Consider the following 228827-nt stretch of genomic DNA (forward strand, 5'->3'; position numbering starts at 1 on the left):
TTGGCACGCCGGCGCAGTGGCCGCGTCACCCGATCGATGGAGATGCTGGCTGCCGGCTCCCCGGGCGTGCTACGGTGGGATGGGCCCGGCGGGCTGGAGCCACCGACATGCGTGAAGCGGACGAGCTTTCGCGGGTCATAGGCGACATCTACGATGCCTCGCTCGATCCGGCACTGTGGCCGAGCGCGATCGAAAGCATCTGCAGTTATATCGGCGCGGCCTCCGCCAGCCTGCATTCGCAGGACGCGGTCAGCAGGGCCACCGACGCGCTGTTCTGGTGGGGCCGCGAGCCCAATGCGCCGCACTATTTCCAGCTCTATCTGGACAGCTACGGCAAGATCAATCCGATCTTTCCAGGCGTCGTCTTTTTCGACGTGGAGCAATCGGTCGCCGTCCCCGACGTGATTTCCTGCGAGGAGTTCGTTCGGACGCGCTTCTTTCGCGAATGGCTCGCGCCGCAAAGCCTGATGGACGGCCTGTTTTCGAACCTGGAGAAGGGGGCGACGAGCTGCGCGCTGTTCACCGCCATGCGTCACGCCGGCCAGGGCCAGGTCGACGGCCGCATGCGCCAGCGGTTCGAACTGATCACGCCACACGTCCGGCGCGCCATGCTGATAGGCAAAGTGATCGATCTGCATCGCGTCGAGGCGGCGGTGTTGGCGGACAGTCTCGACGAGCTCGCCTCGGGCATGTTCATTGTCGACCAGACCGGCCGTATCATCCATGCCAACGCCAGCGCGCATCGCCTGGTGGCCGAGGCCAATGTGCTGCGCGCCACCAAAGGTCGGATCGCGGCGCTTGATCCCGAGGGCAACCGGCATCTGCTCGAGATATTCGCGGCGGCCCAGGCCGGCGATTCGGCCGTCGGAAAGAAAGGGATCGCCATGCCGCTGACCGCGCGAACCGGCGAGCGCTACGTTGCCCACGTGCTGCCCTTGACCTCAGGCGCGCGCCGAAAGGCCGGCATTTCATATTCGGCGGCCGCCGCGGTGTTCGTCCGCAAGGCCGGGCTGGACTTACCGTCGCTGCCAGAGGCTGTCGCCGACGAGTTCAAGCTGACGCCGGCGGAGGTCCGGGTCATGTTTGCGATCGTCGAGATCGGCGGCGTCCCCGAGGTCGCCCCGGTGCTCGGCATTTCTGAGCAAACAGTCAAGACCCACCTGCATCGCATCTATGAAAAGACCTCCACGAAACGACAGGCCGATCTCGTGAAGCTGGTTGCTGGCTACCCGGGAGCCCTCTGACCGGCGTCCTGCATCTTCGTTGCGGGAAAACGCGGCGCCTCGGCGCCGCGCTTTTGCTTTGAGCTGACCGGGGGGCGAATTTGCGCGCGCGACCGGCGGCTCTTTGGCGCCGGCGTGCTCGGTCTGCTGCAGCAAAATGCGCCATCTGGTCTGCGTGTGCCTTCAGGAAGCACGGGCGCGCCGTAGCACGCGCGACATAGTCACGACAGGCGGGATATGCCTTGAGCCCGTCGAAACGATCGACCAGGCGCAGCACGTCCGCCATAAGGATGTCGGCGACGGAGAAGGACTGCGCCAGCCATTCGCGTCCTGCCAAAACCGGCTCCATGTGCTGCAGCCGGGCGTTGAGGAACGCGTCCAGACGCTTCCATGCCGGCGTATCGCCGGTCTCACCGGAGAACGCCAATATCGACCAGGGCAGGCTCGCCATCTCGACCGAATTGAGCGCTGCGAACACCCATTCCATGGTCGCACTGCGTCCGCGCGGATCGGCGGGCATCAGCGCTTCGCTGCGCCCGCCGAGATGAAGCAGGATCGCGCCGCTCTCGAATATCGAGATGTCTCCATCGGTGAGCCACGGCACCTGGCCGAAGGGCTGGTGCGCGAAATCCTCGGCATTCCGATCACGAAACGGCACGCCCTTGACCCGGTAGGGCAAGGCGGCCTCTTCCAGTGCCCAACGCACACGTAGGTCACGCACATAACCCCGCGGCATCTCGGGAACCCAATCGAAGGTGTACAGGATGAGGTTGGCCATTCGCTGTCTCCATTCGCTGCTTCATAGCCAAGGACGCGCGAACAGCTCGCGCCCCCACATCACGGGCGTTTTTTTCATCACCACGGAACGAGGGCTGAGTAACCTACGCCGGTTGTTTTGCGACGTCGGTTGACGTGGCCTGAGCGATGAAGTGGCTTGGGCGATCAATCGATCAGCCGGCCGACCGTTCCACGGCAGCTGCTGCAACCTCAAGCGCCGGCATGCGACCTGCGTGCGCGGGGCGCGAGCCAATGCAGCTGCCTCCGCGCCAAACGTGGTACTCCGTCTTTGGTATTTACCAAGGCGCTGTAGTTGACCAAGCTAGGTTGATTACATGCGCGATGATTGGACTGCGCCAGGTCGCGTGCAATATCGTCACACCATCTTATAGTGTTTTGATTTCCCGATTTGCTCGTCCTCGCGGCAGATATTTGCTGCGGATAGGAGGGAGCATGCAGCAGCAGTTCATCATTCACCTATCGGAGCTCCGTGTCTCCACTGGCGCTCCGGGCAAGGTCAGTCGGTCGGGCGAGGAGTAGCAACAAGCTCCCCGCCAGGCCCCGCGTTCGTTTGGTCTTCTGATTGTGCAGGACTGACGGCTCTCCGTGCGGACACGCCCGGAGAGCGACGTGCCGCAAATGATTGTGCCGTGCAGTAGCCATCAGCCTGATCTCAGGTTTTCACAATTTGCTGAGGAGCTTGCCATGTCACTCACCATCACCGGTAAAGTTATTGAGGACGAGAACCTCGGACTGACAACCCTGGCCGCCGACAGCGACGCCACTGATGCCGACAACAACGTCATTCTCTCCAGCTTCCAGAGCAGTATTTCCACCTCATCGTCGCTCGGCGCCGAGCTCAAGTCGCTGGGCATTTATCCCGATACGACGACGAACTCCGCCAACGGCACGACCCAGGCGATCGGGATCGCCGAGAATGCGATCGTCAGCACCACTGACCAGAACTTGCAGTTCACCAACAGCAGCGGCGGCGCGCTGAACGGCGTCGACACCGGCTTCAAGGCCATCGACGGCAACGAGATCTTCCTCTTCTCCGACCCGAGCAATCCCGATATCGTGCTCGGCCGCGAGACGAACAGCACGGGCGCTGTCGCCTTCGCTCTCTTGCTGCAGCCGACGAGCGGCGGCGCGACAATCTGGGTTGTGCAGTACGAGGCGCTCACCAATACGAATCCGGCCGTGGGGGAGGACGCCAACACCCTCGATCTCTCCAATCTGGTCTATGTCAGCGGCTCGTCCACCTCCACTCAGTCGTTCAACATCGGCACCAAGCAGCCCGGACAGAACTACTGGTTGCCGTTCACCAGCAGCAGCGGGACCGCGACTGTCCTGCTGACCGGGCTCGACGCGAGCACGTCCAGCCCGGACACCGTCAACACCAGCTCGGTCGGCGACGGCAGCGACAGCCAGGCGGTCACCCCCGGCCAGGCCCTGCGCTTCGATTTCGTCTCGACCTTCACGGGTGGCTCCACCAAGGACAAGACCTTCCTCACCGACGGTTCACTCAACAGCCTCGTCTATATCGAAGGCACGGGGGCGAGCTTCGACATCAGCCAAGTGACCCCCACCCATAGCTTGATCAACGTGAAGATCATCGCCCAGAACGAGTCCAGCACCACGTTCGGCAGCACGAACACCAACACGGGCACGAACACAGTGGCCTTGGGCGAAATCGATGTTTACAACAGCAGCGGGGTCCTGATCGCGTCGTCGGCGCGGACGACCGGCAACAACGGCATCACCTTCGGCGGCACCACGAGCGCCCCCGACGGCACCGTCAATGGCCTCACAGCGGGTGAAAAGATCCAGTTCACCTCCCTGAACGGCGCGCAGTTCGACCAGTTCGTTGTCGAGAACACGCTGCCCCCGGGCAACACGCCAGGCTTCGACATTCTCAACGTCACGGAAACACAGACGAATACGACCACCGATAGCGCGGAAGTCGGCTCGCACATCATCTTCGAGGACAGCGTGCCGAGCGCGAGCGCGAGCAAGGTGACGGGGACCGTCGATGAAGACCAGCTGTCGACCAATCTCCTTCCCGACAAGGACGGCAGCGCGACGGCGACCGGCTCGGTGACGACGCTGTTCAATCCGGGCGTCGACACGCCGCTCACTTACAGGCTGGCGACCGACACGAGCAGCCTGACGAGCCAAGGCCTTACGTCCGGCGGGAATGCGTTAAATTATGCCGTTACGAGCAGCGGCGGCGTCGACACCCTGACCGCCAGCTACACCGTGGGCCTGACGACGACGACCGTGTTCACGCTCGCGCTGACCGAGGCGACGGGAGCCTGGACCTTCACGCTTTCGGCGCCCGTCGATCAGGCCCCGGGAGCCAACGACTCGAGTAATACCACGATCGACTTCAGCTCGCTGATCCAGGCGACCGACGCCGACGGCAACTTCGGCGCAGGCGACACGGCCACCGCGGCCACAGGCGCGCTGACGGTCACGGTCATCGACGACGTGCCGGTGAACTTCAACCCAGAGGCGATCGTCGCCGGGGACGACGTTCAGGACGCCACCGGCTCCACCTTCACCGGGAAGCTCGTCAACACGGATTCGGCCGACGGGACGGTCGATCCCAATTCGTCGCTCACCATCGACCAGCACGCCGGTGCCGACGGCTTCGGCGCTTTGATCTTCACCGGTACGAACGGCGCGAAGCTGACGGGCCAGCTCGACGGCGGCTCGAGCCAGAACCTGCAAGCGAACGGAAGCGACATATACCTGTTCGGGTTCGGCACGGGCACGCTGACCGCGACGACCGATCCGACCGGCGCCGGGCTTCCCGGCGGCGCGAGCGGATCCGTCATTACGGCGGATGAGGTGTTCACGATCGCGCTCGACCACACGAGCGGTCAGTACACCTTCGACATGCTCCAGCCGATCGGCAACGGTTCGAGATTCACGTTCAGCGATTTCGCCGACGTGCCCGCCGGCAACTACGCGTGGTTCTCGCTGCCGTTCAACCCGACGACGAAAGAGCCCGTCAGCCCCGGCAAGTCGGTGGTCTTCACCGGGCTCAGCCCCGGCGTCGACACCGTCAACCCCAGCAATATCGGCGTCGGCACCGACAAGCAGGCGGTGGCCCCGGGTGAAGCCATCCGCATCGACTTCGTCGACAACGTCCATTCGATCACCACCACCACCGACCTGAAGTCGCTCAGCACCCTCGGCTATCTCGATCACTACGAGGTCAACAACAGCGGCTTCACGCTCTCGCAAGTCAATCCGAACGGAAAGACCGCCGACATCCGCCTCGACGCTTACGAGGTCCCGGAATCGACGTCGCTCTCCCCCGGAGGGACGTTCCCGACCGATGCGAGCGCCACGCATGAAGCGATCACCGAGGTCAAGATCGTGACCGAGGACAGCAGTGGCAACATTACCGGCACGCTTGCGGACTTCACCGCAGATGGGACGGCGACGTTCACCAATGGCGGCGTCAGCCAAAGCGTGATTGCGGACTTCGGACCAACAGGCGACAGTAATGGCGTGGACTTGCAAGGCCTTAAACAGGTGCCGGGAGAATTCATTCTGGTCAGCACGGCGACCGGGTTCGATCGCCTGCTGGCGACCAACATCGGCACTGTCTACAGCAACAAGGACTCGTTCGACATGGGCGCGGTGTCGGTCTCGACCTTCAACGCCGGCCAACCCGTCAATATGGCCTTCAACCTCGCGCTGCAGGACTACGACGCGTTCCATAGCGGATCGAACAGCAACCTCACGGAGGCCGGGACAGGCACGCTCAACATCAACCTGACCGCGCCGACGCACGCATGACGGCTGCCATGCGATCGGCACACGCCGGCGATCTTGGGTCGGGCGAGGAGCCCGGCCTGAGCGCCGGCGCGGCACCGGGCTATACGGTGCACGAGGTGAACGATGTAATCGCGCAGATCAAGGAAGCGCTTGCGGTCAAGCGAGTGCCGACCGGGCCGCCCAAGGTCGAGCCGTTGTCCGCGCCGGCCACGGCAATGGACTCTGGACTGGCCGGGCTGGCCGTGATCGCGGGATATTACCGGATCGCCGCCGATCCGGCGCAATTGCGCCATCAGCTCGCGCTGACGGGCCGCTTTGCCGAGGCCGAGGATATAATCCGCGGCGCCAACCAACTGAAATTGCGCTCGCGCATCCTGCGCGGCGTCACGGCCAAGCGCCTCGCCGCCATTCCCTATCCCGCGCTGATCGGCCTTAGGGACGGCGGCTTCCGCGTGCTGGCGGCCTCACCGACGAAAGGGCTGGCGCGGCTGCTCGATCCGATTGCCCGCATTGGGCGGGAGCTGCCGATCGAGCAGATCGTGGCGCTATCATCGGGTGAGGTGGTGCTGATCACGCGCCGCCTGGGCGGGGCGGGGACAGACCCACGCACATTCGGATTCCACTGGTTCCTGCCCTCGATCCTGCGCTACCGGCGGCCTCTGGCTCAGGTCGCGGTCGCGTCCCTCTTCGTGCAACTGTTCGCACTCGTCACGCCGATCTTTTTCCAGCTCATCGTCGACAAGGTGCTGGTGCACAAGGGCCTGTCGACACTGGCCGTTCTGATCGTCGGCATGGTCACGCTCGGGCTGTTCGAGTCGGTCCTGCAATTCCTGCGCGCCTATACGCTGAGCCACACCACCAACCGGATAGACGTGGAGCTCGGCCGGCGTCTGTTCCATCACCTCTTTCGCCTGCCGCTGGCCTATTTCGAGACGCGCGCGGCCGGCCAGACCGTTGCGCGCGTGCGCGAGCTCGAGACGATCCGCAGCTTCCTGACCGGGCAGGGGCTGACCTCGCTGCTCGACCTCGTCTTCACCCTCGTCTTCTTCGTGGTGATGTTCATCTACTCGGCCAGACTGACGCTGGTCGTGCTCGGCACGATCCCCGTCTATCTGCTGATCGCAGTGCTTATCAGGCCGGTTCTGCGTGAGCAGATCAACGAAAAGTTCAACCGCGGAGCGCGATCGCAGCAGTTTCTCGTCGAGTCGATCGTCGGGGCGCCGACGTTGAAAGCGGCGAGCGTCGAGCCGATGATGCAGGCCCAATGGGAAGAGCGGCTCGCGTCCTATGTTCGCACGTCATTCGATGCCGGCGTCACCGGCGCGCTCGGCCAGAATCTCGTCCAGTATGTGAGCAAGGCCACGACGGCCCTGATCTTGCTGTTCGGCGCGCAGGCGGTGATCGAGGGTGCGATGACGGTCGGCGAGCTGATCGCGTTCAACATGATCGCCTCCCAGGTGGTGGCGCCGATTCTGCGCCTCTCCCAGCTCTGGCAGGACTTCCAGCAGGTCCAGGTTTCGGTGGCGCGGCTCGGCGACATCTTGAACACGCCGCCGGAACCCACGCCGCAGAACCTGTTGACCCTGCCGCCACCGAGGGGCGCGATCGAGTTGCGCGGCGTGTCGTTGCGCTATCGGGCGGATGCGGCCGAAGCGCTGCGCAACGTCACCCTGTCGATCGCCGCGGGCGAAGTCATCGGTTTCGTCGGCGCGTCGGGCTCGGGCAAGTCGACCCTCGTCAAGTTGGTGCAGAGACTTTATGCGCCGCAGGCAGGGCAGGTGATGCTCGACGGCGTCGACATCGCCCAGCTCGACCCAGGTTGGCTCCGCCGCCAGATCGGCGTGGTGCTGCAGGAGAACATCCTGTTCAATCGGTCGATCCACGAGAACATCGCGCTCGGCGATCCCGCCGCACCGCGGGCCTGGGTGATCCAGGCGGCGAAGCTCGCCGGCGCCGACGAGTTCATCGCGCAGATGCCGCAGGGCTATGACACGATTATCGAGGAGCGCGGCGCCAATCTCTCGGGCGGCCAGCGCCAGCGCATCGCCATCGCTCGCGCGCTCGCCTCCAATCCGCGCATCCTCATCTTCGACGAGGCGACGTCGTCGCTGGACTACGAGAGCGAGCGTGTCATCCAGGAGAACATGCGCGCGATCGTGCGCGGCCGCACGGTGCTGATCATCGCCCATCGCTTGGCGGCGGTGCGTCCGTGTACACGCATCGTCGGAATGGACAAGGGCGAGATCGTCGAGATCGGAACTCACGAGGAACTCCTGGCGCGTCGAGGCGGCCTCTACGCAAGACTCTGGGCGCTGCAGTCGGATCAGGCGAGGGCCCGGGCATGAACCAAAGAGCCGCGTTACCGCTTCCGCCTTCGCCGCCGCCTCTCCAGCCGGTCCCCCTGCCTGCCGCGGTCGTCGCCGGCCGCGACCGCGAATTCCTGCCGGCCGCGATCGAGATCCTGGAAACGCCGGCGCCGCCTCTGCCCATCGTTACGATGTTGACGATTTGCGTGTTTTTCGCAGCAGCGCTTGCCTGGTCGTTCTACGGGCGGCTCGACGTGCATGCGGTGGCACCGGGCAAAATCGACACGGCCGGGCGCGCCAAGGTGATCCAACCGTTCGACCCCGGCAAGATCGCTGCCCTCCACGTCGAGAACGGGCAGCGCGTCCGTGCGGGCGACCTGCTGCTGGAGCTCGATCCCGCGGAGGCGGCCGCGGAGGCCAATGCCCAGCGCGATGCGCTCCATGCGGACCTCGCCGAAATCGCGCGCCGGCGTTTCGCCATCGCAACTGCGCGAGCCGTGCTCGACGGTCCAGCGAAATCAAAGGAGGCGGGCGCACGCGAAGCCGTTATCGCCGACCTCATGCAAGCTGCCGCCGACCCTGCGCCGCGAATTGTCTGGGGTGTCGAACTGCCGGAGGCGATCCGCTTGCGCGAGGCTGCGGTGTTGACCGCGGACGTCAACCAGCTCATCGGCGCCTTGCAAAGCCTCGACAAGCAGATGGCTCAGAAGGAGGCGACACGTCAGCGCCTGGAAATGAGGATCGCCTACCAGGACAAGCTGATCGAAACGCTGACCGGGCTCCTCAGCGTGCGCCAGCAGTCGTACGATCTCAAGGTCGGGACCAAGATCAATCTCTACGACGCCAAGGGGGAGCTGGAGAAATCGCAATCCTCGCGGGCCTCCGACGAAGGCGAGTTGATCGAAACCGAAGCCGCGCTGATGGAGCTCGCGAGCGAGAAGATCAAGACGCTCTCGCAATTCGTGGCGGATAATGGCAACAAGCAGGCCGAGGCCGAGCGCAAGGCGGACGAAGCCAAGCAGGCGGTGGTCAAGGCCTGGGCACGCCTGGCGCGCACCCGGCTCCATTCGCCGGTCGACGGTGTCGCCCAGCAGATCGCTGTGACCACGGTCGGCCAGGTTGTCACCACGGGGCAGCAGCTCCTGGTCGTGGCGCCGACCGAAGGGGCGCTGCAAATCGATGCGCTGGTCGCCAATCTCGACATCGGTTTCGTCAAACCCGGCCAGACCGCGGCGATCAAGGTCGACGCCTTCCCCTTCACCCGTTTCGGCGTTCTGCATGGAAAGGTCGTGCGCATCGCCTCCGAGGCGGTCGAGGAACAGGAGGCCAAGCGCGGTCTCGCCAACGCGCCCGCCACCGCCAATACGGCTGGCGTCCCGCCTGCCAGTCAGGCTGGGCAGCCGCAGAGCTTCGTCTTTCCGGTGACCATCGCGCTCGACGAGCAGGCGATGGACATAGACGGCGCGACGGTCGCTCTAACGCCGGGCATGACCGTGACTGTCGAAATCAAGACCGACAGCCGCCGCGTGATCGACTATCTGCTTTCGCCGCTTGCCAAGATCGCATCCGAGGCGTTGAAGGAGCGATAGGTACAGCGCGCACCTGCCGTGCGGAGTCGTCTGCGTCGAGCCCAAGTGGATTGGGCGGAGATGCGGGTCTCTGAAATCGAGGTCGCGCCGTTGCTGGCGCGCAACACACTCCACCAAATCGTCAGCCACCCTCCCTCCAACGCCTGTGCATTGTCCCTTGGCTCGACGGGGGCTCTCCCTCGCGATAGATTGCCGCGGGGGAGACCGATGCGCCGACAGCCGAACAATCTCTTGCCTATAGTCCTGGTTGCCCTGCTGGTGCAGATCTTTGCACCGATCAGCGCATGCTGGGCGGCCAGTCTTGCGGCCTCCGATCCGCTTGCAGGCGCAGTCATCTGCCACGCGAGTGCAGCACAAGGACCCGAGCAGGACGATCAGACCGGCCAGCATGTCCATGACTTCTGCGTCGCCTGCAATGTACTGCAGACTGGCGCCTTGATCGACACTCGGCAGGCATCAGCCTCGATCGCGGTGGATCGCCTGACAAGCCAGATAGCCTGGCAGGACTGGGCGCCGGGTCTCTTCGGTTCGAGAATTGCTTCTGAGGCTCAGGCGCGCGCGCCGCCGTTTCCGTCGTAAAGCTGCGCGGCCAAAAAGGCCGCTGAGCCCTTTACACATCAACGCTCGCGGAGATTTCCATGTTCATCCGTCATGCGCGTGCAGCCTTGCCAGGACTTGCCATCGCGCTCATTCCTTTTTCCGGAAGCACAGCCCACGAAATCGTCGGCAACCGGTTCTTTCCGGCTACGCTCGGCATCGACGACCCAGGCGTGAATGACGAGCTATCACTGCCGACGGTGTCAAGCTTCAACACCGGCGACGATCCATCATTTCGAGAGCGCGACTTCTCCGGCGAATTTTCCAAGCGCATCACCGAGGCGTTCGCGATCTCGATCGGCTCGACCTACAGCGTCTTCAGCCCGCCGGGCGGCCCTACCGGGATTGGTGCTCATGGGTTCCAGAACCTCGAGACGACGTTCAAGTATCGGGTCTTCAAGGACCCGTCCCATGAATTCGTGATGTCGGTCGGCTTGAATATCGAATGGGGCGGCACCGGCTCGGATAGCGTCGGAGCTGATCCGTTCAACACTTACACGCCGAGCGTCTTTTTCGGCAAAGGCTTCGGTGACCTGCCTGACACCCTGTCATGGCTGCGGCCCGTCGCGGTCACCGGACAGGTCGGCTATGCGATCCCAGGCCGGCATTCCACCACGACCTTCGGGATCGATCCCGACACCGGTGAACCGACCGCCGACACCGAGTTTCATCCGCAGGTGCTGAACTGGGGCGGAACGATCCAGTACAGCATGCCCTATCTGAAATCCGCGGTCATCGATCTCGGGCTGCCGGACTTCTTCAATCACCTGATCCCCCTGGTCGAGGCCAGAATGCAGACGCCGGTCGCAAACACATTGACATCGGGGACGGTGACGACCGGCACGATCAACCCCGGCGTTCTCTGGGTCGGAAGCACCTATCAGCTCGGTGTCGAGGCGCTTGTCCCGGTCAATCGGCAAAGCGGGACCCGCGTCGGCGTGATCGCCCAGCTCCACCTATATCTCGACGATATCGATCCCCACGGAATCGGCAGGCCAATCTTTGGTGGGGCGATGCAGCCTGCCAGTCCTTTTGCGAGGAAATGATCATGCGACGCTCATCTCTGATCTGGATCATCGCGCTGCTGTCATTGGCGACCGGCAAAGCATACGCCCATGCCCTTCTCGATCATGCCGAGCCGCGCGTCGGCAACAAGGTGGCAAGCCCGCCGCGCGCGGTGACGCTCTACTTCACCCAGAAGCTCGAACCGGCGTTCAGTTCGGTCACGGTCACCGGTCCTTCCGGCCAGCGTGTCGATGCCGGAAAGGCGCGTGTGAACGGCAGCCAGATGTCCGTCATGTTAAAAGGCGGCGGTGTCGGGACCTACCACGTCAATTGGCACGTGTTGTCCGTGGATACCCACAAGACTGACGGGAGCTTCACCTTCCAGGTCGGTCGATAGAGCACCGTTGCGATGGATTGGTCCGCAGCAGGAGCGCCGATGGTCGCGACGCGCGCCGTGCACTTCGTGGCGACCGCGGTGGCGGTTGGAAGCGTTATCTTCGGGGTGCTCATCGCTGGCCCCATCTTGCAGCACCATGCGACGGTGGCGATTTCATTCCGGAAGCGAGCGCGGCGGGGAACATGGGCCTGCCTTGTCGTGGCGGTGATCTCGGGCCTGTTGTGGCTGTTGCTGCAAACGTCGTCGATGAGTGGAAAGCCCTTCAACGAGGCTCTGACGGCAGACATGCTGTCGACGGTGCTCAACGAAACTCAGTTCGGTCGGGTGACGATCATTCGCGCAGGTCTGGCGATCTGCCTGGCCGCCTGCCTCATCTATAACCGTGCGGTAGCCGCACAATGGCTAGGGCTTGCGGCGGCGACCGGGCTTGCCGGCAGCCTTGCCTGGACCGGCCATGCCGGCTCAACTGTTGGCGTGACGGGCTATCTGCATCTCACAGCAGACGCGCTGCACGTCGTTGCTGCGGCAGCCTGGATCGGCGGTCTGGTCTCACTGATCACCTTCCTGACGACCATCCAGGTACGCGAAAACATATCGCTCGTCCGGCATGCCATCGGACGATTTTCGACGATGGGCGTAGTTTGCGTGGCCATCATCCTGCTCAGTGGCATTGTCAACGGCGTCATTCTGGTCGGCTCGTTCTATGGGCTGGTGGCCACCGAATATGGGCGCCTGCTGATGTTCAAAATTGCGATGTTCGTGGTGATGCTCACCTTCGCCGCTATCAACCGGTTTCGCTTGACGCCACAGCTCGCCTTTACCGGAAAGGAACAACCGTCTCGCGCGCTTCATTACCTGATCCGTAACAGTGCGATTGAGACAGCGCTCGGACTGGGCATCCTTGTCATTGTTGCGGTGCTCGGAACCTTGCATCCGGCCACTCACTTGGTCAATCTCACAACCTCTCGGTGACTAGCTACCATCGAAGCTACTGTTCTCGCCGCAAAGATTTCGAAGTCCACGTCTTGTCCGAAGCGGTCCCGCTTGAAGTGATGGCGTTGAAGGGGACATGGCAGGACAGTCATCCGTTTGCGATCGATCTGCGCCCGTCGGGCTAGACTAGGGCGACGCGCCCGTAGCCCGACCGGGCAACTCAAATCTTGCTTCATCCGCGCGCGGGCTTGCTGGCCGGCACTCCAACAGGCGCGGGCCTCCAACGGCGTTATCGCAGGCCAATCCTGGCTACGGCCGTGTCCGCTATCTCTTTCGGCTCACTCATGCCGGTTGCGCCAGCCTCGATAACCTTGCGAGCCACCATCTCGCAAAGCGGATCATTGCGATCAACGAGGCCCATCGAGCGTAAGGCAAGGTCGAAAGCTTTGTTCAAAATCTCAATTTCCTCAGGCGTATATTTGCCGGTTTTCAGCACGCGGTTGATTGGCATCGGCCGACCCCACCCATGACGTAGGTTCCGCTTATACCACGGAACTTCGTTCACGGGCCGAGAACCCTAAAAGCGGACCTTGAGTCTTTAGACGGATCGGGTGGCAGATCTTGGGAACGGGCTTCCTAAGAAGTGCCCTGGAAGAGCGCTGGTGCCTCCGCCGGGCGGGATGGAGCGGCGGTTAGCCTGGAAGCCTGTTGCCGATTGGACACGGCGAGCAACTCAGCAAAAGTCCGTCAAGTCTTCGCGGCAGGCTACCCGCTTCTCCGTGCATTCAACGCACGGCATGGACTCTTTCTGCTCGAGAGATGCTCGAACTGCGTCCTCAATGGCGAGCGTGCATAGCGGCCGTCATCGCGCGTGGGCGAGGGGGGCATTACTGTACTGATACGAGGGCGACGATCAGGATGCTCCCGCGAAACATCTCGCCACGCCTACTTCTTCCATTAATTCGCTTTTGCGGCTGCCTAGGTGCCTGTGGCAGTTCCCGAACCAGCACGTTCGCGCATGAGCACCGCGACGACGACGCCGGAGATGAAGGTGAGCGCGGCGATCGCGATGATCGCCGCTGCAAGCCCGAATTGGTCGGCGACAATGCCCGCCGACAGCGCGCCGATCGCGTAGCCGAGATCGCGCCAGAAGCGGTAGACGCTGAGCGAGCGGGCGCGCCAACTCGGATGCGATGCGTCGGAGACGGCAGCGATCAGGCTCGGGTAAACCATGGCCGTGCCAATTCCGAGGAGCAGGCTGCCGACCAGCCACCACTCGAAATGACTGGTCACGGCGGTCAGGAATAAGCCTGCAGCCTGGATCCACATGCCGGCTGTGATCAGCCCCTTGCGGCCCCAGCGGTCCGACAGCGGGCCTGTTGCAGTCTGCAGGATGCCCCAGGTTGCCGGATAGATCGCTTTCAGAATACCGATGCGTTCGACCGAGAGGCCAAAGGACACGAAGAACAGCGGAAAGATGCCCCAGCTCATACCGTCATTCAGGTTGTTGACGAGTCCGGCCTGGCATGCGGCGAACAGGTTGCGATCCTTGAATGAGGTGAGGAGGAAGATCTCCCTAAAACTGATGGGAACCACCTGCCGCGCATGGCCCGCAGTCTCGAGCCGAACATGATCGCGGGTGTCGCGTACCAGCAAGATCGAGAGCGCGAAGCCGAGCATCGCATAGGCAACACCGAGATAGATCGGCGCCGGCCGCAGCCCCGATTCCGACGCAATGTATCCAGTGAGATATGCGGTCACGCCGACTGCGAGATAACCGGCGAACTCGTTCAGGCCCACCGCCAAACCGCGCGACCTGGGCCCAACCAGATCGATCTTCATGATCACGGTCATCGACCAGGCAAAACCCTGGTTGATGCCCAGAAGGGCGTTGGCGGCGACGACCCATTTCCAACTCGGCGCCGAGATGATCATGAAGGGCACCGGCAGGCCGACGAGCCAACCGAGGATGAGAACACGCTTGCGTCCCCAGGCGTCGGCCAGCTGGCCGGAGATCAGATTGGCGCACGCCTTCACGACGCCGAAGCTGACGATGAAGGAGACGACAAGCGTCGTCGAGCCGATCCTGAATTCCTCGGCACCGATCAGCGGCACGACGGTTCGCTCGATCCCGACCATCCCGCCGACGAACGCGTTGATCAGGAGCAGCAGCGCGAACTGTGGCCAGTTCTCCCGGAGCCCTAGCCGAACCGATGGGGCCGCTTGCGGCGCGGACACTGCTTCGCTCATGGAATCAGGCCGTAGCAGCCGTGACACCTGCATTGGCGGCTCTGATCTGCGCGGCTTCTGGCGGCGCCGGCGGAATCTCCGCGACCATGAACCGGACAAACTCGGCCTCGTCCTCGATCATGAGCGCCTGGTTGTGCCGCTTCTCGAAGCCGATGGTGGACCACGGCTTTCCGCTGAGGCGGCGACCACAGACCGAGCCCGCATAAGCGCCGGGCATGACGTCCACATAGTCGGGAAGGCCTTTCAGTCTGCGCGCGCTGCGGAACAGTTGCCTTGCGCCTTCTTCGGCATTGGCGGCGAGTTCGGTGCGGCCGAGATCGCCGACCATCAGCGTGTGGCCAGTCAAGACGAACCAGGGTTCGTTGGCGCGCGTTCGATCTGTCACGAGAAGGCAGATGTGCTCGGGTGTGTGGCCTGGGGTGTGCAGCACCGTCGCTGAGACGTTGCCGAGCGGGAGAACCTCGCCGTCCCGCACGCCTTTGTATGAGAATGATACGCCTGCCTCTGCCGATAGCACGTATTCGGCCCCTGCCGCGCCGGCGAGGGCTCGACCCGCCGAGAGATGGTCGGCATGAACATGCGTGTCGACGACGAAGTGAATTCGCATCCCGGCGTTGTCGGCAGCTTGCAGATAGGGCTGGATGTCACCGACCGGATCAACCACCGCAGCCGCGGCCTTGCCGCCGCAGCCGAAAAGGTACGAAATGCCGACGGGGCTATTGTGCAAGAATTGACGCAGGATCATGGGCTTGCACTCCTCTATCAGAGAACGTAGATTGACATTCAATCGATCTGCTGAATGATATATCCAGGAGATGACGTGTCAAGCATCGGGCCGAAACAAGCGATCTATGAGAACCTCGCCGAGGTGGCGCAGGCGCTCGGCCATCCGCACCGGCTGGAGTTGTTGGAACATTTGGCGCAGGGCGTGCGCAGCGTCGAGGAGCTATCTGCCCGGGCGCATCTGACCTTCGCCAATACATCGAGACACTTGCAGATTCTCAGGCGAGCACGCCTCGTAGAGACGACGCGGCGCGGCAAACACGTTCTCTATCGCCTAGCCGGCGAGACTGAAGTGGTTACGCTGCTCAGAGCCCTGGGTCGCGTGGGTGAACGGAACATTGCCGAAATCAGCAGCGTCGTTGCTGATTACTTTCACGCCCGAGATGCGCTCGAACCTGTGTCGCGAGAGGATTTGGTCGCTAGGTTGCACGACCATCTGGTGACGGTGCTAGATGTGCGCCCCGAGGACGAGTTCGCGCTTGGTCATCTCCCTGGCGCGCTCAACATACCGCTCGCTGAACTGGAGCGACGCTTGGCGGAAATTCCAAAAAGCCGCGAAGTGATCGCCTATTGCCGTGGTCCCTATTGCGTCTTTTCGATTGAAGCCGTCGCGGCGCTCAGGGCCCAAGGCTATTCCGTCCGCCGGCTCGAGGATGGATACCCCGAATGGAAGGCCGCAGGCCTGCCGGTCGAATTTGTTGCTTGAGCTAAGCGGATCTAACTATATCGGAAAACTTGACGGGCGATATGCACGGAGGATCTCTGCTGACGAGTGTTGCGTCCCCCGTGTTGATGGCCAGCCGGAAAGGTCCGCTTTTGAGCGAGTGCGAGAACGCGGCTGAGCCTATCGGCCTTTCCGGACTTGTGAGCACAGGCGCTAACTCGCCCACGCGCCGCACGGCGCCGCTTTCGCCCGGAAGCCTGTTGCCGATTGGACACGACGGGCAAATCAGTCAGAAACCTGTCAAGACCTAGCGCGAGAAATATTTCCGTTTTCCAGAAATACAACTCAGTCTATGATCCACCCGTCTCACCCGCCTGAGGGGCGCTTCGCGATCGTCACGAGTGTTGGGTCGAGATGCGGTGGACGCCGATGTCACGGCTGACGAGCGTGGCAGATAGCGGACGGTGAAGTCGTGCAGGCCTGACGCCCTAGTGGCAGGTGTCTCCTTGCAAAGCGCGAAGCGCTTTTGCAAAGACGGTGACAACAAAGCCCAGTCTCGCCGGGGAGAGCACGTATAAGCCGTAAAACCATCGCGCAGGGAAAGCCGGAGTGTTTTCCGGTTTCACCTGTGGTCCTACCTCCCGAGCTTTCCATTTGCTCGGGACCCATGGGTGCGATCGGCACCCGGCTTTCCCTGCGCCCTCTGCTGATTGAGAGGGCGGAACGAGATGCAAAGCTCGGACAGTTCGTGTCGCGAGAATGCTGGTGTATGACCGGCAAGATGCGGCACATTCTCGGCGTCATCCCGGCCCTGAACCGGCGACAGCGTTCGTGCCGCGCGAACCCGCCATTTCCGAACCCCACATTGACGGCAGCGCCTCCGCCGGGCACAGCGGACCACGCGTTTCGGCGTCGTTCGCTTACACCGGCGCGCAGACGTGGATACCGCTGCAGGCTTTTGCAGTGCAGCAATGATGAAAATCAAACCCTGCTAAAGGGGCAATGGCATTCGCCGAAGCTTCTCTGTAATGGTGCGGCCGGATGTCTCGGGGCCGGCGGTTCGTGCCCCGCAATTGCGCGGGAGGATAGATGCGTAAACTGATCTTGGCTGCGGTTTCGATCGCGGCAGTGACTTTTGTGGGGCCGGCGTCGGCCCAATCGCCGATCATCATCAAGTTCAGCCACGTGGTCGCCTCGGACACGCCGAAGGGCAAGGCGGCGGACAAGTTCAAGGAACTCGCCGAGAAGTACACCAACGGCAAGGTCAAGGTTGAGGTCTATCCGAACTCGACGCTCTACAAGGACAAGGAAGAACTCGAGGCGCTGCAGCTCGGCGCAGTCCAGATGCTGGCGCCGTCGAACTCGAAGTTCGGCCCGATCGGCATCAAGGAATTCGAGGTGTTCGATCTGCCCTACATCCTGCCCGACCTGAAAGCGCTGCGGAAAGTGACCGACGGCCCGCTCGGCGCCAAGCTGCTCAAGAAACTGGATTCCAAGGGCATGACCGGTCTCGCCTATTGGGACAACGGCTTCAAGCAGATGAGCGCCAACAAGAAGCTCGTCGCGCCCACCGACTACAAGGGCCTCAAGTTCCGCATCCAGTCGTCGAAGGTGCTGGAAGCCCAGTTCCGCTCGCTCGGCGCGATCCCGCAGGTGATGGCGTTCTCGGACGTCTACCAGGCGCTGCAGACCGGCGTCGTGGACGGCCAGGAGAACACCTGGTCGAACATCTACACCCAGAAGATGCACGAGGTGCAGAAATACGCCACCGTCACCAACCACGGTTATATCGGCTACGTCGTGATCGTGAACAAGAAGTTCTGGGACGGCCTGCCGGCCGATATCCGCGACGAGCTGTCCAAGGCGATGAAGGAGGCGACCGAATTCGGCAACAGCCAGTCCGCCAAGGAAAACGACGATGCGCTTGAAGCGATCAAGAAGGCCGGCAAGACCGAGATCATCAGCCTGACGCCGGAGCAGAACGAGGCGATGCGCAAGGCGATGCTGCCGGTCTACAAGGAAGTCGCGTCGCGGGTCGGCCAGCCCTTGATCGACGAGTTCCTGAAGGAGACGGGCCGCGGCCCGATGAACTGAGGCGAATCGCCTAATAGCCGCCAGGAAGGCGGTGCGCTCGCTCTCCCGCTTGCGGGGGAGGGCTGGGGTGGGGGCTATCTCCGCGAGTCATTCCGTTGGAGAGAGCCCCCACCCGTATCGCATCTTCGATGCGATACGACCTCCCCCGCAAGCGGGAGAGGTGCAACGAGTTCGCAGATGGGCCTCTCAGTCGAGAACCCTCTCGCAAATCTAATGAGCGCCGCGGCTGGATCAGGCCGCGGCAACGGGGCGTGGCCGGTTGCCGTGTCCGGCCATGACTGGGGAGATCAATGCTGCTCAAAATTCTCGACAGGCTTGAGGAAATCATCATCGCGAGCCTGATGGGCGCCGCGACGGTGCTCACCTTCGTCACCGTCATGCACCGCTTCCTAGTGGACGTGCCGTTCCTCTATCCGTACCTGTTCGGCATCAATCTCGCCTGGTCGCAGGAACTCTGCATCTACATGTTCATCTGGATGGCGAAGTTCGGCGCCGCCTACGGCGTGCGCGCCGGTGTCCATGTCGGCGTCGACGTGCTGATCAACCGCCTCAACGATTACTGGCGCAAGCGCACCATCACCTTCGGCCTGCTCGGCGGTGCGCTGTTCACCGGCATCGTCGGCACGATGGGCGCCAAGTTCGTCATTGAGCTGATGCACACCGATCAGGTCTCGCCGGACATGGAGATCCCGAGCTGGATCGTCTACGCCTGCATCCCGCTCGGCTCCTACCTGATGTGCTTCCGCTTCCTGCAGGTGTGCTGGAACTACTGGTGGACCGACGACCTGCCGCACCATGACGCCTCCCATGTCGACGGTGTCGAGACCAGCAAAAACGCGCCGATCGCGCTTGGAGAAGCGTGATGAGCGCCGCACTGATCTTCGGACTGCTGTTTGCCCTGATGCTGACGGGCATGCCGATCTCGATTTCGCTCGGCCTGACCGTGCTCACCTTCCTGTTCACCATGACGGAGGTGCCGATCGAGAGCGTCGGCCTGAAGCTGTTTTCGGGCCTCGACAATTTCGGCATCATGGCGATCCCGTTCTTCATCCTCGCCGGCACCTTCCTGACCCGCGGCGGCGTCGCGCGGCGCATGATCGCGTTCACGACCTCGCTGGTCGGCCATCTGCCCGGCGGCCTCGGGCTCGCCGGCGTCGCGGCCTGCGCGATGTTCGCGGCGATCTCCGGCTCGAGCGTCGCCACCGTGGTCGCGATCGGCTCGATCATGATGCCGGCGATGGTCGATCACGGCTATCCGCGCCGCTTCGGCGTCGGCGTGATCTCGACCTCGGGCGCGCTCGGCATCCTGGTGCCGCCCTCGATCATCCTGGTGCTGTACGGCGTCTCCACCAACACCTCGATCGGTGCGCTGTTCATGGCGGGCATCGTGCCGGGCGTGCTGCTCGCGCTGATGCTGGCCGGCGTGACCTTCTTTGTCGCGCAGCGCAACGGCTATCCGAAGATGCCGCGCGCGACGATCGCCCAGCAGTTCAAGGCGTTCCGCGAGAGCATCTGGGGCCTGCTGCTGATCGTGCTCGTGCTCGGCGGCATCTATGGCGGCATCTTCACGCCGACCGAGGCGGCCGCGGTCGCCGCGACCTACGCCTTCTTCATCACGGTGTTCGTCTACAAGGAGCTCAAGCTCTCCGAGGTGCCGAAGGTGCTGCTGCAGGCGGCGAGCATGAGCTCGATGCTGCTCTACATCATCACCAACGCGGTGCTGTTCTCGTTCCTGATGACGCATGAGCAGATCCCGCAGGAGATGGCCGCCTGGATCATCGACAAGAATTTCTCGGTCTGGATGTTCCTTCTGGTCGTCAACGTCATCCTGCTGCTCGCCGGCAACGTGATGGATCCGTCGTCGATCCTCCTGATCATGGCGCCGATCCTGTACCCGCTGGCGACCAAACTCGGCGTCAATCCGGTGCATCTCGGCATCCTGATGATCGTCAACACCGAGGTCGGATTGTGCCATCCGCCGGTCGGGCTCAATCTCTACATCGCGAGCAGTATCGCCAAGATGGGGATCAGCGAGATCACGGTCTCGGTGCTGCCATGGCTGTGCGCGATGCTGGTGTTCCTCGGTCTCATCACCTATGTGCCCGAGATCTCGCTGTGGCTGCCGCGATTGCTGGGAATGATCTAGCGCGCGATCCGCAAGCCGGAAGGCCGCGTGGGCGCAGGGCGTCGCGCGGTCTTCCGAAAAGTTCGTGCTCGGACGGGAAACGAAAGCATGGATCAACGCGGCTTTTATTTCTGGCGGGCAACGAAAGCGGATTACATCTTGGTGAGAGAGGTCTCTCTGTCCAATCCGTAAGTTGAAGGCGGCGGCCGGGCGCCTCATCTTCAGACAACCTTCAAAGGAGGTTCGCATGAAGAAAGTCCTGCTCGCCGGTGTCGCGGCACTCACGATTGCCGGTTCGACCGTGGTCTATGCCCAGCATCGTCCGTGGTTTCATGGTCAGATGCGGATGAGCCCCGAGGACCGCGCTGCCTTCCTCGACGCGCGCATCGCCGCCGTCCACGCCGGGCTGAAGCTCAACGCGGATCAGGAGAAGCTGTGGCCGCCGGTCGAGGCCGCGGTGCGCGATTTCGCCAAGATGCGGATCGATCGCGCCAATGCGCGGATGACCGCGGAGAAGAACGAGGCCGACAATGCGCAGAAGCCGGACGACCCCGTGGCGCGCCTGCGCGAGCGCGCCGACAACATGGCGGCGACCGCGACGTCGCTGAAGAAGATCGCCGATGCCGCCGATCCGCTCTACAAGATCCTCGACGACAACCAGAGGCGGCGGCTCACCATGCTCACCCATATGGAAGGGCACGGGTTCGGCGCCGAGGGCTGGCGCCGCCACCGCTTCGAGCGCGGCATGGACCGCTGGGAACACGGCAGCGGCCGCGGCTATGACCATGACCGTTACGGCCACGACGACGGTCCGGACCAGGAGGGGTCGGGCCGGCTCTGAGCAACGGTTGCGGCGTCCGCGCCAAGCCACGGAAAAGCCGCCGGAATCCGGCGGCTTTTGTCCGTCGGAGCAAATTGCCAAAAGTCGGGAAAACTCGCTTGAGCTTGCTGGACATCCCGGGTTCGCTTTGCTAAACGGCGGCTCTCTTGCGAGGGTCACTTCCGGACAAGTTCCGGGCGCATAGCTCAGTTGGTAGAGCAGCTGACTCTTAATCAGCGGGTCCCAGGTTCGAGCCCTGGTGCGCCCACCATATAAATCAAGACCTTAGCAAGAGAAACCGTTTGAGAGAGCCGAACTAAAACGGTTTTTCAAACGGTGTTTTTAGCGGCCGGTCGGCCAGTCCAATCTCAGCATTGTGATCTACGTCAGCGCGGCGGAGACTCGGGCGACTCGCTTAAAGCCGTCCCACATAACCTACATTTTCCCACTTCTGTTCAATGTCATCGGCGACGCATTGGTTCGGTTGCGCGGTGCTTCCGTCGAAATAGCGCTTGAAGTCAACGTGAACCCTCATGTTGTCTGGGCGGTAGGCCGCCATGCGATCGTAAAGGAGAACGGACGCGGCCTCGAAACGCCGATAGACTGATTTGTGCATCGGTGATCTCGATTCTTCCGTCTCGGGATCGATCGGCAGGTCACGAACTCCGGCCTTGAGGAAGCCTCCCGCCTGCTCATTGTGTTGGGGGCCCGCGGGATCGGGCGACAGCCGTAGCACACTGCCGTCGTGTTTCAGCCCGTCCGGAATGAGCGAAGCTCCGGCGAGCAGCCAGTTCAGCGCGACGTCCGAGAGCCGAGCCTCATTCTCGATATAGCCGCCGCCGACATCGGCGTGCACGCCCGGAAACCAGACCTGTTCGAAGTAAAGATTGCCGTGCGCGTCGCGTTGGTCCTGCTTCTCGGCTGTCGGGGACCAGCCGACGCGCTTGAAGTCGGCGCGGTTCTCGTCAATCGAGATCGCATGCTTGGCGTAGCCGACATTGGGATTGAGGGTTGTGTCGTAAAATTTGTGCTTCGGCGGGGCGAAATGCACCGTCCGGAGGCGCTTCATGAACCCATAGCCGGGCAGATCCGGAGCGATCTTAAGGTAGTTCATGAGAAAGACGATCAGCGCTGTCGCGACGCCGAGGTAACTCAGAAGCCGGGCCCCCCATCCAGCCCATGGAAAGATCAGCTGAAGGGAGTCACCGAGCCGATGAACCCCGAGTAGTAATGCAATGCCGGAGGTCACGAGCGCCGCGCCCAAATATTTGTGGCCGAGGGCGGCGACGGTATCGAACACCCCGATGAAGTAGGGAAAGACGTTCGCGTGCTCGGCGCCGTTGACGGTGATTGTGCTGCCGTACCGCTGTCTGAATTGGGAGGCGATGGCGTCGCGCGTCTCCAGCAGGAATTGACGGTACCCAACAACGTTGCGCGAGTACGATGGGCAAAATTGATAGACATCCTTGACGGCGTGCTCGGCCAGCTTGTGGATGCTCTCTGGGTCACGGCGCAGGGGCGAGCCCTCCGGCATATGACGCGGGACCCCGCAATAGGTCATGACGCCGGCAACCGATCGGACCGTGTAGGCGCCCCGGCTGAAGCCGATCAGAAATATCCGATCGCCTTCCTCATATAGGGCGATGATCGCGGCATAGCAGTCAACAATGTTCCGGGTGATCCCAAGGCCCGTCGCCATACTGGCAAGGTTGTAGAGCCACCGCATCCAACCGATCTTGAAGTGGCCACCGTCGGACGCCGAACCAAGACCGGCGTCGTAGAAGGCCACCTGTTGGGACGGTTCGACCTTCGTGTCTGGGCCGACCCGGCAGGCGCGGTAGAGCTTGTAAACATTCGTGCGGGCTTCGTCGAAATTGATGCCGCCGGCCTGGCCTGTACCATCGGAAAAGATCACGATATTCTTCGGCATTGCACACCATCCCCCAAGTGCGCCAAAAGGCCAACCTATATCATAGATTGTGCGTGTCGAAATGTGAGCTGGGCCACTTGCGCACAGCGCAGGTTGTCATGTCCTCCTTACTCTGAGTCATCTAAGCTTCAACTCGCGGCGGTCGCGTAAACGGCTTGATCGGTATTAGCGCTTATCCTCGGCTGGGGCGGCTCTGCTCGATCCGCGGCGAGGTGCGGTCGTGTCCTACGAGATACCGATTGCGTCCGGTCGTTCCATACTACCCACCCGGGCGGCACAATATGTACGCATGTCCCGGGACAGCCAGCGCTACTCGACGGCAAACCAAGCGGACGTGATCTCGGCCTTCGCCAGAGAACGCAACATCACCATCGTTCGCATCTATGCCGATGAAGGCCTTAGCGGCCTTGCCATTCACTGCCGCGACGGTCTCAAGGCTTTGAGAATGATGGCAGCCTTGCTCAAGAACAACAAGCGGTTCAATGCTGCCGATTTCAGCCGACAGCTTTCCAAGAAAGTCTTCCTCGGCCAATCGCGCGTCACCCGCATGGGCTTCTGGCACGGCGGCATGCCCGGTTACGGTCTAAGACGCCAGTTGCTTGATGAGACCGGGATCGTAAGAACCAGCTTGAATACGGCCAGAAGAAATACCTCCAGACTGACCGCATTAAGATCATTCACGGCCCGGACCGAGAGGTCGAGACCGTCAGACGCGTCTTCATGTCCTTCGTGTCGGAAGGGAAATACCTTGGCGAGCTCAAATCCGATATGGCGGGCTGCTGGCTAATGTGAACCTGCTCGATGCCGCCCACACGACCGCGTTGGGAGACGCGGCGGTACGAGCGGCCGCATCGAATGCTTGACACCGCCGCTTATCGGCATGGGGCTTTGTTGAGCAAGACCACCTGCCGGTGCCCTGACGGTCGCCTTGTCTAACTGGCAAGCACTTGAAATATCGTTGCTTTCTGTGCCTGGGTAGAAGGCGCTAAACAGAATGCTACGCATCTGTCGAACCGGCACACGTGGCGAATGAGATTCCGGGCGTCGGAATCGAACGGGGGATAGGTTCCCTCAAGTTGCGACTCGCGTAACAGTTGCGGCTATACTCCTAGGATTCATGAACGGCGAATCCACTTTCAGCTTCAGTTTGGGAGCGAACGTATGTCTTTGGCAATTGAGTTGCTGCCGGTCGGCGACAGCGACGGGGACGCGATTATTGTCCAGTGGGGCGAGAACCACGAGTACTGGCTGAACCTCACGGATGGCGGGTATGCTTCCGTTGGCGACAAGGTGATTGCCCATATCGAGGCCCACTACGGGCGAGATGTCACGATACACAACATGATCGTTTCCCACGCGGATAATGACCATGCGGCTGGCCTGATCCCGGTCTTCGAGCGCTTCAAGGTCGGCAAACTTTGGATGAACCGGCCCTGGCTCTACGCTCACGAGGTCATCGGGGACTTCCATCCAAATTGGAAAGTGGAGAACTGGATCGATTACGTTCGGGGCGAGCACGAATACCTCGTTGAACTGGAAAACCTCGCCCGCGCCCGTGGGATGGAGCCGCTAGAGGTCTTCCGAGGCACGCAGATCGGCCCTAGCCTGGTGCTTGCGCCGTCGCGTGAAAGGTACATCAAGCTCATCCCCGATCTCGACAAAACGCCGCCGCCCTATAAGAGCGACACTGCCACGGCCTCGCGGGGACTGTTTGAACTCGCAACGGGCGTTCTCGACCGGCTGAAAGAAACGCTTTACATCGAAACTCTCGACCAAAATCCTCCTGCAACCTCGGCGTCGAACGAAACGAGCGTGGTCCAGCTTGTCTCCCATGAAAGCCACAATGTTCTTCTGACTGCCGACGCCGGCCCCGAGGCGCTTACGGAAGCTGCGAACTATGCGGCTCTTCTCGGGATGCTTAGCCCACCCGACCTCGTCCAAATCCCACACCAAGGAAGTCGCCGTAATGTCACTCCTGCGGTCTTGAATGCATTGCTAGGCGAGCCGAACGGGGGCGCCCAAGCGCGTGGGCGTGCCTATGTGATGGTTGGGGCCAAGAAGCCAGACCACCCGCGCAAGAAGGTCACAAACGCGTTTATTCGGCGAGGGTACCCGGTTTCAGTGGGGCGCACGGGCTGGATGCGCCTGCACTGGGGCTTCGACGCACGAGGCGTTCCGCTCTCCGTCGAACCGTTCTCCCATGACGTAGAGGACGATTAGTGCTCAAGAACCTTGACGCCTACAGCATACGGGCTCGCTACTATCCCGCGCTGCTCGCGACCATTCCCGGCCTCGCTGCACTGGCGATCCTGATTTCCTGGTCCCGGTTCGGCCTCACGACGGTGGTAGCCTCTACCGCCATTCCTGTCCTCGTGTTCGCGTCTGCCGACATTGCACGGCGGATTGGTAAGCGCATCGAAGAGCGCATTTACGAGGAAACTGGCGGGAAGCCGTCGATCACGATGCTCCGCTACTCTGATGATACGTTCGATGCCGCCTCGAAAGAACAGTACCGCGCGTTTTATGCGTCCAAGATCAATCTGCCCATTCCAACCGAGGAAGCTGAACAGGCCAAAGTGAAAGCTGGCGACGCATTCTATGACCGAGGCGGAGCATGGCTGCGCGAGAATACCCGCGATGCCAAGAAATTCGCTGTGCTGTTTGCCGAGAACGTAACGTATGGCTTTCGGCGCAATCTATTCGGGTTGAAATGGCCTGCGCTCACCCTGAACCTTGCGCTCGTCCTGCTCTGTGGAGTTCTGCTCGACAGACGGATGCCGATTGATACCGACGACGATACGACCATGCGCCTCATCGTCGTCGTGGCACTAGCAGTCGTGCATTCGCTCTACATGGGGCTTGGTGTGAGCAAAAAGAGCGTGATTGACGCTTCTCGAACATACGCCCGGCAATTGATCCTTTCCTGCGAGGCAATGATCAACAAGGCGAATTCGGCGTCGGCGGCAGCGGCGAAGCCGAAGAAGTCCAAGAAGGACAATAGGAGACTGTGATGGCGAAGGTTACCGTCTACCGGTGGGCCAAATATGACATTCGACGATGCGAGTCAGAAGTCCCGCCGTTGGGCTACACGAGAAGCGATTGATTGGGCTGGCGGGTATCCGATCGAGCACACTGCCACCGAGGTAGACGAGTCGGTTCTGGGCGGTGAGATCGCTGGAATGACCAGCAGAGATTTTGATCCCAACGCGATCGAGGGATTTTCAAATCAGGTGCGCGGCTAGAACCGCTCTTGAACCCATGGACTGATTGGCGGAGAAAAGTGGAGACCGACATGGCTAGATGCACAGCACCAGTAAGAGGCCATCGCACAGCGAGCGCGGCAGCAGAATGCCCCGCATGTGGTAGCCGGTATGGTGGTCGCTATAGCGGCTACAGCTCGTACTCACCCTCATCCTATTCCTCTCCGTCCTACTCCTCGTCCTGGAGCAGTGGCGGTGAGCGAAGCAGTAGCGGCCGGTCCAGTCGCAACACAAAGCCTCACTGGTCGGGAGCCGGTTCGTCTCAGCTTTACACGCCTGAGGAGGTTCGTGCGCTCACGCCAATCCGCGAAACGGTCGAGAAGCGCGCGACAATGCTAGACCTCCGGCAGATCTTTCTGTGCCATGCTTGGGACGATCGGCAAAGAGCCGCTAAGGAGCTGTACGATCTACTGTTGGCACGTAATATCTCGGTCTGGTTCAGCGAGACGGACATCGGTCTCGGCGAGCCATTCATGCGCGCCATCGACAAGGGCTTGGCCAAGTCGCGCATGGGGATTGTGTTGGTGACGCCTGCACTGTTGAAGCGCCTTCCAGCAGCGGGCGTGGCAGACAAGGAGCTTTCGGTACTCCTGGCGCGTGACCAGCTCGTTCCCATCGTGCATAACACGACGTACGAAGCTCTCCGCGACGTAAGTCCTATGCTCGCCTCGCGAAACGGCCTCGACACTGCGGAAATGCCGATGTCCGATGTCGCAGCCAAGCTCGCCGAGCTCGTCACCGTCCCTGTTGCTGCGTGAAGACTGCGCAGAGTATACGTTCTGCGAAGCTATGGGTACCGCTTCCTACTCCAACTTGCATTAAATGGCTCTGCCACGACACTCCCCCGTTAACACCCATCAGCTATTCGTAAGTCAATGATTTGAAGAGCTAGTAATGAAGAGGCGCGTGATTTTCGTTAGCTGATAGCCCGAGTCGGGACGTGTCAGACCGCTTCACTTCACCTGCGGTCATTCTCTCATGCGACGAACGCTCGTCAATGCGTGGATAAGTTCGGCGCTGACTACGAGCGCTTGTCAAGCGCGGCCGCGCGAACCAGCTTCATGTGTTCGCTCCACTGTGCTTCTTAGAGCGGAGAGTCTTACGGCACTTCTTCAATGAGAAAGCGGCAAGCTGCTGCCCGAGCGTTGGCCGTTTGAGACATGCCTGGAACTATAACACGATCGCTCGATATGCGCATGCGGATAAGCATCAGTGCATCTGCGCGACGATCTTTAACCAAGAGATCACAACATCGATCGCTTTGTGAATTTGATCGTTGTAGGTCGCGGCGACAACAGCGCCAACGGCCGGAATGCCGGTCTTAATTGAGATGTCAATTGCGAGATCGATCTTCTTGCCACCCCACTTGATTGATGCGAGCGCGGTCTTCGCTAGCGCTTCGCCGGCCTTCTTGATCAATGAGATAGACGGGTTCGGCTCGCCTAATTCGGCGTGCAGCGCTGCCACGGGCTCGCGCAAACTTTCGACGATCTCCGTATCATCGAGCGTTTCAGGCGGGTTGTTGTGGCCCATGCCGACCGGCCTCGGCAGGTCCAACATGTCGAGTAGTTCTTTGAGAACGTAGCGAGCCCGCTCTCGTGCTTCGAGGTCTTGCTGCGAGCCGTACCGATCGTTCGGGTCGTCGCTGAAGTCTTCGAATGAAGGTCGCGCCTCCTCCGGTCCATCGTAGTCGTCTTGGTGATCATCGTGGTTCGGAGCCCATTCGAGAATGCCGTCCCTCTGCACCTCGAAGATCACTTCTTCGATAAGAGCCTGCGGTGCAATGCCGTCAAACTTTTCATAGAGTTCTTCGGTCGCGTCGTATGGACCGCCACGATTCCACAGGTACCCGCCCTCGGCAGATACGTAGGACGTGCGCTCGGCCGGGTCCTCGTAGTTCTGGCGAAACCAGTCGATCATAGCCTGCCGCTTGTCGGCCTTGCGCATCTTACGGAATTGAGTGCGCGTAATGTCGAACTGCGAGCTGTCCTTGAGAAATGCGGGCCGTTTTGCCATTACAAGCCAATCGAAATGTCGGTCAAAAGCAATGTCTAAAGTTGCATCCGGAAATGTTCAAGCCGGACGCGGCACCCTTGCGGTACCGTTCTCCCATCCCCGGCCTGCTTGAATGAAGCGGGGCGCTAGCGCCGCTCTTTCTCGGCGGGAGACCAGCGAGCAACCTGTGCCAACGGTCGCACCTCTATTCGCCGTGGCACGCGCCCATGACGAACAGCTCTATGTCGGATTCACAAAGGAAATCGAACCGCTGAAGTCGGGCCTTTTCATAGACGACAATCCGCCCAAGATCCCCACTCCGCGGCATGGACTACAAAAAGTCGAGAACGATCGCCGATGTTCTCTACACCGTCACGCCGCAAGGCGAGAACACGCTGAGGGTCCGCAACGGCAAGCGAGCGCTGGTTAAGGCGCTTCTCAAAGCCAAGAGAGTCGATCAGATCAAAGGCGACTAAGAAGTAAGCGGGATCGTGGATGACCTGCTCGGCCGCTTCTCTGCAGTCCGCCGAACTTTTCGTTTCGACCGGATGTCGTCCTGGCGAAGCTCGACCCTGCTGTGCTGGGGACTTTGACGCGCTGGTGATCGGCCTTCAAGCGGTGTCGCGCTTTAAGGGACAAATCGTTGTCCCTTACTGTGGCTTTTGCGGACGCGACGCGCACATGTCCTTGATAAGGGAGAACCGGCCTATTGCCGGCGTTTATTCCCGCTTGGGGCTATCGCCGAGGCTGCGACAAGCTGTTCTTTTGACAGGGGACAAGGAAGGGAGCGGGACCACCTAGGCGACGCCGAGACGCTGGCTCGGTATACTGGCCTGCCGACTGGGGTCAATAAAACCAATGACCTTATCGCGGAGCGCATGGATTAGGGCCGGCAGGCTTGGGGGGAAGGTCGCCGATGGTCGGCCCTGTGACGGTAGGTCTACAGACGCATTTTCGAGTGGAGCGGCCAATTCGCTTGTGATAAAGCGGCGGACCGCCCCTGAGCACAATGGGCGCCAGAGCCGCACAGGCGAATGCATGCGCTAGCGGCAGATCGGGAAAAACGGCTCCGCGTTGAACCAGGTGATGTCACCTTCGATTACTTCGGGCTACTGCAGCGGCCCTACAAATCGAAAGGATAGAACTCAATGACTACCACCCTCAATATCCGGGTGGACGTTGGTAATCTCGCATTAGCAGCGGCCATCATTGCGCACGCTCTAGTGCACTGACCGGAGTATCATCGAGCCAAACGAACCCGCTGGAGGCCTCCGGTGGGTTCAGCTTTTTGCGGGGCAGCGTCGAGTAGCAATGAGAAGCAGCAGCGCGGACGCTGCGAAAGACGTAGGTAAACGATGCGTATTCTGCGTTTCGTGCCCGTCCTGATGACGCGGTGGCGCGCGCGAGGAGGCCTGGAAGGAGATCACGCCGCTCGCCGACCTGTCGCAGGATACTTTTCCTCGCGCCCTGACGGGGCGACCTGCACACGTCTTGCACCGCTTGCGGGCGACAATGCGTTCGGCGTGACGCGCGCGACGATGGCGGTCGAAGCGACGCGGCAGCGGCCCTGCTGGTGGCCTCCGAGATGATGGCCCGACGGCTCAACGCGAGTCGGCCATTGCGGATCATATCGGTGACCCGCTGCGGCGGCGACTCGGCCATGCCCGGCGCGGCGCCGATTGCGGCGGCAAAGAGCCTCCTTGCAGCGCAAGGGATCGCGGCGACGCAGATTGCGGTGGTCGAGGTTATGGAGGCATTTGCCGCTCAAGCGATTGCCTGCGTCGAAGGCATCGGGGTGCAGGAATCGGCGCTCAACCGTGGCGGCGGCGGACTCGCACGGACAACCGATCGGTGCATCGGGCGCGATCCTGGCCGTGCGCCTATGAAATGCAATCGGAATCATCCGGTGCGATTGGGCTGGCGGCGATCGCGGCCGCGGGCGGGCTCGGCAGCGCCCTACTTGCGACGATCTGAGGAGAAGGACGGGCCGCGATGATTCAAATGCCGCCAGACCCCGAATCTCCGACGCAGGCGACCGCACTTCGCGTTGCGCGGGCGATCGATCTTGCCGCCTTCGTGGGCACCGAACTCGCTCCCCGCCGCTGGCGATCGATCACGCAGGATGAGGTCGACCGTTTCGTCGCGCTGACAGGTGATCGGAACCGGGTTCATACCGATACGGAGCGTGCCTGGTGCGAACTGGACGGAGGTGCGACGATCGCGCCCGGCCAATTGCTCCTGGCGCTCGTGCTGGCTCTTTTGCGGGAGGCATATGTCGTCATAGGTGCTGCGCAAAGCCGTGCGGCGGCTCTCCGTGCGGTTCGATTTCGCCATCCGGTGCGTCCGGGCGATATATTTCGACTACTGGCGCGATTGACCCTGGTGGAACAGCGACACGGCTTCGTGCAGATTGACGCATTATGCGATCTCGAACCGAACTCGGGAGAACGAGCGTTGACGTCACGCGCACCGATGTTTTTTCGACTGATGCAAACGCATTCGGTCAATGCGGCACTGGCGCTGCGAAAGCCAGGATCTCTGCAGAAGAAATCGACGCTTTTCCCAGCTACCTGAAAATTATCAAATCAACTAGTCGCATGAATCGGGTGCTGCCTACTCCGCGGCCTCGCAAGCCCATGAAGGGTGCCGAGCAAGTTAGGCCCGCTTCGAAGAAGGCCTCCGGCGATAGTGGCGCGTGCAGCGGACCACTGACTCAAACACCGATACAGCAGCGAAAACGGCGCGCGGCCCCCAGCGTACCAATTAGTCACGCGAGGGTGGTCCTTCTGGTCAGTTAACCTCGGCTGTAGATCCCGCCGCTCAGTCAACGATGCCCACCGTCACCGAGCTCCGTTCTTCTTCAAGAACGCCGCAACGAAATCGCAACGAATTGGGTGAAACGACCGTGAACAAAACGGGACGGAAACGACTGTCACGTCAAGAAATATCAATACCTTAGAAGATACTCACTGCGTTCGGGACGCAGGGGTCGCAGGTTCGAATCCTGCCACTCCGACCATTCATTTTTCAGGCGTTTTCTGATTGCTGGCGGTTCCCAAGTCAACCGGCAACGCCTGCTTCACCCCAATGTCATATCAGCTTCCGGGGCGGCGGTCGTGCGCGAATCGCGGCCGCTCGGTTCCTTTATCGTGAGCAGTGCCTAGCCGGCCATCGAGATACAAGGCGGCAGTCGACGCGGGATGGCGTTGAGCGCGCAGCTCTCTGGGGGACTGACGTTGTTTGTGGGGCATGCACCTGCATTCTCGCGACGTGAATCGTCCGAGGTTTGCATCTTCGTTTCGCCCCCTCTCGACCTTTCGGCGTCAGAGGCGCATTCTTGTGGATGTTCATCTGGTCTCCCCGGGGAACACTGAAGCTTCGCAACCTCAGCTTCCTCGGTTCAGACCAGATGGACAACCTCCTGAAAGCTCACAACTAGGGCGTCAGGCCTGCACGACTTCACCGTCCGCCTCATGCGCACTCGTCAGTTGCACAGTCAGCGTCCACCGCATCCCAACCCAACACTCGTGACGATCGCGAAGCGCCCCTCAGGCGGGTGAGACGGGCGCATTCATACACTGAGTTGCATTTCTGGAAAACAGAAATATTTCTGCCGCCAGACCTTGACAGGTTTTTGACCGAGTTGCCCGGACGGGCTTCCCAGGCCGTGGACCCGTAAATCTCCCAGGCGAACGGCTCGCCAGAGTCCGCTATCCCCCGATAGCGTCCAAATTCCGCAGCGCAGCCAAATGACGCGATGGGCCATAGGACTAAACCGCTCGCGCGGTAGGGCGCTGGGGCTGGCGACGCAGCCAAGACGATAGCGCGACGGGGCGTCCTGTTTTGAGATGAGGGGTTCGCAACCTTCACTCAAAACAGGAGCATCCCCAATGACCAAGCAGGCCATCAGTCCGTTGCGCCAGCGCATGATCGAAGACATGGCGATCCGCAAGTTCGCGCCCAAGACCCAACACGACTACGTGCAAAGGGTCAAGGACTTCGCGGTATTCCTCGGCCGCTCGCCCGACCTGGCCCAGTCGGAGGACGTGCGCGGCTTTCGGCTGCATCTGGCGTCGAACGGCGCCGGCGCGCCAAAGATCAACGCCACCGTCTCGGCGCTGCGGTTCTTCTTCAATGTGACGCTCGATCGGCCCGAGCTTGCCAAGCACCTGTCGTTCATGCACGAGCCACGCAAGGTTCCGGTTGTTCTCAGCCCGGAAGAGGTTGCGCGCTTTCTGGAGGCGGCGCCGAGCATCAAATACAAGGCGGCGCTCAGTGTCGCTTACGGTGCAGGGTTGCGTGTCTCTGAGGTCGTCGCGTTGAAGGTATCCGACATCGATTCCGAACGCATGATGCTGCGCGTCGAGCAGGGCAAAGGCCGCAAGGATCGCCACGCGATGCTTTCCCCTGTGCTGCTCGAACTTCTGCGCGATTGGTACCGCATTTCCCGCCCGCAGGGCTGGCTGTTTCCGGGACTGAAGCCGGCCAGCCCGATGACGACGCGCCAGCTCACGCGCGCCTGCCACGCGGCGGCCCACATGGCCGAGATCGCCAAGCGGGTGACGCCGCACACCCTGCGCCACAGCTTCGCGACCCACCTGCTCGAGCAGAACATTGATATTCGGGTGATCCAGGTCCTGTTGGGCCACGCCAAGCTCGAGACCACGGCGCTCTATACCCGCGTCGCCACCAACACCATCCGCGAGGTCATGAGCCCGCTGGATCACCTCACCCCGCTCCGCGCCAAGCGAGACGAGCCGCCTGCCTGACGCGCAGGCCGCGCATGTCGCGCCCGGCTTTGGAGGTTGCGGATATCTTCCGCAGCCATGGCCTAGCATGGCGTCAAGCCCATGCCGGTCATATCAGCCTCGACCAGATGAAGGTGATGTCGGCGATCGAGCGCTGCCGCACGGCGGCCCTCGGGGGCCACGTCGCGCGCTGCGCGGACTGCGCTTATACCACGATCGCCTACAACTCCTGCCGCAACCGGCACTGCCCGAAGTGCCAGGGCGCCGCCGCGAAGGACTGGCTTGCCGACCGCGAGGCCGAGCTGTTGCCGGTGCCGTACTATCACGTCGTGTTCACGCTGCCGGCGGCCATCGCCGACATCGCCTACCAGAACAAGGCCGTGGTCTACGATCTGCTGTTCAAGGTCTCGGCCGAGACCATGCTGACGATCGCCGCCGATCCGAAGCATCTGGGTGGGCGGATCGGCGTCACCTCCGTGCTGCACACCTGGGGTTCGGCGCTGACCCATCACCCCCACGTGCACATGATCGTGCCGGGCGGCGGCATCTCGTCCGACGGCCAGCGCTGGGTGTCGTGCCGGCCGGGCTTCTTCCTGTCCGTGCGCGTGCTCTCCCGCCTGTTCCGGCGACTGTTCCTGGAGAAGCTTGTCGCCGCCCACCAAGCCGGCCGCCTCAGCTTCTTCGGCGACCACGCCCATCTCGCCGAGGCGCAATCCTTCGCGACTCATCTCGCCCCGCTGCGCACGGCCGAGTGGGTCGTCTATTCAAAGCGGCCGTTCGGCGGCCCTGAGGCGGTGCCGGCCTATCTGTCGCGCTACACCCATCGCGTGGCCATCGCCAACAGCCGATTGATCGCCTGCGACGAGGGCGGCGTCACCTTCAAGTGGAAGGACTACCGCATCGAGGGCCGCGATCGATACAAGCAGATGACGCTCGCCACAGATGAGTTCATCCGCCGCTTCCTCATCCACGTGCTGCCAAAAGGCTTGCATCGCATCCGCCACTACGGCCTGTTCGCCAAAGGCGCTTGTGCCGCCAACGTCGCACGCGCCCGTGAGCTGCTCGCCGCTGCAAAACCTGAAGGCCAGCCTACCGCCGATCCCAGCAAGCCGAGCTGTCCATGCTGTGGCGGCTGCATGATCGTCATCGAGGTTTTCGCGCGCGGTGCAACGCCGCGGCATCGGCCGACAGCTCCAATGAACCGCATCAGGATCGACACCTCATGATCACGTCTCAATCCTGCAAATCTGCTCGTCGTGCCCGCTGGCTCTCGACCGGCCACGGCAGAGCGCGCTCAGATTTCCCCCAGCCGTCGCAAATCGACGGACAAATTATGGAGTTCGATGCCACCCGTGGCCCGTTCGTCAGCCGCTCAACCGTCGAACAACCCGCTGCATCGGCTCGATTCAAATCAGCCATCTCGCCCGCGGCGCTCAAATCCCCATAGTCCCGGCCGCACAGCCTTACGTTCCCTTACCCGCGGTTTCCTCCCTTGGAGGCTTTCGGACGCCGGCCGCCGAATGCGCGGCGCTGTCCCTCAAACGGCCGGCATCCGAAACCCTTCACAAAAGCCGACGTGCGTTCTACCTATTCGATCACCTCGTCGGCGTGCCGGGTCAATGAGAGCGGCACCGCGATTCCTAGCATTACAGTTGTAATTTTTGCTTGAGATGCGCTTTGCGCGCGTTGGCTTGATGAGCCCTGCGCCAGGATGACCATGCGAGGATGTGGGCATGCGGGATGCGCCGCTGGGCGAGCTTCATGGCGATGCGGCGGATTTCCTGGATCGACCAGCGGATCAAGAACGATGCTTCGGTCGGGGCCGCGGTCGCGTTTTTTTAAGCAATGCTCCGGTGTTGGCCCGATGACGGATGACGGCCATCGTGGCGAAGGCAAGCATGACCAGTGAGACATGGCGATGCCAGCCATGCCAGGAGCGGGTTTCGTTGTGATCAAGACCGAGCTCGTTCTTGGCGGTTTCGAAGCTGTCTTCGATGGCCCAGCGATGGCCTTCCACGGATACCAGCTTCTGCATGGACGTGCCCTTGGGGCACCATGTGGAGAAGAAGGCTAAGCTGTTGTCGGCAATATTGCGGCGGATCAGAAGACCTCGGGTCCATTCCCCGGCAAGGTCGTCGTTGTATTCGCCGGCGTCGAGATCGGCCAGCTCAAGATAGGCCCAGTCGTGCCAGCGCGGACCTTTGGTTCCTTCGCCGGACGGCAGGCGGCGCCAGGCCTTCTTGGGAAGGCTCTGCGCGATCGTAGAGGCAGTGCCGGCGACAGGCTGCTGCTTGCCCCAGGAATAGAACACGTGATTGGAAGCAACCCCCAGAACATAGCCTTTGCCCGCCTTGCGCAGCAGGGTTTCGATCGCTCCCGTGCCATACACGCTGTCCGCTGCTACGAACGAGAACGGCACCTTTGCGGCGATCGCGCGAGCGATCATTTGATGCGCGATCCGGGGCTTCGTCGCAAAGCTCACATCGCTCGGGACATGTGCGGCCTTCAGGCGAGCGGGTTCGTCCGTCCATTCCTTTGGCAGGTAGAGCGCCCGATCGATGAAGGCATGGCCATGCCGCGACACATAGGAGGCAAACACTCCGATCTGGCAATTGGTGATCTTGCCCGCCGAGCCAGTGTACTGGCGCGCGACCCCACACGAGGCCTTGCCCTGTTTCAAAAAGCCGGTCTCATCGATGACCAGAACCGCGTCCTCGTCACCCAGCGTTTCCAGCGCGTACTCACGTACAATATCGCGCAGCGCGTCGGCATCCCACTGCCCCCGACCCAGAATCGCCTGCTGGCGCCACGGGCCTGGATCGCCAGCCGCTTCCGCCCGCATCCAACCCGTCTTGCGCGGCTCGTTGCCCAACAGTCCGTCGAGAAATTGCCCCGCCGAGGCCGCGACCCGCTCTTGCGTAAACAGCGGACGGATGCGTTGCTTGGCATCTCGCAACGACGAAGCCCACAGCGTCAGCGTATCCTCAACCGACGCGCCACCAATCATCAGATCCCGAATCATGGTCGCCCATAGATTCAGAACCTTCAGGAAGATGCAACTGTAATGCTAGAGCCTTGGCGGCCTAAGCGCCAGCCTGAGTATGTGATACGATCACGCTATCCTCATAGCTCAAGAGACAGCGAGGGCGAATTCGCGCGATTGATGCACGGCAGGAATACCGTAGCGGCGAGCGAGTGCTGGCCCGGCCGGGCGATCATTTCCACAGTTCTGACGGCGGCATACCCCGACGGTCAAGGATTACGCCGCGAGAACGAAACAGCATATGCAGCGTCGCGGATATCGATCAGCGGATCATCGGACTGCTCGATTCCATCGGTGAGCTGACCCGGTAGAAACAGCAATCTTTTCTGGACCTCAGCACTGTTCTCCGCTGCCCTGTCGATCGTCAGCACTCCAAGCTCTACCACCTTACGATTCTCGGGCCAGCGTTTTGTCGGATCTTTCGTGGAGTCGTCCGCCGCAGCGAGTTGTGCCTTGAAGTGAAACGTAGCCGGCCCCCGCTTCAGACGTTCTGGCAACTCCTCCATCAAGAAGTCCGGTGTCCGTTTGGCCGCGTCAGATTTATCCAGATGAACGACCTTCTCAGGCAGCATCTGATACCGGACTGCCTGCCTCCCACCCGCTTTGTTGACGAAAACGAACGCATCAATGCCGTAGTATTCTTCGTCGGCGAAGCTGTCTGGCGTAGCCACAGCGCTGAAAGCGGCAGGAACCGAAGGATGGCTCGCCGCGAACTGTTCGAATTTCGTCGGCTTGATAGCATTCGGCGGGCTGTCCGCCAGCGCCAATAGCAGGTCGCGAAACTCTTCGCCCGTAGACACAGGGAAGAACTTGAAAGAATTGATCACAATGTCCGTGTCGCTGCCGTCCGGCAGATGGAACTTCACTGCCATCCCGTGCGGATTGGCATTTTCGGACCCATCCGGTAGGTTCGGTACGCCCGTCGAGTCCGAGAAGCGCACCGTCACCGGGATCGTGGCACCGCTGAACAGGGCCGCTCGGCTTAGCCCAGCGGCTTCCGCGGATGCCTTGAAACTACCCTCGACCGCAATGCCTTTGGCATGATTAGCACGGAATCCGGGATGCACCCCGAATACCTTATTCATTGCATTGACGAGCTGTTCCGCGAGGGGCTGGTCCTGCGCCAGTGCACCGACGGGTAAGGCCAAACCTAACCCAACCAGCGCAGCAACGACTTTGCAGTTTTTCATGGGCGCCTCCTATGTAAGGCGCAAGCAGTATAGCATCAAAAAGACGGGCTATGTGCGAGTTCAGTCTCGGTATGAGTCAGTGGTCGCGCGCGCACTTCCATGCTTGGCGGGGGCGCTGTTCACGCGGGCTAGATTCTTTCATCAAGAACTAACGTTCGCCTGAGTAAGCCAATTGACTGCTCAGGGTCAAAAAGCCGCCTATAGCGACCGACTAGGCGGCTTCCCCTTTAGCCCGACGAGCGGACGTGCCGATGGTCGAAGAGAACTTCGGGCAGCTAATGATGAACGATATGATGACATGAACGGAATGATGTGGGGCATGGGCTTGTTCGGGCTATTGATTGTTGTGGCGCTTGTGTTGGTGGTTGCGGCTCTAATTAAACGCCGGACAAGCGCACCTTCGATGATTTGAAGGAATGCTGGACCACACGGCAGCGTTATGGAAAGCTTCAATCGGCTAGGCCCGGCGCGGCAGCCAGAGAGACGAGCGCGAGCGTAACAGGGGCTCGCGCGAGCTTTGAATTCGGGCAGGTCGGTCGGGAGCTTAACCGCGAGGCTGCGCAGGCCCGCCTCGCCAGCCGTTCTCAAAGGCAGATTAGCTGTACAAACAGGTACCCGCAACGCGACGGGTCAAGCACCGCAGAAGGTGCGAGGCTCGGAGCCGCCGCTAGCGTTTCTCTGTGCCGTTTCATGCTTTGCGGGCTGCGCGATGCTTTGTGGCTGCGCGGATACGCTCATTTTTTTTCATGCTTCTGGCCGCCCTTGCGCTCAGCCTTGTGGGCGCCCTTGTGGCCGCCAGCACCAGGCCCGGTTCCAGATTTGTCGCCCTTGGCGAGGATCACATTTCGTCCCGAGAAGCCCTGGTGGCCACTTCCGGCGATGCCGCCGGGAGCGATTTGGCCTTGCTGGATAGCAACGCCTGCAGCTCCCAATTCAGAGTCTCCGACTAGCGCCCGCCCGGCTGTCAACGCCATCACTGTCGTCGGCGCACAAAAAATGACTGTCAGAACCAAAATCGTTCTTCGCATGGCACCCTCCAGCTGGGAAACTGATGGGAAACTCCGAGTTCACCCCTAAGTTCCCGACACTCAAGGGACGCACTGATCGGCCCCCAAGGAGATCGCGCCGGTCTCGACGCCGGACCCCCTTGTGCGCGGGCTTCCGATGCCAGGGGTGCTCGGTCCAGGCGAGACCGTCTCGATTACGCACGAGAGCGGACTTGATCCAAATTGAGGATGCCAGCAATGGGTCATTCTCGACTGAGCCAGCCGGTTCTGCCCGCCATTCGATGTCCGCTCTGACCTAAAAGCGACCCAGTTGTTGCACGCCCGCGAAACGACGCGAAGGGCCACAGGACTAAACCGCTCGCGCGGTAGGGCGCTGGGGCTGGCGACGCAGCCAAGACGATAGCGCGACGGGGCGTCCTGTTTTGAGATGAGGGGTTCGCAACCTTCACTCAAAACAGGAGCATCCCCAATGACCAAGCAGGCCATCAGTCCGTTGCGCCAGCGCATGATCGAAGACATGGCGATCCGCAAGTTCGCGCCCAAGACCCAACACGACTACGTGCAAAGGGTCAAGGACTTCGCGGTATTCCTCGGCCGCTCGCCCGACCTGGCCCAGTCGGAGGACGTGCGCGGCTTTCGGCTGCATCTGGCGTCGAACGGCGCCGGCGCGCCAAAGATCAACGCCACCGTCTCGGCGCTGCGGTTCTTCTTCAATGTGACGCTCGATCGGCCCGAGCTTGCCAAGCACCTGTCGTTCATGCACGAGCCACGCAAGGTTCCGGTTGTTCTCAGCCCGGAAGAGGTTGCGCGCTTTCTGGAGGCGGCGCCGAGCATCAAATACAAGGCGGCGCTCAGTGTCGCTTACGGTGCAGGGTTGCGTGTCTCTGAGGTCGTCGCGTTGAAGGTATCCGACATCGATTCCGAACGCATGATGCTGCGCGTCGAGCAGGGCAAAGGCCGCAAGGATCGCCACGCGATGCTTTCCCCTGTGCTGCTCGAACTTCTGCGCGATTGGTACCGCATTTCCCGCCCGCAGGGCTGGCTGTTTCCGGGACTGAAGCCGGCCAGCCCGATGACGACGCGCCAGCTCACGCGCGCCTGCCACGCGGCGGCCCACATGGCCGAGATCGCCAAGCGGGTGACGCCGCACACCCTGCGCCACAGCTTCGCGACCCACCTGCTCGAGCAGAACATTGATATTCGGGTGATCCAGGTCCTGTTGGGCCACGCCAAGCTCGAGACCACGGCGCTCTATACCCGCGTCGCCACCAACACCATCCGCGAGGTCATGAGCCCGCTGGATCACCTCACCCCGCTCCGCGCCAAGCGAGACGAGCCGCCTGCCTGACGCGCAGGCCGCGCATGTCGCGCCCGGCTTTGGAGGTTGCGGATATCTTCCGCAGCCATGGCCTAGCATGGCGTCAAGCCCATGCCGGTCATATCAGCCTCGACCAGATGAAGGTGATGTCGGCGATCGAGCGCTGCCGCACGGCGGCCCTCGGGGGCCACGTCGCGCGCTGCGCGGACTGCGCTTATACCACGATCGCCTACAACTCCTGCCGCAACCGGCACTGCCCGAAGTGCCAGGGCGCCGCCGCGAAGGACTGGCTTGCCGACCGCGAGGCCGAGCTGTTGCCGGTGCCGTACTATCACGTCGTGTTCACGCTGCCGGCGGCCATCGCCGACATCGCCTACCAGAACAAGGCCGTGGTCTACGATCTGCTGTTCAAGGTCTCGGCCGAGACCATGCTGACGATCGCCGCCGATCCGAAGCATCTGGGTGGGCGGATCGGCGTCACCTCCGTGCTGCACACCTGGGGTTCGGCGCTGACCCATCACCCCCACGTGCACATGATCGTGCCGGGCGGCGGCATCTCGTCCGACGGCCAGCGCTGGGTGTCGTGCCGGCCGGGCTTCTTCCTGTCCGTGCGCGTGCTCTCCCGCCTGTTCCGGCGACTGTTCCTGGAGAAGCTTGTCGCCGCCCACCAAGCCGGCCGCCTCAGCTTCTTCGGCGACCACGCCCATCTCGCCGAGGCGCAATCCTTCGCGACTCATCTCGCCCCGCTGCGCACGGCCGAGTGGGTCGTCTATTCAAAGCGGCCGTTCGGCGGCCCTGAGGCGGTGCCGGCCTATCTGTCGCGCTACACCCATCGCGTGGCCATCGCCAACAGCCGATTGATCGCCTGCGACGAGGGCGGCGTCACCTTCAAGTGGAAGGACTACCGCATCGAGGGCCGCGATCGATACAAGCAGATGACGCTCGCCACAGATGAGTTCATCCGCCGCTTCCTCATCCACGTGCTGCCAAAAGGCTTGCATCGCATCCGCCACTACGGCCTGTTCGCCAAAGGCGCTTGTGCCGCCAACGTCGCACGCGCCCGTGAGCTGCTCGCCGCTGCAAAACCTGAAGGCCAGCCTACCGCCGATCCCAGCAAGCCGAGCTGTCCATGCTGTGGCGGCTGCATGATCGTCATCGAGGTTTTCGCGCGCGGTGCAACGCCGCGGCATCGGCCGACAGCTCCAATGAACCGCATCAGGATCGACACCTCATGATCACGTCTCAATCCTGCAAATCTGCTCGTCGTGCCCGCTGGCTCTCGACCGGCCACGGCAGAGCGCGCTCAGATTTCCCCCAGCCGTCGCAAATCGACGGACAAATTATGGAGTTCGATGCCACCCGTGGCCCGTTCGTCAGCCGCTCAACCGTCGAACAACCCGCTGCATCGGCTCGATTCAAATCAGCCATCTCGCCCGCGGCGCTCAAATCCCCATAGTCCCGGCCGCACAGCCTTACGTTCCCTTACCCGCGGTTTCCTCCCTTGGAGGCTTTCGGACGCCGGCCGCCGAATGCGCGGCGCTGTCCCTCAAACGGCCGGCATCCGAAACCCTTCACATAAGCGGTCATTCAAGCCAATCGAGAGCGAATTAGCTTGCCTTGCTTTGAGTCCTTTTGCACTCTCAGGCAAGGAGGCCGATGCATGAGGATAATGACCGTCGCGTGCGCTCTCGGAGCGGCCCTGGTGCTGTGTAACCTCGGGACGTCTGGTGCTGAAGCCCGGGCGCGGAAGGCACAGGTCGTTCATGAACCAAGGAGGGTTGTTATCCCGGTGCCCGTGATAAGGCCAACTCCGTGGGATTATTATATTGTTCCACGATATCGTTATCGCCCTGAAGACGACCGGGTCGATCCATACGGCCCGCCCCTGGTGTCGTCGTGGCGCCTCTATGAGGGGTGGCGGTGGCCATACTGGTGGTGAACAGCGGTCACGCCAAACAGATCGCATTCCGGGGGAAGTGGTGATCGTCCCCTGACGGACGCGGAGGTGAAGCGTAACGCCGGGACAAAACCGCGCATCGTGATGCCGCGTTGTGGCTGCGGACCGCTATGGGTTCACAAGCGGCGGTGGAGGCGAGCGCGGACCGATGTCCAGTTTACCCCTGACAGCCGACGTGACAACGGCTTGAGCTCAATCGGAGTCATCGGCGACACGTTCGGCACGGTCAAGGCGTCGGCGGTCAGATTGCCCCAGCAGGGGGATATCAATCACCGGACCGCCAGGTACGACAAAGCGGCGAGCGCAGCGAGTTGCGGAGCGTGACGCCAAGGGGCTTTCAGGTCTACGCGGTCGGGCACAACAGCGGCAACTGCGAAAAGATCATGGGGACGGTCATCTCATACGATGCTCGCGGCTGGGCCAATGGCCATGTCGAGTGGAACGAGACCAGGTCAGTCTCGAAGCCGACGCCCGGAGTTCTGTTCGATGGGCAGCTCTCGTGGGGCGACAGCAAGGTCATGCAGCTGCCCGACGCGGTTCAGAGCTACCTCGTTTCGGTCAAGCTGTTCAACGGCAAGACACGCGACTACAACGCGCCCGCGCGGGACGAATTCCTCACGCTGGACAGGGACGACGCCAATCGCAGCCTGAAGCTCAGTCCGCGATCACTTGCCGAGGCCTTCAAATAGTTCCTGCTGCTCGTGCACCGCAAAGAGGCGCTGTTGAACGTTGCAATCAATGGCGGCGTTCCCTGGACCTCGTGCCAATTAAATTGGGTAGGAGATATGTCAGAGGGGCGCACTCGAGAGGAAGCGTCGTGATTCAGATGGCCGGCCGGTTTGATATCACGGACCAGTCCAGGGGCGTCCAAGGTGGCCTGACTAGCAAACATACGTTCAGTCCGCCCAGGTATCCGATTTTGTCTTTTTCTGGGGGCGGGGCACACGCTTCCCACTAATTTTGTCAGATATGCCGCGACAAGAGGCGTTTTCCGTAGGCGCCTGACGCAATCGCCCTCTATATTATCACGTGACTGGTCGAAATTGCGCTCGTGCGAGAGCCTACCCCCGAGCTTACAAAAGTGGATCTCGATGATGTTATCGCTTCCCAAAACGAAGATTCGCGTCCTGCTGCTGGAGGGCGTGAACGATTCTGCGGCCCGGATGTTCGAAGCCAATGGCTATACCGAGCTGCAACGCCTGCCCAAGGCGCTGGGACCTGGAGAACTCAAGCGAGCTCTTTCTGGCATCCACATGTTGGGAATTCGCTCGCGGACACAGCTCACCGCGGAAATCTTGGAAACCGCCGATCGCCTGCTCGTTGTCGGCTGCTTTTCAGTCGGCACCAATCAAGTCGATCTCGACGCCGCGCGAAAACTTGGGATTCCTGTATTCAACGCGCCATACTCCAACACTCGCAGCGTGGCTGAACTGACCATCGCCGAGGTCGTGATGCTGTTCCGCCGGATATTTCCGCGTTCGATCTCCGCACATGCTGGCGGCTGGGACAAGTCTGCCGAAGGCAGCCGCGAGGTGCGCGGCAAGACGCTGGGCATCGTCGGCTACGGTAACATCGGCTCGCAACTATCGAACCTCGCGGAAGCCATGGGCATGCGCGTGATCTATTTCGATCAGACCGATAAGCTGCGTCACGGTAATACCGAGCCGACCGACACGCTTGACGACTTGCTCGCGGCGAGTGACGTCGTATCGCTGCATGTGCCGGAGACGCCAGCTACCGCCAATATGATTGGCGCGGCTCAGCTTCAGCTGATGAAGCCCGAGGCCTATCTGATCAACAACTCGCGCGGCACCGTGGTCGACCTCGATGCACTGGCGAGCGCCTTGCGTGACGGCCGGCTGGCAGGAGCCGCGGTCGACGTGTTTCCAGTCGAACCGACATCGAACGAAGACCGCTTCGTATCGCCGTTGCAAGGCTTGTCCAATGTGATTCTCACGCCACATGTCGGCGGTTCGACGGAAGAAGCGCAGGACCGCATCGGCGGCGAGGTAGCCCGCAAGCTGATCGATTATTCCGATGTCGGCTCGACCTTCGGCGCGGTCAATTTTCCGCAGGTGCAATTGCCGGCGCGGCCGACCGGCACCCGCTTCATCCATGTTCACCGCAACAATCCCGGCGTAATGCGTCAGGTCAACGACGCGGTCTCTCGGCACGGGATCAACATCCTGGCGCAATACCTGCAGACCGATCCGGAAGTCGGCTACGTCGTGCTCGAGACCGACGTTGTCGGCGGCGAGGGCGAGGAACTCTTGGCCGAGCTGAAAGCCGTTCGCGGCACTATCCGCGCGCGGGTGCTGTATGACCAGAACCGGCCGCAGAGTCGATAAGCTATTCGGCGGAGCAGGTGCTATGGTGCAGAACGATCTGCGCGGCGGCATGACGCCGGTCGCTGCATTGGTAGCCGACGGCCGTACTGTGTGGGGGAGCAATTATGTGGCGGCGCGCCTGCCATCATAATGCGCGCTCGTCGCGTTTCGCGTGTAGGCGTGGGGGCTGGACCCCATCTCCGTCCGGAAGGCGAAGATGAAAGCTGACGCGGAGCCGTAGCCCAGTTGCATCGCTGCTTCGGTCACTCCCATGCCGCTTCTCAACAGCTCGATTGCACGCAGCAGCCGTACCCGTCGTCGCCACGATCGGAGGCTCGAGCCCATCTCCGCTTCGAACTGACGCGTGAGCGTCCGCGACGACATGCCGAGCAACTTGGCCCAATCGTCCAAACTTCGCGCGTCCGCCGGATCGACGTAAAGCGCTTCGCAAAGACGCAGCAAGCGTTCGCCGCGCGGCCACGGCAATCCTCCCGTCAGCGCCCGAGCCCTGCCGAGCTGATCGAGGATGAGCGTCGTGACGCGGTCCGTGTAGCCGTCGTCGTCTTTGTGTCCTTCGATGGCAGCCGCTTCGACGATCAGCTCCTTCAACAGAGGTGAGACGGCCAGCACCGTCGGAGTTGACGGCAGATTTCGTCCGGAGTCGACGGCTATCCAGAGGCTGCGGAATTCGGCACCCAGCAGCGAACCTACCCGATGGCGGATGCCACTCGGCAACCAGACAGCTTGCTCCGGCGAGATGACGAAGGACCGGTTCTCCGCGATTGCCATAAGCACGCCGTCGACCGCATAGACGACCTGATGCCATTCATGCGCATGCTCCGGGAATTCGTGCCGTGGCGGGATCGACTGGGCTCGCATCGTAATCGGGCGCGGGGGCGGGGCGTCCGGCGGAGCCGATATCGGGGTCCATGACATGCCGTCTCCGATTGGCTGATATTCTACATAAATTGGCAAAACGTCGAAAGACAGCCGCTTTTCGCTTTGGTAGCGATCGAAATCAAGGGGTGGCACCTCCGAAAGCTCGCCAGCCCGTCTTCCGTACCAGGAGCCGAGTATGGCCGAGTTCGACAGTCGCGGCCTTCCGATTTCAACGGGTTCGCCGCAAGCAGCGCGCAGCTACCGCACGGGTGTCGACCTGCTTCTATCGGCCTGGCCGGGAGCGGAGGACGCGCTGCGGCAGGCCATCGATCATGATCCGCAGTTCGCGCTCGCGCACGCCGCCCTCGCGCGTCTGTACGCGATCAAGGGGCAGCCCGCGGACGCGCGCGCGAGCATCGCGACGGCGCAGGCGATCGTCGCTCGGAACGGTTCGCCGCGGGAGATCGGTCATGTATCGGTGGTCGCGCTTGCGGTGACCGGTCAATCGGTCAAGGCGTTGGAAACCACGCTCGCCCATCTCGATCAATGGCCCCGCGACGTCCTGATCCTCTCGCTGCCGTTGGGAGCCTTCGGATTGTTCGCTTTCTCGGGGATGACCGACCACGATCAGGCGCGCGTCGATCTCTGCGAAACGCTCGCGGACCGCTACGACGCGGACGACTGGTGGTTTCTGACCTATCGCGGCTGGTCCCACGCCGAGAACGGATCGGTCGCCAAAGGCCGCGACTTCGCGCAGCGCGGTCTGGAACAACGCCGCGCCAACGCGAACGCCGCGCACGCCGTCGCGCACGCCATGTTCGAGCAGGGCGCGACCCGGGAGGCGGAGACGCTGCTCGAAGGCTGGCTGCCGGAGTACGACCGGGCAGGCCTGTTGCACGGACATTTGGCTTGGCACGCGGCGCTCTCCGCGCTCGAGCGCGACGATCCGCAGCACGTCCTCGCGATCTATTCGAAGCATGTGCGGCCGTCGGTCTCGCTCGGCCTTCCGATCAACGTCGTGAGCGACACCGTCTCACTGCTGTGGCGGCTGCAGGCGTACGGCTACGACGTGCCCCCCGGCTTGTGGGAGGAGGCCGAGAGCTACGCGCGATCGCGATATCCGAACCCTGGCCTCGCTTTCGTCGAAGTCCACATGGGACTCTTGGCGGCGGCGACCGGACGACACGTGGCTGCGACCGACCGTATCGACGCAAACGCTCAGCGCGTCGCGGACGGCGCACTGCCGGCCGGCTCCGTCGTCCCGGCGATCGGTTCGGCCGCGCTCGCTTTTGCGAACGCCGATCACGCTGAATGCGTGCGAATCCTCGAGCCCGTGGCTGGAGAAGTCGCTCGCGTCGGCGGCAGCGGCGCGCAGAGGGAAGTCATCGAGGACATGCTGCTGCTCTCTTTGATGCGAAGCGGCCAGTCCGCCAAGGCGCGCGATCTGCTCGATCGTCGCCTTCACCGTCGTCCTTCCCAGCGCGACGCGCGCTGGATGCGTCAAGTCGAGGTCTGAATGTCTCAAGTCGTCGTGCAGGGTCTGGTGGACGCTCCGCCAGCGTTCCGCTTCGAGCGCGCCAACGTCGTTAGGCTGGCGATCGCTCAGGCGCTGGCTGGCGCGAACTCGACCGTCATCTACGCGACCGGCGCGGTGGTTGGAGACATGCTGGCGCCCGCGAAGGCGTTGGCGACGCTTCCGATCTCGATCTTCGTCGTCGGGATGGCCGCCTGCACCTTGCCCGCCGGAGCGGTCGCACAGCGTTACGGTCGCCGGGCGGCATTCATGGCCGGGACGGGATGCGGCGTCCTAGGCGGACTGATCGGAACGTTGGCGGTGCTGCAAGCATCGTTCTGGCTGTTCTGCGTCGCGACGTTCTTCGGCGGCGTCTACGCCGCAGTGGTGTTGTCCTTCCGTTTCGCCGCCGCCGACTGTGCGGCGCCGGAGCGGCGACCTCGCGCGTTGTCGGCGGTGATGGCGGGCGGAGTCTTTGCCGGCGTGATCGGGCCGCAGCTCGTCACGTACACGATGGACCTCTGGCAACCCTATCTCTTCGCGGCCACTTATCTCGGGCAGGCGGCGGTCGCCGCGGTTTCGTTGCTGGTTCTCGCCGGTGTACGTCTGCCCCTGCCGGCGGCTGCCGAGGCCGGCAACGGCCGTCCACTCTCGGTCATCGCGCGCCAACCGCGCTTCATTGGCGCAGTCGTATGCGGCGTCGTCTCCTACCTGCTGATGAATTTCCTCATGACGGCGGCGCCGCTCGCGATGAAGTTCTGCAACCTCCCGCAGCAATCCGCGAACCTTGGCCTGCAATGGCACGTGATCGCCATGTACGGACCAAGCTTTTGGACCGGACGACTGATCAGCCGGTTCGGTGCGTCGAAAGTCGTGGCGACAGGCCTGCTGCTGACCGCTGCTTCGTCGGCGGTGGGCCTCCTCGGCATCCAAGTCGCGCACTTCTGGGCGACGTTGATCCTCCTGGGAGTCGGCTGGAATTTCGGCTTCGTAGGGGCGTCCGCGATGGTCTTCGAATGCCATAGGCCGGAAGAGAAGGCGCGCGTCCAGTCGCTGAACGACTTCGTCGTGTTCGGCACCATGACTTTCGGCTCGTTCCTGTCGGGAGGGCTTCTCTCCGCATATGGCTGGGACATGGTTCTGTGGCTTTCGTTTCCGCCTCTCATATTCGCCGTCGCAGCGCTGGTGCTGGCGTCGGCTGGACCGCTCCGCGACGATGCGGCCTGATGTCGTCGAGACCGGTTCGATCGCCCGCGGCAAAAACGTCGTCACACGGAACCTCGTCCCAGGGAAAGATCTGGAGAGGACGATTATCGGAGGCACCACCATGAAGCGATCCCATCGCGTCGCGCAGGTCTCAGAACCGCGTACGTTCGAAATTGCGGAACGCGAGACGCGATTTCAGCGTGCTCACGGGCGTACGTCCGCGCATCGAGACCATGCCATTGCAGAGAGCCGCGGAGGCGGTTGCACGGATGAGATCTGGGCAGGTCAATTTCAGGATGGTACTGACCATGACGGAGGAGCGCGATGCGCATCAATGACGACCTGACTGTTCCGGTGATCGTTCACGCCGCGCAGCTCCCGTGGACATCAAGCCCGGCGGCCGGCGTCGACCGGCGCATGCTGTTTCGCGTCGGCGACGAGGTGGCGCGGGCCACGTCGATTGTGCGATACGCACCGCGTAGCGCGTTCCCTCGCCATACGCACGGCGGCGGTGAGGAGATCGTTGTTCTCGACGGCGTCTTTGAGGACGAGCACGGCGATTACCCGGTGGGCAGCTACTTCCGCAACCCTCCCGGGACCTCACACGTTCCAGCATCGAAGGGCGGTTGCACGATCTTCGTCCGGCTTTGGCAATTCCGGGATGGCGATTGCGACCAGATCGTACGACGGCCAGCGGAAGGTCGTCAGCTCGAGCCGAGATTGGGCGCGGCGACCGCCAGCGAATTGTTCGACGATGGGTTCGAAAATGTACGTTTCGAGAGCTGGATGCCCGGCAGGATGATCATGGTTGAGAACCCACGCGGTCTCGAAATGCTTGTTCTCGCGGGGCGCTTGTCGATCGGCGACCAGGTGTTGACGTCGCAAAGCTGGGCTCGCTTGCCGCCTGGGCAGGCGCTGAGCACCGTCGCCGGCGCGGAAGGCGCGAAGGTCTGGTTGAAGGACGCACCCCTTCTCCATCCGGACGTATGCCGACTGCCATGAGGTCGATCGGGCATCCATCGGCTATAATTTTTAGCCGAGGTCGCGAAGGGGCTCCCCTGACGCGATGGCACCCGCCGACAATCGCGGGCGCACGGGGATCAGCGCGCGTCGCGCCGGGCCGACCTATCGCTTCTTCCTGGTGCGAGACTGAGGCGTAGGGCGGGACACCTTTACGAAGGACTTGAACGCTTCGGTCACGGCCCGAACTGTTGGAGCGTCGATCATTCCCCGGCGAGCCACAACCCCTATCCTTCGATGGACAGGCGGGTCGAACGATATGGACTTGAGTTTGTCGGCCGGCTCAAAGGAGAACAAACCGACTGGAATGATGGCGACGCCAAGCTTCAACTTCACGATTCTGACCATCGTCTCGATGCTGTCAAACTCCATGAAATCGTTCACAAGGATACGTCTCTCGCGCAAAGTAGCATCGATTACTCGGCCAACTCCCATTGCGGGATTGAAACGAATGAACGGATAAGTCCGTAGCAAATCGCCGGTCGAGCCGCGGACCAAGTCCTTATGAATGACGACTTTCAGCTCCTCTTCGGAGATCTGTTCGAAGACAACGGCTGGATCGAATCTTTCCAGTTCTGTGACGACGGCGACGTCCAGATGCTTCTCCTCGACCTTGAATGCGAGCTCGGGTGAAAGCCCGCTCTGCACTTGAATTCGTAAGCTTGAGTGGTCACTTCGCAATTTCGACAGGGTCTGCGGAAGCAAGTGCGTCGCAACCGATGGGATCACGCCCAGCCTCAACGATCCGGTGAGCGCAGTCGCGGGCGCCGAAGCGAGCAGCCGGAGCGCGTCGTACCGCTCGATGATATGGCGCGCTTCGTCGACAAGCCGCCAGCCGTTGGCATTAAGCACAGGAGGCCTGCTCGTCCGGTCGAAGAGCTTCGTTCTCATGTCGACTTCAAGAGCCTTCATCTGCATGCTGACTGCAGACTGAGTCATGTAGAGTCGCTGTGCGGCGACGTTGAAGCTGCCTCCGTCGGCGATGGCCACAAGCGTTCGGAGTTGTCTGATGCTCATGAGCATCGACTTAACATATTTTGAAGTCGGGCTCATAAAATATTCGTTTGCGTTTTGACAGGCTTCGGGGCGAATTGCGACGGACGTCCTAGCGACCGAAAGAGGACCAACCCATGCACATGAAGCTGTCGCCCGAGCAACTGAAGCTTCGAACAGCCGCCCGCGAACTTGCCGAGGCGGAGTTCGCTCCAAAAGCGGCGGAAGTCGATAGGACGGAAGCCTATCCGTTCGACAACGTGACCGCTCTAAAGCAGGCCGGCTTCATGGGATACACAATTCCGAAGGAGTATGGCGGCCGCGGTGGGAGCTTCTTTGAGGCGGCGCTGATCATCGAGGAAATGGCCCGCGTATGCGGTGCTACGGGGCGAATTGCCGTTGAAGCAAACATGGGCGCCATTTCGGCCGTGATGCAGTACGGCACCGAAAAGCAGAAGCGCTTGGCTGCGGAGTTGGTTCTGGCCGGTGACAAACCTGCGATCTGCATCACTGAACCGAATGCCGGCTCGGCCGCGACTGAAATGACGACGCGTGCGGACAAGCGCGGCGGAACCTATGTTATCAATGGCAAGAAGCATTGGATTACCGGAGGCGGCGTCTCGAAGCTTCATTTGATCTTCGCCCGCGTGTTCGATCAGAGCGGAGTCGAGCAGGGCATTGGTGGGTTCATCGCGGTAGCCGGCGCTCCCGGATTGATCGTAGGTAAGCGCGAGCCAGCCATGGGGCTGCGCGGGATCCCCGAGACGGAGATCATCTTTAGGGATCTCGAGATCAAAGAGGACATGCTTGTCTTGCCGCCGCGGGGCCTGCGTCGCGGCTTCGCCGATCTGATCAATGCGTACAACAGTCAGCGCGTCGGTGCCGGCACGGTAGCGCTCGGGATCGCTCAAGGCGCGTTCGAGAAGGCCGTGGCCTTCGTGAAGGAGCGCGAGCAATTCGGGCGGCCCATTGCCGAGTTTCAAGGCCTCCAATGGATGGTGGCTGACATGGCTGTCGCCATCAATGCAGCACGGCTTTCTCTTCATCAGGCGGCGTTGAGCGCCGACCCGTTTCCCGATGCTCTTTTGGCGGCTCAGGCGAAGATTATCGCGTCGGAGACAGCCAACACGGTCACGAATCAGGCGCTGCAGCTCTTCGGAGCACGCGGATATTCGCGGGATTATCCGATGGAACGCGCCGTCAGGGACGCTCGTATGTTCACGATCGCCGGCGGTACAGCCCAAGTACTGAGGACATTGGTTGCCTCTCGGGTGCTCGACATGAAGCTTCCACAAACGCGAGGTGGCTACAACAAGCCGACCACCTCACTCCGCGATGCTGCCGAGTGAACGCGAGCCTCGATCCAGGTAGCCAACTTTCGACGATTATCGGCCTCGGCCGGCCTCCCGATCGGATCTGAGGTTTCTCACTGTAGATCTCGCTCACTGGGCCCGGCGTGAGCATCGGCCATGCTGGGCTTTTTTCGAGCTCTCCGCCGCCGCCGGTCATCGCGTGGGTCTGTCCGGCATTTAGAAGACCAGTTCGTGAGGGACGTGCCCTTGACAAAACCACTGGCTGGCATCCGGGTGATCGAGCTGGGTGAACTGATCGCAGGCCCTTTTGTGGGCACACTGCTCGCCGACAACGGTGCGGAAGTTATCAAGGTCGAGCGACCAGGGCGCGGCGACGTGTTGCGCCAGTTCGGTCCGATCGTCGAAGGCACCAGCGCATTCTGGCAGGTCAACAGCCGTAACAAGAAATCCGTAGTCGTCGACATCACCCGGGACGGAGGGCTCGTCGTACTGCGCAACCTGATCAAGAAGTGCGATATCCTGATCGACAGCCTAAGGCCCGGCGTGCTGGAGCAACGAGGCTTGAGCGATGAGGCCCTTCGGGTGCTGAACCCCGCAATCGTCGTTGTACACGTGTCTGCCTTTGGTCGAATCGGGCCAAAGTCGAAACGAGGGGGATACGATCCTGTTGCGCAAGGTTTCTGCGGTCTCAGCTATCTGACCGGAAAGCGTGATGGCCCGCCGATGCGCGCAGGAGGCGCGGTCCCGGTCTGTGACTTCATGACGGGGCTTCTCGGCGCATTCGGCGCCATGCTGGCACTTCAGCAACGGAAAGCTGGTTTAAGCCCGATACCTGCCGTCGACGTCGCGCTATACGACGTGGCCTTTAGGATGATCGCCCCGCTGGTCGCATATTTCGAGGCCTCCGGAAAGGCCTGGCAGCGAGATGGAAATCACAGCCTCGGTGGTGCTCCGACAGGCCACTTCATGACTGCCGACGAAAAGTGGATATGTCTCTCCGTTCAGAACGATGAGCAGTTTGCCCGCTGCGCCGGCTTGGTGGGGCGCCCGGAATGGGTTTCAGATCCTCGCTTCACGACCCTTGCTGGTAGGACCGAGCATCGTAGTGAAATCGAGGCCTGGGTTTCGAAATGGATACGGAGCATGGACCGGACAACGGCATTGGCTGCCTTCGAAGCGCAGTCGCTCGGCGCGGGACCGATTCAGTCCATTGAGGATATGGCGAGCGACGAGCACCTCAACTTCAGGGGTTTGAAGCCGGTAAGTGATCCAGTTCTGGGCGCGGTGAGAATGCCGCGAGCTTTGCCCTTCGCTACCGACAAGGACGATGGGCAACGGCCCGCGCCAAAGCTGGGCGAACACACCCGTCACGTGCTTTCGCATGTCCTTGGATACGCGGACCAGACAATCGCTGACATGATTGAAGACGGCCGCATAGCGTCCGGGTAGTCGCGGCGCCCACACTCGCCGGATCGTTGCTTTCAATCTGAGGTCACGATCATTCCTCTCGAAATTCGCGGAACGGAGATCCTATGTTTGATGATAGAGGATTGGGGCTGAGCTCCAAGCATGAGGGTGCAGTGACCGCCTATAACGAGGCGATCAGGAGCTTCCTTGAGTATCGGACGACAGCAATGCCCTTGGCGAAGCAGGCGGCGGACCTGGACCCGCAGTTTTGCCTCGCGCACTGCTTGCGTGGCTACTTCTTCATGATGTTCGGAACGCTCGCGGTACTCGACAAAGCTAGGGCCGCCCTCGGACAAGCCGAGCGGACCTCCGAAGGAGCCACAGATCGCGAAAGGAGGCATGTCGAAGCCTTGCGCCTCTGGATCGAAGGCGATCTGATGGCGGCGAACGCATGTTGGGAGCGCATTCTCACCGACTATCCGCACGATCTTCTGGCCTTGCGTCTCCACCACTTCAGCAGCTTCTGGATGGGGCAAACCCGCGCTCTGAGATCGATCCCCGCATCCGTACTGGCGGACTGGCGAAAGGACATGCCGGGGTATGGGAATCTTCTCGGCATGCTCGCCTTTGGGTGCGAAGAAAACGGCGACTACGGGAACGCCGAACGTTACGGGCGGCAGGCGGCTGAGGTCAGTCCGGATGACCTGTGGGCGTTGCATGCCGTTGCGCACGTACTCGAGATGCAGGGGCGGCACAGGGATGGGCTGGATTGGCTTAACCATCCACTCGACAAATGGAACGATCGCAATCCGTTCCGGCGGCACCTTTGGTGGCACAAGGCACTCTTCCACATTGATGCGGGAAGGCTCGATGGTGCCCTTGAGCTGTATGACTCGGCCGTCATGGGCGAAAAATCGGATTTCTATCTCGACATCCAAAATGCGGCGTCCCTTTTGGCCCGCCTGGAATTCTGCGGCGTTGATGTCGACACTCGCTGGGAGAAGCTGGCCGATTACGCCGAGAATCACATCGATGATCACGCGTTAGTCTTCACTGACATCCATTTCGTTATGTCGCTGGCGCGCGAAGGCCGCTTCCACGCAGCTAGACGGTTGATCGAATCAATGAAGACCTACTCTAGCGACGAGACGAAATACGTAAGTGGCGTCATTCAAAAGCTTGGCATCCCGCTTTGCGAGAGCATCATCGCCTTCGAGCAAGGCCGATATGATGATGTGGTCAATGAAATTATGCCGTTGCGTCACGTCACCGGCCCGGTCGGCGCAAGCCACGCACAGCGCGACATTTTCGATCAGTATCTTCTTGAGGCCGCGCTCCGCGCGAACAAGATTCCGCTCGCTCAGAAGCTACTTCAGGAGCGCAGATTCTTGAAGCCAGGCAGCCACGAGAGCGAATACAAGCAGGCCAGGTTGCGAAAATCGATGGCATCGCGTGCATAGCATGCGGCGATGCCGCGCAGATCATTCGTGCGTTGGAGCCGGTTCAAGGAAACTCCGCTCTGTCGCGCTGAGCAAGTGGAGGTATTCTCGATGAGTTCACCTAATGCAATGGCGAAGTACATCGAGCGTGGGATGACTGTCGCGCTTCCGGTAGATTACGCTGGCGTATCGATGGCCATGACGCGCGAAATGATCAGGCACGGTGCGAATGATTTGCACCTGGTCTGCGTGCCGACTGGAGGCCTACAGGTCGATCAGCTTATTGGAGCCGGCTTGGTCAGAACAGTCGAGACGAGCGCGGTCTCATTGGGCGAGGCGGGCGGCGCGCCTCGGTTCAATGCCGCCGTCAAGGACGGCTCAATTCGATTGATGGATGCGACTTGTCCCGCCATTCATGCCGGCCTGATGGCGGCTCAGAAAGGCATTCCGTTCATGCCGATGCGGGGGCTGATCGGAACAGACCTGCTTCGGCACCGGGCAAACTGGCGCGCAATCGACAATCCTCTCGCCGATGGGGGCGATCCGATCGTCCTGATTCCTGCCATCAAGCCGGATGTGGCTATCTTCCACGCCCCCATGGCTGACCGTTTCGGGAACGTCTGGATCGGGCGGCGACGCGAACTCGCGGCCATGGCCTATGCCTCAAGTATCACGATCGTCACCGTAGAGCGCATCGTGGAGAAGAACCTGCTGGCGGACGAGCTGACGGCCGCAGGGGTGCTTCCTGCCCTTTACATCACGGCCGTCGGGCGAGCTCCGCGAGGCGCGTGGCCCTACGGCCTTTGGGGCGAATATCCCCCGGATACGGCAGAGATCGCTCGCTATGCTCAGGCGGCGCGGACGGTCGAGGGATTTTCTAGATACATGACCAACGTCAGATCGGAGGAGGTATCGTGACTGGTGTCCTTCCCCGCGAGATATTGATCCATGCGATCGCGCAGCTATTGGACGGCGTCAAACATGTGGCCGTGGGCGCTTCGTCACCCATTCCTGCCGCAGGGGCTATGCTTCTGCGCGCGTTGAAAGCTGCCAAGGGAGAACCTGGCCCGCGCATCTCGATTCTCGGATCGGTTGAGCACAACTTCTTTACTAACGGCTCGGCGGAGCTCTTCGATTGCGCTGCTCAGGGACGTATCGACGCATTCTTTCTCGGCGGAGGACAGATTGACGGGCTCGGCAATGTCAATCTTGTAGGAGCGGGAGGTTATCCGCAGTCGAACGTGCGCTGGTCCGGATCTTTTGGGTCAGCCTATCTGTATTTTGTCGTGCCGCGAGTCATACTTTTCCGTGAGGAACATTCCCCGCGCGTTCTGGTCGACAAGGTTGATTTTGTGAGCGCTCCCGGAGTGAGCGGAGAAGGCGTATTCCGAACTGGAGGACCTATCGCGCTGCTAACGGGCAAGGGTCTCTTTCGCTTCGACAAGTCCCGTCCTGGATTCGTCCTCGACAGCGTTCATCCGGGGCACGATCTCGATGAAATCAGGGCGTCGACCGGTTTCAAATTCGAGCATGCTGACCAGCCAGGTCGAACGGCATTGCCCGACGCATCAACGCTACATCTGCTCCGCGGTAAGGTGCTCGACGAGCTTGCCGAGACGTATGGCGAGTTCGCAGCACAGATGCGTGCTGTGCACTCCTGATGCTAGTGTTCATCTCACGCTAGTCGGCCAGCACTTGGCGAAGATCGCGGAGGATGCGATCTGCCCGAAAAATGCTGTGGCGAGATCGGTCTCTCCCGGGATCACTGCTGCTGCCGCTTTGTCGGCGGACCCGAGTTTGTGAATCCGCGTCCTAGTTCACCATTGGCAGCGAAAGCGTCGTCTCTCCGGAAAGCAGCGGTTTAACTTCGAGAAGCCGTGCGCGCAGCCTGGGGTAGTTGGCCGCAAGGTTCTTGACGTTGTTGTCGCCGTTCTCGATAGCGAGCGCGGCTGCAACTCCGGCTGACTGGCCCATCTGCCAGAACGGCGGCTCCATGCGGATTTCACTGATCGCGACGTTGGTTGCCGAACCGCCGAACAGGCAGAGAAGATTCGACGGGTCACCCCTCCGGGGAAGCATATATTCGTAAGGGATCGGAGCTTTCTTGTCGGCGCCGCTGGTCGGGGTGATGTAGAGGTTGCCCTCGATGATGACCTTCCAGCTCGTGCCGTCGAAATACGCCCGATATTCGATGGCGTGACTGTCCATGTCGTAGGCCGCAACCGCAATCGTCTTGGTCGAGCGCGGCGTGGTACCGTCTGGCGCGTTGAGGTCCTCGGCCGTAAGCACGTAGTCCCCGACGATACGGCGACCGGAGCGGACATAAATCTGGCTATTGAAGTTGGGCTGATCGCCCCAATTCGGAGAAACATAGTGCTTTGCCGAGAGACCGTAGGTCAGCGCCGAAGCGCGGATCGCGGCGGGGACGCGGCTGTCCTCCTCGTGTTGCAGGAGATACCACAGCCCGAAGATGTAGCTCTTGTGGAGCTGGATGATCTCTTCGCGGCGAGCATAGCTGGCCGTGGCGTATTCGGTCGAGGTCGGGTCCACGAAGTCGCTCGACATGATGTTCTTCGTATTGAAATCGAAAACGTCAGCCGCCAGCGGCTGAATATTGAAGATGTCGGTCAGGACCAGCGTGGGGTCCGCGGCGAACAAGCGCAGCAGGATCTCATATTTCGACTTCGAGTAGCCGGCAGGTGGAGTCGATGGGAACGGGATCATATAGGCAGGCGTCGTGGTCAATGTCAGGCGATAAGCCATCGATTGAACCTTGCCGTCCGCCGAACCGTTCGCGGGGGTACCGTTGGCGAAGACGCCCTGCACGCCAGCAATCAATCCGGAATTCGTGTCTCCGGGCGTGTTCCACGGATCGATGTCGACTGCCGCGCCCGAATGATTGGTTGCCTGGTTCGGCCGCGAACCGTAGGTGGTTTGAACTCCCCGGAAGCCATTCGCCGCCTCCGCGCCAGCGCCGGCCTTCTCGCGACCGACCGTCATGGTGCAACCGCTGACATAGGCCAAGTCCATCTCGTATGAGCAATCGATGAAGACTCTTCCGCTGAATGTCCGGCCGTCCCGCGTCGTGAAGCCGGCGATTTGTCCATCCACAACGGCCGCGCTGACCGCACCGGTTGACCAATAGACCGGGATATCGGCACCGCCCGTGAACGACGGGTCAAGCAGCTCCCGGTTGGCCTGCTCGAAATGGCGAGGCTCGAAAGAGATGTTCGACGTGCCTTTGAGGAGCGTCTTGATGCGCTTGCCGAGATATCGCGCCACCCCCGAGAACTCCGTCGGAGCGGTGCCGCCGGCCCAACCCAAATCGCCGGCGAGTGTTTGGGTGCGATTGATGAGATATCGCGGCAGCCCTGTGATCGCGGTCGGAGCCGTGCTGTCGGTCCACCCTAGTCCACCGACGCCGGGTACTCCACCCACGTTGTAGTCACGCCAGCCGCCCACGATACAGACGGAATGTCCCTCTCGAGCCAGCGATCGCGCGGCGAGAACGCCGGCCGCCGTCGCACCATAGACGATCGCATCGTAAGTGGTGACGTTCTGTGGTTGGTAACCCGCTTCGTAGGTGTCCAGTTCAGCGGTGGACATGACCTGATGCCACATTGCAAGGACCGCGCTGAGCTCTCGCATCTGTGCCGCGGTGAGGTTGCGGCCGGCAACGAACCAACTGGACAGCGCTCTGGTGCTGCCGGACGGGGTCCCGTTGTTGTTGGCTGCCAACAGGTACATCTCGTGCGCGGGCAAAGCCGCCGATACGGACGCGACATCGGCGACCAGGCAACCGTTGCGATAGGCTTGGAAGTTGTCAGAGTTGCCTCGCGAGACAGCGTTGAAAAACTGGCCGTCCCAATCCGCGGTGTTTCCGATGGCGGTAACGAGTGCGCCGCCGCAGCGCGCAGCCATTGTGTTTGTAGCGCTATTCCAGATACCAACGGTGATGCCGTTCGTGGAATCGTTGGCACCGATTTCAGAAGACGTGCCGGCAACAGCCCCGGGCGAGCAAGAGAAGACGCCAGCCGCGTGACTCGTCTGAGGGAGGCTGGAGCATTTCAGACCCGTCATGCGGAAGTAGCCGCCTCCGGAGGCCGCAACAGTGGTGTTGGCAACAAGCGTGACGTTGCCGACCTGCGTAAGGTCATACATGCCGGGGTTCTTGATGTTGATCCTTGACGCGGCGAGCGTCGGTCCGGCCTTGCCCAGGTGGACAAGACACGGCCAGACCGGATCGCTGACCGGAAAGTTCTTCAGCCGCCTGATGCCTCGGTTGAAGGTGCATTTGCGACGGCGCGTCATCGTCGTGCCGGCCGCAGCCCACGCGGCAGCAAGCGCCTCGGTCTCGGGCTCGAACGCGAAGTTCGGGAGGACGACGGGACCGCTGCCGCTCTTCGCTTTCCCGGAGGAATCGAGGTCGTCTTCACTCGGCTCGAGCTGCTCGATGCCGAAGGCTTGACCTCGCTCGCTCACAAGGAGAGCGGCCGCGCCGACTAGCCACTGCCTTCGGTTCAAAACGCACGGCCCCGCAAGGCTGAATATGCTTTCGAATTTGCCATTTGCGCCTTTTGCGAGCCGCCAGAACTTGCGATCATGTTACTCGTCGAGACTTACATCAGCCTTACGGTTGCAGCTTCGCGGACGCAAAGTGAGCGGTGTGGTCGGTGTGGCCTTCTTGGCGCCGCTAAATGGCCGGGCGTACGCCATTGATGAGCCGCTATCGGACGGTGGGTTCATCGTGGAGCCATCATTGGTGCGGGGTGCAACCAAATCGCTGCGCGTGTACTGACAGCCGCCAGCGTGAAAACCAGGGGGAACGGCAGGATCGATCAGGCGGTGACGCCGGCGAAAGGCTTGCCGCAGTTCATGGCTTGGGGAGAGGCGATGAACCATGCCATAGAGGGACGCCGGCTGCTCACCGCGATATTCGTGTGCGGGGGGCTCCGGACGTTGGCGCGAGCCTCGTCGACAGATGAGGCTCTGGACGGGTGAAGCGGATCGCGGATGAAGCTTTTCATTTTCGGGCTGGGATATTCGGCAACATACGTCGCGCGGAGGCTCGCGGCCGGTGGCGTGGCAATCGCGGGAACGGTCCGCTCGCAGGCGAAGGCCGATTTGCTGTCCGGCGCGGGCTATGCGATGCGGTTGTTCGTAACCGACCAGCGTGATGCGGCGATTGCTCGCGAGCTTGCGGACAGCGACGCGGTGCTGGTCTCGGTGCCTCCGGGCGCACAGCAGGACCCTGTGCTTCAGATCTATCGCGACGATCTGGCGGCGGCCTCGCACCTGCGCTGGATCGGCTATCTGTCGACGGTCGGGGTCTATGGCGATCACGGTGGCGGATGGGTCGATGAAACGACGGTGCCGACGCCGATGAGCGAGGCCTCGCGCCGCCGGCTCGACGTGGAACGGCAGTGGCTGGACTTCGGCGACGCGCACCGCATTCCCGTCCACATCTTCCGCCTGGCGGGGATTTATGGCCCCGGTCGCAACCAGCTCGTTCAGCTCGCCGAAGGCAAGGCGCGACGGATCGTCAAGCCCGGGCACGTGTTCAACCGGATCCATGTCGAGGACATCGCCCAGATCGTCGAGGCGTCGCTCGGCCGGCCCCGCGCCGGCGCCATCTATAACGGAGCCGACAACGAGCCGGCTCCGCCGCAGGATGTGGTGGCATTTGCCGCCGAGCTCTGCGGCCTGCTGCCGCCACCGGACATCCCGTACGAGCGCGCGGAGTTGGCGCCGATGTCGCGAACCTTCTTCAGCGAATGCAAGCGGGTCCGCAACACGCTTCTGCGCGACGAGCTGGGCGTCGCGCTGCGGTATCCGACCTTTCGCGAGGGATTGACCGCCCTGCGCGCCGCCGGCGATGGTCCGAAGCCGCCGCCGGGCAAGTGAATCTCATTCGCCCGGAACGAGGCTTCCGATCGGCGGCCGCGCGAGGCGGCGATGCCTGCGGCGCGACAAATAGAGCAGGAGGCCCGTCACCGTGAAGAGCGGCATCAGCGCCGCGGCCAGCATGAAGGCGAGCTTGCCGGGCCATCCCAGGATGGCGCCGCGGTGGATGTCGAGCACGCCGGCGAGGATGCGCTCGCCGAACGTCTTGTTCGCGTAGAGGTCCGACGACACCAGGCGGCCGGTGACGGCATCGATGTGAAGTTCGTCACGGACGCTTTCGAGCGTTGAGTCGCGCGCCCATGACCTGACGCGCACCACCGTGCCGGCGCCGACGGGCAGCGTCAGCAGGGCCCTTGCATAGCGGCTGCCCTGTTCGTGCAGGAAGGTGGACCAGACGCGATCGAAGGTCAGCGGCGTGACGCCGGTCTTGGCATCACCCCTGGCGTCACCTTTGGCCTCGCCCTTGGCGTCCGCCGCGACCATGCCGCGCGGCGATTTGGGCTGGGCGGCGGCTGACGTTGAAGGGCGCGCGAGCAGCCAGTTGGCGCCGGCCTTGTACCATTCGAACGAATACCAGAGGCCGGTGAGCGTCATCACCAGATAGATCGGCAGCACCCAGGTGCCGGTCACGGCGTGTAGCGAGCGGTGCAGCCCGCGGCCGCGCAGCGCCAGATTTGGCTTCAGCCAGATCCTCACGCTGCCGGCGCGATGCGGCCAGCGCAGCACGAGCCCGGAGATCAGCATCACGATCAGGCAGATCGCGGCCGTGCCGGTGATCTTGCGACCATAGCCGTTGCCGTCGCCGGGCAGCAGCAGCCAGCGATGCAGCTTGCGGACGGTGGCGAAGAACGCCTCGCCGCGCGGTGAGCCGAGCACATGTCCATTATAGGGATCGACATAGACCGAGGACGGCCGCCCGCCGCCTTCGCTGCGCGCAAAGCGGATGCGCACGGCGGCGGACGGATCGCTCGTCATCATCACGGCCGAGACCTTGCCGGTCTCGCCGGCGGCCTGCAGCCGCGCGACCAACTCATCCGGCGTCAGCCGTTGTGTCGCGCTTGCATCGACGTTCATGATGTCCCGGTTCAGGCTTGCCTCGATCTCATCCTCGAAGCTCATCGTCGCGCCGGTGAGCCCGACCAGGGCCCACAGCAGCGCGAGCGCGAGGCCCGCGATGGAGTGGACCTGCAACAAAGCAGCCTTGATCTGATGTCGCAGGTCACTCATCGAAGCCGACCTTTCTGATCAGCGCGATCGCGGCCTGCTGATGCGCGGCGATCTGGTCGATCGGCAGCGTATCGGCCGGGAACGACCCGAGCTCGTCGAGGATCGGGTGCGGCGGCGCCGCTGCCAGCAGCGGATATTCCAGCTCGGCGGCGGCAAATGTCTGCTGGGCCGCCGGCGTCAGGAGAAACTCGATGAATCGTTTGGCGGCCGCCGGATGGGGCGCGTGCTTTGCGATGGCCACGCCCGTCAGGTTGACGTGGGTGCCGCCGCCCTTGAACACCGTCGGCACCGCCTTCACGGTCCCGGCCTGGCTACGCCACTCACCGCCTTCACGGCCGTCGCGAAGCTGCGCGAGGGCGACAGTGTTGCCGATGCCGATCTCGCAGCTTCCTTGCGCGATCTCGCGGATCACGTCGTTGTCCTTGCCGGCAGGCCTGTGCGCGAGATTGGCGTTCAGGGCGTTGAGCCAGGCTTCCGTCGCCTCGACGCCGTGATGCGCGAGGTAGGCCGCGACCAGCGCGACGTTGTTCTGGTGCAGCGCGGAGCGCATGCAGAGTTTGCCGCGCCATCTGGGATCGGCGAGATCCTCATAGTCGATCTCGGCAAGCGGGTTATCCTTGCGCGCCATCACCACGCGCGGACGAAGGACAAGCGCGATCCACTGAAAGCCGCCGCCGCGGAAGTGCGACGGCACGGCCTGATCGACCTCCGAGAATACGAAGGCCTCCGTCAGCCCGCGATTGGAGAGCTGGGTGGTCTTGTCGAGCCCGATGGTCAGCAGGACATCGGCAGGCGATGCGTCGCCTTCGGCCGTCAGACGCTTGACCAGGCTGTCCTCGACGAAGACGGTCTTGACGCCGATGCCGCTTGCCTTCGTAAAGGCAGCCGTCACCGGTTCGAGCAGATGGGCCTCGCGGGTCGCGTAAAGAGTGATCTCGTCGGCGCGGACCGCGGTGCTGCCGACGGCGACCGCCGCCAGCGCGGCGAGCAGTCCGATCGCTGTCCGCGCTGCGCGCATGTCAGAACTTCACCGTTGCCGATAGCGAGAAGCGCCGCGCGTCGCCCATCGCCACCGCCAGGTTGCTGACGGCGGAGGGATAGTAGACGGTATCGAACAGGTTCTTGACGTTGAACTGGTAGATGACCGGCAAGGTCTGGTAGCTCGTCTCGTAGGTCGCAAACAGGTCCGCAACCGTGTACGACGGCAGCACGAAGCTATTCGCGGCATCGCCGGCCCGGTCGCCGACATAGCGCGCGCCGCCGCCGAGACGAAGCCGGCCGGGCAGGGCCGTGCCGAAGTCGTAGACGAGATAGAGCGAGGCCGTGTTCATCGCGACGTTTTGCAATTGCTTGCCGGCGTAGGTCGGGTCCTCGGTCACCCGCGCGTCGGTGTAGCCGTAGCTGCCGATCATGCTCCAGTTGTCGGTGAGGCGTCCCGTGACGTCGACCTCGACGCCGCGCGAGCGCGCCTTGCCTGCGGTCGTGTAGACGTTGAGGCCGGTGGTGGTGTCGAGCTGGCTGACCAGCACGTTGCTCTTGTCGATGTCGTAGAACGCGACCGTTCCGGAGAGCCGCTTGTTGAGGTCGAACTTGACGCCGGTCTCGTACTGCACGCCTTCCTCGGGCGCGATGTTCGAGCCGAGCACGACGCCGCCGCCGTTGCTCAACGGAGCGATCGTCGAGTTCGGCTTCAGCGACTGCGTGTAGCTCGCATAGAGCGAAACCTGGTCGGTGAGCTTGAGAATGACCCCGCCGAGCGGGAGCACCTTGTCGGCAGATACGTTGGTGTTGGTGACGAAGGGCCGCCCTCTGCCTGCGATCTGGTCGTAATCCATGTAGCGCACGCCGCCGACCAGCGCGAACCGCTCGGTCAGATGCAGCGTGTCCTGGAAGAACAGCGACCACTGGCCGAGCTTGTCGGTCTGGGCGCTGTCGCGGGCGGATACCGTCGTGCCCGGCGTGATCAGCCCATAGACCGGATTGTAGAAGTTGAAGCTCGGCGTCGCCTGCCGGATCAGATTGTCCCGATAGATCGTGCGATACTGGCCGTCGCCGCCGAACAGCACTTCGTTGCGCATGTTGCCGATCCAGACGTTGCCCTGCAGATAGGATGTGCCGTAGCTGACATTGCTGAGCGAGCCCTGCGTGCCGTCATTGCTGCGCGCCTCGACGCCGGTCTTGGCATTGATGCCGGTGATGCGGAGCTGGTTGGCGCTGAAGGTCTCGGTGTTGTAGCTGTAGCCGGCAAACAGCTTCCAATCCTGGTTCAGGCGGTGCTCGACCGAGGCCTGCATCAGGTCGGAGGTTCCCCACATGTTGTTGAAGGGTTCATCGAGCCGGCGCGTCGCCGGGATCGCAACCGGCGCCTTGGTCACCGGATCAAAGGCGGTGCCGCGGTCGAACGGAGTGATGAACTCGCGGTGCTCGTAATTGAGCTGAACCGTCGTGTTCTCACCGTACCATGCGAGCGACGGTGCGACCAGCATCTCGCGGTGGCGCCCGAAGTTGCGCCAGTAGTCCTCGCTCACACCGTAGCCGATGAAGCGATAGGCGAGGCCGCCATCGCCGATCGGGCCGGTGATGTCGACGGTTCCGTCGGCGCCGCTCCTGGAGTTGCCGTAGGTCGAGCCCAGCAGGGTGACCGAGCCGTGCTGATAGAGCTCGGGGCGCTTGCTGATCGTGTTGACGATGCCGCCGGGGTCCATGATGCCGTAGAGCAGCGACGCCGGGCCCTTGAGCACCTCGACGCTTTCGACCGCGGGATTGAAGCTGCGTCCCTGCACCAGCGGCATGCCGTTGCGCATGATCGAGCCGTCGCGGTTGTCGCCGAAGCCGCGGCGGATGACGGCGTCCTGGGTGCCGGCCAGCGTGTTGGTCTGGGTGACGCCGCTGACATTGATCAGCGCGTCGTCGATGTTCCGGGGCAGCTGGTCCTTCAGCACCTGCTCGGGCACGACGTTGACCGCCTGCGAGGTGTCGAGCGGCGAGGCGCCGCTGCGCAGCGTCGTCGCGCTTGGCATCGCGCGATAGCCGAGCTTGGCTTCGTTCAGCACGGCCGCCGCGGCGGCGGCACGCTCGGACGGCGTCGGTTGCGCCGGCTGGGCATTCCGGTTGCGCTGGCGCGCGGCGGCCGCGGCTTGTGGCCGCTGCGCCGATCTTGCCGCCGCTATAGTGGGCTTGCGCTTTTGCGTCGGCGATTCCACCGTGACGGGCGGCAGCGCAACGCTCGATTGCGCGTTCGCTGGCGTCACCGAGGACGAGACATCGGCGAGCAGGATGACTGCGCCGATGAGCAGATGGGTGCGGCCTTTGTCGGCGGGATTTCGATGGTGTCCGACAAGCCGGCCATCAGCGTTGAGAGTCACTTCCGATACTTCCAGTCAGCAAGAACACATTCGCGCACGCGCCTCTAGCAGCCGCCGCGCATGAAAAGAACTGGACTGGACTTGAATCTCTCTAAGGTGAGACGTCGCGCGCGTTGCTCATGCACCTGAAGTCAGCTTGCGTGCGCGGGCCTGCATCAATTGCATTGGTCGGCGTGTCGACGGAACGAGGAGCGACGTTGCGTGAGCCTGCGTCAAACCGTCGCGGGTTACAAGATGCTCCTGGCGGTTTGAGCGGGATTATGGGTCATGGGCCGCCGAACGCCATCTCCGGCGGTCCCGGGTCCCGTGAATTCTCGAACCGCGCGTGTTGCGCCCCGGCAAATCCTCACGCGCTGCGCGTCAGGACATCTCCAGGCAGACGGGCGTCGAACTGACCGTCCCCGCGCTCACACCGTCGCGCGCCATCGATTCGATTGTGCTCCAGTTCTCGCGGAAGATGCGCGTCGCCTCGTTCGCGCTTTCGGCCTGGATCGTGAGGCTACACGCGCGTCTCGCGCCATTGCTGGCGAGCTGGAAATGGAAAACAAATCCAGATGACTCCGCACTCCGTGCGCCCGACGGTCCATGCTGCATGAAGGCTCTTCCCCAATTGCCGTGTTTGCATCCCGCCCGCGGGCAGGATTGGACCGTGATGCGGCACAGTCGTGGTTCAACAACCTACAATCTGCGAGATCGCGCATTTTGTTCGGTGGTGTTGCCGGGATTCAACACGACGTGGAACTTTGCGGAAGCGCGGGCCGGAATCGGCAAGCGATCGCGGCGTCATCGGGTGCGATCAGGCGCCGGAGCGCTTTCATGCCTTCCCGGCCTGACGGTCGGCACTATCGGCAATGACGGCGCGCGCAATCGTGACTTCGGGCGCCGAGGTCGTCGGGTAAGATCGATCGGTCGCCGCATGTCGACTGTTTCGTCGAGCCTGTACGGAGCCTCTGCATCTGGACGATCGCTTCCATGAGACTGTGGTTCTCGGCCCGGATCGCGGTGCTGCTGCTTGCGGTGCCTTTCATCCTGGTGCTGCGCGCTGTGGCTGACGCCGACATGTCTGCAGAGGTCCGGGACGTCGTGACGCGCGAGCTCGCGCCGACTGCGACCGCGGCTGATCCCGGCGGTCTTTCCGCAGTCGTCTATGCCGGCGGCCGGCTCGCGTTCTTCAATTACGGCTTCGCCGATGCCAAACGACGGGTCACGCAGGACACGCTGTTCAACCTCGCATCGCTACGCAAGATCTTCGAGGCGACGCTGGTCGCGCTCGGCATCAATCGTGGCGAATTGCGGCTGGATGATCCGGTCGGCAAATATCTGCCCGAGCTGCACGGCGACTATATCAGCCGCGTCACCATCGGCGAGCTCGTCACCCATACGTCGGGACTGCTGCTGCCGACCGATCATCCGCCCTGGCCGAACGCGACCTTCAGCCGGGATCAGTTCATTGCAATGCTCAATGCATGGACGCCGCCGGCCGGAGAGCAGCCCGGCAAGCAGCGGATTTATACGCATGCCGGCTACGTTCTGCTGCAGCTCGTGCTGGAGCGGCGCTACCGCATGCCGATCCGCACGCTGATCGAAAGCCGCATTCTGAAGCCGCTCGGCATGACATCGACGTTCCTTCCGGAGCGCGGCGACGGCAATCGCGCGCCGATGACCCCCGAGATCATGCAGCGCATGGTTCAGGGCTACTCCGATCAGGGCGTGCCGATCGGTCCGCCGGGCGACCAGCAAGGTTACTACGACTTCCCGGGGGCAGGCCAGATGTTTTCCTCGGTCCGCGATCTCGGCATTCTGCTTCGTGCTTGCCTCGACGGTGCGGTGATCGACCCCGAACTGCGTGCCGCATTGCATATGACCGAACGCGAGAGTTTTCGTGTCGATGAAAAATTCGGGCAGGCGATGGCGTGGGAGAATGTGCGTGTTGCCGACGTCACCGTCGTCGACAAGCCCGGTGGCCTCAACAACGCCTCGGCCTATATCGGCCTGGTGCCGGCGCGGAAGCTCGGCATCGCGCTGCTCGCCAATCGCGGCGAATATCCGCACGAGATCGCCCGTTACCGGATCCTTCCGGCGCTCGCGCGGCTCTGATCATGTTGCGATGAGGCGGAGGCGCAAACGGGGAGGAGCCTTGCGAAAATTGCGATGGCGCGGCTCCCTGATCGGCTGTATAAGCCGGTAGCTTCTTCTCCACCTTGAAGAGGCTGACATGACCGATCCGAATGCGTCCGATTTGCATACGTGGCTTTCGCAACAGCACCACGGCCTGCGGACCTTCAAAACCTTCCAGCAAAAACTCGAGACCTTGAGCAGGCACGACCCCGAGCAACGGGCCGTCTGCCGGCTGCTGAGCGGTCTCGTCGGCAGCTATATCGAGGCCTTCGACGAAGAGCCGTTGCCGGTCGTGGTCGCCGACCGCGCCTATGGCCGTCTGCTCGATCTCGTCGCAAGCCTCGATCTCACGGCAAATGCCGACCGGCGGCTGGCCGACATCAACCGCATCGCGGCCTGCGATCTGCTGCACTGATCGCGTCGGCAGCCAGAGCGAGATGAGCCTTCACTGAATCGGTTTGACGGTGGCCTTGGGTTCACCTCTCCCCATTGGGGAGAGGTCGATTTGCGCAGCAAATCGGGTGAGGGGCTGCGTATCGAATTAGAGACCGTAACCCCTCACCCGGCGCCATGCGCCGACCTCTCCCAAGGGAGAGGTGAACTTTCGCTGCCGCGCCAACTCAATCTAATCTCATCATGCTCTAGCCTCGGCGCGCCGCGACCAAATCGCGATAGAGCGCCGCGTAGCTGCCGGCGCGGTTCTGCCAGGAGACGTCAGTTGCCATGCCAGCCTGCTGCAGCCGGCGCCAGGTCACCTGGTCGTTGAACAGCAGGTTCGCCTTGCGCAGGGCATGGGCGAGCGCATCCGGAGTGACCGGGCCGAACTTGACCCCGGTCGCCGCGCCGCCGCGGACCGCGACGTCGTCGACGTCGAGGACGGTGTCGGCAAGACCGCCGACATCGGCAACGATCGGGATCGCGCCATAGCGCAATGCGCACAATTGGGTGAGGCCGCAGGGCTCGAAGCGCGACGGCACGGCGAGCGCATCCGCGCCGGCCTGGATCAGATGCGCCAGCGCCTCGTCATAGCCGATCACGACCGAGATCCGTCCGGGATGGGCACGCGCGAGCGCGGAATAGCGATCCTGCAAATCGTGATCGCCGCTGCCGAGCAACGCGAGCTGGATACCTTCACCGAGCAGCGTCGGCGCAGTCTCGAGCAGCAGGTCGAGGCCCTTCTGCCACGACAGCCGGCTGATGACGCCGAGCAGCAGCGCGTCCGGATCGGGTCGAAGGCCGAAGCGCTGCTGCAGCGCGAGCTTGTTCGCGGCGCGCTCAGCCAACTGCTCCACACCATAGCGGGCGGCGATATTCGGGTCGGTGGCCGGATTCCAGACCGAAATATCGATGCCGTTGAGGATGCCGCTCAGCACATTGGATCGTTCGCGCAGCAGGCCGCCGAGCCCCATGCCGCCTTCGTCGCCCTGGATCTCCTGCGCATAGGTCGGCGAGACCGTGGTGATGCGGTCGGCGAATTGCAGGCCGGCCTTCAGGAGACTGATCGTGCCGTAATATTCGACGCCGTGGATCGTGTAGGCTTCACCAGGCAGTCCGAAGGTTGCGAGCATGTCCGGCGGAAACTGTCCCTGATAGGCGAGGTTGTGCACCGTCATCACGGTGGCAGGTCGCGGCTGCCTGCCATAATGCAAATAGGCGGGCGTGAGTCCCGCCTGCCAATCATGCGCATGCACGATGTTGGGGACGAATGATGCAATGGCGCCCTGGCCGATCTCGGCAGCGATCCGTGACAGCGCCGCAAAGCGGATGCCGTTGTCGGGCCAGTTCGTGCCGTCGGGGCCGACATAAGGATTGCCGGGGCGCGCGAACAAATGCGGCGCGTCGAGCGCGTAGAGATCGAGGCCGTCATGCGTGCCGGCGAGCACGCGGATCGGCCCGCCGTAGAATTCCGGCCATTCCAGCAGCGTCTCGGCTGATGACAGCGTCCCGAGAACGGCGGGATAACCAGGCACCAGCGTTCGCGTTGCGACGCCATGCTCGTTGAGCGCCGCCGGCAGCGCGCCGACCACGTCGGCAAGCCCACCGGTCTTGACGATCGGGTAGATCTCCGAGGCGACCGCGAGGACACGGATCGGCGTCATGTCCCGAGCCTGTCGATCATCGGCTGCGTGATCAGTGATATCCCTTGCGAGGTCGTGCGGAAGCGCTGGCCGTCGAGGTTGGGATCCTCGCCGACCACCAGGCCTTCCGGAATCCGCACGCCGCGGTCGATCACGACGTTCCTTAGGCGCGCGCCGCGTCCGACATTGACATAGGGCATGATGACCGCATTCTCGACATAGGCGTAGGAATTGACGTGCACGCCGGTGAACAGCAGCGAGCGCCGCAGCGCCGCGCCGGAGATGATGCATCCGCCCGACACCAGCGAGGTCACCGCCTGTCCGCGCCGGCCTTCCTCGTCATGGACGAACTTGGCTGGCGGGGTGATCTCGGCATAGGTCCAGATCGGCCACGACCGGTCGTAGAGATCGAGCTCGGGCACCACATCGGTGAGATCGATATTGGCGCCCCAATAGGCGTCGACGGTGCCGGCATCCCGCCAGTAGGCGCGGGGATCGTCGCCCGAGCGGACGCAGGAATCGTTGAACTGATGCGCGATCGCCCGGCCGTGCTTCACAATATAGGGAATGATGTCCTTGCCGAAATCGTGGGCCGAGTTCGGGTCGGCGGCATCGCGGCGCAATTCGTCGAACAGGAATTCCGAATTGAAGGCATAGATACCCATGCTGGCCAGCGACTTGTCGGGCTTGCCGGGCATCGGGGGCGGATCGGCCGGCTTCTCGAGGAAGGACTGAATGAGGCCGCTCTCGTCGATATGCATGATGCCGAAGCCGCTGGATTCCGCCCGCGGCATCTCGAGGCAGCCGACCGTGACGTCGGCGCCGCTTTCGACATGCTGCTTCAGCATGATCTCATAATCCATCTTGTAGATGTGGTCGCCGGCGAGCACCAGGATGTACTTGGTGCCGTGCGCTTCGAGGATGTCGATGTTCTGATAGACCGCATCCGCCGTGCCGACATACCACATCGTTTCGGAGACGCGCTGGCTCGCGGGCAGGATATCGAAACTCTCGTTTCGTTCCGGGCGGAAGAAGTTCCAGCCGCCCTGCAGATGCCGGATCAGGCTGTGCGCCTTGTACTGGGTCGCCACCGCGATGCGGCGAATGCCGGAGTTCACCGCGTTGGAGAGGGCGAAATCGATGATGCGGGATTTGCCTCCGAAATAGACCGCCGGCTTGGCGCGCTTGTCGGTGAGCTCCTGAAGTCTGCTGCCGCGTCCGCCGGCCAGTACGAAGGCGAGGGCGTAGCGTGACAGAGGCTCATTTCCAACGGTTCTCATGGTCATCCTCCCGGGCTTCAGGGCATGGCCCCGCTGCCTTCTCTTGTCCGGAAGGCCTGATCGGGCGCCAGCGGGGCCGACTGCGAACGTAGCAAGCGCAACCCGATTGAGCAAAGCGGCATGATGGATTTTCGTTCCGTGGCTTTCCGCCGGTGAAGGTCGGGGTTGCGACTTGGTTAAGGCTATTGACGAAGCGTCATTTCGGCCTACAGGAAGCCAGCCCGTCGTTCCTGCCCAGGCCAGCTCATGACCCTTTCCTCTGTCACACCCCAGGAGATCCGCGCCGCGCTGCTGCTGCGCCGGGAGATCGCGCTGCTCGATGTCAGGCATGAAGCGGAATTCGCCACCGGCCATCCGCTGTTTGCCACCAACATGGCGGCCGACCGGATCGCGCTCGAGGCCGAGCTGCGGCTGCCGCGCAAGGACGTGCCGATCGTTCTCTATGATGGTGGCGAAGGACTGGTTACAGCCGCAGCCAATCAATTGCAGGCGCTGGGCTACAGCAACGTTGGCGAGCTTGCCGGCGGCTTGCAGGCCTGGCGTTCGGCCGGCTACGAAGTTTTCCAGGACGTCAACTCCTACGCCAAGGCGTTTGGCGAATTGGTCGAGGCGCGGCGTCACACGCCGTCGCTGAGCGCGGACGAGGTCGCCGCGCTGATCGCGGAGAAGGCCAATATCGCGATTCTCGATGTCCGCCGCTTCGACGAATATGCCACCATGAACATTCCGGGCTCGGTCAGCGTGCCCGGCGCCGAGCTCGTGCTGCGCGCAGGGCGCGCGGCGCCCGATCCCGACACCACGATCATCGTCAATTGCGCCGGCCGCACCCGCTCGATCATCGGCACGCAGTCGCTGATCAATGCCGGGTTGCCCAACAAGGTGCGGGCGCTGCGCAACGGCACGATCGGCTGGACGCTCGCCAGGCACAGCCTCGAACACGGCGCCGACAGGCGCGGCGGCATCGGGCCGTTCGACGGCGCAAGCGACAATGCGCGCGACGTTGCTTACCATGCCGGCGTGCGCCGGATCGGCACGAGCGAGCTCGCCGCGCTTCAGCAGGAAACGCCGCGCACGCTCTATCGCTTCGACGTCCGCGAGGCCGACGAATATGCCGCCGGCCATCTCGCCGGCTTCCGCCATTACGCGGGCGGCCAGCTCGTCCAGGAGATCGATATGGCCGCTCCCGTCCGTGGCGCGCGCATCGTGCTGACCGACGACAGGAGCATCCGCGCCGACATGACGGCGTCCTGGCTCGCTCAGATGGGGTGGGAGGTTTACGTGCTCGACGGCGGCTATGTCGGCGCGCTGGAGGCGGGTCCGCCGCAAGTCCTGCCGAAAGGCGATCCCGCGCATCGCTACCGGCGTCCCTATGAAGGCACCAGCGTCACCGAGCAGGCGATGCGGGCCTATCTCGACTGGGAGTACGGCCTCGTCGACCAGCTTCGCCGCGACGGCACGCACGGGTTTTATGTGATCTAGTAGATGTCGGATTGGGCCGAGTAGCAGCAGCACGGGAGTTACGCCCCCTCTCCCGCTTGCGGGGGAGGGCTAGGGTGGCGGCTCTCTCCACGAATCGCATCGTGGAGAGAACCCCCACCCGGATCGCATCTTCGATGCGATCCGACCTCCCCCACAAGCGGGAGAGGTGCATCGAGTCTGCCGGTTCAGCTAGTCCTCACTTCGGCAGCGTGACGGGCTTCAGCGCGAACGGGCCCGGATCCTTTCCCTTGTTGGGGCCGATGATGTAGGACAGCTTGCCTTCGGCAACCCAACCGGTATCGCGGACCTGCATCACGGATACCGGCCCGGTAAATCCGTCCTTGATCGTGTCGATCTCGGCCTGATCGCCCTTGACCGTGACCTTGTCGAGCTTGCCGTTGCCCTCGATCAGAAGGAAGCCGCTGCCGAAAGCGCGCAGCGCATCGGCGTGATCGAGCGGGCGGGACGGTTTCAACTCGGTCACTGCGCCCAGCTTGCCGTCCTTGACCGCGATCCTGAACAGCTTTGCCGGGATGAAGGTCGTGACATAGAGGTCGCCGTCGGCGCCGATCGCGATGCCGTCGAGACCGACGCCGTCCTTGGCCGGAGCAAGCTGCGGATCGGTGGCAAAGGTCGCAAGCGCCGTGCCACCGGGTTTCAGGCTGTAGATGATCGGGGCGAAGGAATCGGTCACATAGGCGGTGCCGTCGCTGCCGACCACGATATCGTTGCAGAACGACTTTGGAGTGCTCAGCGCAAAGCTGCCCTGGGGCGCACCGCTCTTGAGATCGAAGGTCTTCAGCCAGGCGCCCTTGGTGTCGCTTGGCCCGGCGACGCCGGAGCCGCTGAGGTCGTTGGAGCAGACATAGAGCGTGCCGCTCTTCTCGTCCGCGAGCACGCCCAGCGTGGAGCGGCTGCCACCGGCGCCCGGCTTGACGAGCTGCTCGGGCTTGCCGCCCGGCGCGACCTTCGTCACGCCGCCGAGATTGAAGCTGCCGACGTAAAGCGTGCCATCGGAGGTCGAGGTGACGCTCTCCGGAAAGCTGTTGGCGGGAAGGCTGATCGGCGCCGTCTCGGCGCGTGCGGTGCCGACGGTGCCAAGGCTGAGGAAAATGGCCGCCGCGCCGAGCGCGACCGCGTGACGGACTTCGAGCAGTTCTCCCTGTGCGTGCGCACGTTCCGCGCCGCCGTTTTGTTTTGTCATGATCGCGTTTCCTGATGAGACCCGGTGCGACCCGGCAGGAGGTCTTGAGGCGATCGTCGCCGGTCGGCGGCTTGTTGGTCCTCGCAGGTTTCCGACCGGATTGTTCACCCGCCTGCCTTGTCGTTATCGGTATATACGATAGTATATAGCGTTAGGAAAGAAGCGATGGCGGAGATTGTGTGATGGAACTGACGACGTCGCGCCGGTGCTTGTGCTGCGGCGGCGTTATCGACGGTCTTACCGATGACGGTGCGATCGGGATCGAGGCCCGGATCGGCTTGTTCTCGGACGAATGCGCCTTCGTCTGCAATGCGTGCACCGCAAGCCTGATTCGGGCGGCAGCGCTACGCAAGCGGGAGATGGTTCACCGGAAATGGCCGACGCGCGATCGCGGCGTTCAGTTGGTGCCGAAGGCGTCGTAGACCAGCTTCCTGAATGCCGGCGTGATGCGCTGGCGCTCGTTCTGGGTCTGCTCCAGCATGATGTAGATCATGTCGAGTCTTGGATCGACGCCGAAATAGGTTCCGCTGCCGCTGTCCCATTTTAACTCGCCGATCGAGCCCGGCGGTGGCGGCTTGGCGATGCCGGGATCGGTGCGCACGGCGATGCCGTAGCCATAGCCGAAGCCGTCGCCGGGGAAGTACCAGTAGTCGCGGCCGACGCCGGAGCCCGGCCCGACATGGTCCGTCGTCATGTCCTTGAAGGCAGCGGGGCTCAGATAGCGTTTGCCGTCGAGCTCGCCGCCGTTGAGCAGCATCTGGGCGAAGCGGGCATAGTCGAGCGCGGTGGATACCAGGCCGCCGCCACCGGATTCCCACTCCGGGTGCGCGCGCCGGTCGCGCTCCCCTTCGATCAGGATCGTGTCCGACGGCAGCGGCTCGGCCAGGCGCGTCCGTTCGGTCTGCGGATCGAGCACGTATTTGGTGTCGTTCATCTTCATCGGATCGAAGATGCGCTGCTTCTCGAACTGATAGAGCGTCTTGCCCGAGACGATTTCGATCACCCGGCCGAGCACGTCGGTGGAATGACCATAGCGCCACAGCGTGCCGGGCTGCCGCGACAGCGGCAGCTTGGCCAGCCGCGCGACGAACTCCTTGTTGTCGAATTTTCCGTCGAACAGATGCCCGTCGCGGTAGATCTTCTGGATCCAATCCGCGCCGATATATTCGTAGGTGATGCCCGACGTATGACGCATCAGGTCTTCGATGGTGACCGGACGGATCGGCGGCACCAGCTCCAGCTTGTTCGGATCGTTGCCGCCGTCCGGTTCGATGCCGACCTTCACGTCGGCAAACGCCGGAATGTATTTCGACAGCGAGTCCTGCGGAGAGAGCTTGCCCTCGTCGACCAGCATCATCGCGGCGGTGCTGGTGATCGGCTTGGTCATCGAATGCAGCGCGAACATGGTGTCCGGCCGCATCGGCGACTTGGTCGTGAGGTCACGGTAGCCGAAGGTCTTCAGATAGACCGGCTTGCCGTGCTGCTGGATCAGGATGACCGCGCCGGGCAGCTTGCCGGTTGCGACTTCATTGTTAAAGAACGCGGTGATGCGTTCGAGCCCCTCGGGCGACGCTGCTGGGATTTCGGAGGCACACGCGGTGGCGTTCGTGAAAAGCACAGCCGAGAGCGCCACTACGCCGAGGAAACGCTTCGGCATTGAAAGGATATTGCATGCAGGATGAAATCTGCGTGGCATTGAAGAGTGAGCCCCGATTGCCCAAAGCAATCCTTCAGGCGCGAGGACTTTAGCGCGAGCATCACGCGCGACCTAGTATTTTCCTGCGGTTTGGCTTTGCGTCGCGCGTCGAACTTTACACGATTTGTGTCGCGCCGACCGGAGTGCGCACGGCATGCGACAGCACCTGCAGCGCCTGGCTCAGCTCCGCGCGGTTGCGCGCGGCGCCGAGCGAGACGCGGAGGCCCCGCGGCGCGGAATCGCCCACCGCAAAGGCATCTTCGCCGACGACGGCGAGGCCGTTGCGCATCAGATGCGACAGCAGGTCTGTGCCGTCGAAACGTCTCGGCAATGGCATCCAGATATGATGGCTTGCCGGCCGCGCCGCATAGGTCACGCCCTTGAGAAAGCGTGTCGCGAGCTGCTGGCGCGCGGCGGCTTCGTTGCGGATGGCGCGGATGATCTCGGCGGCGACGCCGGAGCGCAGCCACTGCGTGACCAGCGCGACCATCAGCGACGGCGGCATCTGCATCGTGGCCTGCAGGCTCGCGCGCATGCGCTGCTCAGCGGCAGTATCCGGCGCCAGCAGATAGGCGACACGCAGCGCCGGGGCGATGCATTTGGCAATGCTTGCGGCGAAATAGGTGCGCTCCGGAATCAGCGTCGCGATCGGCGCGATCTGCGGCTCGAGCGGGCCATAGACATCGTCCTCGATCAGTACGCAGCCCCGCTTGCGAATGATGTCGGCGATCGCCTTGCGCCTGGGCGCGCTCATCGTCGCCGTGGTGGGATTATTCTGCGTCGGCACCAGATAGATCGCCTTCGGCTTGTGCTTGCGGCAGGCCTCGTCGAACGCGTCGGGGCGGGCGCCCTCAGCGTCCATCGCCACGCCGACGAGGCGAATGTCGAGCCGCGCCGCGGCGGCCTTCGCGCCCGGAAATGTCAACGCTTCGGTGAGCACGGTGTCGCCCGGCGAGGTCAGCGCGAGCAGGGCGTTGAAGATGATGGCCTGCGATCCCGGATAGATCACGATGCGGTCGGCCGAGGCCTGCGGCACGCGCGGCTGCAGCCAGGCGGCGGCGACCTCGCGCTCATCGGCGGTGCCGCCGGGACGCGCATAGCCGAGAAAGGCGGAAAAGCCGGCGTCGGCGCGGATGGTGGCTAACCCCTGCGCGATGCGGAGATCGAGATTGGCTTCAACCGGCTGCGGCGGCAGGTTCATCGACAGGTCGATGTTGACCGGTGCGGGCAGGTCGGAGGCGGCGCGCGCGGTGGTCTCCGACACGAACGTCCCCTGGCCGACGCGGGCGTCAAGCAATCCGCGCCGGCGCGCCTCGCCATAGGCACGCGTCACCGTGGTGAGATCGATGCCGAGGGCGGAGGCCAGCGCGCGGTGGGTCGGCAGCCGTTCGCCGCGCACCAGCCGGCCGCTGGCGATATCGGCCGCCAGCGCGTCGACGATGCGCAGAAACATCGGGCCCTGCCATTCCGAAACTGTAGGGATCCAATCCATGCAATCTGGCGCTTCGTCTTTGATTGTATGCTTCCAGATGCATATTGTATGGATCAACAGGTCAGGTCAAGGATCACGGCAATGACGGACACGGTTTCCCTGCCAAAGGCGATGTTGCGCGGCTTTGCGATGAAGTGCCCGAACTGTGGGCGTGGCCATCTGTTCGGCCGCTTCCTGAAGGTGGCTGACCATTGCGAGGTATGCGGCGAGGATTTCACCCCGCAGCGCGCCGACGATTTTCCGGCCTATCTCGTGATCGTGGTGGTCGGCCACATCGTGGTGCCGGCGCTGCTGTGGATGGAGATGACCTACGCACCGCCGGCCTGGCTGCAACTCGCGATCTGGCTGCCGGTGACATTGTTCAGTTCGCTTGCAATGCTGCAGCCGATGAAGGGCGCGATCGTCGGCCTGCAATGGCAGACCGGCATGCACGGGTTCGAGATGTCGCGACGAGCTATGGCTCCGGTGCGGGCGCGGAGCAGCGCCGGGCGGACTAGTGAAGCCTGACGCGATCTCCAGAATCGTAGCCCGCATGAGCGAAGCGATATCCGGGACCTTGCTCACGGCCCCGCATGTCGCTCCGCTCATGCGGGCTACATCATCAAACCGGGTGATGATGGGCCCTGAACATCCGGCCCTTTTCCGTGACCAGCACGACGGCGAGCGCGGCCAGCGTGCAGAGGAAGAAGCCGGTCGCGAACGGCAACAGCGTGCCGTCATAGTCCTGGCCGATCGTGGTGCCGATGCCGATCCCGAGCAGGGTGGTGATCGTGCCGTAGAGCGATGAGGCGGTGCCGGCAATCTTGCCCTGCGGCTCCATCGCGAGCGCAGTGAAATTCGCCATCATCAGGCCGAAGGCGAACATCATCAGCGCCGACAGCACCATGAACAGCGGCAGCGTCAGCATCCCGGTCTTTACGGCGAGGAGCAGCGCCCCGGCGACGACCGCAAAGCCGGTCAGCGCGGCGTGCGAGATCACGCGCATGCCGATGCGCCCGACGATGCGGGAATTGAGGAAGCCTGCGATCGCGACGCCGACCGCACACGCCGCGAAGGCGACCGGAAAGTAATGGCCGAGCTTGAAGATCTCGGTGAACACCTGCTGCGAGCAGAACACGAAGGCGAACAGCGAGCCCTGCACGCCGCCGGCGGCGAGCGCGTAGCCGAGCGTCTGGCGGTTGGTGACGGTCTGGCGGAACGCCGAGAGCACCTCCGGGATCGCCAGCGACTTGCGCAGTTCGGCCGGCAGCGTCTCCGGCATGCGCATCGCACTCCAGGCGAGCGCGACCACGCCATAGATCATCAGCAGCACGAAGATGCCGCGCCACTGCGTCAGCAGCATCACGGCCTGGCCGAATGACGGCGCGATCACGGGGACTGCGATGAACACCATCATTGCAAGCGACATCACGCTCGCCATGCGCCGCCCGGCGTAGCAGTCGCGCACGATCGAGGTCGCGATCACGCGGGTGGCCGCGGTGCCGAGCCCCTGCAGCGCGCGCGCCAGCAGCAGCGTCTCGAACGAGGGCGCCATGATCGCGAGCAGGCCGGCGATGGTGTAGACGGTCATGCCGCCGAGCAGCACCGGGCGGCGGCCGAACCGGTCCGACAGCGGGCCCATGATGAATTGGCCGACGCCGAAGCCGACGAGGAAAATCGACAGCACCATCTGCGGCCGGTTGGCGTCAGCGAGGTGGAAGGCGGAGCGGATGTTGGGCAGCGCCGGCAGCATCATGTCCATCGCCAGCGGATTCAGCGCCATGATGGAGGCGATAACGACGACGAATTCCGGAAAGCCCATCGGGCGGTGGCCTGAGGAAACCCAGGCATCGGCATTGATGTCAGACACTTAGCGACCTCTTGGAGGGTCGCGATCATACCGGTCTTGCTGCGCTGCACAATCGGCGTTTTGGGATGGGTGCCCGTCGGCGGCGGGTTAGGTAGCCGGGTCATGGGCGCGGCCGCGACGGGCGTAGCCGTCGCTATATCGTTGCTTCTGCAACTATTTGCTCGTGCCGGGCGTGAAGCTCTGCTATCCCGGTACCAGCACCGTGCGGGGCAGGCGCATCGCGGCAGATCGAGCAACCCCGCACAGACAGAAACGGGGTATTGGGGAGGCTACATGTCCATCGAACTGTCCGCGCGCTCGCGCGGCGCTGAACTGTCGGATGAGGAACGCAAGGTCCTCACCGCGACGCTCGTCGGCACCACCATCGAGTGGTACGACTTCTTCGTCTACGCGCAGGCGGCCGGCCTGGTGTTCGGCGCGCTGTTCTTCGCGCCGATGAACCAGAACAATCCGCTGCTGGCGCAGATCGTCTCGTTTGCCACGCTCGGCCTCTCGTTCCTGTTCCGCCCGCTCGGCGCCGTCGTCTGCGGCCATCTCGGCGACCGGTTCGGGCGCAAGAACATGCTGGTCGTCACGCTGCTGCTGATGGGCGCGGCGACCGCGCTGGTTGGCGTGCTGCCGACCTATGTGCAGATCGGCGCCTGGGCCCCCGCACTCCTTATTCTCCTCCGCATCCTGCAAGGCTTCTCGGCGGGCGGCGAGTGGGGCGGCGCGGCGCTGATGTCGGTCGAATCGGCACCTCGCAACAAGCGCAGCTTCTTCGGCTCGTTCCCGCAGATCGGCACGCCGCTCGGCATGATCCTGGCGACCGGCGTGCTGTGGCTGCTCACCACATCGCTCGGTAAGCAGGCGATGATGGAGTGGGGCTGGCGCATCCCGTTCCTGCTGTCGATCGTCCTGATCGTCGTCGGCATCCTGATCCGCCGCACCGTCGAGGAATCGCCGGTGTTCCAGGCGATGCACCGCCGCCGCAAGGAATCCTCGGCGCCCCTGAAGGACCTTATGCGCAATCACAGCAAGGAGATTCTGCGCACGGCGCTGATCTTCATGGCCAACAACGCGGCCGGCTACATCCTGATCGCCTTCATCATCAGTTACGGCGCCAACACGCTGAAGATGCCGTCGGATCAGCTGCTCCTGATCGGCACGCTCGCCGCGGTGAGCTGGTTCATCTTCACCCTGCTCGGCGGCGTCCTCGGCGACAAGATCGGGCGCGTGCGCACCTTCCAGATCGGCTACGGGCTGATGGTGCTGTGGGCGGTGCCGATGTGGTGGCTGATCGACAGCAAGAACCTGCTGCTGTTCTTCGTCAGCGCCGTCGGCCTCACGGTTGCGCTCGGGCTGTCCTACGGGCCGCAGGCGGCGCTTTATGCCGAGCTGTTTCCGGCCAAGGTGCGCTATTCCGGCGTCTCGATCGGCTACGCGCTCGGCGCCATTCTCGGCGGCGCCTTCGCGCCGATGATCGCGCAATGGATCATCGGCACCTACGGCCAATCCTGGCGCGTCGGCGTCTACATCGCGGTGCTGTCGTTGATCTCGCTCGTCACGGTGTCGACGATCAGGGATCCGCAAGGCGTCGATCTGAACGTTCACGACACTGGCGCATGATCGATGCGCGCGGTCTCGGCGCGACCGGTGCCGCGCCGAGGCCAGCGGCTAGCTTGCGACCCCGAGCATCGCCTTCAGCTTCAGCACGGCGCTGTCGGGCGTGGTCAGTACCGGCCTGCCGGTGACATCAGTGACGCGCTCGGCCGCGGGCGCCATGCTGTATTGCGCGAGCGCGATCAGGTCGCAGTCGCGCAAGTCCTTCGACGCCTCGACCACGATGCGATCGTGCTCGGCGCGGTCGCCACGGTCGAGCGCGGCCAGCGCGCCCTCGGCGAGTTTCGGCACGAGCTGGACGGAGGAGGGAAATTCCGGCGGCATCGAGACCAGCGTCGGCGGAAAGGTCGAGAGCAGGCCGATCTTCTTTCCCTTCGCGACTGCCTGCTCGATCATCGCCTCGTTCGGCTTCAACACCGGCATCGGCGCATGCTCGCGCGCGACCGCCTCGATGCAGGGACCGAACGCCGAGCAGGTGAACAGGATGCCATTGGCGCCGGTATCAGCCGCATATCGGCCGATGGTCAGGAAGCGCTCGGTCATGCGCGGGGTGAGCTTGCCGTCCTGCGCGAGATCCGCCGACAGACTGTCGTCGAGCAGGTTCATCAGCCGCGCCTGCGGCCACAGTCGCGCGAACGATGCTTCGATCGGAACGATCGAGTGTTTCAGGGCATGGATGAGGGTGATGCGCATGCGGTCGCTGCTGATTCTGCTCCCTCTCCCCGCTCTTCGCGGGGTCGAGACGAGCGAAGCTCGCTCTTAGAGGGTTGGGGTGAGGGGCTCCATCGCCGTAACAGGTGAGGGGAGGAATCGCGGAGGCTCCCCCCTCACCCGTCATTCAAGCTGCGCTTGAATGACGACCTCTCCCCGCAAGCGGGGCGAGGTAAGAAGCATTACTTGAACGGAATGGCGTACATCAGTCCGCCCTTGGTCCAGGTGGCGTTGAGGCCGCGCTCGAGCTTCAGCGGGCTTGCCTTGCCGACATTGCGCTCGAAGATCTCGCCGTAATTGCCGCCGGCCTTGATCGCGCCGACCAGCCAATTGTTGGCTAGGCCGAGCCGCGAGCCGAGATCGCCGGAGGAGCCGAGCAGGCGCTGGATAGCGGGCGTCTGCGACTTTGCCATTTCCTCGACATTGGCTTGCGTGACACCGAGCTCCTCAGCCTCGACGAGACCGTAATGCAGCCAGGTGATGATGTCGCTCCAGACCTCGTCGCCGTTCCGGGTGAACGGGCCCAGCGGCTCCTTGCTGATGGTCTGCGGCAGCACGACGTAGTCGTCCGGCTTCGGCGCCGCGGTCGCAACCGCGCCGGCAAGCGCGGACGCGTCCTGGGTCATGGCATCGCAGCGGCCGCCGAAGAAGGTCTGGTACATGGTGTCGACGCGGTCGAACACCAGCGGCTTCCAGTCGATGCCGTTGGCGCGGCCGTAGTCGCCGAGCGTCACCTCATGCGTGGTGCCCTGCGCGACGCAGACGGTGGCTCCCTTGAGATCCTTCAGCTCCTTCACGGCGAGGTCCTTCTTCACCACAAAGCCCTGGCCGTCGTAGAAATTGATCGGTCCCTGGCGCAGGCCGAGCGTGACGCCGCGCAGATAGGTCTCGGTCGAGTTGCGGTAGAGCACGTCGATCTCGCCGGACTGCAGCGCGGTGAAGCGGTTCTGCGCGGTGAGCGCGACGTAGCGCACCTTGTTGGGATCGCCGAGCACGCCGGCCGCCAGCGCGCGGCAATAGTCGACGTCGAGGCCCTTGAAATTGCCCTGCGAGTCCGGCGCCGAGAAACCGGCAAAGCCGGTGCTGACGCCGCACACCAGCGTGCCGCGCTGCTTGACCGTGTCGAGCGTCGCCGCGCCCGCGCTGGTGATGCCTGCGGCGAGCAGTGTTGCAGTGATGATACCCCTGTACATTCCATCCTCCTCTAGTGACCAACGTCCTTCAACGCGCTGTCTACTGCAGCGCCGAGTCTTTCGACGATCATGTCAATGTCGCCGGAAGTTGCGATATAGGGCGGGGCCAGCAACACATGGTCGCCGCGCTGGCCGTCGGCCGTGCCGCCCGATGGATAGCAGGCAAGCCCGCCCGCGAAGGCGGCGGACTTGATCCGCTGGTGCAATTTCAGCTTGGGATCGAACGGCCGGCGTTGAGCCCGATCGGCGACCAGCTCGATTCCCCAGAACAGGCCGCGTCCCCTGATGTCGCCGACATGGCGGTGATTGCCGAAGCGTTCGACCAGCCGCTGCTCGAGCTGCTTGCCGCGCTCCTTGACCTGGTCGAGCAGCTTTTCCTCGCTGATGGTCCGCTGCACTTCGAGCGCGGCGGCGCAGGCCAGCGGGTGCGCGAGATAGGTGTGGCCGTGCTGGAACGCGCCGGAGCCGTTGCGCACGGTGTCGACGATCGTGCCGCTCGCCAGCATCGCGCCGATCGGCTGGTAGCCGCCGCCCAGACCCTTGGCGATCGCCTGAATGTCGGGCGAGATGCCTTCCTGTTCCCATGCGTGCAGCGTGCCGGTGCGGCCCATGCCGCACATCACCTCGTCAAGGATCAAAAGCGCGCCGTGGCGGTTGCAGATCTCGCGTACCGTCTTGAAGTAACCCTCCGGCGCCGGCACGCAGCCGGCGGTGGCGCCGACCACGGGCTCGGCGATGAAGGCGGCAACGGTGTCGGGGCCGAGCCGCTGGAATTCGGCCTCGAGCTCGGCCGCGAGGCGGCCGACGAAGGCTGCCTCCGATTCATCGTCGCGCTGCTCGTGATAGGCGAAGGCCGGCGTGACATGGCTGAACGAGGGCGACAGCAGCGGCGCATAGGGCTCGCGGCGCCAGGCATTGCCGCCGGCGGACAGCGCGCCCAGCGTATTGCCGTGATAGCTCTGCCGGCGCGCGATGAAGCGCGCGCGCTTCGGCTCGCCGCGCTCGATGAAATATTGCCGCGCCAGCTTGATCGAGGCCTCGATCGCCTCGGACCCGCCGCTGACGAAATAGGCGTAGGCCAAGCCGCCGGGCTCATGGCCGACCAGGCGCTCGGCGAGCTCCTCGGCGGGCTCGGACGAGAAGAAGCCGGTGTGGGCATAGGCGAGCGTGGAGGCCTGCTTGGCGATGGCGGCAAGGACGCGCGGATGCTGATGGCCGAGGCAGGAGACGGCGGCGCCGCCGGAGGAATCGAGAATGCGGCGGCCGTCCTCCGCGATCAGCCAGACACCGTCGCCCCCGACCGCTTTCGGCGGCGTTTCGCGCAGGCTTCGATGCATCACGCGGGTCCTGGTGACGGCCATGGCACTCAACCTTTCTCGACAAAATACTGCGACATCTCGGCAAGCCGGCCCTCGGTCTGTTCCAGCTTGCGCTTGGCGCTCGCGCCGCCCAGCGTGAAGGTGACGGCGGCCAGCGACTGCGCAACGGCGATCGCGCCGGTGAGGCTCGGGAAGAAACCGGGCGAGGAGGCGGCCTCGAACAGCAGCAGATGATCGGCGCCTTCAGCCATCGGCGCGGCGATCGTATCGGCGATGGCGATCAGCGTGGCGCCGACATTGTGCGCTGCACGGGCCGTTTCGACGCTGACGGCCGTGTAGGGCGCAAATCCGATCACGACGACAGCGTCATCCGCACGGAAGGCGCCATGATCCAGATCGAACGGACCCGAGCCGCCGACCAGTTGTACGGCGTCGGGGCGGAACAGGCGGAGCTGGTAGTTCAAGAGTTCCGCGACGCTGCGGCAGCTGCGAAAGCCAGATATCCAGATTCGGTCAGCGCTGTGCAGCGCACGCGCGGCCTCGGCGATCGCGCTTGCGGAAATGCGTGCAAGGCCCGCGGCTTCGGCGCCGAGCTTCTCCTTGACCAGCGTGACATCGGCATTAGGTCCCGCGCGGCGGCCCTTCGCGCGGCCGGAGAAGGGCGAGGCCTGCGCGGGCCGTCTCGCCTCGGTCAGCGCGGCGCGCAGTTCGTCCCAGCCGGAATAGCCGAGCGCCTTGGCAAGGCGGGTGAAGGAGGCAGGATCGGCACCGGCGACGGAGGCGAGCTCGCGCATCGAGCGGGTGGTCGCGTCGTAGTCGTTGGCCGCGACAAAACGACCGACTTCCTGCAGCCGCATCGGCAGCGACGGCAGTGCGCTGCACAATTCGTTGAGGGGCGATGGTTTCGCCTGAGCCTGCGCCATGAAACATATGTTGCACGAATATCAATTTGGTGCAACATATGAAGTGCGCACACCGCGCATGGCAGAAGATCGTTTCTCATAAGGATCCTTGTGCTGTGACGACAACGACGCCGAAACGCCCTCCCGCCCGGCCCCTGCGCCTTTCGCTGAGCGATCCGCGCGTCGCCGGCCTGTTCTGGCAGATCCTGGTGGTCGGTATCGCCATCGCCATCGTCGCCTGGCTGTGGTCGAACGCCGTTCACAATCTCTCGGTCCGCCGTATCTCGACCGGCTTTGCCTTCCTCGGCCGTGAAGCCGGGATGCCGATCGCCGACAGCTGGATCGACTATACACCGAAAGACACCTATCTGCGTGCCTTCATCGTCGGCATCGTCAACACGCTGCGTGTCGCGGTGATCGGCATCGTGCTCGCCACCGTGCTCGGCACCTTGATCGGCATCGCGCGGCTGTCGACCAACTGGCTGTTGTCGCGGCTCGCCGCCGTTTACGTCGAGGTGCTGCGCGACCTGCCGCTCTTGCTGCAACTCTTGTTCTGGTACGTGCTGATGCAGGGGCTGCCGGCGGCGCGTCAGGCCTGGAAGCCGGTCGAGGGCGTGTTCCTGTCCAACCGCGGGCTGGTGCTGCCGTCGGTTCCCTTGCACGAAGCCAATTGGTGGACGATCCTCGCTTTGGTCGCCGGGCTGATCGTGCTGCATTTCATCAGGCGGCGCCTGATCGCGCAGCAGATGCTCGATGGCAAGGCGCGGCCGGCCTGGCCTTACGCGCTCGGTCTCGTGGTCGCCTTGCCCGCGCTGGTGTCGTTCCTGGCGGGCGCGAGCTGGACCGTCACGCTGCCCGAGCTGCGCGGCTTCAATTTCGTCGGCGGGCTGACGCTCGCGCCGGAATATTTCGCGCTGCTGATCGCGCTCGTCACCTATACCTCGGCCTTCATCGCCGAGATCGTGCGCAGCGGCATCCAGGCGGTGCCGCGCGGGCAATGGGATGCGGCCAAGGCGCTGGGGCTGAAGCCGAGTTTCTCGCTGCAGCACATCGTGCTGCCGCAGGCGCTGCGCGTGATCATTCCGCCGATGACGAGCCAATACCTCAACCTGACCAAGAATTCATCGCTTGCGGTCGCCGTCGGCTATCAGGATATCGTCTCGATCGCCAACACCACGTTGAACCAGACCGGGCAGGCGATCGAGTCGATCGCGCTGATCATGATGGTGTTCCTCACCGTCAGTCTCGGCATCAGCCTGTTCATGAACTGGTACAATGCGCGGATCGCGCTGGTGGAGCGCTGACATGAGCTCGGTCGCACATGTTCCGCAGGATCCGCTTCCGATCGGCCGGCCGCGTGCGCGGCGGACGCTCGGCGGTCAGATCGTCGCCTGGCTGCGCGCCAACCTGTTCCCATCGATTCCCTCGACCATCGTGACGCTTCTGCTGGTGTTCGTGATCGGCAAGGCCGCTGTCGGCTTCTGGCAATGGGGCGTCGCCAACGCGATTTGGCACGTTCCCGGCAGCGACAGCAGCGCGTGCCGCGCGGCGCACGGCTTGGGGGCCTGCTGGGCCGTGATCCCCGAGAAGTATCGCTTCATCCTGTTCGGGACCTATCCGTTCGACGAGCAATGGCGACCGGCGCTCGCGGTGCTGATCTTCATCGCGCTGTTTGCCGTCTCGAGCCGTCGCAGCTTCTGGCGTAAGGAGTTGTTCCTGCTCTGGGCCGCGGCGCTGGTCGTGATCGGGTCTCTGATGTGGGGCGGCTTTTTCGGCATGTCCTTCGTCTCGCAGGAGCGCTGGGGCGGGCTGCCGGTGACGCTGATCCTTGCCACCTTCGGGCTGGCCTTCGGTTTCCCGCTCGGGATCCTGGTCGCGCTCGGCCGCCGCTCCAAGCTGCCCGCGATCCGCTCGCTCTGCGTGCTCTATGTCGAACTGATCCGCGGCGTGCCGCTGATCAGCCTGCTGTTCATGGCGAGCGTGATGTTCCCGCTGTTCATGCCCGACGGCGTCAACATCGACAAATTGCTGCGCGCGCAGATCGCCTTCATCCTCTATGCCGGCGCCTACCTTGCGGAAGTGGTGCGCGGCGGGCTGCAAGCGGTGCCGCGCGGGCAGTATGAGGCGGCGGACGCGCTCGGGCTGTCCTACTGGAAGAAGAACGCGCTGATCGTGTTGCCGCAGGCGATCCGCCACGTGATCCCGCCGCTGGTCAACACCTTCATCGCTTTCTTCAAGGACACCAGCCTCGTCCTGATCATCGGCATCTTCGACCTCTTGACCACCGCGAAGACCGCGATCATCGATCCGGCATGGCAGTCCTTCAGCGTCGAGGTCTATATCTTCGTCGGCGTGATCTACTTCCTGTTCTGCTTCGCGATGTCGCGCTACAGCCGCAGCCTCGAAGCGCAGCGCGGGCACGGCTGAGTGATGCTCTCGTCATTGCGGGCTCATGCTTCGCATGCCGCGGAATGCCAGTGAGGTGAGCACGCGGCCCAGGCTCCCTCCCCCCTTGCGGGGGAGGTTGGGGAGAGGGGTAAGCCGCGGACTGAGCTGATCGACGCGGGCGTTGACCTCGCAAATTGCTTTCGCGTGTCGCTGTCGCGGATACGGAGAGTGCGCGTCGTGTGGCACCCCTCTCCCTAACCTCGAGTGCGAGCTTCGCTCGCCTCGGATCCCGCAAGGGGAGAGGGAACCCTTCCGCCGGTGCCTTCCTCATTTGCCAATCACTGAGTTGCCCGACGGCGCAAGCCCTCGCAGCAAAAATATTTCTGTTTTCCAGAAATGTAACTCAGTGTATGAATGCGCCCGTCTCACCCGCCTGAGGGGCGCTTCGCGATCGTCACGAGTGTTGGGTTGGGATGCGGTGGACGCCGATGTCACGGCTGACGAGCGTGGCAGACAGCGGACGGTGAAGTCGTGCAGGCCTGACGCCCTAGTGGCAGGTGTCTCATCAGCAGGAGGCCAAGCCTCTCGCTGATGACGGTGACAACAAAGCCCAGTCTCGCCGGGGAGAGCACGTATAAGCCGTAACCCAAAGCGCAGGCAAAGCCGGGATTGCTCCGGTTTCACCTGTGGTCCTACCCCGGTGCTTTTTTGTTGCACCGGGCCCATGGGTGCGATCGGCACCCGGCTTTCCCTGCGCCCTCTGATCTTCAGAGCGGCGAGAATTGCACCAAACCTCGGGCGCACCGCGTCGCGAGAATGCGAACGTATGACTCACAAACGGCGCAACAAACTCGATGTCGTCCTGGCGAAAGCCAGGACCCATTACCCCAGATGCTCATTGTTGCGCGACGCTGGGGCCACGTTCCAGTCTACAATTAAATGCGGTGGTTATGGGGCCCCTGGCTTTCGCCACGACGACGGCGGTGGATGGGGCGCGATATTGCCTTTGGCCTTCGCCGGGACAACAGCTGTGATGACATCGCGCTGTTCGAGAGTATCCTCCGGTGCTGGACGTCATCGCAACGACTGCATTCACCACGTTCACGTCAAGAGGCGACATGACCAGCACCCTTGAGGCTCCCGACAGCGGCTATCGTTTCATGCCCGGCGTCAGCCAGTATTCCTGCGGCATCGGCGCGCTTCCCGGCTTTGCCATCGAGCGCGTCAGGTTCAGCGCGCCGGTGCCGCTGGCGGCAGGCTTCGCTGGGATCGCGGACATTCTGAAAGCGGCGGGGCGTCCGCTCACGGCCTTCGGTGCCTGCGAGCTGCGCTCGCCGGCCCCGTTCACCGAGGAGGGCTTCAAGGCGTTCAACGACATCTACATCAAGACCCTGATCGAATGGGGCGTGATGCGGGACGGCGTCAATCCGGTGGCGCGCAGCAATGTCTGTCCGAAAATCGATCCGCCGAAGGAGCCGTGCTTCCACGCCTTCTCGTACACGGTGCCGGCACCGAAGGACGCGCCGGCGAGCTTCGTCGTCGCCGGCAGCGGCGAGTCGGTCGAGGGCAAGGGCAACTATCGCGACTATATCGTCGCGCCCGGCGACACCAGCCCGGCCGGCATGCTCGCCAAGGCAAAATGGGTGCTGGATGAGATGGAGCGCCGGATGAGCGCATTCGGCGCCACCTGGAAGGACACCACCGCAGTGCAACTCTACACGGTGCATGATGCTTATCCGATCCTCGAAAGCGAGCTCGGCCGCCGCGGCGTATTCCGCAACGGCCTCACCTGGCATTTCAATCGGCCGCCGGTGGTCGGGCTCGACTACGAAATGGATTGCCGTCGCGTGCATCTCGAACGCGTGGTCTGACCCATCAAAAGCGCGTGTGGGTGCGCGCGCAAGGGTGCGCCCTTTCTTGACACCGGTCGCATCAACCGTTTCCTTTCTCAAACGATCAATGCGGCTGGGTGAGCGCCGGTGCAGAACGGATCTGTGATCAAGCGGCGCGATTTGCTCGCGCTGATCGGCACCATCGCCGGCAGTTCGGTGATGTATCAGGCGATGACGAGCCTCGGCTTCGCGTCGGAGTCCGCCTACAAGGGCCCGCTCAAGCTCGAAGGTAACCCGAAAGGGGCATCCGTGCTGATACTCGGCGCGGGGCTTGCGGGCATGACGGCGGCGCTGGAGCTGCGCAAGGCCGGCTACAAGGTCCAGATCCTCGAATTCAACAGCCGCCCTGGCGGCCGCAACTGGACGATCCGCGGCGGCGACAGCTTTGTCGAGCTCGGCGGTTTCAGGCAGACATGCGAGTTCGAGCAAGGCTTGTACATCAATCCCGGTCCGTGGCGGATTCCCTATCACCACCGCGCGCTGCTCGATTACTGTCGACGGCTCAACGTGGCGCTGGAGCCTTTCATCCAGCTCAATCACAATGCGTATCTGCACGCGACGCGTGCATTCAACGGCAGGCCGCAACGCATCCGCAGCATCAAGGCGGATTTCCAGGGCCGGGTGTCGGAGCTGCTTGCCAAGGTCACGCAACAAGGCAAGCTCGACGAGACCGTGACCAAGGAAGACCAGGAGATCCTGCTGCAGTCGCTGCGGGCCTGGGGCGCGCTCGATCGCGACTACAAGTACAGCGCCAGTCTCGACTCCGCGGCATTCCGCGGCTATGCGCGCGATCCCGGCGGCGGGCTTACGGCCGATCCGCTGCCGAGCGACCCGATCTCGCTGTCGGACATCCTGCGCTCGCGGCTGTGGCGCTATCTGCAGGCCTTTGCGCGCTACAATTTCCAGACCACGATGTTTCAGCCGGTCGGCGGCATGGACATGATCGGCAAGGCCTTCGCGCGCGAAGTCGGCGATCTCATTCGCTACAACGCCAAGGTGACCCAGGTCCAGCAGAACGGCACCGGCGTCACCGTGAGCTATGTCGATACGGCCAACCCGTCCGCCGTGCAGCAGGCGATCGCCGACTGGTGCATCTGCACCATCCCGCTGTCGATCCTGAGCCAGTTGCCGATCGATGTCGGCACACCGATGAAAAACGCGATCGATGCGCTGCCTTATGCTGCCTCGGTGAAGATCGGGCTGCAGTTCAAGCGCCGCTTCTGGGAGGAGGACGAGGCGATCTATGGCGGCATCAGCTTCACCGACCTGCCGATCCGGCAGATCGCCTATCCGAACTATGGCTTCAACCGCAACGGCCGCGGCATCCTGCTCGGCGGCTATCTGTTCGAGGGTGCCAATTCCTACGAGTTCACCGCGATGACGCCCGCCGAGCGGGTCAAGAGTGCGGTCGAGTTCGGCGCCATAATCCATCCACAGTACAAGGACGAGTTCGAAACCGGCATTGCGGTGGCCTGGCATCGCGTGCCCTTCACGCTCGGCTGCAGCGGCGAATGGAGCGACGCCGGACGCGCGCAGCATTATCGCAACCTCTGTCAGATCGACGGCCGCATCCTGCTGGCGGGCGAGCATGCGTCCGACCTGCCGGCATGGCAGGAGGGCGCGATCCTGTCCTCGCTCGACGCCGTCACGCGGCTGCACGAACGCGTGGTGAAGACGTGATGAGGTTGGCAAGGACATCGGCGGTTGCCGCGCTGACATTGCTGTCGGCCACTGCGGCCATCGGGCAGGACAGCGCCGCGAACCCGCGCACCTTCTCTTCCGGCTATCGCTTCGTGGAGATGACCGGCGAGGAATTGTTCGCCAATGTGTGTCAAGGTTGCCACATGCCGGATGCTATGGGGGCGATCGGCGCCGGGAGCTATCCCTCGCTGGCCGGCAACAAGAATCTCGAAACCGGCAGCTACCCGGTCTTCCTCATCCTCAACGGCCGCCGCGGCATGCCGGCATTCGGCGACATGATGACCGATGGTCAGGTCGCCGCCGTTGTGAATTATGTGCGGACGCATTTCGGCAACAACTTTCAGGACGTGGTGACGGCCAAGGACGTTCAGGACGCCCGCCGCTAACCACGCGACAGATTCGGGGGAGACTGATGAAATTCGCCGCTATCGTGCTGGTCGCCGCATTGTCGGCCGTGGCGACCGCAGCCTCTGCCGATGTGATCAGGCATCCAATTCCGAACTCGACATTCCCGATTGCACAGTCTGTCACGGTCACCGGCAATGCCACGACCGTCTATGTCAGCGGCCAGGTGCCGCCGGTGGTCAACAAGGATGCCGATCCGGCGACCCCGCAGGCCTATGGCGATACCAAGACCCAGACCGTCGGCGTGCTCAATCGCATCAAGGGCATCCTCGAAGGCCAGGGGCTTGGCATGGGCGATGTCGTCAAGATGCAGGCGTTCCTGGTTCACACTCCGTCGGCGCCGATGGACTTCAAGGCCTTCATGGAAGGCTACACGCAGTTCTTCGGCGGCAGCCAGCCGAACCTGCCGGCACGCTCCGTGGTCGGCGTTGCCGCGCTCGCCAATCCCGGCTTCCTGGTCGAGATCGAGGTGGTCGCGGCCAAGGATACGGCTGCGAAGTAATGCACGCGAAACAGCGGTGGCATGCGCGCGCAAATTGAATGGCTCGGCGTCTTGCCAAAGCAGGTGTCGCCTGTCTGAATTCGGCCGGTGAGGCTGTGGAATTCCGGGAGAGCACGATGTCGCACAAGGCCAAAACAACAAGTCGATCGCTCCTGTTGTCGGCCGCCCTCGGTTCGGCGCTGCTGGCAACCGGCGCGGCGGCGCAAGGGTTGACCGAGCAGCAGCAGTTCGCCCGCGGCATCTACCAGGAGCTGGTCGAGATCAATACGACCACCGCGACCGGCGATACGCAGAAGGCGGCCGAGGCGATGGGCGCACGGCTGCGTGCGGCGGGCTTCCCCGAGAGTGACGTGCACGTGTTCTCGCCGGCGCCGCACAAGGGCAATCTGGTGGCGCGGCTGCACGGTTCCGGTGCGCGCAAGCCGATCCTGCTCGTCGCCCATCTCGACGTGGTCCCCGCCAACCGCGAGGACTGGTCGGTCGATCCGTTCAAGCTCACCGAGCAGGACGGCTATTTCTACGGGCGCGGCAGCAGCGACGACAAGTACATGGCCTCCGCCTTCATCACCAATCTGATCCGCTACAAGAAGGAGGGCTACAAGCCCGACCGCGACATCATCGTGGCGCTGGAGACCGATGAGGAGATCCTCGATGCCAACGGTCTGGGCATGCAGTGGCTGATCAAGAACCACCGCGACCTGATCGATGCCGAATTCGCGCTGAATGAAGGCGGCGGCGTCGGCCTGAAGGACGGCAAGGCGATCCGCAACACCGTGCAGACCAGCGAGAAGGTCTCGATCGGCTATCAGCTCACGGTCAAGGATCGCGGCGGCCACAGCTCATTGCCGCGCAAGGACAACGCGATCTATCGTCTCGCGGCAGGGCTCGTCAGGCTCTCCAATTTCAGCTTCCCGCCGAATTTCAACGAGACGACGCGGCTTTATTTCACGCGGATGGCGGAGCTGGACACCAAGCAGACCGCGGATGACATCCGGGCCGTGCTGGCGCCGCAACCCGATCCCGCGGCGTTGGCGCGTTTGTCGGAGAATGTCGGCTACAACGCGCAGCTCCGCACCACCTGCGTCGCGACCATGCTGCAAGGCGGCCATGCCATCAACGCGCTGCCGCAGCTGGCGACCGCCAAGGTGAATTGCCGGATCATGCCAGGTGAGCCGGTCGAGGGCGTGCAGGCGACGCTCGAGCGTGTGCTCGATGACAGGCAGATCGCGGTGGCGCCGACCGGCAAGGCGGTGCTCAGCCCGCCGTCGCCGCCGAACGAGGAGGTCATGGGGGCGATCGACAAGCTGTCGAAAGAGTTCTGGCCGGATGCCGCGATCATCCCCGTCATGAGCACCGGCGCGACGGACGGCAGCTATCTGCGTAATGCCGGGATCCCGACCTACGGCCATTCCGGGCTTGCCGCCGATATCAAAGACAACAGGAATCATGGCAAGGACGAGCGTGTGCTCGTAAAGTCGTTCTACGAGGGCGAGGATTATCTCTATCGCCTGGTCAAGATGCTCGCCGGAGGCAAGTCGTAACGCAATGGCAGATTCCAGAACCAGGACCCGCGTGGCGGTGGCCGGCCTCGGCGCGATCGGGGCCGACGTCGTCAAGGCGCTCGATCGGGGTATCGACGGGCTGGCGCTTGCGGCGGTGTCGTCGCAGGATCCTGCGAAGCATCGCGCGTGGCTTGCCGAACTGAAGACGCAGCCGAAGGTGCTGCCGATCGCCGATCTCGCCGATGTTGCCGACATCGTCGTTGAATGTGCGCCGAGCAAGCTGGTGCGCTCGATCGTGGCGCCGGTGGTCGAGCGCGGCAAGACCGCCGTGGTGCTGAGCGTCGGCGCGCTGCTGCAGAACGAAGATCTGATCGGCCTTGCCGCCGCGCATGGCGGCCAGATCATCGTGCCGACCGGCGCGCTGATCGGGCTCGACGCCGTGACCGCCGCGGCCATCGGAACCATCCATTCGGTGAGGATCGTGACACGCAAGCCGGTCGCGGGCCTGCTCGGCGCGCCACATCTGGTCGAGAACGACATCCGGATCGAAGGCATCGCCGAGCCGCTGCGGGTGTTCGAGGGCAGCGCGCGCGAGGCCGCGAAGGGTTTTCCGGCCAATCTCAATGTCGCGGTGGCGCTGTCGCTCGCCGGGATCGGCCCGGATCGCACCCGGGTCGAGATCTGGGCGGACCCGACGGTGACGCGCAACACCCACCGCATCGAGGTCGATTCCGATTCCGCGCGGTTCTCGATGATGATCGAGAACATCCCGTCGGAGAACCCGAAGACCGGCCGCATCACCGCGCTGTCGGTGATCGCCTGCCTGCGCAAGCTGCGCGCGCCGCTTCGGATTGGAACGTGAGGTGACGATGACAATCCGGCCCGACGATCTCCTTCTCGTTATCGATGTGCAGAACGATTTCTGCCCCGGTGGCGCGCTGGCGGTCGCGGATGGCGATGCCGTGGTGCCCGTCGTCAATCGGCTCGCCGAGCGGTTCGACCATGTGGTGCTGACCCAGGACTGGCATCCGGCGGGTCATAGCTCCTTTGCGTCATCGCATCCCGGCGCGGCGCCGTTCTCCTCCGTGACCATGCCCTACGGTCCGCAAACGCTGTGGCCGGACCATTGCGTCCAGGGCACGCCGGGCGCCGCCTTCCATCCGCAGCTCGCCACCGACAGGGCCGAGCTTGTGGTCCGCAAGGGCTTCCGCGCGGCGATCGATTCCTATTCGGCGTTCTTCGAGAACGACCGGACCACGCCGACCGGGCTCGCCGGCTATCTGCGCGAGCGCGGCCTGACGCGGATCGTCATGGCGGGGCTCGCGACGGACTACTGCGTGCATTATTCGGCGCTGGATGCGCGGCGGCTCGGCTTCGAGGCCACGGTCGTGCTGTCGGGCTGCCGCGCCATCGATCTTGCGGGCTCGCTCGCGGCCGCCACGGCGGCCATGCTTGCGGCCGGCGTCGTGCTGGTCGATGACATCGCCTGAGCGTGTCTCTTCGGGGCAAAAACCGTTGTTTTGACTGGTCTTTTGCTTTAATCCCAGCCACTGACGGTCATTTGCAACGGAGATCCCGTGTCGGGACAGGCTTTACGGATCGGAACGCGCAAGAGCGCGATGGCGCTGGCGCAGACGGACGATGTCGCACGCCTGCTGCGCGCCGCCGTGCCGGATCTGGCCGTCGAAGTCGTCAAGTTCGAGACCCGCGGCGACCAGGATCAGACCAGCAAGCTGTTGCAACATGGTGGCAAGGGCGGCGCCTTCGTCGCCGAGATCCGGGAAGCGATGCGCGCCGGCACGCTGCAGGCCGCGATGCATTCGCTGAAGGACGTGCCGGGCAACGAGGAGACGCCGGGCCTGGTTCTCGCCGCGATGCTGGCGCGGGATGCCGCCAACGATTCGCTTGTGCTGCGGCCGGGACTGTCGCTCGAGACCCTCCGCGCCGCGCGCGGCAAGGGGTTCATGATCGGCACCAACGCGGTGCGGCGCGCCGCCTATCTGCGCCGGTTGTTCCCCGAAGCGACCGTGATCCATTTCCGCGGAGCCGCCGATACGCGGATCGCCAAGCTCGATCGCGGCGACAAGCAGCGCTTGCCGGATGGCGGCGCGGTGGGGCCGGCGGATGCGCTGGTGATGGCGCGCGCCGGCCTCGAGCGCATCGGCATGGCCGCGCGCATCGCGCATGATTTTTCCGTCGATGAAATGCTGCCGGCGGTGGGGCAGGGCATCGTCACGGTCGAATGTGTCGAAACCGACTGGGCGACGCGGTCGCGGCTCGCGACAATCGACAACGTCCAGTCGCGGCTCAGCGCCGAGGCCGAGCGCGAGGTGCTGTGGGTGCTCAACGGTCACTGCAATTCGCCGATCGCCGGTCACGCGACGCTCGCCGGCGCCGAGATGACGCTGCGGGCGTCGGTGCTCGACGAAGCCGGCCGCTTCATCGAAGCGACGCGCCGCGGCCCGGCGAGCCGTCCGCGCGAGCTCGGCCGTGCCGTCGGGATGGAGCTGCTGGAGAAGGGCGCCGCCGAGATCATCGCGCGCACCCGGCCGAAAGAATAGGCGTTCCCTCGTCTCCGGCAAGCGTCGCGCGAGCCCGGACGACGAGAGTTGCCGTGTGATCAATCTCGATCAGAGCGCAGCGGCCAGCTTGCGATGATCCGGAAGCGCGATGCGGCGTCGTCCTGCTTGAACAGCGCCAGGCGGTCGATCACAAGCGTCGTGAGACCGAGCGTCGCGAATCGCTCGCGCAGCCAGGCCATGATCGGGCCGCGTCGCTCGTCGCTCAACCGCCCCGTCAGCGTCATGTGGAAGCGGAACTCCTCCATGACGTAAGGGTAGCCCCAGCGGTCGAGATGCTCGCATTGCCGCGCCGAGAGCTTCTCGGGCTTGCGGTGGGCGCGATCTTCCGGCGTCAGCGGCGCGCGGAAGGCGTCGAAATCGGTGACGCAGTCGGTGGCAAGCTGTTGAAGATCGTCGGAACGCTGCGCCGGAATCACGGCGATGAAGCCGCTGATCGCGTCGACGACCGGCTCGATCACCGGAATGCGTCGCGCGCGGCCGGCGAAGGCGGCGCTGGCCTCAATGAGGTCGCCCTCGCGCTTGCCGTCGGCGAGCGTGAACGGCGCCTTCAGCGTGGCGTGAAACCCATATTTGCGCGGGTCCTGCGTTACCTCGTGCCAGTCGGGTGTGACACCATTGGGGAAGGGCAGGTCGTCGCCCGATGCGGCATCGTAGCCGAGCAGCGTCGCGCCGAAGCGGTGCAGCGGGCTGTCCGGTGACGGCGCATAGTAGATTGCGTAGCGCGGATGATTGGCCATGGCAGCAGAATAGATTGGGGTTACGCCGCCGCAACCGTCTTGCGCGGCGCGAGCGAATGAACGAGGCAGCTTGCATCAGCTAGATGCACCAATCGTCCGGCGGCAATCACTGCGACGATGCGTGGCCGCAGCGGCACCTTGTCGTCGACGATGACGATGTCGGCGCGGCGGCCCGTGGCCAGCACGCCGCGATCATCGAGCCCCGCGGCGCGCGCCGGCGCCGAGGAGATCAGGTCCCAGGCCTTGGCGAGTGGCAGGGTGCCGTCGGCCACCAGGCGGAACGCTGCGAGCAACTGCGCTGGATAATAGTAGTCCGATGCCAGCACCGAGCAGAGGCCCTTCGCGATCATGTCGGATGCCTTGGTCCAGCCGGTGTGGCTGCCGCCGCGCACCACATTCGGGGCGCCGAACACGATGAAGTCACCGGCTGCGGCTGCGTCGCGCGCGGTCTCCTCGTTGATCGGGAATTCGGCGATCGCGGCGCCCCGTGCACGAAACTCCTGGCGCATGGCGGGGCTGCTGTCGTCATGTGAGAGCATGCGGATGCCGGCGGCGCGCGCCGCGGCGGCCAGACGCGCGATCGAGGCGGGTACGTCGGGGCGGCGGGCGACGATCCGGTCGAGCATCTCGTTGATCGCCTCGACCGAGAGCCCAGAGCGCTCGGCGAGCTGGTTGCGCTTGTTCGGCTTGACGTTGCTGTGATCGTTGAAGGCGAACAGATCGATGCGGCCCTCGGCGAGCCATTGCGTGATCTCGGCCTCGGCATCGAGATTGTGGGTCTCGTGGCGCAGGTGGAAGCGTGTATCGGCGGCAAGCTGCGGCCGCAAGGCCTCGATCGTATCGAGCAGTTTCCGCGCATTGTCGGCGCTGCGCAGGCCGGGCTCCCACGACCAGGTCGCGCCGTGGAACACGGTGGTGATGCCGTTGGCGATCGCCTGCCGGTCGCTGTCGACAAGCGCGACGTCGGTCGGGAAGTCGACGCCGGGGCGCGGCATCATCTGCCGCTCGAAGGCATCGCCGTGCAGGTCGACGATGCCGGGCAGCACCAACAGCCCGTTGGCGTCAAGATGAAGGGCCGCGCGGCCCTGCTCGGCGTCGAGCGACGCGATGTCGCGTCCCGTGGTTCGAAGCGATGTCTCGACGAACGCCCCGTCGATCAGCGCGCGGCCGCCTTCGATGAAAATGTCGGTCACGATGCGGCACTCCGCTGGTTTTCCTGTAATTCGGAAGCGCTCTCAGCTTCGTACTTGTCGAGGAAACCTTCCACCGGAAGCTTGCGAAAATCGGGCAGGGCGCGGCGGAGCGTCTCATGGTCCCAGTCCCACCACGCCAGTGCGATGAGACGATTCGCGATTGCCGCGGAGAAACGCGGCTTGATTGGCCGCGCCGGATTGCTGGCAACGATCGTGTAGGCAGGCACGTCCTTGGTGACGATCGCGCCGGCGGCGACGACGGCGCCGGTGCCGATGTTCCGGCCCGGTAATATGATCGCACCGTGACCGATCCAAACGTCATGGCCGATATGCACGTGATGCGCACGTCGCCAGCTGAAGAAGTCGGTGTCGTCGCTCTCTCCGGGAAAATAGGCGCTGGCGCGGTAGGTGAAATGCGCTTGCGTGGCGCGATGCATCGGATGATTCCCGGGATTGATCCGGGTCATTGCTGCGATCGAGCAGAGCTTTCCGATCGTCGTATAGGTGATCTGGCTGTCATTCACGACGTAAGAGTAGTCGTCCATGCTCACTTCGAGCAGGATCGTGCGCGCGCCGACCTCGGTATAGGTGCCGAGCTTGCTCTCGCGCACCGACGCACTGGGATCGATCGTCGGTACGACCGAGAGTTTCTTTCCGGGCATCGGGGCCTCCGCAAATCATGGCTTCCGGGGAGATGCGCTCGTCTTCACGGTGCTTGATGACAAGATCATGACGTTGCGATGGCGGCAAGAGAGGTGGTGTGGACGATCGCCGCACCGCAGCAGCATCGTCACATAACTGTAAGACAGCGGGGATAGCGATGGCCCCATCGAGACGCGGGTGGAGCATTGCATGCTGTTGGTGGAAGGTCTGACGTGCCGTTTCGGCGCAAAAGCCGCGGTCGATAACGCGTCGTTCTCGATTGCGCCGGGCAGCTTCGTCGGCGTGATCGGCCGCTCCGGTGCCGGCAAGTCGACGCTGCTGCGGATGATCAACCGCCTCGCCGCCCCGACCTCCGGCCGTATCCTGTTCGAAGGCACCGACGTCACCGCGCTGCGCGGCAAGGCGCTGCGGCAGTGGCGCGCGCGCTCGGCGATGATCTTTCAGCAATTCAATCTCGTCGGCAGGCTCGATGTTCTGACCAACGTGCTGATGGGGCGGCTTGCCGAAATCCCGTCGTGGCGCTCGCTGGCGCAGATGTGGCCGGAGCACGACCGGGCGCTTGCGATGTCCGCGCTCGAGCAGTTCGACATTGCGCAACTCGCCGCGCAGCGCGCCGACCAGCTCTCCGGCGGCCAGCAGCAGCGCGTCGCGATCGCCCGCGCGCTGGTGCAGGAACCCGACATCATCCTGGCCGACGAGCCGATCGCGTCGCTCGATCCGCGCAATACCAAGATCGTGATGGACGCGCTGCTGCGCATCAACAAGCATTTCGGCATCACCGTGCTCTGCAACCTGCATTCGCTCGATCTGGCGCGCACCTATTGCGACCGCCTGATCGGCATGGCGGCCGGCCGCGTGGTGTTCGACGGTCAACCATCGATGCTGACCGACCACATCGCCCGAGAGCTCTACGACCTCGAGGCCAATGACGTCATCGGCGCGGCGCCGTTGTCCGTGCCCGAGGGTACAAACGTTCCGGCGCTCGGCACCGCAGCTGCGGCCTGAGCGGCGCGCATTTTTCCGATCAGGATGGACGGGCATTTCGCCCGGCCAAACAGGCGTAACCACAACAAGGGGGTTTATCATGATCACTCGTCGTACCGTTTTGGCCGGCGCTGCCTCGCTGGCGTTCGCCGGCTCGGCTTCGGCCTCGGACTGGAAGACGAAATATCCGGAGATCACCTTCGCCGTGATCCCGGCCGAGAACGGTTCCGGCGTCACCGAGCGCTTCGGGCCGCTTATCAGCTACTTGTCGAAGGAGCTCGGCATCAAGGTGAACCTGCGCGTCGCCAACGACTACGCGGCCGTGATCGAGGGCCAGCGCGCCGGCAACATTCAGATCGGCTATTACGGTCCGGCATCGTTCTCGCGCGCCCTTCTCACCGGCGTCAAGACCGACGCCTTCGTGATCGACGTCAATGCCGACGGCTCCAAGGGCTACTATTCGGTGTTCTACGTGCTCGCCAAGAGCCCGTACCAGAAGGTCGAAGACCTCAAGGGCAAGAATCTCGGCCTGGTCGATCCCAACTCGACCTCCGGCAACAACATGCCGCGCTTCAAGCTGAACCAGATGGGCATCGATCCGGACAGCTTCTTCTCCAAGGTGATCTTCACCGGCAGCCACGAGAACGCCGTGCTGGCGCTCGCGCAGGGCACCGTCGACGTTGCCGCCAACTGGTGGAACGCCGACGACGACTCCAACCTCACTCGCATGCTCAACAAGAACATGGTGAAGTCGAGCGACGGCACGCCGTTGAAGAAGGAGGACTTCCGCATCATCTCGAAGTCCGACCTCATCATCAACTCGCCCTATGCCTATCTCCGCGACCTGCCCGACGACATGAAGGCCGCGATCAAGCAGGCGTTCCTGGATGCGGCGACGAAGGATCCGGAGGCCTTCAAGAAGCTGTCCGACGGCAAGAACCGTCCGTGGCAGCCGATCACCAACGCCGACTACGACAAGACCATCGAGCTGATCAAGTTCGTGGACAATCTGCGCAAGAAGGCGTCCTGATCGCGCACGCATTGAATTGGGCCGGGTTCCATGACCCGGCCCTTTCTCCGTCTAACTTCTCGAGCAGATGGGCCCCGCGTCGATGGCGACCGCCGTATCCATCCTTCCAGCCCAGCAACTGGCGGCGCTGAATGACGCCTATCGCAAGGCGGTCGCGCGCAAGCGGCTGAAGGCGACGCTGGCGATCGCCGTCTTTTGCGCGGCGCTTCTGATCGCAGCGCTCGGCGCGGAAGTGAATCTGCGCACGCTGTTCGCCTATTTCGGCAACTTCGTCAGCTATTTCGATCGCATCCTCACCCTCGATTCAGGTGGACGGGTCTGGACCAATCCGGCCGAGTGGTTCTGGGGCTGGAAGAAATGGTTGCGGTTGCTCGGCGAGACGCTCCTGATCAGCTATGTCGGCACGCTGATCGGCGCCGTGCTCGCCTTCGCGCTGAATTTCTTCGCCGCCCAGAACACCTCGCCGTCGCCATGGCTCCGCTTCACGGTGTGCCGCCTGCTGGAGTTCGCCCGCACGGTGCCCGGCATCGTGTTCGCGCTGATCTTCGTGATTGCCTTCGGCCTCGGACCGATGGCCGGCGTGCTGGCGATCGCGATTCACTCCACCGGCGCGCTCGGCAAATTGTTCGCCGAGATCGTCGAGAACGCGGACATGAAGCCGGTCGAAGGCATTCGCTCCACCGGCGCGAGCTGGCTGTCCTGCATGCGCTTCGCCGTGCTGCCCCAGGTCGCGGCGGGTTATGCCAGCTATGCGCTGCTGCGGTTCGAGATCAACGTCCGCGAGGCCTCGGTCATGGGCTTCGTCGGCGCCGGCGGCATCGGTCAGGAGCTCGTGGTCGCGATCCGCAAGTTCTATTATTCCGACGTCAGCGCCATCCTCGTGATGATCATCGTCACGGTCTTCATCATCGACATCTCGACCGGTTGGCTGCGCGGCCGGCTGTTCGGCAAGGAGACGCGCCGGTGAGCCAGCTGCCGAAGCCGGATACGGGCGAACTGCGGGCGAAATATCCCGATGTCTTCAACCGGCCCGCCTCGGCGCGGCTGGCGACGCCGGCGATGATCGTAGCTGCGCTCGCGATCTTCGTGTTCGGCCTGGTCGATCTCGATTTCTCGCCGACGAAACTGATTACCGGGATCGGTCAGCTCGGCTGGATCACCATGATGATGATCCCGCCGAATCCCGGCTCGTCGCTGCCGCTCTACATGCAGGCGCTCGGCGAGACGCTGTCGATTGCGCTGCTTGGCACCACGCTTGCGGCGTTGATGGCGCTGCCGGTCAGCCTGCTGGCGGCACGCAACATCATCCCGTCGAACCTGATCCGCTTTCCGGTGCGTCGCTTCCTGGATTCGATCCGCGGCGTCGATACGCTGATCTGGGCGCTGGTCTGGATCAACGTCGTTGGTCTCGGCCCGTTTGCCGGCGTGCTGGCGATCGCGGTGTCGGATTTCGGTGCGTTCGGAAAGCTGTTCTCCGAGGCGATCGAGGCGGCCGACCGCAAGCAGGTCGAGGGCATCAGGGCCTCCGGCGGCAATGCGCTGCATGAAATCCGCTTCGGCCTGTTGCCGCAGGTGCTGCCGGTCATCGCGGGGCAGGTGCTCTATTTCATCGAGTCCAACACTCGTTCGGCTACGATCATCGGCATCGTCGGCGCCGGCGGCATCGGCCTGCAGCTCGCCGAGCAGATCCGCGTGCTGGAGTGGCAGAAGGTGTCGTTCCTGATCCTGATGATCCTGATCGCGGTCGCCGCGATCGACTTCATCTCGAGCAGGTTGCGCTTCGCCATCATCGGGCAAAGGGCGGTGGCCTAGCAAGTCACCTCGCCCCGCTCTTGCGGGGAGAGGTCGGATTGCGAAGCAATCCGGGTGAGGGGAGCTCCCCGCACTCATATCTGTCCAGTTCGCGGCAGCAGCCCCTCACCCCGACCCTCCAAGAGCGAGCTTCGCTCGTCTCGACCCCGTAAGAACGGGGAGAGGGAGGGATACTCAACTGTTCTCCACCAGAAACTCCACGCGCTCGGCGGCGAAGCGAGAGCGCTTGGTGACCAGCGGTTTGTCAGCAGTGTCGACGTCGGTGGCATCGACGACGAGCACCGCGTGGCCCAGCGCGAGATTGAGCCGCACGGCATCGGTGGCATCGACGATCGCTCCGGTGATCCGGGTCAAGGAGCGCCGGTAGTCCCTGACGCCGTAATGCGCCAGCAGTTTCGTCATGGAGCGGACGTTGGCGAACACGTTGCCGGCATCGGGAAAGCGTTCGGCCGACAGCCAGGTGGTGGAGACGCAGATCGGCGTGCGGTCGGCGAGGCGGACCGACTCGATCCGGATCAGCGGGGCGCCGAGTTTCAGGCCCAGCTCGCGGGCGATCTCGCGGGTGGCGACGTCGCCGCGGGCCTCGATCAGCTGGCCGCGCGGCTCGTGTCCGCCGGCGCCGACGATCTCGGAAAATCGGGTGCGTGAGCGCAGGGGATAGGCGAGGCGCTGCGCTTCGACATAGGTGCCGCTGCCGCGCTCGGCGCGCACCAGGCCGCGTTCCGCCAGCGCCGCGAGCGCGCGCCGCACGGTGTGGCGGTTGACGCGATAGGTCTCCGCGATCTCCATCTCGCCGGGCAGCTTTTCGCCGGCGACGAAGCGGCCGTCAGCGATGCCGCGCTCGATGCCGTCGGCGACCTGCCGCCACAAGGCGACGCCGGAACTTTCCTGCATGCTCATGACGCCGTGATATCAGAAATCTTCAGTTTGTCACGAAACAGTCATGGCGCTTCGCTATCAAGTTGTCTATTAACGTAGACAACTTGAGTCAGGCAAGGTTGCTCATGAGTTCGGCCGGTCGGAACAGCAAAGAGGCGCAGCGCAAGGCCGCAATGGCGGTGCTGGCGCATTCCGGCGCCGCCGAGATCGCGGAGCGAATGCGGCAGATCGCGGTGCCGGCGCATGAAAATCTCCGCGAGCCCGAGAATGGCCTCGTGATGCTGCGCGGCCGGGTCGGCGGCGACGGCGCGCCGTTCAATCTCGGCGAGGCGACGGTGTCGCGCGCCGCAGTGCGGCTTGCGACCGGCGAGGTGGGCTTCGGCTACACGCTCGGCCGCGATGCACAAAAGGCGCAGATGATCGCGCTGTGTGACGCTATGGTGCAATCGGCGGAGTTGTCCGGCGAGGTGGAGGCGAAGGTGATCGCGCCGCTGCGTGCGGCGGTCGACGCTGAACGCAGCCGCAAGGCCGCCGAGACCGCGGCGACGCGGGTCGATTTCTACACCATGGTGCGCGGCGAAGGATGATACGATGACGACGGTTGCCGAATTGCCCGCAGATTTTTCCGACAAGGTGTTGTCGGCGCAGTCGACGTTCCGCTCGGTAATGGACGCAATGGCGCGCCCGGGCAGCGTCCAGCGCGTCGCGGCGCAGGCGGGGACGCCCGCCGGCATGATGCGCGGCACGGCTGCGATTGCGCTGACGCTGTTCGATCACGACACGCCGATTTGGCTCGATGGCGCGATGTCGGCGACGCCGGATGTCGCGAGATGGCTGAAGTTTCACACCAGCGCGCCGGTGATTGCGGATTCTACGGTCGCCAGTTTCGCGCTGATCGGCGATGCGGCGAGCCTGCCGGCGCTCGATCGCTTCGCGTTCGGCAGCAGCGAATATCCGGATCGCTCGACCGCGCTGATCCTGCAGGTGGACAGCCTGACGCAGGGGCCGGCCTTTGAGCTGAAGGGGCCGGGCATCGACGGCACGGCGCTGCTGCAGGCGATGATCCAGCCGCGCGACCTGTTCGGACGGCTCGCGATCAACGAAACTCTGTTCCCGCGCGGCATCGACGTCGTGCTGGTCCATGACGATGCCATTGTCGCGATCCCCCGCACCACGCGGTTGGTCGCAAGCGGAGTGTAAGCGATGTATGTAGCCGTCAAGGGAGGTGAACGCGCCATCGAGAACGCCCACCGCCTGCTCGCGCATGAACGGCGTGGCGACCGCGATGTGCCGGAGGTATCGCTGGCGCAGATCGCCGAACAGCTCTCGCTCGGCGTCGATCGCGTCATGACCGAAGGCTCGCTCTACGATCGTGAGCTCGCGGCGCTGGCGATCAAGCAGGCGCGCGGCGACATGATCGAGGCGATCTTCCTGGTCCGCGCGTTCCGTGCCACGCTGCCGCGCTTCGGCGCGACCGAGCCGGTGAATACCGACGAGATGCAGGTGCGGCGTCGCATCTCCTCGACCTTCAAGGACATTCCGGGCGGCCAGATCCTGGGGCCGACCTTCGACTACACCCATCGCCTGCTCGATCCGCAGCTTGCCGAGGGTTTCGTGCCGGAGCAGCCGCTGACGGCGGAGGCGTCGCAGGCCGCGACGCCGCGCGTGACCGACATTCTCGGCCGTGACGGCCTGATCGAAGGCTCGCCGCAGGCGGATGCCGATGCACCGGTCGGCGACCTCACGCGCGAGCCGCTGAACTTTCCGGCCGACCGCGACCTGCGGCTGCAGAACCTGGCGCGTGGCGACGAAGGTTTCCTGCTTGCGCTCGGCTATTCGACGCAGCGCGGCTATGGCCGCAACCACCCCTTCGCCGGGGAGATCCGCTTCGGCGATGTCGAGGTCGAGTTCTTCGCCGAGGATGCCGGCTTCGCGGTGCCGCTCGGTTCGATCGAACTGACCGAGTGCCAGATGGTCAACCAGTTCAAGGGCTCGGCGACCGAAGCGCCGTGCTTTACCCGCGGCTATGGCCTGGCCTTCGGGCAGAGCGAGCGCAAGACCATGTCGATGGCGCTGGTCGATCGCGCTCTTCGCGCGCGCGAGCTCGACGAGGAGGCGACCTCGCCGGCGCAGGACGAGGAGTTCGTGATGTCGCACTCCGACAATGTGCAGGCGACCGGCTTCGTCGAGCATCTGAAGCTGCCGCATTACGTCGACTTCCAGTCCGAGCTTGGCCTGTTGCGCAAGCTGCGGCAGGAATTCGCCGAGGCGAACGAGGCTCCCGAAATGCAGGAGGCCGCGGAATGAACGCGCCGACTTACAACTTCGCCTATCTCGACGAGCAGACCAAACGGATGATCCGCCGTGCGATCCTGAAGGCGATCGCGATTCCCGGCTATCAGGTGCCGTTCGCGAGCCGCGAGATGCCGATGCCCTATGGCTGGGGCACCGGCGGCGTGCAGGTCACCGCGGCGATCCTCGGCCCGAACGACGTGCTGAAGGTGATCGACCAGGGCTCGGACGACACCACCAATGCGATCTCGATTCGCAAGTTCTTCGGCAAGACCGCGGGTGTGGCGACCACGACCTCGACCACGGATGCGACCGTGATCCAGACCCGGCATCGCATTCCGGAGGCGCCGCTGCATGCGGGCCAGGTGCTGGTCTACCAGGTGCCGATCCCGGAGCCCTTGCGCTTCCTCGAGCCGCGCGAGACCGAGACGCGGCGCATGCACGCGCTCGCCGAATACGGGCTGATGCATGTGAAGCTCTACGAGGACATCGCGCGGTTCGGCCACATCGCGACCGCCTACGCCTATCCGGTGAAGGTGAACGCGCGCTACGTGATGGATCCGTCGCCGACGCCGAAATTCGACAATCCGAAGATGGACAATTGCCCGGCGCTGCAATTGTTCGGCGCTGGCCGCGAGAAGCGCATCTACGCGATCCCGCCGCACACCACGGTGGTCTCGCTCGATTTCGAGGATCACCCGTTCACGCGCTACCGTTTCGATGCGCCGTGTGCGCTGTGCGGCGCCGACGATTCCTATCTCGACGAGATCGTGACCGACGACAAGGGCGGGCGGATGTTCGTCTGCTCCGACACCGATTTCTGCGAGCAGCGCCAGGAGGCCGGACATCACGGCGCGCTGAGCGCAGCGCCGCACAAGGAGAAGGCGCATGTCTGAGCTGTCCCGCCTCGACAACGACCAGCCGCTGCTGGTCGCCGAAGGGCTTGCCAAGAACTATGGCCAGCTCGCGGCCTGTCGCGACGTCTCCTTCTCGCTCTATGCCGGCGAGGTGCTGGCGATCGTCGGCGAATCCGGCTCGGGCAAGTCGACCCTGCTGCAGCTTCTGTCGGCGCAACTCGCGCCGAGCGCGGGACGGGTGTCCTACCGGATGCGCGACGGCGTGCTGCGCGATCTTGCCGGCCTCGGCGAAGCCGAGCGGCGCTTTCTGTTCCGCACCGATTGGGGTTACGTGCACCAGGATCCAGCGCAGGGATTGCGCATGGCGGTCTCGGCCGGCGCCAATGTCGGCGAGCGGCTGATGGCGGTCGGCTGGAATCATTACGGCCGGATCCGCGACACCGCGTCAAACTGGCTTGAGCGGGTCGAGATCGATGTCGGCCGTATCGACGATGCACCCAAGACCTATTCGGGCGGCATGCGGCAGCGGCTGCAGATCGCGCGCAATCTCGTCACCGAGCCGCGGCTGGTGTTCATGGACGAGCCGACCGGGGGCCTCGACGTCTCGGTGCAGGCACGCCTGCTCGACCTGATGCGCAACCTCGTCAGCGAGCTCGGCCTCGCCGCCATCGTCGTCACCCACGATCTCGCCGTCGCGCGGTTGCTGTCGCACCGTGTGATGGTGATGAAGGGCGGCCGCGTCATCGAAACCGGATTGACCGACCAGGTGCTCGACGATCCGCGCGAGCCCTATACGCAAGTGCTCGTTTCCTCGATTCTGCCGCCATGAGCCCGCCAATGACCGCGATGATCGAACTTGCCAATGCCGAAAAGACCTTCACCATGCATCTGCAGGGCGGTGTCGAACTGCCTGTGGTGCGCGGCGTGTCGTTCCACGTCGAGCCGGGCGAATGCGTGGTGCTGTCGGGCCCCTCGGGCGCCGGCAAATCCTCGATCCTGAAGATGATCTTCGGCAACTACCGCTGCGACAGCGGCCGGATCGGCATCCGCCACCATGGCACGGTGATCGACCTCGCCACGGCCGAGCCGCGCCAGGTGCTGAGCATCCGCCGCTCGACCATCGGCTATGTCAGCCAGTTCCTGCGCGCCGTGCCGCGGGTGGCGACGATCGACGTCGTCGCCGAACCTCTGATCGCCAACGGCGTCGCGCGCGAGGAAGCTCGCGAGCGTGCCGGCCGCCTGCTGCGCCGGCTCAACATTCCGGAGCGGCTGTGGCCGCTGCCGCCCTCGACCTTCTCCGGCGGCGAGCAGCAGCGCGTCAACATCGCGCGTGGCTTCATCTCGGATTTGCCGATACTGCTGCTGGACGAGCCGACCGCCTCGCTCGATGCCGCGAATCGTGCCGTGGTGGTCGAGCTGATCGGCGAAAAGAAGACAAAGGGCGTCGCGATGGTCGCGATCGTTCATGACGATGAGATCCGCCATTTGATTGCCGACCGCATCGTCGACGTGACCTCGTTTGCCGCTGCCGCCTGAAGGACCGTTTGAAATGACTGCCAAGCAAGACACCATCATCGGCAACGCCCGGGTCGTCCTCGCCGATCGCGTGATCGAGCAGGGCTGGGTCGCCATCGCCGACGGCAAGATCGCCTGTTACGGCGAGGGCCGGGCGCCCGAGGCAACTGAGGACGCCGGCGGCGACCTGATCATGCCCGGGATGATCGAGCTGCACACCGATCATCTCGAGATGCACTACGTGCCGCGGCCCAAGGTGTACTGGGATCCGGTGGCGGCCGTGATCTCCTATGACGGGCAGCTCGCGACCTCCGGCATCACCACGGTGCTGGATTCGCTCCGCGTCTGGCGTGAGGAGGGCGCGGAGGGTGTCGATGGCCGCGCCGGTCTGCTGGCCGAGGCGATCGCGGCGGCGCGCGAGGAGAACCTGCTGCGCGCCGACCATTTCCTGCATCTGCGCTGCGAAATCCCGATGCCCGATGTGGTCGCGGAAGCCAAGGAGCTGATCGATCGCCCGGATGTGCGGCTGATGTCGCTGATGGACCACACGCCGGGCCAGCGCCAGTTCCGCGACGAGGTGAAGCTGCGCGACTACTACCGCGGCAAGGGCGGCGGCATGACCGACGCCCAGCTCGACGTGCTCTTCGCAAAGCGCTTCGCCTATCAGAAGGAATATGCCGCGACCAATATGCGCGCGATCGTGGCGCTGGCGCATGAGTACAAGATCCCGCTGGCGAGCCACGACGACACCACGGACGAGAACGTCGCCGACGCCGTCAACGACAAGGTGTCGGTCGCGGAGTTTCCGACCACGATGGAAGCCGCGCGTGGGCTGCACGCCGCCGGCATCGACATCCTGATGGGAGCGCCGAACGTCGTGCGCGGCGGTTCGCATTCCGGCAACATCGCGGCCGTCGATCTGGCCCGCGAGGGCATGCTCGACATTCTGTCGTCGGACTATATCCCGTCGAGCCTGTTGATGGCGGCGCTGCAATTGCCGCAGCGCGTGCCGACGATCGATCTCGCATCCGCCGTCCGCACCGTGACGAAAACACCGGCAGAGGCGGTCGGCCTCGCCGATCGTGGCGAGATCGCGGTCGGCAAGCGTGCCGATTTGATCCGCGTGCACATCGCGCGCGACCTGCCGGTCGTGCGCAGCGTCTGGCGCGAAGGGGGGCGGGTCGCATGAGTAATGCTCCCGCCTTCACCGAGCCGCGTGCCGGCGCGATCGGCCCGGGACGGCTGGTGCTGGTGGTCGGTCCGAGCGGTGCCGGCAAGGACACGCTGCTGGGATTGGCGAAGACGGCCTGCGCCGACGACCGCAACATCGTGTTTCCGCGCCGCCTGATCACCCGCGAGGCGTCGGCTTCGGAAGACAACGAGGAGGTCAGCGCGGAGGCCTTCCAGCGCGCGGTGGCGGGCGGCGACTATGCCATGCACTGGGAAGCCCATGGGCACCGCTATGCGCTGTCGCGGGCGATTGACGATGAGATCCGTGCCGGCCGCACCGTGATCGCTAACGTCTCGCGCACGGTGATATCGGCCGCGCGCCGCAACTATGCCAATGTCGTGGTCGTTTTGATCACCGCGCCGCCGGATGTCCTCGCTGCGCGGCTCGCGATGCGGGCACGCGCCAGCGACGGACGGCTGGAGCAACGGCTGGCGCGCACGATCGACGAGACCACCGCGTCGCCGGACTTCACCATCGTCAATTCGGGTACCGCCGAATATCACGCGCGGCAGCTTGTCCGCGTCATCAAGGACGAGCGCTGGGACGGCTAGGCAACTTCCAAACGAGAAAGGGCACTGATGTCGGTGATTGAAACGATCGAGCAGCTCGAGGCGATCTACGGCTTTCCAAACGACGCCTCGACCGTGAAGGTCGCGGACCGGGTCACGCCGCTCTACCGCGCGCTCATCGAAAAATCGCCGTTCGTGTCGCTTGCAACCGCCGGACCCGAGGGACTCGATTGCTCGCCGCGCGGCGATCTGCCGGGATTCGTTCGCGTCCACGACGAGAAGACGCTGATGATGCCGGATCGCCGCGGCAACAACCGCTGCGATTCGCTGCGCAACATTGTTCGCGATCCCCGCGTCGGGCTGTTGTTCCTGATCCCGGGCTCGGGCAGCACGCTGCGCGTCAACGGCCGCGCCTATGTCACAGCCGAGCCTGAGCTGCTTGCCTCGTTCAAGATGGAGGGGAAGGCGCCGCGCACGGTCATCGTGATGACCGTCGAGGAGATGTATTTCCAGTGTGCCCGCGCGATCGTGCGTTCCGACCTCTGGAATCCCGAGAAGCGGGTTGATCCCAAGACGTTGCCGACGCCCGGCCAGATCCTCGCCGAGATGAGCAAGAACACAGTCGGTGGCGAAAAATACGATCGGGAATGGCCCGAGCGCGCGCGGCAGACGATGTGGTGAAAGCGTTTTCGAGCGAAGTGGACGCCGGTTCGCGTGAAGAAAACGCGTCAAAATAAGAATCCAGAGCTTCGGTTCTGATTCAATCAGCACCGACAACGCTCTAGCATTACAGTTGTAATTTTTGCTTGAGATGCGCTTTGCGCGCGTTGGCTTGATGAGCCCTGCGCCAGGATGACCATGCGAGGATGTGGGCATGCGGGATGCGCCGCTGGGCGAGCTTCATGGCGATGCGGCGGATTTCCGGGATCGACCAGCGGATCAAGAACGATGCTTCGGTCGGGGCCGCGGTCGCGTTTTTTTAAGCAATGCTCCGGTGTTGGCCCGATGACGGATGACGGCCATCGTGGCGAAGGCAAGCATGACCAGTGAGACATGGCGATGCCAGCCATGCCAGGAGCGGGTTTCGTTGTGATCAAGACCGAGCTCGTTCTTGGCGGTTTCGAAGCTGTCTTCGATGGCCCAGCGATGGCCTTCCACGGATACCAGCTTCTGCATGGACGTGCCCTTGGGGCACCATGTGGAGAAGAAGGCTAAGCTGTTGTCGGCAATATTGCGGCGGATCAGAAGACCTCGGGTCCATTCCCCGGCAAGGTCGTCGTTGTATTCGCCGGCGTCGAGATCGGCCAGCTCAAGATAGGCCCAGTCGTGCCAGCGCGGACCTTTGGTTCCTTCGCCGGACGGCAGGCGGCGCCAGGCCTTCTTGGGAAGGCTCTGCGCGATCGTAGAGGCAGTGCCGGCGACAGGCTGCTGCTTGCCCCAGGAATAGAACACGTGATTGGAAGCAACCCCCAGAACATAGCCTTTGCCCGCCTTGCGCAGCAGGGTTTCGATCGCTCCCGTGCCATACACGCTGTCCGCTGCTACGAACGAGAACGGCACCTTTGCGGCGATCGCGCGAGCGATCATTTGATGCGCGATCCGGGGCTTCGTCGCAAAGCTCACATCGCTCGGGACATGTGCGGCCTTCAGGCGAGCGGGTTCGTCCGTCCATTCCTTTGGCAGGTAGAGCGCCCGATCGATGAAGGCATGGCCATGCCGCGACACATAGGAGGCAAACACTCCGATCTGGCAATTGGTGATCTTGCCCGCCGAGCCAGTGTACTGGCGCGCGACCCCACACGAGGCCTTGCCCTGTTTCAAAAAGCCGGTCTCATCGATGACCAGAACCGCGTCCTCGTCACCCAGCGTTTCCAGCGCGTACTCACGTACAATATCGCGCAGCGCGTCGGCATCCCACTGCCCCCGACCCAGAATCGCCTGCTGGCGCCACGGGCCTGGATCGCCAGCCGCTTCCGCCCGCATCCAACCCGTCTTGCGCGGCTCGTTGCCCAACAGTCCGTCGAGAAATTGCCCCGCCGAGGCCGCGACCCGCTCTTGCGTAAACAGCGGACGGATGCGTTGCTTGGCATCTCGCAACGACGAAGCCCACAGCGTCAGCGTATCCTCAACCGACGCGCCACCAATCATCAGATCCCGAATCATGGTCGCCCATAGATTCAGAACCTTCAGGAAGATGCAACTGTAGTGCTAGCATTACAGTTGTAATTTTTGCTTGAGATGCGCTTTGCGCGCGTTGGCTTGATGAGCCCTGCGCCAGGATGACCATGCGAGGATGTGGGCATGCGGGATGCGCCGCTGGGCGAGCTTCATGGCGATGCGGCGGATTTCCTGGATCGACCAGCGGATCAAGAACGATGCTTCGGTCGGGGCCGCGGTCGCGTTTTTTTAAGCAATGCTCCGGTGTTGGCCCGATGACGGATGACGGCCATCGTGGCGAAGGCAAGCATGACCAGTGAGACATGGCGATGCCAGCCATGCCAGGAGCGGGTTTCGTTGTGATCAAGACCGAGCTCGTTCTTGGCGGTTTCGAAGCTGTCTTCGATGGCCCAGCGATGGCCTTCCACGGATACCAGCTTCTGCATGGACGTGCCCTTGGGGCACCATGTGGAGAAGAAGGCTAAGCTGTTGTCGGCAATATTGCGGCGGATCAGAAGACCTCGGGTCCATTCCCCGGCAAGGTCGTCGTTGTATTCGCCGGCGTCGAGATCGGCCAGCTCAAGATAGGCCCAGTCGTGCCAGCGCGGACCTTTGGTTCCTTCGCCGGACGGCAGGCGGCGCCAGGCCTTCTTGGGAAGGCTCTGCGCGATCGTAGAGGCAGTGCCGGCGACAGGCTGCTGCTTGCCCCAGGAATAGAACACGTGATTGGAAGCAACCCCCAGAACATAGCCTTTGCCCGCCTTGCGCAGCAGGGTTTCGATCGCTCCCGTGCCATACACGCTGTCCGCTGCTACGAACGAGAACGGCACCTTTGCGGCGATCGCGCGAGCGATCATTTGATGCGCGATCCGGGGCTTCGTCGCAAAGCTCACATCGCTCGGGACATGTGCGGCCTTCAGGCGAGCGGGTTCGTCCGTCCATTCCTTTGGCAGGTAGAGCGCCCGATCGATGAAGGCATGGCCATGCCGCGACACATAGGAGGCAAACACTCCGATCTGGCAATTGGTGATCTTGCCCGCCGAGCCAGTGTACTGGCGCGCGACCCCACACGAGGCCTTGCCCTGTTTCAAAAAGCCGGTCTCATCGATGACCAGAACCGCGTCCTCGTCACCCAGCGTTTCCAGCGCGTACTCACGTACAATATCGCGCAGCGCGTCGGCATCCCACTGCCCCCGACCCAGAATCGCCTGCTGGCGCCACGGGCCTGGATCGCCAGCCGCTTCCGCCCGCATCCAACCCGTCTTGCGCGGCTCGTTGCCCAACAGTCCGTCGAGAAATTGCCCCGCCGAGGCCGCGACCCGCTCTTGCGTAAACAGCGGACGGATGCGTTGCTTGGCATCTCGCAACGACGAAGCCCACAGCGTCAGCGTATCCTCAACCGACGCGCCACCAATCATCAGATCCCGAATCATGGTCGCCCATAGATTCAGAACCTTCAGGAAGATGCAACTGTAATGCTAGGCGGTGTGGACACTTATCGCATCCATAGGACGATGGCGGCGAGAGTGACGACGGCGCGGTAATTTCGGGCGGTTTTTTCGAAGCGGGTAGCGACGCGACGGAACTGCTTGAGTTTGGAGAAGCAGCATTCCACGAGATGGCGCTGGGCATAGAGATGCTTGTCGAGCGGATATTTGAGCGCGCGTGACGGGTTGTTGGGGATCACGGCGAGCGCCTTTTTGGCGGCGATGTCTTGGCGCAAATGGTCGGCGTCATAGGCTGTGTCGGCGATGACGACCTCGGCGGGCAGTCCCTCGATCAATGCGGCGGCTTGCGGTGCATCGCCCTTCTGGCCTGCGGTGAGCGTGAACCGGACAGGACATCCAAGACCGCGAACGGCCATATGGATCTTCGTGCTCAGGCCGCCGCGCGAGCGGCCAAGCGCCTGATCTTCAGGCCCCCTTTTTTCGCCCCAGCGGCGTGCTGATGCGCCCGGACGATGGTGGAATCGACGATTAGATATTCGAAGTCTGGGTCGTCGGACATCGCCTCGAAGATCCGCCACCAAACACCCTTGGTGCTCCATCGGCTGAAGCGCCGGAACACGCTGTTCCAGTCCCCGAACACCTCCGGAAGATCACGCCAGGGAGAGCCGGTCCGCACGATCCAAAGCACACCTTCCACGAACATCCGGTTGTCTCGCCCGGTCGAGCCCTTCTGGTCGGGCCGGCCGATGATCAGCGGCGCCATGCGCTCCCAGGCCGCGTCGCTCAACACCAAACGATCCATCACACCCAAGACTGCCTCCCCAAAAGCAGCCTTGAATCTGATTTGCTCTCAAAAGGGAATCCTTAGAGTCCACACTGCCTAGCACTACAGTTGCATTTTTGATTTGAGATGCGCCTTTCGAGCTGCGGCTTGATGGGCGCGTCGGAATGTGGACCATGCCAGGACGCGAACGATTGGGATCCGGCGCTGTGCAAGCTTTAAGATGAGGCGTCGGATTTCCTGGACCGACCAGCGGATGAGTCTTGCCGGTGCGTCGATTTCGTTTTTTTCGGCATCATCGCGTTCACCTGAGATCGGACGGTGGTCATGACGGCGTAAGCCAGCATGACCAGGGAGACATGCCGGTGCCAGCCGTGCCAAGAGCGACTTTCATTGTGGTCGAGACCGAGCTCGCCCTTTGTCGTCTCAAAATCTTCTTTGACACGCCATCGCGTTCCTTCAACACGAACGAGGCTCTCGATCGAGGTGCCCTCGGGACACCATGTGGTGAAGTAGGAGAGTTCACCGTCGGCAAGGCCGCGTCGGATCAGCAGCCCGCGGGTCCAGATGCCTGGCAGCTGCATGTCGTATTCGGCAGCGTCGAGATCGGCCAGCGGGCAATAGGCCCAATCGTAGAGACGTTCGCCCTTGGTTCCATGACCTGCCGACAGGCGCTTCCACTTTTGGGCGGGGAGCGCCTCGGCAATCTCCTTTGCTTCACCAGCCACGAGGTAATCCGGGTGCCATGAGCTGAACCAGTGGTTGGCGTGGACGCCCAGCACGTAGCCTTTGCCGGCACGCCGCAGAGCCGCTTCGAGGTCGCCGACGCCATACACACTGTCGGCAGCCACCCAAGCGAAGGGGACGTCGGCCGCGATCGCCCTCTTGACCATGCTGACGGCCAACTGCGGCTTGGTGGCAAATGCCACCGTCTCCGGCACATGGGTCGCTTTCAATCGGGTGGGATCGGATGTCCAGGCTTTCGGCAGATAGAGCGCACGATCAATGAAGGCGTGACCCTTGACGGATACGTAGGAGGCGAACACGCCGATCTGGCAGTTGGTGATCTTGCCGGCAGAACCCGTGTATTGCCGCCCCACGCCGCACGAGGCCTTGCCCTGCTTGAGAAAGCCGGTCTCGTCGATCACCAGGACTGCGTTGTTGTCGCCCAGATGTTCGATGACATGATCACGAACGATGTCGCGCAAGTCGTCGGCATCCCAGCGCCCACGACCCAGTAAGGCCTGCTGTCGCCACGGTCCGCTGTCGCCAGCTGCCTCGGCCCGCATCCAGCCTGTCTTGCGCGGCTCGTTGCCGAGCAACGCGTCGAGAAACTGGGCCGCCGAAGCGGCTACACGCTCCTGCGTGAACAAAGGTCGGATACGCTGCTTGGCCTCCCGCAATGACGCCGCCCACAGCGACAGCACATCCTCAACCGAAGCACCACCATTCATCTGATCCAGAATCATGGTTGCCCATAGATTCAGAACCGTCAGATAAATGCAACTGTAGTGCTAGGCGGCCGCTTGCTTGCCCTTCGAATGCCTTCAACGACACCGCCGCGACCTGACGCAATGCCTCGCGGTCGGCGCCGGAGGAGGCCATCACGCCCATGCCCGCGGTGACGGCGGAGAGATAGCGCGCAAGCGCGGCGGGATCGGCGGCCTCGCCGAGATCATGCTCGGCCTTCGCGCGCACGAAGCGCTCGCGCAACTGGTCCTCGGTCTGCGCGCGCCGTGCGGCCAGTTCGAACGGGACGTTTTCCGAGCCGGTGCCGCAGGCGAGGCCGCCCTGGACCAGCAGGCAGCCGGGCGGGTTGGCCGGATCGGTCTGGGTGTCGGCGGTCTCCATCAGCATCCGCTCTGCCACGTCGCGGGCGGTGGGCGCGCTGAGAACCTTCTCCATCCAGGCGTTGCGCTTTTCGGTGTATCGATCGAGGGCCGCTTTCAGGAGCCCCTCCTTGCTGCCGAAGGCGGCGTAGAGGCTCGGCGGATTGATGCACATGGCTTCGGTGAGCTGTGCGATGGTCGCCCCCTCATAGCCGTGTCGCCAGAATACCTCCATTGCCCGATCCAATGCCGCGTCGGCGTCGAAAGCGCGGGGACGTCCCATAGCCATCTTGCGTTACTCCCTGAGCCGGGTGCCGTTTCTGTGACGATTTTCCCCACTCTATCCTCTTGTTGAATTTGATCTTTCCCCTGACTTCCAGTTTCCCCAACAGTCTGCTAAGAATTTCCTAGCGTCCGATACATAAGTATCTTGCGGATCAGCGTCCAGCTCCACATCTGTAGCGAACACTACAGTTATCTGGAGCGCGCGAATGCCCTCGTCAACTCAAAATCCCCGTTCCGGCCGTTTCCGACGCACCGTCGGCGGTATCGTGATCCTCGGTGCCGTCGCAGTGGCTGGTTCAATCGCCACCGGCCGCTATTTCTATGCCGCGCAGGCGACCACCGCCGCGACCCCTCCCGAGCAGGCGGTCGCCGTGACGATCGCGGTCGTCGATCCGCGGCGGACCACGCTGTTCGATGATTTCTCGGGCCGGCTCGAGGCCGTCGACCGCGTCCAGGTTCGGCCGCGGGTCGCCGGTGCGATCCTCGCGACCAATTTCACCGAGGGCGCCCTGGTGAAGGCCGGCGACGTTCTCTTCAAGATCGATCCGGCGCCCTATGCCGCGGAGGTCGACAAGGCCCAGGCGCAGCTCGAAGCCGCGAAGGCCCGCGCGGTCTTCACTGCCAGCGAGGTCGAGCGCGGCGCACAGCTGGTCGGCAACAACATCGTGACCAAGCGTGATTTCGATCAGCGCGACAACGCCAACCGCGAGGCGATCGCCAATGTGAAGGCGGCCGAAGCCACGCTGCAGACGGCGAAGCTCAACCTCGACTACACCGAGGTGCGTGCGCCGGTCGATGGCCGGGTCGGCCGGATCGAGGTCACCGTCGGCAATCTCGTCGCCGCCGGCACCGCGTCGCCGGTGCTGACCACGCTGGTCTCGGTCAATCCGATCTACGCCAGCTTCGATGCGGACGAAGAGGTGGTGCTGCGCGCGCTGAATTCGATCGCCGACGCCTCCGGTAAGCGCGGCGATCTCGGCCGGATCCCGGTCGACATGACGACCTCCGGCGGCCTCAGCGCCCAGGGGCGCATCCAGCTCATCGACAACCAGGTCAACGGCCAGAGCGGCACCATCCGCGTCCGCGCCGTGTTCCGCAACGATGACGGCCGGCTGATCCCCGGGCAGTTCGCGCGCGTGCGCATGGGGCAGCCGCAGCAGCAGACGCTGGTCCTGATCGACGAGCGCGCGGTCGGCACCGACCAGGACAAGAAGTTCGTCATGGTCGTCGGCGACGACAACCGCGCGGTCTACCGCTCGATCACGCTCGGCGGCTCGGTCGACGGGCTGCGCGTCGTGACGGCGGGCCTGAAATCGGGCGACCGCATCGTGGTCAACGGCCTGCAACGCGTGCGCCCCGGCGCACTCCTGAAGACCGAAGTCGCCGAGATGGGCGCGCGGGACATGCAGCAGGCATCTGCCGAGAACAACCAGCACACGGCGCAGCGCTAAGCATTTGCTGCGCCCGGGGGCATCACCATGAATCTCTCAAAATTTTTCATCGACCGGCCGATCTTTGCCGGCGTGCTGTCGATCCTGATCTTCCTGGCCGGCCTGATTTCACTCTTGGCGATGCCGATCTCGGAATATCCCGACGTGGTGCCGCCGTCGGTCGTGGTGCGCGCGACCTATCCCGGCGCCAATCCGAAGGTGATCGCCGAGACGGTCGCGACCCCGATCGAGGAGCAGATCAACGGCGTTGAGGGCATGCTCTACATGAGCAGCCAGGCGACCACCGACGGCGCGATGACGCTGACGGTAACGTTCCGTCTCGGCACCGATCCCGACAAGGCGACGCAGCTGGTGCAGAACCGCGTGCAGCAGGCCGAACCGCGCCTGCCGGCAGTGGTGCGCCAGCTCGGCATCATCACCAAGAAGAGCTCGCCCGACCTCACCATGGTCGTGCATCTGCTGTCGCCGAACAACCGCTACGACATGACTTATCTGCGCAATTACGCGGTGCTCAACGTCAAGGACCGGCTGGCGCGGATCGATGGTGTCGGCGATGTGCAGATCTATGGTGCTGGCGACTATTCGATGCGGGTCTGGGTCGATCCGCAGAAGGCCGCCGAGCACAGCCTGACCGCGAGCGACATCGTGCGCGCGATCCAGGCGCAGAACGTCGAGGCCGCCGCCGGCGTGGTCGGCTCGTCGCCCAGCGTCAAGGGCATCGACCTGCAGCTTTCCGTTAACGCCGAAGGGCGGTTGTCGACCGAGGAGCAGTTCGGCGACATCGTGGTGAAGACCGGTTCGCGGGGCGAGGTGGTGCGGCTGCGGGACGTGGCGCGGATCGAGCTCGGCGCCTCCGAATATGGCCTGCGCTCGCTGCTCGACAACAAGCAGGCGGTCGCGCTGCCGATCTTCCAGGCTCCCGGCTCCAACGCGCTGCAGATCTCGGACAACGTCCGCGCCACGATGGCCGAGATCAAGAAGAACATGCCGGAAGGCGTGTCCTACCAGATCGTCTACGACCCGACGCAGTTCGTGCGCTCCTCGATCGAGGCAGTGGTCCATACCCTGCTGGAAGCCATCGTGCTGGTGGTGCTGGTCGTGATCCTGTTCCTGCAGACCTGGCGCGCATCCATCATTCCGCTGCTCGCCGTGCCGGTGTCGATCGTTGGCACCTTCGCGGTGATGCATGTGTTCGGATTCTCGATCAACGCGCTCAGCCTTTTCGGCCTGGTGCTGGCGATCGGCATCGTGGTCGACGACGCCATCGTCGTGGTCGAGAATGTCGAGCGCAACATCGAGGCCGGCCTGTCGCCGCGCGACGCCACCAATCAGGCGATGCGGGAGGTGTCGGGGCCGATCATCGCGATAGCGCTGGTGCTGATCGCAGTGTTCGTGCCGCTTGCCTTCATCTCCGGCCTCACCGGGCAGTTCTACAAGCAGTTCGCGCTCACGATCGCGATCTCGACCGTGATCTCGGCGATCAACTCGCTCACTCTGTCGCCCGCGCTGTCGGCGCTGCTGTTGAAAGGCCATCACGAGCCGAAGGATCGGCTGACGCTGATCATGGAGAAGGGGCTCGGCTGGTTCTTCCGCGGCTTCAACCGCGTCTTCACCCGCTCCTCGGAGAATTATGGCCGCACCGTCTCCAAGGTGATCTTCGGCAAGGCCGCGGTGATGGGCCTCTACGTGCTCCTGATCGGTGTCACCGTCGTGCTGTTCAAGCAGGTGCCGAGCGGCTTCGTCCCGGGCCAGGACAAGCAATATCTGGTCGGCTTTGCGCGACTGCCCGACGGCGCCACGCTCGACCGCACCGAGGAAGTGATCCGCAAGATGAGCGACATCGCGCTGACGCAGCCGGGCGTCGAGAGCTCGGTGGCGTTCCCCGGATTGTCGATCTCCGGCTTCACCAACTCCTCCAACGCCGGCATCGTGTTCTCGACGCTGAAGCCCTTTGACGAACGCAGGGATCCCTCGCTGAGCGGTCCTGCGATCGCAGCCGAGCTGAACAAGAAATATGCCGGCATCCAGGAGGCCTTCATCGCCATGTTCCCGCCGCCGCCGGTCAACGGTCTCGGCACCATCGGCGGCTTCAAGCTGCAGATCGAGGACCGCGCCGGCCTTGGCTATGAGGCGCTGAACGATGCGACCAAGGCCTTCATGGCGGCGATGCAGAAGGCGCCGGAAATCGCCGGCGTGTTCTCCAGCTTCCAGGTCAACGTGCCGCAGCTGTTTGCCGACATCGATCGCACCAAGGCGCTGCAACTCGGCGTGCCCGTGACGGATGTGTTCAACACGCTGCAAATCTATCTGGGGTCGTACTACGTGAACGACTTCAACAAGTTCGGGCGCACCTATTCTGTCTATGTCCAGGCCGACGCTCCGTTCCGCGCGCGGGCCGACGATATCAGGCGGTTGAAGGTGCGCTCGTCCTCAGGCGACATGGTGCCGCTGTCGGCCCTGTTGAAGGTCCGCCAGAGCGCAGGTCCGGAACGGGCGATCCGCTACAACGGCTTCCTGTCATCCGACATCAACGCCGCCGCGGCGCCCGGCTATTCCTCCGGCCAGGCGCAGGAGGCGGCGACGCGGATCGCCGCCGAGGTACTGCCGCCCGGTTTTGCCTTCGAATGGACCGACCTGACCTATCAGGAGTTCATCGCCGGCAACTCGGGACTCTGGGTATTCCCGCTGGCGATCCTCTTGGTGTTCCTGGTGCTGGCCGCACTCTATGAGAGCCTGACGCTGCCGCTCTCGATCATCATGATCGTGCCGATGGGCCTGTTGGCGGCGATGTTCGGCGTCTGGCTCTCGAAGGGTGACAACAACGTCTTCACGCAGATCGGTCTGATCGTGCTGGTGGGGCTGTCGGCCAAGAACGCGATCCTGATCGTCGAGTTCGCGCGCGAGCTCGAATTCGCCGGGCGTTCGCCGATCCGCGCCGCGATCGAGGCAAGCCGGCTGCGCCTGCGGCCGATCCTGATGACGTCGATGGCGTTCATCATGGGCGTGTTGCCGCTGGTGCTCTCGACCGGCGCGGGCTCGGAGATGCGGCGCGCGATGGGCGTCGCCGTGTTCTCCGGCATGATCGGCGTCACGATCTTCGGCCTGTTCCTGACGCCGGTATTCTATGTGCTGCTGCGCAGGCTCACCGGGATGAAGCCGTTGACGCAGCACGGCGAGGCGACGATCCCGAACAAGGCGCACGCGGCATGATGCCGCGCGCATTCATGAACTTTTTGAAAGGTCAGGCTGCGATGTCCAGCAGCAGTTGCGAGGAACCGCGGACGAGCACCTTGCGGCCCGCAGGCGTCAACACAAACGAATCACCCCGCACCGCAACATAGCCGAGCGTGATGAGGCTTTCGACCGCAAACCGGCTCAGTTTTGAAGGGTTTGCCGCGGGAGCCCGCAGCGCTTTCAACGCGTCCCACTGATCAGGTCTGAGTTCGAGTTCTTCGCTCATGGATCTTTGCACTCCAGCAATTCACGGAGTGCGAGATACAGAGCGCAGATGAATTTCGTGCGACCACAACGAGTCAGGATTTCGATTTATGTGGACCCGCCGTCACATCATCGTGTCATTGGATTATTTCAACTTTTTCGAATCGTGATGCGCAGCGACGCGTGATGTCGTCACACAGGTTAACCGCTAGCAGGCTGTTGAAGAAGTCTTTGAACGATGTGCGATGAATGGGATGTTTGGCGCCGTTGAGGAGGCAGATCTCGCCTTCGAGTGAGCCGTCATCCTTTAGTTCGGCCCAGCCGTCACCCTCGGCTGGCTCCATTTCGTCGTTTCCCTGCCAGCCGAACTCGACTGCATCGCCGTGGCAGGCTCCATGAATGGAGCCTGTGAGGCAATCGAAGGCGAACTCACCGCCGTCCTTATCGAACAGGATGTAGGCGCCGGCCACGGCCATGTCGTAGCCCGGCGTCTCGACGACGCGCCATCTGCCCGGATGCTCATGCCGATGACGCCAGAAGCTTGGGCAGCCGGATCAGATTGTAGGCCGCAAGCGCCAGGACGAAGACGGCATCCACGCGGTCGCGGCCTCGCAGCTTGACCTTGGCCAAGCCAGCGGAACTCTTGATCCAGCCGAAGACTTCTTCGATGCGTTTGCGGCAGCGCTGGCTGATGTCATAGCCGCTGTGACGCGTGGTACGCGCGTCGATCGCCGTCTTGCGCCGCTTGCCGGTCTTACTCAGATGCCCGTCGATCGCGATATGCGGGGTAACTAATCTATCTCTGAGGTCGTGCACGAACTGCGTGACGTCATAGGCCTTGTCCGCCCCCAGAGTGATCCGTTTCGTGCACCCGCGCGCATCGATCATGGCAAGCGCGATCTCCCGTTCGGCGGTGCCCGTCGCTTGGCTGACCCCGCCCAAAACCGCTAAACCATTGCGGTTCTCCATCAGCGCATGGCCTATGTAGCTCAGCTTGGCTGGCTGGCCGTCACCCTTCTTGTAGAGCCGTGCCTCGGGATCGGTCGTGCTCGCATGGGTCTCGTTCGATCGCTTCTCCTTGTGGAAGCTGCGCTCGGCATTGCGTCCCGGACCGTCCTGATCTTTGTCGCTGCCATCCTTCCTCCGGAAGCTCTTGGTCGAAGCCCAGGCTTCAATCAGCGTGCCATCCACCGAGAAGTGATCGCTCGATAGCAGACGCTTGACCTTCGGCTGCGCCAAAAGCGCGTTCAGGAACTTGGCCGCAATCTCGCCCTCAAGCAGCCGGTCGCGGTTCTTCGAGAAGGTTGAATGGTCCCAAACCGCATCATCCACCCCAAGCCCGACGAACCAGCGGAACAGAAGATCGAACTCCATCCGTTCCATCAAATGCCGTTCCGAGCGAACCCCATAGAACGCTTGCAGGAGCATCGCCCGAAGCAGCTTCTCCGGTGCGACCGAGGGGCGACCGAAGTCCGTATAGAGCTTGCCGAACTCCCCAGAAAGATCGCTCAGCGCTGCATTCGCCAAGTCCCGGATCACCCGTAACGGGTGGTCCACGCGAACCCGAGCCTCCAGGTCCACATAACTGAACAGCGAGCCCGACCGTTCGTCACTCCCCCGCATCGCGCCCCCAAGATAAAAATCCGATCCCAGAGAATCACGATCCGAAACGCTCCGCCACCAACTTCTTCAACAGCCTGCTAGGGTTAACCGCGCCGCACGCTCGCGCCCCCGTCGACCGGCAACGTGACACCGGTAATGAAGTTGGCTTCGTCGGAGGCGAGAAACAGCGTGGCGTTGGCGACGTCCCAGCCGGTACCCATCTTGTGGCGCAGCGGCACCCTGCTGTCGCGTTCGGCCTCGACTTCGGCGCGGCTCTTCTTGAATTCGCGGGCGCGAGTGTCGACCGCCATCGGCGTATTCATCAATCCGGGCAGGATCACATTGGCGCGAATGCCGTATTGCGCGTTCTGGTAGGCGAGTTGCTCGGTGAAGGCGATCATCGCCGATTTCGTTGCCTTGTAGGCGACATAGGGATAGGTCGTGATCGCGGCCATCGACGAGATGTTGATGATCGCGCCGCGCTGCTGTTGCCGCATGATCGGGATCACGTGCTTGGCGGCGAGAACGCAACTCTTCAGGTTGATCGCCACGCAGCGATCGAACGCCTCTTCGGTGATGTCGAGCAGCTCGGCGTCGCCGCCGGACAGGCTGACGCCGACATTGTTGTGCAGGATGTCGACGCTGCCCCAGCGCGTATGCGCGTCCGTCACCATGGCCTTGATGTCGGCATTTCGCGTGACGTCGGCCTTGAAGGCGACGGCGGTGCCGCCCTTGGCCGCGATCAGGTCGACAGTCTCCTGCGCCGAGGCCAGATTGTGATCGACGCACAGCACCTTCGCGCCCTCGCGGGCGAAGGTCAGTGCGGTGGCGCGGCCGTTGCCGATGCCTTCGCCGGGACTTTGTCCGGCCCCGACGACGATGGCGACACGATCTTGCAGGCGCATGTCATTTCACTCCCTGTAACGGGTACTGCTGCAGTACCTCTTTGTAGGTAGGTTCGTTGTCGATCTTCATGGTGGCGAGCACGCGCACCACGGCGCAGTAGAACGCAATCGTCAGCACGAGGTCGGTCATGTGCTCGTCGGACAGCTGCGTCTTGATCTCGGCAAAGGTCGTATCCGACATCGCGAGCTCGCGGACCATCTCGCGGGCGCCTCTGAGGATCGCCCTGGCGAGCGGCTCGAGCTTCGACGGTTTGCCATCGGTCTCCGCGATCAGGCCCTCGATATCAGCGTCGGTGACGCCGAACTCCTTGCCGATCTTCACATGATGGGTGAACTCATATTCCGACTTCTCGAGCCAACCGACCTGCAGGATTGCAAGTTCGCGTAAGCGCGGATCGAGCTTGCTCTTGAAGCGGATGTAGCCGCCGATCCCGTTGAAGGCGCGCGCCATGTCCGGCGAGTTGACCAGGAGCTTGTGCAGGTTGGTGTTGCGCTTGAGCATGTCCCGATATTCGGGCGCAACCTGATCGGCTTCGAGATAGGGCAGGCGGGCCATTGTTGTTGTCCTTGGTTTGGCGGCTTGCGGCATGCGCGGCGGTCGTTTCAGCCGTAGAGTGCTTTGTACTCGCGTTGATAGTTGGCGTAGGAATCCTTCATGCTGGCGCCGTTGAGCAGCATGGTCGCAACCGGAGTGTTGTCGGCGTCGAACACGGTTGTCCGCACCCACATGCTCTCGGTGCGCTTGCTGCCGGAGAGCGCGACGACTTCGCGCTCGGCCCAATAGGTTTCGCCCGGGAACAGCGGCCCGCGCAGCAGCCGGATCTCCTGGTCCGCGAACAGGCCGACGGCGGGACCGCGGACCGGCAGCCGGTCCTCGCGCGCGCGGTACTGAAACAGCACGCTCAGCATCTCCATCGGGATGATGGCCCGGCCCCAGGGATTGTGCTCCAGCGAGTAGTAATCCGACGGTTCGGTGATCACCTTCAGCTTGTCGGTCAGCGAGAATGGGTAGAGATCGCCCATGTTCTGGTCGAAATCCATCTTGATTGCCTGCCGGGGCGTCTTCATGCCGACCTTGATGTCGGCGAGGATGACGGGATCGGTCAGCGGCTTCAACTCGCCGAGCCGGTGGCTAAGGGCCGTCTCCGTGCCGTCGCCGTCAATGGAGGCGGTGCCGCGCAAGATCTCGGTGCCGTCGCGCTTGATCATCCCGATTGCGCAAACGGTCTGGCCCGGTTTCGGCTTCTCGATCTGGGCCTGGACCTCTTCGCCTTCGAAGGCGGGATTGCGGTAATGCGCGGATAGGCATCCGGTCATGAACCAGGCTCGGCCCCAGATCCGCTCGCACAGTGGCGCGAACTGGCTGAAGTGGGTTGGTCCTTCGATCGTGCCGCCGCGGAAGCCGAGCTTCTGCGCGGTTGCATCGTCGTGGATCGAGGCGTGAGAGTCGTAGACCTGGGCCTGAAGCATCTGCTTCGGGCTGCGCCAGGGACCCACCAGCAGATTGCCGTTCTCCACGATTTCGGTCGTGAACGCGGTTTCGACTGTAATCATCCTTGGTCTCCCTTTGCGCGCCACCGTTTCAAAGAAGGCGCGGTTCGGCAAGGCCTCGCATATGCAGCAGGGAGAGGAGATATGTCTTGCCGCAAGGGGACAAGGCTGTTCATGCATAACAAAATCACTGCATGCTGATGCATGATCCTGTCCGAAGCGAAACGAGACCGGGTCGGACCGGCGCGGCAGAGACGGGATGGGGAGCCTGACGAATGGGGTTGATGGAAGTTGGACTGGACGACAAGTACCGGTTGGACGCGAAACGAATTTTCCTTTCCGGTACCCAGGCGCTGGTCCGATTGCCCATGTTGCAGCGCGAACGCGATCGTGCGCACGGGCTGAACACCGCGGGTTTCATCTCCGGCTACCGCGGCTCGCCGCTCGGCATGTACGACCACGCGCTGTGGCGCGCGAAGTCTTTCCTGAAAGAACATGACATCGCATTCGTGCCGGGTCTCAACGAGGACCTGGCGGCCACCGCGGTATGGGGCAGCCAGCAAGTCGGCATGTTTCCGGGCGCCAAGGTCGATGGCGTGTTCGGCATTTGGTACGGCAAGGGCCCCGGCGTCGACCGCTCGCTCGACGCGCTCAAGCACGCCAATTCCGCCGGCACCTCGCCCAATGGCGGCGTGATCGCGCTTGCCGGCGACGACCATGGCTGCCAGTCCTCCACCCTGGCCCATCAGAGCGAGCAGGTGTTCGCCTCGGCACTGATGCCGGTGGTCAATCCGGCGACGCTGCAGGACTATCTTGACCTCGGTATCCTCGGCTTTGCGTTGTCGCGCTATTCCGGCTGCTGGGTCGGCTTCAAGGCGATCTCGGAGACGGTGGAAAGCTCGGCCTCGATCGTCAGCGATCCCGATCGCATCAAGATCATCATGCCCGACGATTTCGAGATGCCGCCGGGCGGACTGTCGATCCGCTGGCCGGATCCGCCGCTCGAGGCGGAGCGGCGGCTGCATGGGCCGAAGATGGAGGCGGTGGCTGCGTTTACCCGCGTCAACCGCTTCGACCGCATCGTGCTGGATTCGAAGCCGGCGCGGCTCGGCATCATGGCGACCGGCAAGGCCTATCTCGATCTGCGCCAGGCGCTGGCCGATCTCGGCCTCACGGATGCGGACGCGCAGGCGCTCGGCCTGCGCATCTACAAGGTGGCGCTGACCTGGCCGCTGGAGGAACGCGGGGCGCGCGCCTTCGCCGAGGGGCTGCAGGACGTGCTCGTGGTCGAGGAGAAGCGTGGCTTCATCGAGGATCAGCTCGTCCGCATCCTCTACAACATGGATGCCTCGAAGCGGCCTTCGGTGGTCGGCAAGCGCGACGAGAGCGGCGCGATGCTCCTGCCGAGCGAAGGCGAGCTGACGCCGACCATGGTGGCGGCCGCCGTGGTCGCGCGCCTGCGCAAGCTCGGGCATCGCAGCCCGATGCTGGAGCAGCGGCTGGCGAAGCTCGAGGCGTTCGATCGGCCGGCCGAAGGCACCGGCGCCGTCAAGCTGGCGCGCACCCCGTATTTCTGCTCGGGCTGCCCGCACAACACCTCCACCAAGATCCCCGAGGGCAGCCGCGCGATGGCCGGCATCGGCTGTCACGGCATGGCGCTGTCGGTGCCGAACCGCCGCACCGCGACCATCTCGCATATGGGCGCGGAGGGCGTGAGCTGGATCGGGCAGGCCCCGTTCACCAGCGAAGAGCATGTGTTCCAGAATCTCGGCGACGGCACCTACACCCATTCCGGTCTGCTGGCGCTGCGTGCGGCCGCCGCGGCCGGCGTCAACATCACTTACAAGATCCTCTACAACGACGCGGTCGCAATGACTGGCGGCCAGCCCGCTGAAGGCGGCTTCACCGTGTCGCAGATCGCACACCAGGTCGCGGCCGAGGGCACCAAGCGGCTTGCGATCGTCTCCGACGATCCCGACAAGTACCCGGCCAACTATTTCCCGGCCGGTGCCACCGTGCATCATCGCCGCGAGCTCGATGCCGTGCAGCGGAGCTTGCGCGAGATCAAGGGCCTGACGGTTCTGATCTACGACCAGACCTGCGCCGCCGAGAAGCGCCGCCGCCGCAAGCGCGGGCTCTATCCCGATCCGGCGAAGCGCATCTTCATCAACGAACGGGTCTGTGAAGGGTGCGGCGACTGTTCGCAGGCCTCGAACTGCGTCTCGGTGCAGCCGCTGGAAACCGAGTTCGGCCGCAAGCGCCGCATCGACCAGTCGAACTGCAACAAGGATTTCTCCTGCATCGAGGGATTCTGCCCGAGCTTCGTCACCGTGCTCGATCCCAAGCTGCGCAAGGCGGACCGCACCGCGGCCGATCCGAAGGCGCTGTTCGCCGACCTGCCGACGCCGCCTGCGACCGCGCTCGCCGGACCCTACAACATCCTGATCACCGGCATCGGCGGCACCGGCGTCATCACTATCGGCGCGCTGCTCGGCATGGCCGCGCATGTCCAGGGGCTGGCCTGCTCGACGCTCGACTTCACCGGCCTGTCGCAGAAGAACGGCGCGGTCATGAGCCATGTCCGGCTCGCGCCGGCCGCTGACATGCTGACCACGGTGCGCATCGCGCCCGGCAATGCCAATCTGATCCTCGGCTGCGACCTTGTCGTTGCGACCAGCGCCCCGGCGTTGAGCCGGGCCGAGCGCGGCGTCACCCGCGCCGTCGTCAACGCCGACCTGCTGCCGACCGCGAGCTTCGTGATCAATCCGGACATCGATTTCGAGGCCGGCGCGATGCGCGATGCACTGAGCGGCGCGGTGACACCTGCTGATCTCGACATCCTCGATGCCACGGGCCTGGCCACCGCGCTGATGGGCGACAGCATCGCGACCAACGCCTTCATGCTCGGCTTCGCGTTCCAGCGCGGCGCGATCCCGCTGTCGCTGGAGGCGATCCTGAAGGCGATCGAGCTCAACGGTGCAGCGATCGAGATGAACAAGACGGCGTTCTCATGGGGCCGGCTCGCCGCGCACGACCTGCAGCGCGTGGTCAGCGCCGCGCGGTTCAAGAGCGCGGGTGCTGCGCCCGCCAAGCGGACGCTGGACGAGGCGATCGCGTACCGCGCCAAGTTCCTCACCGATTATCAGGACGAGGCTTACGCCAGGCGCTATCTCGACGATGTCGCGCGCGTGCGTGCGGCCGAGGTTGCGGCCGCGCCGGGCTCGCAGGAGCTGACCGAGGCCTTCGCCAAGGGCCTGTTCAAGCTGATGGCCTACAAGGACGAGTATGAGGTCGCGCGGCTCTATTCCGACGGCGAGTTCGCCAGGGCCTTGCGGGAACAGTTCGACGGCAATCCGAAACTGAAGGTGCTGCTGGCGCCGCCGCTGCTCGCGCAGCGCGATCCCGTTACCGGCCGTCTGCAGAAGCGCGAGTTCGGCCCGTGGGTGTTCCAGGCCTTCAGCATCCTGGCGCGGCTGAAGGGCCTGCGCGGCACCGCGTTCGACATCTTCGGCTACACAGCCGAGCGCAGGATGGAGCGCGCCTTGCCGGGCGAGTATTCCGCGATGATCCTGCGTCACCTCGACGGCAAGCAGCCGCTCGACCTGCCGCGGCTGGTGGCGCTGGCCAAGGCAGCCGATCTGGTGCGCGGCTACGGCCACATCAAGGAAGCCAACGTCGCCCGCTACCGCGGCGAATGCGCGCGGCTGGAAAGCGCAATCGGCCAGCCGGTGGCGCAGGCGGCCGAATAGGACCGATGAGGCCGGCCGCGGTGGGAACTTTCCGCGGCCGGCATTGTTGAGCGGTAACCCTGCCCGCAGCATCGGCTGGATTTGGGCGGCGGGGCTCCTACATGATCACGGTAGTATTTGAGTGATTTCAGGAGGCCGTTTGATGGTCCTGAAAAGCGCTTTTGTTGCCACCGTTTGTACCGCGTCCCTGGTGTTGGGTGGCGTGGCGTTGGCTGATGAGTACCGCCCGGACGAGTTCTTCAGCCTCGATCTCTCCAAGGCCGTGCTGTCGCCGAAGCGGCTCGGCCCGCCCGCCCAGTTCGAGCCGGTCCCCGTCGAAGCCAATTCCGACCGCAGCGCGAACGGGCCGACGCCGCAGGCCAATGCCGAACCGAAGGTTGAGGACACGAAGGTTGCGCCGCAGAAGGCGGTACGCACCGCCAGGGTGACGGCGACGCGGGTCGAGAAGAAGGCGCCGGTCGAGAAGAAGCGGGAAGCCAGGCGCGTTCCTGCACGGGCCAAGCTGGCGCGTCGCCACAGTAACCCGCTCGACGCCCAGGCCCGCGACACGCGGATCCAGACCTGGCCGTGCCGCTCCGGCGGCATCTGCAACTGGAAGCGATGAGATACTCCTCGCATCTCTGCTCTCTTATTCCCGCGTCAATACCAAACCCGTTATCCTGAGGAAGCGCATTAGCGCCGTCTCGAAGGATCGACGGCCAGGCTGCAAGATCAGGGCCGTGCATCTTTCGAGACGCGCGCGAGAACGCGCTCCTCAGATGACGGGTTCGCTGTTCCCGCGCGGTGATCCGGGCCCGCACCGATCTCGCCGCGGCCCGGCGAGATTATGGCGCAACACATCTAGGCGCGTCGCGACATCTTGATGGCCGACGTCTTGCGGAAGCGGCGGGTTTGCAGGCAGACTACGCGTCGGCAGTCCTGCCAATTTCATTCCCACCAAACGATTTGCTGGCGTGACGTCGTCGATGGCATCGGCGTTCCACGCGTCAGGAGCACTCCATGGACAATCTGCAGACACAGGGCATCAGCCTGCCCCGGCTCGGGCTCGGCACCTTCCGCATGCAGGGCGACGCGTGCCGCGCGGCGGTCGAGAGTGCGCTCGGGCTCGGCTATCGGCACATCGACACCGCCGAAATGTACGCCAATGAAGAGCCGATCGGAGCTGCAATCGCGACCTCGAAGGTCGCGCGCCAGGACCTGCACGTGACCACGAAGGTCTGGCACGAGAACCTGGCGCCCGATGCGATCCGCAAAGCCTTCGATGCCAGCCTGAAGAAACTGCGCCTCGATCACGTCGATCTCTATTTGGTGCATTGGCCGTCGCGCTCCATGAACCTGCCGGCGATCTTCGAGACGTTGATGCAGCTGAAGGAGGAAGGCCGCACTCGCGCGATCGGCGTTGCGAACTTCACGACGGCGCTGCTCAAGACGGTGGTCGAGGACGTCAGGGCGCCGATCGCCTGCAATCAGATCGAATATCACGCGATGCTGGACCAGACGCCGGTGCGGAGATATCTCGCCGCAAAATCCATCCCGCTGGTCGCTTACTGTCCGCTGGCGCAGGGCCGTATCGCCAAGGACGAAACGCTCGGCAGGATCGGCCGCAAGCACGATGCGACCGCGGCGCAAGTGGCGCTGAGATGGTTGCTCGACCAGGACGGTGTCGCGGCGATTCCGAAAGCCTCGCGCGCCGAAAGCCAGAGGGCCAATCTCGACGCACTGAAGGTCAGGCTTGACGATGACGATCGCAAGGCAATTGCCTCATTGCCCAAGGACATGCGTTGCGTCAATCCGGGCTTCGCGCCGGCCTGGGATTGATGAGCGGGCATTACTCTCTCGCAGCGACTTTGTCGCGCCTCCACAAAGAAAATGGCTCCGCGAGGAGCCATTTTCCCTTTGTGTCGGCCTTATTTGATCAATAGCGATGTCGCTTGATCACCACGACGCGATCATGATGGTGCCAGCCGCGATGCCAGCCGTGATCGCGCATTTCGGCGCGGGCGTGCCAACCATGGTCCCAATAATGGCCGCCACGTTTCACCACAACGGTTTCGGCGCTCGCGATCGACGGCACCGCCAATGCGAGTGCGCCGATTGCAGCAGCAACATATCCAAACTCCTTCATCTCATCCTCCTCAATTGAGCGAGAATGAAACAGCGCAGCCTATTGAAACGTTCCTGTGAAACTCAGAGAGTTTTCTGAACGCTTGTTCAGCAAGTGCGCGTCGATTCGCTACTGCGACCGGAACGAATCGATCCATCGTGCTGCGAGCCGATCGCTAACCGCGCTTCTCCACATTGCTGCTCCGCGTCGGCACGCCGAATTCCTTCCGGCACACCTCTGCAAGCACGGCGATGCCCTCGCGGATCTGCTGATGCGAGGGGCTCGCGAAGCAGAGCCTGAGCCGGCTGCCCGAGTGAGCCTTGTTGGTCGACCATTCCGGTCCCGGATTGATCGAGACGCCGGCCGCGAGCGCCGCCTGATACAGCTTCATCGTATCGACATTGTCGGGCAGCTTGACCCACAGGAAGATGCCGCCCTTGGGTGCTTCGAATTCGGCCGCGGTGCCGAACTGCTCGTTCAAAGCCTCCATCAGCGTGTCGAGTTTTGCGCGCAGGCCGCGCGTCAGCCGCGGCACGTGGGTCGCGAAATGCGGCGCGCAATATTCGGCGAGCACCATCTGCTCCAGCGCGCCGGAGCCGGCATCTGTCTTTAGCGCCAGCATCCGCGACATCATCTCCCAGGGCGCCACGATGAAGCCGACGCGCAGCGCCGGCGCGATCGATTTCGAGAACGAGCCGATATGGATCACGCCGCCATGCTTGCTCATGGCGTAGACCGCGGGCGGCCGCTCGCCGCTCCAGATGAGGTCGGCGTAGCAATCGTCCTCGAAGATCGGCACGCCGTATTCCTGCGAGAGCCTCAGCATCTCGGCACGGCGGCCTTCGGGAAGGATCGAGCCGGTCGGGTTTTGCACCGTCGGGATGGTGTAGATGTATTTCGGCGTGATGCCCCGGCGCTTGTGGTCGGCGAGCGCTGCGGCCAGCGCATCCATCCGCATGCCTTCGCCATCAAGCGGAATCCCGACCGCGTTGACGCCGAGCCGCGTCAGCCGGTTCAGCGAGCCCTGATAGGTCTCCTGCTCGATCAGCACGGTGTCGCCTTTGGCCAGCAGGGTGTGATTGACGAGGTCGAGCGCCTGCAGCGAGCCGGACACGATCATGATCTCGTCCGGCGTGCAGGCGATAGCGGCGTCGCGCTTCAGCTTTTGTGCCAGGAATTCACGCAAGGGCAGGTAACCCTGCGGCCCGTGGGCGAGGTTGTAGGTCGCGAGATTGCGGCCCTCGCGCTTCAGCACGGCATTGACCGCCTCCAGCAGCCCGTCGACCGGGACCTGCTCGGGATCGTTGTTGCCGCCGACGAAGCTGTACTTGGCAAGACCGGTCCACCGCGCGGCCGGCGCGGGCAGTCCGGCCGGGAGCAGGGGTGCAAAGTCGAACTGGGCTGAGGTGGACATGGGTGCTTCGCTCCGTCTTGTTGTCGTTGAGAAGGCCGTGTCGCGGCCTTCCATGAGGTTAGTTCTTGCCGACCAGCTTGATCGGCCGGCCCTGGGTAATGAAGGCATAGTGTCCGGCGCCGACGCTGCCGATCATCAGGGCCTCGACCACCGGTTCAGCGATCTCGCCGGTCGCCGCCCAGTCGACCACGAAATTGGCGCCGGTGCCGCCGCGGGTATCGGTGGTGGCGATGACGACCTCGACGGTCGCGAACGGTTTTAGCGCCACCGGCGATTTGAGGTAGCTCTCCACCATCTTGCCTGATGTGTCGAAATAGGCGATCCGCTTCAGCACCAGCGGCCTCGTCTCCGAGGCGTTGTGCACGCTGAGCGTCACCGAGAAATCTGCCCTGAGCTTGCCCTGGCTCATCGACACGCTGGAATAGGCCGGCACGTAGAACGCGCCGGAGACCGCGAGATTTTCGGTCGGCATCGTGGTGAGCGAATTCGCAAAATTTTGCTCAATGCTTCCGGCGGCTTGCGCAGTCGCCCGTCCCATGTGCAACGTGAGCAGACAGGCGAGAATCGCCAGCAAAAGGCCGCCTGCGCGGATGTGACACATTGCTTGTTTGATCCTCACGCCCAGCCCTCTAGGTTGCGGCATCGGGAAATTTTGACGCATGCACGAACTTATCCGCGATATCACGCTCTGTATCCTGTTCGCCTGGGGGCTCGGGCTGTTGGCCCATTTCTCCCGGCAGCCGCTGATCCTGGCCTACCTTATCGCCGGCTTTTTCATCGGTCCATTCGGCATGGGCTGGGTCGAGTCGCAGGAGTCGATCAGCGTCATCTCCGAGCTCGGCCTGATCTTCATGCTGTTCATGATCGGGCTGGAGATCGACCTGAAGAAGATCGTCCGCGCCGGCAAGGTGATCCTGTTCGCCGGCGCCGGCCAGCTTCTCGGCGGCTGCCTGCTCGGCATCCTGTTCTTTGCGGGAATTGGGCTCGCGATCGGCGGCCGCAAGTTCGATGCGCTCTATCTCTGCGTCGCCTGCGCGCTGTCCTCGACCGTGATCATCGTCAAGGTGCTCTACGAGAAGCGCGAGCTCGACACGCTGCCGGGCCGGATCACGCTCGGCGTGCTGGTCTTGCAGGACATCTTCGCGATCCTGTTCCTGGCGGTCCAGCCGAGCCTCGACAACCTGCAGATCGGTGTGGTGCTGCTGTCGATCGCCCGCGTCGCCGTCCTGGTCGCGACCGCGCTGGTGTTGAGCCGCTACGTGCTGCCGCGGCTGTTCCACCAGATCGCGCGCCGGCCCGAACTGGTGCTGCTCGGCGCGCTCGCCTGGTGCTTTCTGATCGGCGAGATCGCCGAACGGTTGCATCTGTCGCGCGAGATGGGCTCGCTGGTCGCCGGCGTCTCGATCTCGACCTTCCCCTATGCGCTCGACGTCACCGCGAAGGTCACGACGCTCAGGGATTTCTTCATCACCCTGTTCTTCGTCGCGCTCGGCATGACGATCCCGATTCCGGGCCTCTCGGTGATCGGGCTGGCGCTTGTCATCGCGGCATTCACCGTGGCGAGCCGCCTGGCGACGACGTTCACGCCGCTCTATCTGATGAAGCAGGGCCTGCGTGCCAGCCTGCTGCCGGCGATCAACCTGGCGCAGATCTCCGAGTTCTCGTTGGTTGTGATCCAGACCGGAACCGCCGCCAGCCACATATCGACCGAGACCGCGAGCGCCGCCTCGTTCGCGTTCGTGGTGCTGGCGGTGCTCTCGACCTTTGCGATGGGGCGCAGCGACCAGGTCGTGCGCGGCCTGATCGGTCCGTTGAAACGGATCGGACTGCGCGACCTCGGCCACGCCCAGGAAACCGAGGGGGCGGGCGAGGGCGGCCATGGCGAGATCAGGCGCATCGTCATCCTCGGCTTTTTCCGCGCGGCGAGCGCGCTGCTCAACCAGATCGAGCGGCAGAACCAGTCGCTGCTCGAGCAGATCAGCGTCATCGACTTCAATCCGCTGGTGTTCCGCACGTTGTCCGACCGCGGGCTGCACGTGATCTACGGCGACATCAGCAATGTCGACACGCTGGTCCATGCCGGTATCGGCAAGGCCGAGATTATCATCCTCAGCGTGCCGGATTTCCTGCTCGTCGGCGCCGACAACGAGAAGCTGGTGCGTCACGTCCGGACCTTGAACCCGACCGCGAGGATCGTCGCGACCGCCGACCTGCTGGCCGACGTCGAGGATCTCTACAAGGCCGGCGCCGACTACGTCACGGTGACCCGGATCAGCGACGCCGGTGAGCTCTATGCCGTGATCGAGGCCACCGACGCCGGCCTGCTCGACGACAAGCGCGCCGAGATGGATGCCCGGCTGGCCGATCGGCGCGAGGTCTTGCCGTAAAGCGCTCGGTCTCCTCCGGACCTCCCGCAGGGGCAACCTTTTCCTGGTATGCCTGTTCAACGCATACCGGGTTGCATAATGATACTGGCGCGGGCTTCGGAACCCGGCTAATCCACTGCCTGCACATAGCGAGATGTTAGGACAATGGCCGATACGATCCAGGAAGTGCTGCAGGCGTTTGCGGGGGGAGAACTCGTCGTCGTCACCGATGATGACGACCGTGAGGGCGAGGGCGACCTGATCGTCGCGGCGTCGTTCTGTACGGCGGAAAAGATGGCCTTCATCATCCGCCACACCTCCGGCATCGTCTGCGCGCCAATCACCACCGACGACGCGCGCCGGCTGCGGCTCGACCCGATGGTGGCGCACAACGAGTCCAGCCACACCACAGCCTTCACGGTCTCGATCGACTACAAGCCCGACGGCGGCACCGGCATCTCCGCGGAGGAGCGCGCCTCCTGCTGCCGCGCGCTCGCCAACCCTAATGCCGGCGGCAACGACTTCGCGCGGCCCGGTCACATCTTCCCGTTGATCGCCCGCGACGGCGGCGTGCTGATGCGTTCCGGCCATACCGAAGCCGCGGTCGATCTCTGCAAGCTCACCGGCCTGCCGCCGGTCGGTGTCATCAGCGAGTTGATGAATGACGATGGAACCGTGATGAAGGGTGAGCAGGTCGCGAAATTCGCCGCCGCCCACAAGCTCAAGCACGTCACGATCGCGGACCTCATCGCCTACCGCCAGGCGCGCGAGAAGCTGATCGAGCGGGTCGCGACCTTCACCACGGAAAGCCCGATCGGGCCGCTCCAGGGCTATGCCTATCGCTCGCCATTCGACGAGATCATGCATGCCGCCTTCGTCTATAATGGCATCGGCGACGGCAGGAACGTGCTGACGCGGCTGCACAAGCCCAACATCGTCAAGGACCTGTTCACGGGACAGGCGCGGATGGAAGCCGTGCTGCGGCAGTTCAAGAATGCGGGCCGTGGCGTGCTGGTGTATCTGCGCGATGGTGCAGCGGGCGTTCCGGTCGAACCGGTCGGCGAGCCGAACAGCGCGGAAGCCGATCGCAACAGGCAGTGGCGCGAGGTCGGCGTTGGCGCGCAGATCCTGCGCGATCTCGGCGTCACCTCGATCCGAAACCTGACCTCGTCGGTGCACGACTACAAGGGCCTGTCCGGCTTTGGCATCGAGATCGTGTCCAACGAGAAGCTCGAGCATTAGCACTTGTCATTCCGGGCGATGCGCATGCATCGAACTTCGGGGGCGCAATTGCGTACCCTGGTTCACGCTGCCGCGTGCCCCGGAACGACCGTGATCCCAATTCAATTGCGCTTTGCAGCATAGCGCTTTAATTTAGCCACCAAATTCCGAAAGACCTATGCGAAAGGATGTTTCATGAGCGTGCGCCCCCAGGCCAAGGACAAGCCGGCTGCCGCCAGCTTCCAGTGGGATGATCCGTTCCTGCTTGACGACCAGCTCACCGAAGACGAGCGCCTGATCCGCGACACCGCGCGGGCCTATGCGCAGGACAAGCTCCTGCCACGCGTCACCAAAGCCTATCTCGAAGAGAAGACCGACCGCGAGATCTTCAACGAGATGGGCGAGCTCGGTCTGATCGGCGTCACGCTGCCGGAGGAATATGGCTGCGCCAATGCGAGCTATGTGGCCTACGGCCTCGTGGCGCGCGAGATCGAGCGCGTCGACAGCGGCTATCGTTCGATGAACTCGGTGCAGTCGTCGCTGGTGATGTATCCGATCTACGCCTATGGCGACGAAAACCAGCGCAAGAAATATCTGCCCAAGCTCGCGACCGGCGAGTGGGTCGGCTGCTTCGGCCTGACCGAGCCGGACGCCGGTTCCGATCCCGGCGGCATGAAGACCCGCGCGGAAAAGGTGTCCGACGGCTACAAGCTCAACGGCAGCAAGATGTGGATCTCGAACGCGCCGATCGCCGACGTCTTCGTGGTCTGGGCCAAGTCGGCCGCGCATGACAATCAGATCCGCGGCTTCATCCTGGAGAAGGGCATGAAGGGCTTGTCGGCGCCGAAGGTCGGCGGCAAGCTCAGCTTGCGCGCCTCGATCACCGGCGAGATCGTGCTCGACAATGTGGTGGTGCCGGACAGCGCGCTGCTGCCCAACGTTTCCGGCCTGAAGGGGCCGTTCGGCTGTCTCAACCGCGCCCGCTACGGCATCTCGTGGGGCGCGATGGGCGCCGCCGAGGACTGCATGCACCGCGCGCGCCAGTACACGCTCGACCGCAAGCAGTTCAACCGGCCGCTCGCCGCCACCCAGCTCGTGCAGAAGAAGCTCGCCGACATGGAGACCGAGATCGCGCTCGGCCTGCAGGCCTCCTTGCGCGTCGGCCGCCTGATGGACGAAGGCAAGATGGCGCCGGAGATGATCTCGATCGTCAAGCGCAACAATTGCGGCAAGGCGCTCGACATCGCCCGCATGGCGCGCGACATGCACGGCGGCAACGGCATCCAGATCGAGTATCACGTGATGCGTCACACCGCGAACCTGGAAACCGTGAACACCTACGAGGGCACCCACGACGTCCACGCCCTGATCCTTGGCCGCGCGATCACCGGCATCCAGGCATTCTCGTAACGGCGCTTGGGTTGTGATCCACCGGAAGTAACCACAGATGTCGACATGGCCGGGCTCGTCCCGGCCATCCACGTCTTGGCTTGCGGAAAAGACATGGATGCCCCGGGTCAAGCCCGGGCATGACGATCGAAATGCAGGGAGGTCACCATGACCGATAACGACGACATCCCGTTCAACCGCAACTTCCCGCTCAAGCCCGGCGTGGTCGAGGAGGTTCGCCCGGGCGTGCGCCGCGTCCTCTGCAACAATCCAAGCCCGTTCACCTTCACCGGCACGGTCAGCTACATCGTGGGGAAAGGCAAGGTCGCGATCATCGATCCCGGCCCGGATGACGAGGCGCATGCGAAAGCGCTGCTCGATGCCGTCAGGGGCGAGACAGTAACCCACATCCTGGTCACCCATACCCACCGCGACCATTCGCCGAACACCCCGCGGATCAAGGCCGCGACCGGCGCGCCTGTCTATGCCGAGGGGCCGCATCGCGCCTCGCGTCCGCGCTTCGAGAGCGAGAAGCACAATCCGGAATCCGGCGCCGACCGCGATTTCCGTCCCGACGTGCAGGTGAAACACGGCGACGTCATCGAAGGCGCGGGCTTTGCGCTGGAGGCGGTCGCCACTCCCGGCCACACCGCCAATCATCTGGCGTTTGCATGGGCCGAGCGCAGCATCAATTTCGTCGGCGACCACGTGATGGGCTGGTCGACCTCGATCGTGGCGCCGCCCGACGGCTCGATGATCGACTACATGGCCTCACTGGAGCGGCTGGAGCAGCGGCCCGAGCAGCTCTATTTCTCGGGCCATGGGCCGGAGATCACCGAAGGTCCGCGCTACGTCCGCTTCCTGGCGCGGCATCGCCGGGCGCGCGAGGCGTCGATCCTGCATCGCCTCGGCAAGGGCGAGGCCGACATCCCGACGATGGTGCGTGCGATCTATATCGGGCTCGATCCGCGCCTCGCCACCGCTGCCGGCTATTCCGTGCTGGCGCATCTGGAGGACCTCGTCGGACGCGGGATTGTCGTGACCGATGGCGATCCCGTGATCGGCGGGACGTATCGGCTGGCTTCTTAACCTCGCCCTGTTCTTCACGGGGAGAGGTCGAAATTCGAGCGTAGCTCGAATTTCGGGTGAGGGGCATGCCACAAGCTCGGTCCTGCCATTGCGCTCGCGGATAGAAGCCTCTCACCCCAACCCTCTAAGAGCGAGCTCCGCTCGTCTCGACCGCGCAAGAGCGGGGCGAGGGAGCGCACCGGTGACGCGGGGAGACGCTACTTCTTCACCGTCTTCGCCGGCGCCTTCGGTGGAGCCTGCGGCTTCTTCACCGGCTTGGAGTTGTCGTTGTCGACCGCGGTGTTGATGTCCTCGATCAGCCTGGTCACCCGCGCGGCGTTGCTGCCGAGATCGGCGTCGAAGTAACGCGAGGCCGAGCGGATATCGACGCGCGAGTCCTCGCCATCGGGCGTCACCCGGATCGAGACATCCTCGCGGAACCCCATGATCGGGGTGCGCGCCACCGCCTCGATCCGGCCGACGTTGCGCGGCGGCTGCGGCGCGCGCTCGTCGATGACGAGCCATTTGCGGCGGTTCACCAGCCGCAGCGTCAGCTCGAAGGCGCGGGTGGCCGGCACCTCGAGCTCGACGGTCTCGATGTCAGGATAGGCCCGGCGCTGCTGCTCGGCCGAATAGAGGCCGGCATAGACCGCAGGATTGGTGCCTTCACCAGTGCGTAGGCGCGCCAGCGCCTCGAATTTCGGCGGGTCGATCGGATCGGTGGTGACGTCGTAGATCCGCGGCAGCTTGCGGTACTGATAGAGGAGGTAGGCGGGGTAGGCGAGCACGGCAGCGTCGATCAGCAAGGCGAGCAGGATCCGGCCCATGCCGCGGGTGCCGTTCTGCCAGATTGCGGCGAAGGCGCCGAGGCCGACCAGGATCGAGAGGCCGGCGCAGCCGAGCGCGCCGAAGAAGGTCGCCAGTGCCGGCTTCACCTCCAGGAATCCGAAGCGGACGATGAGGATCGAAACCAGCACCGCGACGACGGAGAAGATGGCGAGGTTGCGTGACCAGGTGGCGAGACCGGACACGGGCTCCTGCTGGTAGGGAGCGGAAAACCTGCGGGCCATCGTCGAAAAAATCTCCCGGTTGAGATTCGCCGGGGCGACCAATGCCGCCGTGACTGATCCGTGTGAGACCACGGACCTGCGGCAAATTCAAGGGAATTTGGCCGGTGTTCTCACCCCTCTGGAGGGCCCCTCCAGGGGAGGGCTATCGCATATGCTGATCACACTGCGCGTTCGATGCATGCGGTTTGGTTGGTCTACCCACAAGCCCGGCCATGACGACGTGGGGACGTCAGCCCCGGAGCCCGCCGATGTCATATGCGATAGCCCTCCCCTTGGAGGGGAGGATGGGAGCCCGCATCACGCCGCTGCTGTCGGGAGCCTGTAGTCCTTGAACTGGTCGCGCAGCGCCGTTTTCAGGATCTTGCCGGTTGCGGTGTGCGGAATGCCGTCGACGAAGGCGACGTCGTCGGGCATCCACCATTTCGCGATCTTGCCGTCCATGTATTTCAGGATGTCGTCGCGCGTGGCGCTCTGGCCCTGCTTGAGCTGCACGATCAGCAGCGGGCGCTCGTCCCATTTCGGATGATGGACGCCGATCACGGCCGCTTCCGCGACGGCAGGATGGCCGACCGCGAGGTTCTCGAGGTCAATCGACGAAATCCATTCGCCGCCGGACTTGATCACGTCCTTGGAGCGGTCTGTGATCCGCATGTAGCCGTATGGGTCGATCGTGGAGACGTCGCCGGTGTCGAAATAGCCTTCCTCGTCGAGGATGTTGCTGTCGACCCTGAAATAGGCCTTTGCGATCGCAGGGCCGGAGACCTTCAGCCGCCCGAAGGTCCTGCCGTCCCACGGCAACTCCTTGCCGGCATCGTCGGTGATCTTCATCTGCACGCCGAACGGCGGATAGCCCTGAGTCTGCAGGACGTCGAGCCGTTCCTCGCCGGTGCGCTCGGAGAATGGCGGCTTGAGCGTGGCGAGCGTGCCGAGCGGGCTCATCTCGGTCATGCCCCAGGCGTGGCGCACCTGCGTCCCCATGTCGAGGAAAGCCTGGATCATCGAGCGCGGCATCGCCGAACCGCCGCACACCACCATCTGCAGATCCGGCAGCTTGAGATTGTTGGCCGCCATGTATTGCAGCAGCATCAGCCACACCGTCGGCACGCCGGCCGTATGCGTGACCTTCTCGGTCTGCATCAATTCATAGACCGAGGCGCCGTCGAGCTTCGGGCCGGGCATCACGAGCTTGGTGCCCATCGAGGGGGCGGAGAAGGCGATGCCCCAGCTGTTGGCATGGAACAACGGGACGACCGGAAGCATTGTGTCTGCGGCGGAGGTGCCGAGCGCGTCCTTCGAGTTGGCCATCAGCGCATGCAACACGTTGGACCGGTGCGAATAGAGCACACCCTTGGGATCGCCCGTCGTGCCGGACGTGTAGCACATCGCCGCCGCGGTGTTTTCGTCGAAGGTCTTCCACTGGAACTTGCCGTCAGACGCTGCGATCCAGTCTTCATAGGCGACCGCGTTCTTCAGCGTGGTCTGCGGCATATGCGCCTTGTCGGTCAGCACCACGTAGCGCTCGACGCTCGGCAGCTGGTCTGCAATTTTCTCCAGCACCGGAACGAAAGTGAGATCGGTGACGACGATGCGATCCTGGGCGTGGTTGACGATCCAGGCAATCTGTTCCGGAAACAGGCGCGGATTCACCGTATGGCAGATCGCGCCGATCCCCATGATGCCGTACCAGACCTCGAGATGGCGCCAGGTGTTCCAGGCGATGGTGGCGATGCGGTCGCCGAGCTTGATGCCGTCGCGTTCCAGGCTCTGCGAAACCTTCAGCGCGCGGGCATGGATCTCGGCGTAAGTGGTGCGATGAATGGGTCCTTCGACCGACCGTGTCACGACTTCCTGGGTGCCGTGATATTTCGCGGCGTGCTCAATAATCTTGTGACACAGCAAGGGCCAATCTTGCATCAAGCCAAGCATACGCAAATCCCTCCTCAATCCTCGCGCATGATCCGCCGGCATCTTGGGCGGCCGGCAGTGAAATCATGGAATTGACATGAACTTTAGCGCGGAGAAAGCAAGCCGAAAATGGGCTGATGGCGCGTTTCGTCGCGGAGGCGCGGCAATAGTTACCGCCGTTGCAGCGTTGCTCTGGCTTGGCATGCAAGCTAGTCCGGCAGAGGCCGCCCGGCATTCGGCAGGCTTTCCATGGGATGACCTGTTCCGCACCCGCCCGGTGAAGCCGCGCGTGGTCAAGCGCCGCGCCGCCGTGCCATTGCCGAAGCCGCGCCCCGCCGAGGCGCCGGCTGTGGCCGAGCCTGAGCAGCCCGCTGTCGTGACGCAGCCCCCGGCTGAGACGGCGCGGCCCACGGAGCCCGCCAAGCCTGCGGAGCCCCCAAAGCCGCCGGAGCCCGCCGCACCGCAGCCCTCGGCCTGCCGGCAGGCGTTGACCGAGGAGATCGCGATCGCGCCGAGCATCCCTGACATCCACGGGCCCGGCGGCTGCGGCGGCGAGGACCTTGTGCGGCTGGAGGCGATCGTGCTGCCGGACAAGCGGAAGGTCGCGGTGAAGCCGGCTGCGATCCTCCGCTGCAAGATGGCAACCGCGATCGCTGATTGGGTTCGCACCGACATCGCCCCGCTCGCCGAGGGTCTCGGCAGCACGGTCAGCGATCTCGATAATTTCGACTCCTTCGAGTGCCGCGGCCGCAACCGGGTGGTCGGCGCGCAACTCTCCGAGCATGGCCGCGCCAATGCGCTCGACGTGCGCGCCTTCAAGCTCGCCAACGGCAGATCGATCTCGCTGACCGACCGCACGGTGCCGCGCAGCTTGCGCGAGACCGTGTTGCATTCGGTCTGCGCCCGCTTCTCCACCGTGCTGGGTCCGGGCTCAGACTGGTACCATGAGGACCACATCCATCTCGACCTGATGGAGCGTCGCAACAACTACCGGATCTGCCAGTGGAACGTGTACGACCCGCTGCCGCAGGTCGCGCCGCTGCTGCCGGCCGCGCGCCCGGAGGATGCTCCGCCGCGCGAAGTGGCGGCAAAATCTGATGGGTCGAAGCCTGATGCGCCCGACGCTGACACGTCCAAGCGTGACACGTCAAAGGCTCACGGCAGCAAACCGGACGCAACGAAAGCAGAAGATGCGGCCGCACCCGCCGCCGCGGCAGCCAAGCCGCAGCCAACAAGAAAGCGCCGGCAAAGCCGGCGCCCTTGATGTCGTCCACGATGGTCGAGCGGATCAGTAGGTCGTGTTGCCGCCGCCGCCCTGCAGCGCCATCCGCGAGTTGAACGGCGAGTCGCCATGCTTCGGCTCCAGCACCACCACGATGGTGCCGAGCTTGACGCGGTTGTAGAGGTCGATGACGTCTTCGTTGGTCATGCGGATGCAGCCCGACGAGATCGACGCGCCGATATATTCCGGCTGGTTGGTGCCGTGGATGCGGAACAGCGTGTCCTTGCCGCCCGAGTAGAGATACATCGCGCGCGAGCCCATCGGATTATCCGGGCCCGGGGCCACGTAGCTGGGAACGCCAAGGCGGGAGATCTCGCCGGGGGTCGGGTGCCAGGCCGGCCATTCGGTCATGGCGCCAACCTTGGCAATGCCGGACCATGCCATCGCCTCTTCGCCGACGGTGATGCCGTAGCGGATCGCCTTGCCGCCGTCCATCACGTAGTAGAGGTAGTGGTTGTCGGAATCGACCACGATCGAGCCGGGGGCTTCCTTGCGGTGATATTCGACGATGGCGCGGCGGAACGGCTCGGCGACCGGCGTCTTGACGAAGGTGCTCTTCGCCAGCAGTTCCTTGTCGCGCGGCTTGAAGTTCGCGGTGTTTGTTGCCTCGTAGGTCGTGGCCTGCATGCAGCCCGACAACATCAGGCCCGCGGCCAGAATCCCGAAGGTAACTTTGAGCGACATGATACGGTCCAATCGAAAATCCGCGCCCCAAAGCGCCATTATTGCGCCCCAAACGCCACGATTCCATTAATGGCATTATTGCCGAACCCCTCCGTCATTCCCAGCGTTTAGATGCTCTTCCCGCGTTGCGGGACGCCATCTGTGGCTTTTTTGCCGCAAGTTTTCTGGCGCTGGGCCGTCTTTCTGTGCAAACAGGCAACGGTCGGGAAGGGGGACGTCGCGTCGCCGCCACCTAGCCGCCACAAATCGGGGCGGCCGATTCATGTGCCGGTCATGAACCGCCAGCCAGAATCGGGCTAAGTCCACGAGTCTGCCAGCCGTTTCCCGGAGTTCCTTATGCTGTCGGTGTTCGTTCCCTCCGATACGTCCCTCAAGAAGACCGCCGCCACCGACCTCGCGGGGCTGCCCGACAACGCGGTCTGGGTCGATCTGGTGAACCCGACCGTGGAGGAGGACCGGGCCGTCGAGAGGCTGGCCAAGATCGCGGTCCCGACGCGGGAAGACATGCAGGAGATCGAGATCTCCAGCCGGCTCTATATCGAGAACGGCGCGCGCTACATGACCGCAACGCTGATGTGCCAGTCCGACACTGATATGCCACGGACCACGGCCGTCACTTTCATCCTGACCGGCCATCGCCTTGTCACGGTGCGCTACGACCTGCCCAAGCCATTCGCGCTGGTTGAGAACAAGCTGGCGCGCGCCTGCCCGCCCGGCATCACCGGCGAGCAGGTGCTGATGGAACTTCTGGACGCGGTGATCGACCGCTGCGCCGACATTCTGGAGCGCTGCGGCGCCGATATCGACCAGGTCTCGCATGACATTTTCGAGCCCGAAAGCGAGCGCCATGGCCACGCCAAGCAATATTCGCAGATCCTGATCGCCATCGGCCGCAAGGGTGACCTGACCTCGAAGGTCCGTGAGAGCCTGGTCTCGATCGGCCGCCTCGTCACCTTCCTGTCCGCTGTCGTGGAAGGGGTGAAATGGTCGAAGGATATGCGCGAGCAGCTCAAGACCATGCAGCGTGACGTGGCGTCACTGACGGACCACGCCTCCTATCTCTCCAACAAGATCACCTTCGTGCTCGACGCCATGCTCGGCGTCGTCAACCTCGAGCAGAACAACATCATCAAGCTGTTCTCGGTGATGGCGGTGGTGTTGATGCCGCCGACGCTGATCGCCTCGATCTACGGCATGAACTTCAAGGTGATGCCGGAACTCGAATGGACGCACGGCTATCCGCTGGCACTCGTCGCCATGCTCGCCGCGGCGATCGTGCCGTACTGGATCTTCAAGTGGAAGAAGTGGCTGTAAGGCCTGTTTTCAGCGCGTGCGTCGCGTTTTGGGATTGCGGCGGGCTGCCTTATTTCCTCTCCTAAAATTTGAGTGTTGCGCTGAACGTTTGGGCGAAACTTGTCTGCGATAACGCCAGTCTCGAAGCCGGAGGACAGCAATGGTTGAGAAAATCATAACGCCACGGCGTAACGTCATCGACTTTGCGCGCTATCAACGAGACCGCGCAGCAGGCAAGGTGCAGGCGATCTCGCCGAGGCTTTGCCGATACTGTGGCGCTGCGTTGCTGGACGGTGAAGACGAAGACGACTGCTCCAGCGCGTTGAATGACGTCGCGCTGCGGCCGCTTGAGAAGAAGCCGCGCAGGTTCTACGCGGAATAGAGGCAGAAGCCTCGGAGGCAGAAGCCTCCTTGCGTCGTTGCATCCGCAATCGAAGCAATCCCTGGAATACGGCCGCGGCGGCGGCCGGGGATCGCTTCGTCGCTCTCCCTCCCAGTAATGACGTCCCAACCCACTCTTATACGTGCTGACCACCGTTGATGTGGATCTCCGCACCGTTCACGTAAGAGCTGGTTTCCGTGCATAGCACGTAGATGATCTTGGCGACCTCGTCCGGCGTGCCGAGGCGATGCATCGGGATCTGCTGGTCGACGATCTTCTCGGTGCCCGGCGACAGGATCGCGGTGTCGATCTCGCCCGGCGCGATCGCGTTGACGCGGACGCCGACGCGGCCGAAGTCCGATGCCATCTCGCGCGTCAGAGCCGCCAGCGCCGCCTTCGACGTCGCATAGGCCGCGCCGGCAAAGGGATGCACGCGGGAGCCCGCGATCGAGGTGACGTTCACCACCGCGCCGCGCGCGTGCTTCAACTCCTCGATCAGCCCGCGCGCGATCATGATCGGCGCGAAGAAGTTGACGTGAAAAACCTGGTTCCAGGTTTCGACATCGGTATCCATGGTGCCGAGCCGTCCACCGCCCGGAGCTTTCGGCGAGATCGCGGCATTGTTCACCAGCGCATGGAGTTCGTCGTTTTCGAGCCGTCGCCTGATTTCGGAGATCGCGCGCACGGTGTCGTCGTGGCTGCCGAGGTCGACCTCGATATGGTCTTCCGGCCCCGCGCCCCACGGACAGACTTCGGGAAAGGCGTGCCGCGAGCAGGTGATGACGCGCCAGCCGGCGGATGAGAACCGGATCGCGGTGGCATGGCCGATGCCGCGGCTGGCGCCGGTCAGGAGCAGCGTGCGGCGGGGCGCGTTGGATGTGGGAGGCATGGGGACCTTTCAGCGTTGAACGGCGTCAGCGTCCGTTGGCATCAGGGATAGAGCCGCACTTTCGACCACGCGCTGCCGGCGCCGTCGCGGCGGAATTCGATGCGGTCGTGCAGGCGGAACGGTCGGTCATGCCAGAACTCGATGCGCACCGGCGTGATCCGCCATCCGCTCCAGCCCGGCGGGCGCGGCACCTCGCCGATGAGGTATTTCGCACCGACCTTGGCGATCGCCTGCTCGAAGGCGAAGCGGCTCTCCAGCGGCTGCGATTGCTTGCTGGCCCATGCGCCGATCTGCGCCTGCTTCGGCCGCGTGGCGAAATAAGCATCGGCCTCGGCATCGGTCACTGGCGCGACCAGCCCGCGGATGCGCACCTGACGGCGCAGCGATTTCCAGTGAAACAGCAAAGCCGCCTTCGGGTTTGCGGCCAATTCGCGGCCCTTGGCGGAGGCGATGTGGCTGTAGAAGACGAAGCCATCGGCATCGAAGCCCTTCATCAGCACCATCCGTACGTCGGGCAGCCCGTCGGCGTCGACGGTGGCGAGCGCCATCGCATTCGGATCATTCGGCTCGGACTTGGCAGCCTCCGCAAACCATTCACCGAACAGCGCGAACGGCTCCTCCGCCGCTGTAAAATCACCCGATGTTAACGGTGTCGGGTGTTTGATGGAGGTCGTGTCGGTCATGTCAGGGGTCCCGATTTGCTTCCGCCCGCGTCACAAAACGCGTTGCTCGCCCTATATAGGGCATGGGGGCGCATTGGCCTATCGGCGATCCGTCCCGCAGGCACGGTGGTTATACTGATTCTCATCGGTGTCGGCGCAAGCGGCTGCAGCCTGTCGCAGGTCGATGCCTTCGCGCGGATGGACGACAAGGATGTGACGGGCTCGATCCGCGCGACGCCGGTTAACGCGGTGGCGCCGACCGACAGCGACCTTGCCTTCGCTCGCAACGCTGCCTCCGACGTGCTGACCAAGGGCGACAAGGATTCCAGCCAGCCCTGGGAGAATCCGCAGACCGGTGCGCGCGGATCGGTGACGCCGCTGGCTCAGGCCTATTCGGGCGAGGATGGCCGGGTCTGCCGCGACTTCCTCGCAAGCTACGTCAACGGAACTACCGAGAGTTGGTTGCAGGGCGCTGCCTGCAAGACTGGACGAGGACGGTGGGAAATCCGTAGCATGACGCCGTGGAGAAAGTCCTGAGCGCCGTCGGTATTTTGAGGTGGCGACGGCGCCGGGCTAGTTGCAAAAATGCCACTGAACCCCCAGATGAAGGCAAAGTGGGCCCGGACGGGTTCCTGATTCTGGACTGATTTTCCCGTGAAGGAGACCTGACGGATGCGCGACCCCTATGAAGTCTTGGGGGTGCAGCGGAGCGCCAGCGCTGCGACGATCAAGAGCGCCTATCGCAAGCTCGCCAAGAAGCATCATCCCGACAATAATAAGGGTGATCCCAAGGCGGCCGCCCGCTTTGCCGAGATCAATTCCGCCAACGAGATCATCGGCGACGAGGACAAGCGCCGGCAGTTCGACCGAGGCGAGATCGATGCCGAAGGCAAGCCGCGCTTCCAGGGATTCCCCGGCGGCGGCGCCGGTGCCAGCGGCCGTGCCGGTCCGGGCGGCTTCGAGTACAGCTTCCGCACCGGCCCGGGCGGTGGCATGGGCGGCGGCAGCTTCGAGGACATCCTCAACAGCATGTTCGGCAACGCGACCCGCGCTGGCCGCGCCGGGCGATCAAGCCCGTTTGAATTCGACGCCGGCGGCGGGGTCGGGGTCGACCTCGACCTTTCGGTTGCCATGACGGTGTCGCTGGAGGAATCTGTCAAGGGCGGCGAGAAACGCGTTCGGCTGCCGACCGGCCGCGAGCTCAATGTCAAGATTCCCGCAGGCGTCGCCGCCGGCCAGCAGATCCGGCTGAAGGGACAGGGGGAGACCGCGCGCGGCCATCCGCCCGGCGATCTCCTGATCACGATCTCGATCGCGCCGCATCCGTTCTTCAAGGTCGACGGCAACGATCTCAGGATCGACTTGCCGATCACGCTGTATGAGGCGGTGCTCGGCAGCAAGGTCCGCGTGCCGACGCTCGGCAGCGCAGTCGAACTGTCGATCCCGAAGAATACCTCCAGCGGCCGCACCTTCCGCCTCAAGGGCAAGGGTCTGCCGAAGGCGGGCGCGACCGGCGACCTCTACGTCACCACCCGCATCATCCTTCCCGACGGCAACGATGGCGATCTTGAGGCATTGATGCAGACGTGGCGGGATCGACACCCCTACAATCCGCGCAGCGATCTCGGCTGACAGCCGACAGCGCTCGAGATGCGAAACTGAACTGCCCCGGAGTCGTCCGGGGTAGACGGTGTGCATCGCAACCGCGTTAAAGCATGGCAGGCCGCTCCGTCCAGTTCTGCGGCGAGCAGACGGTCCGGGCAGCGGATGAAGGAGTGCGGCCTCGAGAGGGGGACCAGCGCGGTACAAAACCCCAATCGAGGCCGCGAGCGCCGATCGGCGGATCGAGCGCAGATCATCTTCGCGTGATCATCCGGTGCGATATTGAGACGCGCCAATGACACGATTCGAAATTTTCAATGTCCGAATTGGGACGTCGAATGAGGCAAGATTCATTCAACGTCGGCACGTCGTGGCTTCCTCCGTAGAATTGCGGGCTACCCGCCGCTCTTTTCCATCTGGTCGTAGACCGCCTGGGCGACCTGGGTCAGGCGGGAGCGGTCGGTGCCGCCGCTGACGACATAGGCGACGCCGCGATCGGCCCAGAACAGGGCGCCGTCATTGCCCTGCACGGCGTATCGCATCTGCGTCGCCTCGGTCTTCGCCTTCGCGGTGTAGATCGTGTAGCGCTCGCCGGAGGCGCTCTCATACATCAGGAACGACGCCGGCCCGCTCGGCCCGGGCAGCAGCCGGCCGCCGATCAGCTTCAGCCCGGCAAGCTCCGGCGCGCGGACGTCCCAGCCGCAGCGCTTGGTCAGCCATGCCTGCAGATGCGCACGCTCGCTGCCGGGCACCTCGACGGGATGGCGGACCTCGACGACGTAGAGCCGGTGTGCATCGAGGGCATCGAGCGTGAAGCTCTGGAAGGTCGACGGCGCCGCCGCCACGCCGCGCGCGACCCAGCCGAGGCCGCCGCCGGCGACGAAGGCGACGAGCGTTGCTGCAACCGCGCCATAGATCCAGCGCCGTGGCTGGCGTACCAGCCGCTCGAGTTCGAGCCGCTTCGGCACCGCCTCGTCGAGCACGGAGTCGTAGCGCACATGCAGCGCATCCGCCATCGCACGCCACGACTGCACCCGCGCCGCTTCGTCGGGATGCGCCGCGAGCCACGCCTCGACATCGCCGCGGCGTTCGGCCGGCAGCTCGTTGTCGACGTAAGCATGCAGCTCATCTTCGGTCACGGGAATCTTCGGGTCGGTCATATCAGTCGTCTCTGTCAAATCTTGATTGGAAATCGTTCACGCGTAACGCCGTCCATCATGCACAGTGTCATTTCACCCGCCTGAGCGCCGGGCGCTCGCCGTCCAGCGAGGCTCTCACATGGGCGCGGGCGCGGGCGAGCCGGGACATCACCGTGCCGATCGGTACCCCCTGGATGTCGGCGACCTCGCGGTAGCTCAGGCCTTCCAGCATCACCAGCAGCAGCACCGAGCGCTGCTCCTCCACCAACGTCGACAGCGCGCGCTCGATATCGCGTCCCTCGGCCTCGGTGCCGCTGGCGTCGGCATTGTTGTCGAGCAGCGGCATCAGCGGCGGCCGCCGCGCCAGCGAGCGCCGGCGGTTCTTGTTCAGGTTGGTCAGGATCGTGTACAGCCAGCTCCTGATATCGCCGCCGAGGAACAGCCGCTCCGAGCGCAGCGCCCGCACCAGCGTGTCCTGCACCAGATCGTCGGCGATGTCGGCGTCACGCGCGAGCGCGCGCGCGTAGCGCCGGAGCGCCGGTATCATGGCCTCGACGCTTTGACGAAAGGCGGTCATGCATCCCTGTCTTCGATGGTTGCGGCGGCAGCCGCCTTGCGCAACATAACACCCCAATGACGTGACTATTCCGATTGCGTGGATTTGTCCGCACGGCGCGTCAGCCAAGAGCCGATTTGGGCTGTACCCGGTGTGTCGATTCCGGCTACCACGTGTTCGGCATGAAGCAGCACATCTCGCTCAGCAAGGATTAGTCATCACGCAATGCCGGTGCCGACGATCTACTATATCCGCCACGGCGAGACCTCCTGGAATGCGGAAGGCCGGCTGCAGGGCGTGCGGGACATCGCACTGAACGAGCTCGGCCGCCGGCAGGCGGCGCATGCCGGGCGCATCCTCGCCGACCTGTTCGCGCGCGACGGCCGCGACCAGGCGCAGCTCGCCTTCGTTGCAAGCCCCCTGATCCGGGCGCGAGCAACCATGGAGCTGGTGCGCGCGGAGCTCGGCGTGCCGCCGGGCGGCTATGCGCTCGACGATCGACTGCGCGAGATCGGCTACGGCACATGGGAAGGCTCGACGCTCAAGGAAGCGCAGGCCGCCGCCCCCGCGCTCTATGCCCGGCGCCTGGTCGAGAAGTGGACGGTGGCGGCACCGGGCGGTGAAAGCTATGTCGAGGTGCAGGCGCGGATGACCGACTGGTACCATTCGGTGGCCTCGGACATGGTCACTGTTGCCCATGGCGGCACTGCGCGGGCGCTGATGGTGGCGCTCGGCTTCGAGACCCCGGCCAGCGCGGCGGATCTCACCATCGAGCAGGGTGCGGTCTATGTGTTCGATGAGGCCGGCTTGCGGAAATATAGTTAAGGTAGGCGCTCACCACGCCACCCGTCGTGGCCGGGACAAGCCCGAAGGGGAGGTTTGACCCACGTGACGCGTGGCGCTACCAACATCAGGCATCGCTTTACTTCCGGACCAACCAGATGTCCTTCAACACCTTCGGCCATATGTTCCGCGTCACGACCTTCGGTGAAAGCCATGGGGTCGCGATCGGCTGCGTGGTCGATGGCTGCCCGCCGCTGATCCCGCTTGGCGTGGAGGAGATCCAGCACGACCTAGATCGCCGCCGCCCCGGCCAGTCGCGCTTCACCACCCAGCGCCAGGAGCCGGATGCGGTGAAGATCCTGTCCGGCGTGATGGCGCACCCGGAGACCGGCGTGCAGGTGACGACGGGCACGCCGATCGCGCTGCTGATCGAGAACACCGACCAGCGTTCCAAGGATTATTCCGAGATCAAGGACAAGTTCCGCCCCGGTCACGCCGACTTCACCTATGAGGCGAAATACGGCCTGCGCGACTATCGCGGCGGCGGTCGCTCCTCGGCGCGCGAGACCGCGACCCGCGTCGCGGCCGGCGCGATCGCGCGCAAGGTCCTGCCTGGCGTGAAGGTGCGCGGCGCGCTGGTGCAGATGGGCCCGCACAAGATCGATCGCGACAAGTGGGACTGGGACGAGATCGCCAAGAATCCGTTCTTCTGCCCGGACAAGGACAAGGCGGCGTTCTTCGAAAGCTATCTCGACGGCATCAGGAAGAGCGGCTCCTCGATCGGTGCCGTGATCGAGGTCGTCGCCGAGGGCGTGCCGGCCGGGCTCGGTGCGCCGATCTATGCCAAGCTCGACAGCGAGCTGGCGGCGGCGATGATGACGATCAACGCGGTCAAGGGCGTCGAGATCGGCGCAGGCTTCGGTGCCGCCGAGCTCTCCGGCGAAGAGAATGCCGACGAGATGCGGACCGGCAATGACGGCACCAGGTTCCTGTCCAACAATGCCGGCGGCATTTTGGGCGGCATCTCGACCGGCCAGCCGGTGGTGGTGCGCTTCGCGGTCAAGCCGACATCCTCGATCCTGACCCCGCGCCGGACCGTGGACCGCAAGGGCGCCGACACCGACATCCTGACCAAGGGCCGCCACGACCCCTGCGTCGGCATCCGCGCGGTGCCGGTCGGCGAGGCCATGATGGCTTGCGTGCTGGCGGATCATTTTCTGCGCCATCGCGGACAGACCGGCCGCTGAGCCCTATATAGTGGCGGTCGCCAGATCGGGTGCTCGCCGGGGGTGCTGCCATGAACGCGTCGGAGTTGCGGGACATCATCACGTGGATGATCGGCGGCGCGCGCTCGGCGCCCACCGCCTCGCAGATGATGGCGGAATGCTGCGAACGCCTGGTCCGTGCAGGCCTGCCGCTGTGGCGCGTCGGCGTCTTCGTTCGCACGCTGCACCCCGAGATCTACGGACGCAATTTCATCTGGAAGCCTGGCGCCGAGGTCGAGCTCGGCAGCGTCGATCACGATATTCTGGACTCTCCGGAATATGCCGCCAGCCCGCTTTCGATCGTGTTCAGGCAGTGCGCCGAGGTAAGGGCGCGGCTCGACGATCCGACTAGCGCGCGTTTTCCGATCGTCGAGGACCTGCGCGCGGAAGGCATTACCGACTATATCGCCGTGCCGCTGATCAATACCGATGGCTTTCCCAATGCTTCGAGCTGGACCACCAAGCAGCCGGGTGGCTTCACCGAGGAGCAGCTGAGCGCGATCCGCTCGATCGCCGTTCCGCTCGCGCGCTACATCGAGATCGTGACCCTGCGACGCACCGCCGCGCTTCTGCTCGACACCTATGTCGGCAACCGCGCCGGCGAGCGCATCATGGGCGGCCAGATCAGGCGTGGCCACGCGGATACGATGGATGCCGCGATCTGGCTGTCCGATCTGCGTGGCTTCACCGCGCTGTCCGACCGCCTGCCGGCCGAGACGGTGGTGGAGATCCTCAACCTCTATTTCGATTGCCAGGTGTCCGCGATCCGCGCACATGGCGGCGAGGTTCTGAAATTCATGGGCGACGGCCTGCTCGCGGTGTTTCCGGTCGACGAATATGTCGGCGACGAGGCGCAGGTCTGTTCGCGTGTGCTGGAGGCGGCGCGTGAATCCCGTGCCGGCGTCGCAGCGCTGCAATTCCCCAACGGCGAAGACGTCGAGCGTTTCCGCTTCGGCGTCGCCCTGCATCTTGGGCGCGTGCTCTACGGCAATATCGGCGGCGGCAACCGGCTGGACTTCACCTGCATCGGTCCCGCGGTCAATCTCGCCGCGCGGCTGGAGAGGATCGCCGGCCGGCTCGGCCGCACGGTCGTCGCCTCCGAGCGCTTCGCCGGCATTTGCGACGGCGGCTGGAGCGATCTCGGCGAGTTTCCGATTGCCGGATTCTCCAAGGCTGAACGGGTCTATGGCCTGCACGACGAGGCGCCGCGCGCCGCTCACGCCTAGATGGCTCGCCTTCGCCGAGGTGCCGTCGGTCCGAGCGTTTCTCGGCGGCGCGCTGGTGGTGGGCGCCGTCGTCGCCGACATCACGGCGGCCAGACGGGCACAGGTCGCGCAGCCGGTGGAGCGGTGAGGGCTGCTACTCTTCCGGCTCGGTGGTGAACAGCAGCGGATAGCCCTTGGCGCGGCCGGCATCGGTGGCGCGTGTTGCCTTGGTCTCGGCGACGTCCCTGGTGAAGACGGCGACCACGCAGACGCCGCGCTGGTGTGCCGTCAGCATCACCTTGTAGGCCTGGTCGTCGGTCATGCGGAATTCCGCCTTCAGCACGGTCACGACGAATTCGCGCGGCGTGTAGTCGTCGTTGATCAGGATGACCTTGTGCAGACGCGGCCGCTCGACCTTGGTCTTTACCTTGGTTTTCGGCTTGACGATGGTATCGGGCATTGCCCGGCACCTCCCTCACGGTTGCAGTCTGAAGAATAATGCCTTCCGGGCTTCGTTGGAACCGGTCGATTTGCACGGGCTCATTGCGGTCACGGCACGGCGCGCGACGCCATCGTCGCCCAAATCAAGGCGAACGGGCTTAACCTGAATGTGAAGCGCGGATGATGTTCGCGCTTTGCGCCGCCTGATTTGCATGTCACGATGATGGGCACACGACGGGAGGGCAGCGATGCGCTGGTATGTCTCGATCGGAGCGGTGCTTGTCGCAGGCATGCTGGCCGGCGGCGATGTGGCCGGTGTTGCCGCACCCGGACCGGGAACACAGCCCAACGAGCGACTTGTCGAGAAGGAATCCACACCGAGCGTCGATGTCGAGCTGATTCTTGCGGTCGACGTCTCCTATTCGATGGACTTGGAAGAGCTCGCGGTCCAGCGTGAGGGCTACGCGCAGGCGCTCGTCTCCAAGGAGTTCCTGCAGGCGCTGAAGGCCGGGCCGAACGGCAAGATCTCGATCACCTATATCGAATGGGCCGCCTCCAACGATCAGAAGATCATCATCCCCTGGCGCGTGATCGACGGTCCTGAATCCGCGGATGCCGTCTCGGCCGAGATCATGAAGACGCCGGTCCGCCGGGCCTCGCGCACCTCGATCTCGGGCGCGATCTATTTCGCGGTTCCGTTGTTCGACGAGAACCCGCATCGCGGCCTGCGGCGCGTGATCGATATTTCCGGCGACGGCCCTAACAACAACGGCGCGCCGATCCAGCCCGCGCGCGACATGGCGCTGGAGAAGGGCATCGTCATCAACGGCCTGCCGATCATGGTGAAGGAGCCGTCCTACTCGACGATGGATATCGATAATCTCGACTGGTACTACGAGGACTGCGTGATCGGCGGTCCAGGCTCCTTCGTGGTGTCGATCAAGGACCGCGAGAAGTTCAAGGAGGCGATCCGCACCAAGCTCCTGCTCGAGGTCGCCGGTAACGCGCCCGAGCCGCCCGTGGTACGGGCCGCCGAGAAGGAGCCGCGCGTCAACTGCATGATCGGCGAGAAGATCTGGCAGGACAGGTGGGGACGCTGAGCGGTCACGTCGGTTACGCTTCTTTCTACGATATCTCCCGAAGGTCCTGCTCCAGCATCCTCAGCGTCTGCAATGCATCCGCATGCCGGCCTGATCCAATCGACCGCCAGACTTCCGCGACGCGCTCGGTCAGACCATGAATCGTCACCGGAAAGCCGGCGGCCGCGCTCAGCGCGCCCTTTTCGTTGATCAGGTATTGCCCGTTGAGGGCGAACAGCACTTGGCCCATGCAGGCGAGCGCGCGATAGGCGAAGCCGGCGACATGCGTGCTGTCGCCGCGCGGCAAAGCGATCTCGGCGTTCTCGATGCTGAACAGGATCTCCCATTGAAAGCGCCGGATCAGCGCGTCGCGCAACGCGCGCGGGTAGGGCACGGTCCTGGCCTTCAGCTCTGCGATGAGGCCGCTCGGGTCATGCAGGGAACGGCACAGCGCAACCTCGCCCACCCAGATCGCCGGGCAGAATCCGTGCGGATGGCCGGGCTGGTAGTGCATGGCGATATCGCCGTTCCGGCAGGCGTCGAGCGTCGCGCTCACTCTGTCGATGCTGCGATAGAGCAGGTCGACCTTGCGGCCGCCGATCGCAAGCCACGCGCCGCCGACGATCCACGGCCCCATTCACCGATCGGCGTCACATGCACCGCGTCCGGAACGTCGACGATCTCGGTCATCGCCTCGCGCAGCCGGTCGGTGTCCAGGGCTGCGGTCTCTGTGTAGTAGAGGCCGATGTCGTAGTCGGATGTATCGTGCGCCGTTCCACGCGCCCGCGAGCCGCCGAGCACGATAGCGGCAACGCCCGGGACCTTTGCGAGGATCGGAGTGATGCGGGCGAGTAGCCGATCGTGCGGCATGGAATGGGGACCATATCGTGCTCTGCGATATCAGTCACACGGCCTCAGCGCGCAAACCGTGCCACCAGCTCGACATGCGGGGTATGGCGGAACTGGTCGACGGGCGTAACGCCCTCGATCCGGTAGCCGCCATCGATGAGGATCTTCGCGTCGCGCGCGAAGGTCGCCGCGTTGCAGGACACCGCCACGACCACGGGCACTTTGCTCGCCGCAAGCTGCGTGACCTGCGCCTGCGCGCCCTGCCGGGGCGGATCGAACACGACGGCGTCGTAGTCGCGCAACTCCTGCGGCACCAGGGGGCGGCGAAACAGATCGCGCGCCTCGGCCTTGAGCGGCTTTAGCCCCGGCGTTGACTTCGCGGCCTTTTGCAGGGCCGTGATCGCACCGGCATCGCTGTCGAGAGCCGCGACCCGGGCCCTCTCCGCCAGGCGAAGCGCGAACGGGCCGACGCCGCAAAACAGATCGGCGATGTGTTTTGCGCGTCCGCAACGCTCGACGACGAGCGCGGCAAGGGTTTCCTCGCCCTTGACGGTCGCCTGCAGGAACGAGCCCGGCGGCAGCACGACCTTCGCCTTTCCGATCGCGATCTCCGGGGAGCCGCGCATCAGCACCAGTTCGCCGTGCCGCGTCAGCCGCGCCAGCCGGTGTTTCTCCGCGGCGCGAGACAGGGCGGTGATCATGCTGGTCGGCAGCGCGCCGGAGCCGCGCACGTCGATGTCGAGACCGTTGAGGGTCGCGGTCACCTGGATGTCGAGCGGCTTGCCCGTGGAGGTCAGCGGCTCGGCGACGGCCCAGGCCGCCTCGAGCGCGCTGTCAAGCGCGGGATCGAGAATCGGACAGCGGTCGACCGGGACGATGTCATGCGAGCCCGCCGCGGCGAAGCCGACCTTGAGGATCTCGTGAGTGCCCACGCGCGCGTGCAGCGTCATGCGGCGGCGCCCGGCGCCGTGGGCGTCGATCAGCGGCGCCACCTCGGCCGCAACTTTGGCCTGCGCCAACGTCTCGACGACGATGTTGCGCTTCCAGGCATGGTAGCCTTCGTCGTTCCAGTGCTGGATCGCGCAGCCACCGCAGACGCCGAAATGCGGGCAGAACGGCGTGATGCGCTCGGGGCTGGCGCGCGCGACCCGCACGAGTCGGCGCCGGTCGGGATGGTGACCGGCGACGTCGGCGACCTCGATCGTCTCGCCGGCCAGCGCGTAAGGCACGTAAATCGACTGCGCGCCATCGATCGCGACGCCGTCGCCGCGATGGCCGACATGGTCGATGGTAAGCAGCTCAGCCACGCCGCGCGCCGAGAAAGAACTCGATGTTGCCGTCGCCGCCCTTGATCGAGGACGGGAACACCTGGATGTCGGTGCAGCCGAGCGAGGCGGCGAAGGCGGCGATGTCGTCGCAGATCTCCTGGTGCACCATCGCGTTGCGGATGATGCCGCGCTTGGAATGTTTGCGCGCAGCCTCGAATTGCGGCTTGATCAGCGCGAGCAGATGCATCGGCGCGGCCGCGAGCGACAGCGCCACCGGCAGCACCGCCTTGAGCGAGATGAAGCTGACATCGATCACGACGATGTCGGGCCGCGCCGGCAGGCGCTTGCCTTCAAAGCTCCTGATATCGGTCTCCTCCATGCAGACGATCTTCGGGTGTCCCTGCAGCGAGGGGTGCAGCTGGCCGTGGCCGACATCGACGGCAAAGACGAGGCTCGCGCCGTTGGCGAGCAGCACCTCGGTGAAGCCGCCGGTCGAGGCGCCGACGTCGAGACAGACATGGCCCTCGACGTCGATTGGATAGTGCTCCAATGCGCCGGCGAGCTTGACGCCGCCGCGCGAGACGTAAGGGTGCGCCGGCTCGGCGATCAATTCGGCGTCGGGCGCCACGATCTCGGACGCTTTCGCGATTTGTTTGCCGTCCGCCGTAACAAGGCCTGCATCGATCGCCGCGCGCGCCCGCGCCCGGCTCTCGAACAGGCCGCGCTCGACCAGAAGCACATCGACGCGCTTCCCGGCCGGCCGATGGCTGTCGCCTGTCCCGGTCAATTGATGAAGCCCGGCAAGCGTCGCGCGCGCTCGGCGGCGAGCCGCACGCAAGCCTCGAAGGAAGCAAGATCGCGCCAGATGTCCGACGGGGCTTCGTTCGGCGTCACCAGCGGACTGCCGTGCAGATCGAGCGCATGTATCATCATCAGATTGTCGGGCAATCCAAACTCTTCCACCGTGAGCCCCTCCGCGTCGATCAGGCGTCCGTCGGGCGCCTCCGCCACTTGCTGCAGCCGCGCCACGCGATTGGCGTAGGACGCGGGATCGTTCGAATAGGCGAGGCACAGCTTGCCGCGTCCCGCCATGTAGCCGAGTTCGTAGACAGTGCCTGCGTCGGCACTGGGGCCGCGAAACGGCGTCAAATTGGCGATGATGGCGTCGGCGGACTCCATCATCGCTTCGTTGCTCTTGAAGATGGTGAGGGATGCACCGGCGACCACGGGGGTCACCGCATTGTCGAGCGGATAGAGCCCCGTGTGTCCGTGCAGCGCACATATCTCCGCCTTGCGGCGGCCAATCTCCACGGCATCCGGCAGGAACACGTCAGGACCTGCCAGATAGATGATCATGGACTTGCCGGCGCCCAAAGCGCCGCCCGGGTGGATTACGCGAGCTTCACGGTCTCGGTCTTGAAATCCTTGCCGAGGGTGTCGAACACCTTGGCGACGATGCTCTTGGCGTCGAGACCGGCGCGGGCATACATCGCCGCCGGCGTGTCGTGGTCGAGGAACACGTCCGGCAGGATCATCGAGCGGAACTTCAGCATTCCGCTGTCGAGCATGCCGTGTTCGGACAGGAACTGCACCACATGCGAGCCGAAACCGCCGATCGAGCCTTCCTCGATCGTGATCAGGATCTCATGATCGCGCGCAAGCTTCAGGATCATGTCCTCGTCGAGCGGCTTCATGAAGCGCGCATCGGCGATGGTCGCCGAGAGGCCATGGGCGGCGAGCTCGTCGGCCGCCTTCTCGCATTCGGCGAGACGGGTACCGAAGGAGAGCAGCGCGACCTTCTTGCCCTCGCGGATGATGCGACCCTTGCCGATCGGCAGCGGAACGCCAACTTCCGGCATATCGACGCCGCGGCCTTCGCCGCGCGGATAGCGCAGCGCGCTCGGGCGATCGTTGATCGCGACCTGCGTCGCCACCATGTGCACGAGCTCGGCCTCGTCGGAGGCCGCCATGATCACGAAGTTCGGCAGACAGCCGAGATAGGCGTTGTCGAACGAGCCGGCATGGGTCGCGCCGTCAGCGCCGACCAGGCCGGCGCGGTCGATCGCGAAGCGGACCGGCAGGCCCTGGATCGCGACGTCATGCACCACCTGGTCATAGCCGCGCTGCAGGAAGGTCGAATAGATCGCGCAGAATGGCTTGTAGCCTTCGGTGGCGAGACCCGCCGCGAAGGTCACCGCGTGCTGCTCGGCGATGCCGACGTCGAAGGTGCGATCGGGGAACGCCTTGTTGAAGATGTCGACGCCGGTGCCGGACGGCATCGCCGCGGTGATCGCGACGATCTTGTCGTCCTTCTGCGCTTCCTTGACGAGGCTCTGGCCGAACACGTTCTGGTAGGCCGGCGCATTCGGCTTGGCCTTGGCCTGGGTGCCGGTAGCGACGTCGAACTTGACCACGGCGTGGTACTTGTCGGCGGATGCCTCGGCCGGACCGTAGCCCTTGCCCTTCTGGGTCACGACATGGACCAGGATCGGCCCGGTTTCCATGTCGCGGACGTTCTTCAGCACCGGCAGCAGATGGTCGAGGTTATGGCCGTCGATCGGGCCGACGTAATAGAAGCCGAGCTCCTCGAACAGCGTGCCGCCGTCCATCATGAAGCCGCGGGAATATTCCTCGACGCGGTTGGCGCGGTTGGCGAGCACCTTCGGAAGGCGCTGGTTGATCTGCTTGGCGGCCTCGCGCAGCGTGCGATAGGTCTTGCCGGAATAGAGCCGCGACAGATAGGCGCTCATCGCGCCGACCGGCGGCGCGATCGACATGTCGTTGTCGTTGAGGATCACGATCAGGCGCGAGTTCATGGCGCCGGCGTTGTTCATGGCCTCATAGGCCATGCCGGCCGACATCGCGCCGTCGCCGATCACGGCGATCACATTGTTCTTGCCGCCGGAGAGGTCGCGCGCCACGGCCATGCCGAGACCGGCCGAGATCGAGGTCGAGGAGTGCGCGGCGCCGAATGGGTCGTAGTCGCTTTCGGTGCGCTTGGTGAAGCCGGAGAGGCCGCCGCCGGTGCGCAGCGTGCGGATGCGGTCGCGGCGTCCGGTCAGGATCTTGTGCGGGTAGGCCTGGTGGCCGACGTCCCAGATCAGGCGGTCGCGCGGGGTGTCGAAGATGTAGTGGATGGCGGTGGTCAGCTCGACCACGCCGAGGCCGGCGCCGAAATGACCGCCCGTCACCGACACCGCATCGATGGTTTCCTGGCGCAGCTCGTCGGCAACCTGCCGCACCTGCTCGACCTTCAGCTTGCGCAGGTCTTCCGGCGTGCGAATGGTGTCAAGAAGCGGCGTATTACTAAATGTGGTCACAGCGATGTTCCAATTTTTGAAGGTCGAGACCAACGGCCCGACGCGAGAAGGGTTGCGCTCCGCGCAGCGAAAGCCAGACACTGGGTGCCGCCCCGGCAGGGCCGGTGCCTGGTTTGAAAGCCTAGATTCACTCCGGATTGAACCACGTGATAAGCATCACGTTGGTCGCTCTTCACCCGTCCCGGTTCAGTTTTGTCGAACCATTTGAGGCGCTTGCCGCCAGGACGAATCTGGCCGCCCGTCACCTTCAAATGCTCATAGAGCTGGAAGCATTACACCAAAGTTGTGACCAAAGCCAACCCGCTCGACGCGCTGGGTTCCCATGCTTTGCGCCAAAAAAGCTAGACTTTTCAATGGGTGGAGCTGGTGACGGGGTCCATTCTGCTCATTTTGGCGGCAAGCCGGAGGACCCGGATCAGCCGAGTCAGCTGGCCGGCAGGCGCGCGAAAAAGCCGCCAGCGGAGGGGATCGCCATCCCCTGGCTCGCAGAGATCATGGAAACGCGGAGCAACAATTGCCCCCCGGTGCCGTCGGCTGGGCACCCAAGTAGCCGGATTGTCGCGACGGCCGCGCGCGGTGCTACTGCACGTCGAGCGGCTCGGTGCCGTTCACCTGGCCCGAGGCGTCGGTGGTGATCTTGTCGACCCGGGCTTCGGCCTGGCGCAGCAATTCCTCGCAACGGCGCTTCAGCGCCTCGCCGCGTTCGTAGATCGCGACCGACTCCTCGAGCGGGACCTTGCCGTCCTCGAGCCGCTTGACGATCGATTCGAGTTCCTCGATCGCGCGTTCGAACGACAGCTTCTTGACGTCGGCTTGAGCATTTTCGGCCATCTCGTGTTCCCGGTTGCACAGACGTGTTTGAGCATGATCTCCGCGCAAAACGCTACGCGTCTGTCGCGAGGGAAAACCGGTTCCCGCCGTTCGGGATCATGCTCGTCCCTGCGCAGAATCAATCGAATTTTTGCGAGCTTATTGTGGCGGGGATTTACCCGCCCATCAATGCGCCAACGTGGGAAGCCACCGACTCTTTCAGGCCCTGCAGGTCGTAACCGCCCTCCAGCACCGAGACCACGCGGCCGCCGGCACTCTTGTCGGCGATGTCCATCAGCTTGCGCGTCACCCAGCCGAAATCGTCGGCCTTCAGGTTGATGGACGCCAGCGGATCGCGATGATGCGCGTCGAAGCCGGCCGAGATGATGATGAGTTCCGGTGAGAACTGCTGCAGCCGCGGCAGGATCACATTCTCGAAGGCGGCGCGGAACCTGGCGCTGCCGTCTTCCGGCGCCAGCGGCGCGTTGACGATGGTGTCGTGCTCGCCGCGTTCGCCGATCGCGCCGGTGCCCGGAAACAGCGGCATCTGGTGCGTCGAGCAGTACATCACGGTCGGATCGGCCCAGAAGATGTCCTGCGTGCCGTTGCCGTGATGGACGTCGAAATCGACCACCGCGGCGCGCGCGATGCCGTGCTTGCGCTGGGCGTGGCGCGCGGCGATCGCGGCGTTGTCGAAGAAGCAGAAGCCCATCGGCGTCGATTTCTCGGCGTGATGGCCGGGCGGCCGCACCGCCACGAAGGCGTTCTGATGCCGGCCCGTCACCACGGCGTCGGTAGCGGCGAGCGCGCCGCCGACGCCGCGCATCACCGCTTCCCAGGTGCCCGGCGACATCGAGGTGTCGCCGTCGACATAGATCATGCCGGAGGTCGGCGCGATGTGGCGCAACTCGCCGACATAGTGCTCGCCATGGCAGAGCAGCACGGAATCCAGGTCGCCTTCCGGCGCCTGGTCACGCACCAGCGCCCTGAAGCGGTCCTCGGCCAGCACCTCGTCGATCGCGCGCAGCCGATCAGGGCGTTCGGGGTGTCCGGGAGGGGTCAAATGGTTGAGGCAGGCGGAATGCGTCAGAAGCAGTGTCATGCAAATTCCCGGCGCAACCGGTGCGCGTACGAGGAACCCCTAATGTAGGCCGTTACCGGCCGCCCGGAAAGGGCCAGCTTTATCTCTCGACCTCATCCTTCAAAAAGCCACCGCAAAGGGCCGAACTCCTTCCCCGTCATTGCGAGCGGAGCGAAGCAATCCATTGTCACCGAGCGTACGGAAGCATGGATTGCTTCGTCGCTTCAGCGCAAAATTGCTTTGTAATTTGTCGCGAGCTCCTCGCAATGACGGATGGACGAGTGTTCCATCCGCGCCGGCTGGCTCAATTGATCCGCTCGATGCGGTAGCCCGCCGTCGGCCCCACCGGGCTGTTGGCCTTGAAATAGGCATAGAGCGCGTCGACGTCGTAGACGCCGAACTGCTGCGCTGTTCCGTCCTTGAACACCGTGAAGCCGTCGGCGCCCTCGGCGAGATAATTGTTCACGGTCACGCGATAGCTCGCGGCCGGGTCGATCGGCTTGCCGTTGAGCGACATCCGCTCGGCTATGATGCGCGCACCGTCCGGCTTGGCCGCATCCCACGCATAGGAAAAGCCCTTGGAGACCTGCAGCGGACGCGGCCGCTTCGGATCGGCCCATTGCTGCTCCAGCACGTCCTTGAGCTGCCTGCCGGTCAGCGTCATGGTCACGAGCTGGTTGCGGAACGGCTGGCTCGCGAAGATGTCGGCATAGGACACCGCGCCGTCCTCGCGTCTGGTGATGTCGGTGCGCACGCCGCCGGGATTGGTGAAGGCGATCACCGCGCCGCCGTTCGGCTCCGCGCTGGTCGCCAGGAGCTGCGCATCGGCGACGATGTCGCCGAGCGGGCTTTCGCCGGCGTCGTTCGGCGTGCGCGACAGCGTTTCCGTCACCGCGCCCGCCGCGCGGTTGGCGATCGGCGCCGCCAGCCGGTCGTAGGCTTCCAGCAGCGCGCTCTGCTCGGGATCGCGCTTGAACGCGTTGAGGCGAACGATGGTGTTGTCGGCCTTGGCGCTGATCACGTCATGGGTCTTCGGATCGAGCTGCAGGTCGATCGCGGTGACCAGCGTGCCGTATTTGTCGCCGGAGGTGACGAGCCGCCCGTCGATCTCGCAGACGTAGGCCTGATGGGTGTGGCCGGAGATCACGACGTCGACCGCGCAATCGAATTTCTTGACGATGTCGACGATCGGCCCGGAAATGCCCGGGCATTCATTGTAGTCGCCGGTCGGAAAGCCGCCCTCGTGGATCAAGACCACGATGGCCTCGACGCCCTTCGCCTTCAGTTCCGGGACCAGCGCGTTGACGGTCTCGGCCTCGTCGCGGAATTCGAGGCTTGCGACGCCAGCCGGCGACACCAGGTTCGGCGTGTTCTTCAGCGTCAGCCCGATGAAGGCGACCGGGATGCCGTCGAACTCCCTGATCTCGTAAGGCGGAAACACCGGCTTGCCGGTGGTCTTGTCGATCGTGCTGGCGGCGAGATAGTGGAATGTGGCGCCGGTGAAGGGATGCGGCCCCTGGCACTGGTCGACCGGGTGGCAGCCGCCATTCTGCATCCGCAGCAGCTCGGCCTTGCCCTCGTCGAACTCGTGATTGCCGACGGAGGAGATCGCGAGCCCCATCATCGACAGCGACTCGATGGTCGGCTCGTCGTGAAACATCGCCGACAGGAAGGGGCTGGCGCCGATCAGGTCGCCGGCCGCGACGAAGATGTTGTTCTTGTGCCCTTCGCGGAGCTGCTTGACCGCGGTTGCCATCCGCTCGGCGCCGCCGGCAGGCACCATGATCTTCTTGCTGTTGTCGGCGGGATCGGTGATGCGGATACCGCCCGGCGGCGGCCGCAAATAGCCGTGGAAATCGTTGATGCCGAGAATGCGCAAATCCACCGGTGCCGCGGTCTGCGCCGGCGCGGGGCCGGCCGCGACGGCGACAAACGAGCAGACGGCGGCGGTGAGGAGCGAACGGCGGGAACGTCTCATGAGCTGTCCATGGAACACGCCATCATGACGCGGCGCCACTACATTTTTGCGACGCGGCCGTTCAATCCTTCGTGCGCGACATGAACGTCTTGAAAGCTGTGATCGCTTCCGTGGAGCGCATGCGCTCGCTGAACACATGGTTCTCCTGGTCGATCCGGCGGGTGACGTCCTCGGGCGGAAGCCTGAGCAGCCGGCGCGAGATCGCGACCGCGTCGGCCGGCAGCGCGCAGATCTCGCGCGCCACCTTGCGCGCCTCAACCTCGACATGGCCCGGCGCCACCACCGTGTTGACGAAGCCGGCCTCACGGCCGTCGTCGGCCGTCATGGTGCGTCCCATCACCAGCATCGCGAACGCGCGCTGGTGGCCCATGCTACGCGGCATCAGCAGGCTGGACGCGCCCTCCGGCACCAGGCCGAACCTGGAGAATGGGGTCGAGAACAGCGCGGTCGTGCTGGCGAGCACGTAGTCGCAGTGGAACAGCATAGTGGTGCCGATACCCATCGCAACGCCGTCGACAGCGGCGATGATCGGCTTGACGTTGTGGGCCAGCGAATAAAGGAACTTGACCAAATCGGAGGCGGGCGGCAACTCGCCTGAGGATGTACTCTGGTCGAGCAAGTCCTCGATGTCGTTGCCCGCGGTGAACACGCCGGAGCCGCCGGTGACGATCAGACAGCGGATTTTCGGATCGTTCTGCGCCGTGTCGATCGCCTCGCTCATCGCACGAAACATCTCGTGGGTGATCGCGTTCTTCTTCTCGGGCCGGCGCAGCCGGATCACGCGCGTTGCGGCTTCATCGGTCACTATCACATGCGCAGTCATCAGGCGGTCCTGGGTCGGCGGGCGCGAGTTCGCGCCTGCCATCCTACATGATCTTCTGCGAGCCCAAAGGGTTTCGTACTGCTTTTCCCTTTCGGCGCGCATGCGGATGATACCACCGTCGCGCGATCTTTTGTCACGTAGCGCCGGCGGGTGGTCGGTATTCCGCGCAGCGATGCCAAATCGCTCGCGATTTCGTTTGGCGGGTTGCGAGAAACATTCCGCAGCCGATCGCATTCACACCATGCGGCCCACAGGCACGTGCGGACTTCAGTCCTGTTGTCGGTTCCGTGCGCGATCGAGGCCGAGCAACAGGAGATCCATCAGGAGAGCCAAAGGAGATCCAAGTGCAAATTTCCGGCCATTTGGAACTATCCCGACGCCATCTGTTGATTGTGGGAGCCGCCTCGTTTGCCGCGTCGTCCGTCGCAACGCGCGCCTCCCCGGCGGCGACCGACCGAACAACCCCGACCGGAGCGCCCGTGATGGCAAGAGTGTCCTTTGACGTGAACGGCGAACCCCATCAGCTCGAGCTGGACACCAGGACCACGCTGCTCGATGCGTTACGCGAGCACCTGCATTTGACGGGCACCAAGAAGGGCTGTGATCACGGCCAGTGCGGCGCCTGCACCGTCATCGTCGACGGCCGCCGCATCAATTCGTGCCTGACGCTCGCGGTGATGCATCAGGGCGACGAGATCACCACGATCGAGGGGCTGGGCTCGCCGGAGCATATGCATCCGATGCAGGCGGCGTTCGTCAAGCATGACGGCTACCAGTGCGGCTATTGCACGCCCGGGCAAATCTGCTCGGCGGTGGCCGTGATCGACGAGATCCGGGCCGGTATCCCGAGCCATGTGACTGCTGATCTCAATGCCCCGATGCGACTGAGCAATGCCGAGCTGCGCGAGCGCATGAGCGGCAACATCTGCCGCTGCGGCGCCTATTCCAACATCGCCGAGGCGATCGGTGAGGTCGCCGGGAGGAGCGCATGAGAACGTTCAGCTATGAGCGCGCGGCGTCGCCGGGCGCAGCGGCCGCGGCCGCCGCGCGAACCGCGAACGCGAAATTCATTGCCGGCGGCACCAATCTGCTCGACCTGATGAAGCTCGAGATCGAGACGCCGGCGCATCTCATCGATGTCAATGGTCTGGCGCTGGACCGGATCGAGGCGACCCCGGACGGCGGCCTGCGCATCGGCGCGCTGGTCCGCAACACGGACCTCGCGGCGGACGGCCGCGTGCGCCGCGACTACGCCGTGCTGTCGCGCGCGCTGCTGGCGGGCGCCTCCGGCCAGTTGCGCAACAAGGCGACCACCGCCGGCAATCTCCTGCAGCGGACGCGCTGCCCGTATTTCTACGACAGCAATCTGCCGTGCAACAAGCGCAAGCCCGGCAGCGGCTGCGCCGCGATCGGCGGCTTCAGCCGGCAGCACGCGGTGGTCGGTGCCAGCGATGCGTGCATCGCGACCCATCCAAGCGACATGGCGGTGGCGATGCGCGCGCTCGACGCTGTTGTGGAGACCGTGCGGCCGGACGGCACCGCGCGGATGATCCCGATCGCCGAGCTGCATCGGCTGCCGGGCGACCACCCCGAGATCGAGACCACGCTTGAGCCGGGCGAGCTGATCACCGCCGTGGTGCTGCCAAAACCGGTCGGCGGCGCGCAGGCCTATCGCAAGGTTCGCGACCGCGCGTCTTATGCGTTCGCGCTGGTGTCGGTCGCGGCGATCGTGCAGCCCGACGGCTCGGGCCGCGTTGCGCTCGGCGGCGTCGCGCACAAGCCATGGCGCGTCGAGGCGGCGGAGGCGGAATTGCCGCGTGGCGCCAGGGCCGTCACCGCGCGCCTGCTCGCCGACGCGAAGCCGACGCAGGACAACGCATTCAAGCTGCCGCTCGCCGAGCGGACGCTGTCGGCGGTGCTGCGCGAGGCCAAGGGCTAGATAAGGGGTTAGAGCATGCGATTCGAACATCCCGCCACCTTCAATCCGATCGACCAGCTCAAGGTGGTCGGCCAGCCGACCAGCCGGATCGAGGGTCGGTTGAAGACTACGGGCACCGCGCCCTATGCCTATGAACGGCATGACGTCGCGACGAACCAGGCTTATGGCTATGTGGTGGGGTCGGCGATCGGTAAGGGGCGGATCAAGGCGATCGATCTCGCCGCCGCCAAGGCGGCGCCGGGCGTGCTCGCCATCGTCACCGCGGAGAACGCCGGCAAGCTTGGCAAGGGCGAGCGCAACGCGGCGCCGCTGCTCGGCGGCCCTGAGATCGCGCACTACCATCAGGCCATCGCCGTGGTCGTCGCCGAGACCTTCGAGCAGGCGCGCGCCGCCGCGCAGCTGGTCCGGGTCGATTACGCGCCGGGCGATGGCCGGTTCGATCTTGCGGCGTCGACGGCCAGCGCCTTTATCCCCCATCCCAAGATCGGCGGGCCGGCCGACACCGCGGTGGGCGATTTTGCGGCGGCGTTCGCCGAGGCCCCGGTCCAGCTCGACGCGACCTACACCACACCCGATCAGGGACACGCCATGATGGAGCCGCACGCCTCGACCGCGGTGTGGGAGGGCGACAAGCTGACGGTCTGGACCTCCAACCAGATGATCGCCTGGGGCGCGACCGACATGGCGAAGACGCTCGGTCTCCCGAAGGAGAATGTCCGGCTGATCTCGCCCTATATCGGCGGTGGCTTCGGCGGCAAGCTGTTCCTGCGCGCCGACGTGCTGCTTGCCGCGCTCGGCGCCCGCGCCGCGGGCCGTCCCGTCAAGGTGGCGTTGCAACGTCCGCTGATGTTCAACAACACTACGCACCGGCCGGCGACGGTCCAGCGCATCCGCATCGGCGCCGACCGCGACGGCAAGATAAGCGCGATCGGACACGAGAGCTGGTCGGGCAACGTGAAGGACGGCGAGCCGGAGGTCGCGGTCAATCAGACGCGGCTGCTCTATGCCGGCGCCAACCGGATGACCGCGATGCGGCTGGCGGAGCTCGACCTGCCCGAAGGCAACGCGATGCGCGCGCCCGGAGAGGCCTCCGGCATGATGGCGCTCGAGATCGCGATCGACGAACTCGCCGAGAAGCTCGGCATGGATCCGATCGAGCTGCGCATCAAGAACGACACCCAGGTCGATCCGGAGCATCCGGAGCGGCCGTTCTCGAAGCGCCAGCTCGTCGAATGCCTGCGCGAGGGAGCCGCCCGTTTCGGCTGGAGCCGGCGCGACCCGCAGACCGCGAAGATCCGCGATGGACGCTGGCTGGTCGGCATCGGCGTTGCCGCCGCCTTCCGCAACAATCTCCTGACCAAATCCGCGGCGCGCGTGCGCCTCGATCAGGATGGCAGGGTGACGGTCGAGACCGATATGACCGATATCGGCACCGGCTCCTACACGATCATCGGGCAGACCGCGGCCGAGATGATGGGCGTGCCGCTGGACAAGGTGGTGGTCCGGCTCGGCGATTCCGATTTCCCGGTCTCATGCGGCTCCGGCGGGCAGTGGGGCGGCAACAATTCTACGGCCGGCGTTTACGCCGCCTGCGTCAAGCTGCGCGACAACATCGCGCAGAAGCTCGGCTTCAACTCCGCCGAGGCGGTTTTTGCCGACGGCGTTGTCCGCGCCGGCAATCGCAGCGTGCCGCTGGCGCAGGCCGCGGGTGATGACGGCATCACGGCGGAGGACGCCATCGAGTACGGCGACCTCGCCAAGACCTACCAGCAGTCGACCTTCGGCGCGCATTTCGTCGAGGTCGGTGTCGATAGCGACACGGCGGAGGTGCGTGTGCGGCGGATGCTCGCGGTATGCGCCGCGGGTCGCATCCTGAATCCGACGGCGGCGCGCAGCCAGGTGATCGGCGCGATGACCATGGGCGTCGGCGCGGCACTGATGGAGGACCTGGTGGTCGACAAGCGTCACGGCTTTTTCGTCAATCACGACCTCGCCGCCTACGAGGTGCCCGTCCATGCCGACATCCCGCATCTGGATATGATCTTCCTCGACGAGACCGATCCGATATCGTCGCCGATGAAGGCCAAGGGTGTCGCCGAGCTCGGCATCTGCGGCGTGGCGGCTGCCGTTGCCAATGCAGTGTACAACGCGACCGGTGTGCGCGTGCGCAACTATCCGATCACGCTCGACAAGCTGCTCGGAGGAATGCCGGATATCGGGTGAGCGGCTCCGTGCATCGCCGCGCCAACTCGGCAACGTTTTGCGACGCTGCCGGCGTTCCATGTTGCTCGGCGGCGTGGACGCTGTGCTCGATCCAATCGTCGAGGAACTCTCTGCCTTGGACGGTCATGGCTCACCAGGCAGTTTGAGCCCTTGGTCCATTGGCTGTCGTCGCTGCTGTTCTGTCATGTCGTCGCCTTGATCGCGCTTCAGCCGTCAAAGATAATTCCTCAGGCGTCGGAATTGCGCCTTGCACAACAGAGATAAGTGTATAGTTCTTTCGTATCGACTGGCCTTGAGCCTTGTAGATCGGTCCCAAGGACCCTTTTCCAAAGACATCGTCGGATCGAAAGTGGAGATGCGTGGTCGCAGTACTGCGGTCGAAGCTTCCGCCAAGTCGATCGACTGCCGTTTCACGGATGTACTGGAATGGCAGCGCGGCCCGCTCTGTATCTGATGGAGCGGGTCTCGCATTTCGCTCGTTGAACGTGTCTTTTAACTAACCTCGAGAGGTGATCCGTTGCAGGTTCTCGTCAGGGACAACAATATCGAACAGGCGTTACGCGTTCTAAAGAAGAAGTTGCAGCGCGAGGGCGTCTTCAGAGAAATGAAGCGCCGCCGATCGTTCGAAAAGCCGTCCGAAAAGAGAATTCGAGAGAAATCCGATGCAGCGCGGAGAGCTCGTAAGCTGGCTCGCAAGCAAGCAATACGGGACGGATTGATTGCGGCTCCGCCGCGGAAAGCCAAGTTCCTGGCGCGAAATCAGGCCTTGCCGAAAACGGACGGCTCACGGGAGAGTTAACAAGTGCAACTATTCCATTGGAAGGATCGCCCAGGATGAATCGGCGGCCCTATCGAGGCGGTGGATGTCTCCAAGAACGCATCTCTGACGAAATCTGTCGTCGGAGAGCGGAACATCATGATGTTCGATCAAAGGATGATGAGCGACGGCAACGTGCGTACGATTTGGCAGGTACTGCCATCAATGAAGTGGCAGATCGTTCTGCCAGCCCGATCGATCAAGCCGCTCGCAGGCGCGACTTGCTTGAAGGGCCCCAAGAGTTTCGCTCGCTCCGTATGGATCGTTCTGGCAAATGGCTCTCGCGACCGAAAGACGCGAACAGCAAATAGGTCATCCCGAGACTTCCGTCGAAGACACGCCCGAAGTGTCAGGGGGCGGCAAACCGGTGAGGCGGTATGTCAGCAAGACGCGACTGCAGCCGTCACGCTGAGGTCACGCTTACGAACCCGAGTTCGGGAATCCAGCAGATTGCAGAGGCTTGCTGCGTCCGTGCCGACCCTTTCTTCGACAAGAGCCTGCTCGTTGCCGAAATGCCGGTAAACTCTCCTTCGCACTGATTTGCCCGGACGGCATATCCACGCGTGATGCGGTCAGCCGCCCCACACGGTGGCTTCGGTCCACCCCAGTTCGACGAATTCGCCTGCTCTGAGCGGAGCTTCGCCGGCTGCAAAGAACTCGTCGAGCTGAGGCGGCTCGACGCTCGTTGCGGAGAGCATGGCGTGGGCCTGGCCGCGATGATGGATCGCGTGCTGGAAGAGATGCATCAGCAAGCGGTCGCGCCGCTCGATCTGGATCGTGGTGTCGCGATTGATCCGAACGACATCGTTCAGCAGGTCTGATGTCAGCGCATTGCAGACGGCGATCAGGCGCTCATCGATCGCGCGTTGCGCCTGCTTGAGCTCTGCGACGGACGGGCAGGGCACGTCATTCGCCCAGGCCTTTGGCCCGAGCCATCCGCCTTCCAGCGCGTCGACATAGAACAGGTCGATGACGTAGATATGGTTCAGCGTTCGCTGCAGGCTTGGGAAGAAGCCGGTCCGTTCGGCGGCAAACTCCGTCTGACTGAGCTGGGCGCACGCCGTGAGAAGGCGGTGGTTGGCCCACGCGTTGTTGTAGGCGAATGCGCGATAGGTCTGAACAAGATCAGCCGGCATGTCCGCTCTCTTCCAAACTGGCACGGTGGCAATCGTTCCTTACAGAACGGAACAAGGAGCATCTTAACCTGTGTTTAACCCACGGTCTCATGGATGCTCCAGCGATTTTCTTTCGCTTCGAAGGAAATGATGATCGCGGCGCGCGTTGTGTGTGCTGGAGCAACCTTGAGGAGGAAGCGGATGAGGACCTCCACGATCGCACTGCTCATCGCTGGCGTCATCACAGCCGGCCCGACGTTGGCTCAAACAGCTGCCCAAAACCACGCTGGCGCGACGAGTTCTCCGAGCGCCCAGAATTCTGGAACCGGGATCCATGGTGCGCAGGGAAGTAAGAATGGACCGGCGCCGGGACAGAGCACAGTGGGCTCGAACTCTCACAACCAGCATGTCCAGCAGCAGGATTCTTCAAAAGTTAAAGGTTTGCCCGGCAACAAGAGCGGCCCACCTGCGAAGCGGTGATATTGTCCACTGGCGCTGCTGATCCTTGGTGATGCGATGTGCTCGGCCCGCCAGCCGAGGCGTATGACGTCTTGGTGATAGGTCTATCAGGTCGGGGAGTGGGTCTTTCTCCACTCGCGCCAATGCGCTTGAGTGTGCACCCGAATGGGCGTGCGATTTCCATGACCTTGCGCGCAGCCCTTCGGTCGGACTGTAAGATTTAGCCTTCCCCAAACTGACGCGCACTAGCGCATGTGATGACTGTCGAGCTACACCGCGTCCTACTTCCGCGGAGCCGGCGCACGGCGTTCTGGCGGAGAGCAGACGTCGCGGGCGACAGCCGATCTTCGTCCCGCCACAGAGGGCTGCTGCTTCGAATCCAACGTGGATTGGCTGCCTGAATGTCTGCGTTTCTCCTAACAGGAAGCGTCAAGCGCTCGTGCCAGCGAGTTCGGCTAGGGCCACAAGCGGAAGTACTCCGTTTGAGCGGTAGGACTTTCGTTTCGCGGTTCTGAAACGATCCGATGACGGCTGGCGGCGTTGGGACAGAGTGGCTGTCGGATAACTCCGCTTGCTCAAATACAACTTTGCCTGCGTCGAGATCGGCCACAATTGGACATGCGCACTTGTTATCGATGCAGTCGATCATCCAGCTCGCTCGATGAGCTTGCAAGAATCGCGCGCGCTATCTCGAATATTTGAGCGACTGAGGGCAGAGTGCCTCTTCGATCGGCTTGGGTCATTGTTTTCGCACTTTGTGAACGCGTCCAGTCTGGGGTAAACCAAGCCCTGGCATCGTCGAACGAGGCCCATAGTCGCCGATGGCCCGCAGTCGGACGGATCACCATGCCGGAGAAACAGCCAAGCGCGGATATGGAGGCTGCTCTCAAACACTGGCTCGAAACCGTTGATCTCGGCCAGTACGGCGAGCTCTTTGTGCAGCATCGTATCGGTTTGGACATCCTGCCCGATCTGACCGAGCAGGATCTGATCGAACTTGGGCTTCCGCTCGGAGATCGCAAGCGCTTGCAGCGCGCGGTCGCTTCCCTGACCCGTTCGGCAAAAGGTCCGGCCGGCGATAGGAGCGTCGCAGAAAGCGTAGCGAGCGCCGAGCGGCGCCAGCTGACCGTGATGTTCTGCGACATGGTCGGATCGACCTCGCTGTCCGAACAGTTCGACCCCGAAGACGTCCGCGATATGATCGCGAGCTTCAGGGAAAAGTGCGTCAGCGTGGTCAAGCGGTACGAAGGCTTCACGGCCCGCTACCTCGGGGACGGCATTCTGGTCTATTTCGGCTATCCGAATGCGCATGAGGATGACGCCGAGCGGTCGGTGCGCGCGGCGCTCGAAATTGTACGGAGCTTGTCGTCGGCGAGAGCGAGTGACGCCCGCGAAGCTACAAGTCATGGGCCCAGTGTGCGCATCGGGATTGCGACCGGCCTTGTTGTCGTCGGAGATCTGGTTGGACAGGACACCGAGGAGCGCGATTCCGCAGTCGGCGAGACGCCAAATCTGGCTGCCCGTCTGCAGGCCCTGGCGCCTCCAGACGGCGTCGTCATAGCGTCTTCGACGCAATCCCTGCTGAAAGGAAAGTTCGACTACCAGGACCTCGGATTTCACGCGCTGAAGGGGATATCCGCGAAGGCTCAGGCCTGGCTCGTGGTTCGGCCCTCCCGCGCGGAGACGCGATTTGCCGCAGCCATGGGCTCCAGATTGACGCCGCTGGTCAACCGCACCGAAGAGGTGGCGTTGCTGCTCACGCGTTGGCAGCAGGCGAAAGCCCATGAGGGCCAGGTCGTGCTGCTGACGGGCGAGCCGGGAATTGGAAAGTCCAGGATCGTTCAGGAACTGCGGGAGCGGATCGCAAGCGATCAGCACGGACAGGTTTCGTTCCAGTGCTCTCCCTATTACAGCAGCACCGCTTTTCATCCCTTCATCGAGCATCTCAAATTCGCGCTCGGCCTTGACGGCGAAAACGCGTCCGCGCTGTGGCTGACCAGCCTTGAAGCTGGTGTCGCCGCCTCGAATGGCGAGGCGAAAACAGTGGTTCCGATCCTTGCGGCGTTGCTTTCAATTCCCACCGGGGACCGCTACGCGGCCCTGGATCTCTCGCCGCAACAGCTGAAGGATGCGACCATTGCCACGCTCGTCAACCATCTGCTCGCGCAAGCGCGCGAGCAACCGCTCCTGATCGATTTTGAGGACGCACATTGGATCGATCCCACCTCGCGTGAGGTGCTCGATCTCCTGGTGGAGAACGTTCGCAACACGTCGATCCTCGTCGTGATCACCTGTCGTCCGGAGTTTCAGCCGGGCTGGAAGGGTCACGCGCACACCATCACGGCGAACCTCATGCGTCTCGGTCGACAGGTCCGCACGATATTGGTCGAACGTGTGGCGGGAGACAAGGAGCTTCCCAGAGAGGTGATTGAGGACATCATTATCAAAACCGATGGCGTGCCGCTCTTCCTTGAAGAGCTGACCAAGGCCGTTCTCGAATCCGACGTCTTGACTGAGCAACATGGACGCTACGTCTTGTCCGGTCCGTGGCATCAGCTCGCTATTCCCGCGACACTGAACGATTCCCTGATGGCCCGCCTCGACCGGATGGGATCGTTCAAGAAAATCGCGCAGATCGGCGCCACCGTCGGCCGCGAGTTCTCTTATGAGGTCCTTCGCGAGGTTGCCGACGCGCCGGCGGACCAGATCGAAGCCGCCCTGAACCATCTGGAGGCAGCCGGATTGATCGTCCGCTTCGGCTTCCTGCCGGAGGCGCTGTACTCATTCAAGCACGTGATGATCCAGAATGCGGCGCATGAAAGCCTGTTGCACAGCGAAAGAAGGACGCTGCACGCCAAGATCGCACGTGTGCTGGCCGAAAAATATCCGGAAAAGACCGAGCGCGAACCGGAGCTTCTCGCCTACCACCTGACCGAGTCCGGCCAAAGCGAGCCGGCTGCGAGTTTCTGGCTCAAGGCCGGCAAGCAGGCCGCAATGAAAGGCGCGACTCTGGAGGCGATCGGTCATTTGCGTCGTGGGCTCGGGGTTCTGCAAGCCTCACCCGGCAGGGCCGAAACGAGTCCGAGCTTGAGCTTCGCATCGCCCTGGGCACCGCCCTGATCGCGGCGAAGGGATACGCCGTGCAGGAAGTCGAGGAGAACTATGTTCGCGCGCTCGAACTCGGCCGGCATCTTGACAACATGGCGAAGGTCTTTGCGGCGACGCGCGGACTTTGGGTGTGCCACTTTATCCGCGGCGATCTCGCACGGGCGCATGAGCTGAGCGCGGAGCTCCTGAAGTTCGCAAGGCGCGAGGCATTGGACCAAAGATCGTCCGCGACGCAACAGACGGGATATCTGATCGAGGCGCATCGGGCGATTGCGATGACCATGCTGTACCGCGGGCGATTTGTCGCCGCCGAACATCATCTTCAGCGCTTCAGGAACCTGTACAGTCCGGAGCTGCACGGCGCGCTGACGGCAACGCATGGCATCCATCCTGGCGTCGTCTCGCTCTCGTACCTCGGGTATCTGTTGTGGTTTCTGGGCCGTCCTGACGCGGCGCGCCAGTATAGCCAGCAGGCCATTTCGGAGGCTGAAGACCTTCGCCACCCCTTCACGCTGTCGTTTGCTTTGACCTTCGGCGCTTACGTTTGCCAGCATCTCCGCGATGTCGAAGGGACCCGCGATTACGCCAACAGGGCACTAGCCCTCTCATCGGACCACGGCTTCCTGCATTGGAAGCATCAGACAACCATCCTGCGAGGATGGGCGATGACCGAGCTTGGGAATGTCGATGAGGGATTGAACCAGATGCGAATGGGCATCGACGGCTACGAGGGCATGAGCGCCTGGCTCGCCAGTTGCTGGTTCAGGAGCCTGCTCGCGACGGCTTATGCAAGTGCCGGCTCGCCGGATGCTGCCTTGCACGAACTCGACAGCGCATCGGCGATCGGAAGAAGAACGGGAGGGCATTTTTACGAAGCCGAGATCTATCGTCTGCAAGGCGAAATGACACTCAATTGCTCGAAATCATCGTCCGTCGAATCCGCCGAGCGAATGTTCCTCGCCTCGATCGAGCTGGCGCGCAGGCAAAGCGCGCGGTCCTTTGAATTGCGGTCAGCTGTTAGCCTGGCGCGCCTATGGCGACATTCCGGCAAACACGCGCGAGCGGCTGAGCTGCTGCTACCCGTCGTCCGAACGTTCACGGAAGGTCTGCTTATGTCTGACGTCAAGGAAGCGCTCGAGCTGGCGAATGAACTGGGGGTGGAAATGCCCGGAGACCATGAATGGAGCGGGCGGGTCTGAGGATACCGAGGCGCTCCCGGTGGCAGGGCCCCCCTGCGGGGGCAGGGCAATCGCATATGGCACGGGGATCTCCACGACTGTCATCGCCCGCGAAAGCGGGCGATCCAGTATTCCAGAGGCAGCAGTGATTGATCCGAGAGGCCGCAGCGTACTGGATACCCCGCATGCGCGGGGTATGACGGCGGAGAGATGGATTGCTTCCGCCTTCGCCGAGGCTTCGGCGGACAAGTCGTCGCTTCAGCGCAAAATTGCTTTGCAAATTTTATCGCGAGCTCCTCGCAATGACGGAGTTTGGTGCAGGCGCGCGCCACATATTTGCTGTCGTCCTGGCGAAAGCCAGGACCCATTACTCACGAATGATTATTGTTGCGCGATGCTGGAACGACGAGTCCCGTTCACAACACCGGCCGCGGCGTATGGGTCCCGGCCCCCGTGCGCAATCGCGCACTAGGCCGGGACGACGGCGGTGCATGTGGAGCTATCCCGCCGCACGACAATGAACTTGCCGCCCTGTTCGAGCGATCGGCTACCCCGCCAGCACCGCGTCCGCGCCATTCACGGCGTCGGCGCTGTCGGTGACCGTCTTCTCCAGCGACGGCGCCTGCACCGCGATGTTCTCGGCGAAGAAGCGCGCCAGCGCGACGTAGCGTTGCGGCTCGGCCCCGCCGTTGGCTTTCGCGGCCAGCGCTTCGCCGGCCAGCATGCAGCCGCCAAGGGTGGCGCCGAACAGCCGCAAGTAAGGCGTTGCGCCGGCGAGCGCATCGTTCGGCGCGGAGGCGAGACGCTCGAGCAGCCATTTGCTGGTGCGCTCGAGCGCGGCGTGCGCGTCGCGCAGCTTTGCGCCGGTCGTGCCGAACGCCGGATCGTTGGAGACCTCGACCTGCTTGATAACAGCGGCGAGCTCATCAAGCAGCGCCCACACCGAGGCGCCACCATTGGCGCCGAGCTTGCGGGTGACGAGGTCGATCGACTGGATGCCGTTGGTGCCCTCATAGATCGAGGTGATGCGGGCGTCGCGATAGTGCTGCGCGGCGCCGGTCTCCTCGATGAAGCCCATGCCGCCATGGATCTGGACGCCGAGATAGGCGACCTCGTTGCCGATGTCGGTGGAGAACGCCTTCGCGATCGGCGTCAGCAGCGCGCCGCGCGCGGCGGCATCGGCGCGCACCTTGGCGTCCTTGGCGCGCACGGAGATGTCGAGCGCGACCGCAGTGGCGTAGCAGATCGAGCGGGCCGCCGCCGTCATGCTGCGCATCTGCATCAGCATGCGCTTGATGTCGGGATGCATGATGATCGGATCCATCCCGTCGCCCTTGTGGTCGATAGCCTTGCCTTGGCGGCGCTCCTGCGCGTAGGCCAGCGCCTGCTGGTAGGCGCGGTCGGCAATGCCGACGCCTTCGAGGCCGACGCCGAGCCGCGCCTGGTTCATCATCGTGAACATGCAGCGCATGCCCTGGTTTTCCTCGCCGATCAGGTAGCCGATCGCGCCACCCTTGTCGCCCATGGTCATGGTGCAGGTCGGCGAGGCGTGGATGCCGAGCTTGTGCTCGACGCCGGAGGCGTAGATGTCGTTGCGTTCGCCGAGCGAGCCGTCGGCGTTGACCAGGAATTTCGGCACGAGAAACAGCGAGATTCCCTTGGTGCCGGCCGGCGCATCGGGCAATCGCGCGAGCACGAAATGCACGATGTTGTCGGTCATGTCGTGCTCACCATAGGTGATGAAGATCTTGGTGCCCTTGATGCGATAGGTGCCGTCTGCCGCGCGCTCGGCGCGGGTGCGCAGCGCGCCGACGTCGGAGCCGGCGCTCGGTTCGGTGAGCTGCATCGTGCCGGTCCATTCGCCGCTGATCATCTTCGCCAGATAGATCTTCTTCAGCTCCTCGCTGCCATGGGCGTCGAGTGCCTCGATCGCGGACAAGGTGAGCAGCGGGCAGAGCCCGAAGGCGATGTTCGACGCGCTCCAGATTTCGGTGCAGGCGGCGTTGATCGCGAGCGGCAGGCCCTGGCCGCCGAAGGCTTCCGGTCCCGACACCGCGTTCCAGCCCGCGGCGGTCCAGCGCTGATAGGCGTCGGGCCAGCCGGGCGCGGTCGTGACCTTGCCGTTGTCGAGCTTGATGCCATGCTCGTCGCCGACGCGGTTGAGCGGCGCCAGCACGTCGGACGCGAACTTGCCGGCCTCTTCCAGCACGGCGGCGGTGATGTCGCCGTCGAAATCGCCGTAGTGGCCAGCCTTCACGGCGGCAGCGAGCCCCGCACCGTGATTGAGCGAGAGCAGGATATCGTTGATCGGCGCACGGTAGGTCATGGCGTTACTCCCGACGAGGCGTTTGGGAATTGTCTTCCCATGAAACCCGGCGCCTCTCAACTGTTCGACGCCGTCCGGCGCGATGGGAGCGGGCGGCTTCGGCCGTCGTGGTGTCACACCATTATATTGGTGGCGCGGACATCATCCGGCGGCTTTGGCGTGATTTCGATCGGCACCCTGTTGAAATGGCCGCCCTCACTCTATAGACCGGCGTTGCTCTCGATCGGCGCGTTGGGGCGTAGCCAAGCGGTAAGGCAGCGGATTTTGATTCCGCCATTCGGAGGTTCGATCCCTCCCGCCCCAGCCACAGACTGCTCTTGCCCGGCGAATTTCTGGTCGGAGCGGAGAATCTTCCATCGCCGATCATCTGCGAAGAACAAAGCTATCGATCGCGCGTGCTGGACGCGTCGCCGGTCCATCAACCAAACGTCCAGGATGGGGGGCGCCGCTGCATGGGTTTGTCTAGGCGATCGCCCGCCTGGAACGGTGCCGCCAATGCCAGCGGACCTGCCGCAACCGCCTCTCGCGTGGCGGATCGTTCTGCGTCCTCAGCGGTCGCTGTGCACCGTTCGGTGCACGAGTCGGCGGTATCGGACGCCCGTTATGTCGCTCAGATATCGGCACTTTCCGTACGAAAGTCTGGCCAGAAACCGGAATCAGCGTGGCTCGGTCGGGCGCGAAATGTCCGCGCTTTCCGCAGGACGACGCGTTTTGCACACCGTTCCCCGTCGTGTTGCCCAAATTTGCGCCGGTCGATCCGATCCCAGATATTTTCTTTTTATATCAACCGCTTGCCAGGATGTCGCAGTTCAAAAGCCCGTGATATTTGTGCAACATTTGCCCGAAAACAGCCGCAACCGGCCCAAAACCGAGCGGTCTTTTGTTGCGTGATCGGGGGCCTTCTGTCTCATATGGAACTGCGACGGAGGGGGGCATCCCGAGGTCGTCCCGTTCTAGGTGGTTCGCTTAAGTCCCTCGCGTTCATGCGGGTGTGTCCGAAGGCGCGAAATGGCTAAGCGGGGATTTAGGGGACAAGGGAACCAACCTGAGGGTGTTCTACCCGGCGGATCCGGAACCTTCCCTGAGATAGAGCAACTTGGAGGTTTAACATGAAGATGGTTAAGAGCCTTATCCTCGGCTCGGCGGCGGCTCTGGTCGCGGTCGGCGGAGCTCAGGCGGCTGACCTTCCCGTCAAGGCCAAGGCCATTGAATACGTGAAGGTTTGCTCCCTGTACGGTCCCGGCTTCTACTACATCCCGGGCACCGACACCTGTATCAAGCTGGGCGGCTACCTGCGCGTGGACGTGCTGGCGAACACCAACTCGGACGACACGGGCAACACGGGTCTTCCGGCCAGCGCGAACAACCGCTTCACGAACGGCTACACTTGGCGTTCCCGTGAAGACCTGAACATCGATACGCGCACCGCGACCGAGTACGGCGTGCTGCGTACCTTCTTCGATGCGACCTTCACCTGGACCTCGGGCAGCTACGTCGGCGCCGGTAATGGGTCGACGGCTTACGCGACGGGTGCTGACGCTGTCGCGGGCGGTTCGCTCGGCGTCTACTACGCCTTCATCCAGTTCGCCGGCTTCACCATCGGTAAGGCGGTGTCGCAGTTCTCGGCTCCGTGGACCAACTATCCGGGCAACAACTACGACGGTCTCGTCGGCGGCGGCGGCACGGTCACTGGTGTGAACCAGTTCACCTACACCGCGCAGTTCGGCAACGGCGTGTCGCTGTCTCTGTCGGCTCAGGATCAGACCCAGTACTATCAGGCTGGTGTGAACAACCTCGGCGTTCCCGGTGCCCTCGGTTACGGCACCAGCGACTACGCCGGCACGATCGCTCCGGATCTCGTCGCCATGCTGCGTGTCGACCAGGCTTGGGGCCTGTTCCAGGCGTCGTTCGCGGCGCATGACAACCACGCGGCCTATAACGGTGCCCTCGGAGAGCTGAGCGGTCATCCGGACGACAAGTGGGGCTGGGCGGGTCAGTTGGCCTTGTCGATCAAGAACATCCCGACCGGGCCTGGCGACACCATCAACATGCAGGGTGTCTACACGGACGGAGCGACCCGTTACAACATCCAGGATCTCGCTGGTCAGGCTGGTGCGAACCAGATCTACGGTGGCACCAACATCCCTGGCGTCTACCAGAGCGTCGGTATCGGCTTTGCGCCTGACACGGTCTTCGCTCCCGGCATTTCGCAGCAGACGGTCAAGACCTGGGGCTTCCGTGGTGCCTACACCCACAACTGGGATCCCTACTGGAACACCGCTATCTACGGTGCTTACGCGCAGGTCATGTACAACGACACGGCTAAGACCCTGCTTTGCGGCGTTGGCGGTGTCGGCGGTACGGTCCGCACGGCTCTCGGTGCCGGCGTCGTCAACTGCAACCCCGACTACAACATTGCGCAGCTTGGTGTGATCACCCGCTGGACTCCGGTCAAGAACCTGACCTTCTCGGCCGACGTGACCTACACTCACCTCGACCAGAAGTACACCGGCGTCGCCGTGGCACCCAACGCTACTGTTGGCAAGCCGGCAGCTCTGTATGAGCTGAAGGATCAGGACACTGTGCTCCTGCTCCTCCGCGCTCAGCGCAACTGGTAATACCGGTTGATCTGATCAGGATCTAACAGAGCCCCCGGCGGGAAACCGTCGGGGGTTTGCTTTTTGGCCACGCCGGCGACGAGTCACGACGCCAGCATGTCGCGGACCATCGGCACCACCTTGCGGCCATACAGCTCGATGCTCTTCATCAGCTTCTCGTGCGGCAGCGGCCCCGCCGAATATTTCAGCTGGAAGCGCGCCAGCCCGAGGGCCTTCACGGTTGCCGCGATCTTGCGTGCAACGGTTTCCGGGCCGCCGACATAGAGCGATCCCTGCTCGGCCTCCTGCACGAACTCGTCACGCCCCATCGGCGGCCAGCCGCGCTCCTTGCCGATCCGGTCGCGCATGATTTTGTAGTCGGGCCACAGCTCCTCCCTGGCCTGGGCGTCGGTCTCCGCGACATAGCCCGGCGAGTGCACGCCGATCGGCTTCGGCTCACGGCCGAACTGGCTGTAGGCGCGCTGGTGCAACTCGACATAGGGCGCAAAACGTTTGGGATCGCCGCCGATGATGGCGAGCATCAGCGGCAGATCGTAATGCGCGGCGCGCACCACGGATTCGGGGCTGCCGCCGACACCGATCCAGGTCTTCAGCCGGCCGTGCTCGATCGGCGGATAGACCGACTGGTTATTGAGCGGCGGACGCAGCTTGCCCTGCCAGCTCACCGGCTCCTGTTTGAGCAGTTCAGTGAACAGGTCGAGCTTCTCCTCGAACAGGTCGTTGTATTGCCGCAAGTCGAAGCCGAACAAAGGGAACGACTCGGTGAAGGAGCCGCGGCCGAGGATTACCTCGGCGCGGCCGTTCGAGACCGCATCGACGGTGGCAAAGCGCTGGAACACGCGGATCGGATCGTCCGAGCTCAGCACGGTCACCGCCGAACCCAGCCGGATGTTTTTGGTGCGGGAAGCGATCGCCGCCAGCACGGTTTCGGGGGAGGAGATCGCGAAGTCGGCCCGGTGGTGCTCGCCGAGCCCGATGAAATCGATCCCGAGCTCGTCGGCGAGAACAGCTTCGTCGACGACGTTGCGGATCACCCGGGCATGCGGAAGCGCTGCGCCGGCCGCGTCCTTGGTGACGTCGCCGAACGTGTCGAGCCCAAATTCGAGGGAGGTGGTCATCGGTCAATCCAGTTGTCGGCGTGGCGGGCATCCGCCACGGGCCGCCAACCGCGCACGAGTAGGGGAGATCGGCCTGCGGCAGCGTGTCCGCAAGCCCGGCGCGATGGCGGCTTCGGTTGGGATGGGGAGCAGCTAATGGCAGTTCGCCGCCGGACAAGGCAGCGCCGCGAAATGCTGGGTTTCCGCGTGTCGCAGGCGCGTGGCCGGCGACAGGCCGCCTTACGTCAGTCCAGGACGACCGGATCGGCGTCGCCGGCAGCCGTCAGAACGACTCCGCCCATGGCCGCAGGTCGAGCTCAAGCGTCCAGGCGCTGCGATGCTGGTGGTGCAGCACCCAATACGCATCCGCGATGGCCGCGATGTTGAGCAGCCCGTCCGGTCCACGGTCCTCCTTCAACTGCGGCCGCACGCTGAGCAAGCGATCACCCTCGATGCCGCCATCGATGACGACGTGGCCGACATGGATGCCCTGCGGCCCGAACTCGCGCGCCACGCTCTGCGCCAGCGCGCGGAGTGCGGCCTTGGCTGCGGCGAACGGCGCGTAGTTGGCCTTGCCGCGCAGCGAGCCGCTTGCGCCGGTGAACACCAGCGTGCCGCCGCCGCGCTTCAGCAGCGCCGGGATTGCCGCCTGTGCCAGCTGGAAACCGCCGAGCGTGTGCTCGCGCCAATGCTCCTCGAAGCGTTGTGCGCTGACCTTGAGGAACGGCGCGGGCCGGTTGGAGCCGGCATTGTGCACGGCCATGGCGAGCGGTGCGAGCTGCTCGGTCACCTCGACGAAGCGGGCAACATCCGTCGCCGTGGATGCATCGCCAACCACGTGAGCGACCTTCGCCCCGGTTGCGGCAAGCTCGGCCGCAGTCGCGGCCAACTTGTCGGCATTACGGCCGGCAATTGCAACGGGATAACCGCCGGCGGCAAAGCGACGCGCAATCGCGGCGCCGAGCCCGTTCGACGCACCGACGCCTGCAATCAACACGCTGCCCTGCACGGCGGCCGGCTCGAGGATGGATCGATCATTCATTGCTCACTCCACCGGCTCGGCCCGCGTCGCGGGCCTGTTCATTCGTTCGACGCCATCGCGACGACGCCGTCGCGCACCGTGCGCAGGACGGCATCGGACCGCTTCTGGTCCGTGATCACCCGCGAGATTGCGAGCGCGCCGACCATCGCACTGACGGCCATCGTCGCGCGGGTATCGTCGTCGTCGCCGAGCACCTGTGCGACCTTGGCGATGAACGCCTCGATATGCGGCTCCATCACCGCGCGGCACTCTTCGTCGGCGCGGCCGACGTCCGAGATCAATGCGGCAATCGCGCAGCCGGATTTGCGGGCGTCGCGATGTGTGCGGCTCAGGTAGCTCCGGGCCATCGAACTCAGGCTGACCTGCCTGTCGGGATCGCGTGATGCGCGCGCCGCGGCTTCACCGGCGGCCAGTGCTTGTTCCAGGGCTGCTGCGATCAGGTCGGAGCGCGAAGCGAAGTGCCCGTAAAAGCCGCCGTGGGTGAGATTCACCTTCTGCATCAGGCTGCCGATGCTGATGGCGTCCAGTCCCTTGTCACGGATCTGCGTCGCGGCCTCGTTCAGTATCCGCTCGCGACTCCTGGCCTTGTCGGCCTGGGAATGGCCCATCTTGCGTCACCCTCGGCAATTTGACTCTTCATCAAGATTATGACCATCATACATCTGGATGACAAGCATCATCCAGAATTATGCGGGTCACAAGAATGGGAGGAACCGATGTCTGGCAGCGCGAGCGAAGGGCGGGTCCGTCACGAACGGCATGACCGAATCCTGAAGATCGTCATCGACAATCCCGCGAAGAAGAACGCGTTCAGCCCGGAGATGATGGCGGAGCTGTCGGACGCGCTCACGCTGCTCGACAACGACGAAAGTCTCTGGGTCGGCGTGCTCTGCGCGGCCGGAGACAATTTCACGGCCGGCCTCGACATGCCGAAATTCTTCGGTCCGACCGCGACGCGCAAGCCGTTGCCGGAAGGCAATGTCGATCCGTTCGGGCTCTCGAAGCGATGCCGGAAGCCGATCGTCACCGCGGTGCAGGGCATCGTGTTCACGGTGGGCATCGAGATGATGCTGGCGGGCGACATCGTTGTCGCCGCCGATGATTGTCGCTTCTGCCAGATGGAGGCAAAGCGCGGGATCGCACCGCTGGCGGGCGCGCATTTCCGCTACATCAGCCGCGCAGGGTGAGGTGATGCGATGTACCATCTCCTGCTGTGCGACGAGTTCTCGGCGGCTGAAGCGCATCGGATCGGCCTCGTGCAGGAAGTCGTGCCGGCGGGACAGCAGGTCGAGCGCGCGATGGCGCTAGCCGAAATCATCGCACGGAACGCGCCGCTCGGGATCCAGGTGACGAAGGAAGCGGGCCGCAAGTTCATCGAGGCCGGCGAGCAGGCCGCGATTGCGATCATTCCGCAGGTCCGCGAACGCGTGCTCAACACCGCCGACGCGGCCGAGGGTATCAGGTCGTTTGTGGAGCGCCGCGCCGCCGTGTTCCAGGGCCGCTAGCTGCGTTCACGATACGTGCCCGACAAAGTGTGGTTGTGGCAATGATGTCGCACCCGCCGCCTTTCGATCATGACGGCATTGCGACGACTCTTGTCGAGATTCATCGAATCAGGGAGACTCGAATCCATTATTTAAATTCTACTTCATCCTGCTTTGGCTCAAGCGTCCGGTATGGATTCGCATGACAAACGCACGTGTAATTGTCGTAGGAAACAACAAAGGCGGCTCGGGCAAATCGACGATTGCCATGCATGTCGCCATCGCGCTGATCAAGGCGGGGCAGCGCGTCGCCACCATCGATCTCGACAACAAGCAGAAGTCGCTTACGCACTACGTCGATAATCGGCGGGATTGGGCGCGGGAAGCGTCGCTGGACCTCGACGGTCCGACGCATATGTGCTTCGAGACGGTGAACGGAAGGACCAGCGAGGTCGAGACACTCGGGCGCAGCGCGCTTGCCGAGATCGTCGAGCGGCTCAGCAGGTCGCATGATTTCGTCGTCGTCGACTGCCCCGGTCACGACACCTACCTGACCTCGTTCACACATTCGCTGGCGAGTACGCTGATCACGCCGCTGAATGACAGCTTCCTCGATTTCGATGTGCTCGGGACTGTCGACCCGAACGATTTCAGGGTGACCGGCATCAGCCATTATTCGAAGATGGTGGAGGAGGCGCGGCGCGCGCGCAGTGCCAATGATCAGCCGGCGTTCGAGTGGGTGGTGTTGCGCAATCGCCTGTCCACGCTCGGCTCGCGCAACAAGCGCCTGGTCGGCGACGCCCTGAGCGAACTGTCGAAGACGCTGAACTTCCGCCTCGTCGATGGATTGGCCGAGCGGGTGATCTTCCGCGAATTCTATCCGCGCGGATTGACGGCGGTCGACGATATCAGCCAACTCGCGCCCGGAGCGCGTCCAACGATGTCGCATGTCACGGCGCGGCTCGAAATGGAGCGGCTGATGACGGCGATCATGCTCAGCCATCGGATTGCGGGACCGCCGGAGACCTCCGACGCCGACCGCAGCGCCGCGTAAGGCATCCGGTCGCTACGGACAGTCCGCATTCCCAGCCTTGGCTACGACCAGGAATGTGATCGTTGCCGGCGCGAACAAGATCGTTCCCGCGGCGGTCGCTTCGCCGGTGAGCGGCGGGACCTGGTCCGAGGCATCCAGCGCCAGTGTCGTTCGATTGAGCCGAACCGAGCCGGCAGCGAGATTGTCGCTCGCCAGCGTGTAGCGTTGCGCGGCCACCGGCAACACCAGTCCACTCGGCTTGTTGCGGTCGTTGTTGATGACGAGCAGGGCGACGCCGCCCGGCGTGTCGCGCGCGCAATGGGCGTAGACATGGAAGCCGGGGCGCGCTGCGATACCGGGATCCAGCACGGTCGTTCCCATCAATCGCCGCCACAGCAGTGCGGCCCAATAGTTCGGCCGCGGCAGATGGGTATGCTCGTCGAGCAGCCCATAATCGCTTGCGGCGAGCGTGTTGTGCATCACCACCCGGACGCCGGCCCTCGCCAGCCGCCCGAGCTGATCGAGGTAGCGGAACGTATCGGTGAAGGTAGCGGCCCAGCGGTTGCCGCCGCATGCCGTCTCTCCGGTCTCGGTCAGCCAGATCGGCTTGCCCGGTGCGAGGCGATCGCGCAGCGCCTTGTAGAAGGCAAGCGTCTTGCCGGTTCTGGACAGCCATTCGTCCGACAATGCGGCCTCCGGTGTGCGATCGCCGGCGCATCGGGCCGACAGCGCACCATAGTGATGATAGGAAATCGCATCGACGCCTGGTGCCGCCGCCGCGAAAAGCGCCGCGGCGTCGGCGCCGGTGCCGGCCGTGCCCGGGCCGAGGATGGTGACATCAGGCGCTGCGCTCTTCATGAAAGCGTGGAACGTGGCGAAGTCCCGGCCGTAGGCCGCAGCATCGTAGCCGCGAGGGGCGCCGCCGATCGCCGGAAGATCGGGCTCGTTCATGAATTCAGTCGCGGCGAGATGTCCACCGATGGATCGGGTGAAGGCGAGCAGCTGTCGGGCTTGCTGCGATGTCCAGCGACCGTTGGCATCCCGTGTGCCGGCGCTGATCGCGAATGACGTGACGATCGGCGCGTCGACAGTGCGTGAGAAGTCGATGACGTCGCGCCATTGCTGCCGTGTGAGAACGCCCTTGAAGCCCGCAGGCGGCGCGGATGGTGGGGTGTCTGTATCTGCAAAGAACGTGCTGTTGGCCCAGGTCCCGCTGACGCGGAGATAGGCGGGAGCCAGCGCCGCGGCGAGCCTTCGCAGCCTGACATCGTGGAGATCAATCGGGGCGCGCGCGGCGAACCGGTCGGCCTTTGCGGGGGTTTGCACATCGGCTGCGGCGTAGGGCCTCCAGAACCGTCCGCCGGTTACCTCGACCATCTCGATGTTGTAGGACTGGAAGCGCGCGTCGACGGTCGCAACGCGCGGCATGGTCGCGACATTCAGCGTCAGCTCCGCTGCGTGTGCTCTTGTGCACGCGAAGACCGCCGTGATCGCGGCGACGATGCACGCGAAGCATCGGAGCGATTGGGTTCGACCATGCGCGCGCAAGGGTCCTCGCAGCGTCCGGAATTCCGGTTCGTGTCAGGATGCCGCTGGGGTGACGTGGAATCAACGTAAGCGTTGGTCCTGTGGCTCGTTCGCGATGCGATCCCAGAGCGTGCGGATCATGTCTTTCATGACCAGCGCGTCCTGCCAGCGGTTGGACAGTTCCCGGCCGTCCGGCCCGGTGATCGCGTAGGGCGGAGGACCGAGCTCGCAGAGAAAGGTCAGCGTCGCATCGGGGCCGGCGCGTTTCCGCCAGGAGCGGATGGCGTAGTCCCACCAGCCCATGAACAGGGAGACCCAGCCCCGATGTTGCGGAAAGCCAAGCGAGATCTGCACCTGCTCGCGGCTCGCGATGCGGCCGTGGATGCCCCAGGCGTTGTCGAGGATGCGATGGATCAGCGCGTGGTTGACGTCGTCGACCGGCCAAGCAAATTCGCGGCCGACCAGGTAGTGTGAAAGATCAGCGGTCAGGCGCAGATCGGGAAAGCGGTCGAGCAGGTCGAGCGTGAAGAACAGATCGGTCGTCATGCGGTCGCGGTGGGTTTCGACATGCACCGCAATGTCCGCCCGCTCGCCAAGCCGCCGCCAGCCTTCGAGCAGGGGAATGCAATCCGCAAGCCGCCGCGGGCGGACATCCGGCTGCAGGTTGACGTGATCGGCGCCGAGCTGGGCCACCAGCTCGAGCACCGGCTTCAAATCATCGACCGTCTTCGGATAGCACTGCGCCTGCCAGATCATGCCGTGCGCGCGAAGGAAGCTCGTGACTTCACGCGCGAAGGACGGATCGATGAAACGCACGCCGGCGCCGTCAAACCCGGCGTCGCGGATCATCGCGAGCTGGGTCTGCAACGGCCATTCCGGCTCATCGGCCACCCGCCGCTCCATCGCCCAGAGCGACTGCAGGACGCGAAGCTGTTGCGCCATGGATCAGGCCCGCGACGGGATCGCCGCGGGCAGTTCCTCCCGCGCGGTCTCGTCCGCCGCAATGTTCTCCTGATAGGTCTCAGGCCCGATCCAGATCGCGACCACCGTGCAGGCGGACAGGAACATGGCGTAGCAGGCAACAGGCCACCAGGTGCCATAGGCCGCCACCAAAGCGGTCGCGACGAACGGCGCCGGGCCGCCCGACAGCAGCGAGCCGAGTTCGCGCGCGAAGGCGAAGCCGGCGAAACGGCGCTGCGGCGGGAACAGTTCGGCGAAATAGGCGGCCTGCGGCCCGAACATCGCGGCGGTCACGACGGCGCGTGCCAGGATGAAGGCGAGCGCAATCATGATCCAGCTCTTGGTGCCGACCATCCAGAAGAACGGGAAGGCGAGTGCCACGCCGGCCAGTGCGCCGAACATGTAGACCGGCCGCCGCCCGATCCGATCAGACCAGGCGGCAAAGCCCAGGATCGCGAATAGCTCGACCGTGAAGGCCAACATCAGTGCGCTCAGCGCCTCCGATTTTGGCACGCCGAGGGTGGTGATCACGTAGCTCAGGCCGAACACCGGGAAGAAATAGCCGAGCCCGTTCTCGGCCATCCGCGCGCCGAGCACGACGAGGAAGTTGCGCGGATGACGTCGCAACGCTTCCATTGCCGGATTGCTCTCGACCTTGCCGCGTTCGACCACGGCCTCGGTATAGACCGGCGTCTCGGTCACGCGCATGCGGACGAAGATGCCGACGACGATCAGCAGGAAGCTCGCCAGGAAGGGCAGGCGCCAGCCCCAGCTCATCAGGTCTTCGCGCGGCAGTATCGTCACCAGCGCGAAGGCGCCGGCGGCGAGCAGGTTGCCGACGGAGACGCCGAGCGGCGCAAAGCCGCCCCAGAAACCGCGGTGCTTCGGCGGGGCGTTCTCGACGAGGTAGATCACCGCGCCGCCATATTCGGCGCCGGCGCCGAGACCCTGGATCACGCGCATCGCCACCAGCAAGAGCGGCGCCCAGATCCCGACCTGCGAATAGGTCGGCAGAACGCCGATCGCGGTGGTGCCGATGCCGATCATCAGCAGCGTCGCAACCAGCACCGGCTTGCGGCCATAGCGGTCGCCGAGGATGCCGAACAGCAAGCCGCCGAGCGGTCGCACCACGAAACCGACGCCGAAGGTGAGGAACGACAACAGCGTGCCGACGATGGGATCACTCTTCGGAAAGAACAGCTCGCCGAACACCAGCGCGGCGGCGGTGCCGTAGAGGAAGAAGTCGTACCATTCGAGCGCGGAGCCGACGCTTGCGGCCAGAATCACACGCAGGCGCGATTTGCTGGCGCCATCTGCCATCTTGGTCATTCGTTTCCCCGTTTTGTGTGTTTTATGTATCGAAAGCAGCAATGCCCGCGGCCTGGCCGCGGGCATTGTCGTCGGTCTTAGGCGGCGCGCGTGAAGTAGGATTTCTTCGCCGCCGATTGGGTCTCGTAGATCGATCCTTGCCGTTTCGCCGGCGGCAACGGCATCCGCACCGGTACGTCGGTGAGCCGCGGTGAGACCACCGGAGGCCCGGCGAGCAGCCGGCTGTTGAACTCGTCGAAGTCCTTGACCCCCATCAGCGGCCAGGCATCGCTGGCGGCCACTTCGTAGAGCAAGAGGTTGCGCGGCTTGTCCGAGGTGTTGGTCGCCGACCCGTGCAGCGCGCGCACATGGTGGAACGACATGCTGCCGGCCTTGCCCATGCAGGGCACCGCGCGCTTGATGTCGTCCTGGATCAGGTCGGGATCGATCAGGCCGGCGAAGCAGCCGTCGTCGCCATGATGGTCCCACATGGTGTTGCCGGTGTGCGATCCCGGCGTCACCAGCATCGGGCCGTTCTCGAGGTCGCAATCGTCGAGCAAAACGCCGATGGCGAGGATGTCGTCATTGGTGTGCGGATAGAACGCCCAGTCCTGGTGCCACTCGACCGGCGAGCCGTACTGCGCCGACTTCATGTTGAGCTTGGATCCGTGCAGGCGGAGCCCTGGGCCGATCAGCTTGGTGAGGATCGAGATCACGGCGGGGCTGCGGACGATCTCGTCGAAGATCGGGTGCACCTTGTGCGGCGCCTTGATGCGGCGGACGCGGGGGGTCTCGCGGGTATGACCCGGTTCGAGGTCGTAGACGTCGGTGTGTCCGGTGACATCAGCCGCGCCCGCGACCAGATCTGCAAGCACCGAGCGCACCCGCCCGAGGGTCTCCTTGTCGAGCACCTCGGGGACCACGATCACCCCGTCGCGCCTGTAGGCCTGAACCAGTTCGTCCGAAATCATGCCGTTCCTCCCTTTCACGCGCTATGTTAGCGCTAACATCGGTAATGTTAGCGCTAACATTATGGCTTGGCAACCCGGAATCGTGCAGGCTCCACCCATGAGCTCCGAACTGACCGACCCCGAGACCGGCCCGGCCGATGCCGCCCCGACACTTTCCGCGGTGGCCAAGCGCGCCGGCGTCTCCTCGATCACGGTCAGCCGCGTGGTGCGAATGCCAGACCTGGTTGCCCCGGAGACCCGCGCACGGGTCGAGCGGGCGATGCGCGAGCTCGGCTATATCCCGAACCTGGTCGCGGGCGCGCTGGCGAGCGCGCGGACCAATTCGGTCGGCGTACTGGTGCCGACCATCGCCAACTCGATCTTCGCCGACACGGTGCAGGGATTATCCGACAAGCTTGAACCGCTCGGCTTCTCCGTGATCCTCGCGCAGTCGCGCTATGACGCGGCGCGCGAGGATCGCATGCTCGCGGCGCTGCTGTCGCGGCGGCCGGAGGCGATCATCATGGTCGGGTCGCCGGCGACGGAGGAGGGCAGCCGTCTACTCCACAACGCGCGCATCCCGATCGTCGAGACCTGGGATTTGCCGGCAACGCCGATCGATGCGGTCGCGGGCTTTGACAATTACAAGGCCGGCGTGGCCGTCGCGAAACATCTGGTCACTCAGGGCCGCAAGCAACTCGCCTTCATCGGGGGCGACGATCCGCGCGCGACGCGCCGCTGGCTCGGCTTCAGAGACGAGATCCTGGCGAGCGGGCTTGCCGAGCCGCGCCGGCTGATCCTCGATCGCAACGCCTCGGGGAGCGTCGCGGCGCATGCGCGCCTGCCTGGTGTCGATGCGGTGTTCGCCGCCAACGACGCGCATGCGATCGGCTTCATGGCGGGCTTGCGCAGGGCGGGCCTGCTGCGCGAGGGGCCGGCGTCAGAGCAGCCGGTTGCCGTCATCGGTCTCGGCGATCTCGAAATGGGGCGGCTGATCTCGCCTGCGCTGAGCACGATCAGCGTGCATGGCGACGCGATCGGCCGCACCGCGGCGACGCTGACGCTGGAGCGAGGCGGCGAGCGCCGCGTCGACCTCGGCTTCGAGCTGGTGCTGCGCGACAGCGGCTAAAAGCGCGATGAGATTACGTTGTATCGTCATCGCGCTTTAGCTTTTTGTTTTGAGCATGATCTCCGCGCAAACGCGTTCCGCGTTTGTCGCGAGGGAAAACCGCTTCACACTTTTCCGGATCATGCTCTGGCGATCTTCGCCGGTGCGGCGTGATCACAGGCCACCAACTCTTTTCTCAGCGTGCCGCGATGCCTGAGCCCACATCTGCGAGCAAAGCAAGAAGGCCACGCAGAATGGCCATCGGGCTTGGAGGACAGCCCGGAATGTGAAGATCGACCGGCACGACCGCGGAAACCCCGCCAACCACCGCGTAGCTGCGGGCAAAGCATCCGCCGTCCCTGGCGCAATCGCCTACTGCGACAACCCATTTGGGATCGGGGGTCGCGTTATACGTGCGTTCCAGCGCTTCGCGCATGTTCTTCGTGACGGGACCTGTGACGAGCAGGACGTCGGCATGACGGGGCGAGGCGACGAACCGGATTCCGAACCGTTCGACGTCGTAATACGCATTGTTCAGGGCGTGAATTTCCAGCTCGCATCCGTTGCATGAGCCTGCATCAACCTCTCGGATCGAGAGGCTGCGGCCGAGGTGGCGTCTTGCGGTGCTGCCAACCATTGCCGCGAGCTCCGCGAGCGCGGCGTCGTCAGGACGCGGCGCCTGTTCGGTCAATGGCCGTCGAAGCAGGCTCTGAAACAGAAGTTTACGCATCTCGTCCAGTCCTCAGAGATCCTGCCCTGAATAGGAACAGTTGAACGATTTGTTGCAGAGGGGGAAATCCGCCACGATGTTGCCTTCGATGGCGGCCTCCAGCAGGGGCCATTGAAACCATGACGGATCGCGCAGATGGCATCGCTCGACCCGGTCACCGCTCAGGCGTAGCCATGCCAGGATGTCACCCCGGAAACCCTCGACGATCGCCATGCCTTCGGAAGCCGCAACCCCACCTTGCAGCGGTACCCTGACCGGTCCGGCCTCGAGCCCATCGATGATCTGATCGGCCAGTGCGAGGCTTTGCTCGACCTCGCGGATCCGGATCCAGACGCGGGCATTGACGTCGCCGTCGTTGAGGACAGGGACCTCGAAGCGCAGCACGTCGTAGGGGCGGTAGCCGGGCTTGCTGCGGGCATCATAATTGCGGCCGCTCGCACGCCCGACATAACCGCCGGCCGCGAATTGCCGGGCGAGCGCAGGATTGAGGCTACCGGCGCCGACGGTGCGGTCCTGGAGCGAGGCGGTGTTGTCGTAGAGATCGACCAGCGCCGGAAAATGCCGGCGGATCTCGCCGAGCGCGGCGCGGATCGCCGCCGGTCCGTCGCCCGCGATGTCGCGCGCCAGGCCGCCCGGGACGACGAGGTCCCGCATCAGGCGGTGGCCGAACGCAGCCTCGGCAGCGCGCAGCACGCGCTCGCGCAGCACGCCGCAATGCGCGTGCATCAGCGCAAACGATGCATCGTTGCAGATCGCTCCGATGTCGCCGAGATGATTGGCGAGGCGCTCGAGCTCGGCCATCAGCGCGCGCAGCCACAGCGCACGGGACGGTACCGTGATCTGCAACGCGGCTTCGACGGCTTGCGAGAATGCCAGCCCGTAGGCGACCGTGCTGTCGCCGGATACCCGGCCGGCGAGGCGCGCGGCCTGCTCGACGGTGCTCGCCGCCATCAGTCCTTCGACGCCCTTGTGCGTGTAGCCGAGCCGCTCCTCCAGGCGGACCACGGTCTCTCCGCTTGCGGTGAAGCGGAAATGCCCGGGCTCGATGATGCCGGCATGCACGGGGCCGACCGCAACCTGATGCAGGCTATTACCCTCGGCCGGAAGGAACGGATAAGGCGAAGCATCCGGCGATGCCTCAAGACGTTCGCCCAGCGGGGCGCGCATTTGCCAGCGACCGTGATCGAGCCAGCGGCGTGTATCCGGCGTTCCCACGGCCTCCAGTCCGAACAGGTCGTGGATGGTGCGTTCCAGTCGAAGCGCCGGACGATGATAGGCCGCGACCGAAGGATAATGGTGATCGGGACAATCCAGGCTGATCACGCCGATATCGGCAGTGCGGTCGTCGAGAATGGCCATATTCACGCATGACGGTTCGCCCCATAGCCCGAGCAGGCTCAACGCGCCGTCCGCAAGGGAGCTGGCGGCGGAGCGCCAGACTTCGCCGTCCACGACTGCGCGCGGCCATGGGTGGTGCCGTTCCACCCTGCGGCCCGCCCGGATCAAATCGCTCAACGCCGGCATATCCCGTTCTCCCTCGCGCTAACCCAGCAGGTTGGCGACGTGCTGGAACCAGACGACGAGCGGTCCCGGAAGGTAAATGCCCGCAGTCAGGACAAGCGCAAAATGCGCGAACATCGGCAGGTAGGATGCGTCCGCCGGGGCGGTACTGCCGCGCGGCTCGCCGAAGGCGACGCTTGTCAGCCGCAGCATGAGCGCGCCGAAAGCGAGCAGCAGGCCGACAACCAGCAGGACAGCGAGCAGCGGCTGGCGTGCGAAGGTGGAGCTGACGATGAGAAACTCGCTCATGAAGATGCCGAGCGGCGGCAGACCGGCGATCGCGACCACGCCGATCGCAAGGCCCCAGCCGAGCGCCGGATGCGTTTCGGTCAGGCCGCGGATGTTGGCGATCTGTTGCGTGCCCTTCACCTGTGCAATGTGGCCAACGGCATAGAAGATCCCCGACTTGGTGAGGCTGTGCATCACCATGTGCAGCAGGCCGGCGAAGTTGGCGAGCGGACCGCCCATCCCGAACGCAAACACGATGATGCCCATGTGCTCGATCGAGGAATAGGCAAACAGCCGTTTGATGTCGCGACGGCGGTACAGCATGAAGGCCGCGAAGAGTAGCGAGGCCAGTCCCATCGTCACCATCAGCGGGCCCGGCGAGATCGCGTCGGTATTGGCGGCCAGCAAGATCTTGAAGCGGAGCACTGCATAAAGCGCAACGTTGAGCAGCAGGCCGGAGAGTACGGCCGAGATCGGGGTCGGGCCCTCGGCATGCGCATCCGGAAGCCAGGCGTGCAGCGGCGCCAGGCCGACCTTGGTGCCATACCCGAACAGCAGGAAGACGAAGGCGACGTTGAGCAGCGCCGGGTCGAACGTCGCGGCGCGGTCGATCAAGACGGTCCAGACCATGGCGTCCTGCCCCTCGCCGACAACCGGCCGCGCGGCCATGTACACCAGGATCGTGCCGAACAGCGCGAGCGCGATGCCGACGCTGCCGAGGATGAAATACTTCCAGGCCGCCTCGAGCGCGGCGTGCGTCCGATAGATGCCGACCATCAGGACGGTGGTGAGCGTGGCGACCTCGATCGCGACCCACATCAGGCCGATATTGTTCGACACGAATGCGAGATTCATGCCGAACATCATGACCTGATACATGGCGTGGTAGAAACGCAAATAGCCCGGCGTCAGTCGTCCGGTCTCGATTTCGTGGGCAATGTAGCTCGCGCTGAACACGCTCGTGGTGAATCCCACGAAGGTATTGAGCACGATGAAGACGATGTTCAGGTCATCGACCAGCAGGTACTGACCAGGTTGCGGGCGCGCGATGACGAACAGCGAAAGTGCGGCCAGAAAGGTGCCGAGGCTTGCAAGAATGTTGATCGCGGCGGTCAGCCGGTAACCCGGCAGTGCCGCAAGCATCGCTGCGGCACCGACCGGTATCAAAAGCACCCAGGCGACAGCATCCGACGCGGCGGTCATCGCCGCTCTCCCCTGAATTCGTCCAGAGCGCCGATGTCGACGGTGTCGAACCGTTCCCGAATGCGGAACAGGAACACGCCGATCACGATGAAAGCGATGAGAATCGAAAAGGCCACACTGATCTCCACGACGAGCGGCATGCCCTTGGCGCCCGTCGCGGCCAGCACCAGCCCGTTCTCCAGCGACATGAAGCCGACGACCTGACTGACAGCGTTGCGCCGCGTCACCATGACCAGCAATCCCAGCAGCACGACCGACAGCGCGAAGGCGAGGTCTTCCCGGGCCAGGGGATCGGCCGCGCCGGTCACGCGCAGCATCAGCACCATCGAGAGTGCGACGAGCCCCATCCCCGCCAGCATGGTGGGTCCGATGCCCACTGCAGTCTCGATATCGCGGTGAATGCCGAGCTGCTTGATGATCCGATGCAGCGCCACCGGGATGACGATGGCCTTGAACACCAGGGCGATGACCGCGGTCACGTAGAGATGTGGTGCATTCTGGACGAACGCCTGCCAGGCGACCGAAAACGCGAGCACCAATGCGTGAAGCGCGAAGATGTTCAGCAAGGCGTACAAGCGGTCCTGGTACAGCATCATGAAGCTGATCAGGACGAGGCCGCCGGCGAGCAGATGGGCGATGTCAAAAGCGAGATTGGGCATCAGAAGCTCTCCGACACGAAACGAAGAAGCGTACCGAGCAGACCAAGCATCAGCGCCGCGCCGAGGAACTCGGGAACGCGGAAGACGCGCATCTTTGCCGTCGCGGTCTCGAACACGGCGAGGAGAAAGCCTGCGAGAGCAAGCTTGAACAGATAGGCGCCGACGCTCACAACATAGGACAGCGGGCCCGCGCCGACGATCGTGATTTGCCACGGGAAGAACACGCAGATGATCAGGGAGACGTAGAGCAGGAGCTTGAGAAAGGCGCCGAACTCGATCATGGCGAGATGGCGCCCGGAATACTCCAGGATCATCGCTTCGTGCACCATGGTGAGCTCCAGATGCGTCGCCGGGTTGTCGACCGGGATGCGGGCATTTTCAGCGAGCGCCACCATTATGAGCGCGATCATCGCCATTCCGAGCGAGACGCGCAGTCCCACCTCCGATGACGCCATGAAGGTTGCGACGGTCGACAGCTGGGTCGAGCCGGCAATGAGCGCCACGCAGAATACCATCAGCATCATCGCGGGCTCGGCGAGAGCGGCGATCATCACCTCGCGGCTGGAGCCGATGCCGCCGAAGCTGGTGCCGACGTCCATGCCGGCAAGCGCAAGGAAGAAGCGCGCGCTTCCGAGCAGGGCGACGATCGCGATCAGGTCGGCGCTCCAGCTGAACTGCAGGCCGGTCGCGAACGTCGGAACCAGCGCCGCCGCGACCCAGATGGCGGCAAACGTCACATAGGGCGTGACGCGGAACAGCCAGGACGCGTTCTCGGCGAGCACGACCTCCTTGCGCAGCAGTCGCAGCAGGTCGCGATAGGGTTGGAAAACCGATGGCCCTTTCCGCCGCAACAGGCGGGCCTTGATCTTGCGAACGAAGCCCGTCAGCAGCGGCGCGAGCAGCAGCACCAGTGCCATCTGCCCCAACTGCACGAGCATGTCAGAGATTACGACCATATCGCCAGCACCAGCAGCAATGTGACGAGGGTTGCAAAGACGAGGCTGAGATAGCGGCGGATGGTCAGGAACTGGAGATGGTTCAACCGTTCGGCGAGAAACCGCACCGCTTCCGTCAGCGGTACGTACAGCCCTTCCCAAACCAGATCGTGCATGTCGATCTTGAGGTGGGCCGGCCGCAGGTCGCCCGGCGGCGGCATGTCGACATGTTCACGGGCCTGGAAGATCAGCGTGCCGAATACGCGGCGGATCGGCTGCACGAAACTGGCTCCGGAATACTGCGCCGCGGGTGTCGGATCGGCGAAGCCGCAACCCCAGGCGGGACCTCGTCTGATCGCGCGCGACGCAAAGCGATGGATGAAATAGACCGCAAGCGACGCCGCGGCCGTTATGAAAACGAAAACGAGCAATCCGTTGTAGGAGCTGCGGCTCTCTGCGATCGGAACGATCGAGAGCCAGGGGTCGTTCGCCTGGACCGGCATCCGGTGGCCGATGATGGCCTGCGCGACGGGTGAAAGGGCGTCGATGACCAGGCCCGGCAGAATTCCGGCCAGGAAGCAGAGCGCCGCGAGGCTGTACATTGCTGCTAGCGAATAACGATCGACTTCGTCGGCGGCTGCCGCGACGGGGCTTCGCGCGCGTCCGAGGAATGTGATGCCGAAGGCTTTGACGAAACATGCGGCCGCGAGTGCTGCCGCCAGCGCCAGCGAGGCGCCGACCGCGGGCACCATGATCTTCAGGCTCCATTGCGGCAGATCGGGGCTTTGCAGAACGGCCTGAAAGACCAGCCACTCCGACACGAACCCGTTGAACGGCGGAAGCGCCGAGATCGCGACACAACCGACGAGAAAGGCGAAGCTCGTGAGCGGCATGCGGTGGATCAGGCCGCCCAGTTTCTCCATGTCGCGTTCGCCGCTTGACGTCAGGACGGCGCCGGCCCCGAAGAACAGCAGGCTCTTGAAGAACGAGTGGTTGAGGACATGGAATAGCGCGGCCGTGAAGGCGAGGGCTGCGGCCAGGCCAAGGCCGTTCGCCTGGAAGGCGAGCGCAAGGCCGAGGCTCGTGAAGACGACGCCGACGTTCTCGATCGTGCTGTAGGCGAGAAGGCGCTTGAGGTCGTTCTCCATCAGCGCATGGAGGATTCCCATCACTGCGGTCGCACCGCCGAGGACCAGCACCACGACACCTGCCGACCAGCTTGGTGGACCGAGCAGATCAAACACGACCCGAATAAATCCGTAGATCGCGACCTTCGTCATAACGCCGCTCATCAGCGCCGAGACGTGGCTCGGAGCCGCGGGGTGGGCGAGCGGCAGCCACACATGCAACGGGACCAGGCCGGCCTTCGATCCGGCGCCGAGCAACATCAGCGCAAGCACCAGCGCCGCTTCGGACGGCGTGTGCTGGGCGCTGCGTATGGCGGCAAATCCGTAGCCGACGCCGGCTCCCGACAACAGGCCGAAGGCCAGCAGCAGGGCCAGCGTGCCGAAGCTTGCCATCACGAGATAGACGTAGCCCGCTCGCGCATTGTCCGCTTCGCGATGGTGCGCCATGACGAGCGCCCACGACGCGAGCGACATGAACTCCCAGCACAGCAGATAGGTGAACGCGTCGTCCGCAAGCACGACGAGGTTCATCCCGGCCAGGAATGCTGGAAAGAAGGGAAGGACGCGGTGCGGCGCAGATTCGTGGCTGCCATAGCCAAGGCCGTAAAGACTTGCCGCCGCACCGCCGAGATTGACCACGGCAAGAAAGAATGCGGCGAGCGCGTCGAGACGGAAATGTGATCCCAGCCAGGGCAAGCCGATCGGCAGCACCAATTCCGTCGCGTCGGCGTGGGCGATGAGGGAGAACAGGGCGCCGGCGAACGCGATCAACGAAATCGCAAACGTTGCGCCGTAGACGATAATTGTCGATTTGCGCGATCTGCTCGTTCCGATCGCGAGAAGGGTCGTCCCCAGCAGTGCGGCCACACACCAGATCTGCTGATCGACCGCCGGCATCACATCTGCACCTTCGGCGAACTCGATCCGGCCTTCAGTCGTACGCCGCGGCCGCCGCCGCTACTGACGGCTCCCTCGTTGATGACCTCGATGCCGGCGGCGCCGAGCGCGTCGATCAGTTTGACGAGCGAGTCGACATTGCCCCGAATTGTGCCCTCGCTTGCCTCCATGCGCTGGATGGTCGGCACCGAAAGTCCGGATAGTTCGGCGAGCTGTCGCTGGTCGATGCCGAGCAGGGCCCTCGCAGCTCGCAGCTGCGCCGCAGTGATCATCGGTCTGGCCGTCGATTGAGATTCGGGTCTGTTTGGTTGTCATTTATGCACGCCAAATAATGATGTTACAAGGGCAATAAATGATATTTTAAACATCAGGCAAGCCGCCAGCCGGGCCCGCACCGGGTGCGGATGCAAGCGCGCCGACACGCGCTCAACCGGAGATTTTTCGATAGATCGCCGCAGCCCGGCGCAAGAGTCGGCTCTTCTTCTTTCGCTCGTCCAGTTTCTTGTGCGCGGCTTTCCCGCCTCGCTGTTCCTGATCGTCAATACTTCCGATAAGCGCGCGGCGGACCTCCGCATCGTTCAGTTCGCCGAGGACCTGCTGCCCCTTGCGCAGATACTTCAGAACGACCCTCCACGACGCGTAGTCGTCCTCCGGCAATCCTCCTTCGGAGAACTCGATGGCGTAGCGCAGCCGCTTGCTGGCGAGCCGCACCCGGTGCCGCTTATTCTTGCCCATGCCCTGCAAGCCGCGGCTCTTCTGCGCGAGCTGTTTGTGCCATCGCGCAAGGCGTCCGGCATGAAAATCCGACACCGGAACGGCGCGCCGTTGCGCTGCGCGACGATCCTGCCTTGCGGTCCATGGGCCGCTGCCGACCCAGTTCCACATCGCTTCGAACCATTGCAGGTAACGCTCGCTGCCGAGCACATCCTTGAGCCGTTCGAAAGCCTCGCCCCGCGCAGCCACGAACACACGCTCTTCGGGCTCGCCCTTGCTGTTCTCGATCGCGACATCGAGATCACGCGTCGCGCCGAGATATCCGCTCAACCATTTCAGCTCGGACTTCAGCCGTGACCATTCGGGATCCGCGACCATTCGTCCGTAAAATGCGATCGCGGCCTTCAGCCGCGTCAGCGCGACGCGTGTGTGGTGCAGTGCTGTCTGATCGCCGGCAAGGACAGCTTCGTGATTGGTTGCGACTTCCTCGAGACATTCGGACAGGATCAGACGAAATGCGGTCTCGCAACGCATGGCTGGACTGAGATGGCGCGGCCGCTTCGGGCGGACAGCGCGTCCCTTGGCCGGACTTGCCGATGGCGTCATGGACTCTCTCGCGACCCCGTCGGAGCCGCAAAACCCGACAAAGCGGCACCCTGGGCCCGAAGCTTTCCGGGTTGATTGATTTCGATCAAGGGTTTTCTGCCAATCCAACGATGCTGCATAGCGAAAAGAATTGCACACATGCGACTGAGGCGGGAGCGCTTTGCGCGAACCCGCCCGCCGCGAGCGCGTGTCCGTCTCCTCGGCGACGGGCCACCGGTCTTGCGCGCGCGATTCCGTGACGGAAGGCAAGGTATTTCGTGTACGAAGTACCTTGATATTTCGCATACGAAGTATATACCGATACGCATGAGGGCAGAGCACCGGCTGATCTTTCTTTTGACCGTGGCCTATCGACGGTTGCAGCGCGCGATCGAGCAGGAGACGGCCGCGCACGACCTGACGTCGGCTCAGGCGGGCGTGCTGTTCTTTCTCGGGCGCAACGATGGCGCGCTGATCGGCGACGTCTCGCAGGCGCTCGACATCGTGCCGTCGGCGATGACCGGACTTGCCGACCGGATGGAACGTGCGGGCCTCGTGAAGCGCCGGCGCGACGGTGAGGATGGGCGCAGCCAGCGGCTCTATCTGACCGCGGCGGGACAGGAGTTCGGCAAACGCGCCGCGACGCGGACGAGGCTGATCAACAACCGCCTGATGGAGGGGTTTTCGGAAGCCGAGATCGACGTTGTGTCGCGCTGGCTGACCAGCCTGCAAGAGAAATTTCCGAAGGACAAAGACGCCTAGCAAGCAACAGGAGTGAGGCATGAGTGAATTGGTCAACGTGGCGCTGGACGCGGGCGTCCTTACCGTAACGATGGCGCGTCCGGACAAGAAGAATGCGATCACCAACGCGATGTATGGCGCGATGGCCGACGCGCTGGAACGCGCGGAAGGCGATTCCGCGATCCGCGCCGTGCTGTTCCAGGGCGACGGCGACAGCTTCACCGCGGGTAACGATCTCGCAGACTTCGCCGCGGCCTCGCAAGGCGCGCAGGGCGAGCGGCACGTGACGCGCTTTCTCGCCAAGCTCACGGCTGCAACGCGGCCGCTGGTTGCCGCCGTGCAGGGCAATGCGGTCGGCATCGGCACCACGATGCTGTTGCATTGCGATCTCGTCTATCTCGCTTCGAATGCAGGGCTGATCACGCCATTCGTCAATCTTGCGCTGGTGCCGGAGGCCGCCTCGACCTATCTCCTGCCGCAGCGCATCGGCTACGCCCGCGCCTATGCGATGTTCGCGCTCGGCGAGCCGGTCGAGGCAGAGGCCGCGGTCGCCGTCGGTCTTGCCAACGCAGTCGTGCCGCTCGACGATCTCCGCGTCAGGGCGCGGGCGGCGGCCGAAGCGCTCGCCAAGCGGCCGCTCGGCTCGCTTCTGCACACCAAGGCACTGATGCGCGACACCGCCAGGATATCAGCGCAAGTGGCGTGCGAAGGCGAGATTTTCCAGCAGCGGCTGATGAGCGCGGACGCGCGCGAGGCCTTTGCCGCCTTTGCCGAGCGTCGCCCGCCGGATTTTTCCAGGATCACAGGGTAGGCGGAGCTGGCTCGCGCCGCCGATCAAAGCCGTGCCGGTGTGCGTCAACGGGGTTGACGCTGCCGCCACGATCGAACATCCCGTTTCGCGGCACATCGTAGTCCGGCGAGGCGAAGCATGAGCGACAGTCACACGCTGCGCGGCGACAGGATCGCCGCGACCATTCTGGCGCAGGGTGCCGAGTTGTCGTCGTTGAAGGCGGCCGATGGGGCTGAGCTGCTGTGGCAGGCGGGGCCGCAATGGCCACGCCACGCACCCGTGCTGTTCCCGATCGTCGGCCGGCTGAAGAACGACACGCTGCGTCACGACGGCAAGACCTATCCGATGGCGCAGCACGGTTTTGCGCGGGACCGTCGCTTCACATGGCTGGAGCAGGGGCCGCGGTCCTGCAAGCTCGCGCTCACCGACGACGCCGAAACCCGCGCACGCTATCCCTTCGCCTTCAGGCTCGACGTCACCTACCGGATCGACGGCTCCGATCTCGACGTCGCCTTCGAGGTCACCAACACCGGCGAGGTGATGCTGCCGGCCTCGCTCGGTGGTCATCGACCTTCAACTGGCCACTGCTGCCGGGATTGTCGAAGGAGGCCTACACGCTGAGCTTCGAGAAGGACGAGCCCGCACCGGTCCGCCGTCTGAAGGGTGGGCTGATGCGGCCGCAATCCGAACCCAGTCCGATCAGGGGCAGGACGCTCGCATTGTCGGAACGGCTGTTCGACGACGACGCCATGATCCTCGATCAGGTCGCGAGCACGTCGGTTCGCTTCGCGGCCGGGCAAGGTCCGGCGATCGGCGTCTCCTGGAACGGCTTTCGCGAGCTCGGCGTCTGGTCAAAGCCGGGCGGTGCGCCGTTCCTCTGCATCGAGCCGTGGCATGGTTTCGCAAGCCCGGCGGAGTTCGACGGCGAGTTCGCCGACAAGCCCGGCCTGATGCATATCGCGCCGGGCACGCGGCAGTCGCTGAGCTATCGCATTCGCGTCAGCTGAATGCCGCGCCGCGCCGGATCACGGCTGCACTGGATCATCAATGCGCGCGGCCTCCGAGCACGCTCGTGATCCCGCTGACCGACGGTGGGTTCTCGCGCGCCCATGCCTCATGCGCTGCCAGATCCCGGTAGTGGTCAGCCATGCGCAGCAGCCGTTCGCGGATGCTCTGGTCCTTCTCGTCCTTGGCCTGGTCGGCCAATTGCGAGGCCCGTTCGAGAAGCGCTTTCGGATCGATCACGGCAAGCTCCAAATCCGGTTTCGCCTGGCAATCAACGACTGCAGACAAGCACGGTTCCCGCACGGTTTGATGACAGCCTTGCTGCGTCACAGCTGGAACAAGCCGAGCCCCTCCATCACGTCGCGCTTGGTGCGCTCCGTGATCCCTCTGCCCTTCAGGGTTCCGCGCCTGATGATATCGACGACGTGATCGGGATCTGTTGCCAGTTCGGCGCGCCGCGCCCGGATCGGAGCGATTAGCCCCTGCAGAATGCCCTCCAGACGCCGCTTGACGGTGGTATCGCCCAGGCCGCCGAGCCGATAGCGCGCCTTCAAATCCTCGACGGCATCGTGATCGTCGTCGAACGCGTCGAGATAGGTGAAGACGACATTGCCCTCGACCTTGCCGGGATCGGTGACGCGCAGATGATCGGGATCGGTGAACATCGCGCGCACGGCGGCCGAGATCTCATCGGGCGAGGCCGAGAGAGGAATAGCGTTGCCGGCGGACTTGCTCATCTTTGAACGTCCATCAATTCCTGGCAGCCGCCCCGCGCGCGGGATGATCGCCTGCGCTTCGGGCAACAGCTCGCGGCCGGCCAGCGCGTTGACACGGCGAACGATCTCGTTGGTCTGCTCGATCAAGGGTGCCTGGTCCTCGCCGACCGGAACGATGGTTGCGCGGAAGGCGGTGATGTCGGCGGCCTGCGCCGCCGGATAGCAGAGGAAGCCGGCCGGTATGTCGCGCCCGAAACCACGCGCGCGGATTTCATCCTTGATGGTTGGATTGCGCTCGAGCCGGGCGACCGTGACGAGGTTGAGATAGAGCATCGACAGTTCCGCGAGCGCGGGAAGCTGCGATTGCAGACAGATCGATGTTCGGGCCGGATCGATGCCGACCGCAAGATAGTCCAGTGCGACCTCGATGACGTTGTTGCGAACCTTGCCGACGTCATGGGCATTGTCGGTGAGCGCCTGCATGTCGGCGAGCAGCAAGAATTGCTCGTGCGTTTCCTGAAACGCGAGCCGGCTTTTCAGCGAGCCGGCGTAGTGGCCCAGATGCAGCGGGCCGGTCGTGCGGTCGCCGGTGAGAATGACTGGCTTGGTCACGGTATCTCCATTCGGTTGGAATGGGACGCCGCATTGCGGGCTGGATGACATGAAAAAGGCCGCCCGATGCAGCGGCCCCGAAAAAGCATGAACGCGTTCGGCCCGCCTGTCAGAAGGCGTGCCACCAGAAATTGGCGATCAGGATCGAACTGTTCATGCCGCAACGCGTAGGGCAAACCGGTGATGCGGTCAAGACGGCAAGGAGACGTGCGCTAGTTGAACGCCATGCCGCCGCTCATCGCAATCGTCTGGCCGGTCATATAGGGATTGTTGACCAGCAGCATCACGGCCTGCGCGACCTCTTCGGAGGTGCCGAAACGTCCCAACGGAATCCGGCTGACCAGCGCGGTCTGCCCCTTCATCATGTCGGTCTCGATCAGCGACGGCGCGACGGCGTTCACCGTGATGCCTTCCTTGACGAGCCGCGCGGCATAGCCGCGGGTCAAGCCTTCGGTGCCGGCCTTGGATGCGTTGTAATGCGGCCCGATCGAGCCTCCGCCGCGCGCCGCGCCGGAAGAGATGTTGACGATGCGGCCCCACTTCTTGGTCCGCATCATCGGCAGCACGGCCTGCGTGCACAGGAAAACCGATTTCAGGTTCACCGTGATGGTGCGGTCGAAATCCTCTTCCGTGAGATCGTCGACGCCCTTGACGATCGCGATCCCGGCATTGTTGACGAGGATGTCGATCGGGCCGAGCTCGGATCTCGCGCGCTCGACCATGTCGGCGACGGCAGAGGCTTCCGACACGTCGGCGCCGATCGCGACAGCCCGGCCACCGGCCGCGGTGATGCCCTTCGCCAGCGTCTCGGCCTCGGTTGCACGCTCGCGATAGTTGATCGCGACCGCGGCGCCGGCTTCTGCCAGCATCTTGACGATCGCCGCGCCGATGCCGCGCGACCCTCCGGTCACGAGCGCTACATGTCCGTGCAGGCTGCTTGTCGTCATCGCGGCACCTCCTTCGCGTGTGCTTTCAGGCTCGCAAACCGCGCTGCGCGGCGCAATGCAACCTTGCTCAAATCTGCGTTGCAGGCCTGTTCTGCCGCGAAAAACCCGGTCTGGCGGCCGGAATCGGCCTTGCTTCCGGCGCGGGCCGGCGGCAATGGTGGAGACATCATTCCCGCAAAGGCCACCCACGAGAGATCGATGAGCAAACTGATTGTCCGCGCCGGCGAGTTCACCTTTGACGCCCGTTTCGAGGAGCAGCTCGCGCCGAAGACGGTCGCCGCCTTCCGCAAGGCGATGCCGTTCGAGAGCCAGGCGATCCATGTCCGCTGGAGCGGCGAGGGCGTCTGGATGCCGCTCGGCGATCTCGATTTCGGTGTCTCCTACGAGAACCATACCAGCTACCCGGCGCCGGGCCAGATCATCCTCTACCCCGGCGGCATCAGCGAGACCGAGATCCTGCTCGCCTATGGCGGCGTGCATTTCGCCAGCAAGATGGGCCAGCTCGCCGGCAACCATTTCATCACCCTGACCTCGGGGCTGGAGAACCTCACCGCCTTCGGCAAGACCGTGCTCTGGAAGGGCGCGCAGACGATCCGCTTCGAGGAAGTGTGATGTGACCGAGCCCCGCTATCCGCGCGATCTCCGCGGCTATGGCCGCAATCCGCCCGATCCGAAGTGGCCGGATGGGGCGCGGGTTGCCGTGCAGTTCGTGGTCAATTTCGAGGAGGGCGGCGAAAACAACGTCCTGCATGGTGACCGCGCCTCGGAGGCGTTTCTCTCGGATGTGCTCGGCGCGCAGCCCTGGGTCGGGCAACGCCACGCCAATATCGAATCGATGTTCGAATATGGCTCGCGTGCGGGCTTCTGGCGGCTGTGGCGGATATTCACCGAGCGCAAGATGCCGGTCACGGTGTTCGGCGTCGCGATGGCGCTGAAGCGCAACCCGGACGTTGTCGCAGCGATGCAGGAGGCGGGCTGGGATATCGCAAGCCACAGCCTGCGCTGGGTCGAGCACAAGGACATGTCGGAGGCCGAGGAGCGCGAGGAGATCGCCCGCGCCATCGCCGTCCACACCGAGGCGACCGGCGTGCGGCCGCTCGGCTGGTACACCGGCCGCTCCTCGATCAACACGCTGCGGCTGCTGATGGAAGCCGGCGGCCTGCGTTATCTCTGCGACTCCTACGCCGACGATCTGCCGTACTGGATCAAGGCTCCGGAAACCGAGCCGCATCTGGTGATCCCCTACACGCTCGATGCCAACGACATGCGCTTCGTCAACCCGCAGGGCTTCGGCGGCGGCGACGAGTTCTACACCTATCTGAAGGACAGTTTCGACGTGCTCTATGCCGAGGGCGCGACGTCGCCGAAGATGATGTCGATCGGCCTGCATTGCCGGGTGGTCGGCCGCCCCGGCCGTGCTGCCGCGCTGATGCGCTTCCTTGACTATATCCAGAAGCACGAGCGGGTCTGGGTGCCGACCCGGCTTGCGATCGCCGAGCACTGGCACGCCCATCTGAAGCATCTGGCGGACAATGCGTTTGAGATCGGATAGCATGCCATCGGTGCGAGCGCGGTCGCGTCAGTGTGTCGCGAGTGTTCCAAGCCGGGAAACGTCATCGTACGCAATGCTGAGCAGCCTACCAGCCGGCGGTGTGTGGGCGAGGCCTCTGTCGGGACGGCGCGAGACCAGCGAATTGCCGGCCGGTGAATCGAACCGGGCGTACCGCTTGGTGAGACAGCGTAGCGGCCTTGCGAGCCGGGCGATTGGCGCTGAGTTCGGACCAACGGGATCGGCACGGTCACGCACAGGACGAGTATGAGCGAGATGAGTACAGCAGCCGGAAGCGAGCGGTCATCGCTCGGCGAAGAGATCGTGGCGCGGATCGATGCGCTCGCTGCGATCTCCGAAACGCCTGAGCATCTGGCGCGGATCTTCCTGACCGAAGAGCACCGCAAGGCCGCCGATCTGATCCTGTCGTGGATGCGTGAGGCCGGCATGAGCGCGCATCTCGACGCGATCGGCAATGTCTGCGGCCGCTACGAGGGCGAGCGGCCGGACCTGCCGTGCCTGATGGTCGGCTCGCATTACGATACGGTGCGCGATGCCGGCAAATGGGACGGTCCGCTCGGCGTCATCACGGCGATCGCCTGCGTCGCTAATCTGAACCGGCGTGGCAAGCGGCTGCCATTCGCGGTCGAGGTTGTGGGCTTTGCGGACGAGGAGGGTGTGCGCTTCGCCTCGACCCTGCTCGGCAGCCGCGCGGTAGCCGGCACGTTCGACGAGAGCGTGCTCAACACGTGCGACCGCGCCGGCACATCGATACGTGATGCGCTGATCGAGTTCGGGCTCGATCCCGATCACATCGGCAAGGCGGCGCGCGCCCGCCGCGAGCTGCTCGGCTATGTCGAGTTGCACATCGAGCAGGGGCCGGTGCTGGAAGAGAAGGGATTACCTGTCGGCGTCGTCACCGCGATCGCGGGCGCGACCCGGCTCGTGGCCAACCTCACCGGTGTCGCCGGCCACGCCGGCACCGTGCCGATGGCGTTGCGGCGCGACGCACTGACCGGTGCGGCGGAATGCATCGGTGCGATCGAGGACTTCTGCAAGGCCGACAAGGCTGGCCTCGTCGGCACCGTCGGCTGTATCAGCGCGATGCCGGGCGCGACCAACGTGATCCCCGGAAAAGTCTCCTTCACCATGGATATCCGCTCGCAAAGCGATGCGCATCGCGAGCGCGCGGTGGCCGATATCTTGCAGCGGATCGAGGCGATCGCAAAACGCCGCGAGCTGACGCTGCAGGTCGATGTCACCCATGATAACCGCAGCGTGCCCTGCGCGCCGTGGCTGACGTCGCAGATCGCCGACGCCGTCACGGCCGAAGGCTTTCCCGCGTTCGAGCTGCCGAGCGGCGCAGGGCATGACGGCATGGCGATGGTCGATATCGCCGATATCGGCATGATCTTCGTGCGCTGCCGCGGCGGGATCAGTCACAACCCGGCCGAGCATGTCGAACTCGCCGACGCCGAGACCGGCGCGCGGGTGCTGCTGCTCTTTATCGAGAACTTCCGGCCGCAGCCGGCCTGAGAAGTTGTGCACCGTCGCAGTTCGTCATCGCGAGGCGCGATAGCGACGAAGCAATACATCTGTCCAAGCTTGCGGACAGATGGATTGCTTCGCGGAGCCTGTCATCGGGCGCGCGGGCGCGCGACCCGTTGGCTCACAATGACGGCGGAAAGGCAACGCACGTGGTCCCACGCCGTTCGCTGCTAGCCGCAGGACCGGGCCTGGATCGGGCATTTTCGGGCGTCGGAGAAGGAAACTCTCCTCCGGCCTCGTCGCGCAAAAGACCCTTCCAACCCGCCCGCGCAAAAGGCATTGCGCTACCCTTGCTTCCGCACCCGTTGTCGCGACATCTTCAGGGTATCCCAGATGGTCGCAACAATGAGCCAATCCGCATTCGATCCCTTCGGCGAGCCGGTCCCCGCAATCGATCCTTCGATCGCGAGCGGTCGCACGTCGAATTGGCTGAAGACGGCGGGCACCAGCGTGTTTTGGGCGCTGGTCGTCGGCATCGTGCTGGCGCGCGCCGTCTACTTCGAGCCCGGCGTGTTCAGCTTCGAGCATGCCGTTGCCTGGGCGCAGGGTCTGTTCGCCGCACTTTGAGCGCCGGCTTGCGCGGCGCCATCTTCGCGGCTTGCGTCTCCCGAATGATCCCTTCGAACGCAACCGCCGCCGGCACCTCCAGCCGGCCGGGCGATTTGAGCTGCCACAGCGTGCGCTCGATGTGGACGCCCTTGATCGGGATCACCTTCAGTTTTCCAAGCCTGACCTGATCGTCGATCGTCGCCATCGATACCATCGCCACGCCGACGCCTGCGGCCACCGCCTGCTTGATCGCCTCGGTGCTGCCGATTTCGAGTGTCCGTTGCGGCTCGACGCGGTGGGCGGCAAACGCCTGCGCGACCACCTCGCGCGTCCCTGAGCCGGGCTCGCGCACGATCAGGATCTCGTCGTTGAGCAGACGGATGTCGATCGGCCCTGCGGCTGCCGCGAAGCGGTGGTCGGGGCCTGCGATCAGGCCCATCACGTCGGTGCGCCAGGCCGCGCTGGTCAGGTTCTCGTCTTCCACGGGACCCTCGACGAGGGCGATCTCGATTTCATGCCCCAGCATCAGTGCGGCGATGTCGCTGGTGTTGGCGCTGACCACGTGCAGGTCGATACCGGGAAAGGCGCGGTGAAAGATGCCGAGATATTCCGGGATCATGTAGGTCGCGATCGTCGTGCTGGCGCCGATCCGCAGCGAGCCGCTGTCGAGGTTGCGCAGCGCCTGCAACTCGTCCTCCGCGGCCCGCTCGGCCGCGAACAGCGTTTCCGCATGCCGGGCCAGCGCGGCGCCCTCCCGGGTCGGGCGCACTCCCTTGGGCGTGCGGTCGAGCAGGCGGCAGCCGACCTGCAACTCGAAATCGCGCACACCCTTGGAGATCGCCGGCTGGCTGATGTGCAGCAGGTCGGCGGCGCGGGAGAAACTCCCGGTCTTCGCCACGGCCGCGAACAGGCGGAGGAGATGCAGGTTGAGGGACATAACTTCTCTCTATCGGGGCAATCCGAAAAGATATTAGCCAAAGAGCGCGCGATGGCGCATAAAATCTTCTCCGAAAAGGAGATCTCGTGCCGGAACCATCCAACGATCAGGGGCAGAAGCAGGACCCGCTCAAGCGGGCATTCCACCTCATTCCAGGCATCCTCCTCTGTGGAGTGATCACGGTCATCTCGCTCGGCGTCCAGGCCGCGGAGGAGCGCATCTTCGACCATCCCTATATCGAGGCCCTGGTCGTTGCGATCCTTCTGGGCATGGCGGTGCGCACCGTTTGGCAGCCATCGGAGGGCTGGCGCTCCGGCATCGCCTTCAGCGCCAAGCAGTTGCTCGAGGTCGCCGTGATGCTGCTTGGCGCCTCCATCAGCTTCGCGGCCATCGTGGCGTCGGGCTATCTCCTGATCAGCGCGATCGCGGTGACCGTCGTCATCATGCTGGCGGTGAGCTATGGCCTCAGCCGGATGCTCGGGCTCAAGGCAAAGCTCTCCGTCCTGATCGCTTGCGGCAATTCGATCTGCGGCAACTCCGCGATCGCGGCCGTTGCCCCCGTGATCGAGGCCGACGGCGACGACATCGCCTCATCGATCTCGTTCACGGCCATTCTCGGCGTGCTGATGGTACTGGGCCTGCCGCTGCTGATTCCGCTCTTGCAGCTCTCGGCCACGCAATACGGCATCCTGGCCGGGCTCACGGTCTACGCCGTGCCGCAGGTGCTGGCGGCGACGGTTCCTGCCGGCATCGTCAGCACGCAGCTCGGCACGCTGGTGAAGCTGGTGCGCGTTCTGATGCTGGGCCCGATCGTGGTCGGCCTCTCGCTGTTCGTCGCGCGGCGTCGCAGGCGCAAGGCGGACGCCACCAGGGCTGTGTCGATCAGCCCGTTCAAGCTGGTGCCCTGGTTCATCATCGGCTTTCTGGTGCTCGCCGCGCTGCGCTCGCTCCAGCTCGTGCCCGACATCGTGATCGCGCCGGTGACGAAGACCGCGGCGATCCTCACCGTCGTCTCGATGGCAGCGCTCGGGCTCGGCGTCGATGTGCGCGCGCTCTCGACTGTCGGAGGGCGGGTGACGGCAGCGGTCACGCTGTCGCTGCTGTTGCTGCTCGGCCTGAGCATTGGGCTGGTGCATTTCTTCAAGTAGCCGGGCAATGCCGCCGCCGGATTGTGGCCGATCGCCTCCGTCCTGCGCGCCGCGCGCGATGCCGGACTGCTCGTGATCCACACGCGCAAGGGCCATCTGCCCGATCCGTCCGACGCGCCGCCGGCCAAGGTCGAGCGCGGCGCGCCGTCGCTGCGGATCGGCGATCCCGGTCCGATGGGACGAATCCTAGTCCGCGGCGAGGCGGGGCACGACATCATTCCTGAGCTCTATCCGTTCGACAGCGAGATCGTGATCGACAAGCCCGGCAAGGGTGCGTTCTACGCCGCCGAGTTCGGCGATATCCTGCAGAAATACGACATCGAGAACCTGCTGGTCTGCGGCGTCACCACCGAGATCTGCGTCAACACCACCGTGCGCGAGGCCAACGACCGCGGGTTTCGCTGCGTCGTCATCTCCAACGGCTGCGCGTCCTATTTTCCGGAATTCCATGAGATGGGCCTGAAGATGATCAAGGCTCAGGGTGGCATTTTCGGTTGGGGGCACTCATTCCGAGGCGGTGCTAGAGGCATTGCGGGCGGCGTAAGCTCGCTCCTGAGAAATGCGGTGCACCATCGCCTTCGCGGTCGGTCGGCCTTTCTGTTGATCGTCCTGCAGGCACAGCTCGTGTCGGCGTGACTCTCCACATCGACTCCTGATAGCGTCCGGTCCGTTTTCTTGGTTCCGTTCAAAGACTGGTCGATGTCAACATTCAACAATGCGCGCGGCCTTTTCTGGATCTTTGTTGCCTCCGATCAAGGATCAGCGCACGCCGATATTCCACCGATCCATAACTATCATGAGGCCATCAAGGCGGCGCAGGCGTTGGATCGCAAGTACGGCCACAAGCGGGCCATCTGTCTCTCCGAGAGCGGGACCTTCAGATCGAACAACAAGCCGCGAACCGAATTCCTGGAGATATGGTGGAATTCCGCGTGGAATGACGAGCGAGAACTGAAGACTCGCGGCTACGGCTTCTATGTGCCGGAAGTCGGCAGGAAGCGATGGGTCGAATATGAGCCGGAACTCGGCGCAGGCCCACCTGACGAAGATTTCGATCATGACGAGATCAAGCCGCCGCTCGATCCGGTCGGGCATTTCCTGGTCATGGACAGGGTCGACGACGATGAGCCGGTCTGGACCGAATTTTTCGATTACGACGCGGCCCTGTCTCGCGCGAAGGACCTGGCTCGAGACTCGACGCGGCGCGTGTCGATCTATGAATGGGCGCGGTTCAGGCTCGATGGAGAAGACAAGCACGAGACGATCGAGTTCTGGTGGAACGACATGCAGAATGATCTCAACTGCTCTCCGCCAAAGACGAGAGGAATTGGACTGGTCTATCGCGAGGATAAAAGTCCGGTCTTTGTGAAATATGTGCCGTCACTTCCTGATGCCGACGATGAAGAGGGAGACGTCGAAGACAACATCGAGGAGGATCACGACGAAGCGGAGTACGTGAAGACGCATTGCGAGGAGTGTGGCAAGCGAATGCCGCTCTACGAGAAGCATGAGTACCGCTATGAGGAGCAGGTCGGCCGCTCGTCTGGACGGAGCCGCTTCGGCACGTCATCCCGCCGCAGGTCCTCGTCAGGCGGTCGCGCCTCATATTCGTCGGGCTCGTCCGCGTCCTATACAACCGGGCAGACCTACTATGCGACGCGTACGCTCGTTCTCTGCAAGGACTGCTACGACGCATATGTCGAAGCCGACAGATGGACGCTCGGTGATTGGCTCGCCGTCATCTTCGGCGCAGCCGTATTGGTCGTCGGCGGTATCATAGCCTGGAGCCTGTTCAAGCACTGACCGATGGTCGAGATCGGTCGGTGGCCGGGACGGATGACGTCTGTTATCACCCGCCCTTCACTGCACCCGCGGTGAGACCGGCGACGATCTGCCGCTGCGCCATCACGGTGAGCAGCAGAACCGGTGCCGTCACAATCAGCGCGGCGGCGGCGAGCGGGCCCCAGCTCAACTGGTCGAACGAGATCATGTTGTAGACAGCGACCGGCAGCGTGCGCGTCTCGCGCCCGGCCAGCACGATACCGAACACGAAGTTGTTCCAGGAGAAGATCACCGCAAGGATGAAGGCGACCGCAAGCCCCGGCTTGGCGATCGGCAGCGCGACATGGCGGAACACCTGCCAGCGCGTGGCGCCGTCGATCAGGGCGGCTTCCTCGAGCTCCAGCGGCGTGGTCTCGAAATAGCCGATCATGATCCAGATCACGATCGGCACCGTGACCACGAGATGGATGATGATCTGCGGCACCAGCGTGCCGAGCAGGCCGAGCCACTGGAACAGCAGGAACAGCGGGATCAGGTAGGACAGGCCCGGCGTGATGCGCGCGATCAGGATCACGATCGCGGATTTATGCGCGGCCATCCGTGCGATGCCGTAACCGGCGGGCACGCCGACCAGCATGGCGAGCCCGGTCGCAGAGCCGGTGACGATCAGGCTGTTGACGAAGTAGGTCAGGAAACGGTTGGAGGCGAGCACGTCGGCATAGTTCTTCCAGGCGAAATTCTCCGGGATGAACACCGGCGGATAGGCGGCGTTGTCGATCTCGAATTTCAGCGACAGCGAGGCCATCCAGAGGAAGAACAGGATCGCCGGCGAGACGATGACGAGCACCGACAGCCACAGCCCGATCCGCCCGAGGAGCTGACGCGGGTTCATGCGCCGCCTCCAACCTCTGCTGTCCACAGCATGCGCTTGCGCAAATAGAGCAGGAGGGCAGCCAGCGCGACGATCAGGAGGAAGAACACCACGGCGATGGCAGAGCCGTAGCCGAGGTCGTAATAGACGAAGGCGACGCTGTAGAGATAGACGTTGATGGTTTCCGACGCCGAACCCGGTCCGCCTTGCGTGATCGCGAAGATGATGTCGAAGCTTTTTACCGCATCGATCATGCGGATCATGCCGGCGATGAACAGGAACGGCATGATCAGGGGCAGGGTGATGAAGCGGAACACCTGCCAGAAACTGGCGCCGTCGATCTGCGCGCTCTCGTAAGGCTCGGTCGGGATCGCGGCGAGGCCGCCGAGCACGATCAGCATGACCAGCGGCGTCCACTGCCAGGTCTCGACCAGCACCAGCGACGGGATCACCGTGGTCGGGTTGAACACCCAGAGCTGCGGCGGCAGGCCGACCAGCGACAGCAGATAATTGAGCACGCCGAGCTGCGGGTGGAACATCATGGTCCAGACCAGCGCGATCGCCACCGGGGTCGCCATCATCGGCATGATGAAGATGCCGCGCAGGAAGCCGCGGGCGGCGAACTTCTGGTGAAACACGATTGCTGCCAGCGTGCCGAAGATCAGCGGCAGCAGCACCGACAGCGCGGTGTAGAGCAATGTGTGCCCGACCGCCTCGACGAAGCGCGGGTCGATCGGCAGCCTTAGGTAATTCGCGAGCCCGACGAAGGTGGTCGGCGAGCCGACCTTCCATTCGTGCATGCTCATCCAGATCGTGAATACCCACGGGAAGATGATCACCGCCAGCACGACGATCAGTGCCGGGATCACGAACGGCCAATAGGACGGCGGACGCCATTCACGTTCCGGCGCGGCGTCCTCAGCCGCAGCCGGAGAGGCTTGTGTCACCAGGCTCACGCTTTTTCGCTGCGCTCCAGGATGGGGCGGAACTGCGCGTGTGCCTTCTTCAGCTCCGTTGCCGGATCGGCGCCCGACAGCGTCGCGGTCAGCGCGGCGCCGACGATGTCGCGGAATTCGGCGACCGGGATCACCACGGGCAGGCCGAGCTTCGAGATCTTGGCGGAGTCGATCACCGACTGGAGCCATTCCTTGGGCATCTTCACGCCCTTCTGGACCTCGGGATTATTCAGGATCGAGTTGCGGAACGGAACGCCGCCGCCCGCCTGCAAGAGCCGCGCGCCCTGCTTCTTCGAGACCACCCACTGGCACAGCAGGTAGGCCGCCTCCTTGTTCTTGCTCGCCGCGGCAATGCCGATACCGTCGCCATAGGTCGCCGAATACTGTCCCTTCGGTCCGGCGGGCACCACGGTGTAGCCGACCTTGCCGACGATGCGCGAGGCCGTGGGGTCTTCCAGCGGCGGCGCCCAGCCGACGCCGTCGATCCACATCGCCGAGCGCCCTTGCGTGAACGAAGCCATCGATTCCATCCAGTTGAAGCCGGCGACGCCGGGGGGCGCAACCTTGGTCAGCAGCGTCTGATAGAGTTTCGTCGCGGCGACCGCCTCGGGCCCGTCGGTCAGGATGTTGCCCTTGCCGTCCAGAAACTCGCCGCCGTAGTTGAGGAAAAAGTTGGTCCACAACGTCATGTTGGCATTGCGCAAGCCGCGCCCGACAAAGCCGTAGATGCCGCTCTTGGTGTCGGTGAGCTGTTCCGCAGCCGTGACCATCTCGTCGAGGGTCTTCGGCACGGCGATGCCTTTCTTCTGGAACAGCTCCTTGTTGTAGTAGAGGATGAAGTAGTCGACCGACCACGGCAGCGACAGCATCTGCCCCTTGTCGTTCTTGGCGTATTGCAGCCCGGCCGCGGAGAAGTCGCTCTCGACCAGGTCGGGCGTGGTCAGGGTCGGGTCCTTCATGTAGCCGGACATGTCGGCGAGCCAGCCGGCCTTCTCGAACTGCCGCTTCTGCACGTGATAGCTCAAGTGAATGACGTCGAAGCTCGGCTTCCCGGATGAAAGCTCGATCACGCATTTCTGGCGCTGCTGCTGTTCGGGGATCTGCTCCGACTCGACCTCGATGCCGGTGAGCTCAGTGAATTCCTTGATGTACTTCTGGAGATTGTCGCCGCGTGGCCCCTTGGCGAGGATCACCTCAAGCTTGGTGCCGGCATATTTCTTCCAGTTCACCTCGGCACGCGCCGGACGGCCGGTCAGTCCAACCGCACCGACGGCGGCCGTGCCGGCCAGGACTTGCCGGCGCGAGATCAGGTGATGCGTCATGTTTCTCTCCCCAATGACGATTCTTGTTTAGGAGAGATACTAGCGCCTGCGCGTCGTCTGCCTAGAGCATTTTCCGTTTTGATTGGATCAGGACCGAAGCTGTAGGTTCTTGTTTTGATGCGTTTTCTTCACGCGAACCGGTGCGCATTTCGCTTGAAAGATGCCTTAGACCCAACATGCGCGACGCGGCAGCATGACCGCCGCGTCGCGCATGTCACGGTTGCTACGCCTGGACGAAGGCGAGCAGGGTGCCGTTGGCCGCAGCCGGCGGCACGCAGATGCTGCTGCCGCTGCTCACGCCGGTCCCGCCCAGCGCCGTCTTCGTCGCCGCGAGATCGGCTGCGATCACCAGGCCCGCGCCGCCGCGATCGGGGAGGCCGTCCAGCGAGACGCCGGGATAGCGCTTGCCGAGCTGGTCCTTGCTCAGGAAGACGAAGTCGGCGCGATCCCCGCCGGAGGGCACCGCAACCGCGCCGTCGGCCTCGTTCCTCACAGCGACATCGATCATGTCAGAGAGATGCGCCGCATCGGTTGTCGGGTCCGGCGAGACGATCAGCACCTGCCTGAGGCGTTTTGCCCCATTGGCGTGCGTCATCAGCTCGGGAATCCACACCGTCTCCCGCGTCTTGTGCTGGCAGGCGAAGATGCGGACGCCGCCGGGCGCCTCCGCGGTCGGCCACTGGAAGGTGCGGAATTTTGCCGCAGAGACCGTGCCGTTCGGCAGCGTCACCGGACGCTCGAAATCGGTCGGCCCGATCGGCGCATAGCCGCGGGCGCGGATCTCCTCGGCGCCGGCGGCCGAATCCACCGCGGTGAACGCGATCCGCTCGATGCCTTCGCCGCGCTTCTCCAGGAAGGCACGCGCCGGAGCATTATGTTCTGTCGGCGTCAGCACGCCGAGCAATTCCATATAGTCGGGATCGAACATGATGGTGTAGTTGCCCGATCCCATATGCGCGCTGTGGGTGCCGCGCGGCGACACGGTGAAGCCGAGCCGCTTGTAGTTCTCGGCGGCCTTGTCGAGGTCCTTCACCATGACCACGGCGTGATCGATTCCGATGACGTTCTTGAGTGCCACTTCTTGTCTTTCCCCGGCTGGAATGAAGGAATAAAGCTAACCAGAACGATCGGGCGCCCGCAAGAAAGGATCATGATGAGCAGCAATGCCGTGCGTTGGCCCAACTCGCTTTGGGCCGCGGTGACACCGTCCGGTCCTGATTGTCCCGAACTGACCGGTGCGCAACAGGCCGATGTGGTGATTATCGGCGGTGGCTTCACCGGCCTCTCGACGGCACTGCACTTGCGCGAGGCCAATATCGATGTTGCGATCGTCGAGGCCGCCGAGCCGGGCTGGGGCGCCTCGGGCCGCAACAACGGCCAGGTGATTCCGACGCTGTCGCGGCCGGATCCCGAGGACATTGTCGCCAGGCATGGTGCGGCCGGCGAGCGCTTCGTCGCGATGCTGCGCGACAGCGCCGCCACGCTGTTCGACATCGTCAGGCGCTACAATATCGAGGCCGAGCACGAGCAGGCCGGCTGGGTGCAGCCGGTGCATTCGCCGGGCCGCATCAAGATCGCGGAGCGGCGGGTGCGGCAATGGTCGAAATTCGGTGCGCCGGTCGAATTGCTGTCGCGCGACCACGTCCGGGACATGCTCGGGTCGGATGCGTGGTATGGCGGGTTCTGGAACAGGACCGGCGGCCACATCAATCCGCTGGCGCTGGCGCGGGGCCTGGCGCGCACCGTGCTCGGTCTCGGCGCGCGCATCTACGCCCGTTCGCCGGCGACAAGTTTCGAGCGACGCGGCGACCGATGGGTGGTGAAGACGGAAAGAGGCGAAATCTCCGGCCGCGCTCTGGTGGTCGCGACCAACGCCTATAGCGGCGAGTTTTCGACATCGCTGGTGCCGCAGATCGCCCATGAGGTGATGCCGGTGCTGTCCTGGCAGATGGCGACCCAGCCGCTGTCGGACAATGTCCGCAAGACCATTATCCCTGGCCGGCTTGCGATGTCGGACACCCATGGCGAGCTCTATTTCGCGCGCTACGACGCCCGCAACCGCCTCGTCACCGGCGGCGCGGTGATCGGTCCGGGCGACAAGGCCGCGCGGCTGAAGGCGCGGGTGACGGAGCGGCTGCAGAGGCTGTGGCCGCAGATCGGCGACGTTTCGTTCGACTACGTCTGGAACGGTTATGTCGGCATGACCTCCGACTTCCTGCCGCGCATCCACCGGCTTGGGCCCAATGCCTTTGGCTGGACCGGCTGCAACGGCCGCGCCGTTGCGCTGACCATGCCGCTCGGCCGGGAGCTGGCGAAGGCGGTGCAGGGCGTGCCCGACGGCGAGCTCGCGCTGCCCTTCACCGAGCCGGTGACGATCCCGGCGCACGGCCTGATGCGCAAGCTCGCGCCGCTGATGCTCTTGGTCTATCGCCGCCGCGACGCGCGGGAGATGTGATGTAGAGAATGGAGGGCCGGCCGCCCGAGTTGGAGACTGGTCAGACAACGTCGCGCTCCGAAGAATGGAGGCCAATCAGGTGCGGCCGAGCGCTGCGTTCACGAGGATTCCGCCGCTGGTGGACAGTCTCATGGAAACCACGACGTGACGCAGGCGTTATTGCCACATACAGATCCTGGGAGGAGGGCATGGCGAGGAAGCGCATTGGTATTCTCACGGGCGGCGGCGACGTCCCCGGCCTCAACGCAGTGATCAAGAGCGTGACTTATCGCGGCAGTGAGGACGACATCGAGGTCGTCGGTCTCCGCCGTGGTTGGGAAGCCCTTACCCACCTGAACCTCGACGACCCCGCGAGCAAGTCCCACTACGTGATCCCGCTGAACCGCGAAAACACGCGCGTCATCGACCGGCGCGGCGGCACCGTGCTGCACTCGAGCCGCACCAATCCCTCTAAAATGAAGAAGTTGCCTGATCATCTCGCGGGCGAGGGCTTTCCGGTTTCCCAGAGCACCAAGGGGGGTATCGCGACCAGGACGTGGGACCTCACCGGCCAGGTGCTGGCAAACCTCACGGGGCTCGGCATCGAACATCTGATCGCCATCGGCGGAGATGATACGCTCAGCTATGCGGACAAGCTCAATGGACTCGGCGTCAAGATCATTGCCATTCCCAAGACGATGGATAACGACGTCCGCAACACCGAATACTGCATCGGTTTCTCGACCGCGATCACGCGAGCGAGCGATGCCATCCAGCGGCAACGCACCACCGTTGGCTCGCACGAGCGAATTGGCATTTTCCGCATCTTTGGTCGCGATGCCGGATTTACGGCGCTCTATACCGCATACGCGACCTCGATCCGATGCGCCATACCGGAGTACAAGGTCAGTCTCGACAAACTGATCCAGCTTCTCCTCGAGGACAAGCACGCCAATCCGAGCAACTACGCGCTGATCGTGCTCAGTGAGGGCGCCGAGTGGGAGGACTACAAGGTGCAGGAATACGGCGAGCCTGACGCCTACGGTCACCGCAGGAAGGCGAGCGTAGCTGAAGCGTTCGCCGACGAGATCAAGCGGCGCACCGGTGAGGAGACCATCGTCTCTGACCTCACCTACGACCTGCGATCGGGCGATCCGGACTTCATCGACAAGCTTGTGGCGCTGACGTTTGGCAACATGGCCTACGATGCCATCCTGGAAGGCAAGTCCGGCCTGATGTCGGCGCTGGTCGAGGGCCGCTACGACCTCGTCCCCATCCCCGACGCCAAGCTCGGACCGCGCAAACTGGATGTGGCCAGCTCGTACAATAAGGAACGCTACCGTCCTCTCTATTCCAACAAGCGGGGGTTGCCGATCTTTCTCACCCGCGCGTCATAGCGCGGGAGGTGGTAACCCCATCGAGCATGACTGATTATTCCAAATGCGTCGTTGGCGCGTATCGACACGGATTCCAGACGGGCCATAATCCAGAGTGGAACTTATCGTAACAGTATAGGTTCTTTCTCGAATAAGCAGCGCCGTCGCCCCCGGCGCAGCGAGCGCCGAGGCGAAGGCGCTGAGCTGTGGTCGGAGGGATGCTCATGAGACTCACCATTTCGGTCATCAAGGCTGACATTGGCTCCGTTGGGGGTCATACGAAGCCATCTGCACGCATGATGGCGGCTGTCGAGGGGGAGGTCGCAAATGCGATCGACAACGGTCTCTTGATCGACAGTTTCGTTCGCCATACCGGCGACGACATTGCGATCATCATGACGCACACGCGGGGCGAAGGGAGCTCCGAAGTCCATCAATTCGCCTGGAAGACGTTTCTCGCGGCCACTGCGGTTGCGAAGACCTCCGGGCTCTACGGCGCCGGCCAGGATCTTCTCGTCGACGCCCCTTCCGGAAACGTGCGCGGCGCCGGCCCGGCCGTCGCCGAACTCAGCTTCGACCACAGCCTCTCGGGCGCAAGACCTGCAGAGTCCTTCATGGTGTTCGCTGCCGACAAATGCGGTCCCGGCGCCTACAACCTGCCGCTCTATCTGGCCTTTGCCGATCCCATGTATTGCGCGGGGCTGATGCTGCCCCCGATGATCAAGGGGTTCCGTTTCCATATCATCGACATGGACAACACGGCCGGCGACAGTGTGATCGAACTCGACGCGCCCGCGGACGGCTACCACATTGCCGCGCTGCTTCGCGACAACGAACGCTTCGGCATCGATCGCATCGTCTCGAAAACCTATGGCGAGGTCGCCGTGGCCGTTTCAGCGCAGCGCCTTCACGCGATCGCGGGCAAGTATACCGGCAAGGATGATCCGGTCGCGATCGTCAGGAACCAGGGGATTTTCGCGGCGCCTGAAGAAATCATCTCGCCGTTCGCCAAGGCGCACTTCGTGGGTGGCGATGCGCGCGGCTCGCATGTGATGCCGCTCATGCCTGTGCCTCTCAACACGCCGGTGACGGGGATGTACTGCCTGCCGATCGTTTCCTGCGTCGGCTTTTCGATCGACAGGGAAGGGAAGTTTTCGGAGTCCTATACCGACTTCTTTGACAACCTTGCGTGGGACGAGGTCCGCCAGCGCGCCCAGCGCAAGGCAATCGAGATGCGCAGCCAGGGCTGGTCTGGTGCCGCCATGCTGCCGTATTCCGAGCTGGAGTATGGTGGCTTCCGCGACACGGTGTCCGGCTTGCTGAAGCGTTTCCGGCTGCGCGAAGAGCGTAAGCCACAAGCGGCCGAGTAGGGAGCGCTGCGGACCGCGGGTGTCTGGCTACACGGCCGCCGTGTCGTGCTCGCGAGCGAACGCGCCGCCTGGGATCGCTGATAGCAGCGCCTGCGCGTAGGGGGTCTGCGGATTGCCGAACACCTCGGCGGTCGGCCCTTGCTCGACCACGGCACCATCCTTCATCACGGCAACGAGATCGCAGATCTGCGCGGCGACGCGCAGGTCGTGCGTGATGAAGATGATGGAAAGCCCGAGCTGCTGGCGCAGCGAGGTGAGCAGCTTCAGGACCTGCGCCTGCACCGAGACGTCGAGCGCCGACACTGGCTCGTCGGCGACCAGTACATCCGGTTTTAGCGCGAGCGCGCGCGCCAGCCCGATGCGCTGACGCTGGCCGCCGGAGAATTCGTGCGGAAAGCGGTCGCCGGCGGACGGGTCGAGGCCGACCAGTTCGAAAAGCTTTCTCGCCTCCGCAATCGCCATGGCCGGATCCGCACCATGCACGATCGGTCCCTGCGCCACCAGCTCGGCCGCCTTGCGGCGCGGGTTGAGCGAGGCGAAGGGATCCTGAAACACCATCTGGATGTGGCGGGTCTCGCGGCGGACCTCGTCGCGCCTGAGCTTCGCCCAATCCTTGCCGTCGAGCAGGATCGATCCGGCGTCGGGATCGATCAGCCGCACGATGCAGCGGGCCAGCGTCGATTTGCCCGAGCCGGATTCGCCGACGATGCCGAGCGTCGCACCGCGCGGCAAATGCAGCGAGACGTTCTTCACTGCCTCGGTGACCCGCGCACCGCGGCCGAGGAAGCCGCCGGTGCGGTAGGTCTTGGAGACGCGGTCGATGGTCAGGACGTCCCTGCCCGAGAGGATGCGCGGCGGCGGCGCCTTGAGCGGCGGCACCGCGGCGATCAGCTGCCTGGTATAGGCGTGCTGCGGATTGTTCAGCGCCTCGTCGGCTGTGCCCTGTTCGACGATCGCGCCGTGCTGCATCACCACCACGCGATCGGCGATCTCGGCGACCACGCCGAAATCATGGGTGATGAACAGCACCGCGGTCTTCTTGCGCTGCTGCAGGTCGCGGATCAGCTTCAGGATCTGCGCCTGCGTGGTGACATCGAGCGCCGTGGTCGGCTCGTCTGCGATCAGGAGCTTCGGGTCGAGCGCCAGCGCCATCGCGATCATCGCGCGCTGGCGCTGGCCGCCCGAGAGCTCGTGCGGATAGGCCCTCGCTGCAGCCTTCGGATCGGCAATGCGGACGTCGTCGAGCAGCGCCAGCACCCGCGCGTTGATCTCGGCCTTCGACAGGCGGGAGTGGATCGAGAACATCTCGCCGATCTGGTCGCCGATGGTGCGCAGCGGATTGAGCGCCGTCATCGGCTCCTGGAAGATCATCGCGATCCCGGCGCCGCGCACGTCGCGCATCTCGGCGGGACTTGCGGCGCAGAGGTCGCGGCCGTCGAACATCATCCGGCCCTGCTCGATCGTCACCTCGTTCGGCAGCAGCCGCATGATGGCGTTGGCCATCATCGACTTGCCGGAGCCGGATTCTCCGACCACGCAGAGGATCTCGTTCGAGGCGACCGACAGCGAGACATCGGCGAGCGCGTGCGGCCGATCGGCGCCCTTCGGCAGGCGCACCGTCAGCCCGTCGAGCGAAAGAACAATGTCACTCATCGGCTCTTCAGCCTCGGATTGAGCGCGTCGTTGAGGCCCTGGCCGACCAGCGAGACCGCAAGCACGGTGACGAGGATCGCGATGCCGGGGATCGCCGAGACGTACCACTGCACCCGCAGCACGTCGCGGCCGAGCCCGATCAGGTTGCCCCAGGAGGCGACGTTGGGGTCGGACAGCCTCAGGAAGGCGAGCGCGCTTTCCAGCAGGATCGCGACCGCCATCACCACGCTGGCATAGACGATCACGGGCGGCAGCGCGTTGGGCAGGATTTCGCCGAGGATGAGCTGAATATCCCGCATGCCGAGCGTCCTGCCGGCCTGCACGAATTCGCGATTGCGCAGCGACAGGAACTCGGCGCGGGTCAGCCGCGCCGGCGCCGGCCACGAGACCACGCCGACCGCGATCGTCACCGTCGTCAGCGTCGAGCCGAACACGGCGACCAGCACCAGGAGCAGCACGAAATTCGGCAAGGTCTGGAACGCTTCGGTGATCCGCATCAGCACATTGTCGACCCAGCCGCCGTAGTAACCCGCGAAGGCGCCGACCAGGATGCCGATCAGGATCGCGATCACGGTGGCGACGCCGCCGATCAAGAGCGAAATCCGCGCGCCGTAGAAGATCTGCGCGGCGATGTCGCGTCCGGAATTGTCGGTGCCGAGCAGGAAGCGCGGGTTGGAGAACGGCCAGATCAGCGGCCGCCCCGCGAGCGCCAGCGGATCGCGCGGATAGAGCCAGCCCGCGCTGATCGCCATCGCGATGATCAGCAGGAGCAGGATCAGGCCGACGACGGCGGCGGGGCTGCGGAAGTAGCGTTTCACGGCGTCCATCGCTAGCCCTCCGCCGCGATGCGCGGATCGAGCCGCGCGTAGAGCAGGTCGACGACGAAGTTCACGACGATGACGAGTAGGGCGGAGACGAACACGATGCCGAGCAGGGTGTTGAGGTCGCGCTGCACCACCGACTCATAGGCGAGGCGCCCGAGCCCGGGCAGCGAAAACACGCTTTCCACGACGACCGAGCCGCCGAGCATGGTGCCGGCCTGCAGCCCGATCAGCGTCACCATCGGCAGCAGCGCGTTGCGCAGCACGTGGCGGGTGATGACATGGGTCTCGTCCAGCCCCTTGGCGCGCGCGGTGCGGACGAAGTCGAGGTTCAGCACCTCCAGCATCGAGGCGCGCATGATGCGCAGATACACCGCGAGGAAGATCAGCCCGAGCGTCAGCGTCGGCAGCACGAGATGAGCGGCGATGTCGAGCAGGTGCCAGATCCCGGTCTGCACGGTGCCGATGTCCTCGAAACCGCCCGGTGGCAGCCATTGCAGGTAGACCGAGAACACCACGATCGCCATCAGGCCGAACCAGAAGGAGGGCGTGGCGTAGAAGATCAGGCCGAGCGTCGAGATCAGCGTATCAGGCCAGCGATTGACGCCGCGCGCGGCGATCACGCCGAACACCAGGCCGAAGAAGAACGCGAACGACAGCGACGCGGTCATCAAAAGGATGGTCGGCGGCAGCCGCTCCAGGATCACGGTCGCCACCGGCTTGCCGTAAATCGAGGAGAAGCCGAGATCGAGCCGCACCAGCCGCCACAGATACTGTGCAAGCTGCACCGGGACCGAGACGTCAAGCCCGTAGAACTTGCGCAGCGCCTCCGCGGTCGCGGCGTCGCCGCCGCCCATCTGCGCCATCAGCGCGTCGACGGTGTCGCCCGGCGCGAGCTGCAGCAGCAGGAACACGCCGATCAGGATCAGGACAAGGGTCGGTATCGAGGCGGCGAGCCGCCGCCCCGCAAGGCTCAGGATACGCATCGGTTATGTATAGCGCTTTCGAACGGAGTGGACACTGGTGCGCGTCGAGAAGTGCTGGTGCTGGCCCCATAGTCACCTCGCCCCGCTTGCGGGGAGAGGCATAGGCCGCCTCCGGCGGCCGTCAAAGAGACGCCGAAGCAAAGCTTCGGCTATGTCGCATCGCACGATGCGATCCGGGTGAGGGGGTACAGGACTATCCACGCACATCACCCGCGGAGAGAGCCCCTCACCCCAACCCTCTAAGAGCGAGCTTCGCTCGTCTCGACCCCGCAAGAGCGGGGCGAGGGAGATGCAAGGTGCGCCGCCTCATGCACTAAGCCAAAGATCGTGCCAGCTCGTCGAACCCCAGCGCGGCGTGTTGGAGTGGTTGCGCGCTTTCGCCGTGATGACGGTGACGAAGATCTGCTCGATCGGCATCCAGACCGGCAGTTCCGTGTTCACCTCCTTGACGAACTCGGCATAGAGCGCCTTGCGCTTGACCGGATCGAGCTCGGTCAGGGCGTTGTCGATGGTGGTGTCGACGGTCTTGTCCTCCCAGCCCCACTGGTTGGTCCACGGCGCGCCCTTGGGCTGCCCCGAGCGGTACCAGACCGTGGTCGAGACCGCGGGGTCGTTGCGGTACTGGTGCCAGCCGGTGGCGAGATCGAAGGCGTGGTCGTCATAGACCTGCTTGAGGAAGCCGGCGCCGTCATTGCGCACGATGTCGACCTGGATGCCGACCTCGGAGAGCGACTGTTGAACGAAGGTCGACCACAGCGAGATGTCCTCGCCCCACGGCGCCGGCAGCAGCTTCAGCGAGAAGCGATTGCCGCCGGTCGCCTTGAAGCCGGCCTCGTCGAGCAGCGCGACCGCCTTGGCCTTGTCGTAGGGGTATTGCGGCGTGTTGGGGCCGGGATAGAAGTCGGTCGAGGTCGAGGGGATCGGCCCGGTACCGAGCTTGGCGAAGTCGCCGAGGAAGTTCTCGATGAAGAACGGCACGTTGATCGCATGCGCGATGGCGCGGCGGACGCGGATGTCGGACAGTTCCTTGCGGCGGAAGTTGAACTCGATGGTGTTGGTGCGTGCGTTGCCCTCATTGCCCTTGGTCGTGACGATGAAGCGCTTGTCCTTGCCGAGCCGCGCCATGTCGGAGATCGTCAGCCCGGAGAACGGGCTGTACTGCAGCTCGCCGGCCTCCATCTGCGCGGCTGCGGCAGCGCGGTCGGTGATCACCTTCCAGACGATGCGGTCGAGATAGGGGGCGTTGGGGCGCCAGTAGTCCGGATTGCGGTCGGCGATGACATATTGACCGCGCTCATATTTGACAAACTTGAACGGACCGGTACCGACCGGCGCCAGATTGACCGGGTTCTGCCTGATGTCGCCGCTCTCATAGAGATGCTTGGCGGAGACATAGCCGAGGTCGGGCAGCGCCCGCAGCAGCAGGTTCAGCGGCATCGGCCGCTCGTAGCGGAAGATCGCGGTCTGCGGATCGGGTGTATCGACCGCTGTGAGGAAGAGCTGCAGCGTCGATCCGTAATTGAGGATCTTCTTCCACATGTTCATGGCGGTGAATTGGACATCGGCCGAGGTGAATGGCTTGCCGTCGTGCCAGGTGACGCCCTTGCGCAGCTTGAAGGTGATGGTCTTGCCGTCCGGCGTGGCCTCCCAGCTCTCGGCGAGCACGCCGACCGGCTGGCCGTTGGCGTCGAGGTCGACCAGATTCTCCTGGATCTTGCCGCCGATGATGTAGACGCCGGTCGAAGCCTGGATGCTCGGGTTGAGCTGGCGCTGCTCGGCGCCGTAATGGACGTTGAACACGCCCCCCTTGCGCGGGGTCTCCTGCGCAAAGGCCCGCATCGGATTGATGACATTGGCCGCGATGGCGGCCGAGGTCAAAAGGGCGGTGCGGCGGTTGATCTCGAGGCGGGTCAAGTCCATACGCGGGTCTCCAAGGCTTACATAAAGGCTACGTCGGATCGCCTGCCATCTGATCACGGCGGGCCTTCGCCGATGTTACGATGGAAAGGGAACGCGAGTCATTTTCTAAAGCCTCGGCCTTTTGGAGGATCATTTCCAAAAACCTGAAGTCGCGCGCCACGGCGTTCCGCAACTCGCATTTGCCCTGCGTCATGCCGCGCATTGACGGCGCGAAGCGTGCGCAGTGATTCTCTCAGGAGCCGGTTTTGCGCGTGCCGGGATGCGCGCAAACCCTGTTTTTTCAGGGGTCTGAAGCGCCTTGACTTGGAAAAACCCCGAAAAAATCGCTGATTCGGGGGCTGTCCACAGCGATATTGCTGTGGGGAGTGCAGAAAACCCTGTCTTTTTCGGCATTTTCCGCCATATCGTGCCCACTCCAGAATCAATGGAGCAACCATGGCTACCCAATTGTCGAAGTCGCAAGTGATCGAAAAGATCGCGACCACCACCGAACTCTCCAAGCGCGATGTCAAGAACGTGTTGGACACGCTCGTCGATGTCGGCCACAAGGAGCTGAAGAAGAACGGGGTGTTCCTCGTTCCCGGCTTCGCGAAGTTCGTCGTGGTCAAGAAGCCTGCGACCAAGGCGCGCAAGGGCACCAACCCCTTCACGGGCGAAGAGATGATGTTCAAGGCCAAGCCGGCCCGGAAGATCGTCCGCGCACGGCCGGTCAAGGCCGCCAAGGACGCGGTTTAAGAATAGAAGGCCTCCGGTGACGGAGGCCTTTTGCTTTTGAGCCGTAGCTTCTGCCGTAGGTTGCCTGCCCGCGAGAGCGTTTTCGAGCGAAGCGGACGCCGGTTCGCGTGGAGAAAACGCGCCAAAGCAGACCTGGAGCGCCGGTCCTGATTGAATCGGGATCGGCGCCCTAGACCACCGGCGATCGACCGCCGTCGACATTGATGGCGGTGCCGGTGATGTAGGAGCCCTGCTCGGAAGCGAGGAAGCAGGCGAGGTTGGCGAACTCCTCCGCTGTGCCGATGCGGCCGAGCGGCGTGCCCTTGGCAAGGCCCTTCGCGAACTCCTCGAAATCCGTGTTCGGCGCTTGCGCCGCGTGGCGCTTGACCCACTGATCGCTCATGATCAGGCCGACCAGCAGCGCATTCACCAGGATATTGTGCTCGCCGCCTTCATTGGCCATGACCTTGGTCAGCGCCATGCCAGCGGCGCGCGACACCGAGGTCGGCGCGGAGTGGCCCGCCGGCGCCTTGGCAAAGGTGTTGAGCACGTTGATGATGCGGCCCCATTTGCGCTGCTTCATCCCCGGCCAGACCAGCCGGCTGAAGCGGATCGCGGCGAACAGCTTCAGGTCGAGATCTTCCTGCCAGGCCTCGTCGCTGATGCTCTCGAAGGCCATGGTGCGCGCCGTCCCGGCGTTGTTGACGAGCACGTCGATCCCGCCGAGATCTGCGACGATCCGGTCGTGGGCTTTAGCAATGTCGGCGGCCTTCGAGACGTCGCAGACGTAATCGCGTACCGCGAGCCCGTCCTTGGCCAGCATCTCGCGCGCGGTTGCGAGATCGGCCGCGCCGCGGGCGAGGATCGCCACCTTGGCGCCCGATTCCGCAAACCGGCGCGCCACCGCGATCCCGATGCCCTTGCTGCCGCCGGTCACGACGGCGACGCGGTCCTTCATTGATAGGTTCATTGTTGTTCTCCTTGTTGTCTCCGTGGGCATGATCCCGGACAGCACCGTATCAAGCCGAAACCAGCGCCAACAAGGTCTCACGGGCCGGATGAACCGTGACGATCAGCGCAAGGCAAGGGGAGGTGAAGGTGAGCCGCGGGTTCAGGTTCTCGCTCGTGGGGTGAAGTGAAGCCGCGTACAAAGCGCTTCTAGGCGACGTGCCGCTAAGCTAACGAAACCGTGATCCCAGGAATATCCGTTCGTCCGGTGTCAGGCGCCGACAAGGATTTTCCCTATGCCTCACAGTTCGGAATAGCAACGTTGCTATTTTCGCCGCGGCCTTGCCGGTCCTCCTCGCGCCGCCAAAATCAAAAAGACGAACAATAGAGTTCGGGAGATCACCATGGGCCTTCAACAAACTCAGATCGAGTCGCTGCCGTTCGTTACCGCTGAGCTCAACTATCTCGCGCCGACGCCGGGCAAGCCCCGGACCTACGCCTACGATCCGCCGCCCGGCGAACCCAAATCCACCGCGCTGCCTGAACCCCACAACGTCCCGATCTTCGACGGACGCCTGATCGCCAACAGTTTCTCGCTCGACCGCGAAGGATTTGCGCTGGTCAAGCATCCGACCGTCGTCAAGAACTTCTACGACGACAACGAGGTCCGCAACGTCTACTACCCCGCCGTCGAGGCCTTCCTGAAGCGACGCTGAAGGCGGACCGTGTCCTCATCTTCGATCACACCGTGCGCAAGCGCGTCGAGGGCGCAGCCGATGTCCGCGGCGCCGGACCCCGTCAGCCTGCGACCCGCGTCCACGTCGACCAGACCGCCGTGTCCGGCCGCAACCGCGTGTTCGAACACCTGCCCAACGAGGCCGAAGAGCTGGTGAAGGGCCGCGTGCAGGTGATCAATCTGTGGCGTCCGATCCGCGGACCGTTGCGCGATTCACCGCTCGCGATGGCTGACGGCACGACGGTTGCGCCCGAGGATCTCGTCGCCTCCGACCTGATCTATCCGAACCGCAGCGGCGAAACTTACTCGGTCAAGTACAATCCGAACCACCGCTGGTTCTACATCCCCGAGATGACGCCGGACGAGGCGATCCTGCTCAAATGCTACGACTCGGCAACCGACGGCCGCACCCGCTTTGGGCCGCACACCGCGTTCATCGATCCGACCACGCCGGCCGACGCGCCGCTGCGCGAGAGCATCGAGCTGAGGACGTTGGTGTTCCACAAGCAGTAACCAGGTGGAAGGTGCACTCCCTCTCCCGCTTGCGGGGGAGGGCTGGGGTGGGGATCTCACCGCGAGTGACAATCCCGGAATGGAGACAGCCCCCACCCGGATCGCATCTGGCGATGCGATCCGACCTCCCCCGCAAGCGGGAGAGGTGAGGTACGCCCGATAGGCTGAACTGAAATCCTGGTGCCTCGAAAGTTGGCACCCGCTGCCCAATAATGTTACGCCCTCCCCAGACGTTTGGGGATTGGACGAATCGTGGACGGCGCGGCGGCAACGGAAGAGGCGGGGATCGGTTTCCGCGCACTGATTCTTGCACTTCTGGCATTGGCCTCGGGCCATATGCTGTCGACCCTGCTGCGGACAATTCCGGGGATCAGCCTCGACCTGATGGCGTCCGATTTCGGCACCTCGCCGCAGGTGCTGGCGAGCCTCACCTCGATCTATCATTTCTCCTTCGCCGCCTCGCAGGTTCCGGTCGGTGCCGCGATGGACCGCTTCGGCGTGCGTCCGGTGTCGATCAGCCTTCTGATCGGAACGATCGTCGGCGCGCTGGTGTCGGCGCTCGCGGTCGGGCCGGCGACGTTCCTGCTCGGGCAGATTCTGCTCGGTGTCGCCACCTCGGGCATGCTGATGTGCCCGATGACGCTCGCGGCCAAGCAGATGTCGGCGGCGAAGTTCGGACTGTGGTCCGGACTGATCCTCTCGATCGGCAACACCGGCATGCTGCTGTCGTCGAGTCCGCTTGCCTTCGTCGTCGACCAGTTCGGCTGGCGGGCCGGGTTCTGGGGGTCGGCCGGTCTCGGCGTCGCCGTGTTGATCGCGGTCTTCGCGCTGGTGCCGCAGCAGCCCGCCGCGCATGCGGACGATTCGTCGCCGCTGCATCAGATGGTCGAGGTGTTGCGGCTCGGCGTCTCGCGCGGCTTGCGCGGGGTGATCGCGTTGTCGCTGGTCTCGCTCGGCGTCGTGCTGGCGCTGCGTGCGCTGTGGGGCGGACCGTGGCTGATGGATGTGAAGGGCCTGAGCCGCATCGAGGCCGGCAATGTGCTCGGCCTGTTCACGCTGGCAATGACGGTCGGGCCGATTTGCATCGGCGTGTTCGATCGCAAGTTCGGGCATCGCCGCGCCGTGGTTGGCGGCAGTCATGCGCTGGCGGCGCTGCTGTTCGTGCTGATGGCCGCGGGCGCCCCGCATTTTCCGGTCTCGAACCTGTTCGGCGTCGCCGCGATGCCGTCGCAATATGACCTCGTGCTGCTGATCCTGATCGGCTTTGTCACCTCGGCGCAGCCGCTGCTCTACGGCATGACGCGGCAGCTCGTCGATCCCCAGAACACCGGCAAGGCACTGTCGGCCGTCAACCTCGCCTTCTTCCTTGGCGCTGCGCTGATGCAGTCGAGCACCGCCGGCGTCGCGGCGCTGTACGGACTGCCCGCGATGCTCTTGTACATGGCAGGCGCGCTGCTCATCGGGACCGTGCTGTTTTGGGTCTATACCTCGGCGACGGCGGCGATAAGATAGCGGTTCGTTCCACCGCTTTCGGAAGTCACGTGACCGCGCCCGCCAAGATCGATCCGATCACCCGCTCCGTCGTTCAGCATCGCCTGTCTTCGATCGTGAGGGAAATGGGCGAAGCCATGCTTCGCACCTCCTATTCGCAGATCCTCAATTCCAGCCGCGATTTCTCGCTGGCGATCTGCGACACGCGTGGCCGGTTGATCGCGCAGGCTGATCACATCCCGGTCCATGTCGGCGCCTTGCCTTGGGCGACATTGGCGGTCGAGGAACGCTTCAAGGATGTCGCACCGGGCGATGTCATCCTGCTCAACGATCCCTATCAGGGCGGCAGCCATCTGCCCGATCTCACGGCCTTCGTTCCGGTGTTCGACAGCGGCAAGCGGCTGC

The 228827-nt window shown here is 63.9% G+C and carries 201 protein-coding genes, 2 tRNA genes and 7 pseudogenes (1 of these 210 running past the window's edge); 112 read left to right on the forward strand and 98 right to left on the reverse strand.

What is annotated here, in order from left to right; translation table 11 throughout:
- Window positions 1-107: 107 nt before the first annotated feature.
- The gene (locus tag MTX19_RS10655) at window positions 108-1244 is read left to right on the forward strand and encodes a LuxR C-terminal-related transcriptional regulator (RefSeq protein ID WP_280983555.1); all 1137 of its coding nucleotides are present in this window, start codon (window positions 108-110) and stop codon (window positions 1242-1244) included.
- A 121-nt stretch (window positions 1245-1365) separates the two neighbouring features.
- Here MTX19_RS10655 and MTX19_RS10660 read toward each other — a convergent pair.
- A pseudogene (locus tag MTX19_RS10660) lies at window positions 1366-2001 on the reverse strand (glutathione S-transferase family protein); the annotation flags it as partial.
- 704 nt (window positions 2002-2705) lie between these two features.
- On the opposite strand from MTX19_RS10660, the gene MTX19_RS10665 reads away from it, so the two are divergent.
- The 7 genes from MTX19_RS10665 to copD all read left to right on the forward strand — a co-directional run bounded on the left by MTX19_RS10665 (window position 2706) and on the right by copD (window position 12658).
- On the forward strand, window positions 2706-5813 hold the full coding sequence (locus MTX19_RS10665; protein WP_280985959.1) for a hypothetical protein: 3108 nt from the start codon (window positions 2706-2708) through the stop codon (window positions 5811-5813).
- Between the two features lie 194 nt (window positions 5814-6007).
- Window positions 6008-8137: a type I secretion system permease/ATPase gene (locus MTX19_RS10670; protein WP_280984760.1), complete on the forward strand. Its 2130-nt coding sequence runs from the start codon at window positions 6008-6010 to the stop codon at window positions 8135-8137.
- On the forward strand, window positions 8134-9687 hold the full coding sequence (locus tag MTX19_RS10675) for an HlyD family type I secretion periplasmic adaptor subunit (protein ID WP_280983557.1): 1554 nt from the start codon (window positions 8134-8136) through the stop codon (window positions 9685-9687). The genes MTX19_RS10670 and MTX19_RS10675 overlap by 4 nt, the downstream gene beginning before the upstream one ends.
- Before the next feature lie 207 nt (window positions 9688-9894).
- Entirely contained in the window at window positions 9895-10266 is a 372-nt protein-coding gene (locus MTX19_RS10680) for a DUF2946 family protein (RefSeq protein ID WP_280976413.1), read from the forward strand.
- 59 nt (window positions 10267-10325) lie between these two features.
- Window positions 10326-11330, forward strand: coding sequence for a hypothetical protein (locus MTX19_RS10685; RefSeq protein WP_280983558.1), 1005 nt, complete (start codon window positions 10326-10328; stop codon window positions 11328-11330).
- Between the two features lie 2 nt (window positions 11331-11332).
- Window positions 11333-11686 (forward strand): copper resistance CopC family protein, encoded by a 354-nt coding sequence (locus tag MTX19_RS10690; RefSeq protein ID WP_280976415.1) that lies wholly within the window; start codon window positions 11333-11335, stop codon window positions 11684-11686.
- A gap of 39 nt (window positions 11687-11725) precedes the next feature.
- On the forward strand, window positions 11726-12658 hold the full coding sequence (gene copD / locus MTX19_RS10695; protein ID WP_280983559.1) for a copper homeostasis membrane protein CopD: 933 nt from the start codon (window positions 11726-11728) through the stop codon (window positions 12656-12658).
- A gap of 250 nt (window positions 12659-12908) precedes the next feature.
- Here copD and MTX19_RS10700 read toward each other — a convergent pair whose 3' ends face one another.
- The 3 genes from MTX19_RS10700 to MTX19_RS10710 form a co-directional block, all read right to left on the reverse strand.
- Complete coding sequence (locus tag MTX19_RS10700) at window positions 12909-13130, reverse strand: hypothetical protein (protein WP_280983560.1); 222 nt, start codon at window positions 13128-13130, stop codon at window positions 12909-12911.
- A 467-nt stretch (window positions 13131-13597) separates the two neighbouring features.
- Entirely contained in the window at window positions 13598-14869 is a 1272-nt protein-coding gene (locus MTX19_RS10705; RefSeq protein ID WP_280983561.1) for an MFS transporter, read from the reverse strand.
- A gap of 4 nt (window positions 14870-14873) precedes the next feature.
- Window positions 14874-15614, reverse strand: coding sequence for an MBL fold metallo-hydrolase (locus tag MTX19_RS10710; protein ID WP_280983562.1), 741 nt, complete (start codon window positions 15612-15614; stop codon window positions 14874-14876).
- A 75-nt stretch (window positions 15615-15689) separates the two neighbouring features.
- Here MTX19_RS10710 and MTX19_RS10715 point away from each other — a divergent pair, with 75 nt between their 5' ends.
- From MTX19_RS10715 to MTX19_RS10740, 6 genes are all read left to right on the forward strand, one after another.
- On the forward strand, window positions 15690-16358 hold the full coding sequence (locus MTX19_RS10715) for a metalloregulator ArsR/SmtB family transcription factor (RefSeq protein ID WP_280983563.1): 669 nt from the start codon (window positions 15690-15692) through the stop codon (window positions 16356-16358).
- A gap of 1047 nt (window positions 16359-17405) precedes the next feature.
- A complete protein-coding gene (locus MTX19_RS10720; protein WP_280983564.1) occupies window positions 17406-18410 on the forward strand; it encodes a TRAP transporter substrate-binding protein in 1005 nt (334 codons plus the stop codon).
- 290 nt (window positions 18411-18700) lie between these two features.
- Entirely contained in the window at window positions 18701-19273 is a 573-nt protein-coding gene (locus MTX19_RS10725) for a TRAP transporter small permease (RefSeq protein ID WP_280976423.1), read from the forward strand.
- The gene (locus MTX19_RS10730) at window positions 19273-20556 is read left to right on the forward strand and encodes a TRAP transporter large permease subunit (protein ID WP_280976424.1); all 1284 of its coding nucleotides are present in this window, start codon (window positions 19273-19275) and stop codon (window positions 20554-20556) included. The genes MTX19_RS10725 and MTX19_RS10730 overlap by 1 nt, the downstream gene beginning before the upstream one ends.
- A gap of 226 nt (window positions 20557-20782) precedes the next feature.
- Window positions 20783-21376 (forward strand): Spy/CpxP family protein refolding chaperone, encoded by a 594-nt coding sequence (locus tag MTX19_RS10735; RefSeq protein WP_280983565.1) that lies wholly within the window; start codon window positions 20783-20785, stop codon window positions 21374-21376.
- A 174-nt stretch (window positions 21377-21550) separates the two neighbouring features.
- A tRNA-Lys gene (locus tag MTX19_RS10740) sits at window positions 21551-21626 on the forward strand.
- Between the two features lie 144 nt (window positions 21627-21770).
- Here MTX19_RS10740 and MTX19_RS10745 read toward each other — a convergent pair.
- On the reverse strand, window positions 21771-23285 hold the full coding sequence (locus MTX19_RS10745; protein WP_280983566.1) for a DUF2235 domain-containing protein: 1515 nt from the start codon (window positions 23283-23285) through the stop codon (window positions 21771-21773).
- Window positions 23286-23505: 220 nt separating this feature from the next.
- Between MTX19_RS10745 and MTX19_RS10750 the strand changes: the two genes are divergently transcribed.
- The 5 genes from MTX19_RS10750 (at window position 23506) to MTX19_RS10770 (ending at window position 27303) form a co-directional block, all read left to right on the forward strand.
- Window positions 23506-24072, forward strand: a complete 567-nt coding sequence (locus tag MTX19_RS10750; protein WP_280983567.1) for a recombinase family protein — start codon at window positions 23506-23508, stop codon at window positions 24070-24072.
- Window positions 24073-24446: 374 nt separating this feature from the next.
- A complete protein-coding gene (locus MTX19_RS10755) occupies window positions 24447-25505 on the forward strand; it encodes a hypothetical protein (RefSeq protein WP_280983568.1) in 1059 nt (352 codons plus the stop codon).
- Window positions 25505-26296, forward strand: coding sequence for a hypothetical protein (locus MTX19_RS10760; RefSeq protein ID WP_280985960.1), 792 nt, complete (start codon window positions 25505-25507; stop codon window positions 26294-26296). Before MTX19_RS10755 ends, MTX19_RS10760 begins: the two co-directional genes overlap by 1 nt.
- Before the next feature lie 33 nt (window positions 26297-26329).
- Window positions 26330-26527, forward strand: a complete 198-nt coding sequence (locus MTX19_RS10765) for a hypothetical protein (protein WP_280983570.1) — start codon at window positions 26330-26332, stop codon at window positions 26525-26527.
- A gap of 50 nt (window positions 26528-26577) precedes the next feature.
- Entirely contained in the window at window positions 26578-27303 is a 726-nt protein-coding gene (locus MTX19_RS10770) for a toll/interleukin-1 receptor domain-containing protein (protein ID WP_280983571.1), read from the forward strand.
- Between the two features lie 451 nt (window positions 27304-27754).
- On the opposite strand, the gene MTX19_RS10775 is transcribed toward MTX19_RS10770, so the two are convergent.
- Window positions 27755-28561: a hypothetical protein gene (locus tag MTX19_RS10775; RefSeq protein ID WP_280983572.1), complete on the reverse strand. Its 807-nt coding sequence runs from the start codon at window positions 28559-28561 to the stop codon at window positions 27755-27757.
- Window positions 28562-28866: 305 nt separating this feature from the next.
- On the opposite strand from MTX19_RS10775, the gene MTX19_RS10780 reads away from it, so the two are divergent.
- From MTX19_RS10780 to MTX19_RS10795, 4 genes are all read left to right on the forward strand, one after another.
- Window positions 28867-29016 carry a hypothetical protein gene (locus MTX19_RS10780; protein WP_280983573.1) on the forward strand — a complete coding sequence of 50 codons (150 nt, stop codon included), beginning with the start codon at window positions 28867-28869 and terminating at the stop codon, window positions 29014-29016.
- Between the two features lie 1516 nt (window positions 29017-30532).
- Window positions 30533-31114, forward strand: coding sequence for a MaoC/PaaZ C-terminal domain-containing protein (locus tag MTX19_RS10785; protein ID WP_280983574.1), 582 nt, complete (start codon window positions 30533-30535; stop codon window positions 31112-31114).
- Window positions 31115-32430: 1316 nt separating this feature from the next.
- The gene (locus MTX19_RS10790; RefSeq protein ID WP_280979743.1) at window positions 32431-33309 is read left to right on the forward strand and encodes a tyrosine-type recombinase/integrase; all 879 of its coding nucleotides are present in this window, start codon (window positions 32431-32433) and stop codon (window positions 33307-33309) included.
- A 14-nt stretch (window positions 33310-33323) separates the two neighbouring features.
- Window positions 33324-34514, forward strand: a complete 1191-nt coding sequence (locus MTX19_RS10795; protein ID WP_280979744.1) for an IS91 family transposase — start codon at window positions 33324-33326, stop codon at window positions 34512-34514.
- Between the two features lie 420 nt (window positions 34515-34934).
- Here the strand turns inward: MTX19_RS10795 and MTX19_RS10800 are convergent, their stop codons facing one another.
- The 4 genes from MTX19_RS10800 to MTX19_RS10815 form a co-directional block, all read right to left on the reverse strand.
- Window positions 34935-35090: a hypothetical protein gene (locus tag MTX19_RS10800; RefSeq protein WP_280978692.1), complete on the reverse strand. Its 156-nt coding sequence runs from the start codon at window positions 35088-35090 to the stop codon at window positions 34935-34937.
- Window positions 35087-36310: an IS701 family transposase gene (locus tag MTX19_RS10805; RefSeq protein WP_280985451.1), complete on the reverse strand. Its 1224-nt coding sequence runs from the start codon at window positions 36308-36310 to the stop codon at window positions 35087-35089. The genes MTX19_RS10800 and MTX19_RS10805 overlap by 4 nt, the downstream gene beginning before the upstream one ends.
- Window positions 36311-36540: 230 nt before the next feature.
- A complete protein-coding gene (locus tag MTX19_RS10810) occupies window positions 36541-37521 on the reverse strand; it encodes a catalase family peroxidase (RefSeq protein WP_280983575.1) in 981 nt (326 codons plus the stop codon).
- 734 nt (window positions 37522-38255) lie between these two features.
- Complete coding sequence (locus MTX19_RS10815; protein ID WP_280985961.1) at window positions 38256-38549, reverse strand: hypothetical protein; 294 nt, start codon at window positions 38547-38549, stop codon at window positions 38256-38258.
- A gap of 448 nt (window positions 38550-38997) precedes the next feature.
- Between MTX19_RS10815 and MTX19_RS10820 the strand changes: the two genes are divergently transcribed.
- From MTX19_RS10820 to serA, 4 genes are all read left to right on the forward strand, one after another.
- A complete protein-coding gene (locus tag MTX19_RS10820) occupies window positions 38998-39876 on the forward strand; it encodes a tyrosine-type recombinase/integrase (RefSeq protein ID WP_280979743.1) in 879 nt (292 codons plus the stop codon).
- Between the two features lie 14 nt (window positions 39877-39890).
- Window positions 39891-41081, forward strand: coding sequence for an IS91 family transposase (locus MTX19_RS10825; protein WP_280979744.1), 1191 nt, complete (start codon window positions 39891-39893; stop codon window positions 41079-41081).
- A 1105-nt stretch (window positions 41082-42186) separates the two neighbouring features.
- On the forward strand, window positions 42187-42492 hold the full coding sequence (locus MTX19_RS10830) for a hypothetical protein (RefSeq protein ID WP_280983577.1): 306 nt from the start codon (window positions 42187-42189) through the stop codon (window positions 42490-42492).
- 402 nt (window positions 42493-42894) lie between these two features.
- Window positions 42895-44151, forward strand: a complete 1257-nt coding sequence (gene serA / locus MTX19_RS10835; protein WP_280983578.1) for a phosphoglycerate dehydrogenase — start codon at window positions 42895-42897, stop codon at window positions 44149-44151.
- A 102-nt stretch (window positions 44152-44253) separates the two neighbouring features.
- On the opposite strand, the gene MTX19_RS10840 is transcribed toward serA, so the two are convergent.
- Window positions 44254-45162 (reverse strand): helix-turn-helix transcriptional regulator, encoded by a 909-nt coding sequence (locus tag MTX19_RS10840; protein ID WP_280985962.1) that lies wholly within the window; start codon window positions 45160-45162, stop codon window positions 44254-44256.
- 43 nt (window positions 45163-45205) lie between these two features.
- Here MTX19_RS10840 and MTX19_RS10845 point away from each other — a divergent pair, with 43 nt between their 5' ends.
- The 4 genes and pseudogenes from MTX19_RS10845 (at window position 45206) to MTX19_RS10860 (ending at window position 48730) form a co-directional block, all read left to right on the forward strand.
- Window positions 45206-46525 (forward strand): tetratricopeptide repeat protein, encoded by a 1320-nt coding sequence (locus tag MTX19_RS10845; RefSeq protein WP_280985963.1) that lies wholly within the window; start codon window positions 45206-45208, stop codon window positions 46523-46525.
- Window positions 46526-47749: an MFS transporter gene (locus MTX19_RS10850; protein ID WP_280983580.1), complete on the forward strand. Its 1224-nt coding sequence runs from the start codon at window positions 46526-46528 to the stop codon at window positions 47747-47749.
- A gap of 170 nt (window positions 47750-47919) precedes the next feature.
- A pseudogene (locus MTX19_RS10855) lies at window positions 47920-48066 on the forward strand (alcohol dehydrogenase); the annotation flags it as partial.
- A complete protein-coding gene (locus tag MTX19_RS10860) occupies window positions 48053-48730 on the forward strand; it encodes a cupin domain-containing protein (protein WP_280983581.1) in 678 nt (225 codons plus the stop codon). The pseudogene MTX19_RS10855 and the gene MTX19_RS10860, both read left to right, overlap by 14 nt.
- A gap of 123 nt (window positions 48731-48853) precedes the next feature.
- Here MTX19_RS10860 and MTX19_RS10865 read toward each other — a convergent pair whose 3' ends face one another.
- Window positions 48854-49801, reverse strand: coding sequence for a LysR family transcriptional regulator (locus MTX19_RS10865; RefSeq protein ID WP_280983582.1), 948 nt, complete (start codon window positions 49799-49801; stop codon window positions 48854-48856).
- A gap of 77 nt (window positions 49802-49878) precedes the next feature.
- On the opposite strand from MTX19_RS10865, the gene acdA reads away from it, so the two are divergent.
- The 5 genes from acdA (at window position 49879) to MTX19_RS10890 (ending at window position 55561) form a co-directional block, all read left to right on the forward strand.
- Window positions 49879-51090 (forward strand): 3-sulfinopropanoyl-CoA desulfinase, encoded by a 1212-nt coding sequence (acdA, locus tag MTX19_RS10870; protein WP_280983583.1) that lies wholly within the window; start codon window positions 49879-49881, stop codon window positions 51088-51090.
- Between the two features lie 210 nt (window positions 51091-51300).
- On the forward strand, window positions 51301-52503 hold the full coding sequence (locus MTX19_RS10875; protein WP_280983584.1) for a CoA transferase: 1203 nt from the start codon (window positions 51301-51303) through the stop codon (window positions 52501-52503).
- 131 nt (window positions 52504-52634) lie between these two features.
- A complete protein-coding gene (locus MTX19_RS10880) occupies window positions 52635-53921 on the forward strand; it encodes a tetratricopeptide repeat protein (protein WP_280983585.1) in 1287 nt (428 codons plus the stop codon).
- Between the two features lie 108 nt (window positions 53922-54029).
- The gene (locus tag MTX19_RS10885) at window positions 54030-54818 is read left to right on the forward strand and encodes a CoA transferase (protein ID WP_280985964.1); all 789 of its coding nucleotides are present in this window, start codon (window positions 54030-54032) and stop codon (window positions 54816-54818) included.
- On the forward strand, window positions 54815-55561 hold the full coding sequence (locus MTX19_RS10890) for a CoA transferase (RefSeq protein WP_280983586.1): 747 nt from the start codon (window positions 54815-54817) through the stop codon (window positions 55559-55561). The genes MTX19_RS10885 and MTX19_RS10890 overlap by 4 nt, the downstream gene beginning before the upstream one ends.
- A 151-nt stretch (window positions 55562-55712) precedes the next feature.
- Here MTX19_RS10890 and MTX19_RS10895 read toward each other — a convergent pair whose 3' ends face one another.
- Entirely contained in the window at window positions 55713-58382 is a 2670-nt protein-coding gene (locus MTX19_RS10895) for an FAD-dependent oxidoreductase (protein ID WP_280983587.1), read from the reverse strand.
- A 531-nt stretch (window positions 58383-58913) separates the two neighbouring features.
- Between MTX19_RS10895 and MTX19_RS10900 the strand changes: the two genes are divergently transcribed.
- Window positions 58914-59804 carry an SDR family oxidoreductase gene (locus tag MTX19_RS10900; protein ID WP_280983588.1) on the forward strand — a complete coding sequence of 297 codons (891 nt, stop codon included), beginning with the start codon at window positions 58914-58916 and terminating at the stop codon, window positions 59802-59804.
- 3 nt (window positions 59805-59807) lie between these two features.
- On the opposite strand, the gene MTX19_RS10905 is transcribed toward MTX19_RS10900, so the two are convergent.
- From MTX19_RS10905 to MTX19_RS10920, 4 genes are all read right to left on the reverse strand, one after another.
- Window positions 59808-61031 carry a PepSY-associated TM helix domain-containing protein gene (locus MTX19_RS10905; RefSeq protein ID WP_280983589.1) on the reverse strand — a complete coding sequence of 408 codons (1224 nt, stop codon included), beginning with the start codon at window positions 61029-61031 and terminating at the stop codon, window positions 59808-59810.
- Window positions 61024-62049 (reverse strand): extracellular solute-binding protein, encoded by a 1026-nt coding sequence (locus tag MTX19_RS10910; protein ID WP_280983590.1) that lies wholly within the window; start codon window positions 62047-62049, stop codon window positions 61024-61026. Before MTX19_RS10910 ends, MTX19_RS10905 begins: the two co-directional genes overlap by 8 nt.
- A gap of 1 nt (window position 62050) precedes the next feature.
- Window positions 62051-64327: a TonB-dependent siderophore receptor gene (locus MTX19_RS10915; protein ID WP_280984761.1), complete on the reverse strand. Its 2277-nt coding sequence runs from the start codon at window positions 64325-64327 to the stop codon at window positions 62051-62053.
- Window positions 64328-64756: 429 nt separating this feature from the next.
- Window positions 64757-64990 carry a hypothetical protein gene (locus MTX19_RS10920; protein ID WP_280985965.1) on the reverse strand — a complete coding sequence of 78 codons (234 nt, stop codon included), beginning with the start codon at window positions 64988-64990 and terminating at the stop codon, window positions 64757-64759.
- 378 nt (window positions 64991-65368) lie between these two features.
- Between MTX19_RS10920 and MTX19_RS10925 the strand changes: the two genes are divergently transcribed.
- Together MTX19_RS10925 and MTX19_RS10930 are read left to right on the forward strand one after the other, a co-directional pair.
- On the forward strand, window positions 65369-66493 hold the full coding sequence (locus MTX19_RS10925; RefSeq protein ID WP_280983592.1) for a serine hydrolase: 1125 nt from the start codon (window positions 65369-65371) through the stop codon (window positions 66491-66493).
- 118 nt (window positions 66494-66611) lie between these two features.
- Window positions 66612-66929 carry a hypothetical protein gene (locus MTX19_RS10930; protein WP_280983593.1) on the forward strand — a complete coding sequence of 106 codons (318 nt, stop codon included), beginning with the start codon at window positions 66612-66614 and terminating at the stop codon, window positions 66927-66929.
- Between the two features lie 226 nt (window positions 66930-67155).
- Here MTX19_RS10930 and glgA read toward each other — a convergent pair whose 3' ends face one another.
- Both glgA and glgC read right to left on the reverse strand, forming a co-directional pair.
- Window positions 67156-68613 (reverse strand): glycogen synthase GlgA, encoded by a 1458-nt coding sequence (gene glgA / locus MTX19_RS10935; protein ID WP_280983594.1) that lies wholly within the window; start codon window positions 68611-68613, stop codon window positions 67156-67158.
- Window positions 68610-69872, reverse strand: a complete 1263-nt coding sequence (glgC, locus tag MTX19_RS10940) for a glucose-1-phosphate adenylyltransferase (RefSeq protein ID WP_280976466.1) — start codon at window positions 69870-69872, stop codon at window positions 68610-68612. Before glgC ends, glgA begins: the two co-directional genes overlap by 4 nt.
- A gap of 246 nt (window positions 69873-70118) precedes the next feature.
- Here glgC and MTX19_RS10945 point away from each other — a divergent pair, with 246 nt between their 5' ends.
- A complete protein-coding gene (locus MTX19_RS10945; protein ID WP_280983595.1) occupies window positions 70119-71351 on the forward strand; it encodes a rhodanese-like domain-containing protein in 1233 nt (410 codons plus the stop codon).
- 196 nt (window positions 71352-71547) lie between these two features.
- Here MTX19_RS10945 and MTX19_RS10950 read toward each other — a convergent pair whose 3' ends face one another.
- Window positions 71548-72555, reverse strand: a complete 1008-nt coding sequence (locus MTX19_RS10950) for a hypothetical protein (RefSeq protein WP_280983596.1) — start codon at window positions 72553-72555, stop codon at window positions 71548-71550.
- Between the two features lie 182 nt (window positions 72556-72737).
- Between MTX19_RS10950 and MTX19_RS10955 the strand changes: the two genes are divergently transcribed.
- Window positions 72738-72977: a hypothetical protein gene (locus MTX19_RS10955; RefSeq protein ID WP_280983597.1), complete on the forward strand. Its 240-nt coding sequence runs from the start codon at window positions 72738-72740 to the stop codon at window positions 72975-72977.
- Here the strand turns inward: MTX19_RS10955 and MTX19_RS10960 are convergent.
- Together MTX19_RS10960 and MTX19_RS10965 are read right to left on the reverse strand one after the other, a co-directional pair.
- Window positions 72953-74212, reverse strand: a complete 1260-nt coding sequence (locus MTX19_RS10960; RefSeq protein ID WP_280983598.1) for a serine hydrolase domain-containing protein — start codon at window positions 74210-74212, stop codon at window positions 72953-72955. The genes MTX19_RS10955 and MTX19_RS10960 overlap by 25 nt on opposite strands.
- Window positions 74213-74366: 154 nt before the next feature.
- The gene (locus MTX19_RS10965) at window positions 74367-75704 is read right to left on the reverse strand and encodes a PLP-dependent aminotransferase family protein (RefSeq protein WP_280983599.1); all 1338 of its coding nucleotides are present in this window, start codon (window positions 75702-75704) and stop codon (window positions 74367-74369) included.
- 120 nt (window positions 75705-75824) lie between these two features.
- Here MTX19_RS10965 and MTX19_RS10970 point away from each other — a divergent pair, with 120 nt between their 5' ends.
- Window positions 75825-76250: a DUF983 domain-containing protein gene (locus MTX19_RS10970; protein ID WP_280983600.1), complete on the forward strand. Its 426-nt coding sequence runs from the start codon at window positions 75825-75827 to the stop codon at window positions 76248-76250.
- A gap of 94 nt (window positions 76251-76344) precedes the next feature.
- Here MTX19_RS10970 and MTX19_RS10975 read toward each other — a convergent pair whose 3' ends face one another.
- On the reverse strand, window positions 76345-77592 hold the full coding sequence (locus MTX19_RS10975; protein WP_280983601.1) for a multidrug effflux MFS transporter: 1248 nt from the start codon (window positions 77590-77592) through the stop codon (window positions 76345-76347).
- A gap of 273 nt (window positions 77593-77865) precedes the next feature.
- On the opposite strand from MTX19_RS10975, the gene MTX19_RS10980 reads away from it, so the two are divergent.
- Window positions 77866-79200, forward strand: coding sequence for an MFS transporter (locus MTX19_RS10980; RefSeq protein WP_280983602.1), 1335 nt, complete (start codon window positions 77866-77868; stop codon window positions 79198-79200).
- A gap of 48 nt (window positions 79201-79248) precedes the next feature.
- On the opposite strand, the gene MTX19_RS10985 is transcribed toward MTX19_RS10980, so the two are convergent.
- The 4 genes from MTX19_RS10985 to MTX19_RS11000 form a co-directional block, all read right to left on the reverse strand.
- On the reverse strand, window positions 79249-79887 hold the full coding sequence (locus tag MTX19_RS10985; RefSeq protein WP_280983603.1) for an aspartate/glutamate racemase family protein: 639 nt from the start codon (window positions 79885-79887) through the stop codon (window positions 79249-79251).
- A 200-nt stretch (window positions 79888-80087) separates the two neighbouring features.
- Complete coding sequence (locus MTX19_RS10990; RefSeq protein ID WP_280983604.1) at window positions 80088-81098, reverse strand: amino acid ABC transporter substrate-binding protein; 1011 nt, start codon at window positions 81096-81098, stop codon at window positions 80088-80090.
- An 11-nt stretch (window positions 81099-81109) separates the two neighbouring features.
- On the reverse strand, window positions 81110-82459 hold the full coding sequence (locus MTX19_RS10995) for an aspartate aminotransferase family protein (protein WP_280983605.1): 1350 nt from the start codon (window positions 82457-82459) through the stop codon (window positions 81110-81112).
- A gap of 5 nt (window positions 82460-82464) precedes the next feature.
- Window positions 82465-83340, reverse strand: a complete 876-nt coding sequence (locus tag MTX19_RS11000) for a MurR/RpiR family transcriptional regulator (RefSeq protein ID WP_280983606.1) — start codon at window positions 83338-83340, stop codon at window positions 82465-82467.
- Between the two features lie 95 nt (window positions 83341-83435).
- On the opposite strand from MTX19_RS11000, the gene MTX19_RS11005 reads away from it, so the two are divergent.
- The 10 genes from MTX19_RS11005 to hemC all read left to right on the forward strand — a co-directional run bounded on the left by MTX19_RS11005 (window position 83436) and on the right by hemC (window position 94270).
- Entirely contained in the window at window positions 83436-84623 is a 1188-nt protein-coding gene (locus MTX19_RS11005; protein WP_280983607.1) for an ABC transporter permease subunit, read from the forward strand.
- A 1-nt stretch (window position 84624) separates the two neighbouring features.
- Entirely contained in the window at window positions 84625-85746 is a 1122-nt protein-coding gene (locus MTX19_RS11010; RefSeq protein WP_280983608.1) for an amino acid ABC transporter permease, read from the forward strand.
- 1079 nt (window positions 85747-86825) lie between these two features.
- The gene (locus MTX19_RS11015; RefSeq protein WP_280983609.1) at window positions 86826-87578 is read left to right on the forward strand and encodes a hypothetical protein; all 753 of its coding nucleotides are present in this window, start codon (window positions 86826-86828) and stop codon (window positions 87576-87578) included.
- Window positions 87579-87686: 108 nt separating this feature from the next.
- On the forward strand, window positions 87687-89279 hold the full coding sequence (locus MTX19_RS11020) for a flavin monoamine oxidase family protein (RefSeq protein WP_280983610.1): 1593 nt from the start codon (window positions 87687-87689) through the stop codon (window positions 89277-89279).
- 5 nt (window positions 89280-89284) lie between these two features.
- Window positions 89285-89686, forward strand: coding sequence for a cytochrome c (locus MTX19_RS11025; RefSeq protein WP_280985966.1), 402 nt, complete (start codon window positions 89285-89287; stop codon window positions 89684-89686).
- Window positions 89687-89712: 26 nt separating this feature from the next.
- Window positions 89713-90207, forward strand: a complete 495-nt coding sequence (locus tag MTX19_RS11030) for a RidA family protein (protein ID WP_280983612.1) — start codon at window positions 89713-89715, stop codon at window positions 90205-90207.
- Window positions 90208-90323: 116 nt separating this feature from the next.
- Complete coding sequence (locus tag MTX19_RS11035; protein ID WP_280983613.1) at window positions 90324-91748, forward strand: M20/M25/M40 family metallo-hydrolase; 1425 nt, start codon at window positions 90324-90326, stop codon at window positions 91746-91748.
- 4 nt (window positions 91749-91752) lie between these two features.
- Entirely contained in the window at window positions 91753-92571 is an 819-nt protein-coding gene (locus MTX19_RS11040) for an aspartate dehydrogenase (protein WP_280983614.1), read from the forward strand.
- Window positions 92572-92578: 7 nt separating this feature from the next.
- A complete protein-coding gene (gene pncA / locus MTX19_RS11045) occupies window positions 92579-93199 on the forward strand; it encodes a bifunctional nicotinamidase/pyrazinamidase (RefSeq protein ID WP_280984762.1) in 621 nt (206 codons plus the stop codon).
- Between the two features lie 87 nt (window positions 93200-93286).
- On the forward strand, window positions 93287-94270 hold the full coding sequence (hemC, locus tag MTX19_RS11050; RefSeq protein ID WP_280983615.1) for a hydroxymethylbilane synthase: 984 nt from the start codon (window positions 93287-93289) through the stop codon (window positions 94268-94270).
- Between the two features lie 59 nt (window positions 94271-94329).
- Here hemC and MTX19_RS11055 read toward each other — a convergent pair whose 3' ends face one another.
- The 3 genes from MTX19_RS11055 to MTX19_RS11065 are packed head-to-tail and all read right to left on the reverse strand — an operon-like array spanning window position 94330 to window position 96883.
- Complete coding sequence (locus MTX19_RS11055; RefSeq protein ID WP_280983616.1) at window positions 94330-95028, reverse strand: DUF1045 domain-containing protein; 699 nt, start codon at window positions 95026-95028, stop codon at window positions 94330-94332.
- Window positions 95029-95048: 20 nt separating this feature from the next.
- Window positions 95049-96221, reverse strand: a complete 1173-nt coding sequence (locus tag MTX19_RS11060) for an alpha-D-ribose 1-methylphosphonate 5-triphosphate diphosphatase (protein ID WP_280983617.1) — start codon at window positions 96219-96221, stop codon at window positions 95049-95051.
- Entirely contained in the window at window positions 96218-96883 is a 666-nt protein-coding gene (locus MTX19_RS11065; protein WP_280983618.1) for a chloramphenicol acetyltransferase, read from the reverse strand. The genes MTX19_RS11060 and MTX19_RS11065 overlap by 4 nt, the downstream gene beginning before the upstream one ends.
- Before the next feature lie 190 nt (window positions 96884-97073).
- On the opposite strand from MTX19_RS11065, the gene phnC reads away from it, so the two are divergent.
- From phnC to phnE (MTX19_RS11085), 4 genes are all read left to right on the forward strand, one after another.
- On the forward strand, window positions 97074-97889 hold the full coding sequence (gene phnC / locus MTX19_RS11070; RefSeq protein WP_280983619.1) for a phosphonate ABC transporter ATP-binding protein: 816 nt from the start codon (window positions 97074-97076) through the stop codon (window positions 97887-97889).
- Window positions 97890-97968: 79 nt separating this feature from the next.
- Window positions 97969-98898: a phosphonate ABC transporter substrate-binding protein gene (phnD, locus tag MTX19_RS11075; RefSeq protein WP_280983620.1), complete on the forward strand. Its 930-nt coding sequence runs from the start codon at window positions 97969-97971 to the stop codon at window positions 98896-98898.
- A gap of 82 nt (window positions 98899-98980) precedes the next feature.
- A complete protein-coding gene (gene phnE, locus MTX19_RS11080) occupies window positions 98981-99865 on the forward strand; it encodes a phosphonate ABC transporter, permease protein PhnE (RefSeq protein WP_280983621.1) in 885 nt (294 codons plus the stop codon).
- Window positions 99862-100710: a phosphonate ABC transporter, permease protein PhnE gene (gene phnE / locus MTX19_RS11085; protein WP_280983622.1), complete on the forward strand. Its 849-nt coding sequence runs from the start codon at window positions 99862-99864 to the stop codon at window positions 100708-100710. The genes phnE (MTX19_RS11080) and phnE (MTX19_RS11085) overlap by 4 nt, the downstream gene beginning before the upstream one ends.
- A gap of 174 nt (window positions 100711-100884) precedes the next feature.
- On the opposite strand, the gene phnF is transcribed toward phnE (MTX19_RS11085), so the two are convergent.
- Window positions 100885-101610 carry a phosphonate metabolism transcriptional regulator PhnF gene (phnF, locus tag MTX19_RS11090; protein WP_280983623.1) on the reverse strand — a complete coding sequence of 242 codons (726 nt, stop codon included), beginning with the start codon at window positions 101608-101610 and terminating at the stop codon, window positions 100885-100887.
- Window positions 101611-101714: 104 nt separating this feature from the next.
- Here phnF and phnG point away from each other — a divergent pair, with 104 nt between their 5' ends.
- From phnG to MTX19_RS11135, 9 genes are read left to right on the forward strand one after another with little or no spacing between them, the layout of a single operon-like run.
- Window positions 101715-102176 carry a phosphonate C-P lyase system protein PhnG gene (gene phnG / locus MTX19_RS11095; RefSeq protein WP_280976507.1) on the forward strand — a complete coding sequence of 154 codons (462 nt, stop codon included), beginning with the start codon at window positions 101715-101717 and terminating at the stop codon, window positions 102174-102176.
- Between the two features lie 4 nt (window positions 102177-102180).
- On the forward strand, window positions 102181-102789 hold the full coding sequence (gene phnH / locus MTX19_RS11100) for a phosphonate C-P lyase system protein PhnH (protein WP_280983624.1): 609 nt from the start codon (window positions 102181-102183) through the stop codon (window positions 102787-102789).
- 3 nt (window positions 102790-102792) lie between these two features.
- On the forward strand, window positions 102793-103896 hold the full coding sequence (locus MTX19_RS11105; protein WP_280983625.1) for a carbon-phosphorus lyase complex subunit PhnI: 1104 nt from the start codon (window positions 102793-102795) through the stop codon (window positions 103894-103896).
- On the forward strand, window positions 103893-104777 hold the full coding sequence (locus MTX19_RS11110) for an alpha-D-ribose 1-methylphosphonate 5-phosphate C-P-lyase PhnJ (protein ID WP_280983626.1): 885 nt from the start codon (window positions 103893-103895) through the stop codon (window positions 104775-104777). The genes MTX19_RS11105 and MTX19_RS11110 overlap by 4 nt, the downstream gene beginning before the upstream one ends.
- A complete protein-coding gene (gene phnK / locus MTX19_RS11115; protein WP_280983627.1) occupies window positions 104770-105567 on the forward strand; it encodes a phosphonate C-P lyase system protein PhnK in 798 nt (265 codons plus the stop codon). Before MTX19_RS11110 ends, phnK begins: the two co-directional genes overlap by 8 nt.
- An 8-nt stretch (window positions 105568-105575) precedes the next feature.
- On the forward strand, window positions 105576-106274 hold the full coding sequence (gene phnL / locus MTX19_RS11120) for a phosphonate C-P lyase system protein PhnL (RefSeq protein WP_280983628.1): 699 nt from the start codon (window positions 105576-105578) through the stop codon (window positions 106272-106274).
- A gap of 13 nt (window positions 106275-106287) precedes the next feature.
- A complete protein-coding gene (locus MTX19_RS11125) occupies window positions 106288-107442 on the forward strand; it encodes an alpha-D-ribose 1-methylphosphonate 5-triphosphate diphosphatase (RefSeq protein ID WP_280985967.1) in 1155 nt (384 codons plus the stop codon).
- Window positions 107439-108035: a phosphonate metabolism protein/1,5-bisphosphokinase (PRPP-forming) PhnN gene (gene phnN / locus MTX19_RS11130; protein ID WP_280983630.1), complete on the forward strand. Its 597-nt coding sequence runs from the start codon at window positions 107439-107441 to the stop codon at window positions 108033-108035. Before MTX19_RS11125 ends, phnN begins: the two co-directional genes overlap by 4 nt.
- A 27-nt stretch (window positions 108036-108062) precedes the next feature.
- The gene (locus MTX19_RS11135; protein WP_280983631.1) at window positions 108063-108674 is read left to right on the forward strand and encodes a pyridoxamine 5'-phosphate oxidase family protein; all 612 of its coding nucleotides are present in this window, start codon (window positions 108063-108065) and stop codon (window positions 108672-108674) included.
- A 106-nt stretch (window positions 108675-108780) separates the two neighbouring features.
- Here MTX19_RS11135 and MTX19_RS11140 read toward each other — a convergent pair whose 3' ends face one another.
- From MTX19_RS11140 to MTX19_RS11170, 7 genes are all read right to left on the reverse strand, one after another.
- A complete protein-coding gene (locus MTX19_RS11140) occupies window positions 108781-108936 on the reverse strand; it encodes a hypothetical protein (protein ID WP_280980268.1) in 156 nt (51 codons plus the stop codon).
- A complete protein-coding gene (locus tag MTX19_RS11145; RefSeq protein WP_280985451.1) occupies window positions 108933-110156 on the reverse strand; it encodes an IS701 family transposase in 1224 nt (407 codons plus the stop codon). Before MTX19_RS11145 ends, MTX19_RS11140 begins: the two co-directional genes overlap by 4 nt.
- Window positions 110157-110207: 51 nt before the next feature.
- The gene (locus MTX19_RS11150; RefSeq protein ID WP_280978692.1) at window positions 110208-110363 is read right to left on the reverse strand and encodes a hypothetical protein; all 156 of its coding nucleotides are present in this window, start codon (window positions 110361-110363) and stop codon (window positions 110208-110210) included.
- The gene (locus tag MTX19_RS11155) at window positions 110360-111583 is read right to left on the reverse strand and encodes an IS701 family transposase (RefSeq protein WP_280985451.1); all 1224 of its coding nucleotides are present in this window, start codon (window positions 111581-111583) and stop codon (window positions 110360-110362) included. The genes MTX19_RS11150 and MTX19_RS11155 overlap by 4 nt, the downstream gene beginning before the upstream one ends.
- Before the next feature lie 62 nt (window positions 111584-111645).
- Window positions 111646-112409, reverse strand: a protein-coding gene (locus MTX19_RS11160; RefSeq protein WP_280985793.1) for an IS5 family transposase whose coding sequence is annotated in 2 segments (ribosomal slippage) — window positions 111646-112065 and window positions 112068-112409 — 762 coding nt in all. Because the reading frame shifts where the segments join, the coding sequence is not laid out codon by codon here.
- A 188-nt stretch (window positions 112410-112597) separates the two neighbouring features.
- On the reverse strand, window positions 112598-113848 hold the full coding sequence (locus MTX19_RS11165; RefSeq protein ID WP_280985968.1) for an IS701 family transposase: 1251 nt from the start codon (window positions 113846-113848) through the stop codon (window positions 112598-112600).
- Window positions 113811-114497 carry a TetR/AcrR family transcriptional regulator gene (locus tag MTX19_RS11170; protein ID WP_280983632.1) on the reverse strand — a complete coding sequence of 229 codons (687 nt, stop codon included), beginning with the start codon at window positions 114495-114497 and terminating at the stop codon, window positions 113811-113813. The genes MTX19_RS11165 and MTX19_RS11170 overlap by 38 nt, the downstream gene beginning before the upstream one ends.
- 202 nt (window positions 114498-114699) lie before the next feature.
- Between MTX19_RS11170 and MTX19_RS11175 the strand changes: the two genes are divergently transcribed.
- Together MTX19_RS11175 and MTX19_RS11180 are read left to right on the forward strand one after the other, a co-directional pair.
- Entirely contained in the window at window positions 114700-115944 is a 1245-nt protein-coding gene (locus tag MTX19_RS11175) for an efflux RND transporter periplasmic adaptor subunit (RefSeq protein WP_280983633.1), read from the forward strand.
- A 27-nt stretch (window positions 115945-115971) separates the two neighbouring features.
- Entirely contained in the window at window positions 115972-119154 is a 3183-nt protein-coding gene (locus tag MTX19_RS11180) for a multidrug efflux RND transporter permease subunit (RefSeq protein ID WP_280983634.1), read from the forward strand.
- 31 nt (window positions 119155-119185) lie between these two features.
- Here MTX19_RS11180 and MTX19_RS11185 read toward each other — a convergent pair whose 3' ends face one another.
- From MTX19_RS11185 to MTX19_RS11210, 6 genes are all read right to left on the reverse strand, one after another.
- Window positions 119186-119404 (reverse strand): hypothetical protein, encoded by a 219-nt coding sequence (locus MTX19_RS11185; protein WP_280983635.1) that lies wholly within the window; start codon window positions 119402-119404, stop codon window positions 119186-119188.
- 115 nt (window positions 119405-119519) lie between these two features.
- Window positions 119520-119858 (reverse strand): hypothetical protein, encoded by a 339-nt coding sequence (locus MTX19_RS11190; protein ID WP_280983636.1) that lies wholly within the window; start codon window positions 119856-119858, stop codon window positions 119520-119522.
- Between the two features lie 43 nt (window positions 119859-119901).
- Window positions 119902-121005: an IS5 family transposase gene (locus tag MTX19_RS11195; RefSeq protein ID WP_280983637.1), complete on the reverse strand. Its 1104-nt coding sequence runs from the start codon at window positions 121003-121005 to the stop codon at window positions 119902-119904.
- An 83-nt stretch (window positions 121006-121088) separates the two neighbouring features.
- Complete coding sequence (locus tag MTX19_RS11200; RefSeq protein ID WP_280983638.1) at window positions 121089-121889, reverse strand: SDR family NAD(P)-dependent oxidoreductase; 801 nt, start codon at window positions 121887-121889, stop codon at window positions 121089-121091.
- A gap of 1 nt (window position 121890) precedes the next feature.
- On the reverse strand, window positions 121891-122445 hold the full coding sequence (locus tag MTX19_RS11205) for a carboxymuconolactone decarboxylase family protein (protein ID WP_280983639.1): 555 nt from the start codon (window positions 122443-122445) through the stop codon (window positions 121891-121893).
- A gap of 47 nt (window positions 122446-122492) precedes the next feature.
- Window positions 122493-123443, reverse strand: a complete 951-nt coding sequence (locus MTX19_RS11210; protein ID WP_280983640.1) for a hypothetical protein — start codon at window positions 123441-123443, stop codon at window positions 122493-122495.
- 212 nt (window positions 123444-123655) lie between these two features.
- On the opposite strand from MTX19_RS11210, the gene MTX19_RS11215 reads away from it, so the two are divergent.
- The 3 genes from MTX19_RS11215 to MTX19_RS11225 all read left to right on the forward strand — a co-directional run bounded on the left by MTX19_RS11215 (window position 123656) and on the right by MTX19_RS11225 (window position 128947).
- Window positions 123656-127129 carry an indolepyruvate ferredoxin oxidoreductase family protein gene (locus MTX19_RS11215; RefSeq protein ID WP_348638276.1) on the forward strand — a complete coding sequence of 1158 codons (3474 nt, stop codon included), beginning with the start codon at window positions 123656-123658 and terminating at the stop codon, window positions 127127-127129.
- Between the two features lie 142 nt (window positions 127130-127271).
- Window positions 127272-127733 carry a hypothetical protein gene (locus MTX19_RS11220; RefSeq protein ID WP_280983642.1) on the forward strand — a complete coding sequence of 154 codons (462 nt, stop codon included), beginning with the start codon at window positions 127272-127274 and terminating at the stop codon, window positions 127731-127733.
- Between the two features lie 395 nt (window positions 127734-128128).
- Complete coding sequence (locus MTX19_RS11225) at window positions 128129-128947, forward strand: aldo/keto reductase (protein ID WP_280983643.1); 819 nt, start codon at window positions 128129-128131, stop codon at window positions 128945-128947.
- Between the two features lie 97 nt (window positions 128948-129044).
- On the opposite strand, the gene MTX19_RS11230 is transcribed toward MTX19_RS11225, so the two are convergent.
- The 3 genes from MTX19_RS11230 to MTX19_RS11240 form a co-directional block, all read right to left on the reverse strand.
- Window positions 129045-129254, reverse strand: coding sequence for a hypothetical protein (locus MTX19_RS11230; protein WP_280983644.1), 210 nt, complete (start codon window positions 129252-129254; stop codon window positions 129045-129047).
- Window positions 129255-129408: 154 nt separating this feature from the next.
- Entirely contained in the window at window positions 129409-130647 is a 1239-nt protein-coding gene (locus tag MTX19_RS11235) for a PLP-dependent aminotransferase family protein (protein ID WP_280983645.1), read from the reverse strand.
- 58 nt (window positions 130648-130705) lie between these two features.
- On the reverse strand, window positions 130706-131185 hold the full coding sequence (locus MTX19_RS11240) for a DUF3124 domain-containing protein (RefSeq protein ID WP_280984763.1): 480 nt from the start codon (window positions 131183-131185) through the stop codon (window positions 130706-130708).
- A 121-nt stretch (window positions 131186-131306) separates the two neighbouring features.
- Here MTX19_RS11240 and MTX19_RS11245 point away from each other — a divergent pair, with 121 nt between their 5' ends.
- The 4 genes from MTX19_RS11245 to MTX19_RS11260 all read left to right on the forward strand — a co-directional run bounded on the left by MTX19_RS11245 (window position 131307) and on the right by MTX19_RS11260 (window position 136712).
- Entirely contained in the window at window positions 131307-133034 is a 1728-nt protein-coding gene (locus MTX19_RS11245; RefSeq protein ID WP_280983646.1) for a cation:proton antiporter, read from the forward strand.
- Between the two features lie 144 nt (window positions 133035-133178).
- Window positions 133179-134255 (forward strand): 3,4-dihydroxy-2-butanone-4-phosphate synthase, encoded by a 1077-nt coding sequence (gene ribB, locus MTX19_RS11250; RefSeq protein WP_280976530.1) that lies wholly within the window; start codon window positions 133179-133181, stop codon window positions 134253-134255.
- 174 nt (window positions 134256-134429) lie between these two features.
- Complete coding sequence (locus tag MTX19_RS11255; RefSeq protein WP_280983647.1) at window positions 134430-135644, forward strand: acyl-CoA dehydrogenase; 1215 nt, start codon at window positions 134430-134432, stop codon at window positions 135642-135644.
- Window positions 135645-135791: 147 nt separating this feature from the next.
- The gene (locus MTX19_RS11260) at window positions 135792-136712 is read left to right on the forward strand and encodes an MBL fold metallo-hydrolase (protein WP_280983648.1); all 921 of its coding nucleotides are present in this window, start codon (window positions 135792-135794) and stop codon (window positions 136710-136712) included.
- A gap of 197 nt (window positions 136713-136909) precedes the next feature.
- On the opposite strand, the gene MTX19_RS11265 is transcribed toward MTX19_RS11260, so the two are convergent.
- On the reverse strand, window positions 136910-137761 hold the full coding sequence (locus MTX19_RS11265; RefSeq protein ID WP_280983649.1) for a DUF1499 domain-containing protein: 852 nt from the start codon (window positions 137759-137761) through the stop codon (window positions 136910-136912).
- Between the two features lie 297 nt (window positions 137762-138058).
- Entirely contained in the window at window positions 138059-139687 is a 1629-nt protein-coding gene (locus tag MTX19_RS11270) for a 3-(methylthio)propionyl-CoA ligase (protein WP_280983650.1), read from the reverse strand.
- Window positions 139688-139763: 76 nt separating this feature from the next.
- Here MTX19_RS11270 and MTX19_RS11275 point away from each other — a divergent pair, with 76 nt between their 5' ends.
- Window positions 139764-140930 (forward strand): extensin family protein, encoded by a 1167-nt coding sequence (locus MTX19_RS11275; RefSeq protein WP_280983651.1) that lies wholly within the window; start codon window positions 139764-139766, stop codon window positions 140928-140930.
- Window positions 140931-140954: 24 nt separating this feature from the next.
- Here MTX19_RS11275 and MTX19_RS11280 read toward each other — a convergent pair whose 3' ends face one another.
- Window positions 140955-141632, reverse strand: coding sequence for a L,D-transpeptidase (locus MTX19_RS11280; protein ID WP_280983652.1), 678 nt, complete (start codon window positions 141630-141632; stop codon window positions 140955-140957).
- A gap of 336 nt (window positions 141633-141968) precedes the next feature.
- On the opposite strand from MTX19_RS11280, the gene MTX19_RS11285 reads away from it, so the two are divergent.
- Window positions 141969-142946: a magnesium transporter CorA family protein gene (locus tag MTX19_RS11285; protein WP_280983653.1), complete on the forward strand. Its 978-nt coding sequence runs from the start codon at window positions 141969-141971 to the stop codon at window positions 142944-142946.
- A 139-nt stretch (window positions 142947-143085) separates the two neighbouring features.
- Window positions 143086-143307: a hypothetical protein gene (locus MTX19_RS11290; protein WP_280976539.1), complete on the forward strand. Its 222-nt coding sequence runs from the start codon at window positions 143086-143088 to the stop codon at window positions 143305-143307.
- Between the two features lie 136 nt (window positions 143308-143443).
- Here MTX19_RS11290 and MTX19_RS11295 read toward each other — a convergent pair whose 3' ends face one another.
- Window positions 143444-144196 (reverse strand): SDR family oxidoreductase, encoded by a 753-nt coding sequence (locus tag MTX19_RS11295; protein WP_280983654.1) that lies wholly within the window; start codon window positions 144194-144196, stop codon window positions 143444-143446.
- Window positions 144197-144237: 41 nt separating this feature from the next.
- Window positions 144238-144879, reverse strand: coding sequence for a pyridoxamine 5'-phosphate oxidase (pdxH, locus tag MTX19_RS11300; RefSeq protein ID WP_280983655.1), 642 nt, complete (start codon window positions 144877-144879; stop codon window positions 144238-144240).
- 105 nt (window positions 144880-144984) lie between these two features.
- Here pdxH and MTX19_RS11305 point away from each other — a divergent pair, with 105 nt between their 5' ends.
- Both MTX19_RS11305 and MTX19_RS11310 read left to right on the forward strand, forming a co-directional pair.
- Window positions 144985-145395 carry an RT0821/Lpp0805 family surface protein gene (locus MTX19_RS11305; RefSeq protein ID WP_348638277.1) on the forward strand — a complete coding sequence of 137 codons (411 nt, stop codon included), beginning with the start codon at window positions 144985-144987 and terminating at the stop codon, window positions 145393-145395.
- Window positions 145396-145530: 135 nt separating this feature from the next.
- A complete protein-coding gene (locus tag MTX19_RS11310; RefSeq protein WP_280983656.1) occupies window positions 145531-146490 on the forward strand; it encodes a DnaJ C-terminal domain-containing protein in 960 nt (319 codons plus the stop codon).
- Window positions 146491-146855: 365 nt separating this feature from the next.
- Here the strand turns inward: MTX19_RS11310 and MTX19_RS11315 are convergent, their stop codons facing one another.
- Window positions 146856-147620: an anti-sigma factor gene (locus MTX19_RS11315; RefSeq protein WP_280983657.1), complete on the reverse strand. Its 765-nt coding sequence runs from the start codon at window positions 147618-147620 to the stop codon at window positions 146856-146858.
- Between the two features lie 67 nt (window positions 147621-147687).
- The gene (locus tag MTX19_RS11320; protein ID WP_280976545.1) at window positions 147688-148176 is read right to left on the reverse strand and encodes a sigma-70 family RNA polymerase sigma factor; all 489 of its coding nucleotides are present in this window, start codon (window positions 148174-148176) and stop codon (window positions 147688-147690) included.
- A gap of 204 nt (window positions 148177-148380) precedes the next feature.
- Between MTX19_RS11320 and MTX19_RS11325 the strand changes: the two genes are divergently transcribed.
- The 3 genes from MTX19_RS11325 (at window position 148381) to MTX19_RS11335 (ending at window position 151429) form a co-directional block, all read left to right on the forward strand.
- On the forward strand, window positions 148381-148980 hold the full coding sequence (locus MTX19_RS11325; RefSeq protein WP_280983658.1) for a histidine phosphatase family protein: 600 nt from the start codon (window positions 148381-148383) through the stop codon (window positions 148978-148980).
- A 116-nt stretch (window positions 148981-149096) separates the two neighbouring features.
- Complete coding sequence (gene aroC, locus MTX19_RS11330) at window positions 149097-150185, forward strand: chorismate synthase (RefSeq protein ID WP_280976547.1); 1089 nt, start codon at window positions 149097-149099, stop codon at window positions 150183-150185.
- A gap of 50 nt (window positions 150186-150235) precedes the next feature.
- Window positions 150236-151429, forward strand: a complete 1194-nt coding sequence (locus MTX19_RS11335) for an adenylate/guanylate cyclase domain-containing protein (RefSeq protein ID WP_280983659.1) — start codon at window positions 150236-150238, stop codon at window positions 151427-151429.
- A 133-nt stretch (window positions 151430-151562) separates the two neighbouring features.
- On the opposite strand, the gene clpS is transcribed toward MTX19_RS11335, so the two are convergent.
- Complete coding sequence (gene clpS, locus MTX19_RS11340; protein WP_280983660.1) at window positions 151563-151868, reverse strand: ATP-dependent Clp protease adapter ClpS; 306 nt, start codon at window positions 151866-151868, stop codon at window positions 151563-151565.
- Between the two features lie 229 nt (window positions 151869-152097).
- Between clpS and MTX19_RS11345 the strand changes: the two genes are divergently transcribed.
- Window positions 152098-152949 (forward strand): DUF1194 domain-containing protein, encoded by an 852-nt coding sequence (locus MTX19_RS11345; protein ID WP_280983661.1) that lies wholly within the window; start codon window positions 152098-152100, stop codon window positions 152947-152949.
- Window positions 152950-152974: 25 nt separating this feature from the next.
- Here MTX19_RS11345 and MTX19_RS11350 read toward each other — a convergent pair whose 3' ends face one another.
- From MTX19_RS11350 to MTX19_RS11395, 10 genes are all read right to left on the reverse strand, one after another.
- Entirely contained in the window at window positions 152975-153565 is a 591-nt protein-coding gene (locus MTX19_RS11350; RefSeq protein ID WP_280983662.1) for a DNA polymerase subunit beta, read from the reverse strand.
- A complete protein-coding gene (locus MTX19_RS11355) occupies window positions 153481-153798 on the reverse strand; it encodes a nucleotidyltransferase domain-containing protein (protein WP_280983663.1) in 318 nt (105 codons plus the stop codon). The genes MTX19_RS11350 and MTX19_RS11355 overlap by 85 nt, the downstream gene beginning before the upstream one ends.
- Before the next feature lie 44 nt (window positions 153799-153842).
- Window positions 153843-155084 (reverse strand): methyltransferase, encoded by a 1242-nt coding sequence (locus tag MTX19_RS11360; RefSeq protein ID WP_280983664.1) that lies wholly within the window; start codon window positions 155082-155084, stop codon window positions 153843-153845.
- The gene (locus MTX19_RS11365) at window positions 155077-155832 is read right to left on the reverse strand and encodes a TlyA family RNA methyltransferase (RefSeq protein ID WP_280983665.1); all 756 of its coding nucleotides are present in this window, start codon (window positions 155830-155832) and stop codon (window positions 155077-155079) included. Before MTX19_RS11365 ends, MTX19_RS11360 begins: the two co-directional genes overlap by 8 nt.
- On the reverse strand, window positions 155829-156401 hold the full coding sequence (locus MTX19_RS11370; protein WP_280983666.1) for a nucleoside 2-deoxyribosyltransferase: 573 nt from the start codon (window positions 156399-156401) through the stop codon (window positions 155829-155831). Before MTX19_RS11370 ends, MTX19_RS11365 begins: the two co-directional genes overlap by 4 nt.
- A 35-nt stretch (window positions 156402-156436) precedes the next feature.
- The gene (dxs, locus tag MTX19_RS11375) at window positions 156437-158365 is read right to left on the reverse strand and encodes a 1-deoxy-D-xylulose-5-phosphate synthase (RefSeq protein WP_280983667.1); all 1929 of its coding nucleotides are present in this window, start codon (window positions 158363-158365) and stop codon (window positions 156437-156439) included.
- Window positions 158366-158944: 579 nt separating this feature from the next.
- Window positions 158945-159196, reverse strand: a complete 252-nt coding sequence (locus MTX19_RS11380; protein WP_280983668.1) for an exodeoxyribonuclease VII small subunit — start codon at window positions 159194-159196, stop codon at window positions 158945-158947.
- Window positions 159197-159350: 154 nt separating this feature from the next.
- Window positions 159351-160277 (reverse strand): histone deacetylase family protein, encoded by a 927-nt coding sequence (locus tag MTX19_RS11385; protein ID WP_280983669.1) that lies wholly within the window; start codon window positions 160275-160277, stop codon window positions 159351-159353.
- 283 nt (window positions 160278-160560) lie between these two features.
- Window positions 160561-162234 carry a bifunctional metallophosphatase/5'-nucleotidase gene (locus tag MTX19_RS11390; RefSeq protein WP_280983670.1) on the reverse strand — a complete coding sequence of 558 codons (1674 nt, stop codon included), beginning with the start codon at window positions 162232-162234 and terminating at the stop codon, window positions 160561-160563.
- A 61-nt stretch (window positions 162235-162295) separates the two neighbouring features.
- The gene (locus MTX19_RS11395; protein ID WP_280983671.1) at window positions 162296-163057 is read right to left on the reverse strand and encodes a crotonase/enoyl-CoA hydratase family protein; all 762 of its coding nucleotides are present in this window, start codon (window positions 163055-163057) and stop codon (window positions 162296-162298) included.
- A gap of 344 nt (window positions 163058-163401) precedes the next feature.
- Between MTX19_RS11395 and paoA the strand changes: the two genes are divergently transcribed.
- The 4 genes from paoA (at window position 163402) to rpsU (ending at window position 168018) form a co-directional block, all read left to right on the forward strand.
- Entirely contained in the window at window positions 163402-164049 is a 648-nt protein-coding gene (gene paoA, locus MTX19_RS11400; RefSeq protein ID WP_280983672.1) for an aldehyde dehydrogenase iron-sulfur subunit PaoA, read from the forward strand.
- A complete protein-coding gene (locus MTX19_RS11405) occupies window positions 164046-164996 on the forward strand; it encodes a xanthine dehydrogenase family protein subunit M (protein WP_280983673.1) in 951 nt (316 codons plus the stop codon). The genes paoA and MTX19_RS11405 overlap by 4 nt, the downstream gene beginning before the upstream one ends.
- 15 nt (window positions 164997-165011) lie before the next feature.
- On the forward strand, window positions 165012-167219 hold the full coding sequence (gene paoC, locus MTX19_RS11410) for an aldehyde oxidoreductase molybdenum-binding subunit PaoC (RefSeq protein WP_280983674.1): 2208 nt from the start codon (window positions 165012-165014) through the stop codon (window positions 167217-167219).
- Window positions 167220-167736: 517 nt separating this feature from the next.
- On the forward strand, window positions 167737-168018 hold the full coding sequence (gene rpsU, locus MTX19_RS11415; protein ID WP_280985970.1) for a 30S ribosomal protein S21: 282 nt from the start codon (window positions 167737-167739) through the stop codon (window positions 168016-168018).
- Between the two features lie 590 nt (window positions 168019-168608).
- Here rpsU and MTX19_RS11420 read toward each other — a convergent pair.
- The gene (locus tag MTX19_RS11420) at window positions 168609-169172 is read right to left on the reverse strand and encodes a DinB family protein (protein WP_280983675.1); all 564 of its coding nucleotides are present in this window, start codon (window positions 169170-169172) and stop codon (window positions 168609-168611) included.
- 74 nt (window positions 169173-169246) lie between these two features.
- A complete protein-coding gene (locus MTX19_RS11425) occupies window positions 169247-169381 on the reverse strand; it encodes a hypothetical protein (protein WP_280985022.1) in 135 nt (44 codons plus the stop codon).
- Here MTX19_RS11425 and MTX19_RS11430 point away from each other — a divergent pair.
- On the forward strand, window positions 169353-169631 hold the full coding sequence (locus MTX19_RS11430) for a hypothetical protein (protein WP_280983676.1): 279 nt from the start codon (window positions 169353-169355) through the stop codon (window positions 169629-169631). The genes MTX19_RS11425 and MTX19_RS11430 overlap by 29 nt on opposite strands.
- Before the next feature lie 852 nt (window positions 169632-170483).
- A pseudogene (locus MTX19_RS11435) lies at window positions 170484-173917 on the forward strand (adenylate/guanylate cyclase domain-containing protein).
- A gap of 526 nt (window positions 173918-174443) precedes the next feature.
- On the opposite strand, the gene MTX19_RS11440 reads toward MTX19_RS11435, so the two are convergent.
- A complete protein-coding gene (locus MTX19_RS11440; protein ID WP_280983677.1) occupies window positions 174444-176222 on the reverse strand; it encodes an acyl-CoA dehydrogenase in 1779 nt (592 codons plus the stop codon).
- A gap of 232 nt (window positions 176223-176454) precedes the next feature.
- Between MTX19_RS11440 and MTX19_RS11445 the strand changes: the two genes are divergently transcribed.
- Both MTX19_RS11445 and MTX19_RS11450 read left to right on the forward strand, forming a co-directional pair.
- Window positions 176455-176529, forward strand: a tRNA-Gln gene (locus MTX19_RS11445).
- Window positions 176530-177331: 802 nt separating this feature from the next.
- Window positions 177332-178840 carry a porin gene (locus MTX19_RS11450; protein WP_280983678.1) on the forward strand — a complete coding sequence of 503 codons (1509 nt, stop codon included), beginning with the start codon at window positions 177332-177334 and terminating at the stop codon, window positions 178838-178840.
- An 83-nt stretch (window positions 178841-178923) separates the two neighbouring features.
- Here MTX19_RS11450 and MTX19_RS11455 read toward each other — a convergent pair whose 3' ends face one another.
- The 3 genes from MTX19_RS11455 to MTX19_RS11465 all read right to left on the reverse strand — a co-directional run bounded on the left by MTX19_RS11455 (window position 178924) and on the right by MTX19_RS11465 (window position 181587).
- A complete protein-coding gene (locus MTX19_RS11455) occupies window positions 178924-179958 on the reverse strand; it encodes an LLM class flavin-dependent oxidoreductase (RefSeq protein ID WP_280983679.1) in 1035 nt (344 codons plus the stop codon).
- Window positions 179959-180220: 262 nt separating this feature from the next.
- The gene (locus MTX19_RS11460) at window positions 180221-180979 is read right to left on the reverse strand and encodes an SDR family NAD(P)-dependent oxidoreductase (protein WP_280983680.1); all 759 of its coding nucleotides are present in this window, start codon (window positions 180977-180979) and stop codon (window positions 180221-180223) included.
- A 38-nt stretch (window positions 180980-181017) separates the two neighbouring features.
- Window positions 181018-181587: a TetR/AcrR family transcriptional regulator gene (locus tag MTX19_RS11465; protein ID WP_280983681.1), complete on the reverse strand. Its 570-nt coding sequence runs from the start codon at window positions 181585-181587 to the stop codon at window positions 181018-181020.
- Window positions 181588-181695: 108 nt separating this feature from the next.
- Between MTX19_RS11465 and MTX19_RS11470 the strand changes: the two are divergent.
- Window positions 181696-182484, forward strand: a pseudogene (locus MTX19_RS11470) (crotonase/enoyl-CoA hydratase family protein).
- A gap of 181 nt (window positions 182485-182665) precedes the next feature.
- On the forward strand, window positions 182666-183517 hold the full coding sequence (locus MTX19_RS11475; protein WP_280983682.1) for a division plane positioning ATPase MipZ: 852 nt from the start codon (window positions 182666-182668) through the stop codon (window positions 183515-183517).
- 12 nt (window positions 183518-183529) lie between these two features.
- Here MTX19_RS11475 and MTX19_RS11480 read toward each other — a convergent pair whose 3' ends face one another.
- From MTX19_RS11480 to MTX19_RS11495, 4 genes are all read right to left on the reverse strand, one after another.
- Window positions 183530-184924, reverse strand: coding sequence for a hypothetical protein (locus MTX19_RS11480; protein WP_280983683.1), 1395 nt, complete (start codon window positions 184922-184924; stop codon window positions 183530-183532).
- A gap of 180 nt (window positions 184925-185104) precedes the next feature.
- Entirely contained in the window at window positions 185105-185965 is an 861-nt protein-coding gene (locus MTX19_RS11485) for a sugar phosphate isomerase/epimerase (RefSeq protein ID WP_280983684.1), read from the reverse strand.
- Window positions 185966-185968: 3 nt separating this feature from the next.
- Entirely contained in the window at window positions 185969-187312 is a 1344-nt protein-coding gene (locus tag MTX19_RS11490; RefSeq protein WP_280983685.1) for an MFS transporter, read from the reverse strand.
- Between the two features lie 77 nt (window positions 187313-187389).
- Window positions 187390-188262 (reverse strand): phytanoyl-CoA dioxygenase family protein, encoded by an 873-nt coding sequence (locus MTX19_RS11495; protein ID WP_280983686.1) that lies wholly within the window; start codon window positions 188260-188262, stop codon window positions 187390-187392.
- 97 nt (window positions 188263-188359) lie between these two features.
- Here MTX19_RS11495 and MTX19_RS11500 point away from each other — a divergent pair, with 97 nt between their 5' ends.
- Window positions 188360-189370 (forward strand): LacI family DNA-binding transcriptional regulator, encoded by a 1011-nt coding sequence (locus tag MTX19_RS11500; protein WP_280983687.1) that lies wholly within the window; start codon window positions 188360-188362, stop codon window positions 189368-189370.
- Between the two features lie 175 nt (window positions 189371-189545).
- On the opposite strand, the gene nuoB is transcribed toward MTX19_RS11500, so the two are convergent.
- From nuoB to MTX19_RS11540, 8 genes are all read right to left on the reverse strand, one after another.
- A complete protein-coding gene (nuoB, locus tag MTX19_RS11505) occupies window positions 189546-190079 on the reverse strand; it encodes an NADH-quinone oxidoreductase subunit NuoB (protein WP_280983688.1) in 534 nt (177 codons plus the stop codon).
- A 12-nt stretch (window positions 190080-190091) separates the two neighbouring features.
- On the reverse strand, window positions 190092-191603 hold the full coding sequence (locus tag MTX19_RS11510; RefSeq protein WP_280983689.1) for an NADH-quinone oxidoreductase subunit C: 1512 nt from the start codon (window positions 191601-191603) through the stop codon (window positions 190092-190094).
- Window positions 191604-191621: 18 nt separating this feature from the next.
- Entirely contained in the window at window positions 191622-193070 is a 1449-nt protein-coding gene (locus MTX19_RS11515) for a hydrogenase 4 subunit F (protein WP_280983690.1), read from the reverse strand.
- On the reverse strand, window positions 193067-193729 hold the full coding sequence (locus MTX19_RS11520) for a hydrogenase-4 component E (RefSeq protein WP_280976580.1): 663 nt from the start codon (window positions 193727-193729) through the stop codon (window positions 193067-193069). The genes MTX19_RS11515 and MTX19_RS11520 overlap by 4 nt, the downstream gene beginning before the upstream one ends.
- On the reverse strand, window positions 193729-194685 hold the full coding sequence (locus tag MTX19_RS11525) for an NADH-quinone oxidoreductase subunit H (protein ID WP_280983691.1): 957 nt from the start codon (window positions 194683-194685) through the stop codon (window positions 193729-193731). Before MTX19_RS11525 ends, MTX19_RS11520 begins: the two co-directional genes overlap by 1 nt.
- Window positions 194676-196688 (reverse strand): hydrogenase 4 subunit B, encoded by a 2013-nt coding sequence (hyfB, locus tag MTX19_RS11530; protein ID WP_280983692.1) that lies wholly within the window; start codon window positions 196686-196688, stop codon window positions 194676-194678. The genes MTX19_RS11525 and hyfB overlap by 10 nt, the downstream gene beginning before the upstream one ends.
- Complete coding sequence (locus tag MTX19_RS11535) at window positions 196688-196960, reverse strand: helix-turn-helix transcriptional regulator (RefSeq protein WP_280983693.1); 273 nt, start codon at window positions 196958-196960, stop codon at window positions 196688-196690. Before MTX19_RS11535 ends, hyfB begins: the two co-directional genes overlap by 1 nt.
- A gap of 154 nt (window positions 196961-197114) precedes the next feature.
- Window positions 197115-198008 (reverse strand): CHAD domain-containing protein, encoded by an 894-nt coding sequence (locus tag MTX19_RS11540; RefSeq protein ID WP_280983694.1) that lies wholly within the window; start codon window positions 198006-198008, stop codon window positions 197115-197117.
- A gap of 306 nt (window positions 198009-198314) precedes the next feature.
- Between MTX19_RS11540 and MTX19_RS11545 the strand changes: the two genes are divergently transcribed.
- The 3 genes and pseudogenes from MTX19_RS11545 to MTX19_RS11555 all read left to right on the forward strand — a co-directional run bounded on the left by MTX19_RS11545 (window position 198315) and on the right by MTX19_RS11555 (window position 200525).
- Window positions 198315-198749 (forward strand): MarR family transcriptional regulator, encoded by a 435-nt coding sequence (locus MTX19_RS11545; protein ID WP_280983695.1) that lies wholly within the window; start codon window positions 198315-198317, stop codon window positions 198747-198749.
- A 19-nt stretch (window positions 198750-198768) separates the two neighbouring features.
- Complete coding sequence (locus tag MTX19_RS11550) at window positions 198769-199539, forward strand: enoyl-CoA hydratase-related protein (protein ID WP_280983696.1); 771 nt, start codon at window positions 198769-198771, stop codon at window positions 199537-199539.
- 117 nt (window positions 199540-199656) lie between these two features.
- Window positions 199657-200525, forward strand: a pseudogene (locus tag MTX19_RS11555) (aldose 1-epimerase family protein).
- A 37-nt stretch (window positions 200526-200562) separates the two neighbouring features.
- On the opposite strand, the gene MTX19_RS11560 reads toward MTX19_RS11555, so the two are convergent.
- The 4 genes from MTX19_RS11560 to MTX19_RS11575 form a co-directional block, all read right to left on the reverse strand.
- Window positions 200563-200763, reverse strand: coding sequence for a hypothetical protein (locus MTX19_RS11560; protein WP_280976588.1), 201 nt, complete (start codon window positions 200761-200763; stop codon window positions 200563-200565).
- A gap of 86 nt (window positions 200764-200849) precedes the next feature.
- The gene (trpS, locus tag MTX19_RS11565; protein ID WP_280983697.1) at window positions 200850-201851 is read right to left on the reverse strand and encodes a tryptophan--tRNA ligase; all 1002 of its coding nucleotides are present in this window, start codon (window positions 201849-201851) and stop codon (window positions 200850-200852) included.
- A 212-nt stretch (window positions 201852-202063) separates the two neighbouring features.
- On the reverse strand, window positions 202064-202798 hold the full coding sequence (locus MTX19_RS11570; protein ID WP_280983698.1) for a 3-oxoacyl-ACP reductase family protein: 735 nt from the start codon (window positions 202796-202798) through the stop codon (window positions 202064-202066).
- Window positions 202795-203004, reverse strand: coding sequence for a hypothetical protein (locus tag MTX19_RS11575; RefSeq protein ID WP_280983699.1), 210 nt, complete (start codon window positions 203002-203004; stop codon window positions 202795-202797). Before MTX19_RS11575 ends, MTX19_RS11570 begins: the two co-directional genes overlap by 4 nt.
- On the opposite strand from MTX19_RS11575, the gene MTX19_RS11580 reads away from it, so the two are divergent.
- From MTX19_RS11580 to MTX19_RS11595, 4 genes are all read left to right on the forward strand, one after another.
- The gene (locus tag MTX19_RS11580) at window positions 202997-203410 is read left to right on the forward strand and encodes a DUF3830 family protein (RefSeq protein WP_280983700.1); all 414 of its coding nucleotides are present in this window, start codon (window positions 202997-202999) and stop codon (window positions 203408-203410) included. The two genes, MTX19_RS11575 and MTX19_RS11580, sit on opposite strands and share 8 nt — an antisense overlap.
- Window position 203411: 1 nt before the next feature.
- Window positions 203412-204350, forward strand: a complete 939-nt coding sequence (puuE, locus tag MTX19_RS11585; protein ID WP_280983701.1) for an allantoinase PuuE — start codon at window positions 203412-203414, stop codon at window positions 204348-204350.
- Between the two features lie 273 nt (window positions 204351-204623).
- Window positions 204624-205883: an allantoate amidohydrolase gene (locus MTX19_RS11590; protein WP_280983702.1), complete on the forward strand. Its 1260-nt coding sequence runs from the start codon at window positions 204624-204626 to the stop codon at window positions 205881-205883.
- A gap of 357 nt (window positions 205884-206240) precedes the next feature.
- A complete protein-coding gene (locus MTX19_RS11595) occupies window positions 206241-206462 on the forward strand; it encodes a hypothetical protein (RefSeq protein WP_280983703.1) in 222 nt (73 codons plus the stop codon).
- Here the strand turns inward: MTX19_RS11595 and MTX19_RS11600 are convergent.
- Entirely contained in the window at window positions 206410-207381 is a 972-nt protein-coding gene (locus tag MTX19_RS11600) for a LysR family transcriptional regulator (RefSeq protein WP_280983704.1), read from the reverse strand. The genes MTX19_RS11595 and MTX19_RS11600 overlap by 53 nt on opposite strands.
- 86 nt (window positions 207382-207467) lie before the next feature.
- Between MTX19_RS11600 and MTX19_RS11605 the strand changes: the two genes are divergently transcribed.
- The 3 genes and pseudogenes from MTX19_RS11605 to MTX19_RS11615 all read left to right on the forward strand — a co-directional run bounded on the left by MTX19_RS11605 (window position 207468) and on the right by MTX19_RS11615 (window position 210332).
- Window positions 207468-208529, forward strand: coding sequence for a putative sulfate exporter family transporter (locus MTX19_RS11605; protein WP_280983705.1), 1062 nt, complete (start codon window positions 207468-207470; stop codon window positions 208527-208529).
- Between the two features lie 27 nt (window positions 208530-208556).
- Window positions 208557-209073, forward strand: a pseudogene (locus MTX19_RS11610) (isochorismatase family cysteine hydrolase); the annotation flags it as partial.
- 155 nt (window positions 209074-209228) lie between these two features.
- The gene (locus MTX19_RS11615) at window positions 209229-210332 is read left to right on the forward strand and encodes a hypothetical protein (protein WP_280983706.1); all 1104 of its coding nucleotides are present in this window, start codon (window positions 209229-209231) and stop codon (window positions 210330-210332) included.
- Between the two features lie 46 nt (window positions 210333-210378).
- Here the strand turns inward: MTX19_RS11615 and MTX19_RS11620 are convergent, their stop codons facing one another.
- From MTX19_RS11620 to MTX19_RS11635, 4 genes are all read right to left on the reverse strand, one after another.
- The gene (locus MTX19_RS11620; RefSeq protein ID WP_280983707.1) at window positions 210379-211203 is read right to left on the reverse strand and encodes a carbohydrate ABC transporter permease; all 825 of its coding nucleotides are present in this window, start codon (window positions 211201-211203) and stop codon (window positions 210379-210381) included.
- Window positions 211200-212138, reverse strand: a complete 939-nt coding sequence (locus tag MTX19_RS11625) for a sugar ABC transporter permease (protein ID WP_280983708.1) — start codon at window positions 212136-212138, stop codon at window positions 211200-211202. Before MTX19_RS11625 ends, MTX19_RS11620 begins: the two co-directional genes overlap by 4 nt.
- Entirely contained in the window at window positions 212135-213460 is a 1326-nt protein-coding gene (locus MTX19_RS11630; protein WP_280983709.1) for an extracellular solute-binding protein, read from the reverse strand. The genes MTX19_RS11625 and MTX19_RS11630 overlap by 4 nt, the downstream gene beginning before the upstream one ends.
- Before the next feature lie 223 nt (window positions 213461-213683).
- Window positions 213684-214538, reverse strand: coding sequence for a VOC family protein (locus tag MTX19_RS11635; RefSeq protein WP_280983710.1), 855 nt, complete (start codon window positions 214536-214538; stop codon window positions 213684-213686).
- A gap of 75 nt (window positions 214539-214613) precedes the next feature.
- Here MTX19_RS11635 and MTX19_RS11640 point away from each other — a divergent pair, with 75 nt between their 5' ends.
- The 3 genes from MTX19_RS11640 to MTX19_RS11650 all read left to right on the forward strand — a co-directional run bounded on the left by MTX19_RS11640 (window position 214614) and on the right by MTX19_RS11650 (window position 218640).
- The gene (locus MTX19_RS11640) at window positions 214614-215915 is read left to right on the forward strand and encodes an FAD-binding oxidoreductase (RefSeq protein WP_280984765.1); all 1302 of its coding nucleotides are present in this window, start codon (window positions 214614-214616) and stop codon (window positions 215913-215915) included.
- A 188-nt stretch (window positions 215916-216103) separates the two neighbouring features.
- Window positions 216104-217291, forward strand: coding sequence for a 6-phosphofructokinase (locus tag MTX19_RS11645; protein ID WP_280985971.1), 1188 nt, complete (start codon window positions 216104-216106; stop codon window positions 217289-217291).
- Window positions 217292-217494: 203 nt separating this feature from the next.
- Window positions 217495-218640 (forward strand): fructose 1,6-bisphosphatase, encoded by a 1146-nt coding sequence (locus MTX19_RS11650; protein WP_280983713.1) that lies wholly within the window; start codon window positions 217495-217497, stop codon window positions 218638-218640.
- Between the two features lie 27 nt (window positions 218641-218667).
- Here the strand turns inward: MTX19_RS11650 and MTX19_RS11655 are convergent, their stop codons facing one another.
- The 5 genes from MTX19_RS11655 to MTX19_RS11675 all read right to left on the reverse strand — a co-directional run bounded on the left by MTX19_RS11655 (window position 218668) and on the right by MTX19_RS11675 (window position 224222).
- On the reverse strand, window positions 218668-220293 hold the full coding sequence (locus MTX19_RS11655) for an ABC transporter ATP-binding protein (RefSeq protein WP_280983714.1): 1626 nt from the start codon (window positions 220291-220293) through the stop codon (window positions 218668-218670).
- Complete coding sequence (locus MTX19_RS11660; protein WP_280983715.1) at window positions 220290-221120, reverse strand: ABC transporter permease; 831 nt, start codon at window positions 221118-221120, stop codon at window positions 220290-220292. The genes MTX19_RS11655 and MTX19_RS11660 overlap by 4 nt, the downstream gene beginning before the upstream one ends.
- 2 nt (window positions 221121-221122) lie before the next feature.
- On the reverse strand, window positions 221123-222100 hold the full coding sequence (locus MTX19_RS11665) for an ABC transporter permease (protein WP_280983716.1): 978 nt from the start codon (window positions 222098-222100) through the stop codon (window positions 221123-221125).
- Window positions 222101-222406: 306 nt separating this feature from the next.
- Window positions 222407-224020, reverse strand: a complete 1614-nt coding sequence (locus MTX19_RS11670) for an ABC transporter substrate-binding protein (protein WP_280985972.1) — start codon at window positions 224018-224020, stop codon at window positions 222407-222409.
- 28 nt (window positions 224021-224048) lie between these two features.
- Window positions 224049-224222: a hypothetical protein gene (locus MTX19_RS11675; protein ID WP_280983717.1), complete on the reverse strand. Its 174-nt coding sequence runs from the start codon at window positions 224220-224222 to the stop codon at window positions 224049-224051.
- Window positions 224223-224455: 233 nt separating this feature from the next.
- On the opposite strand from MTX19_RS11675, the gene MTX19_RS11680 reads away from it, so the two are divergent.
- Window positions 224456-224755, forward strand: a complete 300-nt coding sequence (locus MTX19_RS11680) for an HU family DNA-binding protein (RefSeq protein ID WP_280976603.1) — start codon at window positions 224456-224458, stop codon at window positions 224753-224755.
- Between the two features lie 169 nt (window positions 224756-224924).
- Here the strand turns inward: MTX19_RS11680 and MTX19_RS11685 are convergent, their stop codons facing one another.
- The gene (locus tag MTX19_RS11685) at window positions 224925-225704 is read right to left on the reverse strand and encodes an SDR family oxidoreductase (protein ID WP_280983718.1); all 780 of its coding nucleotides are present in this window, start codon (window positions 225702-225704) and stop codon (window positions 224925-224927) included.
- Between the two features lie 382 nt (window positions 225705-226086).
- Here MTX19_RS11685 and MTX19_RS11690 point away from each other — a divergent pair.
- The 3 genes and pseudogenes from MTX19_RS11690 to MTX19_RS11700 all read left to right on the forward strand — a co-directional run.
- Window positions 226087-226931, forward strand: a pseudogene (locus tag MTX19_RS11690) (CmcJ/NvfI family oxidoreductase).
- Window positions 226932-227183: 252 nt separating this feature from the next.
- A complete protein-coding gene (locus MTX19_RS11695; RefSeq protein WP_280983719.1) occupies window positions 227184-228443 on the forward strand; it encodes an MFS transporter in 1260 nt (419 codons plus the stop codon).
- Between the two features lie 29 nt (window positions 228444-228472).
- Window positions 228473-228827, forward strand: partial view of a hydantoinase B/oxoprolinase family protein gene (locus MTX19_RS11700; protein WP_280983720.1) — the beginning only. Its footprint extends 1304 nt past the window's final position; only the first 355 of its 1659 coding nucleotides appear in the window; its start codon is at window positions 228473-228475; its stop codon lies off the right edge, out of view.

This window comes from Bradyrhizobium sp. ISRA464, assembly GCF_029910095.1.
GTDB lineage: Bacteria > Pseudomonadota > Alphaproteobacteria > Rhizobiales > Xanthobacteraceae > Bradyrhizobium.

What these genes read in the sequence shown, in the direction of transcription:
- MTX19_RS10655 (WP_280983555.1), top strand. Translation starts at nt 108, where the DNA reads ATGCGTGAAGCGGACGAGCTTTCGCGGGTCATAGGCGACATCTACGAT.
- MTX19_RS10665 (WP_280985959.1), top strand. Translation starts at nt 2,706, where the DNA reads ATGTCACTCACCATCACCGGTAAAGTTATTGAGGACGAGAACCTCGGA.
- MTX19_RS10670 (WP_280984760.1), top strand. Translation starts at nt 6,008, where the DNA reads ATGGACTCTGGACTGGCCGGGCTGGCCGTGATCGCGGGATATTACCGG.
- MTX19_RS10675 (WP_280983557.1), top strand. Translation starts at nt 8,134, where the DNA reads ATGAACCAAAGAGCCGCGTTACCGCTTCCGCCTTCGCCGCCGCCTCTC.
- MTX19_RS10680 (WP_280976413.1), top strand. Translation starts at nt 9,895, where the DNA reads ATGCGCCGACAGCCGAACAATCTCTTGCCTATAGTCCTGGTTGCCCTG.
- MTX19_RS10685 (WP_280983558.1), top strand. Translation starts at nt 10,326, where the DNA reads ATGTTCATCCGTCATGCGCGTGCAGCCTTGCCAGGACTTGCCATCGCG.
- MTX19_RS10690 (WP_280976415.1), top strand. Translation starts at nt 11,333, where the DNA reads ATGCGACGCTCATCTCTGATCTGGATCATCGCGCTGCTGTCATTGGCG.
- copD (WP_280983559.1), top strand. Translation starts at nt 11,726, where the DNA reads ATGGTCGCGACGCGCGCCGTGCACTTCGTGGCGACCGCGGTGGCGGTT.
- MTX19_RS10700 (WP_280983560.1), bottom strand. Translation starts at nt 13,130, where the DNA reads ATGCCAATCAACCGCGTGCTGAAAACCGGCAAATATACGCCTGAGGAA.
- MTX19_RS10705 (WP_280983561.1), bottom strand. Translation starts at nt 14,869, where the DNA reads ATGAGCGAAGCAGTGTCCGCGCCGCAAGCGGCCCCATCGGTTCGGCTA.
- MTX19_RS10710 (WP_280983562.1), bottom strand. Translation starts at nt 15,614, where the DNA reads ATGATCCTGCGTCAATTCTTGCACAATAGCCCCGTCGGCATTTCGTAC.
- MTX19_RS10720 (WP_280983564.1), top strand. Translation starts at nt 17,406, where the DNA reads ATGCGTAAACTGATCTTGGCTGCGGTTTCGATCGCGGCAGTGACTTTT.
- MTX19_RS10725 (WP_280976423.1), top strand. Translation starts at nt 18,701, where the DNA reads ATGCTGCTCAAAATTCTCGACAGGCTTGAGGAAATCATCATCGCGAGC.
- MTX19_RS10730 (WP_280976424.1), top strand. Translation starts at nt 19,273, where the DNA reads ATGAGCGCCGCACTGATCTTCGGACTGCTGTTTGCCCTGATGCTGACG.
- MTX19_RS10735 (WP_280983565.1), top strand. Translation starts at nt 20,783, where the DNA reads ATGAAGAAAGTCCTGCTCGCCGGTGTCGCGGCACTCACGATTGCCGGT.
- MTX19_RS10745 (WP_280983566.1), bottom strand. Translation starts at nt 23,285, where the DNA reads ATGCCGAAGAATATCGTGATCTTTTCCGATGGTACAGGCCAGGCCGGC.
- MTX19_RS10755 (WP_280983568.1), top strand. Translation starts at nt 24,447, where the DNA reads ATGTCTTTGGCAATTGAGTTGCTGCCGGTCGGCGACAGCGACGGGGAC.
- MTX19_RS10765 (WP_280983570.1), top strand. Translation starts at nt 26,330, where the DNA reads ATGACATTCGACGATGCGAGTCAGAAGTCCCGCCGTTGGGCTACACGA.
- MTX19_RS10770 (WP_280983571.1), top strand. Translation starts at nt 26,578, where the DNA reads ATGGCTAGATGCACAGCACCAGTAAGAGGCCATCGCACAGCGAGCGCG.
- MTX19_RS10775 (WP_280983572.1), bottom strand. Translation starts at nt 28,561, where the DNA reads ATGGCAAAACGGCCCGCATTTCTCAAGGACAGCTCGCAGTTCGACATT.
- MTX19_RS10780 (WP_280983573.1), top strand. Translation starts at nt 28,867, where the DNA reads ATGGACTACAAAAAGTCGAGAACGATCGCCGATGTTCTCTACACCGTC.
- MTX19_RS10785 (WP_280983574.1), top strand. Translation starts at nt 30,533, where the DNA reads ATGATTCAAATGCCGCCAGACCCCGAATCTCCGACGCAGGCGACCGCA.
- MTX19_RS10790 (WP_280979743.1), top strand. Translation starts at nt 32,431, where the DNA reads ATGACCAAGCAGGCCATCAGTCCGTTGCGCCAGCGCATGATCGAAGAC.
- MTX19_RS10795 (WP_280979744.1), top strand. Translation starts at nt 33,324, where the DNA reads ATGTCGCGCCCGGCTTTGGAGGTTGCGGATATCTTCCGCAGCCATGGC.
- MTX19_RS10805 (WP_280985451.1), bottom strand. Translation starts at nt 36,310, where the DNA reads ATGATTCGGGATCTGATGATTGGTGGCGCGTCGGTTGAGGATACGCTG.
- MTX19_RS10810 (WP_280983575.1), bottom strand. Translation starts at nt 37,521, where the DNA reads ATGAAAAACTGCAAAGTCGTTGCTGCGCTGGTTGGGTTAGGTTTGGCC.
- MTX19_RS10815 (WP_280985961.1), bottom strand. Translation starts at nt 38,549, where the DNA reads ATGCGAAGAACGATTTTGGTTCTGACAGTCATTTTTTGTGCGCCGACG.
- MTX19_RS10820 (WP_280979743.1), top strand. Translation starts at nt 38,998, where the DNA reads ATGACCAAGCAGGCCATCAGTCCGTTGCGCCAGCGCATGATCGAAGAC.
- MTX19_RS10825 (WP_280979744.1), top strand. Translation starts at nt 39,891, where the DNA reads ATGTCGCGCCCGGCTTTGGAGGTTGCGGATATCTTCCGCAGCCATGGC.
- MTX19_RS10830 (WP_280983577.1), top strand. Translation starts at nt 42,187, where the DNA reads ATGGGGACGGTCATCTCATACGATGCTCGCGGCTGGGCCAATGGCCAT.
- serA (WP_280983578.1), top strand. Translation starts at nt 42,895, where the DNA reads ATGATGTTATCGCTTCCCAAAACGAAGATTCGCGTCCTGCTGCTGGAG.
- MTX19_RS10845 (WP_280985963.1), top strand. Translation starts at nt 45,206, where the DNA reads ATGGCCGAGTTCGACAGTCGCGGCCTTCCGATTTCAACGGGTTCGCCG.
- MTX19_RS10850 (WP_280983580.1), top strand. Translation starts at nt 46,526, where the DNA reads ATGTCTCAAGTCGTCGTGCAGGGTCTGGTGGACGCTCCGCCAGCGTTC.
- MTX19_RS10860 (WP_280983581.1), top strand. Translation starts at nt 48,053, where the DNA reads ATGCGCATCAATGACGACCTGACTGTTCCGGTGATCGTTCACGCCGCG.
- MTX19_RS10865 (WP_280983582.1), bottom strand. Translation starts at nt 49,801, where the DNA reads ATGAGCCCGACTTCAAAATATGTTAAGTCGATGCTCATGAGCATCAGA.
- acdA (WP_280983583.1), top strand. Translation starts at nt 49,879, where the DNA reads ATGCACATGAAGCTGTCGCCCGAGCAACTGAAGCTTCGAACAGCCGCC.
- MTX19_RS10885 (WP_280985964.1), top strand. Translation starts at nt 54,030, where the DNA reads ATGGCGAAGTACATCGAGCGTGGGATGACTGTCGCGCTTCCGGTAGAT.
- MTX19_RS10900 (WP_280983588.1), top strand. Translation starts at nt 58,914, where the DNA reads ATGAAGCTTTTCATTTTCGGGCTGGGATATTCGGCAACATACGTCGCG.
- MTX19_RS10905 (WP_280983589.1), bottom strand. Translation starts at nt 61,031, where the DNA reads ATGAGTGACCTGCGACATCAGATCAAGGCTGCTTTGTTGCAGGTCCAC.
- MTX19_RS10910 (WP_280983590.1), bottom strand. Translation starts at nt 62,049, where the DNA reads ATGCGCGCAGCGCGGACAGCGATCGGACTGCTCGCCGCGCTGGCGGCG.
- MTX19_RS10920 (WP_280985965.1), bottom strand. Translation starts at nt 64,990, where the DNA reads ATGCAGCATGGACCGTCGGGCGCACGGAGTGCGGAGTCATCTGGATTT.
- MTX19_RS10925 (WP_280983592.1), top strand. Translation starts at nt 65,369, where the DNA reads ATGAGACTGTGGTTCTCGGCCCGGATCGCGGTGCTGCTGCTTGCGGTG.
- MTX19_RS10930 (WP_280983593.1), top strand. Translation starts at nt 66,612, where the DNA reads ATGACCGATCCGAATGCGTCCGATTTGCATACGTGGCTTTCGCAACAG.
- glgA (WP_280983594.1), bottom strand. Translation starts at nt 68,613, where the DNA reads ATGACGCCGATCCGTGTCCTCGCGGTCGCCTCGGAGATCTACCCGATC.
- glgC (WP_280976466.1), bottom strand. Translation starts at nt 69,872, where the DNA reads ATGAGAACCGTTGGAAATGAGCCTCTGTCACGCTACGCCCTCGCCTTC.
- MTX19_RS10945 (WP_280983595.1), top strand. Translation starts at nt 70,119, where the DNA reads ATGACCCTTTCCTCTGTCACACCCCAGGAGATCCGCGCCGCGCTGCTG.
- MTX19_RS10950 (WP_280983596.1), bottom strand. Translation starts at nt 72,555, where the DNA reads ATGACAAAACAAAACGGCGGCGCGGAACGTGCGCACGCACAGGGAGAA.
- MTX19_RS10955 (WP_280983597.1), top strand. Translation starts at nt 72,738, where the DNA reads ATGGAACTGACGACGTCGCGCCGGTGCTTGTGCTGCGGCGGCGTTATC.
- MTX19_RS10960 (WP_280983598.1), bottom strand. Translation starts at nt 74,212, where the DNA reads ATGCCGAAGCGTTTCCTCGGCGTAGTGGCGCTCTCGGCTGTGCTTTTC.
- MTX19_RS10965 (WP_280983599.1), bottom strand. Translation starts at nt 75,704, where the DNA reads ATGTTTCTGCGCATCGTCGACGCGCTGGCGGCCGATATCGCCAGCGGC.
- MTX19_RS10970 (WP_280983600.1), top strand. Translation starts at nt 75,825, where the DNA reads ATGACGGACACGGTTTCCCTGCCAAAGGCGATGTTGCGCGGCTTTGCG.
- MTX19_RS10980 (WP_280983602.1), top strand. Translation starts at nt 77,866, where the DNA reads ATGTCCATCGAACTGTCCGCGCGCTCGCGCGGCGCTGAACTGTCGGAT.
- MTX19_RS10985 (WP_280983603.1), bottom strand. Translation starts at nt 79,887, where the DNA reads ATGCGCATCACCCTCATCCATGCCCTGAAACACTCGATCGTTCCGATC.
- MTX19_RS10990 (WP_280983604.1), bottom strand. Translation starts at nt 81,098, where the DNA reads ATGTACAGGGGTATCATCACTGCAACACTGCTCGCCGCAGGCATCACC.
- MTX19_RS10995 (WP_280983605.1), bottom strand. Translation starts at nt 82,459, where the DNA reads ATGGCCGTCACCAGGACCCGCGTGATGCATCGAAGCCTGCGCGAAACG.
- MTX19_RS11000 (WP_280983606.1), bottom strand. Translation starts at nt 83,340, where the DNA reads ATGGCGCAGGCTCAGGCGAAACCATCGCCCCTCAACGAATTGTGCAGC.
- MTX19_RS11010 (WP_280983608.1), top strand. Translation starts at nt 84,625, where the DNA reads ATGAGCTCGGTCGCACATGTTCCGCAGGATCCGCTTCCGATCGGCCGG.
- MTX19_RS11015 (WP_280983609.1), top strand. Translation starts at nt 86,826, where the DNA reads ATGACCAGCACCCTTGAGGCTCCCGACAGCGGCTATCGTTTCATGCCC.
- MTX19_RS11030 (WP_280983612.1), top strand. Translation starts at nt 89,713, where the DNA reads ATGAAATTCGCCGCTATCGTGCTGGTCGCCGCATTGTCGGCCGTGGCG.
- MTX19_RS11035 (WP_280983613.1), top strand. Translation starts at nt 90,324, where the DNA reads ATGTCGCACAAGGCCAAAACAACAAGTCGATCGCTCCTGTTGTCGGCC.
- MTX19_RS11040 (WP_280983614.1), top strand. Translation starts at nt 91,753, where the DNA reads ATGGCAGATTCCAGAACCAGGACCCGCGTGGCGGTGGCCGGCCTCGGC.
- pncA (WP_280984762.1), top strand. Translation starts at nt 92,579, where the DNA reads ATGACAATCCGGCCCGACGATCTCCTTCTCGTTATCGATGTGCAGAAC.
- MTX19_RS11055 (WP_280983616.1), bottom strand. Translation starts at nt 95,028, where the DNA reads ATGGCCAATCATCCGCGCTACGCAATCTACTATGCGCCGTCACCGGAC.
- MTX19_RS11065 (WP_280983618.1), bottom strand. Translation starts at nt 96,883, where the DNA reads ATGCCCGGAAAGAAACTCTCGGTCGTACCGACGATCGATCCCAGTGCG.
- phnC (WP_280983619.1), top strand. Translation starts at nt 97,074, where the DNA reads ATGCTGTTGGTGGAAGGTCTGACGTGCCGTTTCGGCGCAAAAGCCGCG.
- phnD (WP_280983620.1), top strand. Translation starts at nt 97,969, where the DNA reads ATGATCACTCGTCGTACCGTTTTGGCCGGCGCTGCCTCGCTGGCGTTC.
- phnE (WP_280983621.1), top strand. Translation starts at nt 98,981, where the DNA reads ATGGCGACCGCCGTATCCATCCTTCCAGCCCAGCAACTGGCGGCGCTG.
- phnF (WP_280983623.1), bottom strand. Translation starts at nt 101,610, where the DNA reads ATGAGCATGCAGGAAAGTTCCGGCGTCGCCTTGTGGCGGCAGGTCGCC.
- phnG (WP_280976507.1), top strand. Translation starts at nt 101,715, where the DNA reads ATGAGTTCGGCCGGTCGGAACAGCAAAGAGGCGCAGCGCAAGGCCGCA.
- phnH (WP_280983624.1), top strand. Translation starts at nt 102,181, where the DNA reads ATGACGACGGTTGCCGAATTGCCCGCAGATTTTTCCGACAAGGTGTTG.
- MTX19_RS11105 (WP_280983625.1), top strand. Translation starts at nt 102,793, where the DNA reads ATGTATGTAGCCGTCAAGGGAGGTGAACGCGCCATCGAGAACGCCCAC.
- MTX19_RS11110 (WP_280983626.1), top strand. Translation starts at nt 103,893, where the DNA reads ATGAACGCGCCGACTTACAACTTCGCCTATCTCGACGAGCAGACCAAA.
- phnK (WP_280983627.1), top strand. Translation starts at nt 104,770, where the DNA reads ATGTCTGAGCTGTCCCGCCTCGACAACGACCAGCCGCTGCTGGTCGCC.
- phnL (WP_280983628.1), top strand. Translation starts at nt 105,576, where the DNA reads ATGACCGCGATGATCGAACTTGCCAATGCCGAAAAGACCTTCACCATG.
- MTX19_RS11125 (WP_280985967.1), top strand. Translation starts at nt 106,288, where the DNA reads ATGACTGCCAAGCAAGACACCATCATCGGCAACGCCCGGGTCGTCCTC.
- phnN (WP_280983630.1), top strand. Translation starts at nt 107,439, where the DNA reads ATGAGTAATGCTCCCGCCTTCACCGAGCCGCGTGCCGGCGCGATCGGC.
- MTX19_RS11135 (WP_280983631.1), top strand. Translation starts at nt 108,063, where the DNA reads ATGTCGGTGATTGAAACGATCGAGCAGCTCGAGGCGATCTACGGCTTT.
- MTX19_RS11145 (WP_280985451.1), bottom strand. Translation starts at nt 110,156, where the DNA reads ATGATTCGGGATCTGATGATTGGTGGCGCGTCGGTTGAGGATACGCTG.
- MTX19_RS11155 (WP_280985451.1), bottom strand. Translation starts at nt 111,583, where the DNA reads ATGATTCGGGATCTGATGATTGGTGGCGCGTCGGTTGAGGATACGCTG.
- MTX19_RS11165 (WP_280985968.1), bottom strand. Translation starts at nt 113,848, where the DNA reads ATGATTCTGGATCAGATGAATGGTGGTGCTTCGGTTGAGGATGTGCTG.
- MTX19_RS11170 (WP_280983632.1), bottom strand. Translation starts at nt 114,497, where the DNA reads ATGGCTATGGGACGTCCCCGCGCTTTCGACGCCGACGCGGCATTGGAT.
- MTX19_RS11175 (WP_280983633.1), top strand. Translation starts at nt 114,700, where the DNA reads ATGCCCTCGTCAACTCAAAATCCCCGTTCCGGCCGTTTCCGACGCACC.
- MTX19_RS11180 (WP_280983634.1), top strand. Translation starts at nt 115,972, where the DNA reads ATGAATCTCTCAAAATTTTTCATCGACCGGCCGATCTTTGCCGGCGTG.
- MTX19_RS11185 (WP_280983635.1), bottom strand. Translation starts at nt 119,404, where the DNA reads ATGAGCGAAGAACTCGAACTCAGACCTGATCAGTGGGACGCGTTGAAA.
- MTX19_RS11190 (WP_280983636.1), bottom strand. Translation starts at nt 119,858, where the DNA reads ATGGCCGTGGCCGGCGCCTACATCCTGTTCGATAAGGACGGCGGTGAG.
- MTX19_RS11195 (WP_280983637.1), bottom strand. Translation starts at nt 121,005, where the DNA reads ATGCGGGGGAGTGACGAACGGTCGGGCTCGCTGTTCAGTTATGTGGAC.
- MTX19_RS11200 (WP_280983638.1), bottom strand. Translation starts at nt 121,889, where the DNA reads ATGCGCCTGCAAGATCGTGTCGCCATCGTCGTCGGGGCCGGACAAAGT.
- MTX19_RS11205 (WP_280983639.1), bottom strand. Translation starts at nt 122,445, where the DNA reads ATGGCCCGCCTGCCCTATCTCGAAGCCGATCAGGTTGCGCCCGAATAT.
- MTX19_RS11210 (WP_280983640.1), bottom strand. Translation starts at nt 123,443, where the DNA reads ATGATTACAGTCGAAACCGCGTTCACGACCGAAATCGTGGAGAACGGC.
- MTX19_RS11215 (WP_348638276.1), top strand. Translation starts at nt 123,656, where the DNA reads ATGGGGTTGATGGAAGTTGGACTGGACGACAAGTACCGGTTGGACGCG.
- MTX19_RS11220 (WP_280983642.1), top strand. Translation starts at nt 127,272, where the DNA reads ATGGTCCTGAAAAGCGCTTTTGTTGCCACCGTTTGTACCGCGTCCCTG.
- MTX19_RS11225 (WP_280983643.1), top strand. Translation starts at nt 128,129, where the DNA reads ATGGACAATCTGCAGACACAGGGCATCAGCCTGCCCCGGCTCGGGCTC.
- MTX19_RS11230 (WP_280983644.1), bottom strand. Translation starts at nt 129,254, where the DNA reads ATGAAGGAGTTTGGATATGTTGCTGCTGCAATCGGCGCACTCGCATTG.
- MTX19_RS11235 (WP_280983645.1), bottom strand. Translation starts at nt 130,647, where the DNA reads ATGTCCACCTCAGCCCAGTTCGACTTTGCACCCCTGCTCCCGGCCGGA.
- MTX19_RS11240 (WP_280984763.1), bottom strand. Translation starts at nt 131,185, where the DNA reads ATGGGACGGGCGACTGCGCAAGCCGCCGGAAGCATTGAGCAAAATTTT.
- MTX19_RS11245 (WP_280983646.1), top strand. Translation starts at nt 131,307, where the DNA reads ATGCACGAACTTATCCGCGATATCACGCTCTGTATCCTGTTCGCCTGG.
- ribB (WP_280976530.1), top strand. Translation starts at nt 133,179, where the DNA reads ATGGCCGATACGATCCAGGAAGTGCTGCAGGCGTTTGCGGGGGGAGAA.
- MTX19_RS11255 (WP_280983647.1), top strand. Translation starts at nt 134,430, where the DNA reads ATGAGCGTGCGCCCCCAGGCCAAGGACAAGCCGGCTGCCGCCAGCTTC.
- MTX19_RS11260 (WP_280983648.1), top strand. Translation starts at nt 135,792, where the DNA reads ATGACCGATAACGACGACATCCCGTTCAACCGCAACTTCCCGCTCAAG.
- MTX19_RS11265 (WP_280983649.1), bottom strand. Translation starts at nt 137,761, where the DNA reads ATGGCCCGCAGGTTTTCCGCTCCCTACCAGCAGGAGCCCGTGTCCGGT.
- MTX19_RS11270 (WP_280983650.1), bottom strand. Translation starts at nt 139,687, where the DNA reads ATGCTTGGCTTGATGCAAGATTGGCCCTTGCTGTGTCACAAGATTATT.
- MTX19_RS11275 (WP_280983651.1), top strand. Translation starts at nt 139,764, where the DNA reads ATGAACTTTAGCGCGGAGAAAGCAAGCCGAAAATGGGCTGATGGCGCG.
- MTX19_RS11280 (WP_280983652.1), bottom strand. Translation starts at nt 141,632, where the DNA reads ATGTCGCTCAAAGTTACCTTCGGGATTCTGGCCGCGGGCCTGATGTTG.
- MTX19_RS11285 (WP_280983653.1), top strand. Translation starts at nt 141,969, where the DNA reads ATGCTGTCGGTGTTCGTTCCCTCCGATACGTCCCTCAAGAAGACCGCC.
- MTX19_RS11290 (WP_280976539.1), top strand. Translation starts at nt 143,086, where the DNA reads ATGGTTGAGAAAATCATAACGCCACGGCGTAACGTCATCGACTTTGCG.
- MTX19_RS11295 (WP_280983654.1), bottom strand. Translation starts at nt 144,196, where the DNA reads ATGCCTCCCACATCCAACGCGCCCCGCCGCACGCTGCTCCTGACCGGC.
- pdxH (WP_280983655.1), bottom strand. Translation starts at nt 144,879, where the DNA reads ATGACCGACACGACCTCCATCAAACACCCGACACCGTTAACATCGGGT.
- MTX19_RS11310 (WP_280983656.1), top strand. Translation starts at nt 145,531, where the DNA reads ATGCGCGACCCCTATGAAGTCTTGGGGGTGCAGCGGAGCGCCAGCGCT.
- MTX19_RS11315 (WP_280983657.1), bottom strand. Translation starts at nt 147,620, where the DNA reads ATGACCGACCCGAAGATTCCCGTGACCGAAGATGAGCTGCATGCTTAC.
- MTX19_RS11320 (WP_280976545.1), bottom strand. Translation starts at nt 148,176, where the DNA reads ATGACCGCCTTTCGTCAAAGCGTCGAGGCCATGATACCGGCGCTCCGG.
- MTX19_RS11325 (WP_280983658.1), top strand. Translation starts at nt 148,381, where the DNA reads ATGCCGGTGCCGACGATCTACTATATCCGCCACGGCGAGACCTCCTGG.
- aroC (WP_280976547.1), top strand. Translation starts at nt 149,097, where the DNA reads ATGTCCTTCAACACCTTCGGCCATATGTTCCGCGTCACGACCTTCGGT.
- MTX19_RS11335 (WP_280983659.1), top strand. Translation starts at nt 150,236, where the DNA reads ATGAACGCGTCGGAGTTGCGGGACATCATCACGTGGATGATCGGCGGC.
- clpS (WP_280983660.1), bottom strand. Translation starts at nt 151,868, where the DNA reads ATGCCCGATACCATCGTCAAGCCGAAAACCAAGGTAAAGACCAAGGTC.
- MTX19_RS11345 (WP_280983661.1), top strand. Translation starts at nt 152,098, where the DNA reads ATGCGCTGGTATGTCTCGATCGGAGCGGTGCTTGTCGCAGGCATGCTG.
- MTX19_RS11350 (WP_280983662.1), bottom strand. Translation starts at nt 153,565, where the DNA reads ATGGGGCCGTGGATCGTCGGCGGCGCGTGGCTTGCGATCGGCGGCCGC.
- MTX19_RS11355 (WP_280983663.1), bottom strand. Translation starts at nt 153,798, where the DNA reads ATGCCGCACGATCGGCTACTCGCCCGCATCACTCCGATCCTCGCAAAG.
- MTX19_RS11370 (WP_280983666.1), bottom strand. Translation starts at nt 156,401, where the DNA reads ATGATCATCTATCTGGCAGGTCCTGACGTGTTCCTGCCGGATGCCGTG.
- MTX19_RS11380 (WP_280983668.1), bottom strand. Translation starts at nt 159,196, where the DNA reads ATGGCCGAAAATGCTCAAGCCGACGTCAAGAAGCTGTCGTTCGAACGC.
- MTX19_RS11385 (WP_280983669.1), bottom strand. Translation starts at nt 160,277, where the DNA reads ATGACACTGCTTCTGACGCATTCCGCCTGCCTCAACCATTTGACCCCT.
- MTX19_RS11390 (WP_280983670.1), bottom strand. Translation starts at nt 162,234, where the DNA reads ATGAGACGTTCCCGCCGTTCGCTCCTCACCGCCGCCGTCTGCTCGTTT.
- MTX19_RS11395 (WP_280983671.1), bottom strand. Translation starts at nt 163,057, where the DNA reads ATGACTGCGCATGTGATAGTGACCGATGAAGCCGCAACGCGCGTGATC.
- MTX19_RS11405 (WP_280983673.1), top strand. Translation starts at nt 164,046, where the DNA reads ATGAGAACGTTCAGCTATGAGCGCGCGGCGTCGCCGGGCGCAGCGGCC.
- paoC (WP_280983674.1), top strand. Translation starts at nt 165,012, where the DNA reads ATGCGATTCGAACATCCCGCCACCTTCAATCCGATCGACCAGCTCAAG.
- MTX19_RS11420 (WP_280983675.1), bottom strand. Translation starts at nt 169,172, where the DNA reads ATGCCGGCTGATCTTGTTCAGACCTATCGCGCATTCGCCTACAACAAC.
- MTX19_RS11430 (WP_280983676.1), top strand. Translation starts at nt 169,353, where the DNA reads ATGAGGACCTCCACGATCGCACTGCTCATCGCTGGCGTCATCACAGCC.
- MTX19_RS11425 (WP_280985022.1), bottom strand. Translation starts at nt 169,381, where the DNA reads ATGAGCAGTGCGATCGTGGAGGTCCTCATCCGCTTCCTCCTCAAGGTT.
- MTX19_RS11440 (WP_280983677.1), bottom strand. Translation starts at nt 176,222, where the DNA reads ATGACCTACCGTGCGCCGATCAACGATATCCTGCTCTCGCTCAATCAC.
- MTX19_RS11450 (WP_280983678.1), top strand. Translation starts at nt 177,332, where the DNA reads ATGAAGATGGTTAAGAGCCTTATCCTCGGCTCGGCGGCGGCTCTGGTC.
- MTX19_RS11455 (WP_280983679.1), bottom strand. Translation starts at nt 179,958, where the DNA reads ATGACCACCTCCCTCGAATTTGGGCTCGACACGTTCGGCGACGTCACC.
- MTX19_RS11460 (WP_280983680.1), bottom strand. Translation starts at nt 180,979, where the DNA reads ATGAATGATCGATCCATCCTCGAGCCGGCCGCCGTGCAGGGCAGCGTG.
- MTX19_RS11465 (WP_280983681.1), bottom strand. Translation starts at nt 181,587, where the DNA reads ATGGGCCATTCCCAGGCCGACAAGGCCAGGAGTCGCGAGCGGATACTG.
- MTX19_RS11475 (WP_280983682.1), top strand. Translation starts at nt 182,666, where the DNA reads ATGACAAACGCACGTGTAATTGTCGTAGGAAACAACAAAGGCGGCTCG.
- MTX19_RS11480 (WP_280983683.1), bottom strand. Translation starts at nt 184,924, where the DNA reads ATGCCGCGCGTTGCGACCGTCGACGCGCGCTTCCAGTCCTACAACATC.
- MTX19_RS11485 (WP_280983684.1), bottom strand. Translation starts at nt 185,965, where the DNA reads ATGGCGCAACAGCTTCGCGTCCTGCAGTCGCTCTGGGCGATGGAGCGG.
- MTX19_RS11490 (WP_280983685.1), bottom strand. Translation starts at nt 187,312, where the DNA reads ATGACCAAGATGGCAGATGGCGCCAGCAAATCGCGCCTGCGTGTGATT.
- MTX19_RS11495 (WP_280983686.1), bottom strand. Translation starts at nt 188,262, where the DNA reads ATGATTTCGGACGAACTGGTTCAGGCCTACAGGCGCGACGGGGTGATC.
- MTX19_RS11500 (WP_280983687.1), top strand. Translation starts at nt 188,360, where the DNA reads ATGAGCTCCGAACTGACCGACCCCGAGACCGGCCCGGCCGATGCCGCC.
- nuoB (WP_280983688.1), bottom strand. Translation starts at nt 190,079, where the DNA reads ATGCGTAAACTTCTGTTTCAGAGCCTGCTTCGACGGCCATTGACCGAA.
- MTX19_RS11510 (WP_280983689.1), bottom strand. Translation starts at nt 191,603, where the DNA reads ATGCCGGCGTTGAGCGATTTGATCCGGGCGGGCCGCAGGGTGGAACGG.
- MTX19_RS11515 (WP_280983690.1), bottom strand. Translation starts at nt 193,070, where the DNA reads ATGACCGCCGCGTCGGATGCTGTCGCCTGGGTGCTTTTGATACCGGTC.
- MTX19_RS11520 (WP_280976580.1), bottom strand. Translation starts at nt 193,729, where the DNA reads ATGCCCAATCTCGCTTTTGACATCGCCCATCTGCTCGCCGGCGGCCTC.
- MTX19_RS11525 (WP_280983691.1), bottom strand. Translation starts at nt 194,685, where the DNA reads ATGGTCGTAATCTCTGACATGCTCGTGCAGTTGGGGCAGATGGCACTG.
- hyfB (WP_280983692.1), bottom strand. Translation starts at nt 196,688, where the DNA reads ATGCCGGCGGTCGATCAGCAGATCTGGTGTGTGGCCGCACTGCTGGGG.
- MTX19_RS11535 (WP_280983693.1), bottom strand. Translation starts at nt 196,960, where the DNA reads ATGATCACTGCGGCGCAGCTGCGAGCTGCGAGGGCCCTGCTCGGCATC.
- MTX19_RS11540 (WP_280983694.1), bottom strand. Translation starts at nt 198,008, where the DNA reads ATGACGCCATCGGCAAGTCCGGCCAAGGGACGCGCTGTCCGCCCGAAG.
- MTX19_RS11545 (WP_280983695.1), top strand. Translation starts at nt 198,315, where the DNA reads ATGAGGGCAGAGCACCGGCTGATCTTTCTTTTGACCGTGGCCTATCGA.
- MTX19_RS11550 (WP_280983696.1), top strand. Translation starts at nt 198,769, where the DNA reads ATGAGTGAATTGGTCAACGTGGCGCTGGACGCGGGCGTCCTTACCGTA.
- MTX19_RS11570 (WP_280983698.1), bottom strand. Translation starts at nt 202,798, where the DNA reads ATGACGACAAGCAGCCTGCACGGACATGTAGCGCTCGTGACCGGAGGG.
- MTX19_RS11580 (WP_280983700.1), top strand. Translation starts at nt 202,997, where the DNA reads ATGAGCAAACTGATTGTCCGCGCCGGCGAGTTCACCTTTGACGCCCGT.
- MTX19_RS11590 (WP_280983702.1), top strand. Translation starts at nt 204,624, where the DNA reads ATGAGTACAGCAGCCGGAAGCGAGCGGTCATCGCTCGGCGAAGAGATC.
- MTX19_RS11595 (WP_280983703.1), top strand. Translation starts at nt 206,241, where the DNA reads ATGAGCCAATCCGCATTCGATCCCTTCGGCGAGCCGGTCCCCGCAATC.
- MTX19_RS11600 (WP_280983704.1), bottom strand. Translation starts at nt 207,381, where the DNA reads ATGTCCCTCAACCTGCATCTCCTCCGCCTGTTCGCGGCCGTGGCGAAG.
- MTX19_RS11615 (WP_280983706.1), top strand. Translation starts at nt 209,229, where the DNA reads ATGTCAACATTCAACAATGCGCGCGGCCTTTTCTGGATCTTTGTTGCC.
- MTX19_RS11620 (WP_280983707.1), bottom strand. Translation starts at nt 211,203, where the DNA reads ATGAACCCGCGTCAGCTCCTCGGGCGGATCGGGCTGTGGCTGTCGGTG.
- MTX19_RS11630 (WP_280983709.1), bottom strand. Translation starts at nt 213,460, where the DNA reads ATGACGCATCACCTGATCTCGCGCCGGCAAGTCCTGGCCGGCACGGCC.
- MTX19_RS11640 (WP_280984765.1), top strand. Translation starts at nt 214,614, where the DNA reads ATGAGCAGCAATGCCGTGCGTTGGCCCAACTCGCTTTGGGCCGCGGTG.
- MTX19_RS11645 (WP_280985971.1), top strand. Translation starts at nt 216,104, where the DNA reads ATGGCGAGGAAGCGCATTGGTATTCTCACGGGCGGCGGCGACGTCCCC.
- MTX19_RS11650 (WP_280983713.1), top strand. Translation starts at nt 217,495, where the DNA reads ATGAGACTCACCATTTCGGTCATCAAGGCTGACATTGGCTCCGTTGGG.
- MTX19_RS11655 (WP_280983714.1), bottom strand. Translation starts at nt 220,293, where the DNA reads ATGAGTGACATTGTTCTTTCGCTCGACGGGCTGACGGTGCGCCTGCCG.
- MTX19_RS11660 (WP_280983715.1), bottom strand. Translation starts at nt 221,120, where the DNA reads ATGGACGCCGTGAAACGCTACTTCCGCAGCCCCGCCGCCGTCGTCGGC.
- MTX19_RS11665 (WP_280983716.1), bottom strand. Translation starts at nt 222,100, where the DNA reads ATGCGTATCCTGAGCCTTGCGGGGCGGCGGCTCGCCGCCTCGATACCG.
- MTX19_RS11670 (WP_280985972.1), bottom strand. Translation starts at nt 224,020, where the DNA reads ATGGACTTGACCCGCCTCGAGATCAACCGCCGCACCGCCCTTTTGACC.
- MTX19_RS11675 (WP_280983717.1), bottom strand. Translation starts at nt 224,222, where the DNA reads ATGCGCGGCATGACGCAGGGCAAATGCGAGTTGCGGAACGCCGTGGCG.
- MTX19_RS11680 (WP_280976603.1), top strand. Translation starts at nt 224,456, where the DNA reads ATGGCTACCCAATTGTCGAAGTCGCAAGTGATCGAAAAGATCGCGACC.
- MTX19_RS11685 (WP_280983718.1), bottom strand. Translation starts at nt 225,704, where the DNA reads ATGAACCTATCAATGAAGGACCGCGTCGCCGTCGTGACCGGCGGCAGC.